224 protein-coding genes, 4 tRNA genes and 1 pseudogene (2 of these 229 cut by a window edge) are annotated in these 228224 nt (G+C 68.3%); 131 read left to right on the top strand and 98 right to left on the bottom strand.

Going from position 1 to position 228224, the window contains the following annotated elements:
- On the top strand, positions 1-51 hold the 3' end of the coding sequence (locus C2868_RS13510; RefSeq protein WP_100812647.1) for a zinc-binding alcohol dehydrogenase. Its footprint begins 558 nt before the window's first position; the window shows 51 of its 609 coding nt (coding positions 559-609); its start codon lies beyond the left edge, outside the window; it ends in the stop codon at positions 49-51.
- An 8-nt stretch (positions 52-59) separates the two neighbouring features.
- Here C2868_RS13510 and C2868_RS13505 read toward each other — a convergent pair whose 3' ends face one another.
- The 3 genes from C2868_RS13505 to C2868_RS13495 form a co-directional block, all read right to left on the bottom strand.
- Complete coding sequence (locus C2868_RS13505) at positions 60-1361, bottom strand: HNH endonuclease signature motif containing protein (RefSeq protein WP_157814042.1); 1302 nt, start codon at positions 1359-1361, stop codon at positions 60-62.
- A 140-nt stretch (positions 1362-1501) separates the two neighbouring features.
- Positions 1502-1801: a potassium transporter Trk gene (locus C2868_RS13500; RefSeq protein ID WP_100812645.1), complete on the bottom strand. Its 300-nt coding sequence runs from the start codon at positions 1799-1801 to the stop codon at positions 1502-1504.
- Between the two features lie 16 nt (positions 1802-1817).
- The gene (locus C2868_RS13495) at positions 1818-5342 is read right to left on the bottom strand and encodes an HtaA domain-containing protein (RefSeq protein ID WP_100812644.1); all 3525 of its coding nucleotides are present in this window, start codon (positions 5340-5342) and stop codon (positions 1818-1820) included.
- Positions 5343-5512: 170 nt separating this feature from the next.
- Between C2868_RS13495 and C2868_RS13490 the strand changes: the two genes are divergently transcribed.
- The 3 genes from C2868_RS13490 (at position 5513) to C2868_RS13480 (ending at position 8519) form a co-directional block, all read left to right on the top strand.
- Entirely contained in the window at positions 5513-6631 is a 1119-nt protein-coding gene (locus tag C2868_RS13490; RefSeq protein WP_100812643.1) for a hemin ABC transporter substrate-binding protein, read from the top strand.
- Between the two features lie 86 nt (positions 6632-6717).
- On the top strand, positions 6718-7731 hold the full coding sequence (locus C2868_RS13485; RefSeq protein WP_100812848.1) for an iron ABC transporter permease: 1014 nt from the start codon (positions 6718-6720) through the stop codon (positions 7729-7731).
- Entirely contained in the window at positions 7728-8519 is a 792-nt protein-coding gene (locus tag C2868_RS13480; RefSeq protein WP_100812642.1) for a heme ABC transporter ATP-binding protein, read from the top strand. Before C2868_RS13485 ends, C2868_RS13480 begins: the two co-directional genes overlap by 4 nt.
- 27 nt (positions 8520-8546) lie before the next feature.
- On the opposite strand, the gene C2868_RS13475 is transcribed toward C2868_RS13480, so the two are convergent.
- Positions 8547-8903 carry a sterol carrier family protein gene (locus C2868_RS13475; protein WP_100812641.1) on the bottom strand — a complete coding sequence of 119 codons (357 nt, stop codon included), beginning with the start codon at positions 8901-8903 and terminating at the stop codon, positions 8547-8549.
- A gap of 138 nt (positions 8904-9041) precedes the next feature.
- Here C2868_RS13475 and purD point away from each other — a divergent pair, with 138 nt between their 5' ends.
- Complete coding sequence (gene purD / locus C2868_RS13470; RefSeq protein ID WP_100812640.1) at positions 9042-10313, top strand: phosphoribosylamine--glycine ligase; 1272 nt, start codon at positions 9042-9044, stop codon at positions 10311-10313.
- Between the two features lie 6 nt (positions 10314-10319).
- On the opposite strand, the gene C2868_RS13465 is transcribed toward purD, so the two are convergent.
- The 4 genes from C2868_RS13465 to istA form a co-directional block, all read right to left on the bottom strand.
- The gene (locus C2868_RS13465; RefSeq protein ID WP_198519631.1) at positions 10320-10997 is read right to left on the bottom strand and encodes a response regulator transcription factor; all 678 of its coding nucleotides are present in this window, start codon (positions 10995-10997) and stop codon (positions 10320-10322) included.
- 25 nt (positions 10998-11022) lie between these two features.
- Positions 11023-12261, bottom strand: coding sequence for a sensor histidine kinase (locus tag C2868_RS13460; protein WP_103663493.1), 1239 nt, complete (start codon positions 12259-12261; stop codon positions 11023-11025).
- A gap of 90 nt (positions 12262-12351) precedes the next feature.
- Positions 12352-13149 carry an IS21-like element helper ATPase IstB gene (gene istB, locus C2868_RS13455; protein ID WP_103663125.1) on the bottom strand — a complete coding sequence of 266 codons (798 nt, stop codon included), beginning with the start codon at positions 13147-13149 and terminating at the stop codon, positions 12352-12354.
- Positions 13149-14363 carry an IS21 family transposase gene (gene istA / locus C2868_RS13450; RefSeq protein WP_103663492.1) on the bottom strand — a complete coding sequence of 405 codons (1215 nt, stop codon included), beginning with the start codon at positions 14361-14363 and terminating at the stop codon, positions 13149-13151. Before istA ends, istB begins: the two co-directional genes overlap by 1 nt.
- Before the next feature lie 421 nt (positions 14364-14784).
- Here istA and C2868_RS17595 point away from each other — a divergent pair, with 421 nt between their 5' ends.
- The 4 genes from C2868_RS17595 (at position 14785) to C2868_RS13425 (ending at position 17967) form a co-directional block, all read left to right on the top strand.
- A complete protein-coding gene (locus C2868_RS17595; RefSeq protein WP_232711375.1) occupies positions 14785-15579 on the top strand; it encodes an Ltp family lipoprotein in 795 nt (264 codons plus the stop codon).
- A 30-nt stretch (positions 15580-15609) separates the two neighbouring features.
- The gene (locus tag C2868_RS13435) at positions 15610-15990 is read left to right on the top strand and encodes a PH domain-containing protein (RefSeq protein ID WP_100812638.1); all 381 of its coding nucleotides are present in this window, start codon (positions 15610-15612) and stop codon (positions 15988-15990) included.
- Positions 15991-16087: 97 nt separating this feature from the next.
- On the top strand, positions 16088-17020 hold the full coding sequence (locus tag C2868_RS13430; protein WP_308455399.1) for a phosphoribosylaminoimidazolesuccinocarboxamide synthase: 933 nt from the start codon (positions 16088-16090) through the stop codon (positions 17018-17020).
- A gap of 59 nt (positions 17021-17079) precedes the next feature.
- Positions 17080-17967 (top strand): VOC family protein, encoded by an 888-nt coding sequence (locus C2868_RS13425; protein ID WP_103663528.1) that lies wholly within the window; start codon positions 17080-17082, stop codon positions 17965-17967.
- Positions 17968-17976: 9 nt separating this feature from the next.
- Here the strand turns inward: C2868_RS13425 and C2868_RS13420 are convergent, their stop codons facing one another.
- From C2868_RS13420 to C2868_RS13400, 5 genes are all read right to left on the bottom strand, one after another.
- Positions 17977-19074 carry a LacI family DNA-binding transcriptional regulator gene (locus C2868_RS13420; RefSeq protein ID WP_100812636.1) on the bottom strand — a complete coding sequence of 366 codons (1098 nt, stop codon included), beginning with the start codon at positions 19072-19074 and terminating at the stop codon, positions 17977-17979.
- Between the two features lie 22 nt (positions 19075-19096).
- Positions 19097-20554 (bottom strand): GH1 family beta-glucosidase, encoded by a 1458-nt coding sequence (locus C2868_RS13415; RefSeq protein ID WP_100812844.1) that lies wholly within the window; start codon positions 20552-20554, stop codon positions 19097-19099.
- Positions 20555-20588: 34 nt separating this feature from the next.
- Entirely contained in the window at positions 20589-21506 is a 918-nt protein-coding gene (locus tag C2868_RS13410) for a carbohydrate ABC transporter permease (RefSeq protein ID WP_100812635.1), read from the bottom strand.
- Positions 21503-22531 (bottom strand): carbohydrate ABC transporter permease, encoded by a 1029-nt coding sequence (locus C2868_RS13405; RefSeq protein WP_374935786.1) that lies wholly within the window; start codon positions 22529-22531, stop codon positions 21503-21505. Before C2868_RS13405 ends, C2868_RS13410 begins: the two co-directional genes overlap by 4 nt.
- An 84-nt stretch (positions 22532-22615) precedes the next feature.
- Positions 22616-23890, bottom strand: coding sequence for an ABC transporter substrate-binding protein (locus C2868_RS13400; protein ID WP_100812634.1), 1275 nt, complete (start codon positions 23888-23890; stop codon positions 22616-22618).
- 328 nt (positions 23891-24218) lie between these two features.
- Between C2868_RS13400 and purS the strand changes: the two genes are divergently transcribed.
- The 3 genes from purS to C2868_RS13385 are packed head-to-tail and all read left to right on the top strand — an operon-like array spanning position 24219 to position 26192.
- The gene (gene purS, locus C2868_RS13395; protein ID WP_100812633.1) at positions 24219-24512 is read left to right on the top strand and encodes a phosphoribosylformylglycinamidine synthase subunit PurS; all 294 of its coding nucleotides are present in this window, start codon (positions 24219-24221) and stop codon (positions 24510-24512) included.
- Positions 24509-25216 (top strand): phosphoribosylformylglycinamidine synthase subunit PurQ, encoded by a 708-nt coding sequence (gene purQ, locus C2868_RS13390; RefSeq protein ID WP_100812632.1) that lies wholly within the window; start codon positions 24509-24511, stop codon positions 25214-25216. The genes purS and purQ overlap by 4 nt, the downstream gene beginning before the upstream one ends.
- A gap of 40 nt (positions 25217-25256) precedes the next feature.
- Entirely contained in the window at positions 25257-26192 is a 936-nt protein-coding gene (locus C2868_RS13385; RefSeq protein ID WP_100812631.1) for a 2-hydroxyacid dehydrogenase, read from the top strand.
- A gap of 29 nt (positions 26193-26221) precedes the next feature.
- Here C2868_RS13385 and C2868_RS13380 read toward each other — a convergent pair whose 3' ends face one another.
- Positions 26222-26836, bottom strand: coding sequence for an NTP transferase domain-containing protein (locus C2868_RS13380; protein ID WP_198519629.1), 615 nt, complete (start codon positions 26834-26836; stop codon positions 26222-26224).
- Positions 26837-26885: 49 nt separating this feature from the next.
- Here C2868_RS13380 and C2868_RS13375 point away from each other — a divergent pair, with 49 nt between their 5' ends.
- From C2868_RS13375 to C2868_RS13360, 4 genes are all read left to right on the top strand, one after another.
- Positions 26886-27998, top strand: coding sequence for an XdhC family protein (locus tag C2868_RS13375; RefSeq protein ID WP_100812630.1), 1113 nt, complete (start codon positions 26886-26888; stop codon positions 27996-27998).
- A 134-nt stretch (positions 27999-28132) separates the two neighbouring features.
- Positions 28133-28912: a nucleoside phosphorylase gene (locus C2868_RS13370; protein WP_157814041.1), complete on the top strand. Its 780-nt coding sequence runs from the start codon at positions 28133-28135 to the stop codon at positions 28910-28912.
- Between the two features lie 244 nt (positions 28913-29156).
- Positions 29157-30023: an FAD binding domain-containing protein gene (locus C2868_RS13365; RefSeq protein WP_100812628.1), complete on the top strand. Its 867-nt coding sequence runs from the start codon at positions 29157-29159 to the stop codon at positions 30021-30023.
- Entirely contained in the window at positions 30020-32878 is a 2859-nt protein-coding gene (locus C2868_RS13360; RefSeq protein ID WP_100812627.1) for a molybdopterin-dependent oxidoreductase, read from the top strand. The genes C2868_RS13365 and C2868_RS13360 overlap by 4 nt, the downstream gene beginning before the upstream one ends.
- Here C2868_RS13360 and C2868_RS13355 read toward each other — a convergent pair.
- Positions 32828-34147: a LuxR C-terminal-related transcriptional regulator gene (locus C2868_RS13355; protein ID WP_232711374.1), complete on the bottom strand. Its 1320-nt coding sequence runs from the start codon at positions 34145-34147 to the stop codon at positions 32828-32830. The two genes, C2868_RS13360 and C2868_RS13355, sit on opposite strands and share 51 nt — an antisense overlap.
- Positions 34148-34308: 161 nt before the next feature.
- Here C2868_RS13355 and fdhA point away from each other — a divergent pair, with 161 nt between their 5' ends.
- Together fdhA and C2868_RS13345 are read left to right on the top strand one after the other, a co-directional pair.
- Entirely contained in the window at positions 34309-35529 is a 1221-nt protein-coding gene (gene fdhA / locus C2868_RS13350; RefSeq protein ID WP_100812626.1) for a formaldehyde dehydrogenase, glutathione-independent, read from the top strand.
- 48 nt (positions 35530-35577) lie between these two features.
- A complete protein-coding gene (locus C2868_RS13345) occupies positions 35578-35979 on the top strand; it encodes a heme-binding protein (protein ID WP_036297211.1) in 402 nt (133 codons plus the stop codon).
- Positions 35980-36075: 96 nt separating this feature from the next.
- Here C2868_RS13345 and C2868_RS13340 read toward each other — a convergent pair whose 3' ends face one another.
- From C2868_RS13340 to allB, 12 genes are all read right to left on the bottom strand, one after another.
- The gene (locus C2868_RS13340; RefSeq protein WP_100812625.1) at positions 36076-36693 is read right to left on the bottom strand and encodes a helix-turn-helix domain-containing protein; all 618 of its coding nucleotides are present in this window, start codon (positions 36691-36693) and stop codon (positions 36076-36078) included.
- Between the two features lie 15 nt (positions 36694-36708).
- Complete coding sequence (gene add / locus C2868_RS13335; protein ID WP_100812624.1) at positions 36709-37749, bottom strand: adenosine deaminase; 1041 nt, start codon at positions 37747-37749, stop codon at positions 36709-36711.
- Between the two features lie 124 nt (positions 37750-37873).
- Positions 37874-38758 carry an ABC transporter permease gene (locus C2868_RS13330; protein ID WP_100812623.1) on the bottom strand — a complete coding sequence of 295 codons (885 nt, stop codon included), beginning with the start codon at positions 38756-38758 and terminating at the stop codon, positions 37874-37876.
- Positions 38755-39603, bottom strand: a complete 849-nt coding sequence (locus tag C2868_RS13325; protein ID WP_100812622.1) for an ABC transporter permease — start codon at positions 39601-39603, stop codon at positions 38755-38757. Before C2868_RS13325 ends, C2868_RS13330 begins: the two co-directional genes overlap by 4 nt.
- Positions 39593-40417, bottom strand: coding sequence for an ABC transporter ATP-binding protein (locus C2868_RS13320; protein WP_232711373.1), 825 nt, complete (start codon positions 40415-40417; stop codon positions 39593-39595). The genes C2868_RS13325 and C2868_RS13320 overlap by 11 nt, the downstream gene beginning before the upstream one ends.
- Positions 40418-40447: 30 nt before the next feature.
- Positions 40448-41524: an ABC transporter substrate-binding protein gene (locus tag C2868_RS13315; RefSeq protein ID WP_100812621.1), complete on the bottom strand. Its 1077-nt coding sequence runs from the start codon at positions 41522-41524 to the stop codon at positions 40448-40450.
- 300 nt (positions 41525-41824) lie between these two features.
- A complete protein-coding gene (locus C2868_RS13310) occupies positions 41825-43198 on the bottom strand; it encodes an amidohydrolase family protein (RefSeq protein ID WP_100812620.1) in 1374 nt (457 codons plus the stop codon).
- Between the two features lie 136 nt (positions 43199-43334).
- Positions 43335-44654 (bottom strand): allantoate amidohydrolase, encoded by a 1320-nt coding sequence (locus tag C2868_RS13305; protein WP_100812619.1) that lies wholly within the window; start codon positions 44652-44654, stop codon positions 43335-43337.
- Positions 44651-45892 (bottom strand): alanine--glyoxylate aminotransferase family protein, encoded by a 1242-nt coding sequence (locus tag C2868_RS13300; RefSeq protein ID WP_100812618.1) that lies wholly within the window; start codon positions 45890-45892, stop codon positions 44651-44653. Before C2868_RS13300 ends, C2868_RS13305 begins: the two co-directional genes overlap by 4 nt.
- Positions 45893-46031: 139 nt before the next feature.
- Positions 46032-47633: an AtzH-like domain-containing protein gene (locus tag C2868_RS13295; RefSeq protein WP_103663491.1), complete on the bottom strand. Its 1602-nt coding sequence runs from the start codon at positions 47631-47633 to the stop codon at positions 46032-46034.
- Positions 47630-48751, bottom strand: coding sequence for an acetamidase/formamidase family protein (locus tag C2868_RS13290; RefSeq protein WP_100812839.1), 1122 nt, complete (start codon positions 48749-48751; stop codon positions 47630-47632). Before C2868_RS13290 ends, C2868_RS13295 begins: the two co-directional genes overlap by 4 nt.
- A 20-nt stretch (positions 48752-48771) precedes the next feature.
- Positions 48772-50229 carry an allantoinase AllB gene (allB, locus tag C2868_RS13285; protein ID WP_103663490.1) on the bottom strand — a complete coding sequence of 486 codons (1458 nt, stop codon included), beginning with the start codon at positions 50227-50229 and terminating at the stop codon, positions 48772-48774.
- Between the two features lie 82 nt (positions 50230-50311).
- Here allB and uraD point away from each other — a divergent pair, with 82 nt between their 5' ends.
- Genes uraD through hpxO form a run of 3 tightly spaced genes read left to right on the top strand, consistent with a single transcriptional unit; the run spans position 50312 to position 52377 of the window.
- On the top strand, positions 50312-50824 hold the full coding sequence (uraD, locus tag C2868_RS13280) for a 2-oxo-4-hydroxy-4-carboxy-5-ureidoimidazoline decarboxylase (RefSeq protein ID WP_232711372.1): 513 nt from the start codon (positions 50312-50314) through the stop codon (positions 50822-50824).
- Positions 50821-51159: a hydroxyisourate hydrolase gene (gene uraH / locus C2868_RS13275; protein ID WP_100812615.1), complete on the top strand. Its 339-nt coding sequence runs from the start codon at positions 50821-50823 to the stop codon at positions 51157-51159. The genes uraD and uraH overlap by 4 nt, the downstream gene beginning before the upstream one ends.
- A gap of 24 nt (positions 51160-51183) precedes the next feature.
- Positions 51184-52377 (top strand): FAD-dependent urate hydroxylase HpxO, encoded by a 1194-nt coding sequence (hpxO, locus tag C2868_RS13270; protein ID WP_100812614.1) that lies wholly within the window; start codon positions 51184-51186, stop codon positions 52375-52377.
- 133 nt (positions 52378-52510) lie between these two features.
- Here the strand turns inward: hpxO and C2868_RS13265 are convergent, their stop codons facing one another.
- Entirely contained in the window at positions 52511-53041 is a 531-nt protein-coding gene (locus tag C2868_RS13265; protein WP_100812837.1) for an adenine phosphoribosyltransferase, read from the bottom strand.
- A 154-nt stretch (positions 53042-53195) separates the two neighbouring features.
- On the opposite strand from C2868_RS13265, the gene C2868_RS13260 reads away from it, so the two are divergent.
- The 9 genes from C2868_RS13260 (at position 53196) to C2868_RS13220 (ending at position 62370) form a co-directional block, all read left to right on the top strand.
- Positions 53196-54878 carry a glycoside hydrolase family 13 protein gene (locus C2868_RS13260; RefSeq protein WP_100812613.1) on the top strand — a complete coding sequence of 561 codons (1683 nt, stop codon included), beginning with the start codon at positions 53196-53198 and terminating at the stop codon, positions 54876-54878.
- 8 nt (positions 54879-54886) lie between these two features.
- Positions 54887-55939 carry a LacI family DNA-binding transcriptional regulator gene (locus C2868_RS13255; protein WP_100812612.1) on the top strand — a complete coding sequence of 351 codons (1053 nt, stop codon included), beginning with the start codon at positions 54887-54889 and terminating at the stop codon, positions 55937-55939.
- Positions 55940-56043: 104 nt separating this feature from the next.
- A complete protein-coding gene (locus tag C2868_RS13250) occupies positions 56044-57264 on the top strand; it encodes an amidohydrolase (RefSeq protein ID WP_100812611.1) in 1221 nt (406 codons plus the stop codon).
- 201 nt (positions 57265-57465) lie between these two features.
- Positions 57466-59517, top strand: a complete 2052-nt coding sequence (locus tag C2868_RS13245) for an APC family permease (RefSeq protein WP_103663489.1) — start codon at positions 57466-57468, stop codon at positions 59515-59517.
- Positions 59514-60812 carry a SufS family cysteine desulfurase gene (locus tag C2868_RS13240; RefSeq protein WP_232711371.1) on the top strand — a complete coding sequence of 433 codons (1299 nt, stop codon included), beginning with the start codon at positions 59514-59516 and terminating at the stop codon, positions 60810-60812. Before C2868_RS13245 ends, C2868_RS13240 begins: the two co-directional genes overlap by 4 nt.
- On the top strand, positions 60809-61249 hold the full coding sequence (gene sufU / locus C2868_RS13235) for a Fe-S cluster assembly sulfur transfer protein SufU (RefSeq protein ID WP_100812609.1): 441 nt from the start codon (positions 60809-60811) through the stop codon (positions 61247-61249). Before C2868_RS13240 ends, sufU begins: the two co-directional genes overlap by 4 nt.
- A 94-nt stretch (positions 61250-61343) precedes the next feature.
- Positions 61344-61790: a hypothetical protein gene (locus C2868_RS13230; protein ID WP_146048070.1), complete on the top strand. Its 447-nt coding sequence runs from the start codon at positions 61344-61346 to the stop codon at positions 61788-61790.
- Positions 61791-61861: 71 nt separating this feature from the next.
- A complete protein-coding gene (locus C2868_RS13225) occupies positions 61862-62113 on the top strand; it encodes a type II toxin-antitoxin system Phd/YefM family antitoxin (RefSeq protein WP_100812607.1) in 252 nt (83 codons plus the stop codon).
- Positions 62110-62370 carry a Txe/YoeB family addiction module toxin gene (locus tag C2868_RS13220; protein ID WP_100812606.1) on the top strand — a complete coding sequence of 87 codons (261 nt, stop codon included), beginning with the start codon at positions 62110-62112 and terminating at the stop codon, positions 62368-62370. Before C2868_RS13225 ends, C2868_RS13220 begins: the two co-directional genes overlap by 4 nt.
- Before the next feature lie 7 nt (positions 62371-62377).
- Here C2868_RS13220 and C2868_RS13215 read toward each other — a convergent pair whose 3' ends face one another.
- On the bottom strand, positions 62378-63355 hold the full coding sequence (locus tag C2868_RS13215) for an SRPBCC family protein (protein WP_100812605.1): 978 nt from the start codon (positions 63353-63355) through the stop codon (positions 62378-62380).
- Between the two features lies 1 nt (position 63356).
- The gene (locus C2868_RS13210) at positions 63357-63752 is read right to left on the bottom strand and encodes a winged helix-turn-helix domain-containing protein (protein WP_100812604.1); all 396 of its coding nucleotides are present in this window, start codon (positions 63750-63752) and stop codon (positions 63357-63359) included.
- 140 nt (positions 63753-63892) lie between these two features.
- Between C2868_RS13210 and purL the strand changes: the two genes are divergently transcribed.
- The 5 genes from purL to C2868_RS13190 are packed head-to-tail and all read left to right on the top strand — an operon-like array spanning position 63893 to position 68855.
- Positions 63893-66358, top strand: a complete 2466-nt coding sequence (gene purL / locus C2868_RS13205; RefSeq protein ID WP_100812603.1) for a phosphoribosylformylglycinamidine synthase subunit PurL — start codon at positions 63893-63895, stop codon at positions 66356-66358.
- A 7-nt stretch (positions 66359-66365) separates the two neighbouring features.
- A complete protein-coding gene (locus tag C2868_RS17750; RefSeq protein WP_258034450.1) occupies positions 66366-66497 on the top strand; it encodes a hypothetical protein in 132 nt (43 codons plus the stop codon).
- Positions 66498-66539: 42 nt separating this feature from the next.
- Positions 66540-67589 carry a hypothetical protein gene (locus tag C2868_RS13200; protein WP_100812602.1) on the top strand — a complete coding sequence of 350 codons (1050 nt, stop codon included), beginning with the start codon at positions 66540-66542 and terminating at the stop codon, positions 67587-67589.
- A 37-nt stretch (positions 67590-67626) separates the two neighbouring features.
- The gene (locus C2868_RS13195) at positions 67627-68559 is read left to right on the top strand and encodes a hypothetical protein (protein WP_308455398.1); all 933 of its coding nucleotides are present in this window, start codon (positions 67627-67629) and stop codon (positions 68557-68559) included.
- Entirely contained in the window at positions 68556-68855 is a 300-nt protein-coding gene (locus C2868_RS13190) for a hypothetical protein (protein WP_100812601.1), read from the top strand. The genes C2868_RS13195 and C2868_RS13190 overlap by 4 nt, the downstream gene beginning before the upstream one ends.
- 12 nt (positions 68856-68867) lie before the next feature.
- Here the strand turns inward: C2868_RS13190 and C2868_RS13185 are convergent, their stop codons facing one another.
- On the bottom strand, positions 68868-70400 hold the full coding sequence (locus C2868_RS13185) for an MFS transporter (RefSeq protein ID WP_103663527.1): 1533 nt from the start codon (positions 70398-70400) through the stop codon (positions 68868-68870).
- 167 nt (positions 70401-70567) lie between these two features.
- On the opposite strand from C2868_RS13185, the gene C2868_RS13180 reads away from it, so the two are divergent.
- Positions 70568-70885 (top strand): YbjQ family protein, encoded by a 318-nt coding sequence (locus C2868_RS13180; RefSeq protein ID WP_100812600.1) that lies wholly within the window; start codon positions 70568-70570, stop codon positions 70883-70885.
- A 42-nt stretch (positions 70886-70927) separates the two neighbouring features.
- Positions 70928-71365 (top strand): alternative ribosome rescue aminoacyl-tRNA hydrolase ArfB, encoded by a 438-nt coding sequence (gene arfB, locus C2868_RS13175; RefSeq protein ID WP_100812599.1) that lies wholly within the window; start codon positions 70928-70930, stop codon positions 71363-71365.
- Positions 71366-71528: 163 nt separating this feature from the next.
- Here arfB and C2868_RS13170 read toward each other — a convergent pair whose 3' ends face one another.
- The 3 genes from C2868_RS13170 to C2868_RS13160 are packed head-to-tail and all read right to left on the bottom strand — an operon-like array spanning position 71529 to position 74760.
- The gene (locus C2868_RS13170; protein ID WP_100812598.1) at positions 71529-72440 is read right to left on the bottom strand and encodes a glycine betaine ABC transporter substrate-binding protein; all 912 of its coding nucleotides are present in this window, start codon (positions 72438-72440) and stop codon (positions 71529-71531) included.
- Between the two features lie 59 nt (positions 72441-72499).
- A complete protein-coding gene (locus C2868_RS13165; protein ID WP_100812597.1) occupies positions 72500-73468 on the bottom strand; it encodes a proline/glycine betaine ABC transporter permease in 969 nt (322 codons plus the stop codon).
- Positions 73468-74760, bottom strand: a complete 1293-nt coding sequence (locus C2868_RS13160; RefSeq protein WP_103663488.1) for a glycine betaine/L-proline ABC transporter ATP-binding protein — start codon at positions 74758-74760, stop codon at positions 73468-73470. The genes C2868_RS13165 and C2868_RS13160 overlap by 1 nt, the downstream gene beginning before the upstream one ends.
- A 355-nt stretch (positions 74761-75115) precedes the next feature.
- On the opposite strand from C2868_RS13160, the gene C2868_RS13155 reads away from it, so the two are divergent.
- From C2868_RS13155 to C2868_RS13145, 3 genes are read left to right on the top strand one after another with little or no spacing between them, the layout of a single operon-like run.
- Positions 75116-75508 carry a GntR family transcriptional regulator gene (locus C2868_RS13155; protein WP_100812595.1) on the top strand — a complete coding sequence of 131 codons (393 nt, stop codon included), beginning with the start codon at positions 75116-75118 and terminating at the stop codon, positions 75506-75508.
- An 11-nt stretch (positions 75509-75519) separates the two neighbouring features.
- Positions 75520-76431 (top strand): ABC transporter ATP-binding protein, encoded by a 912-nt coding sequence (locus C2868_RS13150; protein ID WP_103663487.1) that lies wholly within the window; start codon positions 75520-75522, stop codon positions 76429-76431.
- A complete protein-coding gene (locus C2868_RS13145) occupies positions 76428-77114 on the top strand; it encodes a hypothetical protein (protein WP_100812593.1) in 687 nt (228 codons plus the stop codon). The genes C2868_RS13150 and C2868_RS13145 overlap by 4 nt, the downstream gene beginning before the upstream one ends.
- A 36-nt stretch (positions 77115-77150) precedes the next feature.
- On the opposite strand, the gene C2868_RS13140 is transcribed toward C2868_RS13145, so the two are convergent.
- Both C2868_RS13140 and C2868_RS13135 read right to left on the bottom strand, forming a co-directional pair.
- The gene (locus C2868_RS13140; RefSeq protein ID WP_100812592.1) at positions 77151-78236 is read right to left on the bottom strand and encodes an ATP-binding protein; all 1086 of its coding nucleotides are present in this window, start codon (positions 78234-78236) and stop codon (positions 77151-77153) included.
- A gap of 31 nt (positions 78237-78267) precedes the next feature.
- Complete coding sequence (locus C2868_RS13135) at positions 78268-78567, bottom strand: chorismate mutase (RefSeq protein ID WP_036296758.1); 300 nt, start codon at positions 78565-78567, stop codon at positions 78268-78270.
- 109 nt (positions 78568-78676) lie between these two features.
- On the opposite strand from C2868_RS13135, the gene C2868_RS13130 reads away from it, so the two are divergent.
- Positions 78677-79792, top strand: coding sequence for an AI-2E family transporter (locus tag C2868_RS13130; protein WP_103663486.1), 1116 nt, complete (start codon positions 78677-78679; stop codon positions 79790-79792).
- Positions 79793-79818: 26 nt separating this feature from the next.
- Here C2868_RS13130 and C2868_RS13125 read toward each other — a convergent pair whose 3' ends face one another.
- Positions 79819-81153, bottom strand: a complete 1335-nt coding sequence (locus C2868_RS13125; RefSeq protein WP_103663485.1) for a beta-propeller fold lactonase family protein — start codon at positions 81151-81153, stop codon at positions 79819-79821.
- A 1-nt stretch (position 81154) separates the two neighbouring features.
- A complete protein-coding gene (locus C2868_RS13120; protein ID WP_103663526.1) occupies positions 81155-82441 on the bottom strand; it encodes an adenylosuccinate synthase in 1287 nt (428 codons plus the stop codon).
- A gap of 96 nt (positions 82442-82537) precedes the next feature.
- Here C2868_RS13120 and C2868_RS13115 point away from each other — a divergent pair, with 96 nt between their 5' ends.
- Together C2868_RS13115 and argG are read left to right on the top strand one after the other, a co-directional pair.
- Positions 82538-83287, top strand: a complete 750-nt coding sequence (locus tag C2868_RS13115; RefSeq protein ID WP_103663484.1) for a Pr6Pr family membrane protein — start codon at positions 82538-82540, stop codon at positions 83285-83287.
- A 9-nt stretch (positions 83288-83296) separates the two neighbouring features.
- On the top strand, positions 83297-84739 hold the full coding sequence (gene argG, locus C2868_RS13110) for an argininosuccinate synthase (RefSeq protein WP_103663483.1): 1443 nt from the start codon (positions 83297-83299) through the stop codon (positions 84737-84739).
- 4 nt (positions 84740-84743) lie between these two features.
- On the opposite strand, the gene mnhG is transcribed toward argG, so the two are convergent.
- From mnhG to C2868_RS13075, 7 genes are all read right to left on the bottom strand, one after another.
- The gene (mnhG, locus tag C2868_RS13105; RefSeq protein ID WP_198519628.1) at positions 84744-85115 is read right to left on the bottom strand and encodes a monovalent cation/H(+) antiporter subunit G; all 372 of its coding nucleotides are present in this window, start codon (positions 85113-85115) and stop codon (positions 84744-84746) included.
- Positions 85112-85378, bottom strand: coding sequence for a monovalent cation/H+ antiporter complex subunit F (locus C2868_RS13100; RefSeq protein WP_036296627.1), 267 nt, complete (start codon positions 85376-85378; stop codon positions 85112-85114). The genes mnhG and C2868_RS13100 overlap by 4 nt, the downstream gene beginning before the upstream one ends.
- Complete coding sequence (locus C2868_RS13095) at positions 85375-85962, bottom strand: Na+/H+ antiporter subunit E (RefSeq protein WP_103663482.1); 588 nt, start codon at positions 85960-85962, stop codon at positions 85375-85377. The genes C2868_RS13100 and C2868_RS13095 overlap by 4 nt, the downstream gene beginning before the upstream one ends.
- Positions 85959-87512 carry a Na+/H+ antiporter subunit D gene (locus C2868_RS13090; protein ID WP_103663481.1) on the bottom strand — a complete coding sequence of 518 codons (1554 nt, stop codon included), beginning with the start codon at positions 87510-87512 and terminating at the stop codon, positions 85959-85961. Before C2868_RS13090 ends, C2868_RS13095 begins: the two co-directional genes overlap by 4 nt.
- Positions 87509-88048 carry a Na(+)/H(+) antiporter subunit C gene (locus C2868_RS13085; RefSeq protein WP_103663480.1) on the bottom strand — a complete coding sequence of 180 codons (540 nt, stop codon included), beginning with the start codon at positions 88046-88048 and terminating at the stop codon, positions 87509-87511. Before C2868_RS13085 ends, C2868_RS13090 begins: the two co-directional genes overlap by 4 nt.
- Positions 88048-90972 carry a Na+/H+ antiporter subunit A gene (locus tag C2868_RS13080; protein ID WP_103663479.1) on the bottom strand — a complete coding sequence of 975 codons (2925 nt, stop codon included), beginning with the start codon at positions 90970-90972 and terminating at the stop codon, positions 88048-88050. The genes C2868_RS13085 and C2868_RS13080 overlap by 1 nt, the downstream gene beginning before the upstream one ends.
- 119 nt (positions 90973-91091) lie before the next feature.
- Complete coding sequence (locus C2868_RS13075) at positions 91092-92156, bottom strand: LacI family DNA-binding transcriptional regulator (RefSeq protein ID WP_103663478.1); 1065 nt, start codon at positions 92154-92156, stop codon at positions 91092-91094.
- An 83-nt stretch (positions 92157-92239) separates the two neighbouring features.
- Here C2868_RS13075 and C2868_RS13070 point away from each other — a divergent pair, with 83 nt between their 5' ends.
- Entirely contained in the window at positions 92240-93520 is a 1281-nt protein-coding gene (locus C2868_RS13070; RefSeq protein ID WP_103663477.1) for an MFS transporter, read from the top strand.
- A gap of 6 nt (positions 93521-93526) precedes the next feature.
- On the opposite strand, the gene C2868_RS13065 is transcribed toward C2868_RS13070, so the two are convergent.
- Positions 93527-94909: an LLM class flavin-dependent oxidoreductase gene (locus C2868_RS13065; protein WP_103663476.1), complete on the bottom strand. Its 1383-nt coding sequence runs from the start codon at positions 94907-94909 to the stop codon at positions 93527-93529.
- A 176-nt stretch (positions 94910-95085) separates the two neighbouring features.
- On the opposite strand from C2868_RS13065, the gene C2868_RS13060 reads away from it, so the two are divergent.
- Genes C2868_RS13060 through C2868_RS13050 form a run of 3 tightly spaced genes read left to right on the top strand, consistent with a single transcriptional unit; the run spans position 95086 to position 97772 of the window.
- Complete coding sequence (locus C2868_RS13060; protein ID WP_103663475.1) at positions 95086-96108, top strand: methionine ABC transporter ATP-binding protein; 1023 nt, start codon at positions 95086-95088, stop codon at positions 96106-96108.
- Positions 96105-96812, top strand: coding sequence for a methionine ABC transporter permease (locus tag C2868_RS13055; protein WP_103663474.1), 708 nt, complete (start codon positions 96105-96107; stop codon positions 96810-96812). Before C2868_RS13060 ends, C2868_RS13055 begins: the two co-directional genes overlap by 4 nt.
- A gap of 39 nt (positions 96813-96851) precedes the next feature.
- Complete coding sequence (locus C2868_RS13050; RefSeq protein ID WP_103663473.1) at positions 96852-97772, top strand: MetQ/NlpA family ABC transporter substrate-binding protein; 921 nt, start codon at positions 96852-96854, stop codon at positions 97770-97772.
- 189 nt (positions 97773-97961) lie between these two features.
- Here the strand turns inward: C2868_RS13050 and C2868_RS13045 are convergent, their stop codons facing one another.
- Positions 97962-99290: a hypothetical protein gene (locus C2868_RS13045; protein ID WP_103663472.1), complete on the bottom strand. Its 1329-nt coding sequence runs from the start codon at positions 99288-99290 to the stop codon at positions 97962-97964.
- Between the two features lie 117 nt (positions 99291-99407).
- Here C2868_RS13045 and nucS point away from each other — a divergent pair, with 117 nt between their 5' ends.
- The 3 genes from nucS to C2868_RS13030 all read left to right on the top strand — a co-directional run bounded on the left by nucS (position 99408) and on the right by C2868_RS13030 (position 102955).
- Positions 99408-100103 (top strand): endonuclease NucS, encoded by a 696-nt coding sequence (gene nucS, locus C2868_RS13040; protein WP_103663471.1) that lies wholly within the window; start codon positions 99408-99410, stop codon positions 100101-100103.
- A gap of 74 nt (positions 100104-100177) precedes the next feature.
- Positions 100178-100852 (top strand): HAD hydrolase-like protein, encoded by a 675-nt coding sequence (locus C2868_RS13035; RefSeq protein ID WP_103663470.1) that lies wholly within the window; start codon positions 100178-100180, stop codon positions 100850-100852.
- 36 nt (positions 100853-100888) lie between these two features.
- On the top strand, positions 100889-102955 hold the full coding sequence (locus tag C2868_RS13030; RefSeq protein ID WP_103663469.1) for a bifunctional lysylphosphatidylglycerol flippase/synthetase MprF: 2067 nt from the start codon (positions 100889-100891) through the stop codon (positions 102953-102955).
- A gap of 88 nt (positions 102956-103043) precedes the next feature.
- Here the strand turns inward: C2868_RS13030 and C2868_RS13025 are convergent, their stop codons facing one another.
- Positions 103044-103250 (bottom strand): cold-shock protein, encoded by a 207-nt coding sequence (locus tag C2868_RS13025; RefSeq protein ID WP_036296657.1) that lies wholly within the window; start codon positions 103248-103250, stop codon positions 103044-103046.
- Between the two features lie 240 nt (positions 103251-103490).
- On the opposite strand from C2868_RS13025, the gene C2868_RS13020 reads away from it, so the two are divergent.
- A complete protein-coding gene (locus C2868_RS13020) occupies positions 103491-104135 on the top strand; it encodes a GntR family transcriptional regulator (protein ID WP_103663468.1) in 645 nt (214 codons plus the stop codon).
- A 66-nt stretch (positions 104136-104201) separates the two neighbouring features.
- Here the strand turns inward: C2868_RS13020 and C2868_RS13015 are convergent.
- Positions 104202-104285: transfer RNA gene (locus C2868_RS13015), tRNA-Leu, on the bottom strand.
- Between the two features lie 170 nt (positions 104286-104455).
- Between C2868_RS13015 and C2868_RS13010 the strand changes: the two genes are divergently transcribed.
- From C2868_RS13010 to pknB, 7 genes are all read left to right on the top strand, one after another.
- Positions 104456-105199, top strand: a complete 744-nt coding sequence (locus C2868_RS13010) for a DUF3662 and FHA domain-containing protein (protein ID WP_103663467.1) — start codon at positions 104456-104458, stop codon at positions 105197-105199.
- Positions 105196-105759: an FHA domain-containing protein gene (locus C2868_RS13005; protein WP_103663466.1), complete on the top strand. Its 564-nt coding sequence runs from the start codon at positions 105196-105198 to the stop codon at positions 105757-105759. Before C2868_RS13010 ends, C2868_RS13005 begins: the two co-directional genes overlap by 4 nt.
- Before the next feature lie 3 nt (positions 105760-105762).
- A complete protein-coding gene (locus C2868_RS13000; protein ID WP_103663465.1) occupies positions 105763-107010 on the top strand; it encodes a PP2C family serine/threonine-protein phosphatase in 1248 nt (415 codons plus the stop codon).
- 53 nt (positions 107011-107063) lie between these two features.
- The gene (locus C2868_RS12995) at positions 107064-108416 is read left to right on the top strand and encodes an FtsW/RodA/SpoVE family cell cycle protein (protein ID WP_258034460.1); all 1353 of its coding nucleotides are present in this window, start codon (positions 107064-107066) and stop codon (positions 108414-108416) included.
- Positions 108413-109870 carry a penicillin-binding protein 2 gene (locus C2868_RS12990; protein ID WP_103663464.1) on the top strand — a complete coding sequence of 486 codons (1458 nt, stop codon included), beginning with the start codon at positions 108413-108415 and terminating at the stop codon, positions 109868-109870. Before C2868_RS12995 ends, C2868_RS12990 begins: the two co-directional genes overlap by 4 nt.
- Positions 109867-111618 carry a serine/threonine-protein kinase gene (locus C2868_RS12985; protein ID WP_103663463.1) on the top strand — a complete coding sequence of 584 codons (1752 nt, stop codon included), beginning with the start codon at positions 109867-109869 and terminating at the stop codon, positions 111616-111618. The genes C2868_RS12990 and C2868_RS12985 overlap by 4 nt, the downstream gene beginning before the upstream one ends.
- Before the next feature lie 78 nt (positions 111619-111696).
- Positions 111697-113403, top strand: coding sequence for a Stk1 family PASTA domain-containing Ser/Thr kinase (gene pknB / locus C2868_RS12980; protein ID WP_103663462.1), 1707 nt, complete (start codon positions 111697-111699; stop codon positions 113401-113403).
- 33 nt (positions 113404-113436) lie between these two features.
- Here pknB and C2868_RS12975 read toward each other — a convergent pair whose 3' ends face one another.
- The 3 genes from C2868_RS12975 to C2868_RS12970 are packed head-to-tail and all read right to left on the bottom strand — an operon-like array spanning position 113437 to position 115048.
- A complete protein-coding gene (locus C2868_RS12975) occupies positions 113437-114078 on the bottom strand; it encodes an aminodeoxychorismate/anthranilate synthase component II (protein WP_219811480.1) in 642 nt (213 codons plus the stop codon).
- On the bottom strand, positions 114075-114230 hold the full coding sequence (locus tag C2868_RS17590; protein WP_198519627.1) for a hypothetical protein: 156 nt from the start codon (positions 114228-114230) through the stop codon (positions 114075-114077). Before C2868_RS17590 ends, C2868_RS12975 begins: the two co-directional genes overlap by 4 nt.
- A complete protein-coding gene (locus C2868_RS12970) occupies positions 114230-115048 on the bottom strand; it encodes a class E sortase (protein WP_103663524.1) in 819 nt (272 codons plus the stop codon). The genes C2868_RS17590 and C2868_RS12970 overlap by 1 nt, the downstream gene beginning before the upstream one ends.
- A gap of 60 nt (positions 115049-115108) precedes the next feature.
- Here C2868_RS12970 and C2868_RS12965 point away from each other — a divergent pair, with 60 nt between their 5' ends.
- Complete coding sequence (locus C2868_RS12965) at positions 115109-115342, top strand: cell division protein CrgA (protein WP_100812563.1); 234 nt, start codon at positions 115109-115111, stop codon at positions 115340-115342.
- A 107-nt stretch (positions 115343-115449) separates the two neighbouring features.
- Here the strand turns inward: C2868_RS12965 and C2868_RS12960 are convergent, their stop codons facing one another.
- On the bottom strand, positions 115450-116148 hold the full coding sequence (locus C2868_RS12960) for a rhomboid family intramembrane serine protease (RefSeq protein ID WP_258034448.1): 699 nt from the start codon (positions 116146-116148) through the stop codon (positions 115450-115452).
- A gap of 156 nt (positions 116149-116304) precedes the next feature.
- The gene (locus C2868_RS12955) at positions 116305-116862 is read right to left on the bottom strand and encodes a peptidylprolyl isomerase (RefSeq protein ID WP_100812561.1); all 558 of its coding nucleotides are present in this window, start codon (positions 116860-116862) and stop codon (positions 116305-116307) included.
- A 105-nt stretch (positions 116863-116967) separates the two neighbouring features.
- On the opposite strand from C2868_RS12955, the gene C2868_RS12950 reads away from it, so the two are divergent.
- Both C2868_RS12950 and C2868_RS12945 read left to right on the top strand, forming a co-directional pair.
- Positions 116968-117552 (top strand): DNA helicase, encoded by a 585-nt coding sequence (locus C2868_RS12950; RefSeq protein WP_100812560.1) that lies wholly within the window; start codon positions 116968-116970, stop codon positions 117550-117552.
- A complete protein-coding gene (locus C2868_RS12945) occupies positions 117545-118024 on the top strand; it encodes an aminoacyl-tRNA deacylase (RefSeq protein ID WP_103663459.1) in 480 nt (159 codons plus the stop codon). Before C2868_RS12950 ends, C2868_RS12945 begins: the two co-directional genes overlap by 8 nt.
- A 34-nt stretch (positions 118025-118058) precedes the next feature.
- Here the strand turns inward: C2868_RS12945 and C2868_RS12940 are convergent.
- Positions 118059-118131 (bottom strand) — tRNA-Ala (locus C2868_RS12940).
- A gap of 11 nt (positions 118132-118142) precedes the next feature.
- Positions 118143-118219, bottom strand: a tRNA-Ile gene (locus C2868_RS12935).
- Positions 118220-118308: 89 nt separating this feature from the next.
- Here C2868_RS12935 and C2868_RS12930 point away from each other — a divergent pair.
- Positions 118309-119031 (top strand): VIT family protein, encoded by a 723-nt coding sequence (locus C2868_RS12930; RefSeq protein ID WP_103663458.1) that lies wholly within the window; start codon positions 118309-118311, stop codon positions 119029-119031.
- 10 nt (positions 119032-119041) lie between these two features.
- Here C2868_RS12930 and C2868_RS12925 read toward each other — a convergent pair whose 3' ends face one another.
- The 7 genes from C2868_RS12925 to dnaA all read right to left on the bottom strand — a co-directional run bounded on the left by C2868_RS12925 (position 119042) and on the right by dnaA (position 129034).
- Positions 119042-119446 (bottom strand): DUF3566 domain-containing protein, encoded by a 405-nt coding sequence (locus C2868_RS12925; RefSeq protein WP_036296699.1) that lies wholly within the window; start codon positions 119444-119446, stop codon positions 119042-119044.
- Positions 119443-122022 (bottom strand): DNA gyrase subunit A, encoded by a 2580-nt coding sequence (gyrA, locus tag C2868_RS12920; RefSeq protein ID WP_103663457.1) that lies wholly within the window; start codon positions 122020-122022, stop codon positions 119443-119445. Before gyrA ends, C2868_RS12925 begins: the two co-directional genes overlap by 4 nt.
- A 51-nt stretch (positions 122023-122073) precedes the next feature.
- Entirely contained in the window at positions 122074-124101 is a 2028-nt protein-coding gene (gene gyrB, locus C2868_RS12915) for a DNA topoisomerase (ATP-hydrolyzing) subunit B (RefSeq protein WP_100812556.1), read from the bottom strand.
- A gap of 122 nt (positions 124102-124223) precedes the next feature.
- The gene (locus C2868_RS12910) at positions 124224-124754 is read right to left on the bottom strand and encodes a DUF721 domain-containing protein (RefSeq protein ID WP_103663456.1); all 531 of its coding nucleotides are present in this window, start codon (positions 124752-124754) and stop codon (positions 124224-124226) included.
- Positions 124747-125925, bottom strand: coding sequence for a DNA replication/repair protein RecF (recF, locus tag C2868_RS12905; protein WP_103663455.1), 1179 nt, complete (start codon positions 125923-125925; stop codon positions 124747-124749). Before recF ends, C2868_RS12910 begins: the two co-directional genes overlap by 8 nt.
- A 1-nt stretch (position 125926) precedes the next feature.
- The gene (gene dnaN / locus C2868_RS12900; protein ID WP_100812831.1) at positions 125927-127075 is read right to left on the bottom strand and encodes a DNA polymerase III subunit beta; all 1149 of its coding nucleotides are present in this window, start codon (positions 127073-127075) and stop codon (positions 125927-125929) included.
- 516 nt (positions 127076-127591) lie between these two features.
- Positions 127592-129034, bottom strand: a complete 1443-nt coding sequence (gene dnaA, locus C2868_RS12895) for a chromosomal replication initiator protein DnaA (RefSeq protein ID WP_100812553.1) — start codon at positions 129032-129034, stop codon at positions 127592-127594.
- Between the two features lie 323 nt (positions 129035-129357).
- Here dnaA and rpmH point away from each other — a divergent pair, with 323 nt between their 5' ends.
- The 8 genes and pseudogenes from rpmH to C2868_RS12855 all read left to right on the top strand — a co-directional run bounded on the left by rpmH (position 129358) and on the right by C2868_RS12855 (position 135442).
- On the top strand, positions 129358-129495 hold the full coding sequence (gene rpmH, locus C2868_RS12890; protein WP_100812552.1) for a 50S ribosomal protein L34: 138 nt from the start codon (positions 129358-129360) through the stop codon (positions 129493-129495).
- Positions 129496-129504: 9 nt separating this feature from the next.
- A complete protein-coding gene (gene rnpA / locus C2868_RS12885; protein WP_100812551.1) occupies positions 129505-129837 on the top strand; it encodes a ribonuclease P protein component in 333 nt (110 codons plus the stop codon).
- Complete coding sequence (yidD, locus tag C2868_RS12880; protein WP_103663454.1) at positions 129834-130193, top strand: membrane protein insertion efficiency factor YidD; 360 nt, start codon at positions 129834-129836, stop codon at positions 130191-130193. The genes rnpA and yidD overlap by 4 nt, the downstream gene beginning before the upstream one ends.
- A 3-nt stretch (positions 130194-130196) precedes the next feature.
- A pseudogene (gene yidC / locus C2868_RS12875) lies at positions 130197-131207 on the top strand (membrane protein insertase YidC); the annotation flags it as partial.
- A 209-nt stretch (positions 131208-131416) separates the two neighbouring features.
- Entirely contained in the window at positions 131417-131938 is a 522-nt protein-coding gene (locus tag C2868_RS12870; RefSeq protein WP_100812548.1) for a R3H domain-containing nucleic acid-binding protein, read from the top strand.
- 19 nt (positions 131939-131957) lie between these two features.
- The gene (gene rsmG / locus C2868_RS12865; protein ID WP_258034447.1) at positions 131958-132596 is read left to right on the top strand and encodes a 16S rRNA (guanine(527)-N(7))-methyltransferase RsmG; all 639 of its coding nucleotides are present in this window, start codon (positions 131958-131960) and stop codon (positions 132594-132596) included.
- A 903-nt stretch (positions 132597-133499) separates the two neighbouring features.
- Positions 133500-134453, top strand: a complete 954-nt coding sequence (locus tag C2868_RS12860; RefSeq protein WP_374935785.1) for a ParA family protein — start codon at positions 133500-133502, stop codon at positions 134451-134453.
- Positions 134453-135442, top strand: a complete 990-nt coding sequence (locus C2868_RS12855) for a ParB/RepB/Spo0J family partition protein (protein WP_103663451.1) — start codon at positions 134453-134455, stop codon at positions 135440-135442. Before C2868_RS12860 ends, C2868_RS12855 begins: the two co-directional genes overlap by 1 nt.
- An 83-nt stretch (positions 135443-135525) precedes the next feature.
- Here C2868_RS12855 and trxA read toward each other — a convergent pair whose 3' ends face one another.
- The 4 genes from trxA to C2868_RS12835 all read right to left on the bottom strand — a co-directional run bounded on the left by trxA (position 135526) and on the right by C2868_RS12835 (position 140919).
- Positions 135526-135849, bottom strand: a complete 324-nt coding sequence (trxA, locus tag C2868_RS12850; RefSeq protein ID WP_100812545.1) for a thioredoxin — start codon at positions 135847-135849, stop codon at positions 135526-135528.
- 71 nt (positions 135850-135920) lie between these two features.
- Positions 135921-136916 (bottom strand): thioredoxin-disulfide reductase, encoded by a 996-nt coding sequence (gene trxB, locus C2868_RS12845; protein WP_103663450.1) that lies wholly within the window; start codon positions 136914-136916, stop codon positions 135921-135923.
- Positions 136917-137033: 117 nt separating this feature from the next.
- The gene (gene murJ, locus C2868_RS12840; RefSeq protein ID WP_100812543.1) at positions 137034-138629 is read right to left on the bottom strand and encodes a murein biosynthesis integral membrane protein MurJ; all 1596 of its coding nucleotides are present in this window, start codon (positions 138627-138629) and stop codon (positions 137034-137036) included.
- On the bottom strand, positions 138622-140919 hold the full coding sequence (locus C2868_RS12835) for a DUF6049 family protein (RefSeq protein ID WP_103663449.1): 2298 nt from the start codon (positions 140917-140919) through the stop codon (positions 138622-138624). The genes murJ and C2868_RS12835 overlap by 8 nt, the downstream gene beginning before the upstream one ends.
- 144 nt (positions 140920-141063) lie before the next feature.
- On the opposite strand from C2868_RS12835, the gene C2868_RS12830 reads away from it, so the two are divergent.
- Both C2868_RS12830 and C2868_RS12825 read left to right on the top strand, forming a co-directional pair.
- On the top strand, positions 141064-142632 hold the full coding sequence (locus C2868_RS12830; RefSeq protein WP_103663448.1) for a methyltransferase: 1569 nt from the start codon (positions 141064-141066) through the stop codon (positions 142630-142632).
- Between the two features lie 10 nt (positions 142633-142642).
- On the top strand, positions 142643-144070 hold the full coding sequence (locus tag C2868_RS12825) for a CCA tRNA nucleotidyltransferase (protein WP_103663447.1): 1428 nt from the start codon (positions 142643-142645) through the stop codon (positions 144068-144070).
- A gap of 21 nt (positions 144071-144091) precedes the next feature.
- Here the strand turns inward: C2868_RS12825 and C2868_RS12820 are convergent, their stop codons facing one another.
- Entirely contained in the window at positions 144092-144346 is a 255-nt protein-coding gene (locus tag C2868_RS12820) for a hypothetical protein (RefSeq protein ID WP_374935784.1), read from the bottom strand.
- Between the two features lie 119 nt (positions 144347-144465).
- On the opposite strand from C2868_RS12820, the gene C2868_RS12815 reads away from it, so the two are divergent.
- A complete protein-coding gene (locus C2868_RS12815) occupies positions 144466-144645 on the top strand; it encodes a helix-turn-helix domain-containing protein (RefSeq protein ID WP_308455397.1) in 180 nt (59 codons plus the stop codon).
- Positions 144646-144731: 86 nt separating this feature from the next.
- On the opposite strand, the gene C2868_RS12810 is transcribed toward C2868_RS12815, so the two are convergent.
- Entirely contained in the window at positions 144732-145766 is a 1035-nt protein-coding gene (locus C2868_RS12810; RefSeq protein ID WP_100812537.1) for an NAD(P)-dependent alcohol dehydrogenase, read from the bottom strand.
- Positions 145767-145906: 140 nt separating this feature from the next.
- On the opposite strand from C2868_RS12810, the gene C2868_RS12805 reads away from it, so the two are divergent.
- The 3 genes from C2868_RS12805 (at position 145907) to C2868_RS12795 (ending at position 149431) form a co-directional block, all read left to right on the top strand.
- Positions 145907-147247: a GAF domain-containing protein gene (locus tag C2868_RS12805; protein ID WP_103663522.1), complete on the top strand. Its 1341-nt coding sequence runs from the start codon at positions 145907-145909 to the stop codon at positions 147245-147247.
- A gap of 121 nt (positions 147248-147368) precedes the next feature.
- Positions 147369-148916, top strand: coding sequence for an aldehyde dehydrogenase family protein (locus C2868_RS12800; protein ID WP_103663521.1), 1548 nt, complete (start codon positions 147369-147371; stop codon positions 148914-148916).
- A 125-nt stretch (positions 148917-149041) separates the two neighbouring features.
- Complete coding sequence (locus C2868_RS12795; protein ID WP_103663520.1) at positions 149042-149431, top strand: DUF779 domain-containing protein; 390 nt, start codon at positions 149042-149044, stop codon at positions 149429-149431.
- 107 nt (positions 149432-149538) lie between these two features.
- Here the strand turns inward: C2868_RS12795 and C2868_RS12790 are convergent, their stop codons facing one another.
- The gene (locus tag C2868_RS12790; protein WP_103663445.1) at positions 149539-150690 is read right to left on the bottom strand and encodes a phage holin family protein; all 1152 of its coding nucleotides are present in this window, start codon (positions 150688-150690) and stop codon (positions 149539-149541) included.
- Positions 150687-151688, bottom strand: a complete 1002-nt coding sequence (locus tag C2868_RS12785) for a hypothetical protein (protein ID WP_103663444.1) — start codon at positions 151686-151688, stop codon at positions 150687-150689. Before C2868_RS12785 ends, C2868_RS12790 begins: the two co-directional genes overlap by 4 nt.
- Positions 151689-151989: 301 nt before the next feature.
- Here C2868_RS12785 and rpsF point away from each other — a divergent pair, with 301 nt between their 5' ends.
- From rpsF to rplI, 4 genes are read left to right on the top strand one after another with little or no spacing between them, the layout of a single operon-like run.
- Positions 151990-152370 carry a 30S ribosomal protein S6 gene (gene rpsF / locus C2868_RS12780; RefSeq protein ID WP_036294257.1) on the top strand — a complete coding sequence of 127 codons (381 nt, stop codon included), beginning with the start codon at positions 151990-151992 and terminating at the stop codon, positions 152368-152370.
- Positions 152371-152375: 5 nt separating this feature from the next.
- Complete coding sequence (locus tag C2868_RS12775; protein WP_103663443.1) at positions 152376-152888, top strand: single-stranded DNA-binding protein; 513 nt, start codon at positions 152376-152378, stop codon at positions 152886-152888.
- Between the two features lie 54 nt (positions 152889-152942).
- Positions 152943-153197: a 30S ribosomal protein S18 gene (gene rpsR / locus C2868_RS12770; protein ID WP_103663442.1), complete on the top strand. Its 255-nt coding sequence runs from the start codon at positions 152943-152945 to the stop codon at positions 153195-153197.
- A 9-nt stretch (positions 153198-153206) separates the two neighbouring features.
- Positions 153207-153659, top strand: coding sequence for a 50S ribosomal protein L9 (rplI, locus tag C2868_RS12765; RefSeq protein ID WP_103663441.1), 453 nt, complete (start codon positions 153207-153209; stop codon positions 153657-153659).
- A gap of 106 nt (positions 153660-153765) precedes the next feature.
- On the opposite strand, the gene C2868_RS12760 is transcribed toward rplI, so the two are convergent.
- Together C2868_RS12760 and C2868_RS12755 are read right to left on the bottom strand one after the other, a co-directional pair.
- Positions 153766-155247: a chaplin family protein gene (locus tag C2868_RS12760; RefSeq protein WP_103663440.1), complete on the bottom strand. Its 1482-nt coding sequence runs from the start codon at positions 155245-155247 to the stop codon at positions 153766-153768.
- Between the two features lie 86 nt (positions 155248-155333).
- The gene (locus tag C2868_RS12755; protein ID WP_103663439.1) at positions 155334-156353 is read right to left on the bottom strand and encodes a hypothetical protein; all 1020 of its coding nucleotides are present in this window, start codon (positions 156351-156353) and stop codon (positions 155334-155336) included.
- A gap of 571 nt (positions 156354-156924) precedes the next feature.
- Between C2868_RS12755 and dnaB the strand changes: the two genes are divergently transcribed.
- Complete coding sequence (dnaB, locus tag C2868_RS12750; protein ID WP_103663438.1) at positions 156925-158295, top strand: replicative DNA helicase; 1371 nt, start codon at positions 156925-156927, stop codon at positions 158293-158295.
- Positions 158296-158337: 42 nt separating this feature from the next.
- Here dnaB and C2868_RS12745 read toward each other — a convergent pair whose 3' ends face one another.
- The 4 genes from C2868_RS12745 to C2868_RS12730 all read right to left on the bottom strand — a co-directional run bounded on the left by C2868_RS12745 (position 158338) and on the right by C2868_RS12730 (position 161017).
- Positions 158338-158796, bottom strand: coding sequence for an SRPBCC domain-containing protein (locus C2868_RS12745; RefSeq protein ID WP_100812512.1), 459 nt, complete (start codon positions 158794-158796; stop codon positions 158338-158340).
- Positions 158797-158805: 9 nt separating this feature from the next.
- Positions 158806-159453 (bottom strand): dihydrofolate reductase family protein, encoded by a 648-nt coding sequence (locus tag C2868_RS12740; RefSeq protein ID WP_103663437.1) that lies wholly within the window; start codon positions 159451-159453, stop codon positions 158806-158808.
- Position 159454: 1 nt separating this feature from the next.
- Complete coding sequence (locus C2868_RS12735; protein ID WP_100812510.1) at positions 159455-159793, bottom strand: helix-turn-helix transcriptional regulator; 339 nt, start codon at positions 159791-159793, stop codon at positions 159455-159457.
- 96 nt (positions 159794-159889) lie between these two features.
- Entirely contained in the window at positions 159890-161017 is a 1128-nt protein-coding gene (locus tag C2868_RS12730) for a helix-turn-helix transcriptional regulator (protein ID WP_103663436.1), read from the bottom strand.
- A gap of 142 nt (positions 161018-161159) precedes the next feature.
- On the opposite strand from C2868_RS12730, the gene C2868_RS12725 reads away from it, so the two are divergent.
- Together C2868_RS12725 and C2868_RS12720 are read left to right on the top strand one after the other, a co-directional pair.
- Positions 161160-162533 carry an FAD-binding oxidoreductase gene (locus tag C2868_RS12725; RefSeq protein WP_103663435.1) on the top strand — a complete coding sequence of 458 codons (1374 nt, stop codon included), beginning with the start codon at positions 161160-161162 and terminating at the stop codon, positions 162531-162533.
- A gap of 378 nt (positions 162534-162911) precedes the next feature.
- On the top strand, positions 162912-164798 hold the full coding sequence (locus tag C2868_RS12720) for a BCCT family transporter (RefSeq protein ID WP_100812507.1): 1887 nt from the start codon (positions 162912-162914) through the stop codon (positions 164796-164798).
- A gap of 74 nt (positions 164799-164872) precedes the next feature.
- Here the strand turns inward: C2868_RS12720 and C2868_RS12715 are convergent, their stop codons facing one another.
- The 4 genes from C2868_RS12715 to C2868_RS12695 form a co-directional block, all read right to left on the bottom strand.
- Positions 164873-165811: a DMT family transporter gene (locus C2868_RS12715; RefSeq protein ID WP_100812506.1), complete on the bottom strand. Its 939-nt coding sequence runs from the start codon at positions 165809-165811 to the stop codon at positions 164873-164875.
- A 253-nt stretch (positions 165812-166064) separates the two neighbouring features.
- Positions 166065-167429, bottom strand: a complete 1365-nt coding sequence (locus C2868_RS12705) for a carboxylesterase family protein (RefSeq protein ID WP_103663434.1) — start codon at positions 167427-167429, stop codon at positions 166065-166067.
- Entirely contained in the window at positions 167426-168424 is a 999-nt protein-coding gene (gene corA, locus C2868_RS12700) for a magnesium/cobalt transporter CorA (RefSeq protein ID WP_100812504.1), read from the bottom strand. The genes C2868_RS12705 and corA overlap by 4 nt, the downstream gene beginning before the upstream one ends.
- Positions 168425-168430: 6 nt before the next feature.
- A complete protein-coding gene (locus C2868_RS12695) occupies positions 168431-168970 on the bottom strand; it encodes a pyridoxamine 5'-phosphate oxidase family protein (RefSeq protein WP_103663433.1) in 540 nt (179 codons plus the stop codon).
- 103 nt (positions 168971-169073) lie between these two features.
- On the opposite strand from C2868_RS12695, the gene C2868_RS12690 reads away from it, so the two are divergent.
- Positions 169074-169478, top strand: a complete 405-nt coding sequence (locus C2868_RS12690) for a VOC family protein (RefSeq protein ID WP_103663432.1) — start codon at positions 169074-169076, stop codon at positions 169476-169478.
- 23 nt (positions 169479-169501) lie between these two features.
- Complete coding sequence (locus tag C2868_RS12685; RefSeq protein ID WP_258034446.1) at positions 169502-170305, top strand: SDR family oxidoreductase; 804 nt, start codon at positions 169502-169504, stop codon at positions 170303-170305.
- A gap of 11 nt (positions 170306-170316) precedes the next feature.
- On the opposite strand, the gene C2868_RS12680 is transcribed toward C2868_RS12685, so the two are convergent.
- Positions 170317-171342 (bottom strand): isopenicillin N synthase family oxygenase, encoded by a 1026-nt coding sequence (locus C2868_RS12680; RefSeq protein WP_103663431.1) that lies wholly within the window; start codon positions 171340-171342, stop codon positions 170317-170319.
- Between the two features lie 138 nt (positions 171343-171480).
- Here C2868_RS12680 and C2868_RS12675 point away from each other — a divergent pair, with 138 nt between their 5' ends.
- Positions 171481-172251 (top strand): siderophore-interacting protein, encoded by a 771-nt coding sequence (locus tag C2868_RS12675; RefSeq protein ID WP_103663430.1) that lies wholly within the window; start codon positions 171481-171483, stop codon positions 172249-172251.
- Positions 172252-172281: 30 nt separating this feature from the next.
- Here C2868_RS12675 and C2868_RS12670 read toward each other — a convergent pair whose 3' ends face one another.
- Positions 172282-172755, bottom strand: coding sequence for an S-ribosylhomocysteine lyase (locus C2868_RS12670; RefSeq protein WP_103663429.1), 474 nt, complete (start codon positions 172753-172755; stop codon positions 172282-172284).
- 145 nt (positions 172756-172900) lie between these two features.
- Between C2868_RS12670 and C2868_RS12665 the strand changes: the two genes are divergently transcribed.
- Positions 172901-173320, top strand: coding sequence for a GNAT family N-acetyltransferase (locus C2868_RS12665; protein ID WP_103663428.1), 420 nt, complete (start codon positions 172901-172903; stop codon positions 173318-173320).
- An 18-nt stretch (positions 173321-173338) separates the two neighbouring features.
- On the opposite strand, the gene C2868_RS12660 is transcribed toward C2868_RS12665, so the two are convergent.
- Positions 173339-174157: a shikimate 5-dehydrogenase gene (locus tag C2868_RS12660; protein WP_100812479.1), complete on the bottom strand. Its 819-nt coding sequence runs from the start codon at positions 174155-174157 to the stop codon at positions 173339-173341.
- A 150-nt stretch (positions 174158-174307) separates the two neighbouring features.
- Between C2868_RS12660 and C2868_RS12655 the strand changes: the two genes are divergently transcribed.
- Together C2868_RS12655 and C2868_RS12650 are read left to right on the top strand one after the other, a co-directional pair.
- Positions 174308-174994: a DUF308 domain-containing protein gene (locus C2868_RS12655; protein WP_103663427.1), complete on the top strand. Its 687-nt coding sequence runs from the start codon at positions 174308-174310 to the stop codon at positions 174992-174994.
- Positions 174991-175305, top strand: coding sequence for an amino acid transporter (locus C2868_RS12650; protein ID WP_100812477.1), 315 nt, complete (start codon positions 174991-174993; stop codon positions 175303-175305). The genes C2868_RS12655 and C2868_RS12650 overlap by 4 nt, the downstream gene beginning before the upstream one ends.
- 7 nt (positions 175306-175312) lie before the next feature.
- On the opposite strand, the gene purB is transcribed toward C2868_RS12650, so the two are convergent.
- Positions 175313-176695 carry an adenylosuccinate lyase gene (gene purB, locus C2868_RS12645; protein WP_103663426.1) on the bottom strand — a complete coding sequence of 461 codons (1383 nt, stop codon included), beginning with the start codon at positions 176693-176695 and terminating at the stop codon, positions 175313-175315.
- Complete coding sequence (locus C2868_RS12640; protein WP_103663425.1) at positions 176692-177237, bottom strand: low molecular weight protein-tyrosine-phosphatase; 546 nt, start codon at positions 177235-177237, stop codon at positions 176692-176694. Before C2868_RS12640 ends, purB begins: the two co-directional genes overlap by 4 nt.
- Positions 177238-177388: 151 nt before the next feature.
- Between C2868_RS12640 and C2868_RS12635 the strand changes: the two genes are divergently transcribed.
- Positions 177389-177715 (top strand): hypothetical protein, encoded by a 327-nt coding sequence (locus C2868_RS12635; protein ID WP_103663424.1) that lies wholly within the window; start codon positions 177389-177391, stop codon positions 177713-177715.
- Positions 177705-179060 carry a hypothetical protein gene (locus C2868_RS12630; protein ID WP_103663423.1) on the top strand — a complete coding sequence of 452 codons (1356 nt, stop codon included), beginning with the start codon at positions 177705-177707 and terminating at the stop codon, positions 179058-179060. The genes C2868_RS12635 and C2868_RS12630 overlap by 11 nt, the downstream gene beginning before the upstream one ends.
- Here C2868_RS12630 and C2868_RS12625 read toward each other — a convergent pair.
- Entirely contained in the window at positions 179048-179449 is a 402-nt protein-coding gene (locus C2868_RS12625; protein ID WP_100812472.1) for a phage holin family protein, read from the bottom strand. The genes C2868_RS12630 and C2868_RS12625 overlap by 13 nt on opposite strands.
- Before the next feature lie 65 nt (positions 179450-179514).
- Here C2868_RS12625 and C2868_RS12620 point away from each other — a divergent pair, with 65 nt between their 5' ends.
- The 17 genes from C2868_RS12620 (at position 179515) to C2868_RS12540 (ending at position 194893) form a co-directional block, all read left to right on the top strand.
- A complete protein-coding gene (locus tag C2868_RS12620; RefSeq protein WP_103663422.1) occupies positions 179515-180627 on the top strand; it encodes a histidinol-phosphate transaminase in 1113 nt (370 codons plus the stop codon).
- A gap of 5 nt (positions 180628-180632) precedes the next feature.
- Positions 180633-181763, top strand: coding sequence for a thiamine pyrophosphate-dependent dehydrogenase E1 component subunit alpha (locus C2868_RS12615; RefSeq protein ID WP_103663421.1), 1131 nt, complete (start codon positions 180633-180635; stop codon positions 181761-181763).
- Positions 181760-182743 (top strand): alpha-ketoacid dehydrogenase subunit beta, encoded by a 984-nt coding sequence (locus tag C2868_RS12610; RefSeq protein WP_103663420.1) that lies wholly within the window; start codon positions 181760-181762, stop codon positions 182741-182743. Before C2868_RS12615 ends, C2868_RS12610 begins: the two co-directional genes overlap by 4 nt.
- Positions 182744-182771: 28 nt before the next feature.
- Positions 182772-184103: a dihydrolipoamide acetyltransferase family protein gene (locus C2868_RS12605; RefSeq protein ID WP_100812468.1), complete on the top strand. Its 1332-nt coding sequence runs from the start codon at positions 182772-182774 to the stop codon at positions 184101-184103.
- Between the two features lie 102 nt (positions 184104-184205).
- Positions 184206-185219 carry a metal ABC transporter solute-binding protein, Zn/Mn family gene (locus C2868_RS12600; RefSeq protein WP_374935783.1) on the top strand — a complete coding sequence of 338 codons (1014 nt, stop codon included), beginning with the start codon at positions 184206-184208 and terminating at the stop codon, positions 185217-185219.
- Positions 185216-186043: a metal ABC transporter ATP-binding protein gene (locus C2868_RS12595; RefSeq protein WP_100812467.1), complete on the top strand. Its 828-nt coding sequence runs from the start codon at positions 185216-185218 to the stop codon at positions 186041-186043. The genes C2868_RS12600 and C2868_RS12595 overlap by 4 nt, the downstream gene beginning before the upstream one ends.
- On the top strand, positions 186040-186930 hold the full coding sequence (locus C2868_RS12590; RefSeq protein ID WP_100812466.1) for a metal ABC transporter permease: 891 nt from the start codon (positions 186040-186042) through the stop codon (positions 186928-186930). The genes C2868_RS12595 and C2868_RS12590 overlap by 4 nt, the downstream gene beginning before the upstream one ends.
- A 9-nt stretch (positions 186931-186939) precedes the next feature.
- A complete protein-coding gene (locus C2868_RS12585; RefSeq protein WP_103663419.1) occupies positions 186940-187353 on the top strand; it encodes a Fur family transcriptional regulator in 414 nt (137 codons plus the stop codon).
- 103 nt (positions 187354-187456) lie between these two features.
- Positions 187457-188395 (top strand): permease, encoded by a 939-nt coding sequence (locus C2868_RS12580; protein ID WP_374935788.1) that lies wholly within the window; start codon positions 187457-187459, stop codon positions 188393-188395.
- Positions 188396-188399: 4 nt separating this feature from the next.
- A complete protein-coding gene (locus C2868_RS12575) occupies positions 188400-189191 on the top strand; it encodes a TIGR03943 family putative permease subunit (RefSeq protein ID WP_103663418.1) in 792 nt (263 codons plus the stop codon).
- Positions 189181-190632 (top strand): hypothetical protein, encoded by a 1452-nt coding sequence (locus C2868_RS12570; protein WP_146048069.1) that lies wholly within the window; start codon positions 189181-189183, stop codon positions 190630-190632. Before C2868_RS12575 ends, C2868_RS12570 begins: the two co-directional genes overlap by 11 nt.
- Positions 190629-191303, top strand: coding sequence for a DNA-3-methyladenine glycosylase (locus tag C2868_RS12565; RefSeq protein ID WP_103663517.1), 675 nt, complete (start codon positions 190629-190631; stop codon positions 191301-191303). Before C2868_RS12570 ends, C2868_RS12565 begins: the two co-directional genes overlap by 4 nt.
- Before the next feature lie 165 nt (positions 191304-191468).
- Entirely contained in the window at positions 191469-191705 is a 237-nt protein-coding gene (gene rpmB, locus C2868_RS12560) for a 50S ribosomal protein L28 (RefSeq protein WP_036301133.1), read from the top strand.
- Complete coding sequence (rpmG, locus tag C2868_RS12555; protein WP_029145259.1) at positions 191705-191875, top strand: 50S ribosomal protein L33; 171 nt, start codon at positions 191705-191707, stop codon at positions 191873-191875. The genes rpmB and rpmG overlap by 1 nt, the downstream gene beginning before the upstream one ends.
- 2 nt (positions 191876-191877) lie before the next feature.
- Entirely contained in the window at positions 191878-192183 is a 306-nt protein-coding gene (rpsN, locus tag C2868_RS12550) for a 30S ribosomal protein S14 (RefSeq protein ID WP_100812462.1), read from the top strand.
- Positions 192184-192481: 298 nt separating this feature from the next.
- Positions 192482-192769: an HU family DNA-binding protein gene (locus C2868_RS12545; RefSeq protein ID WP_036301126.1), complete on the top strand. Its 288-nt coding sequence runs from the start codon at positions 192482-192484 to the stop codon at positions 192767-192769.
- A 108-nt stretch (positions 192770-192877) separates the two neighbouring features.
- Complete coding sequence (locus C2868_RS12540) at positions 192878-194893, top strand: cytochrome c oxidase assembly protein (RefSeq protein ID WP_103663416.1); 2016 nt, start codon at positions 192878-192880, stop codon at positions 194891-194893.
- On the opposite strand, the gene C2868_RS12535 is transcribed toward C2868_RS12540, so the two are convergent.
- Entirely contained in the window at positions 194862-196019 is a 1158-nt protein-coding gene (locus tag C2868_RS12535; protein WP_258034445.1) for a hypothetical protein, read from the bottom strand. The two genes, C2868_RS12540 and C2868_RS12535, sit on opposite strands and share 32 nt — an antisense overlap.
- A 79-nt stretch (positions 196020-196098) precedes the next feature.
- On the opposite strand from C2868_RS12535, the gene C2868_RS12530 reads away from it, so the two are divergent.
- Positions 196099-197469 (top strand): ATP-dependent RecD-like DNA helicase, encoded by a 1371-nt coding sequence (locus C2868_RS12530; protein WP_103663415.1) that lies wholly within the window; start codon positions 196099-196101, stop codon positions 197467-197469.
- Positions 197470-197589: 120 nt separating this feature from the next.
- Here the strand turns inward: C2868_RS12530 and C2868_RS12525 are convergent, their stop codons facing one another.
- Together C2868_RS12525 and C2868_RS12520 are read right to left on the bottom strand one after the other, a co-directional pair.
- On the bottom strand, positions 197590-198246 hold the full coding sequence (locus C2868_RS12525; protein WP_100812459.1) for a heme oxygenase (biliverdin-producing): 657 nt from the start codon (positions 198244-198246) through the stop codon (positions 197590-197592).
- Positions 198247-198289: 43 nt separating this feature from the next.
- Positions 198290-198598: a DUF2470 domain-containing protein gene (locus C2868_RS12520; RefSeq protein WP_100812819.1), complete on the bottom strand. Its 309-nt coding sequence runs from the start codon at positions 198596-198598 to the stop codon at positions 198290-198292.
- 81 nt (positions 198599-198679) lie between these two features.
- On the opposite strand from C2868_RS12520, the gene C2868_RS12515 reads away from it, so the two are divergent.
- Positions 198680-199942 carry a serine hydrolase gene (locus tag C2868_RS12515; RefSeq protein WP_100812458.1) on the top strand — a complete coding sequence of 421 codons (1263 nt, stop codon included), beginning with the start codon at positions 198680-198682 and terminating at the stop codon, positions 199940-199942.
- Entirely contained in the window at positions 199939-200817 is an 879-nt protein-coding gene (locus C2868_RS12510) for a DMT family transporter (protein ID WP_232711357.1), read from the top strand. Before C2868_RS12515 ends, C2868_RS12510 begins: the two co-directional genes overlap by 4 nt.
- Positions 200818-200844: 27 nt before the next feature.
- Here the strand turns inward: C2868_RS12510 and C2868_RS12505 are convergent, their stop codons facing one another.
- Positions 200845-201849 carry a nucleoside hydrolase gene (locus C2868_RS12505; protein WP_232711356.1) on the bottom strand — a complete coding sequence of 335 codons (1005 nt, stop codon included), beginning with the start codon at positions 201847-201849 and terminating at the stop codon, positions 200845-200847.
- 87 nt (positions 201850-201936) lie between these two features.
- Between C2868_RS12505 and C2868_RS12500 the strand changes: the two genes are divergently transcribed.
- Positions 201937-202788, top strand: coding sequence for a ribokinase (locus C2868_RS12500; protein ID WP_374935782.1), 852 nt, complete (start codon positions 201937-201939; stop codon positions 202786-202788).
- Positions 202789-202825: 37 nt separating this feature from the next.
- On the opposite strand, the gene C2868_RS12495 is transcribed toward C2868_RS12500, so the two are convergent.
- The gene (locus C2868_RS12495; protein WP_100812456.1) at positions 202826-203404 is read right to left on the bottom strand and encodes a TetR/AcrR family transcriptional regulator; all 579 of its coding nucleotides are present in this window, start codon (positions 203402-203404) and stop codon (positions 202826-202828) included.
- Positions 203405-203517: 113 nt separating this feature from the next.
- Between C2868_RS12495 and C2868_RS12490 the strand changes: the two genes are divergently transcribed.
- Both C2868_RS12490 and C2868_RS12485 read left to right on the top strand, forming a co-directional pair.
- Positions 203518-204252 (top strand): SDR family NAD(P)-dependent oxidoreductase, encoded by a 735-nt coding sequence (locus tag C2868_RS12490; RefSeq protein WP_157814032.1) that lies wholly within the window; start codon positions 203518-203520, stop codon positions 204250-204252.
- Positions 204249-206450: a cytochrome P450 gene (locus C2868_RS12485; protein WP_100812454.1), complete on the top strand. Its 2202-nt coding sequence runs from the start codon at positions 204249-204251 to the stop codon at positions 206448-206450. The genes C2868_RS12490 and C2868_RS12485 overlap by 4 nt, the downstream gene beginning before the upstream one ends.
- A gap of 55 nt (positions 206451-206505) precedes the next feature.
- Here the strand turns inward: C2868_RS12485 and C2868_RS12480 are convergent, their stop codons facing one another.
- Positions 206506-207666: a serine hydrolase gene (locus tag C2868_RS12480; protein WP_100812453.1), complete on the bottom strand. Its 1161-nt coding sequence runs from the start codon at positions 207664-207666 to the stop codon at positions 206506-206508.
- 28 nt (positions 207667-207694) lie between these two features.
- Positions 207695-208105 (bottom strand): carboxymuconolactone decarboxylase family protein, encoded by a 411-nt coding sequence (locus C2868_RS12475; protein WP_100812452.1) that lies wholly within the window; start codon positions 208103-208105, stop codon positions 207695-207697.
- A 172-nt stretch (positions 208106-208277) separates the two neighbouring features.
- On the opposite strand from C2868_RS12475, the gene C2868_RS12470 reads away from it, so the two are divergent.
- From C2868_RS12470 to C2868_RS12430, 9 genes are all read left to right on the top strand, one after another.
- Complete coding sequence (locus C2868_RS12470; RefSeq protein ID WP_181003468.1) at positions 208278-208934, top strand: GntR family transcriptional regulator; 657 nt, start codon at positions 208278-208280, stop codon at positions 208932-208934.
- Between the two features lie 54 nt (positions 208935-208988).
- Positions 208989-209882, top strand: coding sequence for an N-acyl homoserine lactonase family protein (locus tag C2868_RS12465; protein WP_100812450.1), 894 nt, complete (start codon positions 208989-208991; stop codon positions 209880-209882).
- Positions 209851-210948 (top strand): NADP-dependent oxidoreductase, encoded by a 1098-nt coding sequence (locus tag C2868_RS12460; protein ID WP_100812449.1) that lies wholly within the window; start codon positions 209851-209853, stop codon positions 210946-210948. Before C2868_RS12465 ends, C2868_RS12460 begins: the two co-directional genes overlap by 32 nt.
- On the top strand, positions 210945-211748 hold the full coding sequence (locus C2868_RS12455) for an SDR family oxidoreductase (RefSeq protein WP_100812448.1): 804 nt from the start codon (positions 210945-210947) through the stop codon (positions 211746-211748). The genes C2868_RS12460 and C2868_RS12455 overlap by 4 nt, the downstream gene beginning before the upstream one ends.
- 77 nt (positions 211749-211825) lie before the next feature.
- On the top strand, positions 211826-212836 hold the full coding sequence (locus tag C2868_RS12450; RefSeq protein WP_181003467.1) for an ABC transporter substrate-binding protein: 1011 nt from the start codon (positions 211826-211828) through the stop codon (positions 212834-212836).
- A gap of 91 nt (positions 212837-212927) precedes the next feature.
- Positions 212928-213788 carry an ABC transporter permease gene (locus C2868_RS12445; RefSeq protein WP_157814030.1) on the top strand — a complete coding sequence of 287 codons (861 nt, stop codon included), beginning with the start codon at positions 212928-212930 and terminating at the stop codon, positions 213786-213788.
- Positions 213788-214645: an ABC transporter permease gene (locus C2868_RS12440; protein WP_100812445.1), complete on the top strand. Its 858-nt coding sequence runs from the start codon at positions 213788-213790 to the stop codon at positions 214643-214645. Before C2868_RS12445 ends, C2868_RS12440 begins: the two co-directional genes overlap by 1 nt.
- Before the next feature lie 32 nt (positions 214646-214677).
- Complete coding sequence (locus C2868_RS12435; RefSeq protein WP_198519620.1) at positions 214678-215478, top strand: ABC transporter ATP-binding protein; 801 nt, start codon at positions 214678-214680, stop codon at positions 215476-215478.
- A gap of 28 nt (positions 215479-215506) precedes the next feature.
- A complete protein-coding gene (locus C2868_RS12430; protein ID WP_100812815.1) occupies positions 215507-216457 on the top strand; it encodes an NAD(P)-dependent oxidoreductase in 951 nt (316 codons plus the stop codon).
- 43 nt (positions 216458-216500) lie between these two features.
- On the opposite strand, the gene C2868_RS17495 is transcribed toward C2868_RS12430, so the two are convergent.
- Positions 216501-216983: an HtaA domain-containing protein gene (locus C2868_RS17495; protein ID WP_157814029.1), complete on the bottom strand. Its 483-nt coding sequence runs from the start codon at positions 216981-216983 to the stop codon at positions 216501-216503.
- Positions 216984-217033: 50 nt separating this feature from the next.
- On the opposite strand from C2868_RS17495, the gene C2868_RS12420 reads away from it, so the two are divergent.
- The 3 genes from C2868_RS12420 (at position 217034) to C2868_RS12410 (ending at position 220972) form a co-directional block, all read left to right on the top strand.
- A complete protein-coding gene (locus C2868_RS12420) occupies positions 217034-218425 on the top strand; it encodes an MmgE/PrpD family protein (RefSeq protein WP_157814028.1) in 1392 nt (463 codons plus the stop codon).
- A gap of 21 nt (positions 218426-218446) precedes the next feature.
- A complete protein-coding gene (locus tag C2868_RS12415; protein WP_100812443.1) occupies positions 218447-219127 on the top strand; it encodes an SDR family NAD(P)-dependent oxidoreductase in 681 nt (226 codons plus the stop codon).
- Between the two features lie 525 nt (positions 219128-219652).
- Positions 219653-220972: a lipocalin family protein gene (locus C2868_RS12410; RefSeq protein WP_103663414.1), complete on the top strand. Its 1320-nt coding sequence runs from the start codon at positions 219653-219655 to the stop codon at positions 220970-220972.
- A 71-nt stretch (positions 220973-221043) separates the two neighbouring features.
- Here the strand turns inward: C2868_RS12410 and C2868_RS12405 are convergent.
- Positions 221044-221117 (bottom strand) — tRNA-Gly (locus tag C2868_RS12405).
- 152 nt (positions 221118-221269) lie between these two features.
- On the opposite strand from C2868_RS12405, the gene dcd reads away from it, so the two are divergent.
- Positions 221270-221875: a dCTP deaminase gene (dcd, locus tag C2868_RS12400; protein WP_100812407.1), complete on the top strand. Its 606-nt coding sequence runs from the start codon at positions 221270-221272 to the stop codon at positions 221873-221875.
- A gap of 95 nt (positions 221876-221970) precedes the next feature.
- Here the strand turns inward: dcd and C2868_RS17745 are convergent, their stop codons facing one another.
- Entirely contained in the window at positions 221971-222711 is a 741-nt protein-coding gene (locus C2868_RS17745) for a MarR family winged helix-turn-helix transcriptional regulator (RefSeq protein WP_146048067.1), read from the bottom strand.
- A 113-nt stretch (positions 222712-222824) separates the two neighbouring features.
- Between C2868_RS17745 and C2868_RS17740 the strand changes: the two genes are divergently transcribed.
- The gene (locus C2868_RS17740; RefSeq protein ID WP_232711350.1) at positions 222825-223400 is read left to right on the top strand and encodes a MarR family winged helix-turn-helix transcriptional regulator; all 576 of its coding nucleotides are present in this window, start codon (positions 222825-222827) and stop codon (positions 223398-223400) included.
- Between the two features lie 104 nt (positions 223401-223504).
- Here C2868_RS17740 and C2868_RS12385 read toward each other — a convergent pair whose 3' ends face one another.
- Positions 223505-224929 (bottom strand): MFS transporter, encoded by a 1425-nt coding sequence (locus tag C2868_RS12385; protein WP_100812440.1) that lies wholly within the window; start codon positions 224927-224929, stop codon positions 223505-223507.
- A 318-nt stretch (positions 224930-225247) separates the two neighbouring features.
- Between C2868_RS12385 and dnaK the strand changes: the two genes are divergently transcribed.
- The 3 genes in view from dnaK to C2868_RS12370 are tightly spaced (at most 11 nt apart) and all read left to right on the top strand, a layout consistent with a single transcriptional unit that may run on beyond the window.
- Positions 225248-227116 (top strand): molecular chaperone DnaK, encoded by a 1869-nt coding sequence (gene dnaK, locus C2868_RS12380; protein ID WP_100812406.1) that lies wholly within the window; start codon positions 225248-225250, stop codon positions 227114-227116.
- A gap of 3 nt (positions 227117-227119) precedes the next feature.
- The gene (locus C2868_RS12375) at positions 227120-227758 is read left to right on the top strand and encodes a nucleotide exchange factor GrpE (RefSeq protein ID WP_100812405.1); all 639 of its coding nucleotides are present in this window, start codon (positions 227120-227122) and stop codon (positions 227756-227758) included.
- A gap of 11 nt (positions 227759-227769) precedes the next feature.
- Positions 227770-228224: the 5' end (the start) of a DnaJ C-terminal domain-containing protein gene (locus tag C2868_RS12370; protein WP_100812404.1), read on the top strand. Its footprint extends 532 nt past the window's final position; 455 of the gene's 987 nt are visible here — the first part of the coding sequence; the start codon lies at positions 227770-227772; its stop codon lies off the right edge, out of view.

Below are 228224 nucleotides of genomic sequence, written 5' to 3'. Positions count from 1 at the left end.
GTCGTCGCATTCGACGCGGCGATCCATCCGATCATCGCCGAGCTCGCATAAACGCTGCCTCAGAACGGCGGTGGATCCGTGTTCGGAGTGAAGCGGATTGCCGAGGGTGGTTTGTCGATGTAGACGTGACCACCCGGGGACGTCCACTCCAGTACTCCACCGCCGAGTTGGCGAACCGTCCAGGCTGTTTCGCCCTTCAGGGTGTGGTGTCGTTTGCAGAGACAAGCCAGATTGCAGGTGCTGGTCTCGCCGCCCAATGCGTAGTCGAGGGTGTGGTCCCGGTCGCACCGGTGTGCGGGTTGCCGACATCCGGGGAACCGGCAGTGCTGATCCCTCGCCCGCAGGAACCGCTTCATATCCGCAGACGGCGTGTACCTATCGACCGCGAGAACACAACCCGTGATCGGATCCGCGAGGACGCGATCCCACCCGGTCGCGTGGCCGGCGAGGGCGCGGGCCGTGGCGGGGTCGATCGGACAACGCCCGACCAACTCAGCGGGCTCGTCCGTCACACCCGCCAACGCGAGAGCGGGGACCGTGACGTTGACGATCCCGCGAATCGCGCCCAGTCCGCCGACGCCGTCGGAGAGACCGGCATCCGTTTCCACGCAAGGGGTGGTGGTGAGGAGCATGTCGGCGACGAGGTCCGCACGAATCTGATCCACGGTACGGGTGTCTGTCGGATCGGCTTTCTTGATCGCGTGGGCTTGCTGAGTGATCCGGTCGTGCATCGCATGCGCCAATACGGCCGGCTGGGTTGAGATGAATTCCGCCATCCCGTCGCCGATGTCCCGCACACACGCGCCTCGCGAGGCTCGTGCTTCTTGATGGCGTTCCGTCAACGTCCGGGGCTGCAGAGACTCTGCCAATCGCGCCAACGTCGACCCGAGCCGCCCCGGCGTCGTCCCCTCCGCCCGGGCCAACGCCGCAGCCTCGAACTCCGCCCGCGCCTCCACATCGGTCAGGGGCAGTCCGTGTTCCATGATCACCGCAACATGCCCCGCACTCACCCGCCCTTCGTCCCAGGCATCGAACGTCGCGGGGAACGCCTCGGCCAACACGGCCGCGTCGTTCATGCGGCGCTGCACCGTCCGATCCGACATGTTCGCCGCAACACCCAACTCCGCCGCCAACGCTCGCACCGGCAACTCCGCCTCACGCGACGACGAGGATGCGAGTTCCGCGACCCGACGCATCCCCAGATCCGCCGCATCCGCCAACACGCGCGCCTGCACAGCCTGCGCCCGCGCCACCACCCGCGACGCCTCCGCAAACCGCACCGCGAGATCCCGCGCGGCAACATCGACGTCGGCCATATCGACGCCCACGGTGTCGGCGGGAGCGAAGCTGTTCGAATGCATGTTCGAAACTCTACGGACGATCGCCGACATCCGAACCCCGAAAAGCACCCAAATCACGCCGAAATCGCGACGAGAAGATGAGAGTTCTCCCATCTGGAAACCGGAGGTCGAACGGGCGCAGAGTGCCGCGCGAGCGGACGTCAGTCGGCGACGGTCTCGTGGTCGAAGCTCACGGTGCGCGCCCGGCGACGCGAGACACGGTCGAACAGCAGGGCCACGAAGCCCCCGACGGCGAGGCCGACGGCGATGCCGATGAGGGCGAGGAATCCGAAGACCTGCATCGACGAGTACGTGACATCGGTCAAGGGGCTCGTCGTCTCTTCACCCGTCGCAAACGTGAGGATGAGTGCGACCAGGACTCCGAGCGATGCGCCCACCGTCAGGAAGACGCCGTACTTGGGGGCCCGACGCACGCGTCCCTCGACGATTTCGTTGCTCACCCCTCCATTGTCGCACCTACACGGTCGGGCCGGCCGGGTCGCCGGAGCCCGCTGCCGTCATCGTCGCTTCGGCCGCGTGGCGACGCCGGACGATGATCGCGACGCCGATGGCGGCGATCAGCGCCAACCCCACTCCCCCGGCGATCCACGGCCAGACGGGCAGCGGATCGGTGGTGCCCGCGGCATCCGTGTCGGGCGCGGCGAGCGGCTCGTCGCCATCGACCGGGACGACAGCGGCCGCGACACCACAAGCGGCGGGCAACGGGACCTCGAGCGTGAGCGGGTCGAGCCGCTCGCCCGCGGGGTAGCTGCCGAATGCGGTTGCGCCGGCGGAGGTCAATGTCACCGCAACGGCATCGAGCGTGATCGCGTCCGGGCCCACGGCATGCGTCGGCACGGCGAATTCTGCGAAACGCACGCCCGTCATCGCAATGGACGCACCGGACTGGGTCGTGCCCGTGATGTCGAAGACGACGTAGCCGACGTCGCCCGCGAACTCGATGCGCGCGGCGCTGAGCGTCGTGTCCAGCGCGCCGTCATGGCCCGTGAATCGAATCGTGCCGCCGAAGTCGACGACTCCCGCGAGCGCATCCGACGTGTCGATCGATCCCGATCCGCCCGTCCAGACGAAATCGGGGTACTCGTAGGCGACGCCCGCGAGTTCCCAACCACCGCCCGCGATGCCCTCGATGTAGGTGCGGAAGGACTCCTTGAAGCCCCACCGCATCGACGCACCGTCCACGACACACGCACCGACCGCCGCGGCACGCGCCAGCGTGAAGGTCACACCACGCGAGACCGATCCCTGGAACGTGAGGGTGTGATCGCCGTCGGCGAGCGTTGCCGGGAGCGAGCCGGTCCAGGTCACGACACCGGATGCGTCCGCCACCAGGTCGGTCGCCAGCACGGTCGGCGTCGAGTAGACCACGACGGCGATGCCGGTCTCGCCCGCGCGGAAGCCATCGACCCGGATCGTGACGGGTGCGCCCGTGGAGAGCGCCGCGAGCGACCCGGGGTCGAGCACGATGCCGGTCGTCGCCGGGGGCGTGGGTGGGATGGTGCGTGTCACCGCGGTGCTGACCTTCGCCGCCGCGACGGTGCCCGAGGAACCCGACGGTGCCGCGGCTTGCGCGCCGATCGTAAGGGTGATCGGGTCGAGATTGCCGTACCGGCCCTGGAACAGGGCGCTGCCCGCGGGCGTCAGCACCACCGGGGCTCCGCTGAAGGTCACCGCTCCCCCGTCGACGCTGCGTGCCGCGACGCCGACGCTGACCGTGGCGAGCTGCATGCGCGAGCCGTTACTCATGACCCAGAGCTGAGCGGATGCCGGCGAGGCGAACCGGAACTCGGGGTTGGCGATCGACAGGTCGAGCAGACCGCCGTGGCCCGTGAACCGCACGCCGCCGGTGTACATCACGGTGCCGACACCCGTGGTGCGGTCGTAGGTCGAGCCGGAAGCCTGGCCGAACTGGAAGAGACCACCCGAGCGGGTCGCGCCGCCCGAGACGGTGATGCTGCCGTGCGCGATGGTCCCCGTGACATAGTCCGCGAACGACGCCGAGATACCCCAGCGCAGCGAACCGCCCGCGACGGATGGGGCCGGAGCGGCGGGATCGACCGGTGTCGGCGGGACCTCGGGCTGTTCGGGCACCTCGGGCACCGTGCCGGGGAACAGGATGTCCCACTGCGTCGACGAGATCGGCACATCCGCTCGCGCGTAGATCGTCTCGGCGGTCGGGTTGCTGTGACCGCGCCAGACGATGACCTCGTATTGCTTGGTGCGGTCGAGCTTGTCGGTCGGGGCGACGAGGGTCTTGTCGAACGCACCGCCGGTTATCGCGCCCGGCGTCATCCAGTAGCCGAACGCGACGTACCCGCCGCCACTCGTGAGGGCGCCCTCCGTGCCCTTCTCGATCACGGCCGCGTAGGCACCGGTGATGTCCCCGAAGTCCGAGCCGACGACACGGACCGAGGCACCCTCGGCCTGCGTGGCGACGGGCACGGAGACGTCGAGTGATGGGGGCGGTGTCAGGGTCACCGGCACGCTCAGCTCTTGTGCGGCGTTCGTGACGCCGCCCGCCGCGTAGGTGTACACACCGTACGTTCCACCCGCTGGCGGGGTCGCGGACTCGGTCACCGTGACGGTCGTGCGGAACGAGCCATCCGCACCGATGGGCGCCCACTGCGCACGGATGAGCGACTGGTACGCGCTCGGCACCTGGTCGAGCACGCTCTCGGCGAGCGCCCACTTCTGCGAGGTCGCCTTGCGCGATGCGCTCGGGGCACCCTCGGACGGACGCCACTGTTCCGCGAAACTACCGAACACGACGTACGTGCCCTGCGGCAGCGTGCTCGGGATCGGTACGCCACGCCCGCCGACGTTCGCGGCGGGGTCGTATCCGGTTCCCGCGACGACGAGGGTGTCGCCGAAATCGACGGCGTTGTCGCCGAGCGGGGTCACCCCGTCGGCGAGGTAGACCGTGAGCGCGGGCGCGGGCATCACGTCGACGATGACCTCGCGCTCCTGAGCCGCGTTCGTCACGCCGCCCGCGCCGTAGGTGTAGACCCCGTATCGCCCGCCGTCCGCGAGCGCGCTCGGGCGGGTGACGGTCAGCGTGGTCTCGAACGATCCATCCGCGGCGATCGGCGTCCACTGGGCGCGGATGGCGCCCTGGTAGTTGCTCGGAACCTGGTTCAGGACCTCTTCGGCGAGCGCCCACTTCTGCGATCCGACCTTGCGCGTGCTGCTCGCGGCGCCCTGCGACGGCTGCCAGGACTCGGCGAAGTGGCCGAACACGACGTACGTGCCCTGCGGCAGCGTGCTCGGGATCGGCGCACCGCGACCGCCGACGTTCGCCGTCGGGTCGTAGCCCGTGCCGCGCACGACGAGGGAGTCGCCCGCGCGCACGGTCGTGTCGCCGACGGGCGTGACACCGTCGGCCAGGAAGACAGCGAGCTGGGGAGTGGATGCCGGAGGCTCTGTCGGCTCGGTGGTGGGCTCGGTCGTGGGCTCATCAGTGGGCTCGGTCGAGGGCTGGTCGGTGGGCTCGGTCGACGGCTCGGGCTCGGGCTCGGTGGGCGGGAAGACCGCATCCCACTGCGTCTCGGTTATCGCCACGTCGGCGCGGGCATAGATCGTCGACGAGTTCGCCGGCGAATGCACCTGCCAGATCAGCACCTCGTACGTCTGGCTCCGATCGAGCGAGCCGGGTTCCGCCGTCAGTGCGAACGACGTGGCACCGTCGACGATCGACGGGAACGGCATGGCGAACGCGGCGTATCCCCCGCTGCCGCTGATGCCGGATTCCGTTCCCTTCACGATGAGTGCCGCATAGGCCTGCGTCGCCGTGCCGAGGCCGGATGCCTCGACCGCCACAGCCAGGCCCGCCTGTTCGGATGCGGCGGTCACCGTTCCCGAGATCGACGCACCGTCCATGGCGCGTGCGGGAACGGCCGCGAAGGCGCCGGCCGCGATCAGCAGGATCGTGAGGAACGCCGCGAAGGGGCTGCGTACAGGGGTGATCGTCGGTGCTGCGGTCACGATGATGGGTCTCCGAAAGACACGCAAAGCGGCGCTCGATCGGTGAGGAACGAGATCGCCGGCGATGCCGGATGGTCGGGATGCGTGAGGTTAGGCTTAGCTAACTCGATGCGGTTCCGACGGTAGAGGATCGACTCAGGTTTCGTCAAGATTTAGGTTAGCCTTGCCTAATGCGACGCTTCATCTCCCTCCTGCTCGTCGCCGCCGTCGCCGGCCTATCGGGGTGCGCGGTCGTCGGGGCCGAGGCATCCGACACCTGCGTCCACGCCGACGCCCCTCTTTCCTCACTGAACCTCACCGAGGACGTCCGCACGACCACGGGAGGGTCCACCGCCTGCCTCTCGACCCGCGGCGTGGTGCCGATCGAGGATGCGACGGCGCCCGAGCTCCCGGTGACCGTCACGGACGCCGAGGGGCGCGAGGTCCAGATCACCGACGTCGGCCGCATCCTGCCCATCGACATCTCGGGCACGATCGCGGCGACCGTCTTCGGCCTCGGACTCGGTGGAAATGTCGTCGGGCGCGACCTGTCGACGGGGTTCGCGGGCACGGAAGGCCTGCCCGTCGTGACGAAGAGCGGGCACACCCTGAACGCCGAGGCGATCCTCGAGTTGGCTCCCAGCATCGTGCTGACCGACACGTCGATCGGCCCGAAAGAGGTTCGCCAGCAGTTGCGCGAGGCGGGCATCCCCGTGGTCGTCGTCTCGTCCGAGCGTCGCGTCGACACCGTCGACGACCTCGTGACCGAGATCGCGGCAGCCCTCGGTGTGCCCTCGCGAGGTGCGGCCCTGGCAGCGCGCCTCTCCACCGAGGTCGACGAAGCCCGGGCCGAGATCGCGGCCATCGCGCCGACCGAAACGGGCAACCGTGCGCGGATGATGTTCCTCTATGTCCGTGGGAACGCGAACATCTACTACATCTTCGGACGCGATTCGGGGGCCGACTCGCTCATCGATGCCGTGGGCGGCATAGACGTCGCCGCCGAGATCGGCTGGGAGGGCATGAAGCCCATGACGGCCGAGGCCCTGGTCGCGGCACAGCCCGATGTGCTCGTGATGATGACGGGCGGTCTCGCCTCGGTCGGCGGAATCGATGGCCTCATCGAGCGCATTCCGGCGCTCGCCCAGACTCCCGCCGGTCAGCACCGCCGGGTCGTCGACATGGCCGACACCGAGATCCTCAGCTTCGGCCCGCGCAGCGCCCAGATCATCCGCGCCCTCGCTCGCGCCGTCTACGCCCCGGCCGACTCCCCCACCCCCATCGCGGCATCACCGGGCGCGACGCGGTGACCTCGACCAGCGCCGGCGCAGAGAGCGCCGGCACGGAGGTGGTGCTGCCGACGCCCTCCACCAACCGCCGCCTGCGATTCCTGATCATGACGATCGCCCTGGTCGGCGCACTCGTCGTGACGATCGTCGTCTCGCTCGGTGCGGGCCAGTTCGCCGTCTCGCCGACCGAGGTGGTGGGCATCCTGCTCCGCGCGGTCGGCATCAACACGACCTGGGCGCCGGAAGCACCCACCGCAACGGGCGTGCTGCTCGACATCCGGCTGCCGCGCATCGTGATGGGCCTGCTCGTCGGGGCCGCGCTCGCGGTGTCGGGCGTGCTGATGCAGGCGATCTTCGGCAATCCGCTGGCCGATGCGGCGGTGGTCGGCGTCTCGTCGGGTGCGGCACTCGGCGCGGCCACGAGCCTGACGTTCGGGCTGACGATCTTCGGGCTGTGGACGACGCCCGCGTGGGCCTTCGCGGGCGGGTTGATCGCGGTCTTCTCGGTCTACCTGATCAGCCGATCGGGTGGCAGAACCGAGGTCGTGACACTGCTGCTGACGGGCATAGCGATCAACGCGATCGCCGGGGCCGGACTGGCGTTCCTGACGTTCGTCGGCACGACGTCGACCCGCGAGCAGATCGTCTTCTGGCAGCTCGGCAGCCTGAACGGCGCGCTCTGGCAGAACATCGCGCTGATCGTGCCACTCATCGTCGTCGGCGTTGCGGTCGGCGTCGGCGTCGCCCGTCGCCTCGACCTGTTCGCACTCGGCGAGCGCACCGCCCGGCACCTCGGCGTGCACGTCGAACTGCTGCGCATCGGTGTCATCATCACGGTCGCCCTGCTGGTGTGCGCCGCCGTCGCCTTCGCGGGCATCATCGGCTTCGTCGGACTGGTCGTGCCGCATCTCATGCGCATGGCGATCGGTCCCGCGCACCTGCCGCTCGTCATCACCAGCGCGCTCGGCGGCGCCTTGCTGCTGGCCCTCGCGGACCTCGTCGCGCGCACGGCCGTACCCCTGGCCGACCTGCCGATCGGCATGATCACGTCGCTCGTCGGCGGGCCCTTTTTCCTGTGGCTGCTCGTGCGCACGCGCAAACGGGCCGGAGGCTGGGGATGACCGGGCGCGCGGATGAGCCGCGGATCGCTGCATCCGGCGTCCGCGTGATGCCGGATGCCTCGGGCCGACCGATCCTCGACGGCGCCGCCATCGAGGTCCGGGCGGGCGAGGTACACGCCCTGGTCGGACCGAACGGCGCGGGCAAGTCCACGCTGTTCGGCGTGCTCGCGGGTGACGTCACGCCCACCGCGGGCACCGTCGTTCTCGACGGGACCGACCTGCGTCGGCATTCACCCCGCGAACTCTCGCGGCTTCGGGCCGTGCTGCTGCAACAGAACGCCGTGAGCTTTCCGTTCTCGGTCTCCGAGGTCGTGCGGATGGGCCGCGCACCGTGGGCACGCACCGCCGACGAGGCGGACGACGACGCACGGGTGACGGAGGCGATGCGCGCGACCGAGATCGAAGGGCTCGCGGATCGCACGGTGACTTCACTCTCGGGCGGCGAGCGCGCCCGGGTCGCACTCGCCCGTGTGCTCGCCCAGACCACGGGCATCCTGCTGCTCGATGAACCGACCGCCGCCCTCGACCTCAAACACCAAGAGGACGTGCTGCGGGTCGTGCGCGACCGCGCTCGGGCGGGCGACGCGGTCGCCATCGTCCTGCACGACCTCAATGCCGCGCTCGCCAACGCCGACCGCGTCACGCTGCTCGATGGCGGACGCGTGGTGGCCTCGGGGGCGCCGGAAGACGTCCTCACAGCGGAAAGGGTCGCCGCGGTCTATCGGCAGGCCGTCGACGTTTTCCCCCACCCGATCACGGGGGTGCCGCTGGTCGTTCCGCGACGCTGAGGGGCCGCGGGATGTGCGCAGCGAGGCTCAGGGGTTGAGAGGCAGCAGGTTGGCGAGGTCGGCCCGGCTTCCGGAGGCATGCACCCGACCGGATGCCACGGCAGCGGGCCACGACTCGGCTCCGGTCGCGAGGGCGATCCAGGTGGCGGCATCCGTCTCCACGACGTTCGGCGGCGTGCCGCGCGTGTGCCGGGGTCCCTGCACGACCTGCACCGCGCCGAACGGCGGGACCCGCACCTCGACCGTGTTGCCCGGCGCCTTCTCGGTCAGCAGCTGCAGCAGATAGCGAACGGCGGTGGCGAGGTCGGTGCGGGCGGGCGTTTCGGCGGCGCGCACGGCGGCGAGTGCGGCGCGACCCGCCTCGGTGGTGATGGCGCGCGGCATGTGTCCACGGTAGCCCCTGCACAACGTCGCAGATTCGTGCGGCACGACGACGATCGGGCGCCAGAAGGGGGTTGCGCCAGCGGGCTTGCGACGTTGTGCACGGCTGCCGTGTGTGACAGGCGTCGATAGGCTGGCGACGTGAGAATCCTCGTCCTCGGTTCCGGTGCCCGCGAGCACGCCATCATCCTGTCGCTGCGGTCGGAAGACGCGGGGCACGAGATCTTCGCGGCCCCCGGTAACGCGGGCATCGCGCGCGACGCGACGATCGTCGCCGTCGACCCCGTCGATCCCGGCGCGGTCACCGAGTTCGCGAACGACGAGGCCATCGACCTGGTCGTGATCGGGCCCGAAGCGCCTCTCGTCGCCGGAGTGGCGGACGCGCTGCGCGAACGCGGCATCCCCGTCTTCGGCCCCGGCCGTGCCGCGGCGCAGCTCGAGGGGTCGAAGGCCTTCGCCAAGCGGGTCATGGAGGCGGCCGGCGTGCCCACGGGACGCGCGCTCCACGCGCGGACGACCGACGAGGTCGCCGACGCCCTCGACGCGTTCGGCGCACCGTACGTCGTGAAGGCCGACGGACTGGCCGCCGGCAAGGGCGTGCTCGTCACGACCGACCGCGACGCCGCCCGCGCGCACGCCGATGCCTACCTGGTCGATGGTGCGGTGCTGATCGAAGAACACCTGTCCGGCCCCGAGGTCTCGCTCTTCTTCATCTCCGACGGCGACACCGTGCGGGCACTCAGCCCCGCGCAGGACTACAAGCGCGCCTTCGATGGCGACGCGGGCCCGAACACCGGCGGCATGGGTGCGTATTCACCTCTGCCGTGGCTGACCGAGCGCTTCGGCGGCGAGGCCGAGTTCGTCGAGCTGATCACCCGCGAGGTCGCGCTACCGGTCGTGAGACACCTGGATGCGGCAGGCACCCCGTTCATCGGACTGCTCTACGCCGGGCTCATCGTGACCGACGGCGGAGTGCGTGTCATCGAGTTCAACGCCCGCTTCGGCGACCCCGAGACACAGGTCGTGCTGCCGCGCCTCGTCAGCCCCCTCTCCGAACTGCTGATGGGCGCCGCCTCGGGCACGCTCGAGGACGTCGCGCCGCCTGCCTTCGCCGAGGCGGTCGCGATCACGGTCGTCGTCGCCAGCGAGGGTTACCCGGCAGCACCCGTGACAGGTCGACCGGTCGGCGGACTGGATGCCGCGGCGGCCGTCGACGGCGTGCACCTGGCCCACGCCGCCACGGCCCAGGACGGTGGCGGGCTCATCTCCACCGGCGGCCGCGTGGTGGATGTCGTCGCCCTCGGCACGACCTTCGCCGAGGCCCGCAAGCGCGCCTACGAAGCGGTCGATCTGATCGCGCTCGAGGGATCGCACCACCGCACCGACATCGCCGCGGGCATCATCGAGCGGTGAGCCCGCTCAGGGCGCCGGAGTCTCGCCCGCGCGCTCGACCATGACGCCGATCTGCGTTCGGTTTCGAACTCCGAGCTTTAACCGCGCCTGCTGAATGTGCGTCTTCACCGTCGACAGGGCGACATGCATAGCAGAAGCGATTTCGGCGTCTGTCGCTCCCGCGGCAACGAGCCGCGCCGCACCACGTTCACGCTCAGTCAGCGCTTCGAATTGGATAGCCGCCGCGCGCCGCGCCTCGGACCCGGAGTCCGAAGCCAATCGCTCTACGAGAGCGCGCGTATGGCGCGGTGAAAGGAACGCGTCGCCCCGCGCGACAGTCAGGATTGCCTCGGCGAGAGCGTCCGGGGCAGCATCTTTCAAGAGATAGCCGTAGGCGCCAGCGTCGAGCATCTGCTGCACCGTCTCCGCCGTGCCGATGCTCGTCATCGCGATGACGTCCGTGTCGACCTGATCGAGCAACGCACGAGTCGTGTCGACTCCGTCCATCCCCGGCATCTGAATGTCCATGAGCACGACGTCGGGACGACTCGCGCGCGCCACTTCCAACGCTTCGACGCCGCTCGCGGCTGCACCGACGACCTCGATATCGCCGCGCGGCTCGAGGATGCCCATCACCGCTGCCCGAACAAGGAAATCATCATCGACGACGACCACACGCACGGGGCGTTCCTGGTGGAGGGACACATCGCCACGATATCGCGTGGAGCGATCACTGCCATGGGAGGCTAACGTCGACGAGGAAGTGGCCCTCGTGCGGGCCTATCCATGCGGTACCCCCGACGGCCGCCGCACGCTCGCGAATTCCCGCAATGCCGACGCGTCCGCTCGACGAATGTGACGTCGACAGAACGAGTGCGTTGATAACGCGCACGCGGATGCCGCGCTCGGGCGCAGCATCCACCGTCACCGAGATCGTGGAACCCGTCGCATGCTTCATCGCGTTCGTCAGCGCCTCCTGGAGCACGCGGAAAGCGGCCGCGTCGCGCAGAGGATCTACTCTCTCGATGCTCTCGACGACGACATAGGCTTCGATCTGCTGTCCTGCGCTGCGGAGGTCAGCAAGCAGCTGACCCACCATCCGCATAGAGACGGGCCGAGCGAACGTCTCGCCCTGTTCGAGACGCAGTCCCCCCACGACTCCACGTACGTCCTCCAACGCTGCATGAGCTTGTCGGCGCACAAGTCGCGCCCACTCAGCAAGTGCAGGGTCGATTGGCGCCCCCGCAGCCTGTGACTCGAACGCCCCAGCAGCAAGCGCCATGGACGATAACCGGTGCCCCAGCGCGTCGTGAAGGTCACGCGCGATACGCTCGCGCTCCGATTGGCGAGCGAGCTGCTCGCCAAGCGCATCCGCGCGCTCGTGCAGCTGCTCGACCCGGACGCGGCTGAGGGACGCCTCTACCCGCGCACGCCGGTAGGCCACGAGCGCGGCCGTCACGCCGAGTGAAAACACTGCGACCGTCATGGACGTAATGCCCCACTTCGGATCGTTGCCGACTCCATCGCGTGCGAGCAACCAAGGGAAAGCATGCCCCCACCCGGTGAGCATCTCGCGGCCGACGAAGAACGCCACGGCAAGCGTGGTGACCGTGGAAATCAGAACTGTGCGCTGCGGGTAGCGCAGGAGAAGTCGGTAGGCGCCGATCAAGGCGAGCACGTACGACGTGCCGACCATCAGGAGGATGCCACCGGCAATCGCCACGACAATAGGCGCCCTGTCGCGGTAGAACACGGTGGCCCAGCAAGCGGCGGCCAGGAGTACCAGGAGAGTTCCCTGCGTGGTGAGCTTCGGGCTCGATTCTGACGCAGGTAAGAACTCGGCCGAGCCCGGGACGTTCATGACGCAGACCATGTCCAGCAGCAACCCGATAACGAAGATCGCCGTAGACCGTGATCGCCGCTTGAAGAGCGCCCATCGACGACCCTCGTGGCTCGCGACAATCGTCATGGGTTGAGCATAGGCACGGGCGGCCGCGTGTCGGCGACGCTTGAGAACTGGTCACTTTCGGCGCTCGAAAAGTGAACAGTTGCGGGCAGTCTAGCCAGGGGTTTCGTCGGTCGTGGTTCTGATGCTGGGGAGGCTGTCGATGCCTCTGCCGCGGAGTCGATAACTCGCGCCCTTCAACGTGAGCACGTCGGCGTGGTGGACGATCCGGTCGATCATGGCCGCCGCGACGGCTTGGTCTCCGAAGACACCGCCCCAGCCGGAGAACGGCAGGTTGGAGGTGAGGATCAGCGAGGCGTGTTCGTAGCGAGATGAGACGAGCTGAAAGAACAAGTTCGCGGCGTCTTGTTCGAACGGGAGGTAGCCGACTTCGTCGACGATGATCAGCCCGTAGCGGCGTAGCCGGGCGAGCTCTTGCGGGAGTCGGCCTTGACGATGGGCGTCGGTGAGGCGGGTGACCCAGTCCGTCGCCGTCGCGAACAGCACTCTATGTCCGTGCTTCGCGGCGACGATCCCGAGTGCGGTTGCGAGATGCGTCTTCCCCGTTCCTGGCGGGCCCAGGAGCACGACGTTCTGCGCTTCCAGCAGGAACCCTCCGGAGGCGAGGGCGGCGATCTGCTGACGCGCGGTCGGTTGCGCGTCCCAGTCGAAGTCCTCGAGCATCTTGCGGGCGGGGAACCCGGCAGCTTTGATCCGCAGCTCCGCTCCGGACGCGTTCCGCGCGGAGACTTCTCGTTCGAGGACGGCGGCGAGGTAGTCCTCAAACGACCAGCCCGCGTCCCGGGCTTGATCGGCCATCCGGCCGGCAGCTTCAGTGATCCGGGGCGCTTTCAGCGCACCGGCGAGATAGGTGATCTGCTTGACCGCGTCTGTCGTCTTGCTCGCGGCCATCAGCTGTTCTCCTGGTCGGTGACCAGCCCGAAGGCCCGATCGTAGTCGGCGAGGTCGCGGGTCAGCTCATCGCCGACCGCCGCGGCGCGGGGCGTCTGGAACTGTTTGCGGAGCCGGGCCGCGGTCTCCACGTGGACCGGGTCGGTGACCGTGGTGCCCCGCGCCCAAACCCTGGCGTGGTCAGCGACGATCCGCCCATCGGCGCGGACTTTCACGCGGTCAAGGTCGGCGGTGACGTCGACCATCCGGCCGATCACCGTCGGATCCACGGAGTAGTCGTTGGTGTCGAGGCGGACGTAGTAGTCCCGGCCGAGTCGGATGCTGTTGCGCCAGCCCAGATGGATCGGGATCGGCGGCAACGGCAGCATCGCGGCCCGGTCCGCGTCGAGCCGATCCACGGGAGCGACCCGGATCGTGCGGACGATGCGGGAGTTCGCCAGGTTCAGCCAGTCCGTGAACTGGGTGTTGAAGTCCGCTGGGGAGGTGAACGACCGGCCCGGCATGAACGAGGTCTCAAACCACCCGTTGCGGCGCTCGACAACACCCTTGGACTCCGGATCACGAGGAGGCAGCAGCACCAGCCTGGTCGCGAGGGTCCCCATGAACGCCGCGACGCCGGCGGCGGGTCGATGGCCTCGCCCGATGCCGCCCTCGTTGTCCCAGATCAGCCTGCGCGGGACCCTGCCGAGTTGCTGGATCAGCTCCCACGACGCCTGCAGCAGATCCTCCGTCGTCCGGGTCGGAATCATCCGACCGACCATGAACCTGGAATGCGCCGCAGTGATCACCAACACCGGCAACAACTTGGTCGTGCCGTCCTCGAGGGGGATCTTCTTCGGCGGGAACCAGAGATCACACTGCGCCGCATCGCCCGGATCCCACGTCAGCCGATCCGCCGGATCGATCGGCCGGAACTCCGGCCGCAGCCGCTTCACCCCCGCCCGGAACCACGTGATCGACCCTTCCCAACCGACCCGCTCCGCGAGCACCGTCGCCGGCATATCCGGGGTCTCCTTCAGCAGCGCCCGCACCCGTGGTTCGAACGCGACGAACGAAGACTCCGTCGGCGTTCGCTCATACTGCGGCGGCGAATCCGACCGGACCGCCTTCAACACCGTCGTCCTCGAGATCCCCAACCGCTCCGCGATGCGCGCCTTCGGCACGCCCTCCGCAGCCAGCCGTCGGATCAGCGCCCAGTCCTCCAAAGTGATCACTCTCCAATCGTCGAGTGTTCACTTTTCACCGCCGAAACTGACCAGTTTTCGAGCGCCGCCGACACCGCGGTCATCTTCCGTCGTCTGCGTCCATTTGACTGGGCGATCGACCAGGACACAGTGGCCGAAGGAGGGAGGTGACCGGCGCGCACGTCCCGTCATACTGGGGCCTGCGACCTACCGTTCGCATGCACCGTTCACCTACGGGCCCTTCGTCGGTTACCCAGGATGAGGATCACTCATGTCTTTCGACAACACACCGCCGCCCTCCGCGCCCCAGCTCCCGCCGACAGGCGGCCCTACGGCGCCCGGGGGCTATCCGCCACCGCCCGCGCTAGCGACACCGCCACCCTCGGGTGTAGCGTCCGCGAGCGACAAGTCCTTCATCGCGACCTGGTTGCTCTCATGGCTCCTAGGCATCTTGGGCGTTGATCGCTTCTACCTCGGCAAGGTCGGCACGGGCATCGCGAAGCTCGTAACACTCGGCGGACTAGGCATCTGGTATCTCATCGACCTGATCATCACCCTCACCGGGAATGCGACCGACAGGGAAGGCCGCAAAGTACGTGGGCGTGGGAAGGAGCCGATCATCGCATGGAGCGTGACTGGAGCCGTGTTCCTCATCGGACTGATCGGCAACATCGCGAACGGTGCAACCTCGCAAAGCCCCGTTCCCGCAACGTCGTCCGCCCTCGAGCAGGCGGACGAGAGTTCCGCACCGGCTGATACTCGCGCAGCAATACCAACGCTCACAGGCAAGACTGTCGCCGAGGCGCGGACTAGCGCAGAGGAAGCCGGCTTCATCCTCGTCGTCCCCGAAGGAACGGGCGACGACTGGACCGTCGTCTCGCAGAGCATCGCGGCGGGCAGCAAGGCTGACGCAAGCGCCGAGATCCCGGTTACGGCGGAGGCGCCGAAGCCTGTTCTGACCGTCGCACAGGAGAACGCTATAAAGAAGGCGAAGAACTACCTCGACTTCAGCGGGTTCTCGCGCTCGGGTCTGATCTCGCAGCTCGAGTACGAAGGGTTCTCGCCGGAAGACGCCGCATTCGCAGCCGACAACGTAGGGGCAGACTGGAACGCCGAGGCGGCAGAGAAGGCGAAGAGCTACATGGACATGACGGCTTTCTCCCGCGACGGGCTCTATGACCAGCTTGAATACGAAGGGTTCACCCCCGAGCAGATCGGCGCGGGCCTCGCCGCGGTCGGCTACTAGTTCCGTCGAAGCACGAAGGAAGGACCGTCTATGGAGCCTGGGGCGATGCTGACATGGACTCTCCAGCAAGAGATCCCCGTGCCTGCCGATGTCCTCCCCCTGCTCGTGCAGGGGGAGGAGGCAGTGGCCTCATTCAAGACATTCCGCGATTCAGCTACCTTCACGACGAGGCGATTGATCGTCCGTGATGCGCAGGGCATCACCGGCAAGAAGGTCGAGATCTACTCGCTGCCGTATGGCGCGATAAATATGTGGTCGTCAGAGAACGCAGGCACCCTCGATCTGAATTCCGAAGTCGAGTTATGGACGCGGGCGGGTCATATCAAGATCAAGCTGGCCCGGGGGGCAGACGTGCGCCGCATCGACAGCCTCATCGCGTGGGCGGTCCTCAGCAGCGGCGGTCGGTCCTGACACAAACGCGGGTGGGCGCGACCGCGGCGGCATGCTCGCCAGCGAGGGACCGCGGGTTCACCCACTCCGGACACCGCGTCCACGGGATAATGGTCGGGTGACCCCCACCTCCGATCTTCCCGGCTGGCGCCACGTCTACTCCGGAAAGGTGCGGGACCTCTACGTCCCGGCGGACACCCCCGAGGGTGCAAGCGCAGAGCGGATGCTGGTGGTCGCATCCGACCGCGTCAGCGCTTTCGACCACGTCCTGTCACCGGGCATCCCGGAGAAGGGCGAGCTGCTGACGACGCTGAGCCTGTGGTGGTTCGACCTGCTCGCGGGCGGCGACGGCGGCCCCGCGGTGCCGAACCACCTCGCCCCCGACACGGCGCTCTCGGACGACGACGAGCCGGTGCGCCTCATCCCGGCCGCGGTCGCGGGACGCGCCATGCTCGTACGCCGACTCGACATGCTGCCGATCGAGTGCGTCGTCCGCGGATACCTGACGGGGTCGGGGTGGGCGGAGTATCGCGAGGCCGGCACCGTCTGCGGCATCCCCCTGCCTTCAGGTCTCCAGAACGGCGATCGCCTGCCCGAGCCGATCTTCACACCGGCGTTCAAGGCCGAACTCGGTGAACACGACGAGAACATCAGCTTCGAGCGCACGATTGAACTGGTCGGCGAGGACTCGGCCACGGCGCTCCGCGACGCCTCGCTCGAGATCTACGAGCGCGCCGCCCGCCGCGCCGCCGCGCACGGTCTGATCCTCGCCGACACGAAGTTCGAGTTCGGCACCGACGCCGAGGGCGTGCTGCGCCTCGCGGACGAAGTCCTCACGAGCGACTCGTCGCGCTACTGGGATGCCGAAGCGTGGGCGCGCGGGGGCACCCCGAACGAGCGGATGGCGAGCTTCGACAAGCAGATCGTGCGCGACTGGCTCGCGGCGAACTGGGACCGGACGGGCGAACCCCCGGAGCTCCCCGACGAGATCGTCGTGCGCACGGCCGACCGCTACCGCGAGCTGCTCGATCGCCTGACCGGCGGACGCTAGGCGCTGGACGTCGCGGCACGCGGGGAATGCGCGAGACGGACCATCCGTTGCATATTCACATGAATACGAAATCCGGCGCTCGACCGAGTCGCATCGCCGCGGACACCGCGATGGGGCCGGTCACCCTTCGGGTCGGCGACCTCGACGCGATGACGCGGTTCTACCGCGATGTGATCACACTCCAGGTGCTCCGAGCCGAGGGCGACGAGGTCACGCTCGGCCGCGCGGGTCACGAGATCCTCGTGCTGCAGCACTCTCCCGGGCTGCGCGCCGCGCCCCCGCGATCCGCGGGGCTGTACCACGTGGCGATCCTGTTCGAGTCGCAGTCAGCACTCGCCGCGTCGCTCTACAGCGTGGCGCGCAACGCCCCCGGCACGTTCACCGGCAGCGCCGATCACATCGTCAGCAAGGCGTTCCACCTCACCGACCCGGAGGGGAACGGCGTCGAGCTGTACTGGGACCGCGCGCGCACCGAGTGGTCGTGGGTGCACGGACAGATCGAGATGGCGACACTCGCGCTCGACCCGAACGAGTTCCTGCGCGCCCACCTGACCGAGGACGCGCTCGCCGGCTCGACAGCGGGAGACCCGGCGAGCGTCGGGCACGTCCACCTCTCCGTCGGCGACGTGGACACCGCACAGGAGTTCTACGTCGACCGGCTGGGCTTCGACACCACGATCCGCCTCGGCGATCAGGCGCTGTTCGTCAGCGCAGGCGGATACCACCACCACATGGCGATGAACGTGTGGGGGTCGAGGGGCGCAGGCCGGCGCGGTCCCGCGCTGGGCCTCGGCCGTATCGACCTGTCCCTCCCCCACGCGGACGCGCTGGGCGAGCTCACGCAGCGGCTGGACCACTACGCGACACCCGTGCGCGACGACGGACGGACGATCAGTTTCGAGGACCCCTGGGGCAACGCACTTCACGCCACCGTTGCGGAGACCTGAGACCGGGTCTCAGCGGGCGGGTGCCGCCGGAAGCACCGAGTCGCGGACCACGAGTTCGGTGTTGAGCACGGTTACGCGTGGCGGGTCGCGGTCGGCGAGCAGATCCAGCAGCACGTCGGCCATCCGTTCCCCCTGCGTGAACGACGGCTGGCGCATGGTCGTGAGCTGGGGCGATACCGACGTCGCCACCGGTGAGTCGTCGAAGCCGACGATCGCCATGTCCTCGGGAACCCGGATGCCTGCCCGCGCCAGAATCGCGAGCGCACCACGCGCCATCAGGTCGCTCGCGATGAACAGCGCCTCGGGGCGTTCGGGCGCGGCGAGAATCCGCTCCATCGCGAGCGCTCCCCCATCCGCCGTGAAGTTTCCGTCCTCGATGCGCCCGGGTTCGAGCCCTGCCGCGTCGAGCGCTTGACGAAACCCCTCGAGCCGGTCGACACCTGCAGGCATCGTCAAAGGACCGCCGATCATGGCGATCCTGCGGTACCCCCGCCCGATGAGGAACTCGGCGACCTCCCGCCCGCCACGCACATTGTCGACATCGACGTAGTAGTCGCGCTCCCGGGCGCGCACGGGCCGTCCGCCGAAGACCACCGGCACGGCCGCGGCGATGCGGTCGATGAAGGTGTCGCTCGTATGGTGCGACACGATGATCGCCCCGTCGACGCTGCCGCTGCGCAGATAGCTGGTCGTCTTGTCTCCCGGATCGTCGCTGGCGATGAACAGGTTCAGCACGTAGTCGGACCTGTTGATGCGGGAGTTGATGCCCGAAACGATCGCCGCGAAGAAGGGGTCGCCGAAGAATCGGGTCGTCTCTTCGGGAACGACCAGCGCGATCGCATGGGTCTGCCGCGTCGCGAGCGACCGAGCGGCGCGGTTGGGCACGTAGTTCAGGTCGGAGATGGCACGATTCACCGCCTCGAGCGCCGCCGGACTGACCGACGTCGAGCCGTTCACGACACGCGATACGGTCGATCTCGAGACACCGGCTACAGCCGCGACCTCTTCGATCGTGACGGTTCCATTCGCGGAGCGAGTTCCACTGGCAGAGCGGGTCCCGTCGGCGGAACGAGGCTCGTTGGCAGGGCGAGTCCCGATGTCGACCATGTCGTGCCTTCCTTCGCGGGACCTACTCGACCGCGTCGGCTGGCTCCCTGTCATCATCGAGCGTCCGCTTCGCGATGATCCGAGAGTACTCCCGGCCGCTGTCCTTGATGGACCGCACCTGGGTGTCGTAGTCGACCCGCACGATGCCGAACCGTTTCTCGTAGCCCCAGGCCCACTCGAAGTTGTCGAGCAGCGACCAGTAGAAGTATCCGCGCACGTCGACACCCGCCTGGATCGCGTCGAGCGTCGCGCCCAGGTGTGCGCGCACGAAGTCGACCCGCTCGTCGTCGTGCACGCGCACCACGCCGTCCTCCAGCACGGCATGGTCGTCGTAGGCCGCGCCGTTCTCGGTCACGAACAGGGACGTCCCGGCCGGCTCGGCGTATTCCTCCGACACACGGACGAGCAGGCGCGTCAGCCCCTCGGGCTGGACCTCCCAGTTCATCGGCGTGCGCGGGAGCCCGCGCTCGTGCCAGTAGATGTCTTCGGACGAGGGGAAAGGAGAGTCGCTGCGGCGATCGGTCGGGGCATCCCCCGGCTTCGGCGGGAACTCCGGACGGTGACCGCCGACCAGTTCACCGTGGTAGTAGTTCACGCCGAGCGTGTCGATGTGGGTCGAGATCGTGTCGAGATCACCCGGAAGGATCGCTGCGCGCAGTTCGTCGTCCGCGATCTCGTCGAAGATGTCCTCGGGGTAGGCGCCCCGGAAGATCGGGTCGAGGAACCAGCGGTTGAACTGGCCGTCGATCCGGCGTGCGGCATCGAGGTCGGCCGGGTCGGCGGGGTTCACGGGGTCGGCGACCGTGAGGTTGAGGGTGACCCCCAGGTTCAGGGATGCGTCGCGTCCCCGCAGCTCGCGCACGGTCTGACCGTGGCCGAGCAGCAGGTGGTGGGCCGCCAGCATGCCCTCGGTCTTGCTGTAGTGGCCGGGGGCGTGGATCCCCGCCGTGTAGCTGAGGAACGACGAACACCACGGTTCGTTCAGCGTGGTCCACACGTTCACGCGATCGCCGAGCGCATCGTGCATGTCGAGCGCGTATTCGGTGAACCGATCGGCCGTATCGCGGTTCGTCCATCCGCCGCGCTCCTGGAGCGCCTGAGGAAGATCCCAGTGGTAGAGCGTCAGCCACGGCAGGATGTCGGCGGCCAGCAATTCGTCGACGAGTCGCTCGTAGAAGTCCACGCCCTCGGGGTTCAGCGCTCCCCCGTCCGGACGGACGCGCGACCAGGACGTCGAAAACCGATAGGTCTGCAGACCCATCGACTTCATGAGCGCCACATCGTCGCGGTACAGGTGGTAGTGGTCGCACGCGACGTCGCCGTTGTCACCGTTGATCACCGCGCCGGGCACGCGCGAGAAGGCATCCCAGATCGAATCGCGGCGCCCACCCTCGTGCGCCGCGCCTTCTATCTGGAAAGCGGCAGTGGCCGCTCCGAAGAGGAACTCGGAGGGAAATGATCGCGCGGTCCTTGCAGGCATGCGAGAGGGGGCCTTCCTGATGTCGGTGCTCATGCTAACCCTTCACTGCTCCGGCCATGATGCCGCTGACGAGCTGTCGACCCGCGAAAGCGAACAGCAAGATCAGGGGCACCGTCGCCAGCAGAACACCCGCGAGCACGATCGAATAGTCGACGAAGTAGTTGGACTGGAGCAACGACAGGGCCACGGGCAGTGTGGGGCTCTGACGGTCCAGCACGATGAACGGCCAGAAGAAGTTGTTCCACGCGCCGACGAAGGTGAAGAGAAAGAGCATGGCGGCCGCCGGACGCGCGGCGACCACGCCGATGGTCCAGAAGGTGCGGAGCATGGATGCCCCATCCACCCGCGCTGCCTCGATCAGCTCGTCGGGTACCGCCTGATTGAGGTACTGCGTCATCCAGAACACACCGAACGCGCTCGTCAGCGCGGGCACGATGACCGCACCGATGGTCCCCGTCCAGCCGAGGTCGGCGAACAGGATGTACAGCGGGACGACACCCAGCTGCATCGGAACGGCCATGGTCGCCACCACGAAAGCGAGGAGCCACTTTCCCCCGCGGAAGCGGAGTTTCGCGAACGCCCAGCCGGCCAGCGTCGAGAACATCACGACGGACGCGGCGATCACGGTCGAGCTGAAGATGGAGTTCCAGAGCGCCAACCAGAAGTTGACGGCCGGATCGCCGACCACCGACAGCGCGTTGGCGATGAAGTTGCCGCCCGGGATCCACGACATGTTGGGGTCGTTGATCGTGGATGCGGTTCCGGACCCGATGAGGAACGACCAGTAATAGGGGAAGATGGCCGCCACGGCGACGACTCCCAGGCCGATGTAGACCCAGATGCCGGCGCGGACGCCGCGGATCTTCGTCACACGCTCGCCGCGGCGCCGCGCCTTGGCGTTCGGGATCCCCTCCTCGACGATCGCGAGGGGCGGATTGCTGATGGAGGTCATCGCTGAGCTCCCTTCCGGCGGCGACGGACGATCTCGCCGCGCCCGCCCTCGTCGCGCACCAGGCGCCGGGTGATGAACAGGTTGATGAGACCGATCGCCAGGATGATGGCGAACAGGATCCAGGCGAGCGCCGCGGCGCGGCCGAAGTTGAACTCGCCCCAGCCGATGTTGTAGAGGTACAGCGTGATCGTGAGCCACTGCTGGGCGGCTCCGCCCTCGCCGGTGTTGTCGAACATGCGCGGCTCGTCGAAGATCTGCAGTCCGCCGATCGTCGAGGTGATGATCACGAAGATGAGCGTGGGGCGCAGGGACGGCAGGGTGATGCTGATGAACTGACGGAAGGCGTTGGCTCCATCGACCGTCGCCGCCTCGTAGTACTCGCGGGGCACCGCCTGCATTGCCGCGAGCAGGATCAGGGCGTTGTAGCCGGTCCAGCGGAAGTTCACCATCGTGGCGATCGCGATGTGGCTCCAGAAGGGGTCCTTGTGCCACGGTATGGGGCTGATCCCCAGGTCGCTGAGGACGTTGTTCACGAGGCCGTGGTTGTCGCCGAACATGTTGCTGAAGATCAGGGCGACGGCGACCGGCGCCATCACGAAAGGCAGCAGCACACTCATCCGCCAGAACGTCTTCGCACGGATGTTGCGGTCCAGCATCGCGGCGATGAACAACGCCAGGATCAACTGGGGCACGGACGACAGCACGAAGATGCTGAACGTGTTGCGCAGCGCAGTCCAGAATTTCGGATCGTTGAGGATCCACACGTACTGCTCCAGGCCGACGAACGTGCCGGAGTTGCGGACCAGGTCCCACTCCTGCAACGAGATGACGGCCGTGAACGCGATGGGAAAGAGCCCCACGATCGCGAACATGATGAAGAACGGCGAGATGTAGAGGTAGGGCGAGAGCTTCAGGTCCCACCGGCTCAGCCGGTTCCTGAACGACAGGACCGAGCGAGGCCGCCCGACGGGCGGCGGGGATGAGTCCTGAGACGAGATGACGGGGCGAGCTTCGGTCGCGGTCACGGGGGCTCCGTATCGGTGAGGTCGAAGAGCGGTCAGGGGGTGGGGCGAGCTATCCAGCAAGCACGCCCCACCCCCGTCCGGTCGTTAGAAGGCGTCGACCTCGGTGACCCAGGTGTTCCACGAGGTGCTCTTGTCTTCGACACCGTCGAAGACTCGAGTGACCGCGTTCTGGAGAGCGTCGTGGTACTTGAAGTAGCTCGCGCTCTTGTAGGGGGCGACCGTCACGGCCTCGGCGCGGTTGGCGCCGATCTCGCCGGTCGGTGCATCGTTGAAGTACGGGTTGACGAAGTCCGTCAGCTCGGGGTTCGTGTACGCCTCGACCTGGCTCGGGAACGTGCCGGCTTCGACGAACGCCTTCAGCTGCTGCTCGGGCGCGGTCAGCCAGTCGGCCAGCGCGAGCGCCGCGTCGACGTTGGCCCCGTTCGCGGGCACCGTCAGGTACGAACCGCCCCAGTTGCCTCCGCCGCCGGGGAAGACGTCCGCGACATCCCATCCCGTGACGTCGGGGGCATTGCCGGAGATGATGCCGAGCATCCAGCCCGGGCAGAGCATCGCGGCGAACTCGCCGTTGGTCATCGAGGCGTTCCAGTCATCGCTCCACTGGCCGGCGTACGCGGCATTCGGGATGGCCCGGTCGACCACGAGCTCGTAGGCATCGGCGATGTCGGGGTTGGTCGTCGCGATGACAGTGCCGTCGGGCTCGTCGTACGTGTACTCCATCTGGTTGACGATGCCCTGCAGCACCGAGTTGGCCGAGTCGATCATCGGCTTGCCGGTCGCGGCCTTGTACTGGTCCGCGATGTCGAGGAAGTGGTTCCAGTCGCCCTCGAAGAGCGCGGCGACCTCGGCGCGATCCGTCGGCAGTCCGGCGGCCCCGAAGAGGTCGGCGCGGTAGCAGATGGACTGCGGGCCGATGTCGGTGCCGAAGCCGACGAGTCGTCCCTCGCCGTCCGTCGCGCCCGCTTCCTTCCAGTCCAGCCAGCGCCCCTTCGCGCTGTCCGGCACCTCGGCGAGCAAATCCGAGTACTGCATGGCCTCGGCGAACCAGTCGATCTCGACGGCCTCGATGTCGGCGAGGCCCTCTTTGCCGAGCTTCTGGAAGTAGTTGGCGCGAGCGTCGCCGGACTCGGCGGCCTTGTTGTGCACGATCTTGATGTCGGGGTTCTCATCCATGTACTCCTGCAGGAGTGCATCCGTGTACCCGAAGTTGTTGAACGTGGCGATCGTGAGCGTGGTCTTGCCGTCCGAGTCTCCCGACGGCGAGCCACTCCCTCCACCGGCACAACCGGCGAGAACGATTGCGGAAGCGGAAAATGCGGCGACGATTGCGGCACTCCGGCGCATGGCGCGTGAATTCACTGTCACTCCTTCGTGATGGGTCGTTGTGTATTGCAGGCGTGACGCCGGGCTCGTTCCCGCCGCCATGTGTGTCCGTGGGATCGCTCCCATTCGGTGATGACACGTTATGGGAGCGATCCCACGTATTCAAGAGAGCGCTCCCATATGAAGATCACATTTTTATCACGGACGTCGAGCGACCGGATGCGCCCCCTCAGCGCAGCGTGCGAGCGCGCAGGACCCGTCGAATCACACCCCGCTGCAGGTGCCACTGACGTCGACACGGACCCCGACAGCTGTCGGCCGTAGACTGGACGGGCACCCCGCCCCCGACAGCCGGAGCTCTCACATGCCCACCATCGTCGTCGACGTCATGCCCAAGGCTGAGCTTCTCGATCCGCAGGGAAAGGCCGTCACGGGCGCGCTCTCGCGCCTCGGTGTCACCGACTTCAGCGCCGTCCGCATGGGCAAGCGGTTCGAACTCACCGTGGACGGCGACGTGACGGAAGATGTTCTCGCGAGCGCCCGTCGTGTCGCGGACGAGATCCTCTCGAACTCGGTCATCGAGGACGTCGTCGAGATCACGGTCGTCGACGGCACGGTCGCCGGAAGCACGGTCGTCGGAAGCACGGTGGCCGAGTGAGCCGCCCACGCATCGGCGTCGTCACGTTCCCCGGGTCTCTCGACGACGTCGATGCGCGCCGCGCGGTCCGTATCGCCGGCGCGGAACCCGTCGCCCTCTGGCACGGCGATCACGACCTGAACGGGGTCGACGCGCTCGTCCTGCCCGGCGGCTTCAGCTACGGCGACTACCTGCGCGCCGGCGCGATCGCCGCCCACGCGCCGATCATGTCCGACATCCGGGACGCCGCGGAGAAGGGGATGCCCGTTCTGGGCATCTGCAACGGCTTCCAGATGCTGGTCGAGGCTCATCTTCTGCCGGGCGGGCTCATCCGCAATGCCCACCAGCAGTTCATCCGTCGCGACCAGCGGTTGCGCGTCGAGAACGCGGACACGGCCTGGACGAGCGGCTTCGACGCCGGGCAGGAGATCGTGATCCCGCTCAAGAACGGCGACGGCGGATACATCGCCGACGACGAGACGCTGGACCGCATCGAGGGCGAGGGGCAGGTCGCGTTCCGCTACGTCGGCGTGAACCCCAACGGATCCCTGCGCGACATCGCGGGCGTGACGAACGCCCGAGGAAACGTCGTGGGGCTGATGCCGCACCCCGAGCACGCCGTCGAGCCCGGCTTCGGACCCGACACCCCCGCCGCGATGCGGTCGGGCGAGGACGGCCGCGTGTTCTTCGCGAGCGCGATCACCGCGGTCCTCGCTCACGCCTGATCCCCGCCGGCACGCGGACGCGCCGCGGTAACGTCGAATCATGGATGCCTCGACGCCGCAGCTGACCGTCACCGTACCGTCCCCCGAGGCTCTCGAAGACCTGGGCGAGCTCCCCGCCGGTGTCGAGGCGATCGTCTGGACGATGGAGGATCCCGCGCCGCGCGCGCGAATCGATATCCTCGTGGTCCCCTACATGTCGGGGGCGTCCCGTTTCGCGCGCCTGGAGGGCGTCGAGACCGGGATCCTGCAGGGACAATCCATCGGTTACGACGGCGTCGCCGATCGCCTGCCGGCCGGGCGGGTCTTCGCGAACGCATCCTCGGTGCACGAGACCGCGACCTCCGAGCTCGCGGTGACGCTGGCGCTCGCGGCGCAGCGGCACCTCCCCGAGTTCGTCCGCGCGCAGGACGACGGCGCGTGGCGGCCCGAATGGAGCCCGGGGCTGGCGGACCGACGCGTGCTGCTGCTCGGCTACGGGGGCGTCGGCAAGGCCGTCGCCGAGCGCCTCGCGCCGTTCGAGATCGAGCTCGTCCGCGTCGCGTCACGCGCCCGGGACGAAGACGGGGTCCACATCCACGGCGTGGACGAGCTCGCCGACCTCCTTCCCCACGCCGACATCGTGATCCTCACCCTGCCGGGCGGGGACTCGACGCGTCACATCATCGATGACGCGGCCCTGTCCGCCCTGCCCCATGGCGCCCTCATCGTCAACGTCGGCCGCGGCTCCCTCATCGATCCCGATGCTCTCGCCGCCCACGCGGGTCGCGGACGCATCCGCGCCGCCCTCGATGTGACCGAACCCGAGCCGCTGCCCGCCGGACACCCGCTCTGGGAGACACCCGGCATCCTCGTCGTGCCCCACGTGGGCGGCCTGTCGGCGGCGATGCGCCCCCGCATCGCCAGGCTCGTACGTCGACAGATCGACCGGATGCTTCGGAGCGAGCCGCCGCTGAACGTCGTGATCGACGGATCCTGACGCGCGAGGACAGGAGCGCGAACGCCCCGTCAGGGCGCGGGCGCCTCGTCGATGTCCGCACCCGACCAGAGGTCGCCGCATTCGATCTCGACCACGCCGTGAGCGACGAGGTAGGCTCGCGCTCCCCGATCCCCGGTCAGCGCGGCCTCGAGCGGGGCGAAGTGCCCGGCACCGATGAGCACCGGATGCCCCGGCACACCGGCGTAGGTCGCTTGCACGAGCATCCCCCGCGGCCGGGCACCCCCGGCTTCCACGATGCGCGCGACCGCGGCCGCAGAGGCATCCGGCGTGTCCACCGGCATGATCACGAGCGCCTCCGCACCGTCTTCGCGAGCGGCGGCGAGTCCGACGGCGAGCGTCGCCGAGAGCCCGCTCGTCCAGTGGGGCGAATGCACGATCACGGCACCCTGCGGCACGAGCGCCTCGGCCCGCTCGCCCTCGGCCCCGAGCGCCACCCAGACGGGCTCACAGCCGGCCGATCGCAGCAGGTCGACCGCGATGCGGATCCAGGGCGTGCCATCCGGCGTCGTCGCGAGCGCCTTCGGTCCCCCGAAACGACTGCCGGCGCCGCCAGCCAGCACCAGACCGGCCACGCCGATCGCCGCAGTCGACGCAAGCTCGTTCTCGGGGGGCGCGTCGGTCATGGTCGCTCAGCGTAGCGCGCGCGTAACAGAGGCGGATTAGCGTGGGCACATGCTCGAACTCGCCACGCAACTCCTCGCCCTGTCGACGGCGGGAGAGCGGGTCGCGGTCGTGACGGTCACGCGGGTGGCGCGGAGCGCACCGCGCGGGCTCGGTGCGTCGATGGCGATCACGTCGGGGGGCGGCGTGATCGGATCGATCTCCGGCGGATGCGTCGAGGGAGACGCGATCGTGCTCGCCAACGCGGTCCTCGCCGATGGGATCGCGCGCGCGGCGCGGTTCGGGTTCAGCGACGAACGCGCACACGCGGCCGGTCTCGCGTGCGGCGGAGAGGTCGACGTGCTCGCCTACGTCCTGCAGCCCGAGGACGAGATCGCCCGGCGCGCGCTCGCGAGGGCCGCACGCGACGAGCGCGTCACCGTGGCGATCGGGCTGCGTGAGGAGAACCGCGGGATCATCGCCGACGCATCCGTCCTGTCACGCCTGGCTTCGCCTGTGGCAGCAGAACTCGACGCCGCCGCGGTCCTCTCCGAAACCGAACGGATCGCGGATGGATCCTGGCTCGCGCTGTCCCGGGCGCCGCGCGCGCGTTTGATCATCGTGGGTGCCGGCGAGCACGCGGCCGCGCTGTGTCGGGTGGCGAGCGCCGCGGGTTTCACGGTCACGGTCTGTGACCCGTGGCCGTTGCTGGCGACGTTCGAGCGGTTCCCCGACGCATCCGACATCGTCATCGCCGAACCCGCAGAATACCTTGCAGCGCTCGCATCGGAGCCGGGCTCGTTCGATGGGCGCACCGCCGTCTGCGTGCTCTCGCACGACGAGCGGATCGACATCCCGGCGCTTCATACCGCCCTCGGCATGAATGTCGGTTTCGTCGGCGCGATGGGGGCACGGAGCACGGTGGCGCAGCGGGCCGTGGCTCTGCGCGAACGCGGCGTGCCGGACGCCGACCTGGCCCGGCTGCACTCGCCGCTCGGTCTGGATCTGGGCGGCTCCACACCCGAAGACGCGGCCGTCGCAGCTGTCGCCGAGATCATCGCCTCGCGCTACGCGGGCACCGGGGCCCCGCTCCGGGAAGCGACGGGTCCCATCCACGCACGCACCCCCGCAGACTCCCCGAGCTCGGACATCCCCTCCGGCGCCCCCGCCTGCTCACCGCTGTGATCGCCGGTGATACGCTCGCCGCACTGCGTGTCCTAACAACCATGACCTCCCGACCACCGTCGGTGGAGCGAGCCGGGCGGCTCAGGGCGGGGACCGCCGCGGCTCATCCGTCACAGCAATCCTCGGAGGCCCCCGTGTCCACACCCGCACCGACGCCCGTCGACAAGTCCCAGGCCGGATTGAACGCCCGCCAGTACCACATCGGCATCGCGCCCGGCGAGGTCTCATCGGTCGCCCTACTGCCCGGCGATCCCTTCCGCGTACCTTTCGTCGCGGAGTTCCTGACGGACGTCCGCGACGTAGCGCACAACCGCGAGCACCGCACGATGACGGGCTGGTACAAGGGACGCCACATCACGGCCACGTCGACCGGCATGGGTTGCCCCTCGACCGCCATCGCCGTCGAAGAACTCGCGAGGGTGGGCGTGACGTCCTTCATCCGGGTCGGGAGCTCAGCCGGACTGCAGCCCGGCATCACCCCCGGCGACCTGCTCGTGAGCGAGGGCAGCTTCCGCAACGACGGCACGACGGACGCCTATCTCCCGAAGGGCTTCCCGGCCGTTCCGGACCTCGAGCTGACGCTGGCACTCGCCCGCCACGCGGAGCGCATCGCGACCGCCGCCGGAACACATTCCTTCAGCGGAATCAGCGTCAGCGACGATGCCTTCTACGCCGAGACGCCGGAATGGATCGCCGAGCTGAACCGCATGGGCATCCTGAACGTCGAGATGGAGGCATCCGCTCTGTACATCGTGGCGCGGCTGCGCGGCCTGCGCGCCGGCATGGTGTGCGCCGCCTCGAGCAACCTCGTCGACGGGGCCTCTCTCTACGACGAGAAGAATTCGGCGCTCAAGGACGGCTGGATGCGCAGCATCGAGGCGGCGCTCGAGACCGCGGTCGAGCTCGAGTTGTAGCCCGTCACCCGCCGCGTTGCGGAGCAAGGCGAGCGGCCCAGGCGCAACAGAGCGGCTCGGGCGCAACAGAGCGGCCCGGGCGCAACAGAGCGGCCTCGGGGCGTCGGAATCCCGTTGGGGCGCGGGATTCCGCGCCCCAACGCAGCCACAGCGCCCCAACTCGCGGGTGCACGTGAAACACTCACGAAATCGGGCGCTGATTGGATGGACGGATGCGGCGACGCACACGCGGAAGGGAGTGCCGATGGACCTGAACACCATCACGAGCTTCCGCCGCGCGACCCGCCGAGATGATCTCGCGCTCGCACCGGGCGAGGTCATCCTCGGCGGCGGAACCTGGCTCTTCGGCGAGCCCCAGCCGAACACGACGGGCCTCGTAGACCTGACGACGATGGGCTGGCCCGACCTGGAAGTCTCGGAACACGGGCTGCGCATCGGCGCGACGTGCACGATCGCCACCCTCGTCGCGTTCGCCGAGGGCCGGACGACGGATGCCGTGGCCCCGCGCGACTGGTCCGCGGTCGCGCTCTTCCCCGTCGCCGCGAACGCCCTGCTGGCCTCATTCAAGATCTGGAACACGGCGACCGTCGGCGGCAACGTATGCCGCTCGTTCTCTGCGGGCGCGATCGTCTCGCTCGCCGCTGCGCTCGATGGTGACGCCGTGATCTGGACCCCCGACGGCGGGGAGCGTCGCACCCCCGTCGCCGAACTGATGACGGGGAACGGCACGAACGCGCTCGCCCACGGCGAGGTGCTCCGGGCCGTCGAAATCCCGGCATCGGCGCTCCGCTCACGCGCCCTCATGCGCAAGATCGCCCTCGCCGAATTGGGGCGCTCGGGTGCGGTCGTGACGGGACGCATCGATGACAACGACACGACCGTCTTCACCGTCACCGCCGCGACGCTGACTCCGACCGTGCTGCGCTACCCGGCGATTCCGGCGGCGAGCGAGCTGGCAGCGGACATCGCGTCGGCGCCGGACTTCTACACGGATCCGCTCGGTTCGGCCGATTGGCGACGCGGGGTCACCATCGAGCTCGGCGAGCGCGTCCGCCGCGAGCTCGCCGCGGGCGCCGACCGGGAGCCCGCCGGCCCGGGGTTCGCCGCATGAGACTCGATGTCAACGGAACGCCGATCGAGGTCGATCCCCGGCCGGGTCAGTGCCTGCGCACACTGCTGCGCGAACACGGCCACACCGAGGTCAAGAAGGGGTGCGACGCGGGCGACTGCGGTGCGTGCGCCGTGATCCTCGACGGCGCGCCCGTCCACTCCTGCATCATCCCGGCGATGCGGATCGACGGCAGCACGGTGACGACGGCGGCGGGGCTCGCGCCCGGCGACGAGCTGCACCCCGTGCAAGAGGCGATCATCGAGCACTTCGGCTTCCAGTGCGGTTTCTGCACGCCCGGAATGAGCGTCACGGCATCGACGCTGACCGACGGGGACCTGCCCGACCTCGATCGGCGGATGAAGGGCAGCCTCTGCCGCTGCACGGGTTATCGCCCGCTCCGCGAGGCGATCGTCGGCGCCGTGCGCGAGACGGGGCGGAAGGCGAAGGCGGCGGAGCCGGACGCACGTCCCGAGCCATCCGTGTGCGGTGACGCGTGTTCCGGCACGGGCTCCTGTGATTCCCCGGCCGATCCGGCTGCATCGGGCGTGGGACGCTCGGTCTCACCCGAGCCGGCCCGCCGCGTGGTTCAGGGGCGCGAGCCGTACACCTTCGACGAAGCCGTGCCCGGCGCTCTCGTCCTGCGGGTGGCGGCCTCGCCGCACGCGCACGCGCGGATCCGCGCGATCGACACCGCGGCCGCGCGCGCGGTTCCCGGCGTGGTCGCCGTCTTCACCCACGAGGATGTCCCGGACGTCCGGTATTCGACCGCCAGACACGAGCACCGCAGCGACGACCCCGACGACACCCGCATCCTCGACGACGTCGTGCGGCACGTCGGCCAGCGGGTGGCGGCCGTCGTCGCCGAGACATCCCAGGCGGCCGAAGCGGCCTGCCGGCTGATCGAGATCGACTACGAGATCCTGCCGGCCGTCTTCGATGCCGAGGCCGCGCGCACACCGGGGGCCCCGCTGCTGCACGCCGCCCGAACCGCTACCGATCGTGTGGCAGATGCATCCCGCAACGTCGTCGCGGCCCTGCACGCCGGCTACGGCGGCGACGTCGACGCGGCCCTCGCGCAGAGCGCCGTGCGCGTCGGTGGCACGTGGCAGACCGCACGGGTCAGCCACGCACAGCTCGAGACGCACGGGGCGGTCGGCTGGATCGATGACGACGAGCGGCTGGTCATCCGATCGAGCACGCAGGTTCCGTTCCTGACCCGCGACGAGATCGCGCACATCTTCGACCTGCCGCGCGAGAGCGTGCGCGTCTACGCCCCGCGCGTGGGCGGGGGGTTCGGCGGCAAGCAGGAGATCTTCACGGAAGACCTCGTCGCCCTCGCCGTGCTGCGCACGGGTCGCCCCGTGGCCTACGAGTTCTCGCGGACCGACCAGTTCCAGCGCGCCGCGCTGCGGCACCCGATGCGGGTGTCGGTCGAACTGGGAGCGGACGCGGACGGCACGCTGACGGCGATCAAGCTCGACGTCCTCAGCGACACCGGCGCCTACGGCAACCACGCGATCGGTGTGATGTTCCACGGCTGTTCCGAGTCGATCAGCCTGTACCGCGCCCCCGTGAAGCGGGTCGATGCCGAGGCCGTGTACACGAACAACGTGCCCTCGGGTGCCTTCCGCGGGTACGGCCTCGGGCAGGTGCAGCTGGGGGTCGAATCCGCGCTCGACATCCTCGCCGAACGACTCGACATCGACCCGTTCGAGCTGCGCCGCCGCAACGCCGTCCGCGACGGCGATCCGCTGCTCGCGTGGCACGGTGAACCCGAACCCGACGTGCGCTGGGGCAGCTACGGCCTCGACCAGTGCCTCGATCTCGCGCAGCAGGCCCTGCTTCGGGGCAACGGGGTTGCCGCACCGGAGGGCTGGCTCGTCGGGGAGGGGATGGCGTCGACCCTGATCGCGACCATGGCTCCGCGCGGTCACGTCGCCCACGCCACCGCGACCCTCCGGGCGGACGGAACCTACGTGCTGCGCACCGGCACGGCGGAGTTCGGCAACGGCACCACGACCGTGCAGCGCCAGATCGCGGCATCCGTCTTCGGTGTCGACGGATCGCGGGTGTCGCTGATCCACGCCGACACCGACGGCGTCAGTCATGACACCGGCGCGTTCGCCTCCGCCGGCACGACCGTCGCGGGCAAGGCCGCCCACGCGGCGTGCATGGCGCTGCGTCACCGCATCGTCGGCATCGCGGCGGCTCTCCGCGGAGTCGACGCGGATGCCTGCACGCCGCTGCCCGACGGGGTGCAGACCCCGGCGGGGGTCGTCACGCTCGCCGAGATCGTCGCGGCGGGCGCGGGAGGAAACCCCGAGGGGGTGAGCGCGACGGGCGAGGAGTACGGCGAGGAGCGCTCGCTCGCCTTCGACGTCCACGCGGTACGGGTCGCGGTCGAGCCGTCGACCGGAACCGTACGCATCCTGCAGTCCGTACACGCCGCCGACGCCGGCTTCGTCATGAACCCCGCGCAGTGCCGCGGTCAGATCGAGGGTGGTGTCGCCCAGGGAGTGGGGAGCGCGCTCTACGAAGAGGTCATGATCGACGCGGATGGTGTGGTGATCAATCCGATGTTCCGCACCTATCGCGTGCCGCAGTTCGCCGACATCCCCGATACCGAGGTGTACTTCGCCGACACGAGCGACGAGCTCGGTCCCTTCGGCGCCAAGTCGATGAGCGAATCGCCGTACAACCCCGTCGCACCGGCGATCGGCAACGCGATCGCGCGGGCCCTCGGACGCCGACCGTACGAGCAGCCGTTCTCGCGCGACCGCGTGTGGCGGCTCGCGCAGCAGCCGTCAGCGGTGGGCGCGTCCGGCGGCGATGAGGGCGGTCGCCTCGGAGCGTGAGCCCACACCGAGCTTGCGGAAGACCTTCGAGGCGTGGAACTTGACCGTGTTCTCGCTGATGCCCAGTCGCGCCGCGATCGCCCGGTTCCGCAGGCCCTGCGTCATGAGCTCGAGGATCTCGAGCTCCCGCGGGCCGAGCCGGGCGATGAGGGGGTCGTCACCGTGCGTGTGGGGAGGATCGAGGGGCATGACGACCGAGAGCTCGGATCCCCACCCCTGCGTGACCGCGAGCGTCATCTCGCCGTCGACCGCCGCGACACGCTGCCGCAGTTCGTCGAGCGCCTCGTGGCCGAGCGACTCGTCGCCCGGACCGTCGTCCCGCACGCTGATCAACAGATTCCGGCCGTCGCAGTCCCATTTGACGCGGACGCGCGACGTGCCGGGTTGGTCGACGGACGCCAGGATCGCTCGGCGCACGATCGCCCGCGCCCCGTGCGCGATCTCGCTCGGCAGCGCGCGTCCGTCCACCGGTGGCTCGACGAACTGCACGTCGACGTCCCGGTAGCGCACGAGGGGCACCAGGTCATCGCGCAGGCGTTCGAACGCCGAGGTCACGGGCTCTTCCGTGAAGGTGCGGACCAGGTCCGTCGACGTGCGCAGTTGGACCATCGCGCGAGCCGCGACGCCGACGGCGGCCTGCCGCGCGGCGTGGTCGTCGGTGGAGGGCGACCGCAGCACCGCGAGGAGCGACTCGAGTGTGCGCGAGTGACTGTCGCTGAGTTCGGCCACGACCTCGGCGCGAACCCCGGCCGCCGCGCGGGACTCGAGCAGATAGCTCGGCGATGCTTCGCGAGCGGGCTGCCGGATCCGGATCGCCACGATGCGCCACAGGTGCAGCAGGTCCTCGTCGAGGGTTGCCCCGCCTCCGTATTCGGCGTCAGCGGCAAGGGCTGTGCCGGGATCGACGAGCACCAGGAGCGGTCCGGTCTCGGCGAGCGCGAGGATCGCCTCGCGCGGCTCGCCGCCGAGGATGACCCGATCGCGGCGTACACCCGAGCCATCCAGCGATCCCCTGGCGACCACCATCTCGGAGAGGACGACCCGAGATGCGAGGGCCGCATCGCCGTAGTGCTTGAGCGGATGACTCACGTCGTCCTCCGCCAGGATGATCAGCGCGGAGTGGGGGATCGTCGGCGCGAGATATGCCGAGAGCGCGCGAGTCAATTCGGGCAGGGGTGCCGCCACGATCTCGGCGAGGGCCGCGATCGCCGTCGCAGCCCGAGGGCCCTCGGCGGCGAGCTCGCGCCTCTTGGCTCTTTTCGGCGCCATCGGTCGATGCTAACCGGCGCTGGCGGGATCCGCGCTACCCGAATGGGTAGTGCGAACTACCCCGACCGCCGATGGTGCTACCGAAACGTGTGGCCCAGGCTGGGGAATGCCGCCGAGGTCGACCCGACGCGCGCGGCCCGAACGTTCGAGGAGGAACCCCCATGACGAACAACCGCGCCGTCGCCTACAAGGGTCCGGGCAAGGTCGAGGTCATCGACACCGCGTACCCCACCTTCGAGCTGAAGGACGGACCGGGCGTGAACCCCGCGAACGTCGGGCGCAAGCTTCCGCACGCCGTCATCCTCAAGACGGTCGCCACCAACATCTGCGGGTCGGACCAGCACATGGTCCGCGGACGGACCACGGCGCCCGCGGGCCTCGTCCTCGGTCACGAGATCACCGGCGAGGTCGTCGAGGTCGGTCCCGACGTCGAGTTCGTCAAGGTCGGAGACATCGTCTCGGTGCCGTTCAACATCTCGTGCGGCCGCTGCCGCAACTGCAAGGAAGGCAAGACGGGCATCTGCCTGAACGTCAACCCGGACCGTCCCGGCAGCGCCTACGGGTACGTCGACATGGGCGGCTGGGTCGGTGGCCAGGCCGAGTACGTCCTCGTGCCCTATGCGGACTGGAACGCCCTCGTCTTCCCCGATCGTGAGCAGGCCCTCGAGAAGATCCTCGACCTGACGATGCTCTCCGACATCTTCCCGACGGGGTTCCACGGCGCCGTCACGGCGGGAGTCGGCGTCGGATCGACCGTCTACATCGCAGGCGCCGGGCCGGTCGGCCTCGCCGCGGCAGTCGGCGCCCAGTTGCTCGGCGCGGCCGTCGTCATCGTCGGCGACCTGAACGAGGAGCGACTCGCGCAGGCGCGCAGTTTCGGTTGCGAGACCATCAACGTCGGCGACGGCGACGTGCCCGACCAGCTCGCGCAGCTGCTCGGTGTCCCGGAGGTGGACGCCGCGGTCGACGCCGTCGGGTTCGAGGCGCGGGGTCAGGGGCACGGCGCGGACGCGGCCGAGGCCCCCGCCACGGTGCTCAACTCGCTCATGGACGTGACGGCCGCGGGTGGGGCCATCGGCATCCCGGGTCTCTACGTCACCGGCGACCCGGGCGCGGCCGATGAGGCGGCGCAGAAGGGCTCACTGTCGCTGAGCTTCGGCACCGGCTGGGCGAAGTCGCTCTCGTTCACCACCGGGCAGTGCCCCGTCATGCGGTACAACCGGCAGCTGATGATGGCGACCCTGCACGACAAGGTGCAGATCGCGAAGGCCGTCAACGCCACCGCGATCTCGCTCGAGGACGCACCGCGCGGCTACGCCGAGTTCGATGCGGGCGCCGCCACCAAGTACGTGCTCAACCCGAACGGCTACATCGCAGCCTGACCGGGCCCCCGACATCCGTCACCACCCTCACGATCGAAGGAGAACCACATGTCAGCTCTCACCCTCGCGGACGCCCGCACCCTGATCGCCGCCGCGGAAGCGCGCGCCGACGAGATCGGCCAGCCCATGAACATCGCCGTCGTCGACGCCGGCGGCAACCTGATCGCCCACGTCCGCCAGGACGGCGCCTGGATGGGCAGCATCGACATCTCGATCAGCAAGGCGTGGACGTCCCGCGCCTTCGACATCCAGACGAAGGACCTCGGCGACAACTCGCAGCCGACGCAGCAGTTCTTCGGCATCCACACCACGAACGGCGGCAAGGTCGCGATCTTCGCGGGCGGCGTGCCCCTGCTGCGCGACGGTGTCGTCGTCGGCGGGCTCGGCGTCAGCGGCGGATCGGGCGAGCAGGACCAGACCGTCGCCGAAGCGGGCGCCGCCGCGCTCTAGCCGGGCACGATCGTTCGCCGAAACACCCCTCGCGCGACGAGACACCCCCTGACCCGGGTGTCTCGTCGCACCAGGGGTATTTCGCTGAGCCAGCGGCTACCAGCGGCCGGCGCTGCCGCCGCGCAGACCCTGCTTGACCACGACCAGACGATAGGTGCCATTACCCGCCGACCACCAACGGTGGTGGATTCCACCCGCGTAGTACGCCGAGTCCCCGGCACCGAGCGTGGACTGCTCACCGTCGATCTCGACGTGGATCGCGCCCTCGACCACGTACACGAACTCGTCCTCGGCGTGCACGAAGACCTCGCCGGGGGCGGTCGCACCCCCCGTCACCTCCATCGGGTGAAGGGGACGGGAGCCGTGCGCGAGCATCCGGGCCGCGCCCGCGGCGAACCCTTCGGGCACCGACGCGTCCGTCTCGTCGTGGCGGTGCACCTCGACGGCCGGATGAGCGGATGCCGCGGCATCCGCTTCGGCGATCAACTCGATCGGGCTCGTCTCGAGCGCCGAGGCGATGCGTCGCAGCGACGAGAGGCTCGGCTGAGCCAGCCCGCGCTCGAGCTGGCTCAGGAACGGGTGCGACAGGTCGGTCGTCTCGGCGAGCCGGACCAACGTCATGCCCCGCGCGTGACGAACCCTCCTGATCGCGGCGCCGAGTCGGACATCCGCGTCGTCCGCACCGGACGGTCGCGCATCGAGACTCGCAGGCATGATCCCGAGCCCCGGTTATGCCGGGAGCGCGACGCCGTGAGCGGTCGCGTACTCTCCCACTCGGTCGACGAATGCCGCTTTCTGCTCGGGGGTCAGCCACGACGCCTCGAACGAGTTGACGGCGAGCTGCACGAGGTCGGTGTCGGACAGCCCGGCCTGCTCGGCGAGCGCGACGTAGTTGTCGCCGACATACGCGCCGAAATAGGCCGGGTCGTCGGAGTTGATCATGACGCGCAGACCCGCGCGCATCAGGCCGACGATCTCGTCGGCCTTCATCTGCTCCGTGACGAACGAGTTCGAGACGGGGCAGCAGGTGAACCCGAGTCCGCGCTCTTTCGCGATGGCGACGAGTTCGGGATCTTCGACGATGTTCGTGCCGTGGTCGATGCGCTCGACCCGGATATCGGTGAGGACCGACCGGATGTTGTCGATCGAGCCGACCTGGTCGATGTCGCAGTGCATCGTGAGGCGGAAGCCCTCGGCGCGGGCACGGGCGAAGACCTCCGAGAACTTGCTCGGCGGGTTGTCGCGCTCGTCCGAGTCGAGTCCGACGCCGATGATCCAGTCCTTGTACGGCAGCGCCGCCTCGAGCGTCGCCGCGGCATCCTCGGCCGAGAAATCGCGCAGGAAGCACAGGATGAGTTCCGCCGAGATGCCGAGCTCCTCATCCGCCCGCACGGCCGCGCGGTGATATCCCGTGATGACGTTCTCGAACGGGACCCCGCGACTCGTGTGCGCCTGCGGGTCGAAGAACATCTCGGCGTGCACGACGCCCTGTTCCTGGGCCCGCTGCAGGTAAGCCCAGGCGAGATCGTGGAAGTCGTCGGCCGTCTGCAGCACCTGCATCGCCGGGTAGTAGACGGCGAGGAAGCTCGTCAAGTCCGTGAAGTCGTACGTCGCCTTGACCTCTTCGACGGTCTTCTCGGCGAGTTCGATGCCGTTGCGGGCTGCGAGTTCGAACTTGAGCTCGGGTTCGAGGGTGCCCTCGAGATGCAGGTGCAGCTCGGCCTTGGGCAGCCCATAGGCGAACGCGGTGAGCGCGGTGGTGTCTGTCATGGTGTCCTTTCGGGCGGGCGGAGGAGGCTGCCTTTTCGTCGGGCGACCTGTCGGTTCGGGTCTCGCGTGTCAGCGACTCAAGCGTTGCAGACCGGGACGCTACGGGTTGTGTGTTCGGGTTACCTCAGGAGCGGTTACCCATACCCATGCGCGCCAGGGCGACGGACTCGAGGATCTGGACGATGTTGTAGATGACCAGAGCGGTTCCGGTCACCAGCACGACGGCCGTCCAGACCGCCGAGAACTGTGCTGCGGCGATATAGCCGCCCACCGCCCCGCCGATTCCCCCGCCGACGGCGAGCCACTCGGCGAGCAGGGCGCCCGTGATGGCGCCCGGCACCGAGATTCGCACCGCCGCGAAGAACTCCGGCAGCGAGCTGGGCAGGGCGACCTTGCGCAGACGCGTCCACGAGGTTCCGCCGTAGACCGTGACCAGGTCGTTCATCTGGGGCGAGGCGGACTTCAGCCCGAACACGATGTTGACGAGCGCGGGAAAGAGCACCACGATGCCGCCGATGACGGCGACCGAGGCGAACTCACGACCGAAGATCAGGATGATGACGGGTGCCATCGCAACGAGGGGCACCGAGCGCAGCAGCATCGCCATCGGCATCAAAGCGTGCTCCACGCCCTTGCTGAGCTGGAACACGATCGCGACAAGAAGCGCGACGGTGAGGCCCGCGGCGAAGCCGACGACCGAATGCCCGAGCGTCACCCCGAGCTGACCGAAGAGCTGCTCACGGTTCGCCTCGGCGTTCGGCACGGTGAAGAGGAAGTTCCAGACATCCACCGGTCCCTTGCCGACGTAGGGCGAGATCTGGAACGCCCAGAGCGACCCGACCCAGAGGATCAGCACGGCGACGATCGTGAGGACGAACGTGAGCACGCTCCGCCCGAGCGCGCGGAGGGTCGAGAGGCGGACCTCGCGGCGCATCTCGCGTTCGAGCTTGGCGAGCTGTTCCGGTGCGCCGGGAACGGTGACGGCGGGCGAGATCCCGACATCCGTCATGACGAGACCCCCTTCGACCAGGGCGCGATAGCGCGCGCGATGAGTCCGACCAGGCCGTATCCGATGAGGGCGACGGCGCCCGAGACGAGTGCGATGTCCCACACGCGAGCGGAGTTCAGCGCCTGCTGCGCGGCGATCATCGCGGGACCGACCCCGACGGTGATCTTGCCGAAGAACTCCCCGAGCACGGCGCCGAGGAAGGCCGCGGGCACCGCGATCTTCAGGGCGTTCAGGATGGCGGGGAGCGATGCGATCAGCCGCACCTTGCGCAGCTGAGTCAGACGGGATCCCCCGTACACGGTCACCAGGTCGAGGCTCGCCTTGTCTGCGGCTTTCAGCCCGAGCAGCGCGCCGACCACGGTCGTGAAGAAACAGCTGAGCGCCGCCAGGAAGACGGCGGTCGTCGAGGGCTGGCCCGACGTCGGGATCGGCACGATGACGGTGAGCAACAGGCCGAGCGCAACGATCGGGATGCAGTAGGTGATGATGGCGAGCTGCATGATGACGCCCTCGAGCCGGGGCACGATCAGCACGAGCGCCGAGAGGACGAGCGCGAGCCCATTGCCCCAGAGGTAACCGAGGCCGGCCTCGCTGAGCGTCACGCCGAAGTTGCGTGCGTAGAACTCCCAGCCGGTGTTGACGAACTCGATGATGACCTGGGGAGGTGTGGGGATGGCCTGCACGCCGCCGGGCCCGACGTTCGAGAACACCGTCGCGGCGAGGATCCACCAGATCGCGATGATCCCGACGACGCCGATCACGCCGGTGACCCACGCCGGAAGCTTGATGTCCTCCCACTGAACCGCGCGCGGCTTGGTCGCGCTGGTCGACGAGTCAGTGGTCATCCGTCGCGGCGCCTCCGACGCCGAAGAGCAGCTCGGATGCCTGGTCGACGTAGGCGTGGAACTCTGGCGTACGCATCATCTCGGGCGTGCGGGGACGCGGCAGGTCGATCGTCATGACCTCTTTGATGCGACCGGGACGCGGGCTCATGACCGCGACCTGGTCCGAGAGGAAGATCGCCTCCGAAATGCCGTGCGTGACGAGAAGCGTGGTCGCCGGCTTCTCGGTCCAGATGCGCAGCAGCTCGAGGTTGAGCTTCTGCCGCGTCATGTCGTCGAGGGCGCCGAAGGGCTCGTCGAACAACAGCACCGAGGGCTTCATGATGAGCGAGCGCGCGATCGAGACGCGTTGGCGCATGCCGCCCGACAGCTGCGCAGGCTTGGCCTTCTCGAATCCCGTGAGCCCGACGAGCGCGATCATCTCCTTGACGTAGTCCTTGTCGACGGGTTTGCCCGCGACCTCGAACGGCAACTGGATGTTCGACTGCACGCTCCGCCAGGGCAGCAGCGCGGAGTCCTGAAACGCGATGCCGAGCTCGTTGCCTCGGCGCAGCTCTTTGGGGCTCTTGCCGTCGACGCGTGTCGTGCCGCTGGTGGGTTCCTCGAGGCCCGCCAGGATGCGCAGGATGGTCGACTTGCCGCACCCCGAGGGCCCGAGCAGGGCGAGGAACGTGCCCTGCTCGGTGTGCAGGTTCGCGTCCTGCAGCGCGACGACGCTCTTGCGCCCCACGCTGAAGGCCTTGTTCAGTCCGGTGATCTGCAGACCGGTGCCCAGGTTTGTCGCCTGGGCACCGATCTGGGTGGCCGTATCGGTCACAGTTGATATCTCTCGATTGAGGTGAAGGACTCAGCCCGCGTAGGCGATGAGGTCCGGGTTCTCTTCGTAGACCTCGTCCAGCAGGGTCATGTCGAAGAGGTCTGCGGCATCGAGCACGATGCCCGCCCCGGCGAGGCTTTCGATCGTGAGCTTCTGCAGTGCCTCGGAGATCGTGAACAGACCGTTCTCTTCGGTCTCGGACGAGACGATGAGCTTGTTCTGCGCCTCGGCGCCCGCGAGCGTCTTGGCCGGGTCGAGGTCGAGGTCGACACCGTACTTCTCGATGGCGAGGTCTGCACCGGCCTGCGGGTCGGCGAGAGCGTCGCTCCAGCCCCTGATCTCGGCGACGAGGAACGCCTTCAGCATCTCGCGGCTGTTGGCGATCGTGTCGTCCGTGACCGTGACGGTCTCGGCGACGAACGGCAGGCCGTTGTCGGCGAACGGCAGGTTCGTGGTCGGGATTCCCGCCATCTCGACCGAGATCGCCTCGTTCGTGAGGTACGCGACGAATCCGTCGACCTCGCCGTTGACGAGCGGTGCCGGGTCGTACTGCACGGGGACGATCGTCAGGTCGGAGGCGTCGATGTCGTTGGCCGCGAGCAGCGCCTTGAAGAGGGTCAGGTTGCTGTCCTGGACACCGATCTTCTTGCCCTTGAGGTCGTCGGGGGTGGCGATGTTGCCGCCGGCCTCGAGAGAGAGGATCGTGAACGGGTTGGCCTGGAACGTCGCACCGATGATCTTGAGGGGTGCGCTCTCGTTGGCGATCGCGGAGCCGATCTGCACCGAGTCGCTCAGCGCGATGTCGGCCGTGCCACCGAGGAGCTCGGGGATGCCGCCCGACGGACCCGGGACGAGCTTGACGGACGAGAACCCGGCCTCTTCGTAGTATCCGTTCGTGTCGGCGAGGTACTCGCCCGCGAACTCTTCGTTGAAGATCCAGCTGAGCTGGAGCGTGATGTCGCCGAAGCCTTCTTCGCCGGCAGGTGACTCCGAGGCGTCGGAGCCGCTCCCGCTGGCGCAGGCGGTGAGGGCGAGTGCGGCGATCGCGATGCTCGCGCCGGCCGCGACGAGGCGGCGGCGGCGAGGGGTGTTGAAGCGAAATGTCATGTGCTGTGTCTCCAGATTGGATGGGGTGGCACTCGGGTATATCGACACGGCCAAAGGCCTCGGCCCTGCGCGATAGAGGTGACGCTATGGGATGTAGATTTCACGAACACTGGCGCAGTGTTTCGTCGCCGTTACACCTGGGCGCCGGTGACGCCCTCGTACGCGACTCAGTCCCGACGACAGGCCCCGCGGGCGGGCCGCCCGGAAACACGGGCCGCCCGCGACTCCTGCGACCCACGCAGCCTGAATTGTTGACGGCGCGCAGGCCGGCTCCGCCGAGGGTGGGTTCGGCGGACGAGCTCAGTGCGGGTGGCGACCCAAACGCTCCGCGAGACCCGGGAGGTCGGCGTGGACGCGGACGGATGCCTCGGCGGCCAGCGGATTCGTCGACTCGCCCGCGCGCGACACGAGCTTTCCGCCGACGTAGACGCCGAGCAGGTTCCGCAGGCTCATCGACAGCACGTAGCTGCGCACGGGGTGCCAGAGCGGCCCCACGTCGGGGCGGCGCGGGTCGACCACGACGAAGTCGGCGAACTTGCCCACCTCGAGGCTGCCGACGCGGTCGGCGACGCCCATGATCTCCGCCGAGCCGAGCGTGTGCAGGCGCAGCACGAGCTCGGGCATCATCGACAGCGGGTCCTTCGTTCGCGCCCGCTGCATCGCGATGCCCATCCGCATGTTCTGCCACGGGTCCGAGACGTCGGTGCAGGCCTGGTCGTCGAGCCCCATGCCGACCTTCATGCCCATCGCGATCATCTCGGGCACGAGGGCCGTGCCCGAGGCGAGGCGGCCGTTCGAGGCCGGCTGCCACGACATCGACGCCCCGCCCGCGGCGGCCTGCTCGATGATCTCGGGCGTGGTCTGGATGAAGTGACCGAACATCATGTCCTCACCAAGGGCCCCCGCATCCCGGTACAGCGCGAACTTCGACTGCTGCAGCGGCACGGCCTCGGGCGACTCGAGGAAGTGGGCCTGGTTCGTCACGCCGAACCGTCGCATGGCTTCGACCTCGATCTCGGCGGCTTCGGGCCGCGGCGACCACTGCACCTGCCCCATGATCGAGGCGCCGAGCGCGTAGTCCGGGTCCATCGCGCGGGTGTGGGCGACGGATGCCTCGAAGCGCGCGAAGATCTCGTCATCCGTCCCCGCCGTGACGTCCATGCCGATCGAGTCGACGAAGCGGAGACCGGCGTCGAGGCATCCGTCGGCCTGACGCGTGTGGTACTCGGTGCCGCGCAGGGGTGCGTTGCCCACCCGCTTGCCGTCGACCATCGACTCCCACGCCTGCTGCGGGTCGGTGAAGTTGTAGGCGGTCGTGACGCCGTTGCCCAGGAAGTCGAGGGCGCCGTGCAGGGTCGACCAGTAGATGTCGTCCGGCGTCGCGTGCGCGGTCATGCCGAGCATCGAGTCGCACCAGCCGTAGAGGGTGTCGGCGACGCCGAGCCCGCGCAGGCCGCTCGTGAAGAGATGGCTGTGGCTCGACACGAAGCCGGGGGCGACGAACGCACCGTCGACGTCGAGCACCTCTTCGGCCGTCGTGTCGGGCGGGTCGCCCGCGCCGATCCCGGCGATACGGCCGTCCTCGACGCGCATCCAGCCGCGCTCGATGTAGCCGGGATCGTCGGTGCCGGTGGGGACCGTGATGAGGCGTGCGTTGATGACGAGGAGAGACATGGGGTCCTTCGGAAGACGGGCAGGCACGATGGGCGCGATCCAGCGCCCCCGTCGACCGTACGGCCTGTTGATTACACGAACATTCGCGGGTGTTTCGGTGCCGTTACGCGCCGCGACATGGCGTCGCACGAGGACTTCAGCGCGGCTCGGCGGCCAGGTGCAGAACCGACTCCGCGAGCGCGCGGATGCCGAGCGCGACATCCGCTGCACTGACCGCCTCGTCGGGGTGGTGACTGATGCCGTCGGGATTGCGCAGGAACAGCATCCCGACGTCGGTGATCGCGCCGATCGACATGCCATCGTGGCCAGCGGGACTGAACAGGGTCGCCGGATCGTCCGGGGCGTCGGGCAGGGCCCCGCGAATCCCCGCACGGATGACATCCTGCAGCAGCGGCGCACACATCACCGCGGGCGCGTTGTGCACCTCGCGGGCCCGCCACCTCAGGCCGCGGCGACCCATGATCACGTCGAGGTCGCGCGACAGAGCATCCCACACGCGGTCGCGCTCGCCGTCGAACTCGCCCCGCAGGTCCAGGCTGAAATGCGCCTCGCCCGGCACGATGTTGACGGCGCCGGGGAACGCCTCAAGCTGACCGACCGTGCCGATCACGTGGTGCTCGCCACGGCATATGCGCTCGACCGCGAGCGCCGCCTCGCTCGCGCCGAGCAAAGCGTCGTGCCGCATGTCGTAGGGGGTTCCACCCGCGTGCCGAGCCTCGCCCTCGACCACGAGCTGAAAGCGGCGCGCGCTCGCGATCGACGACACGACCGCGAGCGATTGGCCCCGCCGGTCGAGCTCGGGGCCCTGTTCGATGTGCGCCTCGAGGTACCCCACGAGCTCGTCGGGGCGACGCGCGGCCTCGCCGATCCGCCCGGGGTCCAGGCCGAATTCGAGCGCCGCCTGGCGCAGTGTCGTGCCGTCGGCATCCGTCAGCTGCCACCAGTCGTCATTCCAGGTTCCGGCGACGGCGGATGACCCGAGCAGTGCCTTGCCGAAGCGCGTCCCCTCTTCGTCCGAGAACGCGACGACCTCGATCGCGAACGGCAGCGGAGAGAGGCTGCTTTCGCCGTCCGGTCCCGGTACCCGCAGGAGCCGGACGACCTCGAGCGCCATCAGCACCCCGACGATGCCGTCGAAGCGTCCAGCGTCCGGCACCGTGTCGAGGTGCGACCCGATCATCAGCGCCGGGGCGTCGCGATCGGATGCGCCGCGATGGATTGCATCAAGCCGTCCGATCTGGTTGCCCGCGGCATCCTGGCGCGTGCTCATGCCGACCTCGCGCATCCACTCCGCCGCGAGGCGGTTCACGCGAGCGTGCTCGGTCGACAAGTACACCCGTTCGATCTCGCCGGGCGTCGCGGTGACGCGCGCGAGCTCGTCGCAGCGCGCCATCACGCGGCGAGCGGCGGCGGCAACGCGATCGGGGGTGAGGTCAGGAAGGAGCGTCCGGGTCATCGCACCCCGCCCGCACCGCGAAGGTCGGCGTACACGTCGAGAGCCGCGTCCACGCCGCCGCCCACCGGTATCTTCGCGCCGAACCTCCGCAGCACCTGCTCGAGCGCGGCGAGGGTCGTGAGCACGGCGTCCTTGCGGGCGTTGTAGCCCATCGTGCCGATGCGCCACACGCGGCCGTGCAGCGGCCCGAACGACGTGCCGATCTCGATGCCGAAGTCCTCGAGCATCGCCTGGCGCGCGGCATCCCCCGCGACGCCCTCGGGGATCTCGACCGCCACGACGTTCGACATCTTGTGTGCGACGTCGCCGAACACGACGAGTCCGAGGCCGCGCACGCCCGCGAGCATCGCCTCGCCATGGAGCACGTGGCGCTCGATGACGGCATCGCGACCCTCGCCGAGCAGAACGCGGGCGCACTCACGGGCGCCGTAGAGCATCGACGTCGCCTCGGTGTGGTGGTTCAGGCGCCGCGGGCCCCAGTAGTCGAGGATCATGCCGAGGTCGAAATAGTTCGAGCGCACGAAGTCGGCGGCGCTCTCGTCACCGGGCTCGCGGATGCCGGCCTCGATCTTCTTGCGCGAGCGAATGACCTCGACCGCGCGCTCCGACAGCGTGATGGGCGCCGAGCCCGACGGCCCACCGAGACACTTCTGCAGTCCGGCGGTCGCGGCATCCAGGCCCCAGGCATCCGCCTCGAACGGATTGCCGCCGAGCGACGCGGTCGCGTCGGAGTAGAACAGTACGCCGTGCCTGGCACAGATCGCACCGATGTCCTCCAGCGGCTGCAGCATCGTGGTCGACGTGTCGCCCTGCACGAGGCCGAGCAGGTGCGGCTTGACGCGCACGATCGCCTCTTCGATCGCGGTGGGCGTGAAGACCTGGCCCCACGGCACCTCGATCGTGTGCACCTCGGCCATCGCGCGCTCGGCGATCTCGGCGAGCAGGTGCCCGAAGCGTCCGAACACCGGCACGAGCACCCGGTCGCCCGGCCGGATGAGCGAGATCATCGCCGCCTCGATACCGCCGCGGGAGGTCGAGTCGATCAGGAGTGTCGCGTCGTTCTCCGTCGCCCACACCCGGCGATACAGGGCCTGCGTCTCGGCCATCGTGTCGGTCATGAACGGGTCGTACTGACCGACGAGCTGCGCCGACATCGCGGTGAGCACGCTCGGGTAGGCCGAGATCGGCCCGGGCCCCATGAGCAGGCGGGCGGGCGGAGCGATCGGCGAGGCGTTCATGCGGGGTCCTGTCTGTTCATGCGTGTGCGTCGCTCGGCGCTGCCCACGGCACCGAGTCCGCCGTTTGTCGCCGAGCACGCCGGGTGCTGACGCGAGATGACGGGCGGGGTCGGCGACATCCGGCGGCCTCGCGACAGGGTCACGGTGCCACCGCCCGGGCCAGGCGACGGGCGAGGCGGACGAGGGCGATGTCGGTTCCGGCGCGCGAGATGAGGCTCACGCCGACCGGGGCGGGACCGAGCGTCGAGGGCACGGTGAGCAGCGGGATCGAGATCGAGGGTATCCCGCCGATCGCGGCGGGCGTGGTCATCCGGAGCGTCGCCGCGCGCACCGCCTCGACGCGTTCGCCGCGGTGCGTGCGCATCGGCGCGGGACCGGGCACGGTCGGCATGATCAGCACGGTGTCGTCCGTCGCCTCGAGCAGGCGCGCCCGCAGGGATTCGACGGTTGCACGGGCAGCGGACTCAGCATCCGGCGTCACCTCGGATGCAACACGGAACCGTTCGGCGACGGCCGGGGCGACGGCGCCGGGGTGCTCGCGCAGCCACTCTCCGTTGTTACGCCACGCCTCCGCGCCCTGCACCGCGCGGAAGGCCGCGAGATACCCATCCAGATCGCCGAGGGATGTCTCGGCCACCACCGGGGCGTCGTCCCCCGCCCCGAGGGTCACGAGCAGCGTCTCGAACGCGGCCCGCGTCTCGGGCTCGACCGACTCGAGCATCTCCGTCGGCACCGTGAAGTTCCAGGGCAGATCGTGGCCGGACTCGCCGAAGACGCTCTCGGTCGACTCGGATCCGTCGTAGCTCAGGCACCAGTCGACGACCTTCTGCAGCGTCCCACCGTCGCGCGTGAGCCATCCGATCGTGTCGAACGTCTGCGCGAGGGGCAGCAGCCCCTGGCGTGGCACGAGCCCATGGGTCGTGCGCAGGCCCCACAGGCCCTGGTACGACGCGGGCACGCGGATGGACCCCGCGGTGTCGGTCGCGAGGCCGATCTGCGCCTGTCCCGTCGCGACGGCGGACGCCGGGCCGCTCGACGACCCCCCGGGGAGGGCGCCCGGCAGCGCGCCGTTCGGCGGGGTGCCGTAGTGCGCGTTGTCGCCGGCGACGCTGTAGGCGAATTCGTCGGTGCGCGCGATCCCCCGCAGGGATGCCCCCGCCCGGAGCAGATCGGAGACAGCCGCAGCGGTCGTGGGTTCGACGCGCGCCGAATCGAGGTAGGTCGGGTTGCCCGCGCCGATGCGGTATCCCTTGATCGCGAACAGGTCCTTGACCGCGACGCTCAGCCCCTCGAGCGGACCCTCCCACGCGCCCTGCCACAGCGGGTCACCGACCGTCCGCCACACCGATCGGTCGAGCGCCTGCGCCCGCGGCGTGACGTGCGCGGCCGTGATGAGCCACCGGTCGTCGAACCGCTGCCACACCTGGGTCTGCAGGCCCGTGCCCCCGCCGACGTAGCGCGAGATCGACACGAGCAGCGCGACGTCAGGCGCGAGCTCGCGGTACTCGATCCGCTCGATCGTGCGCGGCGGCACTCCCCCGCGTACGCCGCGGAAAGCGCTGATCGCGTCGTGGCCGACCAGGAGGCCCGCCGCGTCGCCGCGCATCGTCTCGTCGCCCGGGGCGAAGGCCGCGTCGAGCGCGTCGAGGTCGTTGGCGATGATCGCGCGTTCGTACGCCTCGAAGGCCTCGAGCAGGTCGGCCGGAACCGTCTCGGTCCCGCGGGCTGCTGCATCCGTCATCGGGTGTCCTTCCGATCGGGAGCGGGCGACGGATGCCCGGGGCGCTCCACGGCCGCGAAGTCGGCCTCGCGGATGCGGGCGTGCACGCCGCAGACGATGTCGACGACCTGCGAGATGTCGAAGTCGGTCGCGGCGCTGAGGTACGCGTACGCGAGGTGCTCGTCGAGACCCCACCGGGCCCGGATGAGCGAGATCGCGGCCCGCACGCAGCGACGCATCGCCTCGCCGAGATCGGGGTCGAGGCCCGTGGGCACCAGGTATTCGTCGGTGCGCACCAGCGGCCCCGTGAACTCGCCGAACTCGGCGAGCGCCTCCTCGCGCGGCACGACCTCGAAGCGCAGTGTCGCGCGCAGGGATGCTTCGAGCGCCGTGAGCGCGACCTCGCCGTCGCCCTGCGCGAAGTGGGGGTCGCCGACGTACGCCAGCGCGCCCTCGACCTGCACCGGCAGGTACAGCACGGCGCCCTCGACGAGCAGGTTGATGTCGATGTTGCCGCCGTGCTCGCCCGGGGGAACGGAGTGCGGACGTTGGTCGCCCGCGACGGCGACGCCCATCGTGCCGAGGAAGGGCGCGAGCGGGAACTCCACGACGCCGGGACCGCCCTCGATCACGGGCAGGACCCCCACCAGGCGCCCATCGCGCTCTTCGACGGGCGTGAAAACGCTGACGTTGTGCTCTCCGCGGGGCAGCTCGCCCACGAGCGCACCCTTGCCGTGCCGATTCGAGATCACGCCGTACGGCACGCGCGGCTGCAGGCGCACGACGGTGAGCTTGAGCAGATCCCCGGGCATCGCCCCCTCGACCGCGATCGGCCCCGTCACGACGTGCGGACCGTCGGCCATCGTGTCGCGGCTGAGCGCCCCGGCGATCTCGATCGCGTCTTCGAGAACCGATGCAGCGGGCACCCCCTTGCCGGTGAAGTAGGCGAGCGGATCCTTGCCCTGGTCCTCGAGGATGCCCTCGTGGCTCACGGTGTCGATCGTCACGGTCTGCCCCGGCTGAACGGTCAGCACGGCGGCATCGCGTTCGCAGGGCAGGCGACCCCACAGGACGGTTTCGGGCGAGGCCGCAAGATAGTGGTCGCCGGGGACCTCGCCGAGGCCCGGCTGCAGGATCATGGACCGATCACGAGCGGTGGTCACGGATGCATCTCCTCAACGCGGGCCATGGCGGCGCCGGAGATCGACGCATCCGCGCGGTCTGCGGCTTTCGCGACCATGCGCACGGTCAGGATCTCACGGCCGCTCCGTGAGGTCACGCCGGTCGCCGGGGTGTAGACGAGGACGCCGGCGAGGTAGGTGCCCTCGACGACCCCCGCGAGCTCGCGGCCATCCCACGGCGACATCTTGTTGCGGTATTGCAGCTCGGCCGCCCGCACCGTGTACGTCGCGTCGAGATCGACGACGGCGAAGTGCGCCGGGGCTCCGACCACGATCCGTCCTGCGGCGCCCAGGCCCGCGATCCGCGCGGGTCCGGTGGTCACGAGCGGCAGGACCGTCTCGAGCGGGATGCCGCGGGCACGCGCCGAGGTCCAGATCGCCGAGAACCCCGTCTGCAGGCCCGAGATCCCACCCCAGGCGAGAGCGAAGTCTCCGCCGCCCTGCTGCTTGAGTTCGAGAGTGGATGGCGAGTGGTCGCTGACGATCGCGTCGATCGTGCCGTCGACGACGCCCTGCCACAGCAGGTCTTGGTTGGCGGCATCACGGATCGGGGGGCAGCACTTGAATTCGCCCGCGGCATCCGGAACATCCTCGGCGCGCAGCGTGAGGTAATGCGGGCAGGTCTCGATCGTGAGCCGCACGCCGTCGGCCTTGGCCGCGCGGATGTCGTCCAGCGCGCCGCCGTCCGAGACGTGCACGATGTGTGCGCGCGCGCCGGTGCGGCGGGCCGCGTCGATCACGAGCCGAATCGCCGCGCGCTCGCTCTCGGGCGGACGCGAGGAGAGGAAAGCGTCGTAGCGGGGGCCGAGAGTCGCGGCGTCGTGCATGTGCGCGGGGTCTTCGGCGTGCACGATGAGCAGCCCGTCGAATGCGGCGAGCGCGGCGAGCGCGGCCTCCAGCTGCTCGGCATCGAGATGCCCGAACTCGTCGATTCCCGACGGCATCAGGAAGCATTTGAACCCGACCACGCCCGCCGCGGCGAGCTCGACCAGCGATCCGAGGTTCTCGGGGACCGCGCCGCCCCAATAGGCGAGGTCGACCGCGAGCTTGCCGACGGTTGCGGCCCGCTTCTCGGCGAGAGCTTCTGGCGTCGTCGTCACCGGGACGCTGTTGAGCGGCATGTCGACGATCGTCGTGACCCCGCCCGCCGCGGCCGCGGCCGTCCCGGTCTCGAAACCCTCCCAGTCGGTGCGCCCGGGCTCGTCCAGGTGCACGTGCGAGTCGACCAGTCCGGGCAGCAGCGTCAGGTGATCGGGCAGCACCGTGACCTCGCTCGACGCAGGATCGACGGCTGCGTCGCCCGCGGCATCCGGGTCGTAGTCCTCGATCGCGGCGATGCGGCCACCCTCGATGCGAACGAGGGCGGAACGGAACGCCCCGTCGATGAAGACGCGGCGCGCGGCGAGCGCCCGCGGGGCGTCGGGAAGAGCGGTCATGTGCCCCAACCTAAAGCCCCGTCGTTTCCCGGATGTTACTCAGAGCAACATCCGGGAAACGCGGTGGCACTACGGTGGCCGGGTGCTCCTCTCTGAATTCAATGACGCGGACGGCCCGGCCGCGGCATCCCTCGTCCGCGTCTGGGCCGACATCCCGGCGTGGATCGAAGCGGTCGTCGCCGGTCGGCCCTATGCGTCGGTCGACGAGCTCGAGGCCCGCGCTGCCGCGCTCGCTGAGGGGTGGGACGTCGGAGACCTCGACGCCGCGCTCGCCCATCACCCGCGCATCGGCGAGAGGCCGACGGCGTTCGGGGCGGAGGGCGACGCCTCGCGGCGTGAGCAGGCCTCGATGGCGACGGCCGCGGACGACGTCACGGCACGCATCGCCCAGGGCAACGCCGCCTACGAGGAACGATTCGGGCGCGTGTTCCTCATCCGCGCGGCGGGCCGTACCCCCGACGAGATCCTGGCGAACCTCGAGCGACGACTCGCGAGCAACGCCGACGCCGAGACGGCCGAGGCGACGGAGCAGCTCGCCGAGATCGCGCTGCTGCGCCTCCGGGGCGCGCTGACGGACGACAGGATGGGTTCATGACCCCGCACCTGACGACACACGTTCTCGACGCCGCGACCGGCACACCGGCCGTCGGCGTCGCCGTATCGCTGGCCGGGCATCTGCCCGGTGGCGGCACCGCTGCCGTCGCCGACGGCCTCACCGACGCGAACGGTCGGCTCGGCCTCGGCCCGGAACGGCTCGAGGCCGGCATGTACGCCCTCACCTTCGGCACCGGCGCATGGTTCGCCGACCGCGGCATCCCGACTTTCTATCCCCTCGTGACCGTGACCTTCAGCGTCGAAGAATCGGACCGGCATTACCACGTGCCTCTGCTGCTCAGCCCGTTCGCCTACTCCACCTACCGCGGCAGTTGAGCCGCACCGCTTCGGAGGATCCCCGTGAAGGTCATCGTCATCGGCGCCGGCATCGGCGGCACGAGCGCCGCGATCGCGCTGCAGCGGCTCGGCCACGACGTCGTCGTGTACGACCAGATGCGCGAGAACAAGCCGGTCGGCGCGGCCCTGTCGCTGTGGTCGAACGGGGTCAAGGTGCTGAACTGGCTCGGACTCGCCGACGAGGTCGCGGCGCTCGGCGGTCGGATGGACGACATGGCGTACTACGACGGCAAGACCGGCGAGACGCTCTGCCGGTTCAGCCTCGAGCCCGTCACGACGCAGACCGGACAGCGGCCCTACCCGATCGCGCGAGCGGACCTGCAGGCGCTCCTGATGGAGCGGGTCGGGATGGACCGCATCCACCTGTCGATGAGGCTCGTCGGCATCCACGACGACGGCACGCGGGTCACCGCGACCTTCGCGGACGGATCGACCGACACGGCCGACATGCTGATCGGGGCCGACGGCGCCCGGTCGCTCACGCGCGACTACGTCACGAACGCGCTCGGTCTGCCCGCCATCGAACGTACGTACTCGGGCTACACGAACTTTAACGGGCTCGTGCCGGCGAACGCCGCGGTCGGCCCGCTCGATCAGTGGACCACGTACGTCGCGGACGGCAAGCGCTGCGCCGTCATGCCGGTCGCGGGTGATCGGTTCTATTTCTTCGTCGATGTGCCCCAGCCCACCGGGGTCGAGTATGACCGCGCCGAGGGCACCGCACCGCTGCGCGAGGCATTCGCGGGCTGGGCGCCGGGCGTGCAGGCGTTGATCGACTCGATCGACCCCGCGCTGTCCCTGAACCGGGTCGAGATCTGGGACATCGACCCCTTCGACACCTGGGTGCACGGGCGGGTTGCGATTCTCGGCGACGCGGCGCACAACACCGCACCCGACATCGGTCAGGGTGCGTGCTCGGCCCTCGAGGACAGCTTCGCCCTCGGCATCCTGTTCGCGACCAACACCCTCGGTGTCGAAGACACTCTGCAGCGCTATCAGCGGGTGCGCACCGAGCGCGCGGGCGACCTGGTGCTCCGGGCCCGCAAGCGCGCGTGGGAGACGCACGCGTTCGATGTGGCCGCGACTCAGGAGTGGTACGAGCAGCTCCGCTCCGAGGACGGGACGGGCGTCATCCGCGGCATCGTCGGCAACATCGTGGACTCCCCGGTCAACCTCGGCGGAGGCATCCGCATCTGACGGGCGGCGTGCTCCCGAACGCCGAGACACCCCTTTTGCGGCGAAACACCCCACGACGAGGGGTGTCTCGCCGCAGACGAGGTGTCTCGACGAGCGGCGGGACGGGTTTCGCGCGTTAGGCGCGCCGGGCGCGTCAGGCGTGGAAGACGGCGTGGATGTCGGAGCCCGCGATGTCCCGACCGCCGAGGCCGTCGAGTTCGAGCAGAATGGCGGTGCCCGCGACGCTGCCCCCGAGTCTTTCGACAAGCTCGCGCGCGGCCGCGATCGTGCCGCCGGTCGCCAGGACGTCGTCGAGCAGCAGGACGCGAGCGCCGTGCGGCAAGTCGTCGTGTGCCTCGATCTCGGCCGTGCCGTACTCGAGCGCGTACGAGACGGATGCCGCGGGCCGGGGCAGCTTGCCCGCCTTGCGAATCGGGATCAGCCCCACTCCCTCGACCATCGCCGCGGCGCCCGCGAGCAGGAAGCCGCGCGCCTCGATCCCGGCGACCACGTCGTACTGCCCCGCGAAAGGCGCGATGAGCGCCTCGACCGTCGCACGCAGGGCCGCGGCATCAGCCAGCAGGGGCATGATGTCGCGGAACAGGATGCCCGGCTGGGGGTAGTCCGGGATCACAGCGATGAGCGACTCGGCGCGGTCGAGGGCATCGAGTTCAGGCGTCTGCACGGGCTTCACCCTAACGTCCGCGCGCCTCACCCGTGATGCCCCGCTTTCTGCGGGCAGGCGTCACCGAGAACGGCTCGGAGTGACACCTGCGCGCCCGGGACCGCGGCAGGGACGGATAGAGCGCCTGCGCAAGCGCTTGCACTAGCGTTGTCGTATGACTTCTCTCGCGGGACCCGAAACCCGATTTCCCTCCGCTCACGGATCCGAGTGGTGGCGCTCGGCCGTCATCTACCAGATCTACCCGCGTTCGTTCGCGGATGCGTCGAACGACGGCATCGGCGATCTGCCCGGCATCACCTCCAAGCTCGACGACCTGCTCGAGCTCGGCATCGACGCCCTGTGGCTCTCGCCGTTCATGACCTCGCCGCAGAAGGACGCCGGCTATGACGTGGCCGACTACTGCGACGTCGACCCCATCTTCGGCACCCTTGCCGACTTCGATGCGATGCTCGAGGGCGCGCACGCCCGCGGCATCCGCGTGATCGTCGACCTCGTCCCGAATCACTCCTCTGACCAGCACGTCTGGTTCCAGGCCGCCCTGGCGGCAGGGCCCGGCAGCCCGGAACGCGCACGCTACATGTTCCGCGACGGTCTGGGGGAGAACGGCGAGCTACCGCCGAACAACTGGGAGTCGGTTTTCGGCGGACCCGCTTGGACGCGCATCGTCGAAGCCGACGGCACCCCCGGACAGTGGTACCTGCACCTCTTCGACGCGTCGCAGCCCGACTTCGACTGGTCCAACGAAGAGGTGCGCGAGGGCTTCCGCGGCATCTTGCGTTTCTGGCTCGACCGCGGGGTCGACGGCTTCCGCGTCGACGTCGCCCACGGCCTGGTGAAGAAGGAGGGGCTACCCGACTACACGCCCCCGGCCGACTCCGCCTCCATGGGTGGGGACGAGGCGGACGTGCCGTACTGGGGGCAGCCCGGCGTCCACGAGGTCTACCGCGACTGGCATGTGCTGCTCGCGGAATATGACGGTGACCGCGCGCTGGCCGCCGAAGCCTGGTTGCCCTCACCCGCCAAGACCGCTCTGTGGGTGCGCCCGGACGAGATGCACCAGGCGTTCAACTTCGAGTACCTCGAGACGCCGTGGAACGCCCCGAAGCTGCGCGCCGTCATCGCCGAGTCGCTCGCGGTATACGGCGCCGTGGGAGCGCCGAGCACCTGGGTGCTCTCGAACCACGACGTCATTAGGCACGCCTCGCGACTCGCCCTCACGGGCGACGTCCCCCAGGGAACCGGCATCGGGCCGCGCTCCGAGGTCCAGCCGATCCCCGCACTCGGCCTGCGTCGAGCCCGCGCGGCGAGCACGATGATGCTCGCGCTGCCCGGCTCGGCCTACCTCTACCAGGGCGAAGAACTCGGCCTCCCCGAGGTCGTCGACCTCCCCGACGACGCCCGGCAGGACCCGACCTGGTTCCGCACCCACGGCGAGCGCTACGGGCGAGACGGATGTCGCGTGCCGATTCCGTGGACCGTGGAGGGCGCGTCCTACGGCTTCAACGGTTCCGGCGCATCCTGGTTGCCGCAGCCCACGCAGTGGGCGGAGCTCGCCCGCGATGTGCAGCGAAACCAGCCCGACTCGACGCTCTCGCTCTACCGCCGTGTGCTGTCGGAGCGTCGCGCACACGCGCTCGGTACCGGCGAGTTGCACTGGCTCGACGGCTACGGCGACGACGTCGTGGCGTTCCGCAACGGCGACATCACCGTGATCGCGAACGTCGGCTCGACCCCGGTGCCGCTCCCCGCGGGCGCGGCCGTGTTGCTCCAGAGTTCTCCACTCGAGGACGGCGCGATCGGCTCGGACACGACCGTTTGGCTCGACGGCGCCCACTAGGCCGGACCATGGTCGGAATCGACGAGGTGGCTCGGGCGGCCGGTGTTTCGACCGCGACCGTCTCGCGCGCCCTGAGCGGTCGGGGACGTGTGTCGGCGGCGACGCGGATGCGCGTGGAACAGGCGGCCGACCGCCTGGGCTACGTCGTCCAGGCGTCGGCGTCGAGCCTTGCCTCGGGCCGCACCCGCAGCATCGGGGTCCTGTTGCCGTTACTCGATCCGTGGTTCTTCAGCACCGTGCTCGGCGGCATCGCGGACGCGCTCGCGCGACACGGGTACGACATCACCCTGTATGTGCTGAGCAATGACGCGGGGGCGCGCAACGCGATGTTCGGCACGTTCCTGCGTCGACAGCGCGTGGACGCCGTGATCGCCGTGTCGATCGACCTCACCGAGGCCGAGTCCGCGGCGCTCGCGGGACTCGGCGTTCCCGTCGTCCGGATCGGCGGTGCCCACCGGCACATGACGAGCCTGGCGATCGACGACGAGGCAGTCGGCGTCCTTGCGACATCGCACCTGCTGCGGCTCGGTCACCGCGTGATCGCCCACATCGGCGCACTCCCCGAATTCGACAGCGACTTCCGCGTGCCCTCGCAGCGGCGGCGGGGATACGAGCGGGCCCTGACCTCCGCCGCGATCCTCCCTCAGGCTGAGCTGCACGCGGCATCCGACTTCACGATCGCGGGGGGCGCCGCCGCGGCGACGCGTCTGCTCGAGGCACCCGGCGAGCGCCCCACGGCGATCTTCGCCGCGAGCGATGAGATGGCCGTCGGTGCGATCCTGACCGCTCGAGAGTGGGGTCTGCGGGTGCCCGAAGACCTCTCGGTCGTCGGTGTCGACGGGCATGAGCTCGGCGCGTTCTTCCGCCTGACGAGCATCGACCAGTTCCCGCGCGAGCAGGGTGTGCGCGCCGCCGAGACCGTTCTCGAGCTGCTCGAGCCCGATCCGACGACGCATGTCCCGCCGCCGCACACGGTCCTGCCATTCGAACTCGTGGTGCGCGGGTCCACCGCACCCCCGCCGCCCGCTCCGCCCGGGCAGGACCCGCTCGCCTGGCAGTAGATGTCGGATCCGGCCACCCCGAGGCGCATGTACTGCCAGGGGAACCGGTCCGATGGCCGGTCGTTTCGGGGCGCGGCACAGGCAGGGGCCGTAGGCTCGGGCGCATGACGATCGATCTCGAGGCGCTCTACATCGACCTGCACGAGCATCCCGAACTGTCGTTCCAGGAGACCCGCACAGCGGCGATCGCGGCCGGGCATCTTCGGGATCTCGGGCTCGACGTCACGGAGGGCGTCGGCGGCACGGGGGTCGTCGGGGTTCTGCGCAACGGCGAGGGACCGACCGTGTGGCTGCGCGCCGACATGGACGGCCTGCCCGTCGAAGAGGAGACCGGACTACCGTATGCGAGCTCCGCACGCGGCGTCAGCCCGCAGGGGACGGACGTTCCCGTCATGCACGCCTGTGGCCACGACATGCATGTCGCTGCGATGATCGGCGCGATCGAGCAGCTCGTCGGCACCGCGGCCGAATGGGCGGGCACCATCGTGGTCATTCTGCAGCCCGCCGAGGAGTTCGGCGCGGGCGCGCGGGCCATGATCGCGGATGGCGTTCTGACGCGCTTCCCGCGCCCCGACATCGTGCTCGGCCAGCACGTCACACCGCTTCCCACCGGCATCGTGGGGGTCCGGCCCGGCACGCAGATGGCGGCGTCGGACGGCCTGACGATCACCCTTTACGGCCGCGGCGGGCACGGCTCGCGGCCTCACGCCACGGTCGATCCGATCGTGATGGCCGCGGCGACGATCATGCGACTCCAGGGCGTCGTCTCGCGCGAGATCGACCCCCGCGAGATGGCGGTCGTCACCGTCGGCTCGATCCACGCCGGACTCAAGCACAACATCATCGCGGCCGAGGCGCGGCTCGAACTCAGCCTGCGCTACGCGCACGACGAGTCCCGCGCGCGGGTTCTCGAAAAGGTCGAGCGCATCGTGCGGGCGGAGGCCGACGCATCCGATGCGCCTGTCCCGCCGAAGATCGAGACCGACCACACGCTCCCCCCGACGCTCAACGACCCGGATGCGACGGCCCGGCTTTCCGCCGCGTTCGACCGCGAGATCGGCGCGGGGACCGTTCTCGATCCCGGGATGTTCACCGGCAGCGAGGATGTCTCGTGGTTCGCGCGCGAGGCGGGTGTGCCCCTGGTCTTCTGGTTCTGGGGCGGCGTCGACCCGGCCACCTTCATGCGGGCCCAGGCCGAGGGCACGATCGACCGCGACATCCCGACGAATCACTCGCCGTTCTTCGCCCCGCTGCTGCAGCCGACGCTGCGGAACGGCGTGCAGACCCTCACGGTCGCCGCGCGGGAGTTCCTGCGGCCGGAGTGACGTCGCCAGGACGGGACGACCGCGGCTCGGCGCGGGCTCCCCTTCCCTCTCCTGACGCGCAACCTGGGGCGTCCGGATCACCTTGGGGCGCGGGTCCCCACGCCCCAAGGGTGCTAACGCGCCCCAAGTCGCCGTGTTTCGCCCAACGTGCGGTCAATCACGCTCCACGCCCCGCTTGCACACCGGCCCCCCGCGGGCGTAATGTCGCCGCTCGTGGCTAATGACAGTCGCGGCGAGGGCGGCGCCAGCTCTCCCGCCGTGAAGCGCTGGATTCTCGGCGAACCCCTCCATACCGAACAGCTCGACAGTCAGCTGCTCCCGAAGCCACGCGCTTTGCCGATCTTCGCGTCCGACGCGCTGTCGTCGGTGGCGTACGCGCCGCAGGAGCTCCTGATGATCCTGCTGACCGGCGGGCTCGCGTTCCTGGCGTTCAGCCCGGCGGTCGCGGCCGCCGTCGTGCTGGTGCTGGTCGTGGTCGTCATCAGCTATCGGCAGCTCATCAAGGCCTACCCGTCAGGGGGTGGCGACTACGAGGTCGCGTCGAAGAACCTCGGCGAGCCGGCCGCGGTGGTCGTGGCATCCGCTCTACTCGTGGACTACGTCCTGACGGTGGCGGTGTCGATCGCCTCGGGTGTCGACAACATCATCTCAGCGATCCCCGAGCTCAACCCGTGGCGCATCGAGTTCGCCGTGGGCTTCGTCGTGCTGATCATGGCGGTGAACCTCCGCGGCGTGCGCGAGTCGAGCAAGGCGTTCGCGATCCCGACCTACGTCTTCATCGGGTCGGTGGCCGTCATGATCGTCGTCGGGCTGGCCCGCGTCGCGCTCGGGGATCCTCCCGTCGCGTCGAGCGCCGAGTTCGCCGTGCAGGCCGAGGACCTCTCGCAGGCTGCCGTCATCCTGCTGGTGCTGCGCGCTTTCTCGAGCGGATGCTCGGCCCTGACGGGCGTCGAAGCGGTCTCGAACGGTGTGCCCGCCTTCCGTCAGCCGAAGGTGAAGAATGCCCAGGCGACGCTGACGCTCATGGGCGGCATCGCGATCCTGCTGTTCGCCGGGCTGACGGCGCTCGCCCTGTTCGCGCAGGTGCACTACGCCGAGAACCCGTGCAACCTGATCGGATTCGACTGCGAATCGAGCCCGCAGCCGAGCCTCATGGCGCAGGTCGCGAGCGCGACGTTCGGGATGGGAAGCATCCCCTTCTTCATCATCCAGGCCGCGACGGCGTGCGTGCTGCTGCTGGCCGCCAACACCGCTTTCAACGGCTTCCCCCTGCTCGGGGCGGTCCTCGCGCGCGACGGCTACGCCCCCAAGTCGCTCAACACCCGGGGCGATCGCCTGGTCTTCTCGAACGGGATGATCGCGCTCGGTCTCGCCGCGATCGCGATCCTGATCATCTACCAGGCGAGCCTGACGAGCCTGATCCAGCTCTACATCATCGGCGTCTTCGTCTCGTTCTCCCTCGGTCAGATCGGCATGATCCGGCACTGGCGCCGGGCGATCCGGAGGGGCGCTTCGGGCGCAGACCTGCACGCGGCACGGATCGGCCTGGCGATAAACGGAGCCGGTGCAGCACTGACCGTCTTCGTCCTGGTCATCGTCACGATCACGAAGTTCACCCACGGCGCATGGATCGTGTTCCTGCTGATCCCGATCCTCGCAACGCTCATGATCGGCGTGAACCGCTACTACCGCGACGTCGAGCACGAGATCGAGATCGACGACACGACCCACTTCGGGTCGAAGGGCGACGTCGCGATCGTGCTCGTCGGGCGGTTGCAGAAGCCCGTCGTCAAGGCGATCGACTACGCCCTCGCCGCCAAGCACGACAAGACGATGGCGGTGCACGTCTCGGTCGATCCCGAGTCGACCGACCGTCTGCAGGCCGAATGGCAGGAACATCGGATGCCGGTGCCCCTCGTCATCGTCGACTCGCCGTACCGCACCTTCGCGCATCCGGTGCGGGAGTTCATCCAGGAGTACCGCAAGAAGCACGGCTCGTCCGTCATCACCGTGTACCTGCCGCAGTACATCGTCGGCCATTGGTGGGAACGCTTCTTGCACAACAGGCGCGCAAGCCGCATCGCGCACGACCTGATGCTCGTGCACGGTGTCACCATCACGCTTGTGCCCTGGCTGCTGGATTCGACCGAGATCGTCTACGGTCGCCGGTCGCGACCCCTTCCCGGCGGCGACCGGTCGGGCTTGCCGCCCGAGGCCTCGAACCGAGTCCCGCGGCGTAGCCTGGAGGAGTGAAACCCCTCGCAGTGCCCCCCGACGCGTCCTCTGTCGACGTGTCGTCGCTTCGTGCCGACTTCCCGGTCCTCGGGGAGCGGGTGAACGGGGCACCGTTGGTGTATCTGGACTCCGCGGCCACGAGCCAGAAGCCGCGCGTCGTGCTCGAGGCCGAGGCATCCTTCCTCGCGCGCGGCAACGCCGCTGTTCACCGTGGTGCGCACACACTCGCCGCCGATGCCACCGAGGCGTTCGAGGATGCGCGGGCCGCTGTGGCATCGTTCGTGGGTGCCGAGCCAGACGACGTCGTGTGGACCTCAGGCGCCACTGCCGGCATCAACCTCATCGCATACTCGATCGGGAATGCAACGCTCGGACGGGGCGGCGCGGCGGCGCGACGGTTCGCTCTGGCGCCGGGCGACGAGATCGTCGTGAGCGAGTCAGAGCACCACGCCAATCTCATTCCGTGGCAGGAGCTCGCCGCCCGGACGGGCGCGGTGCTGCGACACATTCCCGTTCTGGACGATGGTCGGCTCGACCTCGATGCCGCCGCCGGAATCATCGGATCGCGCACGCGGATCGTCGCCTTCCCGCACGTGTCGAACGTGCTGGGGATCGTCAACCCGGTGCAGAGCCTCGTGTCGCTGGCGCGTTCCGTGGGCGCGCTTACGGTGCTCGACGCGTGCCAGTCCGCTCCGCACCTGGCGCTCGATCTGCCCGCCCTCGACGTGGATCTCGCCGTGTTCTCGGGCCATAAGGTATTCGGTCCGTACGGTGTCGGCGCACTCTATGGCCGGGCCGAGGTGCTCGAAGCCCTGCCGCCGTTCTTGACCGGAGGCTCGATGATCACGACCGTGACCCTCGATGCGGCCGAGTACCTGCCGCCGCCGCAGCGCTTCGAGGCGGGCACGCAGCCCGTGTCGCAGGCGATCGGCCTCGCGGCGGCGGTGCGATACCTCGGCGACGTCGGGCACGACGCGATCGCGGCACGCGAGGCATCGCTCGAGAGGCGCCTGCGCGAGGGGCTGCACGAAGTCGCGGGCGTGCGGATGCTCGGCGATGCCGACGGGGTCGACCGGGTCGCCCTCGCCGCATTCGACGTCGAGGGGGTGCACGCCCACGACGTGGGACAGTTCCTCGATGCGCGCGGCGTCGCCGTCCGCGTCGGCCACCACTGCGCCCAGCCGCTGCACCGCCGGTTCGGCCTCACGGCGACGGTCCGTGCGAGCGCCGCGTTCTACAACACGGAGGACGAGATCGACACGTTCCTGGATGCCCTCTCGGGCGTTCGCGCGTTCTTCGGGGTATCGGCATGAGCGGGCTCGAGTCGCTGTACCAAGAGCTGATCCTCGATCACTCGAAGCATCCGCACGGCACCCCGCTCGCGCCCGAAGAAGGGGCGAACGCCTCGTCATACCAGCGCAATCCGATCTGCGGCGATGAGCTGACGTTGCGCGTACGGCTCGACGACGCGGGCGTGATCCGCGACGCGACGTGGGAGGGCGCGGGTTGCTCGATCTCGCAGTCCTCGGCGTCGATGCTGTCGGATCTGGTCGCCGGGATGCCTCGGGCCGATGCATCCGCCCTCGTCGACGGATTCCGCGAGGCCATGCGCTCGCGCGGGCAGCTCGAGTTGGACATCGAGGTCTACGGGGATGCCGCCGCGCTGTCGGGTGTCTCCAAGTACACCGCGCGCGTCAAATGCGCGATGCTCGCGTGGGTCGCGCTCGAGGACGCGCTCGCCCGGGCGTAGCGTCGCCTCCTCACCAGCAAAAGGGCAGGCACAGCTGTCCACCGATGCCGCGAACCGTGCGAGTCGGATCGAGACCGGCCGCCAGGCTGGGCGCATGCCCACAGGACCCGCTGACACCCCGCCGATGCGCGACGACACCGCTCTCGAACACTGGCTGTTCGAACTGCTGATCGGCGCCACCCATCCCCAGCTCTGGCTGTTCTTCCTGGACGAGGACGACCGTCCGACCGGGCCGGTCATGCCGTGCGATGAGCTGCCGGATCACCCCGACGAGATCGTGACCACCGACGACCTGGGCACCCTGCCCGTCGTCGAACTCTTCGCGCACCGCTTTGCGAACCTCATGCGCGAGTTCGACTTCGCGCAGGTCGTCGTGGTGTGGGAGCGTTGCGGCGGCGACCAGATCACGGCCCTCGACCGGGCGTGGGCGCGGCTCGGCGATCACCTCGTCGGGCAGGGCGTGCGCGTTCGCGCGCGCTTCTTGCTGCACGAAGACGGCATGCGGATCTTCACTCCGGATGACCTGCCCGCCGCGGCGTGAGTTTCGGGATGAACAAGCGGATGCTGCGATCTCGAGTGGTACCGTATTTTGTACCACTCGAGAGGATCACCATGGCCGCGATCTCTGCATCTGAAGCACGCAAGACGCTCTTCGGCCTGATCCAGCAGGTCAACGAAGATCACACGGCCGTCGAGGTCGTCTCGCGGCACGGCAACGCGGTCATCCTGTCTAAGGCCGACTACGACGCGATGACCGAGACCGCCTACCTGCTCCGCCACCCCGCCAATGCCGAACGCCTCTTGTCGGCGCTCGAGCGCGCCCGCCGCAGCGACATCGAGCAGCACGATCTCGCCGACGCGTGACCCGCACTCTCGCTTTCGATCGACACGGGTGGGAGGACTACATCTCGTGGCGATACGAAGATCGCAAGACCCTCCGTCGCATCAACGCCTTGATCACGGACGTTCTGCGTGACCCCTTCGCCGGTATCGGCAAGCCCGAGCCGCTCAAGCACATCCTGTCGGGGGCGTGGTCGAGACGGATCGACGACGTCAACCGCCTGGTCTGCCTGGTGACGGATGAGCATGTGATCGTGCTGCAGGCGCGCTACCACTACTGATCGCGGGCTAGCCCGCGATCACCTTCTCGAGGCGGGCGTAGCTCGTCTCCATCCCGTCGGTCATGCCCGTCGCGAGGACCATGTCGCGGGTGTCCTTGTCGGGGTATTCGATCAGCACGGTGATCAGCGTGGCGCCGTCCTCTTCGCGCAGCGACAGGTCATTGAGGGTCGACGGGAAGTCGGTGTCGGTCATGTGCTCGGTCGTGACCGAGCGGCGGGGCGCCTCCATCACGAGCGTCTCGCCGTCGAAGCCGAACGGCTCACCCTCGGTGCCCTCTTCGGGCGCCCACGCGTAGCGGTAGCGGCCGCCGACGCGGGGGTCGACCTCGCAGACCGTCATCCGCCAGCCGTCCGGACCGAGCAGCCACTGCTTCATGAGGTCCGGTTCGTGGTGCGCGCGCCAGACCAGGTCGCGCGGCCCTTCGATCAGGCGCGTGATCCGAACGTGCACATCGTCGAGAAGCTCGGTCTGCGTGCCCTTGCCCTGCGCGTAGGCGCGGAGCCCCTCGAGCACCCGGTCGAGCTGACTCATTGCGAGCGTCGAACCCTCGACCATGCCCATTGCCGTCATCTGCTCGAGCGCCTCGACAGATGGGAAGTAGGTCGTGCTCACCAGGCGAGAACCCGACGACGTCTCATGGAGCTCGAACGTCATACGCATCGAGGGCATCTCGGCATTGACCCGCCCCTCGTCATCAACGAAGCTGTCGAGCACTTCCAGCCGCCGCGGCGGCTCGATCGCCACGAACTCCCACTGGCCGCCCGCGGAATCGCCCCGCGGACCGGTCATCCGGTACTGCGCCCGCCCACCGATGCTCAGATCGAACCCGGTGAACGTCGCCGGCCATCCCGGAGGACCCCAGAAGAGCTCGAGCTGACGCGGATCCGTGAACGCCACCCAGAGGCGATCGACGGGCGCGGCGAAGTCGGCGACGAGTGTCATCGTCAGCGCTTCGGGGTCGGTGGTGACGTCGGTGACGGGCATGTCACTCTCCTTCTGTGGGTGGGTGAACGATCGAATCGGTTTGGGGTGGTGCGGCGAGCAAGCGGTCGAGGCGGTCGATCCGCGCGCGCCAGAGTTCCTCGTAGCGCGCGAGCAGGGCGCGGGCCCGGGCGATCATGGTCGGATCCGCCCGCACGAGCCGCTCGCGACCCTCGGCGCGCTTGATGACCAGGCCCGCCGCCTCGAGAACGCCGATGTGCTTCTGCACGGCAGCGAACGACATGTCGTAGTCCTGGGCGAGCGCCGAGATCGACTGCTCGCGCTCGATGGTTCGACGCAGGATGTCTCGGCGCGTCGCCGTGGCGAGCGCCTGAAACACGCGGTCGATCTCGTCATCGCTCAGCTCGCTCGCTTCGCCCTGCGTTCGTTGTGCAACCATTTGGTTGTACGTTAGCGCCGCCGCGCCCTTCCGTCAACCCCGGCCGGGCCGGCCGGCTCACCCGCTCGCCTGGCAGAAGCTGCTACTTGCGATCCCGAACAAGCAAAACGAGTGCCAGGGGAGCCGAACCGAGGGGCCGGATGACCGGGCTCCGGCCCGCCCCGTGGCGTCCTGCTCCCACGACTAGACTGGGCGGGTCCGGCATCCCGCGATTTTTGGAGCTCAGCCGCGTGACGACAGCCACCCAGAACGCCACCCCGAGTGCCGGAGCGACGCCCGTCGTCGACACCGTCGAGAACGCCGCGGCAACGCCGGAGCGCATCCAACCGTTCGAGGCGCTCGGCCTCAAGCCCGACGAGTACGACCGCATCCGCGAGCTGCTCGGGCGTCGCCCCACCAGCTCCGAGCTGGCGATGTACTCGGTGATGTGGTCGGAGCACTGCTCGTACAAGTCGAGCAAGATCTACCTGCGCGAGTTCGGTCGCCAGATGACCGACAAGATGCGCGAGAAGCTCATGGTCGGTATGGGGCAGAACGCCGGCGTGGTGGACGTGGGCGACGGATGGGCCGTGACCTTCAAGGTCGAATCCCACAACCACCCGAGCTACATCGAGCCCTTCCAGGGTGCGGCCACGGGTGTCGGTGGCATCGTCCGCGACATCATCTCGATGGGCGCGCGCCCCGTCGCCGTCATGGACCAGCTGCGCTTCGGGGCGATCGACCACCCCGACACGGCCCGCGTCGTGCACGGCGTCGTCAGCGGCATCTCGTTCTACGGCAACTGCCTCGGCCTGCCCAATATCGGCGGTGAGACGGTCTTCGACTCGGTCTACCAGGGCAACCCGCTGGTCAACGCGCTCGCTGTCGGCGTCATGCGCCACGAAGACATCAAGCTCGCGAACGCGAGCGGCACGGGCAACAAGGTCGTGCTGTTCGGCGCCCGCACGGGCGGCGACGGCATCGGCGGAGCATCCATCCTCGCCTCCGACACGTTCGCCGACGGCGGCCCGACCAAGCGCCCCGCCGTTCAGGTCGGCGACCCGTTCGCCGAGAAGGTGCTGATCGAGTGCTGCCTCGAGCTCTACCGTGGCGAGCTGGTCGAGGCGATTCAAGACCTCGGCGCCGCGGGCATCTCGTGTGCGACGAGCGAGCTCGCGGCCAACGGCAGATCGGGCATGAAGGTCGACCTCGAAGAGGTCCTACTGCGCGACCCCCGCCTGACGCCCGAAGAGATCCTCATGTCGGAGTCGCAGGAGCGCATGATGGCAATCGTCGCTCCCGAGAAGCTCGACGCGTTCCTCGCGGTGACCGCGAAGTGGGATGTCGAGACCAGCGTGCTGGGCGAGGTCACCGGAGACGGGCGCCTCGTCATCCACTGGCACGGTCACGAGATCGTCAACGTCGACCCCGCCACGGTCGCGGTCGACGGCCCGGTCTACGAGCGCCCCGTCGCCTACCCGGCGTGGATCGACGCGCTGCAGGAGGACTCGGCGAGCGCCCTACCCCGGGCGACCGACCCCGAGACGCTCCGCGCACAGTTCACGCAGCTGCTCTCGAGCCCGAACCTGGCCGACAAGTCGTGGCTGACGAACCAGTACGACTACTACGTCATGGGCAACACAGCCCTGGCCTTCCCCGACGACGCCGGCATGATCCGCGTCGACGAGGAATCCGGCCTGGGCTTTGCGATCGCGACCGACTGCGACAGCCGCTTCTGCCAGCTCGACCCCTACGAGGGCGCGCGTCATGCCGTCGCCGAGGCCTACCGCAACGTCGCCGTCGCAGGCGCGGTGCCGACCGCGGTGACCGACTGCCTGAACTTCGGCAGCCCCGAGAACCCCGAGGTCATGTGGCAGTTCCAGCGCTCGGTACAGGGAATCGCCGACGCGTGCCGTGAACTCGAGATCCCCGTCACGGGCGGGAACGTCAGCTTCTACAACCAGACCGGCGATCAGCCGATCTATCCGACTCCGGTCGTCGGCGTGCTGGGCATCATCGACGACGTTGCGCGCCGCGTGCCGAGCGGCTGGCAGGATCCCGGCGAGAACATCTACCTGCTCGGGGTCACCGCGACCGAGCTGAGCGGCTCCGAGTGGGCGGGGGTCGTGCACGACCACCTCGGCGGACGTCCTCCCCGCGTCGACCTCGGAAACGAGAAGGCCCTGGCAGAGTTGCTGCGCGCCGCGTCCCAGCAGGCCCTCATCTCGAGCGCCCACGACCTGTCGGGCGGTGGCCTGGCCCAGGCACTCGCCGAGAGCGTGATCCGCTTCGGCGTCGGTGCGCGCGTCTGGCTGCGCGAGATCATGGAGCGCGACGGCGTGGATGCTGCGGCCGCCCTGTTCTCGGAGTCGACCGGCCGCGTCCTGGTGAGCGTCCCGCGCGAGGACGACGTGAAGTTCCAGGGGCTCTGCGAGGGGCGCGGCTACCCGGTTCTGCGGATCGGCGTCACGGACGTCGCCCCCGCGGGTGGTGCCGAGCTCGAGATCCAGGATGTCTTCACGATGCGTCTCGACGAGTTGAACCGGCTCTGGCGCGGCACCTTGCCCGACGCGTTCGGCGCGACGATCGGCGAGTTCGAAGCCCCGACCACTCCCCCGATGGCCTAGGAGCGACATGTCCAACGACGAGCTGGAGAACTACGGCGCCACGCGACAGAAGCGTGTGCGGATCGTCGCGTGGGTCGTGATCATCGCGTTGCTCGTCACCGGCGGTGGCGCGACGGTCCTGGCGCTCATCTTCGGCTGAGGCTCCTGCCGCACGTCCAGCGCGCGCGGTTAGCATGGCGTCATGGACCCTCTCTTCGCGTTCGCCGCGGAGTTCTGGTGGCTGGGGCCCACCGTGATCGCGGGCGGTGCGGCCTCGTACGCCGGCATCCGCTACGGCCGCCGCCAGCGCGCACGGGCGCTGGAGTACGCGGGCGCCCGCCACGAGTTGGCCGTCGCGCGAACGCGCCTGTTCACCGCGCGAGCCCAGGCGAAGACCGCCCAGGCGGCATTGCTCATCGCCAAGAGCGCGCGCCAGAGCGGGCGCGGGTCGATCGGCGAGATCGAGGCCGCCCGCCACGCCGTGGGCGAGGCGCAGCGGGAGCTGCGGTCGGCGCAGACCGGGCTGCGTGGCCGCCGCGTGCAGGTCAAGGCCGCCAAGGCGTTGATGCGCAGGATGCCTCGGGGTGACGAGCACCTGCCGCTCTCGCGGCTCGTGGCCGAACACGATGCGGTGCTGTCGAACTGGATGGCCTACGAGACCGACCCCGCCAAGGCGATCGCCTTTCCGACGATGAGCGATGCCCGGGTGCCGGCGACCGCGGCGCTCTTGACCGCGATGGACACCGCCCGCTGGCTGCGGCCCCGCCCGGGCAAACCGACCCTCACCCCCGAGGAGTTCGCTCGCTACCGCACGGCGGTGACCGAGCTCGAGGCCGCGTTCCACACGGCGGAGGCGGCGGCATGGCGCGCGGCGGGAGCATCCGGTCGGCCCCCCGGTGCCGCATCCGATCGCTCCTTCGGAGACGGCGCCGGCGTTCCGCCGCAGCTGCGCGGCGCCTGGGACGACCTGGTCGAGAATGCGCGAGCCGCCGCGATGACCGCCGCAGCCGCGGCGACCGAGTCTGCACGCGATGCGATCCTGCGCGCCGCCAAGCGCGGGTCCCGTCCCGACGGCGCCGATCCGCGACGGGACGCCACCGCCCCGCGACCGGGCGCCACCACCCCTCCCCGCGCTGCGTCGACCCCGCCCCCGCCCGCGCCGACCGATGGCGCGGCGGCCGAGCCCGGCGACAAGTCCACCGGCGACAGGCGCGGTCCGATCTGGCCCATCCCGCGTCGTTCGTCGAACTGAGGCCCGCTGCGCCCCGCCCCGCGCGTAGCATGACGGGGTGGAGGCTTGGCAGTTCTTCGGCGCCTACTGGTGGCTGATATTCCCCCTGATGGGTGTGGCAGGGGGCGTCGGTCGCGCGTGGCAGAAGTCGCTCGAGCGGCGCCACGTCCGGCGACTCGAGGTGCTTCGGGCCAAGAGCGAGCTGCGTGCCGCGCAGGTCGCCGCTCGCGCGCAGCCTGCCGCGACGGATGCCCCGGACTCGCGCGAGAGCGACAGCCCGGCGACTCGGCTGCAGCGCCTGTTCGACGCGCACGACGCCGTCACGTCACGCTGGCTCGAGTACGAACTCGACGTGGCCAAGCTGATCGCGTTCCCCGCGATGAGCGACGGTCGTCAGCCACTCACCGCCGCGTTCCTGCGCGCCAAGCGCAAGGCGGATGGACTGCGGCCGGCATCGCCCAAGACGCGGACCGGCAAGGAAGAACTCGCCGAGTACCGCGATGCCGTGCACGAGTACGAGGCCGCTTTCGACATCGCCGAGCGTGACGCACGCCGGCTGCGCGACCACTCGTTCACCGAGGTGGAGCGCAAGCGGCTCGACACCGCCAAGCAGCTTCTCTCCGTGGCGGTCGATCTCGCGGCGACTCCGGCCGAGCGCCAGCTCGCCTATCGTCGCGTGCGCGAGGAGTTGGATGGCCTGATCTCGGTCTCGGACGAGGCCATCGAGGTGCTCGAGAATCGCGTGGCCCTCGAACTCACGACGGGCGAGTTGACCCCGCCTGCGGTGCCCGCCTCGGCTGCATCGGAGTCCGCGGCGACGAATGGGACGGATGCCTCCGGCGCTGCACCCTCTCGGGCACCTCGACCTGCCGAAGCCATGCCGTCCGTGGAAGCCGAGTCATCCGCTGCTGCGACGGGCTCCTGGCCCGTGCCCTCACGCGGCACGACTCCGGCGCCCGGTCGCGTGACCCGGCCCCGACCGCACGCATGACGTCGACGGACGGTCTCGGGGAGGCGCTGGTCGACGGCGTGCTCCGACTGCTGACCGACCTCGACCCCTACTTCCTCGACCCGGGCGGGCCGGAGGGCGTACCCGCGGGCGAGTACGACATCGAAGCGCGTCCCCTCGCGAAGCTCCTCTCACAGAACGGCTTCATCACGCCCGAACAGGTCGACGCGGCGTGGCTCGAGTACTTCGACGAGCCGGTCAGCGATGTGGTGGGCGAGGATCGCGCGCGCGAACTCGTGGCAGGTCTCAACGGCCTGATCCACCGCACAAGGGGATAGACCCCGCCGACCTCACCGGGCCGCGTCGACGGGCTCGGCTTCGTCGGCAGCAACGTCGTGCATCGCGTCGATCTGCTCGAGGCTCATGCCGTTGGTTTCGACACGATTGAGCCAGGTGATCAGCGCGCCGAGCAGTGACGTGCCCGCCAAGAGCAACACGATCACCGTGGTTCCCCAAGAGGCGAGCAGAATCGGAAAAAGGAAGGCTGTCGAGACCGCGCCGATCTTCGCTACCGACGCGGCAAATCCAGCGCCCGTGCCGCGCAGCGCGGTCGGAAACACCTCTCCGGCGATCAGGTACGTCATCGAGTTCGGGCCGAGGTTCGTCATCAGGTTGAAGAGCATGAACCCGACGAAGACGAGGACGACCTGTGCGGTGCCGGTCATCGCCGTCGAGATCCCGGCGATGATCAGCCCGGTCGCACAACCGACGAAGCCGAGGACCTGCAGCCGAATGCGGCCGAATCTGTTGACCAGCACGATCGCCAGAACGATGCCGATGAGCAGGAACGCATCGATCAGCACGGCACCCTCTGCCCCGTTCAGATCGCTATGCACGATTCCGGCGACGGTATGGTCGTTGACGGCGGCCAGACCGACGGTCGCGGCGATGATCGTCGGGGTGAAGATTCTGATTCCGTAGGTTCCGAGGTCCTGCAAGAACCACGGAACGCTGGCGAGGATCGTCGAGCGGCGCCACGGTGGCCGGAACAGCGCGCGAAATCCGGACGACCGCACTCTCGCCGCCCCCGGGGTCTGGTCTCGGGCGAGCCGGACGATGCTCGGGTATTGCGGCTGTCGCCCCAGCAGACGCTTGAGTTCGGCCTCTGCTTCGGAAACTCGACCCGTCCCGAGCAGCCAATGCGGGCTCTGGACGGTGAACAGTCGACCCACCGCGACGAGAACGGAGGGGAGGATGACTACCCCGAACATCCATCGCCAGTCCGAGAGTTCCACCCGGTTGGCGAGCACGATCACACCGACGACGGTGCCCGCCAGAGCACCGACGGCCTGGAATCCGAACGCCGTCAGGACTCCTCGCCCGCGGATGCTGGTGGGCATCGTCTCGGAGATCATGATGTGCGCCGTGGGGTAGTCGCATCCGAGCGCCAGCCCCACACCGACCAGGCAGATCACGAGAATCGGGAAGCTGGGGCTGATCGTGACGCCGATCAGGAACAGGGTCAACAAGATCATCTCGCCGAGGAACACTTGCCGGCGTCCCCATCGATCCGACAAGCTTCCGAGGGCCGTCGCGCCCACCATGATGCCCAGCAACGGCGCTGCCGTGGCGAGCCCCGTCTCGGCGGGCGTCAGAGCGAACTCCGCGTTGATCAAGGGCAGGGCGACCCCGACCATGAAGATGATCATTCCCTCGAAGAACTTGCCGGCCGAAGCGAGCAGCCAGATGGTCTTCTGCATCGAGGTCATCGCACCGATCGCGGCGGGCGTGCCGTCACGCCAGGCGGGAAGCTCGTCGATGTACTGCTGCACCGTCGCGGGGGCCACCGCCGACTCGACCGCTGCGGGCTCGATTGCGGACATCTGCGCCTCCATACGGGTGCATGCCGAGCCGCGCGGCTCCGCGGCTCGATCTTGAGGCCACATCATGAACTCGCGTCGACTCGCAGGCGAACGGAGATCAACGGGGCCGGTGGTCGCGCTAGCGTGGGGCGCACATCCCACCCTCAGCCACGGCAGGAGCTCTCCCCATGCTCGTCACCACCATGAACGACGTCCCCGGCGCCACGATCACGTCGGTGATCGGCGAGGTCAGTGGGCTGACCGTGCGCGCCCGTAACATCGGCGCCCAGATCGGCGCGGGATTCAAGGCGCTCGGTGGCGGCGAGCTCAAGGGGCTCACGCTCCAGCTCGAGCAGACGCGCGCCGAAGCCGTGCAGCGGTTGATCGAAGCGGCGCAGGCGCAGGGCGCGAACGCCGTGGTCGCCATGCGGTACGACTCGAACGAGCTCGACCAGAACTTCCAAGAGGTCGTCGCCTACGGCACCGCCGTCGTCATCTCGGGCTGATCCGCCCGGGCATCCCCCGGTTCACCGGGAGATGATGGACGTATGCCCGCAGCTCACCGTCCCGGCCTCCGGGTGAGCGCGGCGCTCACAATTCCTGAGTCCGAGCTGTCGTGGCGGTTCTCGCGCTCGTCCGGCCCCGGGGGTCAAGGGGTCAATACGGCCGACTCCCGCGTCGAGCTGGTGTGGGATGCTGCCAACTCCGGCGTGCTCTCGTCGCTCCAGCGCGAGCGGCTCCTCGATCGCCTGAGCGGTCGTCTCGTCGATGGAGTGCTGACGATCGCAGCATCCGAGCACCGCGCACAGCTTCGCAACCGGGACGCGGCGCGCGAGCGGCTCGCCGCCCTGGTGGCGGACGCTCTCCGCCCTCCCGGACCGGCGCGACGCCCGACGAAGCCGACCCGCGGGGCCAAGGAGCGACGTCTCACCGCCAAGAAGCAACGCACCGACGTCAAACGCCTCCGTCGCCCGCCCACCGACTGACGGTCACCCGCGCACACCCCCGCCGCATGTCCCACTTTCTCGCCATCGTGTCCCACTTCCCACCGCAATAACGGGCTCAATCCGAGGCGAAGTGGGACATCCTCTGCATGACGAAAGCGGGCCCCGACCGAAGCCGGGACCCGCTCAACGGACGCAGACCAGATCAGTCGGTGATGACCGTCTCGAATGCATCGGGGTTCGCCTCGAGCCAGGCCTCGACGGCCTCGGCCTCGCGGCCCTCGCCGTACTCGTTCACGACCATGTCTTCGAGCGATCCGTAGGCGGCGTCATCCAGCTGGATACCGGCGATCAGCTCTGCGGCGTCGGCGCAGCGGTCCGAGAAGCCAGTGGTGCCGAGAAAGTGAAGCGCCTCGGGGTCGCCCATGGCGCCCTTCGGGTCTTCGAGGTCCTTGAGGTCGTACGCCTCATTCGCCCAGAACGGCCGCCACGACGTGACGACGATGTCTTCCTGCGCGTCGATCGCGTTGCTCAGCTCGGTGAGCATGGCCGCGGTCGACGACGTGATCAGCTCGTACTCGCCGTCGAGACCGTACTCGGGCATCATCGAGTCCTGGGTCTGCGCGGTCAGGCCGGCACCGGGCTCGATTCCGACGATGCGTCCACCGAAGCGGGCGGCGTTGCCGGCCAGGTCTTCGATCGAGTCGATGTCGACATAGCTCGGCACGGCGATCGTGAGGCTCGCGCCCTCGTAGTACGCGCCGAGGTCTTCGATGTCGTCGCCGTACTCGTCCATGTACTGCGCGTGCGTCAGCTCGGGCCAGGCCGAGGGGTACACGTCGACGTCACCCTGAGCGAGACCGGCGTAGAGGGGTCCGGCTTCGGTCAGGGTCTGCATCTCGACGTCGTAGCCGAGCTTGCCCAGCTGGTTCTCGAGCAGGTACGCCGTGCTCAGGCCATCGGTCCAGGCGGGGAGGTAGCCGAGGGTGATGGTGCTGCACTCTGCCATCGTGGGGTCGCCGCCGGCTTCGCCCTCGTTGGTGGTGCTGCATCCGGCGAGCGCGAGGCTCGCGACGGCGCCGATGGCGAGGATGCCTGTGATGTTTCGCTTGTTCATGCGTTTCCTTCCGTTTCGTATGGTTCGTTCGTTCCGTATGGGCAGGTGGGAGTTGAAGCTCAGGTGAGGATCGGGGCGCGGCGCGGTGAAGCGACGTCCCGCTCAGCCTCCGTAGCGGGGTGCGTGGGCGCGGCGGGACCGCCGCCCGAACCGCCGTTGCCGCGGCGGCGCGCCAGCACGCCGAGGAGCGAGGAGCGGTACTGGGCGGGGCTGCCCAGGGCCGCGGTCACGCGGTCGAGGAACACCGCGATGATCACGACGCCGAGGCCCGCCTCGACGCCGAGCGCGAGATTGACGGTCGAGACCGACTGCACCACGATCTTGCCGAGGCCGTCCGCGCCGACGATGCCCGCGAGCACCGCCATCGACAGCGCCAGCATGATGACCTGGTTGACGCCAGCCATGATGGTGGGCATCGCCAGTGGCAGTTGGATGCCGCGCAGGATCTGACCGGGCTTCGCGCCGAATGCGTGCCCCGCTTCCACGGTCTCGGAATCGACACCGCGGATGCCGAGCTCGGTCAGACGAACCCCGGGCGGAAGCGCGAAGATCACGGTGGCGACCAGGCCCGGCACGACGCCGATGCTGAAGAACGTGATCGCGGGGATCAGGTACACGAACGCCGGCATCGTCTGCATGAAGTCGAGCACGGGTTTGAGGACCGCTCGCACCGTGTCGTTGCTCGCCGACCAGATGCCGAGAGGGATCGCGATCACAAGCGCCACGAGCGTCGCGACCAGCACGAGCGAGAGCGTCTGCATCGCGGGAGTCCACAGGTTCATGGCCACGATGAGCGTGAACGACAACGCCGTGCCGAGCCCCATCTGCCATGAGCGGAACAGCCAGCCGAGCAGGGCGAACAGGACGATCGCGAGGGGGACGGGCACCGCGAGCAGCCCATCCGTGAGTCCGTCGACCAGGAAGCGGACGACGAGGGCGATCAGATCGAAGAAGCCCTCGAAGTTGTCGCGGATCCAGTCGACGACTCCCTCGACCCACTCACCGACCGGGATGCGGAAACCACCCATCAGCGCACCCCCTCTGCCTCGGCGGCGCCGACCCGGCTCGCTGCGAGCACCTGGTCGATCACGGTCGTGGGCACGGGCTGGGGGGGAATCGTGATCTCTTCCGTCGCGGTGGGTCCGGGTGTCAACGCGGCGAGCAGCGTCACGCGGGGGATGACCCCGACGAGGCGACCCTCGGCATCCGTCACCGCGAGCGGCAGACGCGACTCGACGGCGGGCACGAACAGGTTCATCAGGACCTCGTCGTCGCGGACGCTCTGCGGCACGGGACCGAGAGCCGAGGCGAGGGTCGTCGCGCCCTTCTGCACCAGCCGGAGCGCGTCGTGATCGCTCACGATGCCGAGCAGGCGACGTTCGCGGTCGACCACGTACACGGCAGACATATACGCGTCCCGCATCTGGCGGAGGGCCGTACGCGGGCCCGCGCCCTCGCTGACGACGGGACGCGGCAGCTCCATGACATTGGCGGCGGTGAGCACCCGCGTCCGGTCGACATCCTGCACGAACTGCTCGACGTAGTCGTTCGCGGGATCGGTCAGGATGTCTTCGGGCGTGCCGATCTGCACGATGCGCCCGTCGCGCATGACGGCGATGCGATCACCAAGCAGCATGGCCTCGTTGAGGTCGTGGGTGATGAAGACGATCGTCTTCTTGAGCTTCTGCTGCAGGGTCAGCAACTGCTCCTGCATCTCACGCCGGATAAGGGGGTCGAGCGCGCTGAACGCCTCGTCCATCAGCAGCACATCGGTGTCTGCGGCGAGGGCGCGGGCGATGCCGACCCGCTGCTGCATGCCGCCGGACAGTTCGGACGGGAGCTTGTCGCCCCAGCCGGTGAGTCCGACCATCGCGAGGATCTCTTCGGCCTTCGCGAGGCGCTCGGACTTGCCGACGCCCCGCAGCTCGAGCGGGTAGGCGACGTTCGCCGCGACCGTGCGGTGCGGCAACAGGGCGAAGTGCTGGAACACCATCGACATCCGATCACGGCGGATGTCGCGGAGCTTGCCCGCGGGGATGTCGGTGACCGGCTGACCCTGCACGGTGATCGTGCCCGCTGTCGCGTCGTGCAAGCCGTTGAGCATGCGGATGATCGTCGACTTGCCCGACCCCGAGAGGCCCATGATCACGAAGATCTCGCCCCGCTCTACCGTGAAGCTCGCGTCGATCACGGCGGCGGTGCCGGCGTCCTCGACCTGTGTGCGGCTCTCGCCGGCGGCTAGACGCTTGACGGCCTGCTTGGGGTTGCGGCCGAAGACTTTGTAGAGGCCCTGGGCCTCGATGGCATGCGCGGTTGACACGGTGTTGCTACCTCGGCGTCCCAGCGCTCACGGGATCGCATCGGTCACGCCCGGGTGGGCGATCCTCGGCCTGCACGCACCCGTGTGGGGCACCCGCGACACCGGCGGCTGACATCGGGTCTACCGCCCAGATCGCCGACCGTACGCTTCGTTGACACACCCATCGGGCTGGGGTCTAACGAGCGCGGACTGGTCGTGAAGGCCACGTGGCCTCTGGTTCCAGACCATCAGACATGGGCAAATGGGGCAAATCCGCGTGGCCGCGAAACGATCGATTTCGGCCATCGCTTGACAGATTCGAGGTTGCATGGTTACTTACTCATGTAACTAACCAACCCACTGGCCGGAGGAACGTGTGATCGAAGAAGGCCGGGCCCTGTTCCTGCAGATCGCCGAGAGCATCGAGGACCAGATCGTCGACGGCAGTCTTGCCGAAGAATCCCAGGCCCCGTCCACAAACGAACTCGCGGCCTTCTACCGGATCAATCCCGCGACCGCGGCGAAAGGAGTTTCGATGCTCGTCGACCAGGGCGTGCTCTACAAGCGACGCGGCATCGGCATGTTCGTCGCCGCCGGTGCCCGTGATCGGGTACTCGCCGCCCGGCGCGGAGCGTTCTCGGATCGTTACCTCGAACCCCTCCTGGCAGAGGCCCAGCGCCTCGGTCTCGGCCCCGACGATCTCGTCGCGCTCATCCGCGAGCGCGCCGACGACACCATCCCCGCCCCCTCCGAAAGGACCGCGCAATGACTTCCCGCGCCATGAACCCCGTGATCGAGGTGCAGAACCTGACCAAGCGGTACCGCGACACCCTCGCGGTCGACGACGTGTCCTTCACGATCGAGAAGGACGTGATCTACGGGTTGCTCGGCCGCAACGGGGCCGGCAAGACCACCGTCATGTCGATGCTCACCGCGCAGAACTTCGCCACGAGCGGGCAGATCAGCGTGTTCGGCGAGCACCCCTACGAGAACGCCCGGGTGCTGCGGCGCATGTGCTTCGTGCGCGAGAGCCAGAAGTACCCCGACGATGCTCTCCCCAAGCACGCGTTCGGCGCGGCGCGGCTCTTCTTCCCGAACTGGGACCAGGGGTTCGCCGAGCGGCTGATCGACGAGCTGCAGCTGCCGCAGAAGAAGACGATCAAGAAGCTCTCGCGCGGTCAGCTCTCGGCCGTCGGCGTCATCATCGGCCTGGCCTCGCGCGCCGAGATCACGTTCTTCGACGAGCCCTACCTCGGGCTCGACGCGGTCGCGCGGCAGATCTTCTACGACCGCCTGATCGAGGACTACACCGAGCATCCGCGCACCGTCATCCTGTCGTCGCACCTGATCGACGAGGTCTCGAACCTGCTCGAGCGCGTCCTCGTCATCGACCGCGGTCGGATCGTCATGGACGAGGAGACGGATGCCGTGCGCGACCGTGCGGCGAACATCGTCGGCGACTCGGCGGCCGTCGACGCATTCGTCGCGGGTCGCGAGGTCATCCATCGCGAAAGCCTCGGCCGGGTCAGCTCGGTGACCGTGCTCGGCGCCCTGACCGCAGCAGACCGGCAGCGCCTCGCAGAGACCGGCCTGGATGCCGCGCCCGTGTCGTTGCAGCAACTGATCGTCCGAACCACCCAGCACGCGGCCGAGTCGGCCGCCGCCCCGATCGACGAGGGAGCACTGCGATGAGCCGCACACTGAACGTCGTCCGCATGCAGCTGATCAACCGCAACACCTACATCTGGATCCCGCTGCTCGTGCTCGCCGGAGCATTCGTGCTCTCGCTCGCCGTCTACGCGCTCATCCCGGGGGACGGACCGAAGATCGGCGGCGGGGCCCAGGCACCGCTGTGGTACTTCCTCGTCGTCGGCGTGCAGTCCCTCACGCTCACCTTCCCGTTCTCGCAGGCGATGAGCGTGACCCGGCGCGAGTTCTTCCTCGGCACGTACCTGACCGCGGCGATCACCTCGGCCATCCTCTCGATCGTCTTCGTGATCGGGGGCCTGATCGAGAGGGCGACGGATGGCTGGGGCATGAACGGCTGGATGTTCTACGGCGAGGAGATCTGGCAGGGCGGGCCGCTGGCGGCGTTCGCGTTCTACTTCCTGCTCGCGATGACGTTCTTCTCGATCGGCTTCTGGTCGGCCACGATCTACAAGCGGCTCGGCGCCTTCTGGCTGACCGCGACGCTGATCGCGATCGGCGCCGTCCTCATCGGCGTGACGTGGCTGATCGGGCGCACCGACTCGTGGGGCGCGATCTTCGGCTGGTTCGCGGCGCAGAACTCGCTGAGCCTCGCCCTGTGGTCGATCCTCGTCATCGCGGTGCTCGCGGGCACCTCCTTCATCCCTCTGCGGCGCGCGGTTCCCTGACGCAGCGGGCGATCGGTTCGTCTCGACCCGAACGTCTCAGCGCAGCGGGACCGGAACGTCCCGCCCGCCTTCGTGAGTCAGGCGCTCGCCCATCTGCACCAGCGTCGGCGCGGTGACGAAACCTCCCGCGAAGAGAGCCTGGCCCTGCGCGAATCCGGGGGATCGCTCGAGGAGTGACTGCGGCGCATAACCGAAAACCGCGGCCAGATCGTCCAAATCGCGAGGCGAGCTCATCCGCATGAGGGCCAGGTTGTCGCATTGCGACAGCGCGTTCGGATGCACCTTCGTCGGCCGCTGCGTGGAGAGGAGCAACCAGATTCCGTACTTTCGCCCCTCGGCGGCGATCTGGACGATCCGCTCCGTGAGCAGGCGCTCCACGGGACTCGCCGGGTCCGGGGGACACAGGTTGTGGGCCTCGTCGATGACGACGAGGCGCCCGATCCGCTCCTCGCGCCGCTCCCAGAGATGATCGAGCACGGCGAGCGCGGCCGCGCGAGACTCGGCCTGCGTCGGGAAACCACCGAGGTCCAACACCGAGGCATCCGGTCGCTCATCGATGTCATCGGTCACGGCTCGCTTGCCCCAGGCCCACAGGTCCCAGTCGGCAACCCCGAGGTTCTCCAGCCGCGTTGCCAGTCGCTGCCGAATCGGGCCCTCCCCGGATCGCAGGTGCGCGACCAAGTCACCGCCCTCGACGAGCGGCATCTCGGGCTCGAACCGCAGCATGGCGTTGTACTCGTCGAAGTCCACCATCGGGTCGATCTGCATCAGAGCGGCACGCGAGCGCAGCGGCATGCCCAGAAAGCGGGCGTGCAGCGGACGATCCGCGTCGCCCGGGCGGAAGACGCGGATGTCGCGGGCCGACAGCTCCCGTGCGTCGTCCGTGCTCGCCCCCTCACGCACGTCGCCGAGGCGGACGAAGTCGGAGTTCGGGTCGAGGATCACCAGGGGCAGGCGTGTGTGCAGCAGCACCTGTTCGAGCAGGACCCCGAGGGCGTAGGTCTTGCCCGAGCCGCTCTGCCCGCACCAGAAAGTGTGCCGGTTCAGACGCGTCGCGAGCACGGTGGCCGCGGCCGGCTCGGCCGTACCGATCAGGGTGCCGATGGGCAGATTGCTGGACATGAGACGAATGCTAGACCTGTCCGAGGCTCGACTAACGCCCGTTCGCCGCCTGCTCGTGGTGATGGATGACCTCCGCCACGACGAAGTTGAACCACTTCTCGGCGAAGGCGGGGTCGAGATCGGCGTCGAGCGCGAGGCGCCGCAAACGGGCGACCTGTTCGATCTCGCGCGTCGGATCCGAGGCCGGCATCTCGTGCGTGGCCTTCAGCACGCCCACCTGCTTCGTGCAGCGGAAGCGCTCGGCCAACATGTAGACGAGTGCGGCGTCGATGTTGTCGATGCTGGCGCGGAGGCGCAGCAGCTCATTTCGCGGGTCGCTTTCGTGGGTCACGGGGCCCTCCTCTTCCACGAGGTTACCGGGATGCCCGGGGTTGTCGCTGGCCGATTCCCGCGCGGCCGCGAGGCCTCGCTACGACGCCTCGGCGCACTATGGTGTGACCATGAGCGACGCCACGACCGATCCCGCGCCCCCGGCATCCGACAAGCCCTCGTCGGGGATCCGATCGTTCTGGGCCAAGATCGACCAGCCCTTCACCGTGGGCTTCACCCTCACGCTCGGCGGCCTTGCCGCCCTGCTGCTGGGACTGGCGATCAGCAACCTCGCGACCGTCATCATCTACATCGTGCTCGCCCTGTTCGCCGCCCTCGGCCTCGAACCCGTCGTCAACTGGCTGGTGGCTCGCCATGTCAAGCGTGGCTGGGCGATCGCGATCGTTTTCCTGGGTGTGGCGCTTCTGCTCGTAGGGGTTCTCTGGCTCGTGATCCCGACCGTCGTCCAGCAGATCACGCAGTTCGTGCAGGACATCCCCAGCCTGATCAGCGCGGCGGAGAAGTCGGACTGGTTCGCCTATCTGCAGGGCATGTTCGGCACGGCGCTGCCCGATCTGCTCAACAATCTCGAGACCTTCATCAGCAACCCCGCCAACATCGCCGCGATCGGTGGCGGAGCGCTACAGATCGGCGTCAGCATCGTGGAGGGCATCTCGGGCGCCTTCATCACGCTCGTTCTGACCCTGTACTTCATCGCGTCGATGCCCGCGATCAAGCAGGCGTTCTACCGTCTTGCGCCGGCACGCAATCGTCCGGGGCTGCGCGACATGACCGAGCAGATCACGGGATCGATCGGCGGCTACCTGATCGGCATGGTCGTGCTCGCGACGGCCAACGCGATCTTCGCATTCATCCTGCACGTCATTCTCGGGCTGCCGTTCCCGGCCCTGATGTCGGTCATCGCGTTCCTGATCACGCTCATCCCGCTGATCGGACCGGTGCTGTATTGGGTCATCGCGAGCGTCATCGCGCTGTTCTCCGACCCCCTGACCGCGCTCCTGTTCGCCGGGTTCTACCTGGCGTACATCCAGGTCGAGGCGTACGTCCTCACGCCCCGGGTCATGAACCGCACGATCGAGATTCCTGGCGCACTCGTGGTCATCGGGGCACTCGTCGGCGGCACCCTGCTCGGCCTGATCGGCGCGCTCGTCGCGATCCCGGTGTCGGCGTCGATCCTGTTGATCATCAAGCAGGTCTGGGTGCCCCGACAGGACGCCAAGGTCTGACCCGCGGGCCGCACCCCGTCCGCGCGTCAGTCGCGGGCGCGCAGGATGCGGGTCGGCGCCGGCACGCCGGCGCGGTGCCGCACCTTGCTGGGCACGCCCGTGCGAATGTCGAGCGAGAGCGACGCGACGTCGTTCGAGTGCTGACCGGCAACGAGCAGCGTGTCGCGCACGACCAGGTGGTGCCGCGGCCAGGTGACGCCGGACTCGGCGAGCGCGACCTGCTCGAGGCTGCCGCCGTCCCCCGCGACGCGCAGCACCGCGATCGTGTCGCTCCCCCGCAGTCCCGCGTACAGGAAGGCGCGGTCGTGGGATGCCGCGAGTTCCGCGCCGGCGTCGTCCGGGAGGGTCAGGGCCGCGGCCGGGATGCTTCCGCGCACACGCCACTGTCCCGCCCGGTCGGCGCCGAGGATGAAGACCTCGGCCGAGTGCTCCGTCAGCACGTAGACGTATCCGCTGGGGTGCACGAGCAGGTGCCGCGGGCCCGAGCCGCGCGGCAGGAGCACCTCGTGATCGGGCACCATCCGGCCCGACGCCCGGCACCAGACCCGCACCACGTCGAAGCCCAGGTCGGTCGTGAGGGCACGACCGTCGGGCAGGAACGCCGCCGCGTGGGCTCGGGACGTTCGGGAGGCCGCGTCCGCGTCGACGGCCGACGTCAGCAGCGTTGCACCGCGCAGATCCGGCTCGGCCGGTCGGTCGTGATCGGGGATCAGGTGTGCGAACTCGGCGCCCGCGGCGGCGCGCAGTGCCGCCGCGGCGTCGGCGCGCAGTGCCGCCGCGGCGTCGGCGAGGCCGATCTCCGAGCGACGCCGCTCCGCGTCCTGATCGGCCGCCACCCCCGACATCCGCTCTTCCCGCCGCTCGCGCGCGGCGCGCGGATCTTCGGGCTCGTCGAGGTCTTCACGAGCCGCATCCCGCGGGTCGCCGCGGTCGATCCCGTACGGGTCCCGAGCGGCCGGTGCGACGACGCGATCCATCGGCCGCCCGTTGCCGTCGAGTCCGATGCGGACGATGCGGCCATCGCCCCAGCAGCTCGCGAGCAGATACGTCCCGTCCGGGCTCACGGCGACGTGACAGACCGCCTCGCCCGCCTCGACGGAAGGACCGAGCGCGGCGAACGATGTGTCACCCGTTCGCGCGAGCGCCGAGACACGGCCCTCGCCCTCGAGGGCTGCGTACACGACGTCGAGCGACGGATGCGCCGCGAGCCACGACGGCGACGTCAGGGCCGGACGCACCGCCCCGCGGAACGACAGCGGACCCGAGGCGAACGGCGAGCCGTCCTCACCCGCGGTCAGCAGGCCGATGCCCTCGGCCGTGCCGTCCATGTCGGAGGAGTACCCCCCGACCCAGAACCGCATGTCAGTCCACGAGATCGTGTCGCACGATGACCTGGTCGCGCGCGGGGCCGACACCGATCACCGAGATGCGCGTGCCGCTCATGCCCTCGAGCGCCAGCACGTAGTCGCGCGCGGCGGCCGGAAGATCCTCGAACGTGCGTGCCTTCGAGATGTCCTCGGACCACCCGGGGAAGTACTCGAGGATCGGGGTCGCGTGGTGGAAGTCCGACTGGTTGACGGGCACCTCGTCGAACCGTTGCCCGTCCACGTCGTAGGCGACGCACACGGGGACCCGCTCGAGGCCGGTCAGGATGTCGAGCTTGGTCAGCACGAGGTCGGTGATGCCGTTGATGCGCGTCGCGTAGCGGGTGATGGGAGCGTCGTACCAGCCGACGCGGCGGGGGCGACCCGTGGTCGTGCCGAACTCGAATCCGCGCGAGCGCAACCAGTCGCCCTCTTCGCCGAACAGCTCGGTGGTGAAGGGACCGGAGCCGACGCGGGTCGTGTACGCCTTGACGATTCCGACGATGCGATCGAGACGGTTGGGACCGACGCCCGAACCGGTCGCCGCCCCGCCCGCGGTGGCCGAGGACGACGTGACGAACGGGTACGTGCCATGGTCGACGTCGAGCATCGTGGCCTGTCCGCCCTCGAAGACGACGACGTCGCCCGCGTCCAGCGCATCGTTCAGCAGCAGTCCTGTGTCGGCGACCATCGGCCGGAGCCGCTCGGCGTACGACAGCAGGTCCTCGACGACCTCGTCGACCGCGATCGCGCGGCGGTTGAAGACCTTGACCAGCAGGTGGTTCTTCTGGTCGAGTGCCCCCTCCACTTTCTGCCGCAGGATGTTCTCGTCGAAGATGTCCTGCACGCGGATGCCGACGCGGTTGATCTTGTCGGCGTATGCCGGGCCGATTCCGCGGCCGGTCGTGCCGATCTGGCGCTTGCCGAGAAAGCGCTCGGTCACCTTGTCGAGCGTGCGGTGGTACTGCGTGATGATGTGCGCGTTGGCGCTGACGCGCAGCTTGGACGTGTCGACGCCACGGGCCGCGAGCGCGCCGAGCTCGGCGAACAGCACCTCGAGATCGACGACGACACCGTTGCCGATCACGGGGATGACACCCGGTGACAGGATGCCCGAGGGCAGCAGATGCAGCGCGTACTTCTCGTCGCCGATGACGACGGTGTGGCCGGCGTTGTTGCCGCCGTTGAACTTCACGACCCAGTCGGTGCGCTCGCCCAGCAGGTCGGTGGCCTTGCCCTTGCCCTCGTCGCCCCACTGCACGCCGACGATCACGATGCCTGGCATGAGGCCCCCGGATTTCTTGTCAGGACGGTAAGACACCATCCTATCGAGGTCGTCCGGCACCGATCGGGGACGCGAGGCCGCCGCTAGTGTTTGGCCATGTCTTCCACCCTGCTCCGATCCGCGGCCTGGTCTCAGGCCTGGGCGGTCGTCCGCATCCTGACCGCCATCGTCGGCATCGCCGCCGTCATCGCCCAACTCGTCCGTACGGTCTCGAACGCCGAGGCCGCGACGACGGAATACGGCCACCAGATCGGCACGGTCATTGCGAACTTCCTGAGCTTCTTCACGATCCAGTCGAACGTCGCCGCCGCCGTGACGCTTACGATCGCGGCGATCCTGTTCTGGACGCGTCACGCACGAACGGATGTCGAGCCGCGCTGGTTCGCCGTTCTGCTCGCCTGCGTCACCACCTACATGGTGATCACCGGCATCGTCTACAACCTGCTGCTGCGGGGCATCCAGCTGCCGCAGGGTGAGACGGTTGCCTGGTCGAACGAGGTGATGCACGTTGCGGTGCCCATCGTGCTGGTGCTCGATCTGTTCCTCGCCCCGCGGCGACGAGCCCTGCCGTGGCGTGCTGTGTGGATCATCGTCATCTATCCGATCGCGTGGGTCGTCTACACCCTCGTGCGCGGCCCGTTGGTCACCTCTCCCGCGAACGGCGAGCCGTATTGGTACCCCTACCCGTTCCTCAATCCCCACAATCCGGCGCTCCAGCCTCCCGGCTACGCGGGGGTCGCGGTGTACGTCGTCGCGATCGCCCTCGCGATCATCGCCGTCGGTCTGCTCGTGGTGTGGGTCGGTCGCCGGCGGGCGTCGTCTCGGGCAGACCGCGCCTCTCAGTAGACTCGAAGGATGTCGAAGGTCCTTCAGTCCCTGCCCGTCGGCGAGCGCGTCGGCATCGCCTTCTCCGGTGGCTTGGACACCTCCGTCGCCGTCGCGTGGATGCGCGACAAGGGCGCGATCCCCTGCACGTACACGGGCGACCTCGGCCAGCCCGACGAGCCGGACGTCGAGGCGATCCCCGGTCGGGCGCTCGAGTACGGCGCCGAGGTCTCGCGCCTGGTCGACGCCAAAGCCGCGCTCGTCGAAGAGGGCTTCAGCGCGATCGCCTGCGGCGCCTTCCACATCCGTTCGGGCGGCCGCACGTACTTCAACACCACGCCGCTCGGTCGCGCCGTCACGGGCACCCTCCTGGTGCGCGCGATGAAGGAGGACGGCGTCGACATCTGGGGCGATGGCTCCACCTACAAGGGCAACGACATCGAGCGGTTCTACCGCTACGGCCTGCTCGCCAACCCCCGCCTGCGCATCTACAAGCCGTGGCTCGACGCCGACTTCGTCACCGAGCTCGGCGGACGCAAGGAGATGAGCGAGTGGCTCGTCGCCCACGGCTTCCCGTACCGCGACTCCGCCGAGAAGGCCTACTCGACCGACGCGAACATCTGGGGCGCTACGCACGAGGCGAAGACCCTCGAGCACCTCGATGTCTCGCTCGAAACCGTCGAGCCCATCATGGGCGTGCGCTTCTGGGACGAATCCGTCGCGATCGCCACCGAGGATGTCACGATCACGTTCGAGGCCGGACGCCCCGTTGCGATCAACGGCCGCGAGTTCGGCGACCCTGTGGAACTCGTCCGCGAGGCGAACGCCATCGGCGGACGCCACGGTCTCGGCATGAGCGACCAGATCGAGAACCGGATCATCGAGGCCAAGAGCCGCGGTATCTACGAAGCCCCCGGCATGGCGCTGCTCTTCACCGCCTACGAGCGCCTCGTCAACGCGATCGTCAACGAGGACACCCTCGCGACGTATCACGAGCAGGGACGCCGCCTCGGTCGCCTGATGTACGAGGGCCGCTGGCTCGAGCCGCAGTCGCTGATGTTGCGCGAGTCGATCCAGAAGTGGGTCGGCTCGACGATCTCGGGCACGGTCACCCTGCGCCTGCGCCGCGGCGAGGACTACACGATCCTCGACACGACAGGCCCCGTCATGTCGTACGGACCCGAGAAGCTGTCGATGGAACGTGTCGGCGACGCCGCGTTCGGTCCGACGGACCGCATCGGCCAGCTCACGATGCGCAACCTCGACATCGCCGACTCGCGCACCCGCCTCGAGCAGTACGCCGCGATGGGCATGATCGGCGGAGCAACGGCGGCGCTCGTCGGCAACCTGAAGGCCGGCGAAGCGGACGAGATCACCGAGCACGCGTCGCCGTTCGACGCGGAACGCGAGCGTCTCGCCGACGCGGTGGACGAGGCATCCGAGGCCGCCGCGTTCGACTCCGGCACCGACTGACTCGTCAGCCGCCCGCGGCCGGGGGCGTCTCGCGCGACTCGCGCAGCTCGTCGACGACGAGCGCACCCTCATCCAGCGTGCCGTTGCGGTAGGCCGCGCGGCCCACCATGTGCGCCGACAGCGGTGCCGTGGCGAGCTGGATCAGAAATACCGGGACGACGAACGCCGCGACGGGCCATGCCCGCAGCGACAGCGCGATCGCGATGCAGATCAGCAGCAGCCCGAGGACCTGCGGTTTCGTGGCCGCGTGCAGGCGGCTCGGAACGTCCCGGAACCGCAGCAGACCGATCGATGCGGTCAGGCACAACAGAGCACCGAGCAGAACGAGAACGAGCGCAGTGGTGTCGGCGACCGCCAGCCAGTCGAGGTCCATCATCGGGGGTTGTCCCTTCGTGCGACGAAGCGGGCGATCGAGATCGACCCGAACACACCCACGGCCGCGATGATCAGCAATACGGGCAAGGACCGTGTGTGGTGATTGATCACCATGTCGGCCCCGAGTATGCACATGATCTCGGTCAACAGGACGTCGCTCGCGACGACGCGGTCGAGGATCGAAGGCCCGATCACGATGCGGATCAGCGCGAGCAGTGCCGCGATCGCGAAGACCACGAGGATGATGACGACGAGCACGTTCATACGGTGGCCCCGCCCTGTCGCGGGGTGTCGACGGTGGCGTCACGAAGGACGCGCAGCTGCTCGCGCGAACCGACGGCTCGGACGATCCGCGCCTCCCAGCCCAGCACGGCTCGCCGTTGGTGCTCGGCATCCGCTTCATTACGCACGCCGATCACGTGCAAGTAGAGCACGCGACGATCACGATCCGCCTCGAGGATGATCGAACCCGGAATGAGCGATGCCGTGACCGCGGTGTGGGTCATGATCAGGTCGTCGTCGGTGCGCAGCGGAACGGCGATGACGGCAGCACCCGGTTGTCGGCGCACGTCGAGCACCTGCCACGCGACGAGCAGAGAACCGCGCACGAGCGCCGCGAGGAACGTCGTGACGAAGACGAGGCCGTACCAGGGGTTGAGCCGCCCGGACAGGTCGACCGGCGGCAAGCGGAAGATGCGCGTGACGACGATCGCGACGATGAGCCCCGAGAAGAACGCCAGCCACGTGAACTGACCCCAGAGCAACATCCACAGCGCGATCAGCCACCCGAAGAACGGCAGCTGCGCCCAGATGTGGCGCGCGTGCGAGGCGCGGGAGTCGGGACTCACGGTGCGGCCTCCTCATCGATCTGAGTGATCGTGACCGGATGCGTCAGCACCTCGCCGGCGCGCATGCAGATCTCGAGCAGGGGCCCGGCGAAGATCGTCAGCGCGACCGTGACCGCAACCATCCCGCCGGTCGCCGCCGTCATGATGCGCGGGATGACGCGCCGTTCGGTCTCGACGGCCGCGCCCGTCGACCGCCCGAGGTACGCGATGCGGGCCTCGGTCTCGGTCGAATCCTCTTCCTCTCGCCAGAACGACAGGTTCCACGCGCGCATGAGCGCGTAGAGCGTCAGCAGCGAGGTGACGATCCCGCCGACGATCAGCACCATCATGACCGGTGTGCCGACCTGCGCGGCCGCGTCGAAGAGGGCGAACTTGCCGACGAAGCCCGAGAAAGGTGGCAGTCCGCCGAGGTTCACGGCCGGGATGAAGTAGAGCACCGCAATGACCGGCGCCGCTCTCATCAATCCCTTGACGCGCAGGATCGACGTGCTGCCCGCTCTTCGCTCAATGAGCCCGACGGCCAGGAAGAGGGTCGTCTGCACGATGATGTGGTGGACGATGTAGTAGATCGTGGCCCCGTAGGCCGCCGCCGTTCCGATCGCCAGTCCGAAGATCATGTACCCGACGTGGCTGACGAGCGTGAACGACAGGATGCGCTTCAGCTCCGCCTGAGCGACCGCGCCCAGCACCCCGACCACCATCGTGGCCAGCGCGATCACCATCAGCAGCATGTTGATGTCGTTGTTCGGGAAGATCTGGGTCTCGGTGCGGATGAGCGCGTAGACGCCCACCTTGGTCAGAAGCCCGGCGAACACCGCCGTGACGGGAGCGGGCGCGGTCGGATAGGAGTCGGGCAGCCAGAACGACAGCGGGAACACCGCGGCCTTGATGCTGAAGGCGACGAGCAGCAGCATGTGCAGCACGAGCTGGACGTCCTGCGGCAGCTCGCCCATCCGTGCCGCGATCTGCGCCATGTTCACGGTGCCGAGCGATGCATAGATCGCGGCGATAGCCGAGAGGAACAGGATCGACGACACGAGCGAGACGACGATGTAGACGACACCCGTCCGGATGCGCGACTCGGTGCTGCCGAGCGTGATGAGCACGTACGACGCGACCAGCAGGATCTCGAACCCCACGTACAGGTTGAACAGGTCGCCCGCGATGAAGGCGTTGAAGATGCCCGCCGCGAGGATCAGGTACGAGGGGTAGAAGATGGAGACCGGCGTCTCTTCGTCGCCGTCCGCCGCACCCTGGCCGATCGAGAAGAGCAGAACCGCGATCAGCACGATGCTCGACACCAGCACGAGCAGCGCGGCGAGGGGATCGACGTAGAGCACGATGCCGAACGGGATCGGCCACCCGCCGACCGAGACCGCGATCGGGTCGCCCTGATCGACGGTGTACAGCAGGATCGCCGCGATGACGAGCACCGCGACCAACGTGACGACCGAAACCATCACCTGGAGACGTCGACGACGCCCGAACACGAGCGTGAGGGCGGCACCGATGAGTGGCAGCGCGACGAGAAGGGGGACCAACGAGCTCACGAGTCCTCGCCCCCCTCGCGGGGACGTCGCGCGGCCGGCTTGTCGGTCGGTGCGTCGTCCACGAGACCCGGGAAGTCGCGGCTGTGCAGAACCGTGATCGGGGCGGTCTCGACTCCCACGAAGTCGGTGGGCGCCTCGGCATCCGTCGATCCCTCGTCATCCATCGCGTCCTCGGACTGGACACCGCGCTCCCGCAGGGCGACATCTTCTTCGTCGTCCATGACCGTGTCGGCCTGACCGAGCTGCCAGGACCGATAGATCAGGGCCAGCAGGAACGCCGAGATGGCAAAGGTGATGACGATCGCGGTGAGCGTGAGAGCCTGCGGCAGGGGATCGGACATCTCGGATGTCTCGCCCGACCCGAAGAACGGGGCGATTCCCGGGCGTCCCATCACGATCAGCAGCAGCAGATTCGCCGCGTTCCCCAGAAGCAGGAAGCCGATCAAGACGCGCGTCAGGCTGCGCTCGAGCATCGCGTACACGCCGCACGCGAAGAGCGCGCCCATGACGATGATGAGGGTCAGCGAGACATCCATCAGCTGACCACCTCCCCCGCACGGACCGGCTGGCTCTGCCGGTCGACCTCGGCACCCAGGCTGCGCAGCACATCGAGCACGAGCCCGACCACCACGAGGTACACGCCGATGTCGAAGATCGTCGTGGAGACGAATTCGATGTGCCCGAGCACCGGAAGCTCGGCCTCGACGAAGGCGCTCGTGAGCGGAGGCGCGCCGAAGAACAGGGGAACGACGGCGCAGGCGACCGCGATGGCCATGCCCGCACCGAGGAGGCGCCCCGCGTCCGTCGGCGCAGCCGCGCCGAGCTCGTAGCGCCCCCCGGCGACGTAACGCATGACGAGCGCCATTCCCGCGACGAGCCCCCCGGCGAAGCCTCCACCGGGCAGGTTGTGCCCGGCGAAGAGCAGGTAGATGGACACCACGATGATCGTGTGGAACAGGATCCGCACGATGGCCTCGAGGATGATCGAGCGGTTCTCGGGACGCATCCGCTGCCCGCCCACGAGCCACGTCTGCGGGCTGCCGACGTTTGCGGCGGACTGCGGCCGGGGCCCGGCGAGGGTCTCGACGAGCGGTCGCCGTCGACGACGTGCGGGCATGATCGGCACGCCCGAGGTCAGCCGCTGCAGGTTGTCGGCGCGGTCGGTGACGAACACCAGGGATGCGACGCCCGTCGCCGCGAGGACGAGCACCGAGAGCTCACCCATCGTGTCCCACCCGCGGATGTCGACGAGCGCCACGTTGACGACGTTGCGACCGTGGCCGAACTCGTAGGCGAGGTCCGGCCACGCCCCCGAGATGGGTGCCTCGAGGCGTGCGCCGGTCGCGATCACGGCGACCATGGCCATCGTCACGCCGACACCGATCGCCAGGACGGCGCGCGGAAGCCGAGCGACGGAGGCGTTGTGATCGCCCATCTGCGCGGGCAGTCGCCGCAAGACCAGTGCGAACGCGACGAGCGTGACGGTCTCGACGAGAATCTGCGTGAGGGCGAGGTCGGGTGCCCCACTCGTGGCGAACAGCAGGACCATGCCGAGTCCCGTCACCGACACGAGAACGACGCCCGTGTAGCGCTTGCGGGCCAGCACGGCGGCGATGCCCGCCGCGATCATGAGCGGCGCGGCGACCAGCTGGATGGGCGACTGCCAGGCGTCGAGCTGTGCGCGCCAGCTAGGCGAGGCGAACATCACCGTCGCCTCGGCCCCGACCAGCACGACGAAGATCGTGCCGACGTAGATCGGAAGCGACCCGCGCTGGGTGAGTGTTGTCGTCGCCACCGAGAGCCGGTCGACCTGACGGACGACCTCGTAATAGACATCCGATGCCGTGAACGGCACCAGTCGGCGCCGGACGTCCCATCGCGTCGCCTGGGCGAGCGCGAACACCAGCGCGCCGCCGACGAGCGTGGCGAGCGACAGGAAGAGCGCCGGTTCGAGACCGTGCCAGAGGGCGAGGTGGTAGGCGTATTCGGGCGGGGCGATGCCCGGCGTCGAGGCCGGCGCCGTGTCGGCGTAACCCTGCAGCGCGAGGTCGACCCACGGCGCCGCGAACCCACCCACGATCGACAGTCCCGAGAGCACGATCGGCGCCGCGAGAAAGCCGATGGGCGGGTCTGGCCACTGGGTCAGCTCGACATCACGCTTGCGGAAGAACGCTCCCCACAGGAAGCGGATGCCGTAGGCCACGGTGAAGACCGACCCGACGACGACGCCGATCAGGGCGACCAGGCCCCAGGCCGAACCGCCCAGGGCCTCGTCGAGGAACGCGGTGAGCACCCCTTCTTTGGCGACGAACCCGAGGGTGGGGATGACTCCCGCCATCGACCCGATCGCGATGAACGCGAACGTGGCCATGACCGGCGCCTGGCGTCCGAGCCCCGACAACTCCGAGATGTCACGCGTCGAGAGCTGCCGGTCGATCACGCCGACGATGAGGAAGAGGCTCGACTTGAAAAGAGCGTGGGCGATCAGCAGGGCGAGCCCGGCGAGCGCCGCGTCCCGCGTCCCGAAACCGAGGACGACCGTCAAGAGCCCCAGCTGGCTCACCGTGCCGAACGCGAGGATGCGCTTGAGGTCACGCTCGCGCAGCGACTGGATGCCTCCGATCAGCATCGTCAGGATGCCGAGCGAGATGACGATCGGCCGCCAGGGTGGCGCGTCGGCGAAGACCGGCGAGAGACGCGCCAGCAGGTAGATGCCTGCCTTCACCATCGCTGCGGCGTGCAGATACGCGCTCACCGGGGTGGGCGCCGCCATCGCGCCCGGCAGCCAGAAATGGAAGGGGAAGATCGCCGACTTGCTGAGCGCACCGACGAGCAGCAGCACGAGTGCGGCGTCCGCGACGGGTCCGCTCGGCGCGATATCGAGGATTCCCGACAGGCTCGACGTTCCGGTGTCGACGACGAGCAGCACGACACCGATCAGCATCACGAGGCCGCCGAGCGTCGTGACCAGCAGGGCCTGCAGGGCCGCGCGGCGACTACCGGCGCGGCGGTGGTAGTACCCGATCAGCAGGTACGACAGGATGCTCGTGATCTCCCAGAACATGACGAGCACGACGATGTCGTCCGTCAGCACGAGCCCGTACATGGTTCCCGCGAATGCGAGTAGGACCGCCGCGAACTGGCCGAGGCCCTCGGGCTTGTCGCGGAAGTACCAGCGGCAATACAGCAGCACCAGCGCACCCACGCCCGTGACGATCAGCGTCATGACCCACGCGAGGGTGTCCATGCGCATGGACAGCGAGATCCCGAGCGCGGGGATCCATTCGAATGACTCGAACGGAGTCTGCCCGGCGAGCACGTCGGGCGTCCGCAGGACCGCCTCGACGAAAGCCACCGCCGACATCGCGGCGGCGACGTAGAAGGCCCGTGATCCCAGAGTCCGAACGAGCCACGGCATGGCGAGCGAGATGACGGCGAACGCGGCGAGGATCAGCAGCACAGGCGTCTCCTCGGTCGTGTCGGCCGGGGTGGCTCAGGGAGTGGACAGTGGTCCTATCTTACGGGGCGGATTTTGCGAGATGCCGAAGCGGGATCATCTCGCACGAGCCCGATCGAGCCTCAGCGCGCAGGAGGACCGGTGGTGTTGCCCTGGCGGAACGTGCACGTGAAACTGATCGACGCGGCATCCGATCCCTCGATCATCCGCGTGACGATCGTGCCCGCGGCGCGGCCCTTCTCGGCCGCAGGCTGCACCAGCGTGGTGAGTTCGTACGGGGCGAAACCATCGACGGTGATGCCGTCGAATCCCGTCACACTGACGTCGCCCGGCACCGACAGCCCGAGTTCTTCGGCGGCACGCACGACGCCCGCAGCGAGGAGGTCGCTCTGGGCGATGACCGCGGTGGGGCGCTGCGACGCGCGAGCCAGGATCATGCGGCCGGCCGCGAGCCCCTCGTCGATCAAGCTGCCCCCCGCCGCGTACACACGGGCCGCGGGGAACACGTCGCGCGCGCCCGCCAGTCTCTCGCGTGTCACGTCCACGACAGGTGCGCGCGCGTCATCCGCGACGACCCAGCCCCGCCGGCGACTCGCATCGAAGGGCAGTGTCAACACCACGACGTCCTCGTGACCCAGCGAGCGGAGATGCCGTGCGGCGTGACGCTGCGCTTCGCGGTTGTCGAGCTCGACGCGCGGGATGCCGGGGCCTGCGTCGCCCTCGATGACGACGACCGGGATGCCGCGACCCCGGACGGCCTCGAGGGAGTCGGCGAGACGACCGCTGCAGCCCACGAGCACGACCGCGTCCACGGGTGCGGACCGCAGATTGGGCGATGCGGGCGCGGCACCGGGGGCCCCGGCGTCGTCTTGGAGGAGCAGCAATCCGGCGCCGAGCGGCGCGACCCCCTCGGCGAGGCCGTCCATCATGACCGCTTTGATCGGGTCTCGGAATGCCGCGCCGAGGTGCTCCTCGAAGACCACGCCGACGATGCCGCTGCTGCCGCGGCGTAGCGATGCGGCACGGGGGTCCGGACCCGTATAACCGAGAGACGCGGCGGCGTCGAGCACGCGAGCGCGGGTCGCATCCGTCACGGAGGCCTTGCCGCTGAAGACGACGGACGCGGTCGACGGCGACACCTGGGCGACACGCGCGACGTCGGCGATCGTCGGCCTTCCGGCAGCCATCGCACCTCCGGGTTCGGGATTGATTCACCGATGGTACCCCGTACGGCAGGGTGGCGGTCGAATCGATTCGATAGACTCTCGGCATGTCCGAACTCGCCGCCCCCGTCAACCGTCGCGCCCTGCTGCGCTGGCGCACGGCGGTTTTCGCCATCTTCACGGCGAGCGGACTCTCGATCGCCACCTGGGCCTCGCGCGTGCCGGCGATCAAAGAGACCCTGCAGATCGACAACATCCAGATCGGCTTCGTCCTGCTGCTCGCGGGCATCTCGTCGATCGTCGGCCTCTCCCTCAGCTCACTCGTGCTCGCTCGGTTCGGCGCCCGTCGCGGCATGTTCGTCGCGATGATCGTCGTCGCGGTCGGCGTCGCGATCATCGGAGTGGGAACGGATGCGTTGGGCTCGTACGGAGTCGTCGTGCTCGGCCTTGCCCTCTTCGGCCTGGGCAACGGAGCGCTCGATGTCATGATGAACGTCGACGGCGCCGTGATCGAGAAGCAGATCGGCAAGACCCTTCTTCCCCTGTTTCACGCCTTCTTCAGCTTCGGCACCGTGCTCGGCGCGGGAATCGGTGTGCTCGCCGTCGCCTGGGGGCTGAACGTGCTGACGCACACCACGGTGCTCGCCGCCGTGATCGTCGTCATCGGGTTCGTCAGCATCGCGAACGTGCCCGCCCGAGCGGTGGCCATGGACCCGACGCCGTCGGACGAGCCGAAGCGCGATTGGCGCGCGCGCCTGCACGAGTCGCTGTCGGCGTGGCGCGAGCCCCGCACGTACACGCTCGGGATCGTCATGCTCGGGATGGCCTTCGCCGAGGGTGGCGCGAACGACTGGCTGGCGCTGACGGTGGTGGAGGGCCACGGCGCCGACCAGGCACTCGGCGCCGCGGGACTCGCTGTGTTCTCCGTGAGCATGACCCTCGTCCGCATCGCGGGCGGGCCGCTCGTCGATCGCTTCGGACGTGTCGCGACCCTGCGTGTTCTCGCAGCCGCGGCCGCCGTGGGTCTGCTGCTGTTCATCCTCGCGCCGTCCATCCCGCTCGTCCTCGTCGGCGCAGCTCTTTGGGGTGCCGGCGTTGCGCTGGGCTTCCCCCTCGGCATGTCCGCGGCCGCCGACGACCCCGCCCGCGCCGCGGCTCGCGTGAGCGCCGCCGCGACGATCGGCTACATCGCGTTCCTCTGCGGGCCCCCGCTGCTCGGATTCGTCAGCGAGCACATCGGCCTGCTCAACACCCTGTACATCCTGGTGGGGCTCATCATCGCCTCCGGTTTCGCATCCGGGGCCACCCGCCCGCTGCCCGGCGCGCACGTCGGCGAGGGGCGCCGGGACGGGCGCCGTCCGACCGCCGGCGAGCCGTCCGCGCTGTAGCGACGATCACGAGATCGCGAGAGCACCCACGCGATAGCCCGCACCCTTGTGATCGGCGGGCAGGCGGTCGCCCTTGCCGTGCAGTTTGTGGCGCAGCGTTCCCTCGACGTAAGAGGTCGGATAGGCGCCCCTCGCGCGCAACTCGGGGATCACGTACGTCACGATGTCCTCGAAGGTGCCCGGCGTGATCGCGTAGGCGAGGTTGAACCCATCGACATCCGTCTCCGCCACCCACTCCTGAAGCTGATCCGCGATCTCCTTCCCGGAACCCACCAGGGTGGGGCCGAGGCCGCCAATGGCGCTGATCCGGGCGATGTCGCGCACCGTGAAGGTCTCGCCGTGCGCGGCCGACTCCTGGTAGTTCGCGATGACGGACTGGATGGCGTTGCTCTTGACGTTGCCGACGGGCTCGTCGAGCTCGTACTGGGAAAGGTCGATGCCCATCCATCCAGACATGAACACGAGCGCTCCCTCGTGGTTCGCGTACTGCAAGAAGTCCTCGTGCTTCGCCTGGGCCTTCTCGGGGGTCTCGTCGGTGATGATCGTCAGCAGCGTGTAGATGCGGGCGGAGTATCGGTCCCGACCAGCGGCCTCGAGGGCGTCGCGGATCTTGCTCACGGTGTTCTTGAGGACGGCCTTGGTCGGTGACGCGACGAAGATCGCCTCGGCATTGCCCGCGGCGAACTCGATGCCGCGCGATGAAGCGCCGGCCTGGTAGATCACGGGTGTGCGCTGCGGCGACGGCTCGGAGATATGGATGCCCGGAACGGTGAAGTACTTGCCCTCGTGGCCGATCTCGTGCACCTTCTGCGGGTCGGTGAAGACGCCCGACTCGCGGTCGCGAATCACCGCGTCGTCCTCCCACGAGCCCTCCCACAGCTTGTAGAGGACATCCAGGTACTCGTCCGCGTGCTCGTATCGCTCATCGTGCTCGAGCTGGTCGTCATTGCCCATGTTGCGGGCGGCGGACGGCAGGTAACCGGTGACCACGTTCCAGCCCACGCGCCCCTTCGTCAGGTGGTCGAGCGTCGACATCCGGCGCGCGAAGGGATATGGATGCTCATACGCGGTGCCGGCCGTCACGCCGAACCCGAGGTTCTCGGTGACCGCAGCCATGGCCGAGATGAGAAGCACCGGGTCTCCGACGGGCACCTGAGCGCCGTGCCGGATCGCGGCTTCGTTCGTACCCCCGTACACGTCGTAGGTGCCCAGGACGTCGGCGATGAAGATGCCGTCGAAGTTTCCGCGCTCGAGCAGCTGGGCAAGTCCTGTCCAGTAGCTCAGATCTTTGTAGTCGGCGGAACGGTCGTCCGGATGGCGCCACATGCCCGAAGACTGGTGAGCCACGCAGTTCATGTCGAAGGCGTTGAAGCGAATCTGTCGAGTCATCGGGCAATCGTCGGGCACGGCGGCGAATCGCGCCAGCGCCGACAACACATAACGTCACATGGTTACTCCGTGCGTCACGTGGTTACCCCGTGCGTCGCCGCGGCTGTTGTGGGGGCATGCGTCGCCCGTACGGTCGGCGGCATGCCTTCTTTCCCTGAGCCACGTCCGGTGGCGCGATGATCCGCCTCGAGCAGCTCACCAAGACCTTCGGCGTCACGACCGTGCTCGACCGTCTCGACTTCGCCGTCGCGTCCGGCGAGATCTTCGCGGTCGTCGGGCCGAGCGGTGCGGGCAAGAGCACCCTCGCCCAGTGCGCGACGCTGCTCGAGGCCCCGACCTCGGGGGCCGTCATCGTCAACGGCGACAACCTCTCGCACCTGAACGCCGGGCAGCTGCGCGTCGCTCGCCGCAAGATCGGCACAATCTTCCAGCACGACGGCCTCTTCAGTCGTCGCACGGCCGCACAGAACGTCGCCCTACCGCTCGAATATCTGGGTGTCACGGCCGTCGAGTCGAAGCGCCGCGTGGCCGAGCTGCTCGATCGAGTCGGTCTCGCCGGCAAGGCGAACAGCTACCCGCACGAACTGTCCGGCGGCCAGCGCCAGCGGGTCGGCATCGCTCGTGCCCTCGCGCTCCGCCCCCGGGTGTTGATCTCGGACGAGGCGACGAGCGGGCTGGATCCCGACGCGACCGCGTCCGTGGTCGCGCTGATCAGAGAGCTCCGCGACGACCTCGATCTGGCGATCATCTTCATCACGCACGAAATGGACACGGTTCGCAGCATCGCCGACTCGGTCGCGCGACTCGACCACGGACGCATCGTCGAGTCCGGGCGACTGGTCGAGCTCTTGCACGATGCGGACTCGGAACTGGGGCGGGCGCTCCAACCCCGCCGCGCGCACGCCGCAGCAGGCGAATCCGAGACGACGTGGGTCGTTTCGTATCGCTCCGCCGACGTCCCGACGGATTGGATGTCGCGGCTCGGTGAGACTCTGGGCATTCCCGTATCGCTCCTCGGCGCATCCGTCGAAGTCCTTCACGAGTCGACCGTCGGGTCCGCGGTGATCGGCATCGCTCACTCCGATGAAGACCGGGTTCGGCAAGCGCTGAAGGACCTGGGGCTAGACGCGCGCCCGGCAGAACCGGTCCGCGCGGGTGTACCGTCCGCCGCGGTTTCGCCCGAGGCGGTGTCGTCATGAGACACCTCGACAACATCCCCCTTGCGGACATCCCCGCGCTCATCTTCCCGGCGCTGCTCGACACGCTGATCATGGTCGGCATCGTCATGGCCATCGTCGTCCTCGTCGGCATCCCGCTCGGGGCGCTGGTACACAACCTCGCGCCGCACGGGCTCTTTCCTCGACCGCGGCTGCACGCCGTCCTGAGCGGGATCGTGAGCGTCGGTCGCTCCCTGCCGTTCCTCATCCTGATGGCGGCAATCGTCCCGTTCACGCGGTTCATCACGGGCACCAACATCGGTATCGCCGCTGCGGTTGTCCCCATGTCGATAGCGGGCATCGCCTTCTTCACGCGCATCGTCGAGAACTCGCTGCGGGGCGTACCGACGAACCTCGCGCGCGTCGCCACCGCGAGCGGCGCATCCCCGCTTCAGATCATCCGCACCGCGCAGCTGTCCGAGGCAGTGCCGAGCATCATCGGCGGCATCACGATCAACACGATCGCGATGATCGAGTACTCCGCGATCGCGGGAAGCATCGGGGCCGGCGGAATCGGATACGTCGCGGTGACCTACGGCTATCAGCGCTTCGACAACGGGGTCATGTTGGCCACGATCATCGTGCTCGTCCTGCTCGTCGCGGCCGTGCAAAAACTCGGCGACTCTTTCGTCCGACTCGCCACCCCCCAGGCTCGCACCCGCCATCGCGCTCGGGCCGCCGTCTGACACCCCCACCTCATCATCATCATCACGGAGAGCTCTGCCATGACATCCACGCTGAACACTCGATCAACTCGGCCGAACGGCGACGACCACGGTTTCGAGGTCAGACCCCGGCGGCGCTGGCCCTGGGTCGCCGGCGGCGCGGTCGTCGTGCTCGCGATCGGAGCCGTCATCCTCGTGCCGCTGCTGAACCCCGCGAAATCCGCCAACGAGATCGCCGGGGCGACCCTGTACGTCGCGACCGCCGAGGGCAATGCCTCCGAACAGGCGCTCGTCGAGTTCGTCGCCGAAGAGGTCGCACCCAAGTACGACATAACGATCGCGTTCCGGGGATTGGCCGACAGCAACACCATCAACCGCGCGGTGAGCGAGGGCGAGGTGGCCGGCACGATCTACCAGCACAAGCTGTGGCTCAGCCAGGTGCTCGAAGCCAACCCCGATTTCCGCGAGACCGCGGCGGTTCCGGTCTTCCGCTGGGGTTTCGGCGTGTGGTCCGACAAGTATTCAGACATCAGTGAGATCCCGGATGGCGGAACGATCTCGCTGTATTCCGATCCGGCGAACGAGGCACAAGGTCTCTGGGTGCTGGAACGCGCCGGGTTGATCACGCTCGACCCCACGATCGACAAGGCGTACGCCACTCAGGACGACATCGTCGAGAATCCCAAGAACCTCACGTTCGTCCTGCTGGACTTCGCCGCACAGTCGCGGGCGCTCGCCGACCTCGACGCGGCGGTGGGCTACACCGAGTACTACCTCGCGGCGCAGATCGACATCGCCAAGCAGATCTACGCCCCCGCCGCGCCCGACGAGTTCGCGGGGCAGCTCACGATCGGATCCGACTACGCCGAAACCGCCAACGTGAAGAAGCTCGTCCAGGCCTTCCAAGATCCCGCGGTACAGGAATTCCTGCGCACCGACCCCTCGGTCAGGAACATTCTGCTGCCGATCGACCCGGAGTAACGGCACGGGTCGATCCCGGTCCCCAGGGGAGGAGAGGGGCCGAGCCTGGACTGCGAACATCGTCGGGTTGAGGCCGCGCTTTGGGTTTTCGCTCCGGACGAAGACGCAGCAAGCGTCGGGGTCGAGGAGCAGTGAGTGCCATCAGCCGACGAGCTGCGCGGCCTCGACGACCCGGGGACTCGCGTCTGTTCAGTAAACGGCGCGGCGCCGCAGGAGAAGCAGTCCACTGACGAGCAGCAGGGCCGCGACAAGCAGAGCGCCGGATGCGTCAACTCCGGAATTGGCCAGCACCGCGGTTGGGTCCGTCTCGGCCGCGTCTGCTACAACCGGATCCGTCACAACCGGGTCCGGCACAACGGGGACTACCCCGTCGAGGCGCGGCACGGCGTAGCCGGTTGTCGCTCCGCCAATCATGCTGAGCACGTATCGCCCCCGAACCGTGGAGTTCAGTGAGTTGTTGACGATCGAACTGATCTGACCATCAACCAGTGTTTGGGCCGAGGCATCCGCAAAGAGCTCGTATGAGTCCGCCGTCGAGGTCGCGGCATCCCAGCCGACCCAGCCGACAGCCCATCGGCAAAGACTCAAGTCGGTGAAGTCGCACTCGTAGGCCGGGTGGTCCGCGCCGTAACCGTCGCCCTGGCTCGTGAGGGTGCCGAAGTTGAACTGCAGGACGAAGTCGCCCGGAGCACCCTGCTGCACGAATACGAGCTGGAAGGTGCTCGAGGTGAGCGGATACGAGCTCGAGTGGGAGGGCATCCGGTACCAGGTGACGGCGAATGCGGCCGCGCCGTCAACAGTGGTGGGCCCGGCGTAAATGGAGCGCACGATGCCGAATCCGTCCGCGTTCGCCGTGGAGGAGTAGTCGCGTCCGGCGACAGCGCTGATCTCACGCGAGGTGAAGTCCGACGTGCCGGAGTCGGTCAGGTCGACCGTGAACTCGGTGGCGGTCGGCACGCCCGAGATAACGGCGTATCCACCGATGCCAAGGTAGTCATCGATCGGGTCGATCGCCACGCCCACCGTCTCGCCCACGTCGAAGCCGTGAGGCGCAGACGTCGTGTAGGTGACGAACTGGTTCGTCGAGGTGGCACTGACGACCTCACTCGACGGGTTCAGAAGCGGCCCTCGCGGGTTGAAGTCGCTGAATAGGGCACCGATCGCCCCACGCTCGAACTCCTCGGCGAAGCGCGTGAGGTTCATCTCGTAGGCTGCCGGGCATCCCTCATCGACAGTCGCTACGGGTACGACCATGCCGTTCGTCGTGATGCACACGGCCGTCATCGGCTGTCCGAAGTAGTTGATCGCGAACGGCAGGGCGATCGTGGTGTTGGTGTCGTCGTCGCTGAGCGCCGTGAGCAAGTCGCCGATGGGCCCGTTCTCGTCATAGATCACAGCATCAGACTCATCACCGACACCCGCGGCGTTCGCCGCAAGCGGCGTGATCAGGACTCCCGTAATGGCGATCGCGGCGGCAAGGCTCACGCCGGCGGCGGCGCGAAAAATCGATGGAGACATGATTGCTTTCGGCCGGTTGAGCTCGGGGATGTTTGCTCAACATATCGCTAGTCGGTCACTCCCGGAAAACAACATTGCTGCCCCCGAGGGGTTCACTCGAACCCGTACGCTGGTGCGGTGCGTCTCGTCATCGCCCGCTGCTCCGTCGATTACTCCGGCCGCCTCAGCGCGCACCTTCCCCTCGCCACCCGGCTCTTGGTCCACAAGAGCGACGGGAGCCTGCTCGTGCACTCCGACGGGGGGAGCTACAAGCCCCTCAACTGGATGAGCCCGCCCTGCTCGCTCATCTCGCAGAACCCGGACGAGGATGCGCGTGAGGCCGGCATCATCGAGCAGTGGCGCGTCACCCACGCCAAGTCGGGCGACGCACTCCTCGTCAGCATCTACGAGATCATCCACGACACCTCCCACGAGCTCGGCGCAGACCCGGGGCTGCAGAAAGACGGAGTCGAAGCAGACCTGCAGCGCCTGCTCGCCGAGCAGGTCGAGCTCATCGGAGACGGGGTCACCCTCGTGCGCCGCGAGTTCCCGACCGCGATCGGCCCCGTGGACCTCTTGCTGCGCGACCCCGCGGGCGGAACCATTGCGGTGGAGGTCAAGCGTCGCGGCGACATCGACGGCGTCGAACAGCTGACGCGCTACCTGGCTCTGCTCGGCCGCGACCCGCACTTGGCGCCGGTCACCGGCGTCTTCGCCGCGCAAGAGATCAAGCCGCAGGCTCGCGTGCTGGCGACGGACCGTGGCATCCGGTGCGTCACTCTGGACTATGACGATATGAAAGGCATCGAGTCGGGCATCCCCCGCCTGTTCTGAGCCCGGTCCGGAGCCCCCGACCCAGAGCGCCCGACCCACCGAGCCCCGACCCGCAGCCCCGTAGGCTGGAGAACATGCCCGACGCCTGCCCCTGGTCCTGCATCCTCTGGGATGTCGACGGCACGATCGTGGATGCCTCGGACGGCATCCTGCGCCGACTCACCATCACGCTCGAGCACTTCGGTCACCCGGCGCCGACCCGCGCCGAACTCGTGCACTGGATCGGTCCGCCCATGTTCCAGTCGTTCCAGGCCCAGGTCGGCATGTCGCCCGAAGAGGCCGCGACGGCGGTCGCGTGGTACCGCGAACTCGGCGCGCGCGACGGGTACACGACGGGCGCGCGCACTTTCCCCGGCATGGTCGACCTGATCCACGACCTGCACCGCGACGGGGTGCCGCAGGCAACCGCGAGCAGCAAGCCCGAGAATCAAGTGCTCGAGCTGATGGACTTCTTCGAGCTGTCGGACGACTTCACGGCGATCGTCGGCGCGACGCCCGACGAGCGGACGTTGAGTGCCAAGTCCGACATCGTCGCGGAGGCCCTGCGCCAGCTCGAAGTCGCCGGAGCCGACACGTCCCGGCCCGTCCTCGTCGGCGACCGCCACCATGACGTCGAGGGCGGCGCCGAGCACGATGTGCCGGTCATCTTCGTGCGCTGGGGCTTCAGCTGGCCGCACGAGTCCGAGGGTGCCTCCGCCGTCGCGGACGACGTGGATGCCTTGCGTGCGCTGCTGCTTCCCGGCGCGTAGGACTCCCCGACGCGGATCCCTCGCTACCCTGACAGCGTGAGCGCCCCGACACCCACGCATCCTGCCCGCTCTTTCGGAAGCGTCGCCCGCACCGTACCCGCGACGCTCGCCCTGCTGGTTCTGATCATCGCGGTCGGCCTCGTCGGGCAGGGTCTCTGGCGACCGGTAACCGAGCAGCCCTGGTTCGAGGCCGTCGCCTACGGGCTCCCCGCGCTCGAGGCGGGCAAGTGGTGGACGCCCTTCACGGGAACCTTCTTCGTCGCGCACCCCGTCGTCTACATCCCGACCCTCCTGAGCCTAGTGGGCCTCGGCTACCTCGAGATGAAGCGCGGCACGCGAATCGCGGCGCTCTACTTCGGTTTCGGTCAGCTCTTCGCGATCTTCGCAACCGCGGCCTTCCTCATGTTCGCCAGCCTGCTCCCCTGGCCCTGGGCCATCACCCTGGCGGGCCAGCTCGATGTGGGCGCCTCGGGCGGGACCATGGCTTGCATCGCCGCGTCCATCGGATTGCTCGCCGCGCCGTGGCGTCAGCGCGGATGGGTCATCGTGTTCGCCTACGCGGCGATCAGCCTGCTGCTGCTGGGATCCCTCGCCGATGTCGAGCACGCTTTCGCAATCGTGCTGGTGCTGCTGATCGATCGTTCGTTCCGCATCCAGCGCACGACGATCCGTGAGCAGCGGTTGCTGGCTTTCGCCGTGATCCTCTCCCTCGCGGTCATCCAGATCCTGTCGCTGCTGCTGCCCACGAACGGACCGTTCGGCCCGACCGCGCCCCTCGACGGGCCGTGGCTCGATGTGGCGATCGACACGGTCGTGGTCTTGCTCGTCTCGCGGGGCCTGCGCCTCGGGCGCCGCTGGGCCTGGATCCTGACCGTGCTGTGGGCGGGGGTGAACCTGCTCGTCGCCGTCGCCATCATCGTCTTGTTCGCGCTCTATCCCGCCGAGGTCATCGACGTCTACGGAGACCCGGATGTCGCGCTCGCGACCTCGATCCTCTGGGCCTTGTTCTTCGTGTACCTGCTCATGGTGCGTCGAGCGTTCCGAGCAACCCGCCGCCGTCGGATCGGCGAGGGTTCCGCCGTATCGAACGACGAGGTGCGTGCCCTGATCCGCCAAGAGGGCGGGGGCAACCTCTCGTGGATGGCCACGTGGGATGGGCTGCGCTACCTGCGGACAGGCGAAGGTATGGTCGCCTTCCAGCACAGGCTCGGCGTCGCGATTGCACTCGCCGACCCCCTCGGTCCCCCCGCATCCGTCCCCGATTCGGTCGCGACGTTCGTGCGCACGACCGAGGGCCAGGGGCTCATCCCCTGCTTCTTCAGCAGCAGTCAGGTCACGCGCGACGCAATGCCGGACGGGTGGCGCGCTCTGGTCATTGCGGACGACACCATCGTCGACCTGCCCGGCCTGGAGTTCACCGGCAAGGCGTGGTCGTACGTGCGGCAGGCGCTCAACCGGGGCGAGCGGGACGGGATGACGTTCCGCCTCACGTCCATGGCGGCCGAGCCGTGGGGTGTCAGGCAGCAGTTGCGGGCCATCTCGGAGTCGTGGGTGGGAGACAAGGGCCTACCCGAGATGCGGTTCACGCTGGGAACGCTGCAAGAGGCCGAAGATCCCGATGTGCGTATTGCACTCGCCATCGCACCGAACGGTGATGTCGACGGCTTTCTGTCGTGGTTGCCCGTCTACGGCACCGGCGGCACGGTGCAGGGGTGGACCCTGGACCTGATGCGCCGCCGTGACGGCGGATTCGGTCCGGTGATGGAGTTCTTGATCGGATCGTCCGCCCGCGACTTCGCCGCTGAGGGGGCGCTGACCCTCTCGCTGTCGGGTGCGCCGCTCGCACACGAGGCTTCACCCGACGAGGGCGCGATCGCCCAGCTGCTGACCTCGCTGTCGAGCGCGCTCGAGCCCGTCTACGGCTTCCGCTCGTTGCACCGCTTCAAGACGAAATTCAATCCGCGGTACGAACCGATCTACCTGCTGTATCGCGACGAGGGAGACCTCACGCGGATCGCGGCCGGACTCACCCGCGCGTTCCTGCCGGATGCGACCCTGCGCCAGTTCGCGACCGCTGGCGTCGACATGCTGCGGCACGGCTAACCGCCGGATGACGGATGTGGTCGACCGGAAAAAGCAGAACGCACCCCAGAGCGTGAGCTCCGGAGTGCGTCCTTGTGTGATTCGCTCCCTAGACGGGGCGGATGTTCTCGGCCTGGAGGCCCTTCGGGCCCTGAGCCGTCTCGAACTCCACGCGCTGGTTCTCCTCGAGCGAGCGGTAGCCGCCCGCCTGGATAGCGGTGTAGTGCGCGAAGACGTCGGCGCCACCCTCATCGGGGGCGATGAAGCCGAAACCCTTTTCGGCGTTGAACCACTTGACGGTTCCCGTGCTAGACATGCCTTGCCATTCTCTTCAGCCGCGCACCGATCGTTATGGTGACGCGGGATTGTGGTACCACGCTACCCCGCCGGGGGCAACTTCGCGCAATGCCTTCGAAAGAAGGTGACACAAACGTTGCCCGAACGTGATCGCACGGGCCGGAAAGCTCACATCCGTTTCCCTCCTTTCCGTGCGTAAGATGTCTCGCATTATTCGAGCGGCGGTCCCCGCCGTGCCTTACCCGAAGAGGCACCCGAAATGCCCCTAGAAGCACCTCCCGCACGACTAGAGGCCCGAGGCTCCGCCCTGGCCGACACGGTCTACGAACTCCTCGCGCAGGCCATCGTCGACGGCCGTCTCGCGCCCGGCGAGCGGGTGCGCGATGTCGAGATCGCCGACCTCTACGGGATCTCACGTACCCCGGTTCGCGAGGCGATCCAGCGGCTCGAGCGACAGGGCATGGTCGAGGTGTCCGCGCACCGCTACACACGCGTGACGACTCCGGACGAGTCGAGTCGAGACGAGGCTTTGGAGTACATCGGCCAACTCGCCGGCATGGCGCTGCGCCTGGCGGTGCGCCGAGCCGACGACGAGACACTCGCGGCGCTGGTCTCGGATCTCGACGAGATCATCGCCGTCGCGACTTCCGACGATGTAGCGGCACTGACGACGATGTACGTCCGTTTCCACCGCCGGGCCAGCTTCGCGGCGAGGAATCGGATGCTTCTGTCCACGCTTCGCGAGATCTACCTGCCCGTCAGCTGGTTCGTCGGCCCGTGGACCCCACATCCCGCCGATCCGGTCGCCCGTCGGGACTCGTTCGTGCGGCTACGCGACGCCGTCGCGGCACGAGACGAACTCGGGGCCGAAGCGATCGTGCGCGAGCAGCATCCACTCGCCTGAGCGTGGCGCAGCGCGAACAGCAAGACCCCCGACCAGAAATACCTGATCGGGGGTCGATTCCTGCCGTGCGCGAGGGGGGAGTTGAACCCCCACGCCCTTTCGGGCACTGGCACCTGAAGCCAGCGCGTCTGCCTATTCCGCCACTCGCGCGAATCTCGGGACATGCACCCCGAAACTCAACTTCCCGAGAATATCACGGGCTCGCGGGGCACAGGGACGCGGATCCACGCTCGGTATCACACGCAACGCGCGGATCGTCGGTGCCTGTCCAGGCTCGCTGACTACGATGGGCCTACCATCCGCCCCGCCTGAGGAGCCCCGTGGGTCTACTTGACAGCTTCGAGAAGGGTCTCGAGCGCGCCGTGAACGGCGCTTTCGCGCGCACCTTTCGCAGCGGCATCCAACCCGTTGAGATCGCCTCCGCCCTGCGCGGCGAGCTCGACAAGAAGGCCGCGGTCGTCAGCCGCGACCGCATCCTCGCGCCCAATACGTTCGTCGTCGAGCTCTCGCCCGACGATCACGCGAAAATGGCTGCGCTCGGCGACACGCTGCTGAGCGAGCTCGACACCCTCGTGCAGAAGCACGCCAAGGCGCAGGGCTACACCTTTGCGGGTGCCGTCAGCATCCGACTCGGTGTCGACCCCAATCTCGCCTCGGGCACGCTGCGCGTGACGTCGACCACGGAAGAGGGTCGCGTCTCGTGGCGCGCGGTCGTCGATATCGATGGGACGCGTCACCCGCTGATCTCGAGCCGGACCGTCATCGGCCGCGGCAGCGACGCCGACATCACGATTCCCGACGCCGGAACGAGCCGCAAGCACGTCGAGATCCTCTGGGATGGCGAGCGCGCCATGGTCCGCGACCTCGGCTCGACGAACGGGTCCTCCCTCAACGGACAGCGCGTCACGCAGGCGGCGCTCGAACCGGACTCGACGATCCGGATCGGACGCACCGACATCGTCTTCCGCGTCGTCGCGCAGGCCCGCCCCCCGAAGCCGTCGTCGCCGCCACCGGCCGATGTGACTCGCGCGTTCGACGCACTCGGTGGGAACGGGGCGCGATGAGCGAGCTCACCCTCCTGCTCCTGCGGATCGGGTTTCTGATCCTGCTCTGGGCCTTCGTCTTCGTCGTCGTCTATTCGATGCGTGCCGACCTGTTCGGCGTTCGCGTGCGACGGATGCCGGAGCCCGCGGGTGAGGCGGCAGCCGGAGCCGCCGCCTCGGGGTCGGCTACCGCAGCTGTCGCCCCGCCCGCCGCACCGGCAGCGGGCGCGTCCGTTGCTCCCGCAGCTGCGAACCGCCCGAGCAAGAAGGGCGGCGCCGCGACGACAGAGTCCGTGCAGCGCATCGTCATCACCTCGGGGCCGAAGGCCGGGCTCGAACTCCCTCTGACGAACGAGCCGCTCACGATCGGCCGCTCGAGCGAATCGGGACTGGTGATCCGCGACGACTACACCTCCAGCCATCACGCGCGCCTGGTGCTGTGGGGCGAGCAGTGGATGATTCAAGACCTCGATTCGACGAACGGCACCTGGCACGACGGTGCCCGCGTGCAAGCCCCCACCCCCGTGACGATCGGCGCGCCGATCAAGGTCGGCGCGACGACCTTCGAGTTGCGGAAGTAGTCGATGGTCTTCGAGGGTTCCGCGGCGGCCCTGTCCCACACGGGCAAGGTGCGCTCCAACAACCAGGACTCGGGTTACGCCGGGTCCAACCTGTACGTCGTCGCCGACGGAATGGGTGGTCACGCGGGGGGTGACGTCGCATCCTCGATAGCGATTCGGCACCTCGAAGATCTCGACCGGCCCTTCGCGAGCACGGCCGAGGCCGAACGCGTGCTGCGCGACACGATCACCGAGACGGCGTCCGCGCTCATCGACACGGTCGAGCAGCGGCCGGAGCTCTCGGGACTCGGCACGACGGTCAGCGCCCTGCTGATGATCGACGACCACGCCGTCATCGCGCACATCGGCGACTCGCGCATCTATCTCTTCCGTGACGGTCAGCTCACGCAGATCACGACCGACCACACCTTCGTCCAGCGCCTCGTCGATTCGGGACGCATCACCGTCGAAGAGGCCCGCTTCCACCCGCGCCGTTCCGTGCTGATGCGCGTGCTCGGCGATATGGATGCCCATCCCGACGTCGACACGTTCATCATGGCGACCCAGCCCGGTGACCGTTGGCTGCTGTGCTCGGATGGCCTCTCGGGTGTTGTGGACGACGCGCACACCGCCAAAGCCCTCGGTCAGGGACTCACTCCCCAGCGCACCGCGGATGTCCTTCTGAGGCAGGCGCTCGACGCCGGAGCCCCCGACAACGTCACCCTGGTGATCGTCGACGTCGGGGGCTCGCATCCCGTTGTCATCGGTACTCCGACCGTGGTCGGATCGGCGTCGACCCCGCTCGATTTCGACGTTCCCGCAGCGCGCCCGAGTCGCAGCAGCTGGCTGCACCCCAACCGCCAGGCGGCGAACGAGCCGACGCATTTCGAGCCGGCGGCGGAGTTCCTCGAAGAGTTGATCGAAGAGGACCGGCGACGCGCCCGTCGCCGCCGCGTTGGCTGGATCGTCGGGGCGGTGGTCGTGGCAGCGCTGCTCGCGGGTGGCGCGTTCCTCGCCTACTCGTGGACCCAGACACGCTACTTCGTGGGCGCCGATCAAGAGATGGTCGTCGTCTATCGCGGGATCCAGCAGGACATCGGACCGATCACCCTGTCGGAGGTGTACGAAGAGACCGGCATCGATCTCGACGATCTCGACGAGTTCACGCGCCAAGCCGTCGAGTCCACCGTTTCGGCGGGGTCGCTGACCGAGGCACGCGAAATCGTCGAACGCCTGCGCGCAACGATCGAACCGGCGGGGGTGAACCCGTGACCTCGACCACCAAGCAGGGCGACACCGCCGAGCTCAAGGCCGACACGACGGTCATGAAGGCGCTGCGCACGCTCCGGATGCCGCAGACCCAGCGCAACCGCGAGCTCGGGCTCCTCCTGCTCGCCTTCGCGGTGAGCGGCTCCGCCGTCGCCCTCGTGCAACTCGGCGCGCTCGGCGGCATCGAATGGACCATCCTCTATTACTTCGGCGCCCTCGCCGTGCTGGTGTTGACACTGCACATCGTCCTGCGCTTCCGAGCACCCAACGCCGATCCCATCGTCGTGCCGATCGCGACCACGCTCACGGGCCTGGGCCTCGCGATGATCTACCGCATCGATATCGCGAAGAACGCCGAGGGATGGGATGCCGCATCCACCCGCCAGATAGCGTGGACCGCCATCGCCGTGGCCGGCGCCGTTTTGCTCGTCGTCCTGCTGCGCAACTACCGTGTGCTCTTCCGCTACACATACGTCTCGGGCTTCGTCGGCTTGATCCTGCTGATCCTGCCCGTCATCCCGGGTCTCGCCGCCGAGGGCACGGGCGCCGCCGTGTGGGTCTCGATCGGCGGAATCTTCACCTTCCAGCCGGCGGAGCTCGCGAAGATCGCCCTCGCCATCTTCTTTGCCGGGTACCTCGTCCGTACGCGAGAGAGCATGACGTCGACGGGTCACCGTTTTCTCGGGATGACCTGGCCGCGTGCTCGCGAGATCGGGCCGCTCCTCATCATCTGGGTCGTCTCTCTTGCGATCATCGTGCTGCAGCGCGACCTCGGCACGGGTGTGCTGATCTTCGGCATGTTCATCGCCATGCTCTACACGGCGACGGGGCGCACCAGCTGGGTCCTGATCGGGTTGGGACTGGCGCTCGCCGGGGTCCTCATCGCCTCGCAGGTCATGACGTACGTCGGGTCCCGCATCTCTGCGTGGTGGCACGCCTTCGATCCCGAGGTGATCGCGCGCGACGGGGGCAGTTACCAGCTCGTCGAGGGGATCTTCGGGCTCGCTCAGGGTGGACTCGTCGGAACGGGGCTCGGCCAGGGCCGCCCCTATCTGACTCCGCTGTCGCAGAGCGACTACATCGTGCCGAGCCTCGGCGAAGAGCTCGGGCTCATCGGCTTGTTCGCGATCCTGTGCCTGTACATGCTCTTCGTGAGCCGAGGCATCCGTATCGGACTCGCCGGCCAGGATGATTTCGGCAAGCTGCTGGCGACGGGTCTGGCGTTCACGATCGCCCTGCAGGTCTTCATCATGGTCGGCGGCGTGACCCGTCTGATCCCGCTCACGGGTCTGACGACGCCGTTCCTCGCGGCCGGTGGCTCGTCCCTCGTCGCGAACTGGCTGATCGTCGCGCTCTTCCTGCGCGTTTCGGATGCCGTGCGCTCACGTCCGCGGGTGGTCATCGGATGAACAAAGAACTCCGCCGACTCTCGGTCGTCGTCCTCGCGATGTTTCTCGCGCTGTTCGGCGCGACGAGCTGGATCCAGGTCGTTCAGGTGGACACCCTCGCCGAGAATCCCGCGAACACGCGCGCACTGTACGACGCGTACCAGGTGCAGCGCGGCGCGATCATCGCCGATGGTGCGGCGATCGCCTACTCGGTGCCGTCGGATGACATCTACTCGTTCCAGCGCGTCTACACGGATGCGGCGATGTGGGCGCCCGTCACCGGCTACATCAACCCCCTCTTGAACTCGCGGACCGGGCTCGAGAGCGCCATGAACCAGGACCTCAGCGGAACCTCGGGATCGCAGTTCCTGCAGCGCATCGACCAGATCATCACGGGTCAGAAGCCGCAGGGATCCAACGTCGCGACGACCCTCCTCCCCCGCGCGCAACGTGCCGCCTGGGACGCCCTCCAGGGATACGAGGGTGCGGTGATCGCGATCGAGCCGTCGACGGGTCGCATCCTCGCGATGGTCACGACGCCGAGTTTCGACACCAACCTGCTCGCCGCGCACAGTTCGACCGAGGTCAAAGACGCCTACGCGGCACTCGAGGCAGACCCGCTGCGCCCGCTGTCGAACCGAGCGATCGCCGGCACGCTGAATCCGCCGGGCTCGACGTTCAAGCTCGTCGTGGCGTCTGCGGCGCTCGCATCCGGACGCTACACCCCCGAGTCGACGTTCGCGAACCCCGCTCAGTGGCAGCTGCCCGGTTCATCCGACTTCATCGGAAACGCCGGGGGCGGCACCTGCGGACCCGGCGAGACCGTCACCCTCGCCGACGCGCTCCGCCTGTCATGCAACATCCCGATGGCGCAGCTCGCGGTGGAACTCGGCGATACCGCCATCCGCGAAGAGGCCGAGAAGTACGGGTTCAACTCGTCCTTCACGATGCCGCTGGAGTCGACGGCCTCGACCTACCCGCGGGCTCTCGACGACGCGCAGACCGCCCTGACCGGCTTCGGCCAGGGGGATGTGCGAGCCACGCCGCTGCAGATGGCGATGGTCTCGGCCGGCATCGCGAACGGTGGTGTGGTGATGAACCCGCGCATGATCGACCGCGTGATCGGTCCCGATCTGTCGGTGCAACAGACCTTTGACAACTCCGAATTCGGAACCGCTCTGAGCGAGAAGGATGCCGCGACGATGACCCAGATGATGGTGGCGAATGTCCAGAGCGGCGTCGCCTCGGGTGCAAGAATAGGGGGCATAGAGGTGGCTGGAAAGACCGGCACGGCGGAGAACGGTGCGACCGCTCCGTACACCCTCTGGTTCACGGGCTTCGCGCCCGCGGATGACCCGCAGGTTGCGGTCGCGGTAGTGCTGGAGAACGGCGCGGGGCGAGGCCAGCAGGGCGGATCGAATCTGCTCGCGGCCCCGATCGGCAAGGCGGTCATGGAGGCGGTGCTGGACAGATGAGACCCACACAGGGAGTGTCCTTCGGTGGCCGCTACGAACTGATCTCGCGCATCGCGATCGGTGGCATGGGCGAGGTCTGGGAAGCCACCGACCACGTCATCGGCCGTACCGTCGCGATCAAGATCCTCAAAGACGAATACATGGGCGATCCCGGCTTCCTCGAGCGCTTCCGCGCCGAGGCCCGGCACGCGGCGCTCGTCAACCACGAGGGCATCGCCAGCGTCTTCGACTACGGCGAGGAGAACGGCAGCGCCTTCCTCGTGATGGAGCTCGTCCCGGGCGAGGCCCTGTCGACGATCCTCGAGCGCGATGGCACCCTGTCGACCGACAAGACACTCGACATCGTCGCCCAGACATCCGCGGCGCTTCAAGCAGCCCACGCGGCGGGTCTCGTGCACCGCGACATCAAGCCGGGCAACCTGCTGATCACGCCCGACGGACGGGTGAAGATCACCGATTTCGGCATCGCCCGCATCGCCGACCAGGTGCCGCTCACCGCGACCGGCCAGGTCATGGGAACCGTGCAGTACCTCTCGCCCGAACAGGCATCCGGTCACCCGGCCTCGGCGGCGACCGACATCTACTCGCTCGGCATCGTCGCCTACGAGTGCCTGGCCGGCAAGCGCCCCTTCACGGGTGAGTCGCAGGTCGCGATCGCCATGGCTCAGATCAACGAGCAACCGCCGCCCCTGCCGCCGACCGTCGCGGTTCCTGTTCAGAACCTCGTGTTCGCCATGATCGCGAAGAAGCCGGAAGACCGCCCGAGCTCCACCGCGGTCGTCGCCCGTGCCGCCACCGCCCTCCGCAGGGGCGACATCGCCGCCGCCGCCGCCGCCATTCCGGCGATTGCCACCGGTGTCGTGGCGAACGACGATGCAACTCAGCTGCTGACGTCGGCCGCACCGCTCGACGCGGCTACACGTCTGCTGACGCCGTCCGATGCGACCGATGCCACGGCAACCGCCGTGGAGGAGGCGCCGCCGCGCAAGCGCAGCCCGTGGACCTGGCCGCTCATCGCGCTGATCGTTCTGCTGCTTCTCGTTCTCGGCGGCGCCGTCTGGGCGCTGCTGGCGAACCAGGGCGGCGGAGCCGACCCATCCGGCACGCCCACATCGAAGAAGCCGAGCGCATCTGCGACGTCCAGCGAGCCGGCGCCCACCCCGACCACCGTCAACGTCGATGCTCTCGATCTCGTCGGCCAGAACTGCGAGGCCGCGCGAGCGACGCTGACCGGGGTCGGCCTGAACTCGTCGTGCACGGACGGCAACCCCGCGACGACCGAGGACCAGGTCGGACTCGTCTACGACGTCAACCCTTCGGGCCCCAACGTCCCGAAGGGCACCACGATCGAGCTCACCCGATACAAGTCGGTTACGCCGATGACGACGCCGGGTGCTCCGACGATCCAGGACGGCGGAACGCCCGTGACCACCGTCACGGCGGGTAGCACCGTCAACGCCCAGTGGTCTGGTTACACCTGCGCCCCCGGGACGGGTTCGGTGCTGTCGTACAACCTGAACGCCTCGAACGGCCTCTTCTCGAACGGGCAATCATCGATCGTGATCGCCGCCAACCAGCGGACGGCGCCCATCGAGGTCAGCACGAACACCGGGCAGTCGCTGATCGTCAAGTACACGGTCACCTGCACGGGCGGCCCCGGGGGAGATCGCACGTCGGACACCTCTCCAGAGGCGTCGGCGACCATCACCGCGGCGGCCACCTCGACTCCAACACCACCGGCCCCGTGATCGTCGCGGCGACCCGCCCGTTTCGTGCCCGCCACCTAGGCTAGACAGATCCCTTTCCCCATCGACGAGGAGTACCCCGTGACGACTGAGCCACGCGTGCTGTCGGGTCGATATCGCATCGACGAACTCGTCGGTCGCGGGGGAATGGCCTCGGTCTATCGCGGTTACGACCTGACACTCGGCCGCGCGATCGCGATCAAGGTCCTCAAGCGCGACCTGGCCGACGATGCCGCCTTCCGCACACGTTTCCGCCTGGAAGCACAGGCGGCGTCGCGCATGGCGAACCCGACGATCGTGCGCGTCTTCGACGCCGGGGAAGAGACCGAACGCGATGCGGATGGCTCGACGCATCCGGTTCCCTACATCGTGATGGAGCTCGTGGAGGGTGCCCTCCTGAAGGACGTCGTCGATGCCGGTCCGGTGCCGGAGGCCGATGCCGTCCGGTACGTCGATGGCATTCTCGAGGCGCTGGAGTACTCCCACCGAGCGGGCGTGGTGCACCGCGACATCAAGCCCGGCAACGTCATGATCACCGACGCGGGTCAGATCAAGGTGATGGACTTCGGTATCGCGCGCGCGGTCTCTGACTCGTCGTCGACGGTGGCCGACACGACGGCCATCCTGGGCACCGCGGCCTATTTCTCTCCCGAGCAGGCGAAGGGTGAGGCCGTCGACGGCCGCGCCGACCTGTACTCGACGGGGGTCGTCCTCTTCGAACTCCTCACCGGCCGCGCACCGTTCCGCGGCGAATCGCCCGTGGCGGTCGCCTATCAGCACGTCAGCGAGACACCGGATGCTCCGTCGGAGCTCAACCCCGAGGTCTCGCGCGCATTGGACGCCGTCGTTCTGCGCGCCCTCGCCAAGGATCCCTTCCAGCGGTACCAGACAGCCGAGCAGTTCCGATCTGCGCTGGACGCTGCCGTCGGTGGCGCCGCGCCCAGCAAGCGCCAGCTCGGGGCGCTGACGACCGAGCTCTACGGCGCGAACCCGCGGCAGGCGGCCGAGACCGCGCGTTCCCTCCGCCAGCTGAGCACCGACGAGACCATGGCGCGGACGCAGAGCGGACCCCCGGCAGCCTGGATCTGGACGGGCGTCGCCGTGCTGGCCGTCGTGATCATCTCTCTCTTCTTCTGGATCGTGACGATCCAGCCCGGCAACGAGGTCCCCTCAACGGCCCGCGTTGTTCCCTCGGTGACCGGGCAGACCTACGAGGCCGCGAACAGCGCCCTCGCGGAGGCGGATCTCGACGCCGTACGCCGCGACGAGGCGAGCGACACGGTGGCGGAAGGTCACGTCATCCGAACGGTTCCCGCGGCGGGAGTGGGCGTCACGGTCGGACAAGAAGTCACCCTCTACGTCTCGACCGGAGCCGAAACGACACCCGTGCCGCCCGTCGAGGGGCTGTCCGAGGCGGATGCCCGGGCGTCGATCGAAGCAGCCGGCCTCAAGGTCGGGCAGATCACGTCTCGCAGTGTGCCCGGCAAGGCTGAGGGGACCGTCATCTCGTCCTCGCCTCTCGCGGAAGAGAGCGTCATCGTCGGCTCGACGGTGAACCTCGTGACCGCGACGGGTCGCGTGGCGATCATCAACTACGTCGGCTTCACGCTGCAGGCCGCGACCGACAGCATCCAGGGCCCGAGCGTCCAGCTCACGGCGAGTCGCATCGAGGACCCGAGCTGCCCGGCGACCGAACCCGAGATCGTGACGCAGCAGTCGATTCCGCCCGGTGAGGCGGCCGTCGGCTCGACGATCGCACTGACCGTCTGCACCGGGACGGCGCCCTAGACTCCCGATTCGCAGGGACGCCTAACCCCACACTCAGGCAGAGCCGACGAGCGGATGCTTGCCCTCGGCGGCCGCGAGCGCCTCGGGCATGCCGGCCTCGGCGAGCCAGTTCGCGAGCAGGCGGTGCCCGCCGTCCGTGAGGACGCTCTCCGGATGGAACTGCACTCCGCGCAGGGGCGCCCGGCGATGCGCGACCGCCATGATCACCCCGCCGTCCGTGCGCGCCGTGACCCTCAGGTCCGGCGGCAGCGACCCCTCCACCACGGCGAGCGAGTGGTAGCGCGTCGCCGTGAACGGGGACGGGATGCCTTCGAAAAGCCCCGAGCCATCGTGCAACAGTCGCGAGGTCTTGCCGTGCATCAGCTCTGCCGCGGTCGCCACGACACCCCCGAAGGCCTCGGCGATCGCCTGATGGCCGAGACAGACCCCGAGCAGCGGGATTCCGCTCTGTTCGGCGGCACGCACGATCGGGATGGATGCTCCGGCATCACGCGGGGACCCCGGGCCGGGCGAAAGCAGGACGGCGTCGTGCGGGCTCAACGCCTCCCGCACCGATCCCGGCGAGATCTCACGGCTGCGGATGACGTCCACGTCGGCACCGAGCTGCGCGAGGTAGTCGACGAGCGTGAAGACGAAGCTGTCGTCGTTATCGACGACGAGCACGCGGAAACTCACTGGACCGTTACCTCTTCGGGGGCGATCCAGACGGCGACGACGGGGAAGACGTAGAAGAACAGCGCGTAGACGACGGCTGCTGCCGCCACGAGCAGAATCAGCGTCCGAACCCACCACGGCCCGGGCAGAACGCGCCACAATGCGCCGTACATCAGGACACCACCGTCGGCAGACCCGCAGGCGGGCCGTCGGCACGCGGCCGGAAGGAGTCGAACAGCGCATAGGCGATGATGCGTTCGGCGATCGTGTGGCGCGGCGAGCAGCTCGTCATCGTCAGATATCTCCCACCCAGGCCGGTCGGGGTTGCCTGGGGTACCGGGGCCAGAACGTCGACGGCCGTGGGACGCACGTACTCGAGAGTCCGGAAGATGTACGTGTACCAGCCGTCCGCCGTCTCGACGATGACCGGGTCGCCGACCCGCAGCTCATCGATCGAGTAGAACGGCGCGCCCCCGAACCCGGTGCGGTGGGCGGCGACCGCGAAGTTGCCGACGTCACCGGGCATCTGCGTACCGGGATAGTGCCCGATGCCGATCGTGTCCAGAGTTCGTTCCCGCGACACGCCCCCACCCATCCGGACCGCGAAGTCGGGCCCGAATCGGGGCACGTACATGATGCCGAAGACCTCACCGTCCGCGGGCTCGGCGGTGATCACCGGAGCGACTGGCGCGTCCGGTGCTGCAGTGGCGGACGGCGCGGAGGTGGGCCCGGGTTCCGGAGGGGAGTCCTGCCACTGTTCCGCGAGCGCCTGGGCGTCGGCCCGATTCTGCGCGGCCGCGATCTGATCACCGATTCCGAACTGCCAGGCGACGAAGAGCATCACGACGACCCCGGCCGTCAGGAGCAATTCGCCCGCCACACCCACGACACTGATCTTGCGCGGACGACGACCACCGGTCGGCTCAGCGGCCTCGTCGGCATCAGGGCGCACGACGTCCGCTTCGTCCTGCTGTCCCCCGGATGCCCGCATGTCCACGCGCCGATCCTAGGCCAACGTGCTGGGTACAGCCTCACCGCTACAATGGCTCTCATGTCCCGATCTGACGACGTCGACCCCGGCGCGCCCCGTCGCGACGTCGACACCCCCAATCCCGTTTGGTTCAAGCCGGTCATGATCGGCTTCATGCTGCTCGGCCTTGCCTGGGTCCTGGTCTTCTACCTGAGCAACGGCACACTGCCGATTCCAGGAGTCGGCGCATGGAACCTGGGCATCGGCTTCGGCATCGCCCTCATCGGGTTCTTGATGACGACGCGCTGGCGCTGAACGGGGTAGTTACACCCGTGTAATTCTCCACAGCTGTGCAGAACCCTGTGGACAACCGCCCGTTCGACCCGGGCCGCTGAGCGTGGGAAGCCGGACGCGACCCTCGGTCAACCGATGAGTGCGGGCACGGCACATAGTGCGAGCAGCACCGCCGCCAATCCCGCGAGCAGACCGTATTGCAGCCCGCGCTGATCGGCCCGACGCGTGCGCGCGAAGATCAGTCCCGCGAGGGCACCCGCAGCGAGCCCGCCCACGTGCGCCTGCCACGAGATCGCGAAGCCCGGCAGGAACCCGATCACCAGGTTGATGCCGACGATGATCAGGATGCCGGTGATGTTGGCGCCGATGTGCCGCCCGATCACCAGCAGCGCTCCGAGCAATCCGAACACCGCTCCTGACGCGCCGATCACGAATGTCCCGGGTGCGAGCAGCGCGACCGCGACGGAGCCCGCAAGGCCCGAGAGCACATACAGGAGGAGGAATCGGATGTGACCGAGCAGCGGCTCGAGGCTTCGCCCGATCATCCAGACGGCGAGCATGTTGAGCCCGACATGCCACAGGCCGTCGTGAGCCAGCATGTCCGTGAGAAGTCGCCACGGCTGGAAGTTCCCCAGTGCCGGGTCGAGGTAGCCGCTGTTGAACCAGAAGAGGCTCGTCAGGTTGAGCCCGGGGATGAAATTGAGCACGAAGAGCGCGACCGTCACCCCGATGATCCAGTACGTCACGAGGGGACGTCCGCTGATCGCGCGCACGGACGAGCGCGCGCGGCGCACGGCCTTGGGCGTATCGGCTCGCTGGGCCTTCATGCACTCGGGGCAGATGACACCAACGGCACCCTGTGTCTGGCACTCCGGGCAGATGGTGCGGAGGCAGCGCTGACAGAGCACGTAGCTCCGGCGATCGGGATGCCGATAGCAGAAGTCTTCGGGATTACGTGCCCCGTCAGTGCTCACGCGAGTGCGTCAGACCGTGACGATGTCGACCGACTGCAGCACGACGGGCTCGATCGGCCGGTCGCCGCCCGCGGTCGGGACGGCGCCGATGGCGTCGACGACGGCACGCGACGCGTCGTCGGCGACCTCGCCGAAGATCGTGTGCTTGCCCTGCAGCCACGGCGTGGGGTCAGTCGTGATGAAGAACTGCGAGCCGTTCGTGCCCTCGGCCTTGCCCGTGATCGCGTTGCGACGCAGGCCGGCGTTGGCCATCGCGAGCACGTAGGGGGCGTTGAAGTTGAGCTCGGGGCTGATCTCGTCGTCGAAGTTGTAGCCCGGTCCTCCGGTGCCCTGTCCGAGCGGGTCGCCGCCCTGGATCATGAAGCCGGGGATGATGCGGTGGAAGACCACATCCGTGTAGAGGGCGCCCTCGCCGGGCTTGCCCGTGGCGGGGTCGGTCCATTCACCGGTTCCGTCAGAGAGCCCGATGAAGTTGCGAACCGTGCGGGGAGCGTGGTCACCGTAGAGGTTGACGACAATGTCGCCGTGGTTGGTGTGCAGGGTGGCGACAGCGGTGTGATGCGGCATTGATCCATTCTGGCATAGGAGTTTGCCGCGAACTCTGGCCTCGCGGGCTCACCGTGGCAAGATGGGGAGGGGCGCATCGTCGCCCCGACGAACAAGGAGGCAGCCGTGGGCCTGAGTCGTAAGCGCAAGAAAGAGCTCCGCAAGCTGCAGGATTCCGCCAACAAGGTGTGGCAGACGCAGCAGGTGCTGGTAGGAGAGGCCGCGGGTATCGCCCGCGAAGCGAGCCGTCAGCTCGGCAACTACTCACGCGAACAGGTCGCGCCGGCCGTTCAGGCGACATACGAACAGCGGGTCGTCCCCGTTGTTCAGAAGAGTGCCAAGGTCAGCCGCGACGTCCTCGAACACCGGGTCGTTCCGGCGGTCGGCGGGGTCGTCGGTAGCGCACTCTCCGTCTGGGACGCGGCGAACGACACCCGTGAGCGCCTGGCATCCGGTCGCGGCTTCTCGCTGCCCGACTCCCGCAGCTTCGGCAAGAAGGCGGACGCGTACAGCAAGAAGGCCACCAAGGCCATGTCGAAGAAGCTTGCCGTGCTCGAGCCCCAGCGCTCCGGCATCAGCACGGGCAGCGTCATCGCCATCGTCCTCGGCGTCATCGCCGCGGCTGGCGTGCTGTACGCCGCGTGGCAGACGCTGCGGGCCGACGACGAGCTCTGGGTCGCGGACGACCCGCTCCGCTCTCCCGATGAGTGATCCGGATGCCGCCACCGCACGTGTGCGGTCGGCGGCATCCAACCTCGGTCTCGACATCGAGATCCGTGAACGCCCGGAAGCGGGCAGTCTGCACGAAGCCGCCGCGCTGCTCGGTATCGAGCCACGCGACATCGTCAAGACCCTCGTGGTCAAACGAAGCGATGACAGTTACCTCTTCGCGCTGATCCCGGGCGATCGACAGATCGCATGGCCGAAGCTCCGCACCCTCGTGGGCGTCAACAAGCTCCAACTGCCCGACCCGGAACGCGCCCTCGGCGCGACGGGTTACGAGCGCGGCACGATCGTGCCCCTCGGTAGTACGACGGCCTGGCCCGTCTACGCGGACGAGACGATATCCGGTCGTGTGGCGCTCGGTGCCGGCGCACACGGATACAGCCTTTTCGTCGACGCACAGGCGCTCTTCGAAGCGCTGGGCGCGACCGTCGCCGACATCTCGCAGCCACTGGCCTGAGTCTGCCGACAACGCCCGCCGATCGCAGCAACTGTGGAGCCTAGGAGATTCGAACTCCTGACATCCTGCTTGCAAAGCAGGCGCTCTACCAACTGAGCTAAGGCCCCGCGGGGTGTATTGGTGGGGCTACCAGGACTTGAACCTGGGACCTCTTCATTATCAGTGAAGCGCTCTAACCGCCTGAGCTATAGCCCCGCAACCTCCAAGACTTTACCCGACCCGCGCGCTTCGCGCGAATCGCCGTCTGTGTTGTCGCGCGAGCCGCGAGGCGATTGACTGTGCACATGACGGATGAGGTGACAGGACACGTCGGCGAGGCACACGTGGGCGGTATCGGACAGCGGCTCAACTGGCTCCGAGCCGGGGTTCTCGGCGCGAATGACGGCATCGTCTCGGTCGCATCGCTCGTCGTCGGCGTCGCCGGTGCGACGACCGACTCGGCGGCCCTTCTCGTCGCCGGAATCGCCGGCCTTGTCGGTGGCGCGATCTCGATGGCGCTCGGTGAGTACGTGTCGGTCAGCAGTCAGCGCGACAGTGAGCGGGCACTGATCGCGAAAGAAACCGCCGAGCTGCGCGACATGCCCGAACAGGAGCTCGACGAACTCGCCGAGTTGTATCGGGCCCGCGGGCTCTCGGAAGCGACGGCACGGCAAGTCGCCGAAGAACTCACCGCTCACGACGCACTCGCCGCCCACCTCGAGGTCGAGCTGCATATCGACCAGGACGACCTGGTCAGCCCCTGGCAAGCAGCCCTCTCTTCGGCCGTCGCCTTCACGGTCGGTGCGTTGCTGCCGTTGCTCGCCATCCTGCTCCCCCCGCCCGCGTGGCGCGTGCCCGTCACCTTTGTCGCGGTTCTGGCTGCGCTGGCCATCACCGGATGGGTGTCGGCCCAGCTCGGCGGTTCGAACCGCGGACGCGCGATGGTGAGACTTGTGATCGGTGGATCGCTCGCCCTCGCCGTGACCTGGCTGATCGGAAGTCTGCTGGGGACGACCGGGGTCGTCTGACCGCTCCGCCTCAGTTCGAGGTGAAGCCGACGAGCAGGCCGCCGGTGATCTTGACCGCGAGGTTGTAGATCCCCGCGACGACAGCGCCGAGGACCGTGACCACGATCAGGTTGAGGATCGCGACGACCGCGGCGAATGCCATGACCTGCGGCAGACCCACGAGGTCGGAGATGCGAACGCCGTTCTCCGAGAAGCTCTGGAAGAACTCGTCGAACTGACCGATCAGGCCCGTGGTCTGGACGACCATGAAGATCAGGAAGAACGACACCACGGTCACGATCGCGATGGCCACGGCCGCGAGGAAGGACAGCTTCACGGCCGACCAGAAATCGATGTAGACCAGTCGCAACCGGACCTGCTTAGAGCTTCCCTGGCGGCTCGACTTCTTGGCCAGCTTGTCGGCAACAGTGCTCATTCGTCAGAACTCTCTTCGGGGGAGGTGGCGGGTGTCGACTCCTCGGAGTCGGTAGCGGTTGCTTCGGCAGGCTCCTGGGATTCGATTCCCCTCTCCCCGTTACGGGCGATGGCAATGATCCGGTCGTCGTCGCCGGGACGGGCGAACACGACACCCATCGTGTTGCGACCCTTGGCAGGCACCTCGGCCACGGAGGAGCGTACCACCTTGCCGCTGGCAAGAACCACCAAGACCTCGTCGTCCTCGCCGACGATCAAACCGCCCGCAAGGTCGCCGCGCTCGTCGCTCAACTTGGCCACCTTGATGCCCAGACCGCCCCGCGACTGACCACGATATTCGTTGACCGCGGTGCGCTTTGCGTAGCCACCCTCGGTGACGACGAACACGTAGTGTCCGGCCGATCCGCCGTTCTCGGCCGCCACGCTCGCCGACAGCAGACTGTCGGAATCGCGGAACGACATTCCTTTCACCCCCGCGGTGGAACGACCCATGGGGCGGAGCGCGTCGTCGTTGGCGGTGAATCGCAGCGACATGCCGTGTCGCGAGATGAGGAGGATGTCGTCATCGGCTTCGACGAGGAGGGCACTCTCGAGCTCATCACCCTCACGCAGGCTGATCGCGATGATGCCGCCCTGCCGGTTGGTGTCGTACTCGGTCAAACGCGTCTTCTTCACCAGGCCGCCGCGGGTGGCGAGGACCAGGTAGGTCGCGACACCGTAGTCGCGGATGTCGAGGACCTGTGCGATCTCTTCGCCCGGCTGCAGCGCCAACAGGTTTGCGACGTGCTGACCCTTGGCATCGCGGCCGGCCTCGGGAAGCTCGTACGCCTTCGCGCGATAGACGCGCCCCTTGTTCGTGAAGAACAGCAGCCAGTGATGCGTGGTCGTGACGAAGAAGTGCTCGACGACGTCATCGGCGCGCAACTGCGCACCCTTGACGCCCTTGCCACCGCGGTGCTGTGCGCGGTAGTTGTCGCTGCGCGTGCGCTTGATGTACCCATCGCGCGTGACGGTGACGACCATCTCCTCTTCGGGGATGAGGTCTTCCATCGACATGTCGCCGTCGAAGCCCATCATGATCTCGGTGCGACGGTCGTCACCGTGCTTGGCGACGATCTCGGTCAGTTCATCGCGGACGATCGTCCGCTGGCGCACGGGACTGGCGAGGATGTCCTGGAAGTCGACGATCTGCGCCGTGATCTTCTCGGCCTCGTCGATGATCTGCTGACGCTCCAGCGCCGAGAGGCGTCGCAGCTGGAGTTCGAGGATCGCGCGGGCCTGGAGGTCATCGATATCGAGGAGCTTCTTCAGTCCCTCGCGTGCGTCGTCGGCCGATGCCGATCGGCGGATGAGCGCGATGACCTCGTCGAGAGCGTCGAGAGCCTTGAGGTACGCGCGCAGGATGTGCATGCGCTCTTCCGCCCTGCGCAGACGGTACGTCGTGCGACGGACGATCACTTCGATCTGGTGCGTGATCCAGAGCGACACGAAGGCGTCGAGCGACAGCGTGCGGGGCACGCCGTCGACGATCGCGAGCATGTTCGCGCCGAAGTTCTCCTGCAGCTGCGTGTGCTTGTACAGGTTGTTCAGCACGACCTTCGCGACCGCGTCGCGCTTGAGCACGATCACCAGGCGCTGGCCCGTGCGACCGGACGTCTCGTCGCGGATGTCGGCGATGCCCGAGATCTTGCCGTCGCGAGCGAGATCACGGATCTTGATCGCGAGGTTGTCGGGGTTCACCTGATAGGGCAGCTCGGTGATGACCAGGCACGTGCGGCCCTGGATCTCCTCCACGGACACCACGGCCCGCATGGTGATCGAGCCACGCCCCGTACGGTACGCCTCGTGGATGCCGCGGACACCGAGGATCTGCGCCCCGGTCGGGAAGTCCGGTCCGTGCACCCGCTGGATCAGGGCTTCGAGCAGCTCTTCGCGCGAGGCATCCGGGTTCTCGAGCGACCACAGCACACCATCGGCCACCTCGCGCAGGTTGTGCGGCGGGATGTTGGTCGCCATGCCGACCGCGATGCCGACCGAGCCGTTGACCAGGAGGTTCGGGAAACGCGCGGGCAGAACCGTCGGCTCCTGCGTTCGACCGTCGTAGTTGTCGGTGAAGTCGACGGTCTCTTCTTCGATGTCGCGCACCATCTCGAGCGCGAGCGTCGCCATCTTGGTCTCGGTGTACCGCGGGGCGGCCGCGCCCATGTTGCCGGGCGATCCGAAGTTGCCCTGACCGTCGGCCAGCGGGTAGCGGAGCGACCACGGCTGCACGAGACGCACGAGCGCGTCGTAGATCGGCGAGTCACCGTGCGGGTGGTACTGACCCATGACCTCGCCGACGACGCGGGCGCACTTCGAGAATCCCTTGTCGGGACGGAACCCGCCGTCGTACATGCCGTAGATCACGCGGCGGTGCACGGGCTTCAGTCCATCACGCACGTCCGGGAGAGCGCGCCCGACGATGACGGCCATCGCGTAGTCGAGATAGCTGCGCTGCATCTCGGACTGCAGGTCGACCTGGTCGATCCGGCCGTGATCGTGAACCGGCGTTGCGTCGGGGCGGTCTTCGTCAGTCATGTCGTCTCTTCTTCGTCTGCGTCAGGTTCGTCGGGATCCGCGGTATCGGACCTAGATGTCGAGGAAGCGGACATCCTTGGCGTTGCGCTGGATGAACGTGCGCCGGGATTCGACGTCCTCACCCATCAGCGTCGAGAAGATCTCGTCGGCGGCCGCGGCATCCTCGATCGTCACCTGCAAGAGGGTGCGGGTCTGGGGATCCATCGTGGTCTCCCAGAGCTCCTTGTCGTTCATCTCACCGAGACCCTTGTAGCGCTGGATCGCGTTGTCCTTGGGGATGCGCTTGCCCTCGGCGAGGCCCGCGGTCAGCAGCGCATCGCGTTCGCGGTCGCTGTAGACGTATTCGTGGGGAGAGTTCGACCACTTCAGGCGGTACAGCGGCGGCTGTGCGAGATAGACGTAGCCGGCCTCGATGAGCCCGCGCATGTAGCGGAACAGCAGGGTCAAGAGGAGCGTCGTGATGTGCTGGCCGTCGACGTCGGCATCCGCCATCAGAACCACCTTGTGGTACCGCGACTTCTCGATGTCGAACTCTTCGCCGATGCCCGTTCCGAAAGCCTGGATCATCGCCTGGATCTCGTTGTTGCCGAGGGCGCGGTCGATGCGCGCGCGCTCGACGTTCAGGATCTTGCCGCGGAGGGCGAGGATCGCCTGCGTGTGCGGGTCGCGACCCTGAACCGCCGAACCGCCGGCCGAGTCACCCTCCACCAGGAAGATCTCGCTGATCGAGGGATCCTTGCTCGTGCAGTCTTTGAGCTTGTCGGGCATCGAGGCCGACTCGAAGACGCTCTTGCGTCGCGCGGTCTCACGAGCCTTGCGCGCGGCGAGTCGCGCGGTGGCCGCGTCGATCGCCTTGCGGATGATGTTCTTCGCCTGCGTGGGGTTGCGGTCGAACCAGTCGCCGAGCTGATCGCCCACGACCTTCTGCACGAACGCCTTCGCCTCGGTGTTGCCGAGCTTGGTCTTCGTCTGGCCCTCGAACTGGGGTTCGGACAGCTTGACCGAGATCACGGCGGTCAGACCCTCGCGGACGTCATCGCCCGACAGGTTCTCGTCCTTCTCTTTGAGCAGGTTGTTCGCTCGCGCGTACTTGTTGACGAGCGTCGTGAGCGCCGCGCGGAAGCCCTCTTCGTGCGTGCCACCCTCGTGCGTGTTGATGGTGTTCGCGTAGGTGAAGACGTTCTCGGTGTAGCTCGTCGTCCACTGCATCGCGATCTCCATGGCGATCTTCTTGTCGGGCGCCTCGGACTCGAAGTCGATGATCACGTCGTTGACCGGCTCGGCCTTGCGCACCTTGTTCAGGTACTCGACATAGTCGACGAGGCCGCGCTCGTACAGGAAGCTGTCGGTCGGCTGCTGCAGCACGAGCTGGCCCTCGACCTCTTCGTCGTACGCCTTCTCGGGGCGCTCGTCGTGCAGGTCGATACGCAGGCCCTTGTTCAGGAAGGCCATCTGCTGGAATCGCGTGCGCAACGTGTCGTAGTCGAACTCGACCGTCTCGAAGATCGTCTCGTCCGGCCAGAACGTGATCGTCGTGCCCGTCTCGGAGCTCTCTTCGGCCCTCTCGAGCGGCGCCTTGGGTACGCCGCCGCCGCCATAGGACTGACGCCAGACGTAACCCTGACGACGGACCTCGACCTCGAGGCGGGACGAGAGGGCGTTGACGACCGAGGAACCGACACCGTGCAGACCGCCCGAGACGGCGTATCCGCCGCCGCCGAACTTGCCGCCGGCGTGCAGCACGGTGAGGACGACCTCGACCGTGGACTTGCCCTCGGTGCGGTGGATGTCGACGGGGATACCGCGACCGTTGTCGATGACGCGCACGGCGCCGTCGGGAAGGATCGTGACATCGATCGTGTCGCAGTATCCGGCGAGCGCCTCGTCGACCGAGTTGTCGACGATCTCATACACCAGGTGGTGGAGTCCGCGCGGGCCCGTCGAGCCGATGTACATACCGGGGCGTTTGCGTACCGCCTCGAGACCCTCGAGAACCTGGATCTCATCCGCGCCGTACGCGTGGGGTTCGGGGGCGGTGTTGCTGCCGGATTGAGCGCTATCGAATGAGTCGGAAGTCATAGAGAAGAGGCGCTCCAAATAGGGAAAGTCGTCGCTTCCAGTCTATCGGAGCGGGGACCGATCGTTCGCATCACGCGCCCCTCTCCGGGGATGAAATCCCTTTCGGCACCCCAAATGGCCATTCAGCCGTAGGTATCGCGTGGACCGCGCCCTGGAATAGTCCTGGGGCCCCATTTCCATGAGGGAACGTCCGGCCCCACGAAGCGCACTCCGGTGATGCCCGCGTCGGGGTGTTCGCGAATGATGCGCGTCAGGATGTCTGCGCGCAGGCTCGAAAGCTGCCTCGCCCATGCCGTCGAATCGCACTGCACGGTCATGACACCTCCCTCGAGAGAGACCGGTCGAGCGTGCTCCGCGGTCTGAGCGCCGGCCACATCGGCCCAACGCCGAAGCACGTCTTCGCTGGCGAGATGAGTGTTCCACCCCGCCTCGCGCGTCAGGTCCGCCATGACATCGCCGAGCCCGTGTGGGTCTCGGCCCGGCGCGAACGGGATGTTCTCGCCCTCGGCATCCCGGACCCGGCGCCGCTTGCGCGACCTCGGCGCGGCAATTCCGCGCAGACGCAGGTACGTCGCGACGGTCAAAGGCGGGGCGTCGATCTCAGCCTCGACCGGCTTCCCGGACGCGACATCCGCCGTCTCGTCATCAGGCATCGGATGCCTCGACCGCCGAGCCCGTCGGCTCGGGCAGGATCCGCCCGCCTTCGATCCGCACGGTCCTGCTCCGCAGTGTCTCCGGGACGTCCTCCCACACCGCGGCGGTCACGATGACCTGCTCGAACTGTGCCGTGAGATCCGACAGCCGTGCGCGGCGCTGCGCGTCCAGCTCTGCGAAGACATCATCGAGGATCAACACCGGGTCACCGCTGCGCGACTCTGCGCGCAGGAGCTGAGCCGAAGCGAGCCGCAGGGACAGCGCGACCGACCACGATTCGCCGTGCGACGCGTACCCCTTGACCGGAAGGCCGCGGATGCTCAGCCGCAGGTCATCGCGATGAGGCCCGACCAGAGTGAGACCGCGCTCGAGCTCGGCGGTGCGCTTCTGCGCCAGCGCCTCTCGGAAGAGCTCGGCGGTGACGCCGGCCGGTGTGCCGGGGCCCGCTTCATCCCCCTCTTCGGGGTCGGCGCCGCGAACGGAGAGAACCCACTCGAGCTCGGGTCGGTGATCCTCCCCGGCGATGGCCGCGTAAGCCGCCTCGATCGGCGCCGCGAGCTCTGTCGCCAGAACCTGACGCGCGTCGATGATCTCGGAGCCGAGCGAGACGAGCTTGTCGTCCCAGACATCCAGGGTCGACAGCGCTTCGCCGCGGATCCCGCGTGCACGTGCCGACTTGAGGAGGGCTCCGCGCTGGCGCAACACCCGGTCGTAGTCCGCGAGAACCCCCGCCATCCGAGGCGACCGCTGAACGAGCAACTGATCGGCGAAACGACGACGCGCGGAGGGGTCGCCGCGGACGATCCCCAGGTCTTCGGGGGCGAACACGACCACCTGTGCGTACCGCGGGAGTTCGGAAGGGCGCACATCCACACCGTTCACGCGTGCGCGGTTGCGGCCCGTCCGGTTAAGCTGCGCTTCGAGTTGCACACTGCGCCCGGCGTGCGCGACACGAATGCGCAGGATCGCCGATTCCGCACCCGCGCGAACCAGGGCCTGGTCGCCCGAAACCCGGTGCGACCCGAGCGTGGCGACGTATGCGATCGCCTCGGCGAGGTTCGTCTTTCCCTGGCCGTTGCGGCCGACGAACAGATTGGGGCCCGCGACCAGCGCGACATCCGCGGTCGCGTAGTTGCGGAAATCGACCAGGCTGACGTGCTCGACGATCACGTCAGCGCAGCAGCAGATTCGGTTGCAGGAGGTACTTGAACGTGTCCGCGCCGGCCTTGTCGACCGAGGTCTGACTCGTGATCAGAACAGGGCTCAGCTTGTTGGCGTTGTCGGACGACGTGAACGTGATCCGCACGAATTCGCTGCGTACCGCGGTCAACGCCTCGAGGAGGTACTGCGGGTTGAGACCGAGAACGACCTCGTCTCCGTCGAGGTGCGCGTCGACCGACTCGGATGCGCGCGCCTGGTCTCCCCCGGAGGCATCCATCGTGACGCCATCGGATGAGAACGTGAACCGCAGGGGCGCCGAACGATCCAGAACGATCTGCATGCGGCGGACCGCTTCCATGAGTTCGCCCGTGTTGACGACGGCGTGGTGCGCGTTCTGGTCGGGGAACAGCCGACGGACCGGCGGGAAGTTGCCCTTGATCAGAAGCGATGTCACCGTACGCTCGCCCGACGAGAAGGCGATGATCTCGCGGTCGCCGGATCCCGAGAAGGCGATCCGGATGTCGCCGCCGTGGGCGAAGGTCTTGCCGACTTCTTGCAGAGTGCGGGCGGGAACAAGAGCGGAGGCCTCGCCCTCGACGGCCGAAGCACCATCCCAGGGAATCTCACGGAGCGCGACGCGGTAGCGGTCGGTCGCGACGAGGCTCAGGGTCGTTCCGGAAACCTCGAGCTGCACTCCGGTCAGCACGGGAGTCACATCGTCGCGCGACGCAGCGAACGCGACCTGCGCAATCGCTGTGGCGAAGTCCTCGGCCGGAACCAGACCGGGCTCGGCCGTCACTTCGGGGATCGCCGGGTACTCCTGCACAGGCATGCCCGGCAGGGTGAAGCGGGCCGAACCACAGCTCAGGACGATCCCGCCGTCGTCGTCGACGACGACCTGGATCGGAGCACTCGGCAGCCGGTTGGCGATCTCGGAGAGAAGGCGGCCGTGAACGAGGATGGTGCCCGGGCTGTCGACCGTCGCTTCGATGACCGTGCGGGCCGAGGCTTCGTAGTCGAACGCCGAGAGCGAGAGACCGTCGGGACCCGCCTCGATGAGTACACCGGCGAGGATGGGCTGGGGGTTGCGCTGCGGGAGCAGCTTCACGACGAAAGAGACCGCGTCGCTGAAGACATCGCGATTCACGTGGAACTTCACGGTCACTCCTTTGTCTGTGGAGGTTCGGTCCTGTGGACGCCCGCCCCCGCGGACACTTGTCGTCCCGGGTGTGGGCTTACCCATGCTAGTGCCGGGCCATCGATGTCGTGAGTCCGCGTCGGCCGCTCGTGCACCGCACAGCCTTCGCCGTAAAGGTGAGGGGAATCGATCTCTCAGAAGAAGAATTAGTTAATGGTGTTAACGCCTGTGGATCATGTGGATAACTCCCGACATGCCGGTCGAGAGTATGGAACTACATCGGTGTGAGTTGTGGACCAGCTGCGGATGCCCGGGTTTATGCGGAAGGCGGGTGGACCGGAGTTTCGATGTCTATCCACAGCGCGGCGCGATGTCTGCACAGTCTGGACGTATTCCGTGAGGCTTATCCACAGGTTATCCACACTGTGAAAACGGCATTTTGGTGGCTCTGATCGGCACATGTCAAGCGCGGGTCGCGGCATATAGGGCAGCGCGAAACGTGAGCGGCGAGGCATCCGCCGCTCAGGCATCCGCCGATCAGCGGCCGGCGCGACCGATGATCGTCGTGATCTCGGTGACCTGGTTGTAGAGCGAACGACGCTCTTTCATGAGATCGCTGATCTTCTTGTATGCATACATCACCGTCGTGTGGTCACGGTTGCCGAAGAGCTGACCGATCTTGGGCAGCGAGAGGCTGGTGCGTTCACGGCACAGGTACATGGCGATCTGTCGGGCGGTGGCGACGGCCTGTGAGCGACTCGAGCCGTACAGATCATCGACCGACAGCTTGAAGTACTGTGCCGTCGCGGTGATGATGTCGGTCGGCGAAACGACGTTCGCATCGTCTTGATCGATGATGTCGCGCAGGACGGTCTGCGCGAGCTGTACGTCGAGCGACGAGCGGTTGAGGTTGGCGAATGCCGAGACGCGGATGAGTGCGCCCTCGAGTTCGCGGATGTTGCTCGAGACCTTCGTTGCGATGTACTCGAGAACGTCGTCCGGCACCTGCAGCCGCTCGCTCTGCGCCTTCTTGCGCAGGATGGCCTCGCGCGTCTCGAGGTCGGGCGCCTGGACATCGGTGATGAGGCCCCACTCGAACCGACTGCGCATGCGGTCTTCGAACCCCGTGAGGTGCTTGGGGGGAAGATCGCTCGTGATGACGACTTGCTTGTCGTGATCGTGGAGCGTGTTGAACGTGTGGAAGAAGGCTTCCTGTGTCTCGGCGCGACCCTGGAGGAACTGGATGTCGTCGATGAGGAGGATGTCGACATCGCGGTATCGGGCTTGGAATGCGGAGCCCCGGTTGTTGGCGATCGAGTTGATGAAGTCGTTCGTGAATTCTTCGCTCGAGACGTACCGAACGCGGATGCCCGTATAGAGATTGAGCGCGTAGTCGCCGATCGCGTGCAGCAGGTGGGTTTTGCCGAGCCCGGACTCTCCGTAGATGAAGAGCGGGTTGTAGGCCTTCGCGGGTGCTTCGGCGACGGCGACGGCGGCGGCGTGCGCGAAACGGTTCGACTGACCGATGACGAAATTGTCGAACGTGTACTTGGGGTTGAGGCGGGTGTCGTTGCGCGAAGCCGAAGCCGGTGCTTCGGGCGGAGTCTCTACATAGGAGCGCAGCCCGGACTGTGAGGGAGCCGGCGCCGGCGCATCCGGGGTCGTCTGTGCGGTGGGGTTCGTACGGGGAGCGACGTGCGCCTCCGCCAGGTCGGGGTTGACGACGACACGGAAGGTGACGGCGGCCGATGGGTGATCGATGCGGGAGAGAGCTTCGAGGATCGACGGGCGCATGCGCTTGTTGAACTGAGCCGCTGTCAGGTCGTTGGGGACGTCGAGGTAGAGGGTGCCCGCCATCACGCCCTGGGGAACGGCGAGGCTGAGGAATCCATACAGTTGAGGGGTGATCCGGTCGTCTTCGGTGAGTGCGTCGAGCACGGTCGCCCAGATCGAGATGTCTGGAACATCGTGCTGTGACATGGGTCCCCCGGGGTTCGCGGCTATCTGTCAGTAACCGTGTCCGGGGGCGAGAGCGCCATCTTCGGACCTGTGGATAACTGTCGCGCCCACGCTAGCCAGGCGGTGCGGCGGAGCAAAATCCACTGTAGGACCTCGCGGCGTGTCGATGCCATGCCCGTGCCAAACCGCTGGGGATAATGCGTCCGGAATCACGCTCAGTTTGTGACCTGTGCCATGAGGACGTATTCTTACCAGGTTGACTTATGCCCTCGCGGCATCCTTCTCCCGCCTAGCAACGTCTCCGGTCGCCACGTCCCGGCGACTCGTCTCCCGGAGTGACACTCATGAGCAAGCGTACTTTCCAGCCCAACAACCGCCGTCGCGCCAAGAAGCATGGCTTCCGCGCTCGTATGCGTACCCGCGCGGGACGCGCCATTCTTTCGGCGCGTCGCACCAAGGGTCGCACCACCGTCTCGGCCTGACCCATCCCGGTGCTCTCCCGAGCGAATCGTCTCACCCGCGGCCTCGACTATCGATCCGTCGTCCGCCGGGGCACTCGCTGCGCCGGAGCACACACGGTGACGCACGTCATGGCTCGCACGGATGACGACGTGCGTTTCGGGTTCATCGTGTCGAAGGCCGTCGGCAATGCCGTCGTGCGCAATACGGTACGTCGGCGTTTGAAAGCGGTCTGTCATGAAGCTCTCACCGAGCTCGATCCCGGTCGGGACGTCGTGATCCGCGCTCTGACAACATCGGCGACCGCGGATTTCGCGACTCTACGGGCCGAAGTGCTGCGTTGCCTGCGGCGAGGTCGGGTATGAGCGCTCCGCTCCCCACCGCGATGACGGGCGATGCCCACTTCGACATAGCTCGCGGCTGGCGCGCCACGTGCCTGGTTCCGCGTAACACCGCGATCGCGGCCCTCATCGCCTACCGCGCGACGGTATCTCCGATCTACGGGGATGTCTGCAAGTACTACCCCACGTGTTCCGCCTATGCGGTCGGAGCCATCCAGCAGTACGGGGTCGTTCGTGGCTCTGTCATGGCTGCCACTCGCTTGGCCCGCTGCCACCCGTGGGCGCAGGGCGGCATCGACGATGTCCGCCCGCGTACCGACTTCCGGGACGAACTGACCCACCACGGGTTCGTCGTTCCGTCGCCCCGAAGAAAGGACTGATCCGTGCCGGATCTCATCGGAATCGTCCTCTGGCCGCTCAAGTGGGCTGTCGAGCTGATCCTTGTCGCATGGCATTGGGTGTGGACCTCTCTCGGGTTCGGTGCTGCGGATGGCATCACCTGGGTGCTGTCCATCGTCGGACTGGTGATCGTCGTGCGGGCGGCCTTGATTCCCTTGTTCGTGCGGCAGATCAAGAGCCAGCGAAAGATGATGGAAATCGCCCCTGAGCTGCGAAAAGTTCAGGAGAAGTACAAGGGGAAGCGTGATCAGTTGTCTCGCGAGGCGATGAGCCGCGAGACGATGGCGCTTTATAAGAAGCACGGCACGACGCCCGTCTCGAGCTGTCTGCCCCTGCTCGTGCAGATGCCGATCTTCTTCTCCCTGTACTCCGTGCTGTCGTCCATCGGACAGCACGTGAAGGACGGTGTGGGTGGTGTCGGTGTTCTCACGCCCGAGCTGACGCAGCAGTTCTTCGACGCCAAGCTCTTCGGCGTCGCGTCCCTGCACGACACCCTGGCGGGTGCGTGGGAGGCGCGGCCCGAGGGCTGGGAAGCCACGGTTGCGATCCTGGTCGTGCTGGTCATCCTCATGATCGCGTCGCAGTTCTTCACCCAGCTGCAGATCATCTCGAAGAATCTGTCGCCCGAGGCCAAGACCGGTCAGGCGTACCAGATGCAGAAGATCATGCTCTACATCCTCCCGCTCGCCTTCATCTTCTCGGGTGTCTTCTTTCCGCTCGGTGTCGTCATCTACTGGTTCACGAGCAATATCTGGACGATGGTTCAGCAGTTCATCGTCATCCGTGAGATGCCGACGCCCGGTTCGGATGCGGCGAAGGCACGCGAAGAGCGCCTGGCTCGCAAGGGCAAGGCGATCAACTCCGAGGGCAAGATCGTCTCGATGGAACGCTACGTCGAGGAGCAGGCCCGTCTGCTGGCCGAGGCCGAGAAGAAGAAGGCCGTGACTCCCAAGCGCCAGCAGCCCGTCGGTAAGCAGCGCGCCAAGAAGCAGGCGCGACCGAACACCCCCGCCGGCTCGACCACTCCCCCGCCCGCGGGCAAGTCGGGAACTCCTGCCCCCTCGGCGGATGCTGACGCTCCGGCGTCCTCTGCTGGCTCGACATCACTGACGCCGCCGTCCGCGGATCCCGGACAGGGCGGACCCACGAACAACACCAAACAGGACCCCAAGAAGCGCCGTTGACGGCGCGAGGAGCTCACGACATGACCACGACATCCGATGCACCGGTGCCCCAGGACGCATCCCCCGACGAGACGCCCTCTCTTGCCCATCTCGAGCAAGAGGGTGACATCGCCGCCGATTACATCGAGGAACTTCTCGACATCGCTGATATCGACGGAGATATCGAACTCGACGTTCGTGCCGGACGTGCATACGTTTCTGTCGAGGCCCCCGAGGGCCGCACGACGCTGTCGGTGTTGTCAGACCCGGAAACAGTCCGGTCATTGCAGGAGCTGACGCGTCTTGCCGTTCAGAACAAGACGGGTCGATTCTCCCGCCTCATCCTGGATGTCGGAGGGTCACGCGACACCCGGCAGGGTGAGCTCGAGCAGTTGGTCGCGCGCGCCATCGAGCGTCTCGAAGAAGGCGCCGGCCAGGCATCACTGCCCCCGATGTCCAGCTATGAGCGGAAGCTCATTCATGACATCGTGGCCGACCGCGGCTTCGTCTCGGAGTCCTATGGCGAGGGTGCCGACCGGCACACCGTCATTCGACGCGCCTGATCCTGTTTCACGTGAAACGGTGACAGGTGTAGAAGCCGAGCCGGCCGTTGCGGCTCAGATCTTCGGTGCGCGGATCGAACTGGCTCGGCGCTTCACCGATCAACTCGCGGAACACGGCGAGGAGCGCGGCCTGATCGGGCCACTCGAGGCCTCGCGACTGTGGTCTCGGCACATCCTCAACAGCGCGGTCATCTCGGAGGCGTTCGAGAGCGGTGCTCGCATCGGCGATGTAGGTTCGGGCGCCGGGCTACCTGGACTGGTTCTCGCGATCGCGCGCCCCGATGTTTCCTGGGTGTTGATCGAGCCGATGGAGCGCCGGGTCGCCTGGCTCGTCGAGCAGGTGGATCTGTTGGGCTTGGACAACGTCGACGTGGTGCGCGCGCGCGCCGAGGACTACGACGCCGGTTCTGGCCTCGACGCCGTGACGGCGCGCGCGGTTTCCGCACTTCGCACCCTCATCCCCCTGACCGCTCCCCTGGTCCGTCCGAATGGTCAGCTCGTGCTGATGAAGGGCGCGTCGGTCGAATCCGAGATATCGGCCGCAGAGAAGCAGATTCGTCGGTTCCGGTTGCACGACGCACGCGCGGAGCGTTTCGGGGAGGGTCTGCTGGAACAACCGACGACGGTCTTCCGCGCCCGGGTGCGTCCCTCCGCCTGATCGTCCGCAGTTTCACGTGAAACGGAGCTTGGCTGATGGATCCTCACCGCCCCGCGGGGGTGGCTGGATCTCGGACCACAGAACACGCACTTCACGCGAAGCGCGTACAGGACGATCCCGTTCTGTGATGGCGATGCTGTGTAGGGACCTGGGATCCAGCAATCATGGCTGTTTCACGTGAAACGACGCGTCGGCTGTCGATTCGACTTCCGTTCGTCACGTGAGGAGGATGCCTAAACTGAGTTCACCGCCGACGCATGAAATGCGCTTCGCTCCGTTGACGCTCCCCGACGGGCGGATGGCACGCGATCGTCGGTTGAGTGAGCACTTGGGCAGACCGGATGCGCCGACGGGCACACCATGGGTCTGGTCATCGGTTCGGGCTCGGTAGTGATCGGCTGGCTTTGGCTTTGGCTTTGGCTTTGGCTTTGCTCTGTCTCTCGCTGTGCGTCGACGAGAGACGGTATTCGTGGCGAACTGTCCGACGTGAAGCCGTACGCCGATTCGTGCGGAGCTGACTCGGTAGAAGACGTCTCGCGCGCTGTGCAGTCAGCGAGCATCGTTTGGTCGAGCGAGATAGCGTGGCACTTCGTGTTTCACGAACGGCGCTCCGTCCGTGAATTCGATCGACGTTCCTTCTTGTGAGCGTGAGACGTCGCATCTGCGATCACGATCGAGGCGCGGGCACCGACCGACGTTTCACGTGAAACGTCGGCACCGGTTCGCTGATATCGATGCGCCGCCGAACTGGTCGCGATATCGACACGCCGTGTTTCACGTGAAACGCCGTGCGACCAGGGGTGACGTTGATGAGGGAAGTCTCATGGACGTCGGATGTGATTTCAGCGACGAGAGCGCACCTAGAGTAGAGGTCGTCCCCCTGCCGCGAGTGGAGCGTTTCACGTGGAACATGCCCGACGTTCGGATGTCCGATCATCCGCACAACTGATAGACGACACCCCGCTGGCACGGGAGATCGCAGACCTCAGCGCACGCCGCCGAGCTTTGGAGGGAGTCGCGATCGAACTACCGAACAGGACGCGCGTCCTGACCGTCTCAAACCAGAAGGGTGGCGTCGGCAAAACGACCAGCACGGTCAATGTCGCGGCCGCCCTCGCTTCCCTAGGGGCACGGGTCCTGGTGATCGACCTCGATCCCCAAGGGAATGCGTCCACCGCACTGGGAATCCCCCACGATCCCGATACACCGAGCGTGTACGACGTGCTCATCGATGAGTTCCCCCTCGCAGACATCGTTCAGGTCAGCCCCGAGTCACCGAACCTCTTGTGCGCGCCGAGCACGTTGCACTTGGCTGGTGCGGAGATCGAACTCGTGTCGCAGGTTGCTCGAGAGCACCGCCTGCGGGGCGCTCTCGAGGACTATCTCGCAACGAGTGCTCTTCCGATCCATTTCGTACTGATCGACTGCCCCCCCTCCCTGGGGTTGTTGACGATCAACGCGTTCACCGCGGCGAATGAAGTCTTCATCCCGATTCAGTGCGAGTACTACGCGCTCGAGGGACTCACGCAGCTGCTCGGGAGCGTGCGGATGATTCAGCGCCACCTCAACCCGAGCCTGCAGGTCTCGACGATCTTGCTCACGATGTACGACGGGCGCACCCGACTCGCACAGCAGGTGGCGGACGAGGTTCGCGCACACTTCCCTGGCGAGGTGTTGCAGACCGTGATCCCCCGATCCGTTCGTGTTTCTGAGGCTCCGAGCTTCGGCCAGACGGTTATCGCGTACGACGGCCAGTCGGCCGGCGCCGTCGCATACCGTGAGGCCGCGATCGAGATCAGCAAGCATGTGCCCGCCGTAACCAGCAACGAAGACACCAACGAGGAAGGCACGCTCTGATGTCCACGAAGAGAACAGGACTCGGACGAGGAATCGGCGCTCTGATCCCCACCAGTGAAGCGGAGAGCCGCCCCGTCGATGTCTTCTTCCCCGGCGCGCGACGGCTGGAAGCGGTGGAGGCCGTTGCGGATGAGGAAACGGTTGTCGAAGAACGGCGGTTCGCCGAGCTCGTCGCCGTTCCGGGTGCCCGTTTGGCGCACATCGACCCCCGCGAAATCGTGCCGAATCCGCGCCAGCCCCGCACGCACTTCGACGCGGATGACCTCGCCGAGTTGGTGCACAGTGTCCGCGAGTTCGGTGTTCTGCAGCCGGTCGTCGTTCGACCGCGTGCCGAGGATGGCACATACGAGCTGATCATGGGCGAGCGGCGTACCCGCGCGGCTCGTGAGGCCGGCCTCGCGAGCATCCCCGCAATCGTTCGCGACACGGCAGACGAGAATCTCTTGCGCGACGCCCTGCTCGAGAACCTGCATCGATCGCAGCTGAACGCACTCGAGGAGGCCTCCGCCTATCAGCAGTTGCTCGAGGACTTCGGGATCACGCAGGAAGAGCTCGCGACACGCATCGGTCGCTCGCGTCCCCAGATCAGCAACACCATTCGCCTGCTTCGCCTACCGCTTCCCGTGCAGCAACGCGTGGCCGCCGGTGTACTCAGCCCCGGCCACGCGCGTGCACTTCTCGGATTGCCGGACGACTCCGCCATCCAGCGGCTCGCCGACAAGATCGTGAACGAAGACCTCTCGGTTCGCGCCGCCGAGGCGATCGTCAAGGGTCGTCCAGACACTCCCCAGCGCGCAACGAAGCCTCAGGCCGGCGCTCGTCGCGGGCACCTCGACGAGGTCGCGGGCCGATTGGGTGATCGTCTGAACACACGAGTCCAGATCTCACTGACGGCTAGAAAAGGCCAGGTCAAGATAGATTTCTCGACTATCCAGGATCTCAACAGAATCCTGGCCGAGATGGGTATCGACGGATTCGGCTCCGACTGAACCGGCCAGCCGGAGCCTTGCGAGGCAACGACGAAGGCCCCGACTCTCTGAGCCGGGGCCTTCGTCGTTGCCGGTGAAGCCGATCAGCCGATGAACGCCGCGAGATCCTTCTCCAGTGCGAACTTCGGCTTGGCGCCGATGATGGTCGTCTTGACCTCGCCACCGTGGAAGACCTTCATCGCCGGGATCGACGTGATCTGGTACTTCATGGCGAGATCGGGGTTCTCGTCGACGTTGAGCTTGAGGATCGTGATCTTGTCGGGGTGCTCGGACTGGATCTCGTCCAGAACCGGGGCCACCATACGACACGGACCACACCACTCGGCCCAGAAGTCGACGAGAACGGGACCCTCGGCATTGAGAACGTCCTGCTCCCACGTGCTCGAGGTCGTGGACTTGGCGGTCATATCCTTCTCCTTCTTTCGGAAGTCTCAGCGAAGAGAACGTCGTAACGCTCTCGAATGTTCCTGGATGGGTGTCAGGCCACGCTGACGGGGTCGGCCTCGGGCAGCCCGTCGATCTGGGCGACATCAGCCTCCGGTTCTCCCGCGTCATCGAGGGCCGCGAGGTAGTGTTCGGCGTCGAGCGCGGCGACCGTGCCCGATCCCGCGGCGGTCGCGGCCTGACGGTACGTCGGATCGATGACGTCGCCCGCGGCGAAAACACCGGGAACCGACGTCCGCGACGAGCGGCCGTCCACCCAGATCGTTCCCTCGGGGGTCAGCTCGAGCTTGTCGTGAACGAGATGCGTGCGCGGGTCGTTGCCGATCGCGACGAAAAGGCCCTCGAGTGCGAGCTCGCGGGTCGTTCCATCCGTGGTGTCGCGCAGGACGACGCCGGAAACGGCCTCGTCTCCGAGGATGTCCGCGACCTCGGCGTTCCAGATGAACTCGATCTTGGGGTTCGCGAAAGCGCGCTCCTGCATGATCTTCGACGCCCGCAGGGTGTCCTTGCGGTGGATGATGTACACCTTCGAGGCGAAGCGCGTGAGGAACGTCGCCTCTTCCATAGCCGAGTCGCCGCCTCCGACCACGGCGATCGTGCGGTCGCGGAAGAAGAAGCCGTCACACGTGGCGCACCACGAGACGCCGTGGCCCGAGAGGCGCTCCTCGCCCGGAAGACCGAGCTTGCGATAGGCCGAACCCGTGGCGTAGATGATGGCTGCCGCTTCGTGTTCGGCACCGCTGCCGAGCTTCACGCGCTTGACGGGTCCGTCCACCGAGAGCTCGATGACATCGTCGTACAGGATCTCGGCGCCGAACTTCTCGGCCTGCTCCTGCATCTTGGCCATGAGCTCGGGGCCCTGGATCGCCTCGGGGAAGCCCGGGAAGTTCTCGACCTCGGTCGTATTCATCAGCTCTCCGCCGACCTCGACCGAACTCGCCACGACGAGGGGTGAGAGGTTCGCACGTGCCGCGTAGGTAGCCGCGGTGAAGCCCGCAGGACCCGATCCGATGATGATCACGTGACGCACTGTGTTTCTCCCTTTTGCTTGTCTCTGGGCTTCAACCCATGGTAGTCCGGCAGCATTCCACGGCCCGGTGAATTCCACGTGCTGGAACACCGGGTGGGGCCTGCGCGGGGCGAGACGTCAGCGCCGACGCAGACGGCGGATGAGCGGCGCGACCGCCGCGAGCTCGGGCGCGCGCATCGCTGCCAGGATCCCGATATAGACCGCGAGCGTCACGCTTCCGATGAGCGCACCCCCCGCGACACCGAGCAGCATGGACGAGGTCGTCCAACCATCGAGGCCTCCGAGGAGGAGGAAGAGGCCCCAGCCGAGGCAACCCGCTGGCACGCCGGCGAGGAAGAATCGCCCGAGCGCCCGCGCGGGCGCTCGAAGGTCGAGTCGCCCGAGTCGCCCGCGCAGCAGCACGATCGCGATCGTGAGCTGGATGATGCCGGCGAGCGACTGACCCAGGGCGATACCGGCCGCGAGATATTCCAGGGGAAGGATGGCGCCCGCGATGACCGCCGTCACGATCACGAGAGCCGCCTGCACGAGCGTGAACAGGAACGGCCGGAACGTGTCCCCGTAGGCATAGAACGTGCGTTGGATGACGTACAGGATCGACAGCGGGACGAGCCCGATCAGGTAAGCGCCCAACACGAGCGCGGTCGCTGCCGCATCCGTTGGGCTGTTACTGAAGATCCGTGAGACCGGAATCGCCGCGGCAACCACAGCAGCAAGGGCGCCCACCAGGAAGAAGCTGATCGTCCGGATGCTGGTGCCGAGGTCGGAGCGGACCTCGTCGTCTCGTCCGGCCGCAGCGTGCTCGCTCAACTGCGTGAAGTAGGGGGTTCCGATCGACACCGCGATCACCGAATACGGGAGGATGAAGATGAACCACGCGTAGGACATCGTCGCGACCGATGCGCCCGCCGTGCTCGCGAGCGTGGCAATCTGCGCCTGAATCAGCCCAGCGATCTGGCCCACGATCACCATGAGCAGCGTCCACCAGGCAAGGTTGCCCATTTGCCGCAGACCCATCCCGCGCCAGGCGAAGTCGGGCCGGAAGTGCAGCCCGGATCGGCGCCAGAAGAACAGCAGGAAGACGGCCTGCGCGGCGATTCCCGCCGTCGCCGTGCCGGCGAGCACGGTGATCATGTCGGGCGTCCAGTCCGCGACCTCGGTGCGGTTCGCACCGAAGAGAACGATGAACGCGATGAATCCCGCGATGGAGACGAGATTGTTGAGAATCGGCGCCCACGTGTAGGGCCCGAACACGCGACGAGCGTTGAGAGTCTCGCCCACCAGCGCGTAGAGACCGTAGAAGAACAGCTGAGGCAGACACCAGTACGCGAACGCGACCGCGAGGGCGTACTGGTCCCCGGTATAGCGTGCGAACAACTGGACGAGCCAGGGCGCCGCGAGCGTCGCCAGGCCTGTGATGACGATGAGCACGATGGTGCCGAGCGTGAGGAGCTTGGAAACGAACGCTCCCCCACCGTCTGCGTGTGCCGCGGCGCGCACGATCTGCGGCACGATCACACCCGTGAGGATTCCCGTGGAGACGATCGCGTAGATATTGTTCGGCAGCATGTTCGCCGTCGTGAAAGCGTCCGCGGCACCGCTGAACACGGATCCGATCGCCATCACGAGAACCATGGAGCGGACCACGCCCGTCAGGCGTGAGACGAGCGTGCCTGCCCCGAGGATCGCGCTGGCGCGGCCGAGACTACTCATCGCGCGATTTCGGCGTGGGATCGTTGCTGGATTCGCCGGCTCCCGGATCGTCGGTGTTCGTCGCTTCGGTGCTCGTCGCGTCAGTCGCACGAGCGCGACGACGACGCAGCACCGTGCGAGCGAAGCCGGCACCGAGGAGCAGCACGACGATCGCGCCGAGGCCGATGATTCCGATCCGTTCCCAGTCGGCGCGCACGGTGACGTCCGCCCGCTGGATGGGGCCGACCTGCTCGAAGGTGGGGCTGAGGAGGCGTAGATCGATCCCCACCTCGCCGCTGCCGACGCGGGCTTGGACCCCGACTTCGACTCGCGTGTTCACGCCGGGCTCCGCCCGTACCGGCGTGGTGCGCTCGACGTCGAGGCGCAAGTTGTCGGGGGTGGATACGAGGACGACATTGACGGGGAACGGCAGGTCGTTGCGCACGAAAAAGGGCAGAACGGCTTCTGGGCTCACGAGCTGCACGGTGCTGGGCTGCTGTATCGCGACGGACGTGAGCGTCTTCGTGGTGACATCCGCGTGTGCGGTGAGAGCCGCCGCCCATGCCTCTGGATCGTCACGCCACCCCGCGCCGATCAGCTGCAGGATCGAAGATCGCTCGGGGGCCGTCAGGAGCGACGGGTCATCGATGATCGACGAGAACTTCGCGATGCTCGCCTCGCCCGCGAGAAGCGCGTCCAGGTGCGTTGCGGCTTCCGTGTCCTGTTGCGCGGTGCTCTCGACCGAGGTCCGCTCGGCGTCCAGGAGCGCGCTGAGAGTTGCGGGGACGACGCCGGGATAGGCGAAGACGGTGTCGATCGCGGCGCGCAGCGCGGTGGCGCCGACCTCGGGCAGCCGGTCCGTCGTGATCAGGAGGGGGCCCGACGAGTTCGACGCCTCGAGCGCGATCTGCGCGGAGATCCGTGCGGATGAGGCCTGAGCGGCGTCCGCCGGCGCGCCGGCAGTCGCACGCATCGCGTTCGACGATCCCGCTTCGTAAACGAGCAGCGGGATTCCGTCAGCCGTGGCTGCGGCCGCTCGCACCTCGGATCGACGGACTTCGGCAGAGCTGAGCAGGACCGTCGCGGGGGTGCCACTCGGCGAGGGCTGCTGCGTCAGCACGCGTAGCGCATTCTGGTCGGCGCGGCCCTGAGCCGGCCAGAAGATCGCCGCCCCTGATCCGGGGACGGAGACAAGCTCATCCAGGCTCGGCAGAGTGATGACATCGTCAGCGGTGTCGTCATCCACACCGCTCCCGGTTGGCGCCGGATCGGGATTCGGGGTCGACGCGGGGCCCGAGCCCGTGAAGTCGTCCGCGGACATCGCGTAGTCCAGGCTGGTGGGCTCGAGCAGCGTGGTCAGTCCCGCGTCCGCCTGCACCGAGACATCCGCGTCCCCGAATTGCAGAGCAAAGCGCTCGTTCGGCAGCGCCGCGAGCCGGTCGAGCCAGGCGAGTGCACTGGCGGGCGCCGAATCGCCGAGGACGCGGATCGACGCGAGCACCGAGGGGTCGACCGCGAGAACAGCCGAGGTGCCGGAGACGCCCGAAAGCACAGCCGTGAGGCGTCCCTGGGGGCCCGTGAGCGCGGTCAACTCGTCGGCGGAGAGAAGCCCGGCCGCGCGCGGACCCGCGGTGACCGCGACGATGACTCCGATCGAGGACGCCGCGGGGCTCTCGTTCTGGAGCACGATGGCGCTCCGGGAAACGACGTCTCCGCCGTACGTGGCGGAGAGCGCATACACACCGGGCGCGCGACCCGCCAGCGCCTCGGCAGCGACCGTCGAGACCACGATCCCGCTGTCGCCCGGCGCGATCGTGCCGACCGCCGGACGATCGACGACGGATGCCTCGGGGCCGAGTCGGCCGTCGTCGATCCAGTCGTCCAACTCTGCGGTGGTGCCCAGAGGCGCGTCACTGAGTTCCAGCGTGAGTGCGGCCGGGCTCAGGTCGGCGGAGGTGGGGTTCGACACCTCGATCGTCGAGCTCAGTGCCGCACCGAAGGGCACGACGCCGTGTGCGAGTGGCGAAAGAACCAGTGTCGGCTCGGCGGTATCGGGAGTCGGTGAGGGACTGGGCGACGCGGCAGCGACGGAGGTCCCGGCGAGCACGAAGGATGTCGTCACGGCGAGAAGGGCGGCGACGCGCACCAGGCGCCCGAAACCTCTGCGACGGACGACGTCTCGCGGGCCGGCGAAGATCGGGTCGCGCTGCACGTCGGACCCTTCCGGCGCCGGACCGCGCCGCACGCCGGAACCGAAGAAGAGGTGCGTCACGGTGAGTCCGGGTTTTTCGTTGAGTGCGAGAGTTCGCACATTTCGCCCGATTCTACGGCGCTCGCCTCTGCGTTCCCGGCGCACCGCCGCCGGTCGACGGTGTTGAGCGGGCAGAGGCCGCGGGGACAGGCTTCAGCGACGTTCGGGTGAGCGGCGCCCCGACGGGCACGCTTGAATGGAGGGATGATCCCCGAACCTGATCCGGCGCTCGCGCGCGCCCTCGCGGTGGACCTGGCCGACGCCGGCTACACGGGTGCCCGATTGCGCGCGCTCTGGGGTGTCGCGGCCGACGAGGCGCTCGGGCGCGGCATGGCGCTTCCCGCGCGCCGTGAGGTGGCGGGATCCCGGTCCGACGTGGCCGTGTTGGCGCGACTCTTCTTCCTGGGCAGTCCCGTGCCGCTGTCCGACGCGCAGACGGCGCTCCGGACGGCGACGGTGCCGGGCGTCGAGAAGCTCGGCCTCGTGCGAATTGCTGACGGGTCGGTCATTCCGTCCGTCCTGATACGTCCGCAGGCATACGTCGACGAACACGGTGCGGGCGAGTGGTGGATCGCGAGCGACATCGACGAGTCGGTGCGCAGCGGACCACTTCCCGAAGACCACGTCCTCGGCGTCGGCGGGGCCTCGCTGACCCTTGCAGGCTTGCAGCTTCCGACGCCGGCCGTGCGCGTGCTCGACCTGGGTTCCGGTTGCGGCATCCAATCACTGCGTGCCCGGCGAGACAGCCCGGAGGTGACGGCGACCGACATCTCGGAGGCCGCTCTCCGGTTCACGCGGTTGAACGCCCTCCTCAACGATGTGGACGGCATCCGGACGCTCCGCGGAAGCCTGTTCGAGCCGATCGGTGAGGAGGTCTTCGACCGCGTCGTCTCGAATCCGCCGTTCGTGATCACGCCGCGCGGCGCCGACGTTCCCGCATACGAGTACCGCGATGGCGGCCTGACGGGCGATGCGCTGGTGCGCGACATCGTCACCACGGTCGGGGCACACCTGACGCCGGGTGGAATCGCGCAGCTGCTGGGTAACTGGGAGTATGTCGACGGTCGCGATGGCCTGCACCGTGTGCGCGACTGGGTGGCCGCATCACCCGTTCCCCTCGATGCGTGGGTGATCGAACGTGACCGGATGGATCCGATCGCATACGCCGAACTCTGGATTCGCGACGGCGGCACCGTGCCGGGCACCGCCGCCTTCGGATCGATGCTCGCGGCCTGGCTGGACGACTTCGAGGCTCGGGAGGTTCGCGAGGTCGGATTCGGCTACATCCTGCTGCGTCGGGCGTCGGATGGTCGGCCCAGCCTGTCGCGGTTCGAACGTGTCGAGGGCGTCATCGGCGCGAATGCCGCTCTGGGCATGCATCTCGCCGAAAGCTTGCGCGCCCATGACCGCCAGACGCGACTGAGCGATGACGAGCTGGCCGCGGCGGTTCTGCTTGCCGCCGGTGATGTCACCGAGGCGCGCCACTACCTGCCCGGTGCCGAAGACCCGAGTGTCATCGAGCTGCGGCAGGGCGGGGGCTTCGGACGCACGCTCGCGGTCGACCCCGCCCTCGCCGCGCTGGTCGGTGCGAGCGATGGCGACCTGCCCGTGGGACGCCTGATCGCCGCGATCGCGGAGCTGCTCGAGGTCGATCCCGAACTGCTGCGGGCCGACCTCCTTCCCCGTGTTCGCGGTCTGCTCGAAGACGGGTTCTTGACCTTCACCGATCGCCCGGGCCCGCCGCCCGCATCGCCGTCGGACACGCGTCGGTAGGCTGGATGACATGGTGAGTATGGCCGAGGGCCTCGGCCGACTCGCGAGTCTGGCCGCGTCGCCCATCGTGGCGGAGTTGTCCGGTGCGTTCGAGCGCGCGGGGTTCGAGCTCGCGATCGTGGGCGGGCCGGTTCGTGACGCGCTTCTCGACCGACCCACCCACGACCTCGACTTCACGACCAACGCACGGCCCGACGACATCCTGCGCATCGTCAAGCCGATCAGCACGGCGCAGTGGGACATCGGACGCGCGTTCGGCACGATCGGTGCCCGCATCCGCGGGGAACAGGTCGAGATCACCACATATCGTGCAGATGCGTACGACGGCGAGACCCGCAAGCCGGTCGTCGAGTTCGGCGACAGGCTCGAGGACGACCTCGTGCGCCGCGACTTCACCGTCAACGCCATGGCGCTGCGTGTGCCCGGCCCCCAATTGGTCGACCCGACCTCGGGCGTCGAAGACCTCCTCAGCCAGATCCTGCGCACTCCCGTAGCCCCGGCCGTGAGCTTCGGCGACGACCCGCTCCGGATGCTTCGTGCCGCCCGTTTCGCGGCCCAGCTCGGGTTCATCGTCGCCGATGACGCGCTCGAGGCGATCACGGCGATGCGCGACAGCCTGGCGATCGTCAGCCCGGAGCGCATCCAGGGTGAGCTCGTACGGTTGCTTCAGACGAACCATCCTGTACGCGGCATCCGTCTGCTCGTCGAGACGGGGCTCGCGGGCGTTTTCCTTCCCGAGCTGCCGGCTCTCCGCCTCGAGGTGGACGAGCACCACCACCACAAGGATGTCTACGAGCACTCGCTGACCGTGCTGAAGCAGGCGATCGACCTCGAGGGTGAGCGACACCCGGATGCGGATCCGGATGTCCCGCTCCGCCTCGCGGCCCTGCTGCACGATATCGGCAAGCCCGCGACGCGCAAGCTCGAGTCGGGCGGTGGGGTGACGTTCCACCATCACGACGCGGTCGGGGCTCGGCTGGCACGCAAGCGCTTGCAGGCCCTGCGGTTCGATTCGGACACGATCGCTGCCGTCACGCACCTGGTCGATCAGCATCTGCGCTTCTTCGGCTACTCGGAGGGCACGTGGACCGACTCGGCCGTGCGTCGATATGTGCGCGATGCCGGTGAGCAGCTCGAACGTCTGCACATCTTGACCCGCGCCGATGTCACGACACGCAACAAGCGCAAGGCGACGCGGCTGCGGACCGCCTACGACGATCTGGAGCGGCGGATCGCCGAGCTCGAGGCCGAGGAAGAGTTGCAGTCGATTCGACCCGAGCTCGACGGCAACCGCATCCAGGAGGTGCTGGGGATCCCCCCGGGACGCGAGGTGGGCGAGGCGTACCGCTTCCTGCTCGATCTACGCCTGGACGAGGGCGTTCTCGGCGAGGTCGAGGCCGAGGCGCGGCTGCGTGCCTGGTGGGCCGCGCGCGCCTGAGCACTTCCTTCCGTTCCGAATTCAGCTCGCGGCAGAGGCGGCGAGTCCCGCGATCTCGCGACCGGATCGGACGGCGTGCGTCTCGGCCGTCTGCTTCAGGTCCGCGGCCACATCGACGAACGCGTCGAGGGCCGGGTTCACGCCGACGAGCGTGAAGGGACGCTCCACGACCCGCAGGTCGAGGCCCCAGACATCCTCCAGAACGCGACGCAGCCACGCGGTCGAGTGATCCCACCCTTCCTTCGGCGTTCCGGGGGCGTAGTTGCCACCGAGCACCGTGACGAGGGTTGCGGGCTTGCCGCGGAGCGCGGTGCCCTGCGGGTCGATGCGCGGATCGGTGTAGGCAAGGTCGAACCAGGTCTTGAAGTGCTGGGGTTCCGGGCATCAGCGACGCCGTGCTGTCGGACCGCCTGGCCGGACTCGCCGAGGCCGGACTCGTTGTGCGCACCGTCACCCCCGGTCCCCCGACCGCGGTTGCGTACGCGCTGAGCGACAGTGGCGAACGTCTGCTGCCGATTCTCGACGAGCTCGGTCGATGGGCATCGGGCAACCTCACGGAACAGCCGACCGCCTAGGCATCCTCCGCGTTCGAATGCCGACGCCGCTCCGCGCCCCACTTCTGCGGGGGCGGAGCGGCGCTGCGGCTCAGGGAAGGCGGGGCTCAGGGCACGACGACGGCTCGGCCCCGCACGGTTCCCGCGTGCAGTTTCGCGTACGCCTCGACGGCGTCGTCGATGCCGTACCGCTCGACGTGCACCTCGACATCGCCCGCGCGGGCGAGATCGAGTACCTCGATCAGCTCACTGCGCGATCCCCAGTACGGGGCACGAACCGCCGCACCGAACGGGGTGGCGAAGAACCCGGTCTGCATCGTGCCGCCACCGATCCCGACGATGTGCACGAAGCCATCCATCGCCACCACGGCGCGCGCGGTGTCGATCGTCTGCTGCACCCCGACGAAGTCGAAGACGGTCTCGGCGCCCGCCTCTCCCGTCAGCCGCTTGATCTCGGCGACCGTGTCAGGGCCCGAGATCACGGTGTGGTGGGCACCCACTTCGCGCGCGAGCGCGAGCTTGTCCTCGTTCAGATCCACCACGATCACCGTGGCCGACGAGACGGCCCGCAGGATCTGGATCGCGACGTGGCCGAGGCCGCCCGCGCCGATGACGACGGCGGTCGCGCCGGGGTACAGCTTTGCTGCGGCTGACCGGATCGCGTGGTACGGCGTCAGGCCGGCGTCCGTGAGGGACACGGTCGCGACCGGATCGAGATCGCCGAGCGGCACCAGGTGGCGTGCGTCGTCGACGATCACGTACTCGGCCATCGCACCGGGGGCGCCCAGGCCGGGAGGGGCAATGCCCTGGGCCGCGGCGTTCGGGCAATAGTTCTCCCGCCCCTGGGAGCACGCGTGGCACTGTCCGCACCCCCACGGACCGTAGATCGCGTATGAACCGCCGAGCTCGATGCCCTCGACCCCTTCGCCCAGCTTGTCGACCGTCCCCGCGCCCTCGTGTCCGAGAGTCAGCGGTAGGCCGTAGATGTACTGCTCAGCCGGGAGGTCCATCAGGAACCAATCGGAGTGGCAGAGCCCTGCTGCCGTGACCTTGAGTCGGATCTGCCCGGGCCCGGGCTCCGGTGTATCGATCTCGACGACCTCGGGACCTTTGCCGATCTCGCGGTACTGGACTGCCTTCATGGTCAACTCCCATTCTCTGCGTGTTCTCAGTTCTCTGCGTTTCTCAGTCTGCTCCTCCGGGTGTGCATCCCGTCAGCCCCCTGGCCCGTGACAAATGCGCGCGATAGCCTGTGCGGACCGTCAACGCAGATGGGATCCGCATGTCGTCGCCGTGGTCGTCGCGGCGCGAGGTCTCGCCCGAGACGTCGCGCCTGCTGATCGAGCGCGCGCATGACGAGTTGGTGCACGGCAATTCCGGCGATCAGCGCCTGCTCGACGTGCGTCCCCTCGTGCGTGAATCCTGGCGCCGATCGCTCGCGGGCCTCGTCGGCGCCGAGGCGCTCCCGCCCGTGGCGCTGTCGCCCGCGGAACTCGAGGAGTATCGCCGCACGCATCCGCTCGCGGAGGTGCTCGAGATGATCCGAGCGCTGCTCCTGCCCGGTGACGCGGCCGAATCGGGTGTCGCGGTCGCGGTCGGCGATGCTGCCGGGCGCCTGCTCTGGGTCGAGGGTGACCGAAACGTGCGCGCGCTGACGGGCGAGATGGGATTCGTCGCGGGCGCGAACTGGTCGGAATCCGTGGTCGGAACCGCCGCCCCGGGGACCGCCCTGGCCCTCGATCGATCGGTGCAGATCCGTGGCGCCGAGCACTACAACCGTCTGGTCCAGCCCTGGAGTTGCACGGCTGCGCCCGTGCACGATCCCGAGACCCGACGCATCCTGGGCGTCATCGACGTCACGGGCGGGTCGAGCGCCGTCACCCCGCAGGCACAACTTCTGGTGGATGCGACGGCCCGGGCGGTCGAGGGTGAGCTGCTCGTCGCTCGGCTGCGTGCGCGGGCGGCGGGCCCCCCGACGGCTGCGGAAACCCGGCGGCCGCGACGCCGTGCCCCGCGGCCCGAGGTCGTGCGCTCGACGCTCCGCGTGCTCGGACGGGATCGGGCGCTCCTCGAGATCGCGGGCGAAGGTTCGGACCGGATGACTGAGCTCAGCGCCCGTCATGCCGAGATCCTCCTGATGCTCGCGACCCACCGTCAGGGCCTGTCGGCCGACGGGCTCGCCGAGCTCGTCTACGGCGAGAGTGCCTCGGCAGAGACCCTCCGGCCCGAGATGGTTCGCCTGCGGAAGGCGCTCGAGCGCACCGCCCCGCACCTCGTTCCCGCCTCGCGCCCGTATCGCCTCGGGCCGGAACTCGAGACGGACGCCCAGCACGTGCTGTCGCTTCTCGACCGCGGCGCTCACCGCGTCGCGCTCGCGGCCTATCGGGGCGCGGTGCTGCCGGACTCGGTCGCGCCCGGCGTCGAGATGGTCAGAGACAGCGTTCGCCAGTCCCTTCGCGAGGCACTCATCGCCGAGGCATCCGTCGACGTCCTCCTGGCGTATGCCGATACCGAAGAGGCGTCCGAAGACGACGAAGTCCTGCGGCTGTGCCTGAGTCTGCTGCCGGCTCGTTCCCCCCGGCGCGCGGGTCTCGTCGCGCGCATCGCGCGCCTCGAAGCCTGACAGGCCCCCGGGGTCGAGCCATCCGCGCCCGCGCAACGCGATGCAACGTTGCGCGGCCTACCGTCGACGCAGATCGCGGCAGCGCATGCCGCTCACTCATGACACGTCGAAGGAGACAGACATGACCATCGTCGAAGAGGGCGTCTCGAGCGTCTACGCAGCCCCGGGCCAGCGCGGGGCGCTCGCCGAGTACCGCAACAGATATGGGCACTACATCGGCGGCGAGTTCGTCGATCCGGTGAAGGGCCAGTACTTCGAGAACATCTCGCCGGTCAACGGCAAGCCCTTCTGCGAGGTCGGCCGCGGCACCGCCGAGGACATCGATCGGGCCGTGGATGTCGCGTGGAAGGCGTTCGCCTCGTGGAAGAAGACGACACCGGCCGAGCGCGCCAACATCCTGAACAAGATCGCCGATCGCATCGAGCAGAACCTCGAGATGATCGCCGTGGCCGAGACGTGGGACAACGGCAAGCCCGTCCGCGAGACCCTGGCCGCAGACATCCCGTTGGTCGTCGATCACTTCCGGTACTTCGCCGGGGTGTTGCGTGCGCAGGAGGGTTCGCTCAGCCAGCTGGACGAAGACACCGTCGCCTACCACTTCAACGAGCCGCTCGGTGTGGTCGGGCAGATCATCCCGTGGAACTTCCCGATCCTCATGGCGACGTGGAAGCTCGCCCCCGCGCTCGCGGCCGGCAACTGCGTCGTCCTGAAGCCCGCCGAGCAGACCCCGGCGTCGATCATGTTCCTGTTCGACATCATCGGCGATCTGCTGCCCGCCGGAGTCGTGAACATCGTCAACGGGTTCGGCATCGAGGCGGGCGCACCGCTCGCGCAGCACAAGCGCATCCGCAAGGTCGCCTTCACGGGCGAGACCACGACCGGCCGCCTGATCATGCAGTACGCCTCGCAGAACCTCATCCCCGTGACGCTCGAGCTCGGCGGCAAGAGCGCCAACGTCTTCTTCGAGGACGTCGCGCGCTCGCGGGACGACTACTACGACAAGGCGCTCGAGGGCTTCACGTTCTTCGCCCTGAACGGCGGCGAGGTCTGCACCTGCCCCTCGCGGGCGCTGATCCAGCGTTCGATCTACGACGAGTTCCTCGGCGACGGACTCGACCGGGTCGGCAAGATCGTGCAGGGCAACCCCCTGGATCCGGCGACGATGCTCGGGGCCCAGGCATCCAATGACCAGCTCGAGAAGATCCTCAGCTACATCGACATCGGCAAGGCCGGTGGCGCGAAGCTGCTCACCGGGGGCGAGCGCGTGGATCTCGGCGGCGATCTCTCGGACGGCTTCTACGTGCAGCCGACCGTTTTCGAGGGCACGAACGACATGCGGATCTTCCAGGAGGAGATCTTCGGACCGGTCGTCTCGGTGACCTCGTTCGACGACTTCGACGGGGCGATCGACATCGCCAACGACACCCTCTACGGCCTCGGCGCCGGTGTGTGGAGCCGTTCGGGCGACATCGCGTACCGCGCGGGGCGGGCGATCGAGGCCGGGCGCGTCTGGACCAACACCTACCACCAGTACCCCGCGCACGCGGCGTTCGGCGGGTACAAGCAGTCCGGTATCGGGCGCGAGAACCACCTGAAGATGCTCGACCACTACCAGCAGACGAAGAACCTGCTGGTGTCGTACGCAGAGGGGCCGATGGGCTTCTTCTGAGTCGCCTCCTGCATCCCGTGTCCCACTTTCGCCCGCTATGGGCGCTCCATTCCGGGCGAAAGTGGGACACGAAACGGAGTAGTTGGGACATGGCGGTGCCGGTGCATGGTGAAGGGAGCGAAGGGATGAGCACGACAGACATGAGCGAACGCGTGGCAGTGACGGATGCCGCGGCCACCATGGTGCGGCAGCTGACCCTGCAGCACGGGCCGCTGATGTTCCATCAGTCGGGCGGATGCTGCGACGGGTCAGCGCCCATGTGCTATCCCGTCGGCATGTTCATCACCGGGCCTTCCGACGTGCTGCTCGGCTCGATCGACGTCGGGCTGGATGATCCGGTCGAGATCTATATGTCGGAGTCGCAGTTCGAGTACTGGAAGTACACCCACCTGACGATCGATGTGGTGGCGGGGCGCGGAGCGGGCTTCAGCGTCGAAGGACCCACGGGCATGCGATTCCTGATCCGGTCGCGCATGCTCACCGAGTCCGAGCTCGCCGACTTCGGCCTCGACTGACCGCGGAGAGGGCACCGCCGCGCGTCGGCTGCACATTCCCGCGTCCGCCACACCGATCGACAGGGCGGATGCGGGAACGTGCCGCAGACGTGGGAACGGGCCACACGTCAGAGGAAGATCGAGACCGCCCAGATCACGACGAAGAGCACGACCGCGACGATGCCGAGCACCGATACGCGACTCTTCAAGCGTCGTCCCTCGGGTGCGACACCCGGCGGCGGTCGGAGATCCGGCGCTGCTGCGAACGGATCGAACACTCCACCCGTCGTCCCCGTAGGCCCGCCGGCGGCGCCCATCACCCGAGCCGACGCATCCGATACCAATCGGTCGTCGCGCCACCGCGACCACTGCGCGAACTTCTCGAGCAGCGCGCCGACCGTGGCGAACAGCCACGCCCATGTCGCGGGGTCCAGGGTGGACAGGTCGCGTTTGGCGTAGAGGAACAGCCAGTCGTCGACGATCTCGACGTCGAGCTGGGCGGCATTGTCGATGAACCGGGCCATGATGTCGGGCGTGAACAGGTACAGAGCGTCGCGTTCGTATCCGCGCGGGCAGAACAGCGAGAAGTACTTGTCGAAGTCGCCCTCGAGGCTGAGGCGCTGATCGCGATCGAAGGATGTCGGCAGGTTCGATCCGAACAGGCCGTTGTTGCCGACGGCGTCGAGCAGGATGTGAGGCAGGGGAACATCCAGCTTGATCGCGACGTACCCCCACTTGTGGGTCGACTGGTTCTTTCCCGAACCGGTCACGTAGCGATAGTTCGCGAACTCGACGAAGCGGGGGTGTTCGCCCCGCACGAGGTCGTTGGCCGCGCGCGAATGCCCCTGACTGAAGATCATTCCGGGCAGCCGGGGGTCGGCCAGGGTCGGCACGTACGACATCGCGTTCGCCTCGGCGAAGCGCGCCAGTCGGTACCAGCGCTCGCGGCTTCCGGTGAAGATCCGCACGCCGATCCAGGCGATGCCGCCGCCGACGGCGAGCATCGCCAGCACCGGCAGAACGGTCAGCCACCCGAATGACCCCGACGCGGCGAGCATCGTGAGGATCGTGCCGAACACGCTCAGGAACACCAGCGCAAAGATCCCGGCGACCACGATCAGCACCACGAGCTGCACGCCACGGCTGCCCGAGAACGGCGACGCGAGCCGCCCTTCCGCGCGCAGCCGGGCGGTGAACGCACGGATGTCGGCGGGCCTGGCGGGCTCGATCAGGGGGCGTGCGTCGAAGGAAACGGATGCCGCGGGTCCGGCGCCGCTCACCGGTTGACCTCGTCGCCGTCCCACGACAGGTCGGCGCCCTCACGCAACGGAAGGGCCTCGAGCCCGGACGCGGCACAGATTTGCGCAATCAGTTCAGCCGAACCTGCGACGACCGTCGAGTCGAAATCGATCTCGCTGACCACGACCCACGCGCGGTCGGTGGGCCACATGACGTTCGGCGATTGGGCCCAGGCGTGCGCCTCGTCGGGGCCGACCCAGGGCGCGAGGTCGGGCCACGAAGCATCCGTGAACGACGTCGCACCGGCCGAGAACAAGACATAGGAGCGCTGGGGCAACTCCAGCCGTGCGCCGCGGGAGATCTCGTCCGAGAGGATGCCCGGCTGCCAGGTCGGTTTGCGGAAGACGTTGTTGAAGGGGTCGCGCGTGCTGGCCTCGAGCATGGCGCGGTGCCGGTCCTGCAGGGACTCGTCGTCGCCCACGGTCGGATCTGCGGAGAAGGTCAGGACCGCGCGCGAGGGCGCTTCGCCCGTGAATCCGACGAGACCGCCGTAGCCATCCCACACTCCCGCATAGCCGTGGTGCGGGGTCGTGGTCTCGGCGGCCAGCAGTCGCGCCAGCGCGGGCAGCTGTGCGACGTCCATCCGACCCTCCGCCGGGGCGTCGTACTGCCAGCCCTCCGGACCGCGGACCTGTTGCCACCCCTGTTCGAGATCGTGGGCCCCGACGACGCGATTCCATTGCGCTTCGGGATGCATCCGGGTCCCGAACGCCAGGGCGGTCCGCGCCCAGGTGACGTTCTCGGTGTCGATCTCGGGCTGGGACCGCCCGAAAGCCGCCCAGGCGCGGGCGTGGTCGTCGTAGGGAAGGGGCGGCCAGGGCTGTCCGACGGGTCGCGACCGAGTCGCGGGATGGAAGATCCGGGCATAGGCGGGGAAGCCGCGGGGCACGACGGTGTGCATGCCCGACGCATCCGTCCACGTCGCATCGACCCGCTCGCGCAACCAGTCCCCCGGCGATGTGTCCGCTATCCAGTCCATGAGGCCACGCTACCCACCGGCGCCCTGCACAACACTCCGGAGAAACCTGCGGGGTGAGGCTGGGGGGCGGCCGGATCGGCGCAGATTCGGCTCGGTGATCCGGAATGTTGTCCGGGCGGCCGACCAGGGTTTCTTGGTGATGGCACGTGGGGCACACCCCCGCTTGGGTGGATCCGCGACATCCGCTAGACTACGAAGGTTGTCCGGCCGTGGCCCGTCCGCGAAACCGTGACGACATGCACACACCCTCCTGCTGTCGAGAGATGCTCGGCAGCCGTTCTAGTCCGAAGGAGGTGGGTTAGTGACGCACCAGTACGAACTCATGGTCATCCTCGATCCCGAGATCGACGAGCGCACGGTCGCCCCGAGCCTCGACAAGTTCCTGAAGGTCATCACGAACGATGGTGGCTCGATCGACAACGTCGACATCTGGGGCCGCCGCCGTCTCGCGTACGAGATCCAGAAGAAGAACGAGGGCATCTACGCCGTCGTGAACTTCACGGCCACCAGCGCCGCCACTCAGGAGCTCGACCGTCAGCTGAAGCTGTCCGAAGCCGTCATGCGCACCAAGGTGCTGCGTGCGGAAGAGGGCTTCGCTCAGGTCGAGGCCGAGAAGAAGCGCGCTGAAGAGAAGGCCGCCCGCAAGGCTGCCGCGCCTGCCAAGGCCAAGAAGGACGCGTAACCGCGATGGCCGGCGAGACGATCATCACCGTCGTGGGTAACCTCACGGCCGATCCCGAGCTGCGCTACACGCAGAACGGGCTCCCCGTCGCGAACTTCACGATCGCGTCGACGCCGCGCAACTTCGACCGTGCCGCCAACGAGTGGAAGGACGGCGAAGCGCTGTTCCTTCGCGCGTCGGTCTGGCGCGAGTTCGCCGAGCACGTCGCGGGTTCGCTGACCAAGGGCATGCGGGTCATCGCGACCGGCCGCCTCAAGCAGCGCTCTTACGAGACGCGCGAGGGCGAGAAGCGCACCTCGATCGAACTCGAGGTCGACGAAATCGGCCCCTCGCTGCGTTACGCGACCGCTCAGGTCACGCGTGCCGCGAGCGGTGGCGGTGGCGGCGGTCAGGGACGCCAGCAGGTCGCCGAGGAACCGTGGGCCACGCCCTCCTCCTCTTCGACCGGCGGAAACGGCAACGCCGGTGGCGAGGCCTGGAGCGCTCCCGGCGCCTACGGCGACGACACCCCCTTCTAAGCATTTCGGATGCCTGTGACCCAGGCATCCCACCACAACCAAGGAAGACCACTTATGGCTGGAAAGTCGAGCGGCGACCGCCGCAAGCCGCGTAAGGGCGGAAAAGTCACCGCCCCCGCAAAGGCGATTCGCGTTGGCATCATCGATTACAAGGATGTCGCGACGCTTCGCAAGTTCATCTCGGAGCGTGGGAAGATCCGCGCCCGTCGTATCACCGGTGTCTCGGTGCAGGAGCAGCGTCTGATCGCCACGGCGATCAAGAACGCGCGCGAAATGGCGCTCCTGCCCTACGCCGGCGCGGGTCGGTAAGGAGCACCCATGTCGAAGCTGATTCTCACGAACGAGGTCGCCGGGCTCGGTAGCGCCGGCGACATCGTCGATGTCAAGGCCGGGTACGCCCGGAACTACCTCATCCCCCAGGGATTCGCCGTGGCGTGGAGCCGCGGTGGCGAAAAGCAGGTCGCGTCCATCCGGGCCGCCCGCGAGTCGCGCGCGATCCACGATCACGAGTCCGCCGTCGCCCTGAAGGACGCCCTCGAGGGCGCCAAGGTGCGCCTGGCCGTCAAGGCGGGTGCCGAAGGGCGCCTGTTCGGTTCGGTCAAGACCGGTGACATCGCGGACGCCGTCAAGGCCGCCGGTCTCGGTGACCTCGACAAGCGCAAGATCCAGATCACCTCGGCGATCAAGTCGGTGGGCGAGCACGAGGCGACCGTTCGCCTGCGTGACGACCTCACCGCCGTGATCACCCTCCAGGTGGTCGCAGCCAAGTAGTACGGCAACGCGCGGGACGGATGCCGCGGAACCCCCTTTCGGGGCGGTTCCGCGGCATCCGTCTTTCGTGTGGGCGCGCTAACCCCCCGGCGCAACGCCCACACACTCAGTCCCGCGCGGGGCGACGGCGCAGGGCCGCCGTGCCGACGAGTGCGAAGCCCGAGAGGATCGCGAACAGCGCGACCCACGCGCCGACGGGCATCGAGCCCGTCTGGGCCAGTGCCGAAACGGACAGGGCTGCAGGCGCCGCGCCGACGCCGGCGGTGACACCTATCTCCGTGCCCCCGGTGCCCGGCGTGCCGTCACCGGGGCCGTCCGTGCCCGGGGTCCCCGGGTCGGTGGGGTCCGTCGGGTCCGTGGGGTCCGTCGGCACGACCGGGCCCGTGGGACCCGTCGTGGTGCTGTCGCCGACGACGGAGACGGCGTTGCCGCCCAGCGTCAGCGGCAGGGCGATCGGTGCGACCAGCTGGGTTCCACCGAGGATGCCCTCGGTGCCCGTCGTGACCGGCCCACCGGTGCCGCCCGTAGTCGGTGCCGCGACCATGGCTCCCGTCGACTGGCTGTCGCCGAGGACGGAGATGGCGTTGCCGCCGGCCGTGACGGGCGCCTGGACGGGCGCGACCGCCTGTGTACCGCCGAGGATCGCGTCGTCACCGTTGGTGGTCGCGTCCGTTCCCGTGCCGGTTCCCGTGGTGCCGGGCGCCGTGCTGGAGTCCGTGGACTGGCTGTCGCCGAGGACGGAGATGGCGTTGCCGCCCACCGTGACCGGTGCCTGGACGGGCGCGACCGCCTGTGTACCGCCGAGGATCGCGTCGTCACCGTTGGTGGTCGCGTCCGTTCCCGTGCCGGTTCCCGTGGTGCCGGGTGCCGTGCTGGCTTCCGACGACTGACTGTCGCCGAGGACGGAGATGGCGTTGCCGCCTACCGTGACGGGCGCCTGGGCGGGCGCCTGCACCTGCGTGCCGCTGGCGATGCTGTCGTCACCGTTGGTGGTCGCGTCCGTTCCCGTGCCGGTTCCCGTGGTGCCGGGCGCCGTGCTGGAGTCCGTGGACTGGCTGTCGCCGAGGACGGATATGGCGTTGCCGCCCACCGTGACCGGTGCCTGGACGGGCGCGACCGCCTGCGTTCCGCCGAGGATCGCGTCCTCACCGGAGGTGGTGGGTGCGGGCGCGGGCTCGGCGGATTCTGCCGGAGCGGGTGCCGAGGCATCCATCCCCGCGCTGTCGGTCGACTGGCTGTCGCCGAGCACCGAGATGGCGTTGCCGCCCACAGTGATCGGCACGTCGACGCTCACGACGCCCTGCGTGCCCGACGCGAGGCCGTCCGTGCCGCCGGTGGTGACCGCCGGTTCGACGGGCGCCGGGGCCGGAGCGGGCGTTGTCGCGCCGCTGCTGGATGAATCCCCGAGCACCGAGATGCCGTTGCCGCCGAGGGTGACGGGCAGCGTGACGTTCACGAGTGCCTGGGTGCCGGATGCCGTGCCGTCGTCTCCGGATGTCTCCGCAGCTTGGGCGACGGTCGCCCCGGCGAAGGCGAGTCCGCCTCCGATGAGCGCGCCGAGGAGCGCTCGCTTGATGGTCCTACGCATGATGAATCTCCTGACTGGATGGGTGTCAGCGCGCCGAGCGGCGCACCGGATCGTCTGCCGCGCACGAGTGCGCGACGCGATCCCCGTCAGTCAGGAGAGACGTCGGTTGCGAGAACGGGAGCGCCCGGGAGGGCGTCGTCCGAGAGTGTGAGGCGCGCGCCACCGAGCGGGTGGGAGCGCCACGAGTATTCGACGAGAGCTGCCCAGAGCGTCGCTGTGCCCGCGGCCGCCGAGAGCGATGCGGGTGCCCCCGAGGGCCCCGAAGGCGCCAGGGGCCAGCCGCCCCAGCGTACGGATCCGGTCCCCGACGTGGCAGCGACCGGCACGACGGACGCGATGACCAGCGCCCCGGCGAAGAATCCTCCGAAGGCGAGCGCTTGCTGCATCGCGAGGGGCGCTGCCGAGACGCTCGGGGACACGACGGGTATCGGCTGCGTCGCAGTGCCCGGGAGCAGAGAGTCAGGAAGGGGCAGGATGCCTCCACTGCCCGGTTGTCCGGGGCTTCCGACGATCGTGGTGGCGGTGCCGGTGACGGCCGTGAGCAGCGCATCGACCGTACCCACGGCCGAGCCGAGCGTCTCCGTCACTCCCAGCTCGCCGGTGACCGTGCCGAGAACCGGCAGTTCGTCGAGCGCCGCGAGAAGCGGGGCGAGGGACTGGCTGACGGAGATGCCGGTGGTCGTCTCGGCGACGACGCCGGAGACTCCATCGACGGTGTCGGCCGTTCCGTGGAGCGCAGATGCCGTGGTGTCGGCGACACCCGAGACGACCGTTGTGGCGACGTTCGCGACGCCCTGGATGACTGGCGTGACGACGGGCGTGGGAGTCTGCGGAGCGGGTGCGGGAGCGGGTGCGGGTGGGGCGACGGCCTCGACCACTTCCACGACGACGGGTTCGACCCTGTCGATGACGGTCGTCGCGAGCGAGGTCGTCTCCTGCACCGTCGAACTGACGATGCCGAGCAGGCCGCTGGGGTCTTCTTCTGCGGCGGACGCCGACGAGGACTGACCGAAAGTGGTCACAGCGCACCAGGCGAGTCCGATTCCGCCCGCGAGCAGGAGCAAGCGTGACCATCGACCCTGTCGTGGTTCGACCTCAACGTTCATGCCCTCACCCCCCGGTTGGACAATCGGCTTGCATGTGAATGCTTGCGTAGCCAGGGACGTTACCCCCGTGGGGCGCATTCGTAAACCCCCATAGCGCAAAATCCAGCGGGGTTGTGCACACCCTGACCCCGGATGTCGAACCTTCAAGCAATGCTTCAACCACATCTTGTTTCCACAGCCTGTGAAGTAACAAAACCCAGTTCAGTGATGTTAAAAAAGACAACATGAGACGGTTCTCATCTAGTTGTCCACAGGCTTCATGCACAGGCATAGCGGCGTGTCTGGCCGTGTTTCCACAAAGTTATCCACAGGGCGTGTTGCGGGTGAATCTGGACGCCTTTACCGTGAGGGAGCGCACTTCGGGGGAGGCCGGAACAGGACGTTCCGGGCGAGTGTCGGAAGTGTCTGATCTGCTGTCGGGGACCCGGCGATCGGACACACCCGCTCGGCGTTTTTCCGAAAGAGATGCGCTCGTCAGGGCTGCATGACGTAATCCGCGCCCCGAGACGGGCCGGACAGAAGACCACCCGCGTGACGCGGTGGGGGGCCGGTTTCGGCGGAAGGGAGCGCGATGTCGATCGCCGACATCTCGGAGGAACGCCTCGGCGGAGCCCCCCGCGGACCCGAACGGACTCCCCCGCACGACACCCTCGCCGAGCAGTCGGCACTCGGCGGGATGCTCCTGTCGAAGGATGCTGTCGCCGACGTCATCGAGACGCTCCGTGGACCCGACTTCTACGTGCCGAAGCACGAGCTGATCTTCGAAGCCATCCTGTCGCTGTATTCGCACGGTGAGCCGACCGACGTCGTCGCCGTCACCGACGAGCTGATCAAGACCGGCGAGCTGCAACGCGCCGGCGGTGCCGACTACCTGCACACCCTGACCTCGATCGTCCCGACCGCGGCCAATGCCGGCTACTACGCGTCGATCGTTTCGGAGCGTGCACTGCTGCGTCGCCTGGTCGAGGCCGGAACGCGCATCGTGCAGATGGGCTACTCCGGTCAGGGCGAAGCGCTCGACCTCGTCAACAACGCCCAGGCCGAGATCTACGGGGTGACCGGGGCCGAGGCTACCGAAGACTACGTCCCGCTCACGACGGCGGTCGATGCCGCGGTCGAAGAGATCGAGGCGGCCCGCGGGCGCGACGGACAGATGACCGGCATCCCGACCGGCTTCTCGGGTCTCGATCAGCTCACGAACGGTCTGCACCCCGGGCAGATGATCATCATCGCCGCGCGTCCCGCCATGGGTAAGTCGACGCTCGCGCTCGACTTCGCCCGCGCAGCCGCGATCGCCCACGACATGCCGACGATCTTCTTCTCGCTCGAAATGGGGCGCAGCGAGATCGCGATGCGTCTGATGAGTGCCGAGGGTGCCGTGCCGCTGCAGAGCATGCGCAAGGGCACGCTGGATTCGCGCGACTGGACGACGATCGCCGCGACGCGCGGGCGCATCAACGACGCACCGCTCTACATCGACGACAGCCCGAACATGACGCTGGTCGAGATCCGTGCCAAGTGTCGCCGGCTCAAGCAGCGTGTCGGGCTGAAGATGGTCGTCATCGACTACCTGCAGCTCATGACGTCGGGTAAGCGCGTCGAGTCGCGCCAGCAAGAGGTCTCGGAGTTCTCGCGTGCGCTCAAGCTGCTCGCGAAAGAGCTGGCCGTTCCGGTTATCGCGCTCTCGCAGCTGAACCGTGGCCCCGAGCAGCGCGCCGACAAGAAGCCGGCGCTGTCCGACCTCCGTGAGTCGGGCTCGATCGAGCAGGACGCCGACATGGTCGTGCTGCTGCACCGCGAGTCGGCCTACGAGAAGGACAGCCCCCGCGCGGGCGAGGCCGACCTCATCGTCGCCAAGCACCGTAACGGTCCCACCGACACCATCACCGTCGCGTTCCAGGGCCACTACTCGCGCTTCACCGACATGGCGCCCGGCGGCTGACAGGGAAACGACTCCACCTGAACATCGCGTAGACCGCGGGCGTCAGTCGAGGTGGTGGGCGAGAGCTTCGAGGAGTCCGCGCATGCCTTCTTCGCGTTGCGGGGCATCGGCGATGAACCGGTCGAAGAACACCCCGTGCTCGACGTGAGTGAGTCGCGTTCCGAGGGGTGTCGGCTCGAACTCGAATGAGGCGACGGAAGTCGACATATGGACCCCGTCGAGCCACATGTCGTAGGTCGTGACGATACGGACGTGCTCGATGATGTCGGCATAGACGCCCTCGTAGCGGGAGACGGGGCCGCCATGGAACTTGGCCTCGTCGATGTCGCGGCCGCCGACGCGGAAGTCGAACGCCCAGACGCTGCGATCGAATGTGTCGCCGTCGCCGAACCACTCGCGTCTGCGCTCTTCCTCCGCGAACGCGCGCCAGACGTTCTCGACGGGCACCGGATATTCGCGGGTGAGGGTGAAACCGGAGTGGGCGAGTCGGCGGTCGTTCATCGGGGGTTCCTAGCGCGTGAAGGTGACGTGGATGGTTCCGCTCTCCGCGACCTCGGTCGTCACGGTGTGGGTGCGCTCGAGCCCGCGCAGGTCTTCCCACACGCGGTTGCCGCGACCCAGAACGACGGGCGCGACCGCGACGTGAAGGTCGTCGACGAGGCCGCTGCGCAAGAAGTCGCGTGCGGTGCGGATGCCCCCGCCGACCCTGACGTCGAGGCCCGCCGCGGATGACGTCGCCTCGGCCAGGACATCCTCGATCGCTCCACTGCGGAAATGAAAGGTCGTTCCGCCCTCCATCGGGATGGATGCTCGCGGTGCGGAGTGGGTGAGGACGTAGACCGGACAGCCGAACGGCGGCCGGTCCCCCCACCATCCTCTCCAATCCGCGTCCTCGGGGTGGGAGTGGAGCCCGAACATGGCCGCGCCCATGATCTCCGCGCCGACACCCTCGAAGAATGCTTTCGCGTACCCGTCGTCGATGCCGGTCGTTCCCGCGCCGCCGGTCTCGCCGAACACCTTCTGCCGGAAGGTGCGGGTCGCCGCGTACGCCGCCGTCAACGGTCCCCAGTCGTCACCCATCGGGTTCTCCGAACCGGGTTCGGGTGCGGCGGTATACCCGTCGAGCGATGAGAAGAGGTCGATGCGTACGCGCGTCATGTCAGGTCTCCTTCGAGGTCGTGCGAGCCAAGTGGATGCCGAGGCGGTCCGCCCGGCGTTCCGCCGGAGTCCTCCGCTCATCGAGCCAGAGGTGTAGGACGTCGAGGGCTCCGGGGCGGAGCGTCACCGTGCGAACGCGTCCCTGCTTGCTCGACGTGATGACGCGTGCGTCCTCGAGCACGCGGAGATGCTGGAGCAGGGAGGGCAGTGCCATCGAGAACGGCGCCGAGATTTCGGAGACCACCGCCGGCGACTTCGCCAAGCGCTCCACTATCGCCCGTCGGGTGGGATCCGCGAGCGCGCGGAACACCGCGTCCACCTCATCGGAATAGTTAGGCACATACCTAACTATTCCGAACCGCGACACGCGCGTCAACCCGTCGCCTCACCACGCGCCGCGAGATCGACAGATTGAGCCTCTCGAAGGCTCAACGGATCAGACGGTCGCGTACCAGCCGTCGATCGCGAGGTCCGACCCGGCTCGTGGCATGTACTGATCGAAATACACCCGCGACACGAGTTCACGGCGGCTGGTGACGCCCGCCTTCTCGAAGATCGACTTGAGGTGATCCTGCACGGTGTACGGCGACACATGCATCGACGCCGCGATCTCCTTGGTGTCTGCGCCGCGCAGCACCGCCCCGACGACTTCGCGCTCCCGGATCGTCAGCGCAAAAGCAGCCGCAACGATGTCGATGACCTCCTGCGGGCGCGCTTCCTCGATCGTCACGACCACGTCGCCGGCACGGTCGCCGAGACCGCCGAGGGGTGCAGCGTGCAGTACGAGCCAGACTCCGTCCGCCGTGCGCGTCCGGGTGCGCGGCATGGCGGGGGAGGCTCCCGAGGCGAACCGGCGGGCGCCGCTGACGAGCGCCTGGATGTAGGTCAGGGGGTCGGCGCCGGGAGCGGAGAGTTGCGCGAGCCGCTCCTGCGCGCCGGGGCTCGATTGCACGATGCGATCCGACGAATCGAAGATGATGACCGCCGGGCCTGACGGATGCACCGTCTGCCTGCGGGCCAACTGGGAGAGCAGACCTGTCCGGATGCCGCGCGTCAGTGCCGGCGCGACACTCGCGAGGAAGGCCAGCTCACGAGCGTCGAACACGGCGTCGTCGCTGCCGCGCAGCACCGACATCGTGCCCCACACGCCGGCGCGATCGGCGAAGACCACTCGCGCCTCATCGACGTACCCGAACCGGGGCAGTACCAGGTCGGCCATACGCTCGATGCGCTCGACCTGGCCGCCCGTCGTCGCGTGGATCCCCACGGCGACATGTCCCGCGGACGCGATCGCGTCGTAGTGCGTCGCGTCGGGTTCGCCGCCGTACTCGATGCGCGCCCAGTCGACGTCCGCGTCGTTCCTGCCGTACAGGTCGCCGAGCTTGTGGGTGCTGGAGATCATCGAGGTCGCGGGATCCGTACTCGAGAAACAGCCCGCGATGAACGGTACGACGGTCAAGAGGGCGTTCGCGGACTCCTCCATGAACTCCGCCAGGGGAAGGCCCGCGCGGGAGATCACTTCGATGTCGCTGCGCGCGCGTCCGGTGGCCAGGGCGATGGACATGGAAAAAGTGTCCTCCCTCGGGGCCGGCGCCGCCATCCCAGGATTCTGGGGGTACGAAACTCCCCGGATCTCTGGGATGGATGCCGGTCGTGGCCTCGGGCAAAGTCGTGCCGTCAGATCATCCGAGAGAACGGTAACCACCATGTTGTCATCCACCGATATCGCCCTCGACGAGCGCGCCGAGAAGCTGCGCGAAGCGCTCGGCACCCGTGTCGTCCTCGCCGGCGACCCCGACTACGACGCCGTCCGTGTGCCGTGGAACGTGGCCGTCGAACAGCGGCCGTTCGCGGTCGTCACCCCCGAGTCTGCGGAGGACGTCGTCGCCGTCGTCCGTGCGGTGACCGCCGCCGGTCTCCGGCTCGCCCCGCAATCCACCGGCCACGCCGCGCCGGCGCTCGCCGACACCGATCTTTCGGACGTCGTGCTCGTTCGCCTCGCCGCCCTGCGCGGGGTCACCGTGACCCCCGAGACCCGCACCGCGATCGTGCTGGGCGGATCGCACTGGAACGATGTCCTCGCCGCCGCCGCCCCGTATGGGCTGACAGCCCTCCACGGCAGCGCGGGCGACGTGTCGGTCGCGGGGTACTCGCTGAACGGTGGCGTCTCGTTCTATGCCCGAGCGCACGGACTGGGCGTGAACGCGGTCCGTGCTGTCCAGATGGTCACGGCGGACGGTTCACTCGTCCGTGCCAGCGCGGAGGAGAACGAGGACCTGTTCTGGGCCGTCCGCGGCGGGTCGGGTGCGTTCGGCATCGTGGTCTCGCTCGAGATCGAGCTGCTTCCCTACGCCGACGTGTTCGCCGGGATGCTGCTGTGGGACGCCTCGCACACTCCAGTGGTCAGCCGGGCGTGGAAGGACTGGACGTCCTCCGTGCCGGAATCGGTCACCTCGACCCTGCGAGTCCTGCATCTGCCGCCGCTGCCCGAACTGCCGCCTTTCCTCTCCGGCCGTTCGGTCGTCGTGATCGATGGGGCGGTTCTGGAGTCGGATGCTCGTGCAGCGGAGTTGCTCCTTCCTTTGCGTGAACTCGCGCCCGAGGTGGACACGTTCGCTCGCATCCCCGCCGCTGCCCTCGTCCAGGTCCACATGGATCCTCCCCAGCCGACCCCCGCGATGACACGTCACCGGATGCTCGGCTCGCTGCCGGATGAGGCCGTCGCGGCGTTCGTGGCGGTCTCCGAAGATCCGGCGCTCTTCATCGCCGAGCTGAGGCACGTCGGTGGCGCCGCCTCCCGACCGGTTCCAGGTGGCGGGGCGGTGTCCGCGCTCGCCGGGGACTACGTCGTGCACGCGATCGCGGTGGCCCCCGTGCCGGAGGCGGTACCCCCCGCGCTCGCAGCGGCGACGGCGTTCGTCGAGGCGTTCGAGCCGTGGGCTCACGACGCGCTGGCGCTCACGTTCCTCGACGGGGGCATGGATCGTGCGTTCGGGTTCGGAGCTTCGCTCGATCGGCTGCGCGCCGTGAAGGCGCAGTGGGACCCGCGTAACGTGTTCGCGGCGAGCAACCCCGTTTAGCCGTCGCGGTTCGAAGTCGACGGGCCAGGGTGAGCGACCTCGGTAGCTCACCCTGGCCCGCTTCATCCACGGGAGACGGCGTTCCCTGCCGCGATGTTCAGTTCGTCAGGAAAAGGACGCTGACGAGCATCGCGATGATGAAGGTGCTGAAGGCGAACCCGACATAGGTCTGACCCGTGACGATGGACCGCGCGCGCGTGGTCAGGCTGTTGACGTCCGACGAGGAGAACGTCGTCGCGATCTGGGCGGACAGCTAGGAGTAGTCGGCGAGCCACGCGGCGATCCGTCGGCCCGACTTCGCTGAACTCCCCGGGAAGCGACACCATGTGGCTCTCGTTCGCGATGAGGACGCAGGAGTCGCCTGGATAGGCTGGAACGATGACGACCACGCAACGGTCGGCGCCGGAGACGTCCGGCGGACGCCCTTCCACGATCAAACGATGGGTGTTCTGGCCGGCTGCGGTCGTCGCCCTGTCGTTCAGCGCCTTCGCCCTCTTCGCGCCGCACCTCGCCGAGGAGTTCTTCGGCGCCGTGCAGTCGACGATCATCAACGCTTTCAACTGGTACTACGTGCTGATCGCGGCTTTCTTCGTCGCCTTCGCCCTCGTCATCGGGTTCAGTCGGTTCGGCGACATCCGTCTCGGCGCCGATGACGAGAAGCCCGAGTTCTCGCTCGGCGCATGGTTCTCGCTGCTCTTCGCGGCCGGCATGGGAATCGGTCTGGTGTTCTACGGGGTCAGTGAGCCGCTGAGTCACTTCGTCTCGCCCCGACCGGGTGTGACCGGAACGCCCGAGCAGCTCGCGCAGTCCGCCCTCAGTCAGACGTACCTGCACTGGGGTGTGCAGGCATGGTCGATCTACGTCGTGGTGGGGCTCGGGCTGGCGTACGCGATCCACCGGCGCAAGCGCCCGATCTCCATCCGCTGGTCGCTCGAGCCCCTCCTCGGCAAGCGGGTCGAGGGCGGTTGGGGCAACGCGATCGATGTCGTCGCGCTCGTCGGAACGCTCTTCGGTGTCGCGACGTCGCTCGGCCTCGGTGTGCTGCAGATCAGCGCAGGATTGGATGCCGCGGGTCTGTTCGAGCCGACGGTGCCCGTCCAGATCGGCATCATCGCCGTGATCACGGTGCTGGTTCTCGCATCCGTGCTGTCGGGCGTGACGAAGGGCATGAAGTGGCTGTCGTCCTTCAACCTGATCCTCGCCGGGCTGCTCGTCGTGTACCTGCTCGTGTTCGGGCAGACGGAGTTCTTGCTGCGCGAGTGGGTGCAGTCGATCGGCAACTACATCCAGAACTACATCGGCCTGTCGTTCAACGTCAGCGCCTTCCAGGGCGCGGCCGGTGAGGCGTGGCAGGCGGGGTGGACGTCCTTCTACTGGGGATGGTGGATCTCGTGGGCCCCGTTCGTCGGCATCTTCATCGCCCGCATCTCGCGGGGCCGCACGGTGCGACAGTTCGTGATGGGCGTCATCATCGTGCCGACGCTCATCACGATCCTGTGGTTCAGCGTGCTGGGCGGATCGGCGCTGTACATCGAACTGACCAACCCCGGAGCCCTCACGCAACCCGACGGCAGCGTCGACCTCAACACGGCGCTCTTCCAGATGCTGGAGTACATTCCGGGCACGCCCGTGCTCACGATCGGCGTCATCGTGCTGATCACGGTCTTCTTCGTGACGTCGTCGGACTCGGGCGCGCTCGTGATGGGGATGATCGCAACCGGCGGTCAGATCAACCCACGCCGATGGGTGCGGGCCTTCTTCGCGGTGACGAGCGCGGTCCTCGCGATCGCCCTGCTGCTCGCGGGGGGCCTTCAGGCTCTCCAGACGGCGGCGATCATCATCGCTCTGCCCTTCAGCGTCGTGATGCTGCTGATCTGCTGGTCCACCGTCGTCGCCTTCAGCAGAGAGCGCCGCGCCTACGACCGGGCCGCCCGAGCGCAGTTCGTCGACCACATCGGCGAGTACTACGGGCTCGAGGTCGAAGAGCCGACCGCTCGCGGCGCACTGCGGGAGCCGTCTTGGATGCGCCGCCTCGCGCATCGCATCGGTCTGCAGCAGGATCCGCCGCGCGACGGCATGACCGCAGCGTCCGACGGGCCTCCACGCGCGGCGTCGACGGAAGCCCTCGACGCCGCCAACGTCGAGCCCTCGGGCGTGCCGACGAGCGATGTCGACCGGGTCGTGGAGCACGATCCCCGGTCATCCGATGATGTGGACGATGTGCCCGACCGCGAGATCCACGACGGCGGCGAGCCGCTGCGATAGGTGCCGTCGGCGATCGTCGTACGCCGTCATGCGCCGCGAACCGGGCGGGATCGGCCCGCCCGTCCGTCGGCGCCTCAGTCCAGGTGCTCGCCGGGGGCGGAGCCCGCGTCATCCGCTCGCTCTTCCGGCGGTTGGCCCCGCTTGCGCGGGTCGAGCTCGCTGACGACCGCGCCCGCGACGATGAACGCCGCCCCGAGGATCGCTATCGCGGGCAGGCGCTCCCCCGCGATCCGCCCGACGATCCCGGCCCACACGGGTTCGCCGGCGTAGATGATCGTGGCCCGGGTCGGAGAGACAGACCGTTGCGCCCAGTTCATCGTGAGCTGGATGATGCAGCTCGCGGCTCCCAGGGCGACGGCCGCGCTCAGCCAGACCCACGAGAAGGCGGGAGGCTGCTCGCCGACGACCGGCATGGTCGCCAGCCCCAGCAGGCCGGCGACGAGAAGCTGCACCACCGTCACCCGGCCCAGGTCGACCCGGCCCGCGAACACACTGATGAGGATGATCTCGGCCGCGATCGGAAGCGTGCTCACGAGGGTCGCGATCTCGCCCGCGCCGAAGGCGAAGCCGACGCTCGTCGGGTCCGCCACGAGAATCAGCCCGACGAATGCCAGTGTCACCCCGATCCAGGTGAGCGGCCGCGGCGGTTTGCGGAAGACGATCCACTGCAGAACGGGGACGAGCGGGACGTACAGGGCCGTGATGAAGGCGGATGTGCTGCTGTCGATCGTCTGAAGCCCGACGGTCTGCAGGCCGTAGCCGAGGAAGATCATCACGCCGATCGCGGACCCGGCGCCGATCTCTCGCCAGCGCATGCCCGGCAGAACGCGCGCGAAGATGACCGCGCTGATCACCCCGGCGGTCAGGAATCGCATGCCGACGAAGAACCACGGGCCGCTGTACTGGACGGCGACGTGGACGATCAGGAACGTCGAGCCCCACACGGCGGTGATCAGAACGAGAGCGAGTTCCTGCCGCGTGAACGGTCGCCAGCGCGACCCGAGTTTTGGCACGCTTCACACCCTAGGGCGGGCGGAACGTTCTCGACGGCCGTATGGACCGGCAGCTCCCGCAGGCCGGCGATCGCGACGTCCTGGTCGGCGACCCGCGACTCCCCCGGCAGGCGTAGCACTGCGTCGCAGTGCTGCAGGAGTCGTTGCGCGACCGGGTACATCACGTCCGCAGCCAGCGGGTCGGTCGGCCGTTCCCCCCTGGACTCGCTCGCGGAACGCGGTGTTCGATTGCTGCACGCCGACTGGCGGAGCGCTACCGAACGCGACGGACGTCGAGAGCGCCCGGCACGCTCACACGCTCGCCGAGGTCTTCGCCCCGCGCGAAGCGACCCCACACGGCGCGCACGCGGCGACCGGATGCGTCGATGTCCGCCCACGCGGTGCCCGTGACGAGGTCGGCGGTGCGCCAGGCATCCGCGTCCCCGAACAGCAGGGGCAGGTCGACGGTGTGCGCCGAGCCCCAGCCGCTGCCCGGCGCCGACCAGTTGATGACGTAGTGATGCGCGCGTCCGCCGGCCCGAGCGTGACGGCGCGCGAATCGTCGACTGTCCCGCGCGTACACGAGACGCGTGACGAGGGCGACCACCGCCCGCCCGACGAGCGCGCCGAGCACCGGAATCCGCAGCACGCCCTGCAAGCTCGGCAAGCGGGGCAGGAACAGGGCGGCCTCTTCCGCGGTGTGTCCGATCAGGATGTCGATGCTCGGCGCCGCGGCATCCCAGGCCGCGTCCAACCCGGCCTCGTCGGGCAGCGGCGCCTGCCCGTACTGCGTGCCGAACGCCATGCCGCCCTTCAGCCCGAAGCGCGATGCGGCCTGGTCGACCGACGGTTGCATTGCGAGGATGTCTGCCGGCGACGCATCCGGATCCGCTCGCCCGAGCGACTCGTCGAAGACGTCGTTCATCGCTGCCGACATCGCCGATCGCCCGCGTGCCAGGCCGAGCGGCGCGCTCTGGATGATCGCGCGCGCGAAGAGTCCCGCCGCACCCGGGGTCGCCATGAGGTGCGCGACCGCGTCACCGCCGGCCGACTGCCCGAACGCCGTGACCTGGCGCGGATCGCCCCCGAAGGCCGAGATGTTGCGCTGCACCCACGCGAACGCGGCGAGCTGATCCAGCAGGCCGAGGTTGGCGGGACGCCCCGGCACTCCCCCGAGGAAGCCGAACAGTCCGAGGCGGTACGTGACGGTGACCACGATCATCCGTTGTTCCGCGACGAGAGCGGCGGGGTCCATGATCGGCAGGTCGCCCGCGCCCGAAACGTACGAGCCGCCGTGGATCCAGACCATGACGGGCAGGTCGTCGCCCGGCGCTGTACCCGCGGGCATCGTGATCGACAGGTGCTGGCAGTTCTCGTCGAGGCGCCGCTGGTCGAGGGTGCTGCCGAGGACGCGGTCGAGAAACGGCATCGCGCGCTGCGGGCAGGCCGGTGACCAGTCCGTGGCTGCCAGCGGCTCGATCCCGTCGGGGATGGCGGATGGCTCGGCGAACCGCCGCGCGGACGCGTACGGAATGCCGGTCGCCCGAACCACCGGCCCGTCGGCCCAGCCCCGGACCGGCCCGCACGGCGGTGCGAACTCGGGAGTGAACGCGGACTCAGGGGCAGGGTCGGCGGTCACAGCCAGTGCTTCTTGCGGAACACGACGTAGAGCGTGATGCTCGTCGCGGCCATCATCGCCAACGCCATGGGATAGCCCCACACCCAGTGCAACTCGGGCATGTAGTCGAAGTTCATGCCGTAAACGGTTCCGACGAGCGAGGGTCCGAAGAGGATGGCGGCCCAGCCCGAGATCTTCTTGACCTGCTCGTTCTGCTCGAGCGCCGTGTCGGTCTGCCGCTCGCTCACGAGCGTGGCGTTGACGGTGAGCGCGTTCTCGAGCAGCGACCGGAACGTTGCGATCCGATCGGTGATCGACAGCGTGTGGTCGTGCACGTCACGCAGCGAGCGTTGCAGTTCGATGTCGACACCGTACTTCTCGGCGCCGCGATGGAGGCCTTCCAGCATCTCGGCGAGAGGCTGGGTCGCGCGTTGGAAGCTGATCACCTCGCTCGAGAGCTCGTAGATGCGTTGCGAGAGCGACGCGCCCCCGCCGCCGAACAGAGAGTCTTCGATCTCGTCGATGTCGTTCTCGACCCCCGCCACGACCGGCCGGTATTCGTCGACGACCTCGTCCAGGATGGCGTAAAGCACCGCCTCGGGTCCGAGCGACAGCAGCTCGGGCTGTGACTCCAGGCGATGGCGGACGCGTGCCAGGTCGGGTGATTCGGCATGCCGGATGGTCACCACGAAGTCGGGTCCGACGAAGACGTGCAGCTCGCCGAACTCGACCGTCTCGGTCGCATCCATGTAGCGCGCGGGCCGCAGCACGGTGAACAGGATGTTCCCATAGCGCTCCAACTTGGCGCGCTGATGACCGGTCAGCGCGTCCTCGACGGCCAGGGGGTGGAGCGAGAACTCGTCTGCCACCTGGCGGATCTCCTCGGGCGTCGGCCGGAACAGGCCGATCCAGGCCATGCCCCTCCGTGCCCGCATGAACTCGAAGGTCTCGCGCAGGTTCGCGGGGTTCTCGATCCGGCGGCCGTCCACGTACACGGCGTTATCGACGATGGGCATCGTGGATCAGAGCCCCCGAAGTCCGTCGATGCTGAATGCGTTCTTCTGAGCGCGGTACTCGTGCATTCCGTCCGGGCCTTTCTTCTCGGCGTGGAGCCGGATGAGATCGCGCTCTTCGCGCACGTCCATGACCGGCACGCCCCAGCCGCACGAGTCGCTGACGCGCGTGACATCGACCGCGATGACCGCCCGCGTGCTGGGGTTGTCGGGATGCCGTGCCACCACTTCTTCGAACCCGGCCTCGCCGGGCAGCAGGACCGTGCCGGTGCCGTGCAGGCGAACGATCCGGGGGCGGCCGTCGAACGACGTGAACATGACGCAGATGCGCCCGTTCTCGCGCAGGTGCGCAATCGTCTCGATGCCGCTGCCGGTGTAGTCGACCCATCCGACCCTTTTCGGTCCGAGCACCGAGAAGGTGTCGTGTCCGCGCGGCGAGACGTTGACGTGACCGTCCTCCGCCAGGGGCGCCGTCGAGACGAACCAGAGGGGCTGAGCCTCCATCCATTCGGCGAGCTTCGGATCGATGGCGTCGAGGACTTTGCCCATGGACCTCACGATATCGCCGCCGGGTGAACAGTCCGTTCGGTGCCGCGGCGATGGCCCGCGATCTGCCCTGACGGTTCGCCAGCTCGAGTCGTAGGCTCGCACCATGACCGGACTGGTGCCCTACCTCAGATTCGACGGCCGGGCGCGTGAGGCGCTGACGTTCTACCGCGACGTCTTCGGCGGTGACCTCGAGATCCATACGTATGCCGAGATGGGCAACGGGGAGGGACATCCGGATGCGGTGGCTCACGGCATCCTCAGTGGACGCGTCGCACTGTTCGCCTCGGATGTCGCGGGCGGCGAGGCACCGCTCGCACCGCTCGCGACCGCGGGGCTGATGTTCTCACTGCTCGGCACGGCCGACCCGGCGACGCTCTCGACCTGGTTTGCGGCGCTCACCGAGGGGGGCGAGGTCGTCGACCCCCTGCAGGAGCGGCCCTGGGGAGCCCACGACGGGCGGGTGACGGATCGCTTCGGGGTGCCGTGGCTGATCGGCTACGAGGACTGAGGCCCATCGTGAAGAGAAAGCCCGTGCAATTGTCCGGCGCACACGTGCTCATCACCGGCGGGGGCAACGGCATCGGACGGCTGATGGCGCTCGGCGCCGCTGGGCGCGGTGCTCGCGTCACCATCTGGGACCTCTCCGAGGAACGCGGACGCCGGGTTCGCGACGAGATCCGCGCGCGGGGCGGCAGCGCTGAGGCTGCGACGGTCGACATCACGGATCGGGAAGCCGTCGACCGGGCCGCTGCCGAGACGGGGGCGGTCGACATCCTGGTCAACAACGCGGGCGTCGTGACGGGCAAGCGACTGCTCGACGCGGAACCCGATGCCATCCGGCGTACGTTCGAGGTCAACACCCTCAGCCTCTACTGGATGACGCGCGCATTCCTCGGCGGGATGATCGCACGCGACCGCGGCACGGTCGTCACGATCGCCAGCGCCGCGGGACTCGTCGGTGTCGCGCGTCAGACCGACTACTCGGCCAGCAAGTTCGCCGCCTTCGGTTTCACCGAGTCGCTGCGGGCCGAACTCGGCGCGGACCACAGCCGCGTCGGCATGCTCGTGGTCTGCCCGTACTACATCAACACCGGCATGTTCGCGGGGGTCAAGACGAAATATCCGCGGCTCTTGCCGATCCTCGACGAGCAGGACGTCGCGACCCGCATCCTGGACGCGATCGAGCGCGGCAAGCGCCAACTCATCATGCCCCGGCTCGCGCGGTTGATCCCCGGAGCCCGGATGCTGCCGGTGCCGGCCTTCGACGCCGTGTTGAACGCCCTCGGCATCAACAAGACGATGGACGACTTCCGCGGGCGCGCGGACGGACGGTAGCTGGCGCCCCGTCAGCGCGTGGCGGTAACCGCGAGGAGGTCCGGGTGGTGGATCTCGGCGACGTCCGGGTGCGCGCGCAGCCGCGACTTGAGCTGGTTCTCGCCGTACGAGCCGTGGATGACGTTCGTCGGATCCTGTTCGATCCCCCGCGCAGCGGCGCGGTACTCGGGCGACATGACCAGCCGAGGGACGACAGCGTCGAGACGCGGGTTGAAGAAGAACGGAACCGAGATGCGCTCGGAGCCCTCGGCGGGAGCGATCACGCGGTGCACGGTCGCTCGCAGGTAGCCGTCCGTCGCCCACTCGAGCAGTTCGCCGATGTTGACGATCAACGCACTGTCCTGCGGCGGCACGTCGTGCCACTCGCCCTGGTATTCGACCTGGAGGCCTCCGGCATCCGGCTCGATCCAGAGCAGCGTGAGAACGCCCGCGTCCTTGTGTCGCCCGACCCCCTGGCGGGAGCTCGCCGTTTCGGGCACGCCGGGGTAGCGAGCAACCTTGATGTGGATGGAAGGCTCGTCCTCGAAGATGTCGAGAAGCTGCGCGGGGTCGCTGCCGAGCGCCTCGGACCAGGCGACGAGAAGTCGGCGGCCGATCACCTCGAGACGGTCTCGCCACTCTTCGATGACGGTGCGCAGCTCAGGCAGGGCGCTCGGCCACTGATTGGGGCCTTCCAGGCGCAGATACGCGGGGTCGTCGGGCCCGAGTTCGCGCGCCTCGCGCCCGGGGCCGATGTCGATCTGCTCGCGCCAATCGACCTTGCCCTGCGTGAGCTCGCCGCCGACGCGCGCGTAGCCGCGGAAGTACGGGGACTTCAGGTTCTCGATCTCGAGCTTCTGCTCGTCGGGCAGAGCGAAGAACGCGCGGGACGTCGACAGCAGTCGTGCCTGCAGCTCATCGGGGATGCCGTGACCCACAAGGGTGAAGAAGCCCACCTCGTGCGTGGCGCGACGCAGTTCGTCGCGGAATCGATCGGCCGCCGCCGGTCCCTGGTCGAGCAGCGAGAGGTCCAGGACGGGGATCGGCGTGGCAGTCATGCTCCCGACGTTAGTCAGCAGTTCGGCGACGACGAAGTTGTGTTTCAGAGCATGACGACCCGCCGGGATGCTTCGGCCCTGGCTCGTCCGTCAGTGCCCGAACGTCCCGCTCCCGCCGGACGGCGGTAGCGTCGAAGGATGGCCCTCGCATCCCGCACGTCCAGCCGTTCTCCGCGACCCGCTATCGACCTCACGGTCGTGGCGAGTTCCTGGCTCACCCCGCACCTGGTGCGCGTGACGCTCGGAGGACCGGGATTCGCCCGGTTCGAGGATCGTGCGGAAACCGACAAGTACGTCAAGCTGATGTTCACGGACACCGATTCCCTGATCGTCACGAGGACATATACGGTTCGCCGTGTCGATCACGAGGCGCAGACGCTCGACATCGACTTCGTGGTGCATGGTGACGAGGGTCTGGCCGGCCCCTGGGCGGCGTCGGCGGCACCGGGTGCGTCGCTTCGACTGATGGGGCCGGGTGGCGGGTACGCCCCGAACACCGAGGCATCCTGGTACCTCTATCTCGGTGATCTGTCGGCCGTGCCCGCGATCGCCGCGGCGCTCGCGGCTCTGCCCGCCGACGCCGTCGGGGCCGCTTTCATCGAGGTCGACGCGGAAGACGCCATCGTCACGCTCGACGCGCCGCACGGCGTCGACGTGCACTGGGTCGTCGACGCTGAGCACGCGACCGAAACACTCGCCGATCGCGTCCGCGGCATGACGTGGCGCGACGGGACGGTCGACGTCTTCGCGCACGGGGAACGCGAATCGATGAAGGCGCTCCGGCGCGCGCTGTTCGACGAGCGCGGACTCGATCGTGGCCAGGTCTCGCTCTCGGGCTATTGGGCGCGCGGCCGGACCGAGGACCGCTTCCAGGCCGAGAAGCGCGAGCCGATCGGCCAGATCCTCTAGATCTGCGCCGCGCTCAGGCCCGCACCAGGTTCAAACTCCGACGCGAGCGAACGCGTCGCGGCTGATCCCCTGGTCGAGCACGACCTTGGCCCATTCGCGGGCGCTGTGCAGCGAGTGGTCGCGGAAGTTGCCGCACTCGATGGCCGAGACCCCCGGGATGTCGGCCTCGACGGCCTCGTCCGCGATGAAGCGGAGGCTCTCGGTGAGCGCCGCGACGACGTCCGCGATCTCGGGCTCTCCCCACATCAGCAGGTGGAAGCCGGTGCGGCAGCCGAAGGGTGAGATGTCGATGACACCGTCGATGCGATCCCGCAGCAGCCCCGCCAGCATGTGCTCGAGCGTGTGCAGCCCGGCCGTGGGGATCTCCCCCGCGTTCGGTTGGACGAGCCGCACGTCGAAGTTCGTGATCGTGCCCCCACCGGGACCGTGCTCGACCCCGATGCGACGCACGTAGGGTGCGAGCACCGCGGTGTGGTCGAGGGTGAAACTCTCGATCTCTGCCATCAGTTCCTCCTTGCGAACGCCACTCGGCCTCCTGACCGTCAACGAGGTGTGTTCCCATCGTGCACGAAACCGAGCCCGTCGCGGCAATGCACCAGTATGCGCGAAGACGCAGCCGATGGGGCTCGGGCCGGAATAGCCTCGAGACATGGACGACCGATTCCGCTTCTCGACCGACCCGGACGACATCGATCGCGAGCTCGTGCACCGCTGGCTGAGCGAGCAGTCCTACTGGGCTCTCGGGCGTCCGCGTTCCGTGCAGGAAGCGGCGATCGACGCATCCCGGAACTATGCCGTGATCGACGATGAGTCGGCCGCGCAGGTCGCGTACGCGCGCGTCGTGACCGACGGTGCGACGTTCGCCTGGCTGTGCGATGTCTTCGTTGACCCGGATGTCCGGGGTCTCGGCGTCGGCGTCGGCTTGATGGAGGGGGTCGTCGCGGACCTGCAGCCGCTCGGCCTGCGGCGCATGGCGCTCTCCACCGCCGACGCGCACGGACTCTACGAGAAGGTCGGTTTCGCTCCGCTCGAACGCCCCGAGCAATGGATGGTGCGCGTCCAGCGGTGACGGCGCGCGCGGGCGACCTCAGGCAGGGAGGCGGGAGAACGCCGCGGCCCGCTCGACCTGGTCACGAGTGGGCGCGACGCCCGTGTAGCGCTCGAACTGCCGCGCCGCCTGCAGAGCGACCACCTCGGCCCCCGAGATGACGGCGACGCCCCGCTGTCGGGCCGCGCGGATCAGCGGCGTCTCGGACGGGAACGCGACCACGTCGAACACGGTTGATGCCGCGGCGATGTGAGCGTCCGAGAACGACTGTGCCGAGGCATCCGCGCCGTCCATGCCGAGCGGGGTGACGTTCACCAGCACCGCGGCGCCGGGCGCCGGGTCGGTGGCGACCCAGCGATAGCCGTACGTGGAGGCCAGCGCGCGTCCCGCCTCCTCGTTGCGGGCGAGCACCGTGAGGTCATCGAACCCCGCACCCCGGAACGCCGCGACGACGGCCTTGGCCATTCCGCCCGACCCGCGCACGACGACCGACTGCGCCGGGTCGACCGCGTGCTCGGCGAGCAGGGTCTCGACGGCCTCGTAGTCGGTGTTCGACGCCGTGAGTGTTCCGGCGTCGTTCACGATCGTGTTGACCGATTCGATCGCGTCGGCCGAGGCCTCGATCGCGTCGACGAGTGGAATGACCGCCTCTTTGAAGGGCATCGACACCGAGCAGCCGCGGATGCCGAGTGCCCGCACTCCCCCGATCGCAGCCGTGATGTCGTCGGTCGTGAACGCCTTGTAGACGAAGTTCAGCCCGAGCTCGTCGTAGAGGAAGTTGTGGAAGCGCGTGCCGAGATTGGATGGACGGGCCGCCAGAGAAATGCACAGCGTCATGTCTTTGTTGAGAATGGGCATGGCTTCATTCTGCCGCCGCTGACTCCGCCAGCAGCAGGTGCGGTGCGGCTCGGTCGATTCGGGGCATCGCAGCGCGGCGCCGCGCCCGGGATGACCGGCGTCCCGACGATCTAGACTGGATGCATCCCCGTTTCGAAACCAGGTTCCACCGTGTCCACCGCCTCCACTGCGACGCCCGCCAGCCCGCCGCGCTTCGCGCTCCGGCATGCGCAACTCGCGCGCGCCGGAATCGCGGCGATCGCGGCGATCATGGTGACCTTCTCACCCGATCATTCGGCCGCGGTCGGCCTCGCGGTGTTCAGCGGTTTCGCGATCGTCAGCGGCCTGATCGAACTGATCGCGGCCTGGTTGACCTACCCCGCCGGGCGCCGAGCGGTGCCCCTGCTGCTCGGCGCGCTGTCCGTCATCGCGGGGATGCTCGCCGGGATCGTCGTCTGGCGTTCCACGACCTTTTTCTTCTCGGTGGTGATCAGTTGGGCGCTCGTCACCGGGCTGATCGAGGCCATCTGGGCCCTACGGGAGCGCCGCTCCCCCGCCCTGCGCCCCGAGGCGCGTGACTCGTTGGTGGTCGGTGTCTTCACCGTGCTGCTCGGCCTCGGCCTGCTGCTCGTTCCCGCTCAGTACGCGCTGACCTACCGCATCGATGACGTCGATGCAGAGTTCACCCTGACCGGAATCACCATCGCCGTAGGGATCTTCGGCGGCTACGCGGCGATCATCGCCGTCTTCCTCGGAATCGCCGGTTTCTCGCCCACCCGAGGAGTGACCGCCACGGCGGATACCCACCCGGCGGACACCGGCACGGCGCCCGCGCGGCGCGAGGAGGAGACGGCATGACGGATCGACCCACCCGGCGCGAGCTCATGCGACCGGTTCAGCTGCTCGGTGTCGCCTTCGTGTGCGCCCTGTTCGCCGCCGTCGTGACCTTCGTCTCGACCGGCGGGTTCCAGGCCAGCGTGGGCGTTCTCGCCCTGCCGCTCACCGCGATCATCGGCGGTGTGACCTTCATCGTCGTCCTGTTGGGGCTGTCGCTGCTGCTGCTCGCGGTCGACCCCGCGCAGGTGCAGAAGCCGGTCGACCGCGCTGTGCTGCTCGACGATCTCGTCGACGGCGTTGCCGACGGTGAACCGGACGCGTCCCGCGACTGAGAGCGCCTCAGGCCTCGCGGTCGACGAGCTCCATCGCCAGACCCGTGTAAGTCGCGGGCGTGAGCGCCAGCAGACGTGCGCGTGCCTCCTCGCCGATGTCGAGCCCGCGGATGAAGTCGGCCAGATCCGCCGCGTTCACGCGACGGCCCCGGGTCAGTTCTTTCAGCAGAGCGTAGGGGTCGGAGATCGTGGAGCGACCGGCGACGACCTCGGCACGGACGACCGTCTGGATGGCCTCGCCGAGAACCTCCCAGTTGGCCTCGAGATCGGCCGAGAGCAGATCCTGCGCGAGCGCGATCTCGTCGAGACCACGGCGCAGGTTGTCGAGCGCGAGCAGCGAGTGACCGAAGGCGACACCGATGTTGCGCTGCGTCGACGAGTCGGTCAGGTCGCGCTGCAGGCGGCTCGTCACGAGCGTCTGCGACAGCGAGGCGAACAGCGCGCCCGCGATCTCGAGGTTTGCCTCGGCGTTCTCGAAACGGATCGGGTTGATCTTGTGCGGCATGGTGGACGAGCCCGTAGCGCCCGCGATCGGGATCTGCGTGAAGTATCCGAGAGAGATGTACGTCCAGACATCCGTCGCCAGATTGTGCAGGATGCCTCCGGCGTGGCGGGCGCGGTCGTACAGCTCGACCTGCCAGTCGTGCGACTCGATCTGGGTCGTGAGCGGGTTGAAGCCGATGCCGAGCGACTCGACGAACTCGCGCGCCACGAGCGGCCAGTCGACGTCGGGGCCGGCGGCGAGGTGCGCCGCCCACGTTCCGGTCGCACCGGAGAACTTGCCGAGGTACTCGGATGCTCCGATCGCGCGTTCGACGCGAGCCAGGCGCGCCGCGAACACCGCGATCTCTTTGCCCATCGTCGTGGGGGTCGCGGGCTGGCCGTGGGTGCGCGAGAGCATCGGGGCCGCGCGGTGCTCGACCGCCAGCTCGTCGAGGCGCTCGCGCACCGCTGACAGGGCCGGCAGCCAGACACGCTCGACGGCACGTTGCACGGTCAAGGCGTACGCCAGCGAGTTGACGTCCTCGCTCGTCGCGGCGAAGTGCGTCAGCTCGGCGATGCGGTCGAGCCCGAGCGTCGCCAGACGGTCGCGCACGAGGTACTCGACGGCCTTCACATCGTGGCGGGTGATCGCCTCGCGCTCGGCCAGCCAGGCGATCTCCTCCGCGCCGAACGAACGGTAAAGCTCGCGCAGCGCATCCCGCTCGGTCTCGGCCAGCGGGGCGGTGCCGAACAGCGATCGATCGGTGAGGGCCAGGAGCCACTCCACCTCGACCTCGACACGGGCGCGGTTGAGACCCGCCTCGGAGAGGTACTCCGCGAGGGGCGCGACGACGCCGCGGTAGCGGCCATCGAGCGGGCTCAGAGGCTGGGGGGGAAGGGACGTCACGAGGATGCTCCGAAGGGGAAGGCGGCGGTGCGCGATCCCGGTCGAAGTGCGGGTTCGAGCTGGCGGAAGAGCGACCGGGTCGCGTCCTCGATCATACCGAGCACGTCATCGAACATCTCGGTCGCGGCGTAGTACGGATCCGGAACGTCGAGAGTCGTGGGGTTGGGGAGGAACCCCAGCAGCAGCGCGACCTTGTCGGCGTCCTCTTCCGTGCGTGCCCAACCGCGGAGAATTCGCTCGTGACTCCGGTCGAGCGCGACGACGAGGTCGTTGACGTCGAAGGTGTCCGCCGTGAACTGCCTGGCGCGATGCCTGCTGCCGTCGTATCCGCGTCGTTGCAGCGCCGCGAGCGTGCGCTCGTCGCCGCGCTCGCCCACGTGCCAGTCGCCCGTTCCGGCGCTGCTGGACGCGACGTGGGCGCCGTGCCCCGAGGCATCCGCCAGCTGCCGGAACACGACCTCGGCCATGGGAGAGCGGCAGATGTTGCCCGTGCAGACGAACACGACGCGAAACGGCGCAGAGGCGTCCAAGTTCCGCGTCATCAGCCCATTCTGCCCGCCTGCGTGTCCGGGCGCACTCCCCCGGGCAACGCAGCGGTTCGCACAGCCCCTCCCCATTCGGGCGCGGGCGTCGCAATCCACCGATCGCACCGGACGGAAGGAGGTGGTCTTCTCCCGTTGCCAGGGTGGAGCGGTGCCCGCGCCCGTCTACCCCCGATCCCCGCCACCCGAGCGCGACTACGACGCATCCGATGCCTGGATCGCCGACCTCGTCACGGCCGCGCTGACGCTGCTTCGCGCCGTCGCCGCAGAGGCGGAATCGACGGCCACGGCGCTCGCCGCGCTCGATCGACGGGTGTCGTGGGAGGGTCCGGCGGCACGGGAGTTCCGGCGGAGGGCGGGTGCCCTCTGGGCCGGGGGGTCCTCCAGCGCCACGGCTTTGGACACGCTCGCCGACGACGTCCGGGCGCTCCGCACCCGGTTGTGGATGCTGACGCAGGATGCCTCGCATGGCGGATGATCTCGTCATCCGTTCGAGCGGGGCCGCGGTGATCGATACCGGCAGCCTGCGAGGTGCGGCCGATGACGGACGAGCGGTGGCAGCGCGGCTCCGCTGCATGGACGCGCCGCTCGACGCCGCCGCGGGATTCATCGCCTCGGTGCCCGGGCTCCGTCAGGCGCGCGAGCTGCAGCACGACGTGGCGCGCGAGGCGCGGCGGATAGAAGCGCTCGCCGAGGACTGCGAGAGGCTGTCCGCCGCGCTCGATCAAGCGGCCGACCTGTACGAGCTCGTCGAGGTGCACTCCGCGTGGCAGCTCACGCAACCGGGGGGCGCCGAGCACACGGCCCTCGAGTCCCGGGCGAGCGTGCTCGGAACACGCTTGTGGGGCATCTCGCGCCCGGACGCGGTTTTCGACACGCTCGTCCGGTCCGGCGCACTGTCGGCTCGGGAGGAGGGGGCCGCATTGCGGGCGCAGGCCGGCCTGGGTGCGGCCATGACCGGCGGGGCCGTGGCGCTGCCGTTCGGGCTTGCGCTCGCCGCAGGCGTCCAGTTCGCCGCGACGCGCGCGAGTTCCGTCCGAGAGGGCGCGGCACGCGGGCCCGGGGCATCCGTTCCCGCGCGCGTGCCGCGTGCGTCAGGGGACCAGGTGGCCGTGACTCCTCTGCGCCGCGTGCACGTCGCACCCGTCTCGGGCTTCGCCGACGCGGCGAAGCGCATCTCGGGACCCGACGGGTCGCGCATCCGCGTGGAGCGCTACGCGATGCCTGGCGGTGCTCGCGAGTGGGTCGTCTACGTCACGGGCACCCAGAGCGCGGCTCTCGGGGGCACGGAGCCCTTCGACATGCGGTCGAACCTCGCGCTCTTCGATGGGCAGGATGCCGCGTCGAGCGCCGCCGTCCGCGCCGCATTGGCCGACGCCGGCGTCGCGCCCGGCGAGCCGGTCCATGCCGTCGCGCACTCGCAGGGGGCGATGGTGGCCGAGAGGCTCGCCCGCGAGGCCGAGTACGACATCGAGACGCTGGTGACATTCGGCGCACCGACGACCGGGCCGCTCTCCGCGGACGTCACGGCGGTCACGATCCGCCACACGGACGATCCCGTCGCCGCGCTCGCCGGTCCCCTGCCGACGACCGAACGAGGGGCGCCGGGAGGTTTCGTCGTCGAGCGCCTCGCCGATCCGCTGCCCGGCCTGCACGACATCACGATGCCGGCGCACGCGCTCACGTCGTACGTCGACACCGGAACCCTGCTCGACACCTCGCAAGACCCGCGGGTGCGGGGCGTCGATCCACTGTGGGACCGGCTGGGACGCGCGGAATCCGTGCGCGCGACCGAGTACGCGGCGCAGCGTCAGTCGCGCTGACGCTGGCGCTGCGGGCGAAGGATGATGCCGAAGATGCCGTTGATGATGGCGATGATCAGCGCCGCGAGGACGCCCCACCAGAAGTCGCCGACGGTCAGACCGAACCCGAAGAACGACGTCACCCAGGCGGTGAGCCAGAGCAGGAATCCGTTGATGATGAGCGAGATCAGCCCGAGCGTGAGGATGTAGAGCGGGAACGCGAGGACCTTGAGCACGGTGCCGATGATCGTGTTCACGAGCGCGAAGATCGCGGCGACCAACAGCAGCGTCAGCACGAGTTGCAGGGTCTCGCCCGGGGCGAACGGCGTGACGCTCACCTGGAGGGCGGGGATCAGCGTCACGACCCAGATCGCGAACGCGTTGACGACGACACGGACGATGAATCGCATGACGCCGAGTCTCGCACGCGGGACGCCCGTGAGTCATCCCCCTCCGCCCTCGTAGACTCGGTCGGGTGACCGACTCCCCCGCCGCTCCCGTGCGTCTCCGCCCCGAAATCGCGGCCCTGCCCGCGTATCGACAGGGCAAGCAGGCGGATGGCTCGGCCCACAAGCTCTCCAGCAACGAAAACCCCTTCGGCCCCCTCCCGGGCGTCCTCGAGGCGGTCGCCGCGGCATCCGGCATCAACCGGTACCCGGACGCCACCGCCGGTCGCCTGCGCTCGGTGCTCGCCGCGCGCTTCGAGGTCGAGGTGGATCAGGTGCATGCCGCCGCGGGCAGCGTGGCGATCCTCGCGCAGCTCATCGCCGCGGCCGCCGGCCCCGGTGACGAGGTGCTGTACGCCTGGCGGTCGTTCGAGGCCTATCCCTCTCTCGTGACCGTCGCGGGGGCAACGAGCGTGATGGTGCCCCTCACGGCGGACGGACGCCACGATCTCGCCGCGATGGCCGCGGCCGTCACCGAGCGGACCCGCGTCGTGATCGTGTGTACGCCGAACAACCCCACCGGCCCCACGGTGCGTCGCGACGAGTTCGAAGCCTTCCTCGCCGCACTGCCCCGCGACCTCCTGGTTCTGCTCGACGAGGCGTACGCGGAGTTCGTCACCGATCCCGACGCGGTGAACGGTCTCGGCCCCACCGGATACCTCGACCGCCCGCAGGTCGTCGTGCTGCGCACCTTCTCGAAGGCGTATGGACTCGCTGGATTGCGTATCGGCTATGCGGTCGGCGATGCTGCGGTTCTGTCCGCGGCGCGCAGCACGGCCATCCCCCTCTCCGTGACCGCACAGGCCGAGGCCGCGGCCCTCGCCAGCCTCGAGGCCGAACCCGTGCTGCGCGAGCGCGTCGCCGAGTTGGTGGAGTGGCGCCATCGCCTTCTCGATGGCCTACGGGGTCTCGGCTGGAGCGTGCCCGAGGCGCAGGGGAACTTCGTCTGGCTTGCGACCGGCGCCGAGACCGCGGATGCTGCCGTGGCCTTCGAGACGGCGGGTCTGATCGTGCGGCCCTTCGCGGGAGAGGGCCTGCGAATCTCGGTCGGCGAAGAGGAATCTGTCGATAAGGTCCTACGCGTCGCGGCATCCGTTGTCCAAAACCTCCCGGAAGACCATCCGGCGCGGACGTTAGCGTAGGGCAGGTGGATCCGCTCGAAGCACCCGACGTCGTGCGCGTACTCGCCGCAGACGGAACGTTCGCCCCGACCGAGTCGGCAGAGCCCTACCTCGCCCTGATCGACGCCCTCACCGAGGAAGAGCTGCAGGGCTTCTACCGCGACATGGTGGTCATCCGCGCGTTCGATCGTGAAGCGACCAACCTGCAGCGCCAGGGCCAGCTCGCGCTCTGGCCGCCGAGCTTCGGTCAGGAGGCGGCACAGGTCGGGTCCGCTCGCGCCACGCGCGCGCAGGATCACGTGTTCCCCTCGTATCGCGAGCACGCCGTCTGCATGATCCGCGGCGTCGACCTGGTCGACATCATCAGCGTCATGCGCGGCCACTCGCACGGCGGGTGGAACCCGAAGGATCCCCGCAACGGCAACACGAACATCTACACGCTGGTGCTGGGTTCGCAGACGCTGCACGCGACGGGTGTGGCGATGGGCTTCGGTCTGGACGGGCTGAGCGGCTCGGGTGATCCCGAACGCGACCAGGCCGTGATCGTCTACTACGGCGACGGGGCATCGAGCCAGGGCGATGTGCACGAGGCGATGGTCTTCGCCGCGAGCTACGCGACACCCGAGGTCTTCTTCTTGCAGAACAACCGGTGGGCGATCTCGGTGCCCGTTGCCACGCAGTCCCGCACGCCGCTCGTCAATCGCGGGCGCGGGTACGGCATGCCGAGCATCCAGATCGATGGCAATGACGTGCTCGCCAGCTACGCCGTCACGAGGGCTGCGCTCGATGAAGCGCGCGCGGGCCTGGGACCGCGAGCCATCGAGGCGATGACCTACCGGATGGGTGCGCACACGACCAGCGACGATCCGACGAAGTACCGCACGGGCGACGAAGAATCCACCTGGGCGGGGCGCGATCCCATTATGCGCATGCGGGCATATCTCGAGGGCCGCGGTGCATCCGACGCCTTCTTCGCCGAGGTCGACGAGCAGGCTCACGCACTCGCGGAGGACACCCGATTGCGTACTCCGAACCTTCCGCTCCCGACGGTGGAGTCCATGTTCCAGCACGTATACACCGAGCCGCATCCCCTCATGGAGGAGCAACTCGCCTGGGTCAAGCAGTACGAGGCCTCGTTCGAAGAGGGTGACGCATGAACGCGCCCCAGACCATGCCGCTCAGCAAGGCCCTCAACGCGGGACTGCGCAAGGCGATGGAACGTAGCGACCGCGTGCTCATGATGGGCGAGGACATCGGTCCGCTCGGCGGCGTCTTCCGCATCACCGAGGGCCTGCACGCCGAGTTCGGCCCGAACCGCGTGATCGACACCCCGCTCGCCGAGTCGGGAATCGTCGGCACCGCCATCGGTCTGGCGATGGGCGGATTCCGCCCGGTGTGCGAGATCCAGTTCGACGGGTTCGTCTACCCGGCCTTCGATCAGATCACCTCGCAGCTCGCGAAGATCACGAACCGCATGCAGGGCGCGCTGAGCATGCCCGTCGTGATCCGCATTCCGTATGGCGGACACATCGGCGCGATCGAGCACCACCAGGAGAGCCCCGAGGCGTACTTCACGCACACCGCCGGCCTGCGTGTGGTCAGCCCGTCCACACCGAACGACGCGTACTGGATGATCCAGGACGCGATCTTCTCCGACGATCCGGTGATCTTCCTCGAGCCGAAGAGCAAGTACTGGCAGAAGGGCGAGGTCGACCTGAGCTCTCCCCCGATCGGTCTGCACAAGAGTCGCCTCGTGCGCCGCGGCACGGATGTCACACTCGTCGGTCACGGCGCCATGGTCACGACCCTGCTGCAGGCCGCCGCGCTCGCCGAGGCCGAGGGCGTCAGCTGCGAGGTCATCGACCTGCGCTCGCTGTCGCCCGTCGACTACGCCCCGATCCTCGACTCGGTGCGATCGACCGGCCGCATGGTCTACGCGCAAGAGGCCCCGGGCTTCACCAGCCTCGGCAGCGAGATCGCCGCGACGGTCACCGAGCGCGCCTTCTACTCCCTCGAGGCGCCGGTTCTGCGCGTGTCGGGCTTCGACGCGCCGTTCCCCCCGGCGAAGCTCGAGGGCACATACCTCCCCGACGCTGACCGCGTCCTCGAGGCCGTCGACCGGGCCCTGGCATACTGAGCCCTGGTTCCCGCGGAAAGGACCCCGCATGAGCACGCAGACGTTTCTCCTCCCCGATGTCGGCGAGGGTTTGACCGAGGCCGAGATCGTGACGTGGCGGGTGGCGCCGGGCGACGAGGTCAGCGTCAACGACGTCCTCGTCGAGATCGAGACCGCCAAGTCGCTCGTCGAACTCCCCTCGCCGTTCGCGGGCACCGTGAGCGAGTTGCTCGCGAGTGAGGGCGAAACGGTCAACGTGGGAGCCCCGATCATCACCATCGGTGAGGCGGGAGCCGACGCTCCCCCGCCCAGCACCGCCCCCACCGAGGTCGGCGAGGCAACCGGCGGCGCCGTGCTCGTCGGGTACGGGACCGGCGGGGCGGTCACCTCGCGCCGTCGCAAGACCGCCGAGCGTCCGGTCGCCGCATCGGTCGGCGTCGTGGCGAAGCCGCCGATCCGCAAGCTCGCCCGCGACCTGGGTGTGAATCTCGGCGATGTCGCCGCCACGGGTGATGCCGGCGAGGTCACGCGCGAGGACGTCGTCCGCCACGCCTCGCAGGCGAGCGTCTTCCGCAATATCGAGACCCCCGATTGGGGTGCCGTGCGCGAAGAGACGATCCCGGTTCCGGATGCGCCGACCCCGGACGCGAGTTCGCCCGCCCCCAGCGGTTCGACGGGCTCGCGCGAGGAGTCCATCCCCGTCCGCGGCGTCCGCAAGGCTACGGCCACGGCGATGACGAGCAGCGCATACACCGCACCGCATGTATCCGTGTGGGTCGATGTGGACGCGTCCCGCACCATGGAGCTCGTCAAGCGCCTGAAGACCTCGCCCGACTTCGCCGACGTCAAGGTCTCGCCGTTGCTGATCATGGCGCGCGCGGTGATCTGGGCGGTGCGCCGCACTCCCATGGTCAATGCGGCATGGGTCGACACCGATGAGGGTGCGCAGATTCGGGTGCGCCACTACGTCAACCTCGGCATCGCGGCGGCGACCCCGCGGGGTCTGCTGGTCCCGAACATCAAGGACGCGCAGGAGCTCAACACGCGTGAGCTCGCGCGTGCGCTCGAGAAGCTCACCATGACGGCGCGGGAGGGCAAGACGACTCCCGAGGATCAGCGTGGCGGGACGGTCACGATCACCAACATCGGCGTCTTCGGCGTCGATGCCGGTACTCCGATCATCAATCCCGGTGAGGTCGGCATCGTCGCGCTCGGCGCGATCCGTCAGAAGCCGTGGGTCGTCGACGGCGAGGTCCGCCCGCGCTGGGTGACGACGGTCTCGGGATCGTTCGACCATCGCGTCGTCGACGGCGACGGTGTTTCACGTTTCATCGCCGACATCGCCTCGGTTCTCGAAGAGCCCGCGCTGCTGCTCGACTGACTCCCCCGCGCTCCCCGGACCGCCGGAGGTGCGCGACGAGAGATCGGTGACATCACGCCTATCGAATTTGATAATGATAATCATCAGGGATAGGCTGACGGGGTGAACCTGAACCGCCGTCTTCTGCCGATGATCGCTCTCTCCGCCGTCGCTGCGCTCGCTCTCGCGGGTTGCGCGGGTACGGGTACGACCGAGCCATCGGGCGACGGCAAGGTGCAGGTCGTCGCTTCGACGGACGTCTACGGCCAGATCGCCGAACAGATCGGGGGAGATGCCATCGACGTCACCTCGATCATCACCTCCGCGAGCCAGGACCCGCACTCGTTCGAGGCGACCGCCCAAGACCAACTCGCGGTCTCGCGAGCCGACCTGATCATCGAGAACGGCGGGGGGTACGACTCGTTCGTGGACTCGCTCGTCGAGGCGAGCAAGTCGTCAGCTCACGTCATCACCGCGGCGGAGTATTCGCACGACTGGCCGGAAAACGAAGGCCAATCGGACGAGGGCGACGATCACGACCACGCGGAAGAGTCGGCCCACGCCGAAGATGATCACGCCGCCGACGAGCATGCCGGTCACGACCACATCGAGGGTTTCAACGAACACGTCTGGTACGACCCGCACACGATCGAGCACGTCGCCGAGGCGATCGCCGGCGAGCTGAGCGAGCTCGACCCCGGGAACAGCGCGACGTTCGAGGCCAACGCCGCCGACTTCGTCGCGCAGATCGAAGGGTTGGAGGCTTCGCTCGCCCAGATCGAGGCATCCGATGCCGGAGCCGGTGTCTTCGTCACCGAGCCCGTCCCGGTGTACCTGACGACCGCCGCTGGCCTCGACAACCTCACCCCCGAGGCCTTCAGCGAGGCCGTCGAAGAGGGCCAGGACGTCCCGCCCGCGACCTTGCTCGAGTCACTCAACCTGATCGAATCGGGCTCGGTGCGCATCCTGATCGCGAATGCGCAGACCGGGGGGGCCGAGACCACCCAGGTGATCGACGCGGCCACGGCGAAGGGGATTCCGGTCCTGGAGTTCTCGGAAACGCTTCCGGAGGGCCAGACTTACATCTCGTGGATGCAGCAGAACATCGAAGCCCTCTCGGGCGCGCTCGCGGGGTGAGTGTCGAGCCTCCGCTCCACATCGAGAACGCGGCGCTTCGCCGTGGAGATCGAGAGCTGTGGTCGGGACTGGATCTGACGGTTCAGGCGGGGGAGTTCATCGCCGTGCTCGGGCCGAGCGGATCCGGCAAGACCACGTTGCTGCGCGCGATCCTGGGCCTCGATCGTCTGAGCGACGGGTCGATCACGGCGCTGGGTGAGAAGGTGCAACGGCGCGGAAACCGGCGCATCGGCTACATCCCCCAGCAGCGCCCGTTGGACCGTGACGCGTCGCTGCGGGGACGGGACCTCGTCACCCTGGGAGTCAACGGACATCGCTTCGGTCTTCCGATTCCTCGCCGGGCCGACCGCGCACGCGTCGATCGACTCATCGAAGCCGTCGGCGCGACGGCGTTCGCCGACCGGCCCGTGGGGGAGTTGTCCGGCGGGGAACAGCAGCGGCTGCGGGCGGGGCAGGCTCTCGCCGACGACCCGCGCCTGCTTCTCTGCGACGAACCCCTCACGAGCCTCGATCTGGCCAATCAGCAGGCCGTGACCGCGCTGATCGATCGCCATCGGCGCGAGACCGGCGCCGCCGTGCTGTTCGTGACCCACGACATCAACCCCGTGCTCAGCCGCGTCGACCGCATCCTGTACCTGGCGGGCGGGCGCTTCATGCTCGGCACCCCCGAAGAGGTCCTCGACTCGCGCGTGTTGTCGGACCTGTACGGAACCGAGGTCTACGTGCTGCGCGCGGGGGACCGGCTCGTGGTCGTCGGCGCCCCGGATGCCGACGAGACCCATCACCACCACGCCGACCACCCGCACCCCGGGGGGACGTCGTGAACTGGGCCGACATCTGGGACGCGATGTTCGGGGGACTCGCGGACTACGGCGACATCCTCGCGCTGGTGTCGAACTCGGTCATCGCGGGCGCCGTGCTCGGGCTGGTCGGGGGACTCGTCGGCGTTTTCGTCATGCAGCGCGACATGGCGTTCGCCGTGCATGGCATCAGTGAACTCTCCTTCGCGGGCGCGGCGGCGGCCCTTCTCATCGGGGCGGATGTCGTCACGGGGTCGATCGTCGGGTCGATCGCCGCCGCGGGATTGATCGGCTGGCTGGGGGCGCGCGCCCGTGATCGCAACTCGATCATCGGGGTGCTGATGCCGTTCGGCCTGGGCCTGGGCATCCTGTTCCTCTCGCTGTACACCGGTCGCAGTGCGAATCGTTTCAGCCTGCTGACGGGCCAGATCGTCTCGGTGCAGTCGAGCCAGCTCGGTTGGCTCATCGGCATCAGCCTCGTGGTTCTCGCCGGGATCGTGCTGATCTGGCGCCCGCTGCGCTTCGACTCCCTCGATCCGCAGTCGGCGGCCGCGCGCGGAGTGCCGACGACCGCCGTGTCGCTGCTGTTCATGCTGCTGCTCGGCCTGATCGTCGCGGTCAGCGTGCACATCATCGGGGCACTACTCGTGATGGCACTCCTCGTCACGCCCGCCGCCGCCGCGATGCGCGTGGCATCGGGCCCTGTCGCGGTTCCGGTTCTGGCGGCGACCTTCGGATTCGTCTCGGCGGTCGGAGGCATCCTGCTCGCGATCGCCGGGACTCTTCCCGTCAGCCCGTACATCACGACGATCTCTTTCGTGATCTACGTGGTCTGCCGCTTGATCGGGCGCCGCCGCGAGCGGATTCCCCGAACGTCGCGTTCGGGAACCTCCAAGCCGGTACACGCCTAGACTTCTCGCATGGCCAAGCGCAACACCTGGCAGCGCGACCGCGTGCGCGACGCCCTCGACGAATCGCGAGGTTTCGTCAGCGCGCAGTCTCTCCACGCGCTGCTCCGCGATGAGGGCACGGGGATCGGCCTCGCGACGGTCTACCGCGCGCTCGCGGACCTTGCGGCCGAGGGGGATGCCGACAGCCTGCAGAGCCCCGAGGGCGAGAGCCTCTACCGGGCTTGCCAGTCGCCGGGCCATCACCACCACCTGATCTGCCGTTCCTGCGGCCTGACGGTCGAGATCGAGGCGAGCGACGTCGAAGAGTGGGCGCACCGGATGGCGGCGCAGAACGGATTCACCGAGGCGGCGCACGTCGTCGACATCTTCGGGCTGTGCGCGGCGTGCACGGCGGCGCGTGCGAGCGAGCGTGACGCGCAGTAGCGAGTTGCGGGGTCGTGTCGCCGGCGTCCCGGCCTCGGGTCGCCAGCCGGGTCGTCGGCAGGGTCGCGCCGCGCTGATCGGAGCCGCGATCGGCGTCGTCGCGATCGCCGCGCTGTTCGCGATCGACGCCTGGGCGCCGCAGCTGTTCCCGAGCCGCCTGCCGAGCCGTGCGCAAGACGGGTTCACGCTCGCGCTCTCGGTCCTGATCGAGTCGATGCCCTTCATCATCCTGGGCGTGCTGCTCTCGGTCCTCGTGCAGGTGTGGGTGCCGCCGGGATTGATCGAACGATGGATGCCCCGCCGCGCGTGGGCTCGTCGCGCCGTGCTGTCTCTGCTCGGCATGCTGCTGCCCGTATGCGAATGCGGGAATGTTCCCCTGGCCCGCGGGCTGCTGATCCGCGGCTTCTCGGTTCCCGAGACCCTGACCTTCCTCATCGCGGCGCCGATCGTCAATCCGATCGTGATCCTGACGACCCATCAGGCGTTCGGATGGGATGGCGGAATCCTCGTCGCGCGACTGCTCGGCGGCTACGCGATCGCGAACCTGATCGGCTGGATCTACAGTCGCCACCCCGACCCGCAGGCGCTGCTCACCGCGCGGTTCCGTGCCGAGTGCGCGCACGACGAGCACCTCGACGGCTCGCGTACGCGCCGCAGCCTGGAGCTGTTCGTGCGTGAGCTCCGTGCCGTCATGCCGGCCCTCGTGCTCGGATCGGCCATCGCGGGAGCCGTGCAGGTCCTCGTACCCCGCGATGTGCTCGTCGCGATCGGATCCAACCCTGTGCTGTCGATCTTCGCGATGATCGCGCTCGGCCTGACCGTCGCGATCTGCTCGAACGTCGACGCCTTCTTCGCCCTGTCGTTCGCCTCGACGTTCACCCCGGGGTCGATCGTCGCGTTCCTGCTGGTCGGTCCGCTCGTCGACATCAAGATGCTCGCGCTGATGCGCACGACCTTCACGACGCGCACCCTCGTCGGCATCGTCGCCGTCGTCATCTCGGCCGCCTTCGTCATCGCGGTGGGGGTGAATCTCCTTGCGTAACGGAATGGCACTCGGCACGCGCTGGTTGGGCGTCGGCCTGGCGACGGCCCTCGCCGTCGTGACGATCGGCCTGTGGGCGACGGGGCGGATCGGCCTCTACATCAACCCCGATGCCGCGTGGTGGGCCGTGTCGATGGCGATCGTCTGCGTGGTGGGCGCCGTGTGGTCGTGCACCGTGCCGATCTCGCGCGATGGCGAGCACGAACACGAACATGAGGTCCTGGTGGTCCCGTCGACGAGTTCGCGGACCGAGGGCTCGGGGGAGTGGCTCGAGCCGCGGCGGAGGCCCGTCGCGCTGATCACGACCGGCATCGGCGCCGTGCTCGCATCGGGACTCGTGGTGCTCGCGGTCGTGCTGCCCCCGGCATCCCTCTCCGCCGAACTGGCACTCGCTCGATCGAGTGGGGCACCGCCCGTCCTCTCGACGTCGGCGACGCTCGCGCTCGCGACCTCCGACGACACCTCGACCTTCGGCATCGCCGAGTGGGCCTCGTTGCTCTCGACCACCACCGACCCCGCGCGGTTCGTCGGCGAGAAAGCGACGCTGACGGGATTCGTGGGGCCCGACGGCGACGGCAAGGGCTTCGCCCTGACCCGCCTGGTGATCGTGCACTGCGTCATCGACGCCCAGGCCGCGAACGTCCCCGTCGCCGAACTCGCGGGCGGCGAGAACCTATCACCCGGCCAGTGGGTCCAGGTCGAGGGCGAATTCGTCCGCGACGACGGGGGAGCGCTCGTGCTCCAGCCCTCCAGCGTGACGCCGATCGACGAGCCCGGGGACCCGTATGAGTACTGACTCAGCCCGGTCCACGCGTGCGTCGCGTGAGCAGACGCGGGGCGCCGCGCGGCGCCGCCGTGCCCGTTCGTCTTTCACGAGGGCGCTCGTGATCGTCATCGCCGCACTCGTCGTGGCCGGCGCGGCCGGAGCCGTCTACAGCCTCACGCAGGGACCCCGCACCAGCACGGTCGCGGTCGACACGCTCTCGGTGGCGGAGGCGGCGGGGCAGAGGATCGTGTTCACGACCAACCAGCCGCTCGCGGCCATCGACCCGGCGCAGGTCACGGTCGATCCCGCCGCACCGTTCACGGTCGAGGCATCCGGTCGCACCGTCGCCGTCCAGTTCACCTATCCGCTCGACGCGGACACCGAATACACGGTCTCGGTCGCGGACGTCGAGAGTGCGTCCGGCGGCCCGACCGCAACCATCTCGCACGCCTTCACGACCGGCACACCGCCCATCTATGTCCTGCAGCGTCGCGACGACGAGGACGACGCGGTCTTCCTCACGAATCTCACCGGCGATCAGGCGGTGCCCGTCTTCACGCACCCGCAGATCGAGGACTACCGCGCCTCACGGGACGGGCTCGTCGTCGAGACGACGGATGGCTCGGGCGCGGCATCCCTGACGGGGATGGCCCTCGATGGGTCCGATCCGAAATCCCTGACGGTGCCCGGCGCGGGGACGATCGCGGGGCTGCAGATGGCGGATCACGACGGCCTCGTGGGCTACACCTACACCGACCTCGATATCTCGGCGGAGTCCGGCATCGAGTCCGCTCTGTACGTGTCGCGGCTGGGGGATCCCACCGCCGAACCCGAGAGGATCGAGGTCGGGGCGGATCCGCGGGTCGTCGACTTCTTGTTCGTGCCGCAGACGTCGTCGCTCGTCGTGCTGACGTTCGACGGCCAGCTGCGTCTGGTCGACACGGCCCGCCCGGATGCCGAACCCGTGCTTCTCGGCGGTGCCCTGGGACTGTCGGGCATCGAGCGGGGCAGCGGGCGGGTGATCGCCGAGAAGTCCGACGGCACCGTGCTGATCGATCTGACCGACCTCAGCGAAACCCCGCTCACCCAGCCCGCCGAGCTCGAGACGCTCGGGATCCCCGGTCCCGTCGTCCCGACGGCGCAGGGCCGGACCCTGCGCACCTTCACGCAGATGGGCGAGGACGGCTACCCCGAATCGCAGACGGTGGGCCTCGTCGATGCGGCCGGCGCATTCGAGTCCGTCTTCGAACTCCCCGACGGGGGCGACGCCGTCATGCAGACGTGCGCCTCGCCGAGCGGGAGTCACATCGCCGTCATCGTCTCGCCGGATCTCGTGGACAATCCCTACGACACCTACGCCCGCCCCCTGCCGACGCGCCTCGAGACCCACATCGTCGACGCCCGAACCGGCGAGGCCGTGACGGTCATCGGGGGAACGGACATCTCGTGGTGCGCGGTGACGATCGGGTGACGCACCACCGCCCGGCGACACGGGACGACCTGCTCCGCACGGCTCTCGACGTGGCGCCGCGGCTGCTCGGCGCGCGCCTCACGACCGTGGTCGACGGAAACCGGGTCGCGGTGCGCATCACCGAGATCGAGGCGTACCACGGTCTCGGAACCGGAGACGTGATCGACCCCGGCTCGCACGCCCGCATGGGACAGACCGCGCGGAACGCCACGATGTGGGGCGAACCGGGCCACCTGTACGTCTACCTCAGCCACGGCATCCACTCCTGCGTCAACGTCGTGACCGGCCCCGCGGGCGTGGCCGGTGGGCTGCTGTTGCGCGCGGGCGAGGTCATCGAGGGTACGGATGTCGCGGCACTGCGCCGCCCGGCGGCCCGGGTGCCCCGGGACCTGGCGCGCGGACCCGGGCGTCTCGGCCAGGCGCTGGGCCTTCGGCATCCGCGTCATGACGGCATCGACGCGATCGTGGACGCGGCGCCCTGGCCAGCCGAGCTCGCCGGAGCGTTCGCTCGCCTCGATCTCGCACGCGAGCCCGTGCGCGCCTTCTCGACAGGTCCGCGCGTCGGGGTCGCGGGGATCGCGGGGACGAGCGCATTTCCGTGGCGGTTCTGGATCACCGGCGACCCGACCGTTTCGGTCTTCCGCCCCGGTCGTGCGGCCGTCGAGGGGTAGCGAACCAGCGCATGCTAGGATGAATGTTTGTCTGCGCGCTTTCCCGTGCGCAGTTCGTGCCCATTCATCCTCCTCGAGCCGGAAACGGTTCCGATCGGGTGTGGGCGCAGACAAGGGATCTTGGGTGGGACCGTCCGGTCTCACGGTATTGAAGGAGAAATCACCATGGCAGCAGTGTGCCAGGTGACAGGAGCCGTTCCCGGCTTCGGTCACTCGATCAGCCACTCGCACCGCCGGACGAAGCGTCGCTTCGACCCGAACGTGCAGAAGAAGACGTACTTCGTTCCGTCGCTGGGCCGCAACATCAAGCTCAACGTTTCGGCCAAGGGCATCAAGGTCATCGACGCGCGGGGCATTGAGTCCGTCGTCAAGGACCTCATCGCGAAGGGTGTGAAGCTCTGATGGCGAAGAAGGCTCAGGACGTACGTCCGATCATCAAGCTGCGTTCGACCGCCGGCACGGGGTACACCTACGTGACGCGCAAGAACCGCCGCAACAACCCCGACCGCATCGTGCTGAAGAAGTACGACCCCGTTGTGCGCAAGCACGTCGAATTCCGCGAGGAGCGCTAAACATGGCGAAGAAGAGCAAGATTGCTCGCAACGAGCAGCGCAAGGTCATCGTCGAGCGCTACGCCGCCCGTCGCGCCGAGCTGAAGAAGGCCCTGGTCGACCCGACCTCGACCGACGAGCAGCGCGAAGAGGCCCGCCTGGGTCTGCAGAAGCTGCCCCGCAACGCATCGCCCGTGCGCGTGCGTTCGCGCGACGTCATCGACGGCCGCCCCCGTGGTGTGCTGACGAAGTTCGGCATCTCGCGTGTGCGTTTCCGCGACATGGCCCACCGTGGCGAACTGCCCGGCGTGACCAAGTCGAGCTGGTAACCACAGCATTCGTTCCGAAAGGGCGGGGATTCTCCGGGATCCCCGCCCTTTCGCGTGCCCGCACGGTCGCGGGAGCGGACCGCAGGAAGCGGCGGGAGGGGTGCAACACGGGTCACATTCGTCACACGAGCACCGCAAAAGCGTCGAAGTTGGTCAGAAACCCGCGGAAACTCGCGGAAATCCGGGGTGAACGGCGATTCGCGGGGTAGATTCGACGCGGTCGATCGACCAGCCGGGCTGAACGGTCCGGTCACGTTTACATGAGGCGGCGCTTCGGCCGCCGCTGGAGGGTAACCCCATGGCTGACAAGTCCATCACCAAGACCGAGCTCGTCGCGAGCATCGCCAGCGCCACCGGTGAGAGCCAGGCCACCGTTTCGCGCGTGGTCGACGGTCTGTTCACGACCGTCGCCGAGGCCGTTGCCAAGGGCACGAAGGTCTCGATCCCGGGCTGGCTCGCGTTCGAGCAGGTCGACACGGCCGCTCGCACGGGCCGCAACCCGCAGACGGGTGCCGAGATCAAGATCGCCGCTGGCAAGCGCGTCAAGGTCACCGCGGGCTCGAAGCTCAAGGCTGCAGCGAAGTAGTCAGAGGTTTCACGAGAGGGAGGATGTCGCCGCGGCGGCATCCTCCCTCTGCTTTGCGCGCTCGTGCCCGACGACCGGGGGCCCGCATCGTCCGCCTAGGCTGGACGGGTGAGCCCCCGAACACTGCGCGTAGCTGGGCCCGTGATTCTCGTGGTCACCGCCCTGGCCGCTGCCATCCTGGCGCTCGCGTACGGCGGCGGGGCCGCGCCACTCCTCGTGGGGGACCCGGGCCCCGTGGTGCGCTGGGGTCTTCCGATAGCGAATCTCGGCGTCAACCTCGGCGCGGCCGCGATGGCCGGATCCCTCGTGCTCGCCCTCTTCGCGCTGCGCGCCGGCGACACCGAGTTCGACACCGCCCTCGACCTCGCCTCGGTCGGCGCCGCTGTCTTCACGATCTCGGCCGGTGCCACGGGCTACCTCACGTTCTTGAACGCCTTCAACGCGACGCCGAGCGCGGATGCCGTCTTCGGTCAACAGCTCGGCCGATTCCTGCTCGACCTGGACGTCGGCCGCGCCTGGCTCATCACGACGCTCGCCGGTGCCGTGATGACGGTGCTCGCGTTCGCGGTGCGCTCGTGGACCTCGACCCTGCTGGTCGGCCTCCTGGGTCTCGCGGCGCTCGTGCCGATGGCGACGACGAGCCACGACGGCGCGGCCGCCAACCACACGGCCGCGGTCACCACGTTGGCACTGCACATCGTCGGCGCCGCCGTCTGGCTCGGAGGACTGGTGCTGCTCGTCGTGTTGCGGGCATCGTCGACTCCCCAGCGGATGGCCCACGTGCTGCCGCGCTACTCGACCATCGCGCTCGTCGCCTTCGTCGTCGTGGCGCTGTCGGGCTACGCGCGCGCCGCCCTCGGCCTCGGATCCTGGGATGCCCTGCTCTCGGCCTATGGCGTGATCATCATCGTGAAGGTCGCGGCATTGCTGGCCATCGGCCTGCTCGGCGCCCTGTACCGGCGCCGACTCATCGCTCGGATGGGCGAGACCGCCGCCGCGGGCACCTTCTGGGGTCTGATCGCTCTGGAGCTGGCATTCATGGGGATCGCGAGCGGCGCCGCGGCAGCGCTCGCGCGCACGGCGCCGCCGATCGGAGACATCCCGATCTCCGACCCCACCCCGGCCGAGACGCTGACCGGTTCACCGCTGCCGCCCGAGCTCGGACTCACCCAGTGGTTCACCGTCTGGGACATCGATCTGCTGTGGCTGCTGGTCTGCGGTTTCGCGCTGTTCTTCTATCTCGCGGGCGTCATCCGCCTGCACCGCCGCGGTGACGCGTGGCCGATCTACCGCACGGTCAGCTGGTGCGCGGGCATCCTGCTGCTGTTCTGGGTCGCCTGTGGACCCGTGGCGGCGTACGAGAACTACCTCTTCAGCATCCACATGGTCGGGCACATGCTGCTGACCATGGCGATCCCGCTGCTGCTCGTGCCGGGTGCTCCGGTCACGCTCGCGGCCCGCGCGATCCGCAAGAGGGATGACGGCACCCGCGGTGGACGCGAGTGGATCCTCTGGGCGGTGCACACGCCCGTTGCCCGAGTGCTCACGAACCCGCTGGTTGCGGCGGCCCTGTTCATCGGCTCGCTCTGGGTGTTCTACTACACCGACATCTTCCGGTGGGCACTGAACGACCACCTGGGGCACCTGTGGATGATCGCCCACTTCGTGATCACCGGCTACCTCTTCGTGCAGTCGCTGATCGGCATCGATCCGGTGCCGTATCGATTGCCGTACGCGTTCCGGCTGATCCTCCTGATCGGCATCATGGCGATGCACGCGTTCTTCGGCATCTCGATCATGATGCAGTCCGGGCTGATGGTCGCCGACTGGTTCGGCTCGATGGGCCGGACCTGGGGTCCGACGCCCCTCGAGGATCAGTACATCGGGGGAGGCGTGGCCTGGTCGGTCGGAGAGATCCCCACGCTGATCCTCGCCATCGCCGTCGCGATCCAGTGGAGCCGCAACGACGACCGCGCGCAGCGCCGACGGGACCGCCACGTCGACCGGGTCGGGGACGACGAACTCGATGCGTACAACGCCCGGCTCTCCGTGCTTGCCGACCAGGATGCTCGGGCGGAGGCTCGCGAGGGGGCTACTCGGCCTCGGGTGACCCCACGAGGATAGACGCCGAGCCATCGGGCAGGACCGTGATCTCGGCGTCCAGACCGAACGCCACGTCCTCTTCGACCGTCCGCACCGAGCCATCGAAAAGCGAGCGGATGTCGACGCTGATGTGGGCGACGGCCTCGACCGGCGGGACGGCCCAGCCCGCACCGTCCGGTACGAGCGTGACGACGGGGTAGCTTGCGATCGACCAGGTCGGCAGGTTGGCGATGCGGTTCTGGACGACGAAGCCGAAGGGGCACGCGGTGGGTTGCAACACCTGCTGCGTCGCGCAGTCGTCGAGGAACGAATCCACGCGTTCTTGCACGACGGCGACGAACTCTTCGGTCGGCTCGGCCTGCAGATCGAGCGGTACGCGCGCGAGCGGCGCGTCGGCGAGCACGTCGGCGCCGGGCGTCTCGGCGATCGCGGTGTCGACCGCCACGCGGTACAGGCCGGGCGAGAAGACCAGAAGCGCCACGGGATCCAACGGGGGAGCGTCGACCCCGAGGGGCGACACCTGCCTCTTGTCGAGCCTGAAGCCGTTGACGTCGAACGCCATCGACCCGCGGACGGTGACGTCGATCACCGCGAGCGGGCTCTCGGCGAAGCGCCATGACGGAAGGATGCCCGTCCACCCGTCTTGCTCGACCGTGAAGGTCGAGGAGCCGTCGTTGCCGCCCGCACGGAAACCGATCGTCACCTCGATGCCGCCATCGACCGGGCGTTCGCCGAGGGTGCGGACATCGGTGAGGGCGCTGAGCGCGTCGCGGCGCAGCAGGGCGTCCGAAGCACTTTCGGGAAGGCCCGCGTCGGCCAGGTCCGTCGAATCGACGGCGACCCCGGGTACCGCGAGCGCATCGGCGGCGCGCCCCGTGGCGAGCATGGAGACGTACCGCTCGACGAAGGCGCTGGGTCCCCAGAACTGTTGGTACAGGCTGGCCCAACCGGCGACGAAAGCCGCGACCAGCAGGACGCCGACGATCGCGAGGATCGTGAGATCGGTGGAGAGCCGGGACCGTCTGGGCGAGCGGGCCGCGCGGGAGACGCGTCGCTCGTTGCGCTTGGCCCCCGCTGCGTTGGCCCCCGCCGCGTTGTCCGCCGCTGCGTTGTTCACCGTCCCGTTGATCACCGCCCCCTGGTCCACCTGGCCAGTTTATGCGGCGGTCTCACCGACTCCGGTCGGGGCGGGCGGGGGAGCGCCGCGGTCGGAATAGCATGATGCAGTGACCACGCCGCCCCTGTCCTCGGAACAGGAGGCGCTGTTTCGGCGCATCGAGGACACGAACGACCACGTCTTCGTCACCGGCAGGGCGGGCACCGGGAAATCCACCCTGCTGCAGCACTTCGCGGCGAACACGGCGAAGCAGATCGCCGTCTGCGCCCCCACCGGGGTTGCGGCGCTGAACGTCGAGGGCCAGACGATCCACTCGCTTTTCCGGCTTCCGATCGGGTTGATCGCCGATCAGGATCTCGACCAGCCCGAGGCCACGCGCAAGATCCTGGGCGCGATCGACACCCTCGTGATCGACGAGATCTCGATGGTCAACGCGGATGTCATGGATGGGATCGACCGCTCGCTGCGGCAGGCCCGCGCCCGGCGCGCCGAGCCATTCGGGGGCGTGCAGGTCGTGATGTTCGGCGACCCGTACCAGCTCGCCCCCGTGCCGCCCCGGGGCGATGAGCTCGCCTACATCCGCGACCATTACCGCTCGTTCTGGTTCTTCGACGCTCACGTCTGGGCCGGCGCGGATGCCGGGGCAGGGGCGGGGACGGCGCTCGCGGGATTCGGCGACCTCGGTCGCTACGGCGCAGAACTGGGTGTGCACGAGCTCGTCGACATCCACCGCCAGTCCGACGCCGCGTTCAAGGCGATGCTGAATGCGGTGCGCTACGGGCGCGTGACGGCAGATATCGCCGGTGTGCTCAACGACGTGGGCGCACGCACGCCGCCGGCGCCCGAGGCATCCGAAGCCCCCACGATCACGCTCGCGACGCGGAACGATCGCGTGGCGGCCATCAATCGCAAGCACCTCGAGGCGCTCCCCGGCCGGTCCCAGACCGCGATGGCCGAGATCACCGGCGATTTCGGTCGGGGCGAGGGCGCGTACCCGGCCGATGTCGAACTGCAGATCAAGGTGGGTGCGCAGGTCATGTTCCTGCGCAACGACACCGCGTCGTTCGGCGAGGCTCCTCGCTGGGTGAACGGCACGATCGGCACGGTGACGCGGATCACGGGCGGAACGGTGCGGGTCGACGTCGACGGCCGCGAGCACGACGTCGAACCCGCGGTGTGGGAGAAGTACCGCTACAGCTACTCGCCGCTGACCAAGCGCATCTCACGCGAGATCGTCGCCGAGTTCCACCAGTTCCCCCTGCGCCTGGCTTGGGCCGTCACGATCCACAAGTCGCAGGGCAAGACGTACGACCGGGCCGTGATCGACCTGGGCCAGGGTGCGTTCGCCCCGGGACAGACCTATGTCGCGCTCAGTCGGCTGACGTCGCTCGAGGGGCTCTATCTGTCGCGGCCGCTCCGGCCGAGCGACATCCGCGTCGATCCCGACGTCGAGCGCTTCATGCGGTCGGTTCGACGCTGAGGTATCCCTCGATCCGGGGCTTCCTCAGGCGACGGCTTCCTCAGGCGATGGCTTCCTCAGGCGACGGCTTCCTCAGGCGACGGATGCCTCAGGCGACGGATGCCTCAGGCGACGGATGCCTCAGGCGACGGATGCCTCGGTGCGCGCACGCTCGAGGTCCTGGAACAGTTCGGTGTTGAACTGATATGCCCGCAGCACCTCGTCGACGACCCGCTCGCGTTCGTCGTCGTCCCACGGCACGGCATCCAGCTGCTCGCGGTAGACGTCTTTGAAGGCCCGCGGGTCCGCGATGTCGTCGAAGACATAGAAGCCGACGCCGTTGGTCTCGAAGCCGAAGCGCCGCTGCATGACGCGCCCGATGAAGAGGCCGCCCGAGAGGTCGCCGAGGTAGCGGGTGTAGTGGTGCGCGATGAAGCCGCCGGGCCAGGTCGATCCGACCTCCTCGATACGCGCCACGTATCGCTCGGTCGTGGGGAGGGGGCGGATGCTGTCGGCCCAGTCGGGTCCGATCAGAAACTCCAGATCGGCCTCGAGGGCGGGCAGGCGCGTCAGCCGGTCGGTGATGAAGGGTGCCGCCACCGGGTCCGTCGACATCCGATCCGCGGCGGCCTCGAGAGCCCGGTAGATGAAGTAGTGCTGGGTGACGAGCGAGACGTAGTCATCTCGCGTGCCCTCGCCCTTGAGCAGGCCGGACATGAAGCCCTCGCCCTCGCTCGCCGAGTGGGCTCCGCTCGAGCGCTGACGGAGCAGGGTTGAGAACGGGATGACGTTCGACATGCAGACAGCATAGCGGTCCGACTTAGGATGCCCTAAGTGATTTTCAGGCGTGCGGGCGGGGATCGACTCCGAGCTCGGCGCAGGCCGCGTCGTACAGGGCGACGACCTCGCGGCGCACCTCGGACCGTTCGCTGATCGGAGCGCCCGGCCAGGGCACACGCAAGGGGGAAGAGGTGCCCGCGGCATCCGTCACGTCCCAGTCGGCACCGTCTCCGTCGAACCCGATCATGACCGACCCGACCGCGGACGGGTGACCGAACGCACGGGCGATCAGCAGGTTGTCGTCCGTGTGGTCGCTGTTCATGTGGCGGAGCACCGCCGTAACGGTGTCGGCGTCGAAAGCATGCGGCATCTGCACAGCTTAGGACGGCCGGGCGTGATGGAACCGTGACATCGAACCCATAAACTTCTGAAGACGACGCCGGAGGTGAGCATGGCCGCACGATCGATGCGCCGACGTGCGCTCGGAGCGGCAGCCGCACTGTTGGCCGTGACGCTGGTCGCCGCGGGATGTGCCGCCGACGGGCCGCGGGACGTCGAGCTGCCGACACAGGCGGAGGCCGCGCTTCCGGACGATGTGACGACCCAGCTCGACGAAGCCGTGCGCAGCGCGATGGCGGCGACCGCGTCCACCGGTGCCATCGCCGGTGTGTGGTCACCGTGGAGCGGCAGCTGGGTTTCGGCGATCGGGACGGATGCGACGGGATCCGCGCTGACGTCCGACATGACCTTCCGCGCCGGCGACGTGACCCGCATGATGACGTGCGACGTGCTCTACGGCATGGTCGATGACGGGCTGGTCGAACTCGACGATTCGATCGTCGACCACGTACAGGGAGTGCCGTCCCTCGAGGCCGTGACCCTGCTGGACCTGTGCAACGGCACGGGCGGTATCGGCGCGTACCAACCCATCGTCGGCGAGTCGTGGATCACGAATCCGCAGCGGGTGTGGCATCCGCTCGAGATCGCCTCGTTCGGCATCGGTCAGCCGCGTTCCGCGGTCGGCACCGAGTACCGCGAGTCGGATTCCGGGTACGTGCTGCTCGGTCTTGCGCTGGAGCGCGCGTCGGGTGAGACGGCCGCCGCGCTGTTCGACCGCTACGTCTTCCGGCCCCTCGCTCTCGACGACACCACGCTCCCGGGCGTCCGCCCGGCGCTGCCCGGAACCGACCCCCTGCGCGGGTATCGCATCCTGTCGAACGCCGACGGATCGCTCGCGTGTGACGCCCCGGTGGATGTGTCGACCGTCTCGGCATCCGTGGGCTTCACGGATTCGGGTGTCGTTTCGACCGTGACCGACCTCGGGCGCTACGTGCAGGCCACGGCCGTCGGAGCCCTCGCCCCGAAGTCGGGCGAGGGTCGCTGGTCTGCGCCGCTGCCCGTCTTCGCGGGTGCGCCGGCGTGGTTCACCGCGACGGGCGGAGCACTCCAGGCGGGTTCGCTGATCGGCCAGTACGGCGGGATGCCCGGTTACCTGACGGCGGCGTTCGCGGATCCCGCGACGGGAATGACCGTCGTCGTCGTGCTGAACAATTCGACCGCCTCCGCACAGGTGATCGGTGACCTCGCGTTCGAGCTCGCCGCGATCGCATCGAAGGCCCCGGCCGCTTCCGGCGCGACGGCACCCGAGTTCGGGTTGCCGTGGACCGCGCAGCAGTACCACGACGCGATCAACCAGACGAACATCTGCCGGTGACCCCAGCGCCCCCCGGCCGCTCCGGGGCCGTGGCGCTCGTCATCGGCGGGCTGGTCTGCCAAGAGGTCGGCGCTTCGCTCGCCGTGTTGTTGTTCCCGGCGACGGGCCCACTCGGCATGGTGATGCTGCGACTGGTGTTCTCGGCCCTGCTCTTGTGGGTGATCGCGCGGCCGACCGTCCGCGGACGCAGCGCTGGTGCCTGGCGAGCCGTCGTGGTGTTCGGGCTGGTGCTCGCGCTGATGAACGGGTTCTTCTACCTGGCGCTCGAGCGGCTCCCGCTCGGGGTCACCGTGACGATCGAGGTGCTCGGTCCGCTGACCCTGTCGGTCATCGTGGCGCGTCGTCTGTCCGCCTGGCTCTGGGCCGTGCTGGCGTTCGCGGGCGTCGTGCTGCTGGCGGGTGGCGGATGGGACGACCTCGATCTGGTGGGAGTGCTGTTCGCGCTCGCCGCGGCCGCGTGCTGGGCGGCGTACATCCTCTCGTCTGCGCGGGTCGGACGAGAGTTCTCGCAACTCGACGGGCTGGCGATCGCGATGGCCATCGGCGCGGCCGTCGCACTTCCGCTCGGAATCGCGGATGCCGGTGCCGCGCTGCTGAACCCGGTGACCCTGGGCCTCGGCGCCGCTGTCGCGGTGCTGTCGTCGGCGATTCCGTATGCGCTCGAGCTGACCGCATTGCGAAGGTTGCCGGCATCCGGGTTCGCCGTTCTGATGAGTCTGGCACCGGCCACCGCGACGCTCGCCGGGTGGATCCTGCTCGGGCAGTTCCTGACGCTCGTCGAGCTGACGGGTATCGCGCTCGTGATCGTGGCGAGCATCGGCGCGGTGCGTGCGAGCGGTCGCGCGGCGGGTGCGGCGGCGCAGCCGGTCGGGTGAGGTGCGTGTGCGGGTCCGGCGCGGCGGTCAGGCCGGGGGAGTCGCCATGCCCGTCAGGACCTCGACCAGATGCGGTCCCAGCGGCCGGTCGATCTCGCGCACGAAACGCGTGCGGTGACCGTGATGGTGCAGGTCGCCCAGGCGCTGATTGCGCAGGTCGGCGATCGTCTGTCCGCGCCCCGGACCGTCGCTCGTGTCGACCGTGATCGGCACGAGCGGTGCGCGCGTCGCCGTCACATCACCCACCGCGAGGGCGGCAGCGAGCGGGTCGTGCAGGGCGCACATCCGTCGCCCGTAGGTGGGCTCGTAGAAGTCGAAGTAGTGGTCGAGGATGTGGCCGAGTGCCCGTGGAAGCGGTGCACTGGCTGCCAGCAGGGCTTCGCGGTCGGCCTCTTCGAGGGTGTGCTCCATCGTCACGTCGAGCGGGACCAGGGTGAGGTCCCAGTCCGCGGCCAGCACCGCGGCCGCAGCCTCGGGGTCATTGGCGATGTTGGCCTCGGCGACAGCGGTGATGTTGCCCGCCGCGACCCCCGCGCCACCCATGATCGTCACGGATCGGATGCGTTCGGTCAGGGTCGGGTCGGCCCGCAGGGCCAGCGCGAGGTTCGTGAGGGGGCCGATCGCGACGATCTCGAGATCGCCCGCATACTCGTGCGACAGTTCGAGCAGTAGGTCGACGGCGTGTCCCTCGCGCGGCTCGCGGGCGCTGCGCGGCAGCTCGACATCCCCGATTCCGTTGTCGCCGTGCACGTGCGGGGCGCCGCCGCCGAAGCCGTGGCTCAGGTGGTCGTGGGCGCCGATCGCGACGGGCACATCCGGCCGGCCCGCGAGATCGAGCAGGTCGAGCGTGTTGCGGGCGGCCGGGGCCGAGGCCAGGTTGCCGCTCACGGTGCCGATCCCCACGAGCCTGACCGCGGGGGAGGCGAGCAGGTATCCCAGGGCGACGGCGTCATCGACGCCCGGGTCGCAGTCCAGGTATAGCGGGCGCGGGGTTGCGGCGATGATGATCTCCTTGCGGTGCCGAGGGCTCACTGCGTTATACCCCGCGGAGGGAGGCGTCAGCAAAACGCGGCCGGGGAACGGGCGATGCGAGCCGCGCGGGGTGATGGAATGGCGGGTATGGCTCTGCCCCCACTTCCGCCCCTTGTCGTCGTCGGCAGCATGAATGTCGACCTGACCGCGAGTGTGCCGCGCCTGCCCGGTCCGGGCGAAACCGTGCTCGGCGGCACGCTCACCCGCGAGCCCGGAGGCAAGGGCGCGAATCAGGCCGCGGCGGCCGCCCGGCTGGGCGCGAGGGTCCGCATGATCGGATGCGTCGGCGATGACAGCGACGGACGCTGGATGCTCGAGGGGCTCGCCGACTCGGGCGTCGACGTCAGTGGTGTCTGGCTCGGGGACGAACCGACCGGCACCGCGCTCATCACGGTCGATGCGCACGGCGAGAATCAGATAGCGGTCTGCCAGGGTGCGAACGCGGACGTTTCGCTGCTGGGGGTCTCGTTCGAGCCCGGCGAGGCGGTGCTGGTGCAGCTCGAGATCCCGCTCGAGATCGTGTCGGCGCTCGCCGTATCGGTGCCCGGTTTCTTCGCGGTCAACGCGGCCCCCGCGACACCCCTGCCCGATGCGGTCGTGGAGCGGGCCGACCTCATCATCGTGAACGAGTCCGAGTACGCGCTGCTGCCGCAGCTCGCCGCGGCCCGCACGGTCGCGGTCACGTATGGCGCGGATGGCGCCGCGCTGCGGCGCGACGGGGTCGAGGCGGCGCGGGTTCCTTCACCGCGCGTCGACGTCGTCAGCTCCGTCGGCGCGGGGGACGCGTTCTGCGCGGCCCTCACGCTGGCGCTGCACGCCGGGTGGGATGACGAGGTTGCGCTGACGGCCGCGTGTGCGGTCGGGGCCGACGCGGTGAGGCATCCGTCCGCTCGTCCGCCGCTGCGGCCTCTCGCGGAGTACGCTTCCGCGCCCGCCTGACCGGCACGCCGAGCCCGCCGCCCGAATGTGGCTCGCGTCAGGGGAGGGTGGTCAGCAGCCGCCGCGCGGTGGCGACCTGTGCCGAAGGGTCCGCATCGTCGGTGAGAGACCAGGCGGTCAGCGCCGACCACAGGGCCGCCCAGATCATGGCGCCACGGATCCGCACCTCGAGCGCTGACCCCTCTCCCGCTTGGGAGAGGAGATCCGTCACGAGCGATCGCCACTCCTCGAACTTGCGCCACGAGGCCTCAGCGGCGGCGGGATCGGCCGCGATGATCGCCGCGCGAACCTTGATGAGCGACAGGCGCTCCGAGTCGGAGAGCAGCATCTCGCGATACGCGTCGACGACGGCGAGGGGGAGTGCAATCCTGCTGTCGCGCTGGTCGAACCGGTCGCGAAAGACCTGGGCGCTCTCGTCCATCCCGTGCCACAGGACGTCCGCCTTCGTGGGGAAGTACCGGAAGAGGGTCGGCTCGCTGATTCCGGATCGTTCGGCGATCGCAGCCATGGTCGTCTCGGCCCACCCGTCCCGGCCGATGTGGGCGAGCGCGATCCTGCTGATCTGTGTGGGGTCTCCTGCTCGTGGTCTGCCACGCGTGACTGCCCGGCCGCTCATGCGCTCAGCATACGTCGGGCAATTGCGGGGGCTGGCGGGCGAGGGTCACAGAATCTATTATGAGGGTGACACTCAATAAAGCCGCTCGGCGGCGAGCCGAAGGGAACGACAAGATGAGCGAGCACGAGGACCCGGTCGCCGTCGTCACGGGGGCCGGACGTGGAATCGGTGAGGCCATCGCAGAACGACTCTCCGCTGACGGATGGTACGTCGTCGCCGTAGACCGCCAACCGGAGGGCATCGAGTCCTTCGTGAGCCGGACGCGTCCGGGCGGGGCGGAGGCCGTCGTGCTCGATGTCACCGACCGTGCGGCGGTTCTCGCGTTCTTCGCCGGTCTGGACGAACGGCTGGGGCGGGTCGACGCCGTCGTGAACAACGCGATGTGGGTCCACTACGCTCCGATCGCCGAGATGACCGAGGAATCGCTCGACGGCATGTTCGCCATCGGTCTGAAGGCCGCCTTCTGGACGATCCAGGGTGCGCGACCCATCATGGCGCGGCGCGGTGAGGGGGTCGTGGTCAACATGTCGTCTCCCGCCGCCACGCGCGGCATGCCGGGAAGCAGCGCCTATTCGGCCATCAAGGGCGCGGTGTCGAGCTTCACATGGCAGGCCGCGCGCGAGCTCGGTGCCGATGGCATCCGGGTCAACGGGGTCATACCCGGTGCGGTGCCGACGCCCGGAGCCCGGCAGGTCGTGGACGACGAGGGGTACGAGATCCGACGGAAGATGAGTGCGCTCGGGCGACTCGCCGAGCCCGTCGACATCGCCGCTGCGGTGGCCTATCTCGTATCGCCCGATGCGCGATTCGTGACCGGACATCTACTCGCGGTGGACGGTGGGCTGTGAGCGCGCTCGACGCACTGCCCGAGGTGTTCGGCGACCTCACCGATGTCGATGACCTCCGCGCGAACGCCGCACGCGGATGGGCCGCGAGGAGCGATCGCGGAATTGAGGTGTTCGGTTACGACCAGGGGATGCAGGTGCTCGAGCATCCCGATCTGCTCAAGGGCCCGTCGTTCCAGTACCGCCTCGATCAGCTCGGCATCTCGGGCGAGGCGCGGCGCTACATGGACATGGGCATCACCAACAAGGAGGGCGAGGAGCGCAGACAGATGCGTGCCTCGATGGGCGCCCTGTTCCGACCCAGCCAGGTCGCGCGGTTGCGTGCCGCCATTCGCGAGGTCGCCGAGTCGGTTCTGGACTCCGTGACGGATCCGACGCACTGGGACCTGATGCGGCTGTGTTGGGAGATCCCGGCGCGCACCTACTGCGAGCTGGTCTCGATCCCGCACTCCGAGTCGGGCACGGTCATCCGGATCGCGGATTCGGTGCTCGGCACGCTGTTGAACGTGGACACGCGCCGCAGGGAGGAGGCCGAAGCGGCGATCCTCGAATCGGTCGACATCGTGCGGACGCACCTGGACGCGCGGCGCGCGGACCTCGGCGACGACTTCACCTCCGTGATGATCCGGCAGCAACAGGACGGTCTGATGACGGAGGAGCAGCTGGTCGCCCAGTCGTTCGCGCTGCTCCAAGCGAGCGTCGACAACACCGCGCACCAGATGGGCAACACGTTCGGGCTCCTGCTGACAGAGCCCGAGAGGTGGCGGCGGCTCGTCGGCGACCGATCAATGCGCGGCGCGGCCATCGAAGAGGCGATCCGCCTCCACCCGCGTTTCGGCACCATCTTCCGCCTGGCGTCGACGGACGTCCGGATCGACGACGTGGTCATCCCGGAGGGCTCGTGGGTCTTCGTCTCCGCGCGAGCGGGTCAACGGGATCCGGAGTTCTTCGACGAGCCGGACGTCTATCGGTGGGATCGTCCGGCGACGCGACCGCTCATGTTCGGCGCCGGCCCCTACAACTGCCTCGGGCAGAACCTCGCTCGGATGGAGATCGAAGAGGCTCTCGACGCCGTTGCGGAGCGCTATCCCGACCTCGAGCTCACGGGTGGGTGGAAACGGCGCAGTACCAACGCCGTCAGCGAGACGACGGAGCTCGTGGTGGATCTCGGACCCGCGCGGCGAGTCGGGCGATCGGTCTTGCAGACCTCGGAAGAGCGGCCGGAGGCTCCGGCCGACGGCACCGCTGCGCTCCGGCCGGGAGAGCAGGTCATCGACTGCGTCGTCGACGGGATCGAGCCGGTCGGTGCGGACATCCTCTCGCTCCGGATGCGTGCGGCGGACGGCGGCGACCTGCCGGTGTGGTCGGCTGGCGCCCATGTCGACCTGCTCCTGCCCGAGGTCGGGGCGCGTCAGTACTCCCTGTGCGGCCCCACGGAGGATCGTACGGTCTACCGCGTCGCCGTGCTGCGCGAGTCGACCGGATCCGGTGGTTCCCTGTACGTGCACGAGCGGTTGCGCGTGGGCGACGCTGTGCAGCTCCGTGGCCCTCGCAACACCTTCGGCCTGGCACCGGCGACGGCCTATCGGTTCGTCGCCGGGGGGATCGGCATCACCGCCATCCTGCCGATGGTCCGGGAGGCGCAGGCTCGCGGCATCGACTGGACCCTCGTCTACCTCGCCCGGTCGTCCGAGGGTCATGCCTTCCGGAACGAGCTGGCCGACCTGCCGACTGAACGCCTGACCCTCGTGAACACGGGCGAGACGGGCCGTCCGCTCATCCACGACATCGTGGGCACTCATCGAGCGGGCAGCCTGCTGTACGCGTGCGGGCCGGCCGGCCTGCTGGCGGCGATCGGCGATTCGTCCTGGCCCGATGACGCGATCCATTTCGAACGCTTCGAACCGGACCGCGCGGCCCTGGATGCGCCCCGACGGCCGTTCCGGCTCATCCTCGCCGCGTCGGGCGAGGAGATCGACGTGCCCGCCGAGGTGTCGGCTCTCGACGCGGTTCTCGGGGCCGGGGTGTCGTGGCCCTATTCGTGCCGCGAGGGCACGTGCGGGTCGTGCGAGGCACGCGTCGTCGCCGGGGCGGTCGATCACCGAGACGCGATCCTGACCCCGGCCGAGCGTCGCGCGAACGAGTCGATGATGCTCTGCGTATCGCGCGCCCAGTCGGCCGAGGTCGCGATCGACGCATGACGACGACGGCCCGCCACGATGTGTGGCGGGCCGTCGTCCGTGCGTTCGGTGGTCGTCAGCGCATCGCGCCGACGACCATGTCGGAAAGTCGCTGGAAGCGGGCGATGTTCGCTGCCTGTGGAAGGAGGCCCGCGGTGAGACCGACGAACGTCACGTCGAGCTCGGGGTCGACCCAGTACAGGGCACTGCCCGCGCCGTAGTTGCCGAACGTCTGCGGCGACGTGAGTGTCCCCAGCTGCGTGTTGACCATGCGGTCGCCGCGGACGTTGAACCCGAGCCCGAGGTAGGCGGGCGGCACCTCGTAGCCTGCGCGGAGCGCGACGACTCGATACAGCTCGTTCGGCATGTCGCCGGTCCAGTTCGTGCGCGCGCGCCGCATTGTCGTGGGCGAGATGATCGATCCGCCGGGGGCGGCGCCCTCGCGGCGGAGCATCTCGGCGAAAAGCAGCAGGTCGGCCGCAGTCGACGCGCCCCCCGCCCAGGCGGACTCGTTCGATTCGGCCAGGTGGAGTCCGAAGTCCCCGGGAGTGGTGCGCGACAGTGAGCGGATCGGCACGACTCCGCGCATCTCGGGCTCGATGTGGCGTTCGCGCATCCAGGACTTGATTCCGAGAGCGGTGTCGCTCATTCCGAGGGGATCGAAGAGCTCCTCGCGCATGATGGTCGCGATGTCCCGCCCGGCGGGGTCCGTCCGCACGAGGGCGGCTGCGAGGAGCGCGTGGTTGGCCATCGGCGAGTAGTCGCACCGCGTGCCGGGCTCGACGACCCCGTGGACGAGGCGGACCACATGACCGACCGTCTCTTCCAGCACGTCCAGCAGGAGGTCGGGCGCGGGTTCCCACACACCCGGCATACCCGTCGTGTGTGTCAGGAAATGGAAGATCGTGGCGCGTTCGCGCGGCTCACCCGCGAACTCGGGGATGACGTCGACCATCTTGGTGGTCAGCGCGAGACGCCCGAGCTCGACCCAGCGCAGCACGAGAACGTTCACGAACGCCTTGGTGATGGAGAAGATGCTGAAGACGGAATCTTCTGCGATAGGCCGTGTGCCCCGCTCATCCGACGAGCCCTCGGTGATGTCGAGCACGAGCGATCCATGCCGCGCCACCTTGATGGAGGCTCCGTAGTAGAGCCCCGATTCGATGTCGGCTCGTACGGCGGCGGTGATGGCCTCGAGGCGGGTCGCGTCCACGTCGGGGAGGGGGTGAGTCATCATGTGGTGCACCTGATCGATTCTGGGGCTTCTAGGAGTCGGCGGCGGTCTCGGCCTCGTACGCCGTGATCGCTTCGGCCGCGATGCGGAACGATTCGAGCGCCGCGGGTACCCCGACGTAGATCGCCGTCTGCATCAAGACCTCACGGATTTCGTCCACGCTCACGCCGTTGCGGAGGGCACCGCGCACGTGGACGGCGAATTCGTGTCCGCGATTGAGCGCGGTGAGCATCGCCAGATTGATCATGGACCGCTCCCGTCGGCCAAGGCCCTCGCGCGACCAGACCGTTCCCCAGCAGTATTCGGTCACGAGTTCCTGGATCGGACGGGTGAAGTCGGTCGCCGAGGCCAAGGAGCGTTCGACGTAGTCGGCACCGATCACCTCGCGTCGGATGCCGAGGCCGGATTCGTAGGTCTGGGCGTGGGTGTCGGTGCTCGTCATTGTGGCTCCTCGATCAGGGCCGCCCTGGTCGACGGTCCGATAGCTATCATGCTGTCTTACAAAAATATTCGCAATCGAAGTCCCGTAAGGTGACAGGCTGTCTGACGAGAGTCCCGGAGCTTGATAGCCTTCAGGCATCTCGGTTCGAGGGAAGAGAGCCCGAATGTCCAACATGGCCGTCACTCGCCACCCGCCGATCCGTGACCAGATCGCCGGAATTCTGCGCTCCGCGATAGTCAGCCTCGAATTCGCACCCGGTCAGCTCCTCGTGGAGAGGAACCTCTGCGAGCTGACGCAGGCGAGTCGCCCGTCCGTTCGCGAGGCTCTGCGTCAGTTGGAGGCGGAGGGCCTGGTCGAGTCGCAGAACGGCCGCGGGACGATCGTGCGCGTCATCTCGGCGGAAGAAGCAGCGCAGGTGTACGAGGTGCGCGCTGAGCTCGAAGGACTGGCTGCGCGACTGTTCACGGAGCGTGCCACGGCCGAGCAGAGCGACGCGCTTCGGTCAGCCCTTCGCGAGCTGGCAACAGCGATACGCGGGGAGAAGTCGAGCAAGCAGATCCTCGACGCGCAGGCCGACTTCTACCGCGTCCTCTTCGAAGGCTCGGGAAATCCCTTCCTCGAGCGGACTGTGCAGGGAATGCAGGTGCGCATCGCTCAGTTGCGTGCCACGACGCTCGCCGTGCCCGGCCGCGCGGCGGCATCCCTCGACGAGTTCGAGCAGATCTTCGAGCGCATCTCGACGGCTGACGCCGAGGGTGCCCGGCAGGCGGCGGTCGAGCACGTCCGGCGCGCCGGTGAAGCGATGGCGCGCTCGCGCCCGGCGATCTGACCGGCGACCGCCCCGACCATTCAGCTAGCAGACAGCTTCGGCTATCGTGGAGGAGTGGAACCCGAGCCGACGGTGGCGCGCCGTGATGATGTCTACGAGGTCATCATCGTCCGCCATGGAACCCGCGAAAGCAGCCGATCGCAGCTGTACCTGAACTACGACGACTACGGTCAGGTCGATGCGCCCATGCGCATCGACTACTACTTCTGGGTCGTGCGCAACCACGCGCGCACGATCCTGATCGACCTCGGATACTCGGCCCGTGCAGCACAGCAGAGGGGCCGAGAAGTGCTGTGCGACCCGGTGGAGATCTGGCGCCAGCTGGGGGTCGAGCCCGCGACGTTCACGGGCGACATCGTCATCACGCACGCCCACTGGGATCACACGGGCCATGTGGCGGCCTTCCCGCGGGCGCGTTTCATCATGTCGCAGCGGGAGTACGGATTCTGGGCGGGCGATGCATCCGCACCGCTGCTGTTCCGCCACCTCATCGACGAGGACGACCTCGCCGCGCTCGCGAATGTCCACGCGGAGGGGCGGTTGGACCTGACTGCCTCGGGGCTGGAGCTCGCCCCCGGGGTGCGGCTCGTACCGGGGGCTGGGCACACGCCCGGGCTCCTGATGGTAGAGGTCGCCACGCTCGAGGGTTCTGTGCTCCTCGCATCCGACGCTGCGCACTTCGACGAAGAGGTCGAGTGCGACATGCCGTTTCGTCACATGACCAACCTCGAAGCGTCGTACGCGACGTTCGGAAGTATCCGCGCGCGTCGCGACTCGGTCGTACTCGCCGGTCACGAGCCGGGAGTCCTCGAGCGGTTCCCGCCGCTCACGGGGCCGCTGCGCACCCACGCGAGCGTCGTGAGTCCGCTGCCCCACACCACACCAACACCCGCGAGGGTCGCACCAGGAGGATCCCATGACCGCCAACCCCATCCCCCTCAGCACTGACGCCGCCACTGCGTCCTCCACTGCTGTCCTGACGGTCACGAGAGCCGCTCGCGGAGAATATGCCCCCGACGTTCTCGACCTCGGCACCACGCTCGTCCGTGAGCCGCGGACGGGTGAGGTGCTCGTCGACGTCCTCTATCTCTCGATCGATCCGACCAACCGCAACTGGCTCAAACTCGAACCCGTCAACACCCTCGTCGACAAGGTGGGGCACGGGCTCTCGGTGGGTGCGCCCATGATGGGCGAGGCGATCGTGCGCGTGATCAGCTCGCAGGCGGAGGGAATCTCGGCCGGCGACCTGCTGGCCGGCGTCGTGCCGTGGCAGGAGCGCGCGGTCGTACCTGCCGCGCGTATGCGCCTCGTGGACCTGCACGGCGACGAACCGCTCGAGGCGCACCTCACGATCTTCAGTCACATCGGGGTCGCGGCGATGGTCGGGCTCCACGAAGTCGCTCGCATCCGCTCCGGCGAAACGGTGCTGATCTCGGCCGCGGCCGGGGCGACCGGACGCGTCGCCGTCGGTATCGCCAAGGCTGCCGGCTGCCGGGTGATCGGTATCGCGGGCGGGCCGGACAAGTGCGCGATGGTCCAGGGTTTCGGCGCGGACGCGGTGGTGGACTACAAGAACACCCCCGATCTCGCCGCCGCCATCAACGACGCGGCGCCAGACGGCGTGGACGTCTATTTCGACAATGTCGGTGGGGCGACACTCGACGCGGCCCTCCTGGCAATGCGCGCCGGCGGCCGGATCGCGGTCTGCGGGCTCATGGCGGACTACGACGACCCGGATGCGCCGGGGGTGCGAAACATGTTCCGGGTGCTGGTGCGTCATCTGCGCATCGAGGGCTTCCTGGCGGCGCACTACTGGCACAAGCGGGACGAGTACTACTCCCACCTCCGCCGATTGCTGCGCGAGGGCGTGATCGTTCACGCCGCAGACATGACGGATGGCCTCGGGACGGCCCCCGATCAGCTCGGCAAGCTCTTCCGAGGAGCGAACAACGCGAAACTGCTCGTTCGCCTCGACGCCGCGGTCGACGCGGCGAGCGGCGGGTCGCGCTCATGACGGTGCTGACGCCCGGAGGCGTCGCCGTTGTCACAGGCGGTGCCTCGGGTATCGGGTGGGGGATCACGCGGGCACTTCATGCCCAAGGTCTACGGGTGGAGGTCGTCGACCGCGACCCGCGCCGACTCGAGGAAGCGGCCGACCAGCTGCCCATCGGGGTTCATGCCCTGGACGTGACCGATCCGGATGCACTTCGCGCGCTCGCCGCGCGACTCACCGAGGAGCATGGTGGCGTCGACGTCCTCGTCAACAACGCCGGGGTCGGCCCCGCGGCATCGATCGTCGACACCACGCTGAAGGACTGGCGCTGGATCCTCGACGTGAATCTGATGGGGGTGATCCACGGGATCGACGCCTTCCTGCCCGGAATGCTGCGGCGGGGCACGCCCGCGCATGTCGTCAATACCGCGTCGATGTCGGCGTTCGATCCGATCGCGGGTCTCGGCGCCTACGCGGCATCGAAGGCCGCCGTCGCCGCGCTGACGGACGCGCTCGTCGCGGAGCTCGAAGGGACACCGGTCGGGGTGAGCCTGCTCGTGCCGGCGAACGTCCGCACGAACATCGCGGAGACGTCGGCTGCGCTCCGCCCGGCGACGGGGAGCGGGTTCGGCGACTACCGCCCGGTGGCACCGCCTACCGGGATCCACTGGCGCACGCCCGAGGACGTCGGCGAGCTCGTGGTCGAGGGCATTCGCGCCGACAGGCAGATCCTGGTCACCCACCCGGAGCAGTGGCCGCGCGTGGCGGAGCGTCAGCGCCGTATCCGGGAAGCATTCGGGCGTGACGCAATCGAGAGTTGACCTGTAAGACACCCGACAGCATATAATCTGATAGCAACGCGGTTCGCGTCCAGCATCCGATGAGAGGCATGACAATGATGTCCACCAATTCACGCCGTCCCGCCCGGGCGGCCACGGCACTCGCGGTCTTGGCCGCCGGTGCTCTCGCCCTGTCCGCCTGCGGCGGCTCCACCCCCGGAGCCACTGCATCGACCTCTGCGTCTGTCGACCCGACCGCGCCCGAGGTCAAGGAGTTCTCCGTCGCCGGGTACCCGAACGCGGCGACCACCCAGCTCTCGCTCGCAACCTCCGAGGGGTTCACCGCGGAGTACGGGATCGACGTCACGCTCCAGCCCGCCGAGAACGCTCCGGCGATGCTCGCCCAGATCATCTCAGGCGACGTGCCGATCGGTCAGGTCAACGGATTCTTCTCCGTTCCCGCGGTGATGGAGGGGGCCGACCTGGTCGTCATCGGCGAGCTTATCCGCGGCGTTCCCGGCGGTCAGACCGTCGAGGTGCGCCCCGACGCCGGCATCGACTCGGTTGCCGACCTCGAGGGCAAGAAGGTCGCCGTCGTGGGACTGAACAGCGGTCACCAGGGCCGGATCGCCAGCGCGATGCTCGCGGAGGGTGCCGATCCCTCGAAGGTCGAGTTCGTCAGCCTCGGCTGGAACGAGATGCCCGCCGCGCTCGAGCAGGGCACCGTGGACGCTGTCACCGTCATCGGTCCCTCGCAGTTGCAGCTGAAGAACGAACTCAGCACCGAGACGCTCCTCGACCTCGGTGACGGAATGTTCGCCGAGTTCCCCGACTCGCAGTGGCTCGCCAATGGGCGCTGGGCACGCGAGAACCCGAACACGGTCGCAGCTTTCCAGTGCGCCGTCGTTGTCAAGGGTCAGCAGGCCGTGAACGAAGACCAGGACGCCTACGAAGCCGCACTCCGTGAGTTCGGTTTCAGCGACCAGGCGATCGCCGACGACAAGAAGTTCATCTTCCCCGCGGCCAATGAGCCCGCACAGATCATCCCCGACATCATGTCCGAGATGGGCTGGATCGACAAGGACTTCGACATCTCCACGATCACGATCCCGCTGCCCGACAACTGCTGACCGATCGCCGGCCCGGGCACCCGAGCCCGGGCTGGCGATTTCCCCCGTGCGCCGAGAAATGGCGCGCGGTGACACCACGAGAGGAGTCGAAATGGCCATCGCGACCCGCGATCAACCCGCCATCGACACGCGACCCGTCCGCGCGCCGCGGCGGAGCACCCGCGGCGGTTCCGGAGGACGCAGCAGCGGACGCCGTCTCGTGCTCGGCCTCGTCGGCATGCTCATCCTCGTGGCGATCCTCGAGATCGTCAGCCGACTCGGGCTCGTCAACGAGAAGTTCCTCCCTCCGTTCTCGTCGGTCGTCGTCGCGATGGTCGGACTGTTCGGAGACCCGGTCTTCCTCGGCGACGTCTGGTCGACGATCGCGACGTGGTTCTTCGGGCTCGCCATCTCGATCCTCGTCGCCGTCCCGCTGGGCGTTGCACTCGGACTCTCCAATGTCGGGTACCGCGCCTCGCGATCCCTCATCGAACTGATCCGCCCCATGCCGCCGGTCGCGCTCATCCCGCTGGTGATCCTGGTGCTCGGCCAGGGTCTGGAGATGAAGCTCGTCATCGCCGTCTACGCGGCCGTCTGGCCGATCCTGTTCAACACGATTTACGGGGTGCACGGCACCGACCCCAAGGCGAAAGAGATGGGCAAGAGCTTCGGGCTCAGTTCGTTCGCGATCACCCGCCGCATCGTGGTCCCCAGCGCGGGCCCCATGATCGCAACGGGAGTTCGCATCTCGTCGTCGATCGTGTTGATCGTCATCATCACCATCGAGCTCATCGCGGGCGGTACCAGCGGGCTCGGGTCGTTCATCGGACGGATGCGCGGCCTGGGTGACCAGGTCGAACTCGTCTATGCCGGCATCCTCGTCGCGGGTCTGCTCGGGCTCGCGGTCAACTTGCTGCTCGGCTGGCTCGAGCGTCGTTACTTCGCCTGGAGCCGCACAAGAGGGGGTGCCTGATGACCATCGCAGAAGACACCACGGCCATCGTCACGCGGATGCGGCGGGCAGGCGAGAACCGCTGGCGCAAGGCCGCCGTGTCGTTCGCCTACGCCGTCCTGCCCGTCGTCGCGCTCGTGCTCGTTTGGGAATGGGTGGCCACGACATGGCCGTCCCTCTTCTTCCCGCCGCCGAGCCGCATCTGGGACGCCGGGGTCGCGCTCCTGTTCTCGGGATCGCCCGACACTCTCTTCCTCACGCCCGCTGTGACCGTGGACATCGCTGGCACCGTCTCACGCGCCCTGCTCGGCTTCGCGCTGGGGTCGATCGTCGGAATCATCGCCGGAACGGTCATCGGTCGTTCGATGGTCGTGCGCGACCTCACCAACCCGATCGTCGAGTTCCTCCGTTCGATTCCGGCGACCGCAACGCTGCCCCTGTTCATCATCATCTTCGGTGGCGAAGACGGCATGCGCCTCGCGTTCATCGCGTACACGGTGATGTGGTTCGTCCTCATCAACACCGCCGCGGGTGTGTCCACGATCCACGGCACCGTGTTGGACATGTGCAAGACGTTCCGGGTCCCCGTGCTCAAGGTGTTCTTCCGCGTGATGCTGCCGGCCGCACTCCCGAAGATCTTCGCCGGTCTGCGCATCGCCATCACAGTGGCGCTGCTGTCCGCGATCGTTTCGGAATTGATGCTCGCCTCGAACGGCATCGGATATCGGCTGGTGATCGCGCAGACGCAGTTCCGGATGGGCGATCTGTGGGCCTGGATGGTCGTGCTCGCGCTCATCGGATTCGTGTTCAACACGGTCATGGAGGCCGTGGAGCGCCGCGTGCTGGCGTGGGATCGACTGGCAAGGGTAGGTGGATGATGACGATGTCGACAACCGAAGGGAACCGGGCGATGACCGCTGACAAGGCAGCCTCAACGCCGAGACCGATCCTCGAGGTGGACCACATCCACCACGTGTATCAGACCGGCCAGACCGCATACACCGCGATCGATGACCTCTCGTTCGTGGTCAATGAGGGTGAGCTCGTCTCCATCGTCGGGCCCTCGGGCGCCGGGAAGACCACCATGCTCCGCATCCTGTCGGGCCTGCTGGCACCGACGTCGGGCTCGGTGAGCCTCCAGGGCGAGCGGGTCACGGGCGTTCCCGACGGCATGGCCATGGTCTTCCAGGACTACAGCCGGTCGCTCCTGCCCTGGCAGTCGATCCGCAAGAACGTGCTGTTCCCGCTCAACGATCGCGTGGGCAGCAAGAGCGAGCGCCGCGACATCGCCCAGCAGAGCCTCGAGGCCGTCGGACTGTCCGGCCACGAGGACAAGTACCCGTGGCAGCTCTCGGGAGGCATGCAGCAGCGCGTCGCCATCGCGCGAGCTCTCGCCTATCGTCCGCGTCTGATGCTGATGGACGAGCCATTCGCATCTGTCGACGCGCAGACTCGCTCGGATCTCGAAGACCTGGTTCTGCTGCTTCGTGCCGAGTTCGGGATGACGATCCTTTTCGTTACGCACGACATCGACGAGAGCGTCTACCTCGCCAACCGCGTTCTGGTGCTCAGTCGCCCACCGGCGACCCTGGTGGAGGACATCGTCGTGGACCTGCCGATGCCCCGCGATCAGATCGCGACCAAGGAAGATCCCAAATTCGTCCACATCCGTGGTCATGTCGCCCGCCTCATCCGCGGAGTCGATCAGTGATCGTTTCGATCCGAGAAGGAGCATGCTGATGTCCGACCAGAATCAGCCGGAGCCGGGCGCCTCGGTCATCGGCGTGATCGGACTCGGCAACATGGGTCTGCCCATGGCGACCCGTCTGCGCGCGGCCGGTTACGACGTCCGTGGCTACGACCGCGACGACAGCGCGTGCGCGGCTGCCCACGCGGCCGGGATCGCGACGACGGAGAGCATCGCTGCGTTGGCACGGCTTGCGTCGACGATCGTCATGCTGCTTCCCGGAAGTCATGTCGTCGATCCGGTGGCCGCCGAGATCGTCCGCGTCCCTCGCGCGGAGCGCGCCTGCGACTTCGTGATCGACATGAGCTCGTCGTCTCCCGGCCGGACGCGGGCGCTCGGTGCGTCCCTCGCGGAGTCGGGGATCACGCTCATGGATGCGCCGGTCTCGGGCGGTGTGACCGGGGCACGAGCGGGCACGCTGACGATCATGGTGGGCGGTGACGATGCCGCGCTCGAGCGCGCCCGCCCTCTCCTGGAACACCTCGGTGCGCGGGTCATCCACGTCGGCGCCACGGGAGCAGGTCACGCGGCCAAGGCGCTGAACAACCTGCTCTCCGCGACACACCTGCTGGCGACGAACGAAGCGCTGATCGTGGGCGCCCGGTTCGGGATCGAGCCGGAGGTGCTGAACGCCGCGATCAATGTGTCGAGCGGTCGGAGCGGTTCGACCGACAACAAGATGCCCCGCTTCGTGCTCAGCGGGGCGTTCGACTCGGGCTTCTCGTCCGCGCTGCTCGCCAAAGACATCGGAATCGCCACGAATCTTGCCAACGAGATGGGGATGGACGCACCGATCGGTCGCGCCGTAGAAGAGTGGTGGGTGCGACTTGCTGCCCAGATCGAGCCCGACGCGGACCACACCGAGATCATCCGGCCGTTGGAAGCGGACAATGGCGTACACATCCGTGCGCGTAGCTCAGCGGTCGCAGAGCCGACGAGTTGACCGATGGGCCCTCGATCGGGGCATCGCGGCCGGTTCGCCAGGCCTAGCTCGATGGAGCGACGATCAACGGCGCCATCCGGGTGTACGGAGCGTAGTTGCCCCGGAAAAGCGCGACACCCTCGTGGGTGAGGGCCACATCGGCGATCGTGGCGGCCTCGCCGTGGTGGTCGACGGGCCCGAGACGAGCGATATCGCGTCGTTCTTCGGAATCGATAGCCGTGAGAGCCGACAGAGTGCCCGCCTGTCCGTCGTGGACGACTCGGAGATCTCGGATCACGATGTCGAGCTCTCCCGCGTGCGCCGTCATTCGGATCCGTCCGAGACTGAGAACCACGCCCGCGTCGTCGCAGGACGCGTCGAACTCGAACCCGTGTTCGGTGAGGGGGCCGGAGATGACAGCGTCGGGCATCGCCCGCAGGTACGCGATGAGGCTCGGCTTGACCTCCCAGATGAGCCGCCGCGGTCCTGGCTCGCCCCAGGGAGACCGGGGGGCGGGCGAGTCCGGATCGTGCGTGGTCGCTGACACGAGATCCATTATCCCCAGACGCCGTAGCCATGATCGCCGGGAGGTACACGATGACACGCACGCTCGACATCCTGAGTGAGGTCGCGTCCCTCGCGACCACCCGTCGCAGCCTCGACGATGCGGAACTCGCCAAGGTTGGTGTCGTCGTGACGGACGCGGTCGTTCAGGCGCTGGGCCTGTCCGCCTATCACCGCGATGAACCGAACGGCGAAGCGTCATCTTCGTATCGCGCGATGCTGCGATTCGCAGGATCCGCGCCATCCGGTGTCTCAGGATTGCTGTTCGGGGGTCGTCGGGTGGGGGCTGAAGATGCCGCCTTCGTGAACGCGACCCTCATTCACGCGCGCCTGACGGACGACGCCCACCCGGGGGTTCTACTGCACCCGGGAGCGATCGTCATCCCCACCGCTCTCGCGCTCGGTGAGGAGCGCGGCTCCGACGGGGAGGTCTTCACCCATGCGATCGCGGCCGGATACCGCGTGATGGCGGCTCTCGCGGCACCGGTGGCGGCGCGTACGGCGGCGCGAGGTCTGCGGAATACGGCGATGTTCGGACCGGCGGCGGCCGCGGCGACGGCAGCGCGGGTCCTTCGGTTAGACGAGCGACGGACGGCGGCGGCGGTGGTGTTCGCCCTCGGGTCGTCGGGGGGCACGCTTCAGGCGCTGCGTACGGGGTCCGCGGAGTGGCGCGTCCAACCCGGGCTGGCCGCGCGGCTCGGGATCGCGGCGGCACGGCTCGCCGAGAGCGCCGAGAGCTCGGATCTCGACTTCGCTGATCGTGCGATCGAGGGAGAGGCCGGGTTCTACGCGAGTTTCGTCCAAGACTGGACGATCGATCAACTCGCGGACGCGCCCGAGGTCGATGGGTTGCTCGGTGTCACCCACAAGGAGCATGCCACCTGCGGAGCGAACCAGCTCGCCGTCGAGTCGTTCGCGACGCTCCGGGAGCGTCGCGGGTGGGGCCCGGAGGACGTGACGCGCGTCGACATCGAGCTGGAGCAGGCCGGATACGACTATCCGGGGTGCAATTCGACGGGTCCGTTCGCGGACGGGGGCGGATTTCTGAGCAGGCCGCTCGCGATCGCGGCGATCCTCCTCACGGGCGACCGGGTGCTGACGGAGACATCGCTCAGCGCCGCTCTGGCGGACCCTCGCCTGGAGGGGATCATGGCGCGGATCCATTCGCGCCCAAGGCACGGCGGAAGCCCCCGCCATCCGCAACTCGCCACGGTCACCGTTACGACGGTCGACGGTTCCGAACATCGCGACGACGGCGAGGGGGCGCTGGCCGCGTTCACACTGCCCGACATGGCCCGCCGCATCGGCCAGCTGCCCGAGCCGGAACGCACGCGGGCGCGTGCGGTGTGGGAGGCCCTGCGCGCGCCGCAGACCTCGTCGCCTGCCGAGCTCATGGTCGCCGCGATCGGCACGGATTCCGCGTGAGCGGGGCGATACGGTAGCCGAATGGATCTGCAACTTCGCGACCGCGTCATCCTCGTCGTCGGCGGCCACGGTCTCATCGGCAGCGCCGTGGTGCGACAGCTGACGGAGGAGGGCGCGATAGCCGTTGCCGCGTCACGGCGCGCGGCGGACGGCCTCGTCATGGACGCGGCCGACGACACGTCGGTGGAGTCCGCGATCGCACGGATCATCGAGACCCACGGTCGGCTGGACGGGGTCGTCGTCGCCGCCGCGCCGAGTGCACGCACGATGGATCCATCGAAGAACTCCGATCCCGGGCAGGTGCGGGACGCCGTCGAGGGAAAGGCGCTCACCTTTCTGCGCGTGGCCAACGCCGCACTCGGGCATATGCGCGATCGCGGGTACGGACGCATCGTCGGTGTCAGCGGGCAGAACGCGTACGTGACGGGGAACATCGCCGGGTCGGTCAGGAACGCCGCCCTGATCATCACCGCCAAACACCTCGCGGATGAGGCGGCCGGAACGGGCATCACGGTGAACGTCGTGAATCCCGGGATCGTGACGGACGATCCCTCACCCGATGTGCCCGCAGGCGGGAGCGGTCAGTCGACTCCGGCCGACACAGCGAGGCTCGTCACGTTCCTGCTTTCCCCGCTGTCCGGGACCGTGAGCGGTGAGTCCATCGCGGTCGGTCATCGGACGCGCGGATTCATCAAGCTCTGACCGCGGCTCGACGCTGCCGCTTCAGGCGGAACGCCCATCGGAATGAAGCGGACCAGCCTGACACGGGGCGGGGCTGCTGTGCGGAGAACCTGTTCGCCGAAGAGATCGGCGACGCTGTGGAATACTCTCGGCGTGAGGTCATCGCGCGTCCCCGCAGTCCTACTTGCCGTCCTGGCCGTGGGGGGACTGACGTCCTGCGCTTTCGGCGCACCGACCGCCGCCCCCGCCCTCACAGCGTCGCCATCGGCGACCGCCACGCCGGCACCCGGGACGACCGAGGGTCTCGCGCCCACGTCCTCACCGACACCGACCGCGTCGCCGTCACCCACGTCACCTCCGACGGATCCCGGTCACCCCCGGGGCGGTAACTCGCGGGGAGGAGGCAATGGCGGAGGTGGCAGCGCGCCGATGCCCCAGCCGACCCCAGCGCCGACCCCAACCCCGGCGCCGACCCCCACTCCCACCCCTACGCCCACCGTGCCGCCGGCGTGTCCGACGAGCAGCACCGATCCGGGCATCCCGGTCATGGATTTCGGTTCCATCGCCGCATTCTCGACGACGGCGTTGGCTCAGGGTGAAGACTGCACGGGATTCCGGTCGTTCCTCTCGACCGGGTTGCCGCAATACGACTCGCAGTCGTTCGAGTTCTTCGGGCACCTCGTCGACGGCCAGGGTGCGACCAATTCGATCGCGCTGATGTCGCAGGGCAACACCGTGATCCCCGGGCTCCAGGTGCTGTGGTTGACGATGGAAGAGTCGGGCCTGATCTTCAACCGACTTTCGCTCAACCAGGGTCCGACGTTCGGCGGGATCGACGGTCTTGCCGACATCTCTGTGCCCACCACAATCAGTTACCAGCCGTGGAACATCCATGTCGAGCAACAGGACACCGGCGATCCCGAGCAGATCGTCGACATGCGCGTGGTGTCGGGCGCCATCGGAGCCGTGGGATCGGTCTACGAGCTGACTGTCTCGGTCGAGACAGGCATGGCCGGGTCGAGCGCGCGGGAATGGACGACGCTGTCGGTCCGAGCGAAAGACGTCACGGGCATCATCCAGTGGGGGTACGGTCCGAACGGATTCTTCCCGCTGTGGATGTTCGACGGGGACCCCCTTCCCGCATCCGGTGGTGCGATCCCCACCACGGATCAGCGCACGCCGATCATGAACCAGTACGGCGGCGACATCGGCGCATACCTGGAGGCGACCGGCGACCCGATGACCGGTCAGGGGTCGCACTACTACTCGATGCCCCTGGTCGAGGTCGAGGAGTGGTCGGTGCAGATCGGGTCGACGTACGTCGCTAGCGGTACCGAAGGCCTGCTGTTCTTCGACAACCTCACCGAGACCTACAACGACGCGGCGCAGTATGTCGTCGGCCACGGGTATGAGTGGACCGAGTTCTCGGTGCAACTCCCCGACAGCCTGCAGGGCATGCTGATCGCAACGACGGGGCAGCAGGAGGTCGGACAGCTGCACTATGCGATGCTCGGCGGCGCCGGTTCGTCGCAGTCGGCGAACGGCACGTTGCAGCCCACCGCCAACTGGCCGCAGGGCGCAATCCACATCACGCCGACCTCCAACACCTGGACGTCACCGCACAGCTGCTACGTCTATCACCTGGAGTACGAGGTCCAGCTCGACGGCTCATCGGCCCGCCCCGCGGCCGATCTCGTCTTCAGCGCCACCGCGTCGGATCAAGAGCTCAACGCCTTGAACCGCGCGGTCTACGAGGGCCTCTTCTCCTACAGCGGCACCCTCGGCGGCGAGGCCGTCAGCGGCTATGCCTGGGGCGAGATCCAGGGTGTGCCGCCGACCGGAAACCCCGTTCCGCCGAACTGCTAGTCCTGCGGTCGATTCCTGCGGCACAAACGCGAATGCCCTCCCGCGCGACCGTTGGTCGCACGTGGGGGCATTGGAGGGGATGACGGGAATCGAACCCGCGCTATCAGCTTGGGAAGCTGAAGTTCTGCCATTGAACTACATCCCCGGAACGCCTTGCGGCGCCTGGTAAGCCTAGCAAACGGGCCGTGCCGCGTTCGCTTGGTTCACGATTCAGTCTCGACGACGCGAGTCGATCGCCGGTGCGTCCAAGATCCGCAGACCGAATTGCGAACACGGTCGGCTCGGTAGGCTGAGCCCGTGCTGCTCTCGGATCGTGACATCAGGCTCGAACTCGACGCGCGACGGATCGGGCTCGAGCCCTACGACCCGCAGATGGTGCAGCCCTCGAGCGTCGATGTGCGACTAGACCGGTACTTCCGGCTGTTCGACAACCACAAGTACCCCTTCATCGATCCGGCCGAGGATCAGCCCGAGCTGACGCACCTGATCGAGACGGCGCCCGATGAGCCGTTCATCCTGCACCCGGGGGAGTTCGTGCTGGGCAGCACCTTCGAACTCATCTCATTGCCCGACGACGTCGCCGCCCGACTCGAGGGCAAGTCCTCGCTCGGTCGCCTCGGACTGCTGACCCACTCGACGGCGGGCTTCATCGACCCCGGATTCTCGGGCCATGTCACGCTCGAGCTCTCGAACGTCGCGACTCTGCCGATCAAGCTCTGGCCGGGAATGAAGATCGGCCAGCTCTGCTTCTTCCGCCTGTCGTCGCCGACCGAGAACCCCTACGGCTCGGGCCCCTATGGCAACCGATATCAGGGGCAGCGCGGGCCCACGGCATCCCGCTCGTTCCAGAACTTCCACCGCACCGACGTCGGCACCACCGATGAGGGTGCGCGCGGCGCCTGACGCGTCGCGCAGGCGTCGCGCGAGAGGACGCAACATGCCGTGTCGTCGCGGTGCGCGACGGCATGTTGCGTCCTCTCGGTGAGGGATGCCGGCGCTCAGGATGCCTCGGCGCGCTCCCTCGCGGCGCGGAACCCCGCGTCGAAGCCGCGCTCGAAAGCGCGCTCCGCGTGGCGCTCGCCGCGGTGATCGCCACGCCGGTGCTCACGCGGACCGCAGCGCTCGCGCTCGCCGTGGTGTCCTGCCCGGGGGTCGAAGTCCGGGCCGAATGCGGGGCCCACGCCAGGGCCGAATGCGCGACCGAAGCTCGGGCCGAACGCCGGGCCGAACCCGCGGTCCGGGCCGAACCCCCGTCCCGGTCCGAAGCCGCCTCGGCCGTGCCGAGGCATCCGTTCGCTCTCGTCCCAGCCCAACTCGCGGGCGATGGCTTCGAGTGAAGCGGTCATGGTGGCGTAGTCGTCGGCCGTCACGGCGCTCGAGACGCGCTCGCGGATGCCGTCGACGATCCCGGCCAGGCGCGCCTTCGCGGCACGCCCCTCGTCGGTCAGCGTCCACGAATCCTCGGTGCGCGCGATCCAGCCGCGCTCGGCGAGCGCGCGCAGGCGCTTGCCTCCGCGTCCCTGGACCCGGGAGGCGAGCCAACCGGGCACGTCCACGTCGCCGGACACCGCGTTCAGCAGCATCCAGTCGCGTCGATCGACGTCCTCGGCGGCGAGCGCATTCGCGAACTCGCGCGTGATCATGGCGTCGACGGCGCGCAGCCAGTAACCGAGGGGGAGGGGCGCAGTCGGGCGGGCGTCGTCGGAAGCGCCGTTCGGTGTGTTCTGTGTGTCGTTCATGGGAAGTCCTTTCGGGTGTCCGGGAACAGCCGGACTCTTTGCATGTCATGTGACATGTGCATGTACTATGACATGGAAATGGATGCATGTCAACTCACATGTAAGTTAGGGCCATGGCCCACCACGATTCCCCGCGCGACGCCCGACCCGGACAGGGCGGCGATGATGCCGACGCGATCGCCGCCGCCCTCGCGCGCCTGCGCGGACGACGGATGCCCCGGCCGCCGTGGGGCGACGAGGGCCCGCATCGCGGACCGGGCATGCGGGGAGGCCCGGGCTGGATGCGGGGCGCACCCCACCGTGGTGAGCACCCGCACGCGGGCGCCCCGCCGTGGGTTCCGCCCCGCCTGGGTGGCCCCGCGCGGATGCGCCTTCTCGAGACGCTCGCCCAGGCATCCGGTCCGCTGTCGATCGGCGAGATCGCGGATGCCGTCGGCGTCGATCAGCCTCGGGCGTCCCGCCTGGTGCAGCAGGGTGTCGAACTCGGGGTCGTGCGTCGCGAGGCGGACCCGGACGATGCCCGGCGCACGCGCGTCGCGCTGACGGATGCAGGTGCGGCTCTCGTCCGCGGCTTCCGCGGCGACCGGCGCGAGGCGATCGACCGCGCCCTCTCGACGTTCACGGATGCCGAGCGGGCCGACCTCGCCCGGCTGTTGACCAAGCTCGCGGACGGCTGGCCGCAGGGCTGAGGCCGGGGCATCCGCCCGCGGCCCGCCCGCGAACGGTCGCGACACGCCGTGTGCGTGTGTGGTTCAACGGCGAGTCGCGTCCGTTCGCGCACCGCACGTGCCGCTCAGTTCTGCGGGCGAGGTGCGGGAAGGCGTACGAACAGCAGCAGGACGAGGCCGAGGGTCAGCACGGCGGCTATCCCGAGCACACCCCAGACCGTGGCCCCGAAGATCGCGATGGACAGGGTCCAGCCGGCGGGGGCGAGGAAGCTCGCGACGCGGCCGGTCGTGGCGTACAGACCGAAGATCTCGCCCTGCATCCCTTCGGGTGTGACGCGGGCGAGTAGCGAACGACTCGCGGCCTGTGCGGGACCGACGCATGCCGACAGCACGAGTCCGCAGATCCAGAACACCGCTTTGCCGCTGTCCTGCAGGATCAGGAGCACCACGGCCGCGAGGATCAGCGCTGAGAGCGCGGTGATGATGACGTTGCGCGCACCGAAACGATCGTCGACCGCACCGGCGATGATCGTGGATATGCCGGCCACGACGTTCGCCGCGATCGCGAAGATGAGCACCTCGGTCGACGAGAACCCGAACGCGACGGCGGCCAGGATGCCACCGAATGCGAAGACGCCGCCCAGGCCGTCACGATAGACGGCGCTCGCGAGGAGGAACCAGAAGGTGGACCGGTGCGAACGGAAGAGCGCACGCACATCCTTCACCAGTACGGCGTACGCGACGAAGAAGTTCACTTTCTGACCGGGAGCAGAGGCCGGCCCCTCCGGGACGGTGAGGAACAGGGGGAGTGAGAACAGGATCGTCCACACGCCGCAGCCCACCGCGATGAGGCGATAGGCGAGGCCGTCCGAGGTGTCCATCCCGAACCACTCGAGCTGCGTCACGACGACGACGAGCGTCAGGGCGACGATGCCGCCGATGTACCCCAGCCCCCAGCCGAGACCGCTCACCTTGCCGATCGTGCGGGGAGTAGACACCTGGACGAGCATCGCGTTGTAGTTGACGCCCGCTATCTCGGAGACGACTGCGCCGATCGCGAGGATGATGGCGCCGTACCAGAAGTACGCGGGGTCGGCCCGTACGAAGAACAGCGCGAACTGCGCCAGCGCGAGAAGCATCGTGAAGACGAAGAGCAAGCGCTTCTTTCGGCCGGCGCGGTCGGCGCTCTGGCCGAGCACGGGGGCGAGAACGAGGATCAGCAGTCCCGCGATGGTCGTCACCAACCCGTACCCGCTCGACAGATCGGCGAGCGCCCGTTCCTTCAGGGGGTCGCTCGCAGGCAGCGCGGCGATGTCGGGCGGCAAGAATGCGTCCGAGACCAGATACAGCGAGGCGAAGACGAAGGTCAGGACGACCGAGTTGAACGGCTGCGTCGCCCAGTCCCACAGAGCCCATGCCGCGACATGGCGGCGCGGGACGACGCGGTCGCTCGGAGAGTCCTGGAACGCGACGCCAATCGGACCCAGGGCGCGCGTGTTCGCGGCGACGGGGGGAGGGGGCGAGGATTCGGGCTGACGCGTGTCGGACATGTCGGTCACGTTAGGACCCCTCCGTGAACACTCGGTGCGGCGTTGCGTCGAGGCATGTGCACAGGGTATCGCCGCGTCGGCGGCGAGGGGAGGGCGGGCGGCCGTATGGGGTCCGCTGGGCGGGGCGCCTCCGCGCACTCCGCCAAACTTGAGCCCGTTCATATCAAGTTCATTTGACGAGCGGGAGACGGATCGCTAGGCTTGAGTCAGCACGGCTCAAGGTCCCGAACGCGGGAGTGGATGCCGAGCAGCAGACTTCAGAAGAATCGGGGCCGCGGCATCCGTCCGGCCTCACACGAAGAAGAGAGAGACACACACATGCCACGTGCAGTTGGAATCGACCTCGGCACGACCAACTCGGTCGTCAGCGTCCTCGAGGGCGGCGAGCCGAAGGTCATCGCGAACGCCGAGGGTTTCCGCACGACCCCCTCGGTCGTCGCATTCACGAAGGACGGCGAAGTGCTCGTCGGCGAGACCGCCAAGCGCCAGGCCGTGACCAACGTCGACCGGACGATCTCGTCGGTCAAGCGCCACATGGGCACGGACTGGACGTTCGAGGTCGACGGCAAGAAGTGGACGCCCCAGGAGATCTCGGCGCGCATCCTCGGCAAGCTCAAGCGTGACGCCGAGGAGTACCTCGGTGACAGCGTGACCGACGCCGTCATCACGGTGCCCGCGTACTTCAACGACGCCGAGCGCCAGGCCACCAAAGAGGCCGGCGAGATCGCGGGCCTGAACGTCCTGCGCATCATCAACGAGCCCACCGCGGCCGCCCTGGCCTACGGCCTCGACAAGGGCAAGGAAGACGAACTCATCCTCGTTTTCGACCTCGGTGGTGGAACGTTCGACGTCTCGTTGCTCGAGGTGGGCAAGGACGACGACTTCTCGACCATCCAGGTGCGCTCCACCGCGGGCGACAACCGCCTCGGCGGCGACGACTGGGACCAGCGGGTCGTCGACCACCTGATCAAGCAGTTCAAGGACACCACGGGTGTGGATGTCTCGGGCGACAAGATCGCCCTGCAGCGCCTCAAGGAGGCCGCGGAGCAGGCGAAGAAGGAGCTCTCGAGCTCGAGCTCGACGAGCATCAACCTGCCCTACCTGTCGCTGACCGAGAACGGCCCCGTGTCGCTGTCGGAGACGCTGACGCGCGCCAAGTTCGAGGACCTGACCAAGGACCTGCTCGACCGCACCAAGAAGCCGTTCGAGGATGTCATCCGTGAGGCCGGCATCAAGGTCGACGACATCGCGCACGTCGTGCTCGTGGGTGGTTCGACCCGCATGCCCGCCGTCGCCGAGCTCGTCAAGCGCGAGGCCGGCAAGGAGGCCAACAAGGGCGTCAACCCGGATGAGGTCGTCGCCGTCGGCGCGGCCCTCCAGGCTGGCGTGCTGAAGGGCGAGCGCAAGGACGTCCTGCTCATCGACGTGACCCCCCTGAGCCTCGGCATCGAGACCAAGGGCGGCATCATGACCAAGCTCATCGAGCGAAACACCGCGATCCCGACCAAGCGGAGCGAGACCTTCACGACCGCCGACGACAACCAGCCGTCGGTCGCGATCCAGGTCTTCCAGGGCGAGCGCGAGTTCACCCGCGACAACAAGCCGCTGGGCACGTTCGAGCTCACCGGTATCGCCCCGGCGCCGCGCGGAATCCCGCAGGTCGAGGTCACCTTCGACATCGACGCCAACGGCATCGTGCACGTGTCCGCGAAGGACAAGGGCACCGGCAAGGAGCAGTCGATGACGATCACGGGTGGCTCGTCGCTTCCCAAGGAGGACATCGAGCGCATGGTGCGCGAGGCCGAGGAGCACGCCGCCGAGGACAAGAAGCGGCGCGAGTCCGCCGAGGTCCGCAACCATGCCGAGACGCTTTCGTACTCGATCGAGAAGCTCATCAAGGAGAACGAGGACAAGCTGCCGACCGAGGTCAAGGACTCGGTCCAGGCCGACGTCGACGCCCTCAAGACCGCTCTCGCGGGCGACGACGACGACGCGGTGAAGACCGCGTTCGACAAGCTCAACCAGAGCCAGTCCCAGCTCGGCGAGGCCATCTATCAGGCGTCACAGGCGGCGGGCGAGAACCCCGACCCCGCGGCGAACGAGCCCGGTGCCGGCAACGTCCCGAACCCCGAAGAGGACGTCATCGATGCCGAGGTCGTGGACGACGAAGACGAGAAGAAGCAGTAGGACATGGCTGACAAGGACGACGTGAATCCCGAGGGGCGGAGCGCCGGTCCTGACGGCACACATCCTGGCACAGGGGGGTCGGAGGAGCAGTCCTCCGGCCCCGTGTCGCAGGAGGGCGTGTCGCAGGACGGGACGGATGCCCAGGGCGACGAGTTGACGCTCGAGGACATCCTCGGCGCGCCTCAGAATGCCGAGGCCGCGGCGCAGGAGGCCGTGCTCGCGGATCTCGAGTCGGCGCTGCTGGGCGACCTCAAGCGCCTGCAGGCGGAGTACGCCAACTACCGGCGACGCACCGAAGAGCAGCGGGAGCGCGAGATCGAGCGCGCGAAGGGCGAGGCGGCCAAGGGACTCCTCCCCGTGCTGGACGATCTGGACCGCGCCGAGAAGCACGGCGATCTGCAGGAGGGCACCCCCTTCTCGGCGATCGGCGACAAGGTGCGCGCCGTCGCGGAGCGACTCGGCGTGACCTCGTTCGGCGCTGCCGGCGACCCGTTCGACCCGCAGTTCCACGAGGCGATCTTCCAGCAGCCCACGCCGGGCACGGAGGTGCCGACGGTGCTCGAGGTCGTCGAGGTCGGGTACCGGCTCGGCTCGGTGGAACTGCGACCCGCCAAGGTCGTCGTCGCCGTGCCCGCGGAGTAGGCGGGACGCCGATGGCTAGCCAGGACTGGTTCGACAAGGACTTCTACAGCGTGCTGGGCGTCCAGAAGGACGTCTCGCCCGCCGAACTCAAGAAGGCCTACCGCAAACTCGCGCGCACCTATCACCCCGACTCCAATCAGGGCGATGCGAAGGCCGAAGCGAAGTTCAAGGAGATCAGCGAGGCGTACTCGGTGCTCTCGGATGCCGGCCAGCGCGAGGAGTACGACCAGATCCGCGCGATGGGCTCGGGCGCGCGCTTCACCGCCGGCGGCGGGGGCAACCAGGGCTTCGAGGATGTCTTCAGCCGCTTCGGCCAGGGCCGCGGCGGGCCCCAGCCCGATTTCGACGACATCTTCTCGATGTTCAACCAGCAGGGTGCGGGCGGGTCGTTCGGATCCGGCCGGTTCGGTCAGACATCCGGTGGTTTCCGCGGTTATGGCGGACCGACGCGCGGCGCCGATATGAC

The organism is Microbacterium sp. CJ77, from assembly GCF_002911615.1.
In the GTDB taxonomy this organism is placed as follows: Bacteria; Actinomycetota; Actinomycetes; order Actinomycetales; family Microbacteriaceae; genus Microbacterium.
Note: the sequence above shows the minus strand (reverse complement) of the source record. Positions and strands in the feature narration are given on the sequence as shown.

Coding starts and splice junctions, on each gene's coding strand:
- C2868_RS13505 (WP_157814042.1), bottom strand. CDS start 1,361: ATGCATTCGAACAGCTTCGCTCCCGCCGACACCGTGGGCGTCGATATG.
- C2868_RS13490 (WP_100812643.1), top strand. CDS start 5,513: ATGCGACGCTTCATCTCCCTCCTGCTCGTCGCCGCCGTCGCCGGCCTA.
- C2868_RS13485 (WP_100812848.1), top strand. CDS start 6,718: ATGACGATCGCCCTGGTCGGCGCACTCGTCGTGACGATCGTCGTCTCG.
- C2868_RS13480 (WP_100812642.1), top strand. CDS start 7,728: ATGACCGGGCGCGCGGATGAGCCGCGGATCGCTGCATCCGGCGTCCGC.
- C2868_RS13475 (WP_100812641.1), bottom strand. CDS start 8,903: ATGCCGCGCGCCATCACCACCGAGGCGGGTCGCGCCGCACTCGCCGCC.
- C2868_RS13460 (WP_103663493.1), bottom strand. CDS start 12,261: ATGACGATTGTCGCGAGCCACGAGGGTCGTCGATGGGCGCTCTTCAAG.
- istB (WP_103663125.1), bottom strand. CDS start 13,149: ATGGCCGCGAGCAAGACGACAGACGCGGTCAAGCAGATCACCTATCTC.
- C2868_RS13435 (WP_100812638.1), top strand. CDS start 15,610: ATGGAGCCTGGGGCGATGCTGACATGGACTCTCCAGCAAGAGATCCCC.
- C2868_RS13425 (WP_103663528.1), top strand. CDS start 17,080: ATGAATACGAAATCCGGCGCTCGACCGAGTCGCATCGCCGCGGACACC.
- C2868_RS13420 (WP_100812636.1), bottom strand. CDS start 19,074: ATGGTCGACATCGGGACTCGCCCTGCCAACGAGCCTCGTTCCGCCGAC.
- C2868_RS13415 (WP_100812844.1), bottom strand. CDS start 20,554: ATGCCTGCAAGGACCGCGCGATCATTTCCCTCCGAGTTCCTCTTCGGA.
- C2868_RS13410 (WP_100812635.1), bottom strand. CDS start 21,506: ATGACCTCCATCAGCAATCCGCCCCTCGCGATCGTCGAGGAGGGGATC.
- purS (WP_100812633.1), top strand. CDS start 24,219: ATGCCCACCATCGTCGTCGACGTCATGCCCAAGGCTGAGCTTCTCGAT.
- C2868_RS13385 (WP_100812631.1), top strand. CDS start 25,257: ATGGATGCCTCGACGCCGCAGCTGACCGTCACCGTACCGTCCCCCGAG.
- C2868_RS13380 (WP_198519629.1), bottom strand. CDS start 26,836: ATGACCGACGCGCCCCCCGAGAACGAGCTTGCGTCGACTGCGGCGATC.
- C2868_RS13375 (WP_100812630.1), top strand. CDS start 26,886: ATGCTCGAACTCGCCACGCAACTCCTCGCCCTGTCGACGGCGGGAGAG.
- C2868_RS13365 (WP_100812628.1), top strand. CDS start 29,157: ATGGACCTGAACACCATCACGAGCTTCCGCCGCGCGACCCGCCGAGAT.
- C2868_RS13360 (WP_100812627.1), top strand. CDS start 30,020: ATGAGACTCGATGTCAACGGAACGCCGATCGAGGTCGATCCCCGGCCG.
- C2868_RS13355 (WP_232711374.1), bottom strand. CDS start 34,147: ATGGCGCCGAAAAGAGCCAAGAGGCGCGAGCTCGCCGCCGAGGGCCCT.
- fdhA (WP_100812626.1), top strand. CDS start 34,309: ATGACGAACAACCGCGCCGTCGCCTACAAGGGTCCGGGCAAGGTCGAG.
- C2868_RS13345 (WP_036297211.1), top strand. CDS start 35,578: ATGTCAGCTCTCACCCTCGCGGACGCCCGCACCCTGATCGCCGCCGCG.
- C2868_RS13340 (WP_100812625.1), bottom strand. CDS start 36,693: ATGCCTGCGAGTCTCGATGCGCGACCGTCCGGTGCGGACGACGCGGAT.
- add (WP_100812624.1), bottom strand. CDS start 37,749: ATGACAGACACCACCGCGCTCACCGCGTTCGCCTATGGGCTGCCCAAG.
- C2868_RS13330 (WP_100812623.1), bottom strand. CDS start 38,758: ATGACGGATGTCGGGATCTCGCCCGCCGTCACCGTTCCCGGCGCACCG.
- C2868_RS13325 (WP_100812622.1), bottom strand. CDS start 39,603: ATGACCACTGACTCGTCGACCAGCGCGACCAAGCCGCGCGCGGTTCAG.
- C2868_RS13315 (WP_100812621.1), bottom strand. CDS start 41,524: ATGACATTTCGCTTCAACACCCCTCGCCGCCGCCGCCTCGTCGCGGCC.
- C2868_RS13310 (WP_100812620.1), bottom strand. CDS start 43,198: ATGTCTCTCCTCGTCATCAACGCACGCCTCATCACGGTCCCCACCGGC.
- C2868_RS13305 (WP_100812619.1), bottom strand. CDS start 44,654: ATGACCCGGACGCTCCTTCCTGACCTCACCCCCGATCGCGTTGCCGCC.
- C2868_RS13300 (WP_100812618.1), bottom strand. CDS start 45,892: ATGAACGCCTCGCCGATCGCTCCGCCCGCCCGCCTGCTCATGGGGCCC.
- C2868_RS13295 (WP_103663491.1), bottom strand. CDS start 47,633: ATGACGGATGCAGCAGCCCGCGGGACCGAGACGGTTCCGGCCGACCTG.
- C2868_RS13290 (WP_100812839.1), bottom strand. CDS start 48,751: ATGATCCTGCAGCCGGGCCTCGGCGAGGTCCCCGGCGACCACTATCTT.
- allB (WP_103663490.1), bottom strand. CDS start 50,229: ATGACCGCTCTTCCCGACGCCCCGCGGGCGCTCGCCGCGCGCCGCGTC.
- uraH (WP_100812615.1), top strand. CDS start 50,821: ATGACCCCGCACCTGACGACACACGTTCTCGACGCCGCGACCGGCACA.
- C2868_RS13260 (WP_100812613.1), top strand. CDS start 53,196: ATGACTTCTCTCGCGGGACCCGAAACCCGATTTCCCTCCGCTCACGGA.
- C2868_RS13255 (WP_100812612.1), top strand. CDS start 54,887: ATGGTCGGAATCGACGAGGTGGCTCGGGCGGCCGGTGTTTCGACCGCG.
- C2868_RS13250 (WP_100812611.1), top strand. CDS start 56,044: ATGACGATCGATCTCGAGGCGCTCTACATCGACCTGCACGAGCATCCC.
- C2868_RS13245 (WP_103663489.1), top strand. CDS start 57,466: ATGTCGCCGCTCGTGGCTAATGACAGTCGCGGCGAGGGCGGCGCCAGC.
- sufU (WP_100812609.1), top strand. CDS start 60,809: ATGAGCGGGCTCGAGTCGCTGTACCAAGAGCTGATCCTCGATCACTCG.
- C2868_RS13230 (WP_146048070.1), top strand. CDS start 61,344: ATGCCCACAGGACCCGCTGACACCCCGCCGATGCGCGACGACACCGCT.
- C2868_RS13225 (WP_100812607.1), top strand. CDS start 61,862: ATGGCCGCGATCTCTGCATCTGAAGCACGCAAGACGCTCTTCGGCCTG.
- C2868_RS13215 (WP_100812605.1), bottom strand. CDS start 63,355: ATGCCCGTCACCGACGTCACCACCGACCCCGAAGCGCTGACGATGACA.
- C2868_RS13210 (WP_100812604.1), bottom strand. CDS start 63,752: ATGGTTGCACAACGAACGCAGGGCGAAGCGAGCGAGCTGAGCGATGAC.
- purL (WP_100812603.1), top strand. CDS start 63,893: ATGACCGGGCTCCGGCCCGCCCCGTGGCGTCCTGCTCCCACGACTAGA.
- C2868_RS17750 (WP_258034450.1), top strand. CDS start 66,366: ATGTCCAACGACGAGCTGGAGAACTACGGCGCCACGCGACAGAAGCGT.
- C2868_RS13200 (WP_100812602.1), top strand. CDS start 66,540: ATGGACCCTCTCTTCGCGTTCGCCGCGGAGTTCTGGTGGCTGGGGCCC.
- C2868_RS13190 (WP_100812601.1), top strand. CDS start 68,556: ATGACGTCGACGGACGGTCTCGGGGAGGCGCTGGTCGACGGCGTGCTC.
- C2868_RS13185 (WP_103663527.1), bottom strand. CDS start 70,400: ATGTCCGCAATCGAGCCCGCAGCGGTCGAGTCGGCGGTGGCCCCCGCG.
- C2868_RS13180 (WP_100812600.1), top strand. CDS start 70,568: ATGCTCGTCACCACCATGAACGACGTCCCCGGCGCCACGATCACGTCG.
- arfB (WP_100812599.1), top strand. CDS start 70,928: ATGCCCGCAGCTCACCGTCCCGGCCTCCGGGTGAGCGCGGCGCTCACA.
- C2868_RS13170 (WP_100812598.1), bottom strand. CDS start 72,440: ATGAACAAGCGAAACATCACAGGCATCCTCGCCATCGGCGCCGTCGCG.
- C2868_RS13165 (WP_100812597.1), bottom strand. CDS start 73,468: ATGGGTGGTTTCCGCATCCCGGTCGGTGAGTGGGTCGAGGGAGTCGTC.
- C2868_RS13150 (WP_103663487.1), top strand. CDS start 75,520: ATGAACCCCGTGATCGAGGTGCAGAACCTGACCAAGCGGTACCGCGAC.
- C2868_RS13145 (WP_100812593.1), top strand. CDS start 76,428: ATGAGCCGCACACTGAACGTCGTCCGCATGCAGCTGATCAACCGCAAC.
- C2868_RS13140 (WP_100812592.1), bottom strand. CDS start 78,236: ATGTCCAGCAATCTGCCCATCGGCACCCTGATCGGTACGGCCGAGCCG.
- C2868_RS13130 (WP_103663486.1), top strand. CDS start 78,677: ATGAGCGACGCCACGACCGATCCCGCGCCCCCGGCATCCGACAAGCCC.
- C2868_RS13125 (WP_103663485.1), bottom strand. CDS start 81,153: ATGCGGTTCTGGGTCGGGGGGTACTCCTCCGACATGGACGGCACGGCC.
- C2868_RS13120 (WP_103663526.1), bottom strand. CDS start 82,441: ATGCCAGGCATCGTGATCGTCGGCGTGCAGTGGGGCGACGAGGGCAAG.
- C2868_RS13115 (WP_103663484.1), top strand. CDS start 82,538: ATGTCTTCCACCCTGCTCCGATCCGCGGCCTGGTCTCAGGCCTGGGCG.
- argG (WP_103663483.1), top strand. CDS start 83,297: ATGTCGAAGGTCCTTCAGTCCCTGCCCGTCGGCGAGCGCGTCGGCATC.
- mnhG (WP_198519628.1), bottom strand. CDS start 85,115: ATGATGGACCTCGACTGGCTGGCGGTCGCCGACACCACTGCGCTCGTT.
- C2868_RS13100 (WP_036296627.1), bottom strand. CDS start 85,378: ATGAACGTGCTCGTCGTCATCATCCTCGTGGTCTTCGCGATCGCGGCA.
- C2868_RS13085 (WP_103663480.1), bottom strand. CDS start 88,048: ATGGATGTCTCGCTGACCCTCATCATCGTCATGGGCGCGCTCTTCGCG.
- C2868_RS13075 (WP_103663478.1), bottom strand. CDS start 92,156: ATGGCTGCCGGAAGGCCGACGATCGCCGACGTCGCGCGTGTCGCCCAG.
- C2868_RS13070 (WP_103663477.1), top strand. CDS start 92,240: ATGTCCGAACTCGCCGCCCCCGTCAACCGTCGCGCCCTGCTGCGCTGG.
- C2868_RS13065 (WP_103663476.1), bottom strand. CDS start 94,909: ATGACTCGACAGATTCGCTTCAACGCCTTCGACATGAACTGCGTGGCT.
- C2868_RS13060 (WP_103663475.1), top strand. CDS start 95,086: ATGATCCGCCTCGAGCAGCTCACCAAGACCTTCGGCGTCACGACCGTG.
- C2868_RS13055 (WP_103663474.1), top strand. CDS start 96,105: ATGAGACACCTCGACAACATCCCCCTTGCGGACATCCCCGCGCTCATC.
- C2868_RS13050 (WP_103663473.1), top strand. CDS start 96,852: ATGACATCCACGCTGAACACTCGATCAACTCGGCCGAACGGCGACGAC.
- C2868_RS13045 (WP_103663472.1), bottom strand. CDS start 99,290: ATGTCTCCATCGATTTTTCGCGCCGCCGCCGGCGTGAGCCTTGCCGCC.
- C2868_RS13035 (WP_103663470.1), top strand. CDS start 100,178: ATGCCCGACGCCTGCCCCTGGTCCTGCATCCTCTGGGATGTCGACGGC.
- C2868_RS13025 (WP_036296657.1), bottom strand. CDS start 103,250: ATGTCTAGCACGGGAACCGTCAAGTGGTTCAACGCCGAAAAGGGTTTC.
- C2868_RS13020 (WP_103663468.1), top strand. CDS start 103,491: ATGCCCCTAGAAGCACCTCCCGCACGACTAGAGGCCCGAGGCTCCGCC.
- C2868_RS13005 (WP_103663466.1), top strand. CDS start 105,196: ATGAGCGAGCTCACCCTCCTGCTCCTGCGGATCGGGTTTCTGATCCTG.
- C2868_RS13000 (WP_103663465.1), top strand. CDS start 105,763: ATGGTCTTCGAGGGTTCCGCGGCGGCCCTGTCCCACACGGGCAAGGTG.
- C2868_RS12995 (WP_258034460.1), top strand. CDS start 107,064: ATGAAGGCGCTGCGCACGCTCCGGATGCCGCAGACCCAGCGCAACCGC.
- C2868_RS12990 (WP_103663464.1), top strand. CDS start 108,413: ATGAACAAAGAACTCCGCCGACTCTCGGTCGTCGTCCTCGCGATGTTT.
- C2868_RS12985 (WP_103663463.1), top strand. CDS start 109,867: ATGAGACCCACACAGGGAGTGTCCTTCGGTGGCCGCTACGAACTGATC.
- C2868_RS17590 (WP_198519627.1), bottom strand. CDS start 114,230: ATGTACGGCGCATTGTGGCGCGTTCTGCCCGGGCCGTGGTGGGTTCGG.
- C2868_RS12970 (WP_103663524.1), bottom strand. CDS start 115,048: ATGCGGGCATCCGGGGGACAGCAGGACGAAGCGGACGTCGTGCGCCCT.
- C2868_RS12965 (WP_100812563.1), top strand. CDS start 115,109: ATGTCCCGATCTGACGACGTCGACCCCGGCGCGCCCCGTCGCGACGTC.
- C2868_RS12960 (WP_258034448.1), bottom strand. CDS start 116,148: ATGAAGGCCCAGCGAGCCGATACGCCCAAGGCCGTGCGCCGCGCGCGC.
- C2868_RS12955 (WP_100812561.1), bottom strand. CDS start 116,862: ATGCCGCATCACACCGCTGTCGCCACCCTGCACACCAACCACGGCGAC.
- C2868_RS12945 (WP_103663459.1), top strand. CDS start 117,545: ATGAGTGATCCGGATGCCGCCACCGCACGTGTGCGGTCGGCGGCATCC.
- C2868_RS12930 (WP_103663458.1), top strand. CDS start 118,309: ATGACGGATGAGGTGACAGGACACGTCGGCGAGGCACACGTGGGCGGT.
- C2868_RS12925 (WP_036296699.1), bottom strand. CDS start 119,446: ATGAGCACTGTTGCCGACAAGCTGGCCAAGAAGTCGAGCCGCCAGGGA.
- gyrA (WP_103663457.1), bottom strand. CDS start 122,022: ATGACTGACGAAGACCGCCCCGACGCAACGCCGGTTCACGATCACGGC.
- gyrB (WP_100812556.1), bottom strand. CDS start 124,101: ATGACTTCCGACTCATTCGATAGCGCTCAATCCGGCAGCAACACCGCC.
- C2868_RS12910 (WP_103663456.1), bottom strand. CDS start 124,754: ATGCCTGATGACGAGACGGCGGATGTCGCGTCCGGGAAGCCGGTCGAG.
- dnaA (WP_100812553.1), bottom strand. CDS start 129,034: ATGTCACAGCACGATGTTCCAGACATCTCGATCTGGGCGACCGTGCTC.
- rpmH (WP_100812552.1), top strand. CDS start 129,358: ATGAGCAAGCGTACTTTCCAGCCCAACAACCGCCGTCGCGCCAAGAAG.
- yidD (WP_103663454.1), top strand. CDS start 129,834: ATGAGCGCTCCGCTCCCCACCGCGATGACGGGCGATGCCCACTTCGAC.
- C2868_RS12870 (WP_100812548.1), top strand. CDS start 131,417: ATGACCACGACATCCGATGCACCGGTGCCCCAGGACGCATCCCCCGAC.
- C2868_RS12855 (WP_103663451.1), top strand. CDS start 134,453: ATGTCCACGAAGAGAACAGGACTCGGACGAGGAATCGGCGCTCTGATC.
- trxA (WP_100812545.1), bottom strand. CDS start 135,849: ATGACCGCCAAGTCCACGACCTCGAGCACGTGGGAGCAGGACGTTCTC.
- murJ (WP_100812543.1), bottom strand. CDS start 138,629: ATGAGTAGTCTCGGCCGCGCCAGCGCGATCCTCGGGGCAGGCACGCTC.
- C2868_RS12830 (WP_103663448.1), top strand. CDS start 141,064: ATGATCCCCGAACCTGATCCGGCGCTCGCGCGCGCCCTCGCGGTGGAC.
- C2868_RS12825 (WP_103663447.1), top strand. CDS start 142,643: ATGGTGAGTATGGCCGAGGGCCTCGGCCGACTCGCGAGTCTGGCCGCG.
- C2868_RS12810 (WP_100812537.1), bottom strand. CDS start 145,766: ATGAAGGCAGTCCAGTACCGCGAGATCGGCAAAGGTCCCGAGGTCGTC.
- C2868_RS12805 (WP_103663522.1), top strand. CDS start 145,907: ATGTCGTCGCCGTGGTCGTCGCGGCGCGAGGTCTCGCCCGAGACGTCG.
- C2868_RS12800 (WP_103663521.1), top strand. CDS start 147,369: ATGACCATCGTCGAAGAGGGCGTCTCGAGCGTCTACGCAGCCCCGGGC.
- C2868_RS12795 (WP_103663520.1), top strand. CDS start 149,042: ATGAGCACGACAGACATGAGCGAACGCGTGGCAGTGACGGATGCCGCG.
- C2868_RS12785 (WP_103663444.1), bottom strand. CDS start 151,688: ATGGACTGGATAGCGGACACATCGCCGGGGGACTGGTTGCGCGAGCGG.
- C2868_RS12775 (WP_103663443.1), top strand. CDS start 152,376: ATGGCCGGCGAGACGATCATCACCGTCGTGGGTAACCTCACGGCCGAT.
- rpsR (WP_103663442.1), top strand. CDS start 152,943: ATGGCTGGAAAGTCGAGCGGCGACCGCCGCAAGCCGCGTAAGGGCGGA.
- rplI (WP_103663441.1), top strand. CDS start 153,207: ATGTCGAAGCTGATTCTCACGAACGAGGTCGCCGGGCTCGGTAGCGCC.
- C2868_RS12760 (WP_103663440.1), bottom strand. CDS start 155,247: ATGCGTAGGACCATCAAGCGAGCGCTCCTCGGCGCGCTCATCGGAGGC.
- C2868_RS12755 (WP_103663439.1), bottom strand. CDS start 156,353: ATGAACGTTGAGGTCGAACCACGACAGGGTCGATGGTCACGCTTGCTC.
- dnaB (WP_103663438.1), top strand. CDS start 156,925: ATGTCGATCGCCGACATCTCGGAGGAACGCCTCGGCGGAGCCCCCCGC.
- C2868_RS12745 (WP_100812512.1), bottom strand. CDS start 158,796: ATGAACGACCGCCGACTCGCCCACTCCGGTTTCACCCTCACCCGCGAA.
- C2868_RS12740 (WP_103663437.1), bottom strand. CDS start 159,453: ATGACGCGCGTACGCATCGACCTCTTCTCATCGCTCGACGGGTATACC.
- C2868_RS12730 (WP_103663436.1), bottom strand. CDS start 161,017: ATGTCCATCGCCCTGGCCACCGGACGCGCGCGCAGCGACATCGAAGTG.
- C2868_RS12725 (WP_103663435.1), top strand. CDS start 161,160: ATGTTGTCATCCACCGATATCGCCCTCGACGAGCGCGCCGAGAAGCTG.
- C2868_RS12720 (WP_100812507.1), top strand. CDS start 162,912: ATGACGACCACGCAACGGTCGGCGCCGGAGACGTCCGGCGGACGCCCT.
- corA (WP_100812504.1), bottom strand. CDS start 168,424: ATGCCCATCGTCGATAACGCCGTGTACGTGGACGGCCGCCGGATCGAG.
- C2868_RS12695 (WP_103663433.1), bottom strand. CDS start 168,970: ATGGGCAAAGTCCTCGACGCCATCGATCCGAAGCTCGCCGAATGGATG.
- C2868_RS12690 (WP_103663432.1), top strand. CDS start 169,074: ATGACCGGACTGGTGCCCTACCTCAGATTCGACGGCCGGGCGCGTGAG.
- C2868_RS12680 (WP_103663431.1), bottom strand. CDS start 171,342: ATGACTGCCACGCCGATCCCCGTCCTGGACCTCTCGCTGCTCGACCAG.
- C2868_RS12675 (WP_103663430.1), top strand. CDS start 171,481: ATGGCCCTCGCATCCCGCACGTCCAGCCGTTCTCCGCGACCCGCTATC.
- C2868_RS12670 (WP_103663429.1), bottom strand. CDS start 172,755: ATGGCAGAGATCGAGAGTTTCACCCTCGACCACACCGCGGTGCTCGCA.
- C2868_RS12665 (WP_103663428.1), top strand. CDS start 172,901: ATGGACGACCGATTCCGCTTCTCGACCGACCCGGACGACATCGATCGC.
- C2868_RS12660 (WP_100812479.1), bottom strand. CDS start 174,157: ATGCCCATTCTCAACAAAGACATGACGCTGTGCATTTCTCTGGCGGCC.
- C2868_RS12650 (WP_100812477.1), top strand. CDS start 174,991: ATGACGGATCGACCCACCCGGCGCGAGCTCATGCGACCGGTTCAGCTG.
- C2868_RS12640 (WP_103663425.1), bottom strand. CDS start 177,237: ATGACGCGGAACTTGGACGCCTCTGCGCCGTTTCGCGTCGTGTTCGTC.
- C2868_RS12630 (WP_103663423.1), top strand. CDS start 177,705: ATGGCGGATGATCTCGTCATCCGTTCGAGCGGGGCCGCGGTGATCGAT.
- C2868_RS12625 (WP_100812472.1), bottom strand. CDS start 179,449: ATGCGATTCATCGTCCGTGTCGTCGTCAACGCGTTCGCGATCTGGGTC.
- C2868_RS12610 (WP_103663420.1), top strand. CDS start 181,760: ATGAACGCGCCCCAGACCATGCCGCTCAGCAAGGCCCTCAACGCGGGA.
- C2868_RS12605 (WP_100812468.1), top strand. CDS start 182,772: ATGAGCACGCAGACGTTTCTCCTCCCCGATGTCGGCGAGGGTTTGACC.
- C2868_RS12585 (WP_103663419.1), top strand. CDS start 186,940: ATGGCCAAGCGCAACACCTGGCAGCGCGACCGCGTGCGCGACGCCCTC.
- C2868_RS12575 (WP_103663418.1), top strand. CDS start 188,400: ATGGCACTCGGCACGCGCTGGTTGGGCGTCGGCCTGGCGACGGCCCTC.
- C2868_RS12570 (WP_146048069.1), top strand. CDS start 189,181: ATGAGTACTGACTCAGCCCGGTCCACGCGTGCGTCGCGTGAGCAGACG.
- rpmB (WP_036301133.1), top strand. CDS start 191,469: ATGGCAGCAGTGTGCCAGGTGACAGGAGCCGTTCCCGGCTTCGGTCAC.
- rpmG (WP_029145259.1), top strand. CDS start 191,705: ATGGCGAAGAAGGCTCAGGACGTACGTCCGATCATCAAGCTGCGTTCG.
- rpsN (WP_100812462.1), top strand. CDS start 191,878: ATGGCGAAGAAGAGCAAGATTGCTCGCAACGAGCAGCGCAAGGTCATC.
- C2868_RS12545 (WP_036301126.1), top strand. CDS start 192,482: ATGGCTGACAAGTCCATCACCAAGACCGAGCTCGTCGCGAGCATCGCC.
- C2868_RS12525 (WP_100812459.1), bottom strand. CDS start 198,246: ATGTCGAACGTCATCCCGTTCTCAACCCTGCTCCGTCAGCGCTCGAGC.
- C2868_RS12520 (WP_100812819.1), bottom strand. CDS start 198,598: ATGCCGCATGCTTTCGACGCCGACACCGTTACGGCGGTGCTCCGCCAC.
- C2868_RS12515 (WP_100812458.1), top strand. CDS start 198,680: ATGGCCGCACGATCGATGCGCCGACGTGCGCTCGGAGCGGCAGCCGCA.
- C2868_RS12500 (WP_374935782.1), top strand. CDS start 201,937: ATGGCTCTGCCCCCACTTCCGCCCCTTGTCGTCGTCGGCAGCATGAAT.
- C2868_RS12495 (WP_100812456.1), bottom strand. CDS start 203,404: ATGAGCGGCCGGGCAGTCACGCGTGGCAGACCACGAGCAGGAGACCCC.
- C2868_RS12490 (WP_157814032.1), top strand. CDS start 203,518: ATGAGCGAGCACGAGGACCCGGTCGCCGTCGTCACGGGGGCCGGACGT.
- C2868_RS12480 (WP_100812453.1), bottom strand. CDS start 207,666: ATGATGACTCACCCCCTCCCCGACGTGGACGCGACCCGCCTCGAGGCC.
- C2868_RS12475 (WP_100812452.1), bottom strand. CDS start 208,105: ATGACGAGCACCGACACCCACGCCCAGACCTACGAATCCGGCCTCGGC.
- C2868_RS12470 (WP_181003468.1), top strand. CDS start 208,278: ATGGCCGTCACTCGCCACCCGCCGATCCGTGACCAGATCGCCGGAATT.
- C2868_RS12460 (WP_100812449.1), top strand. CDS start 209,851: ATGACCGCCAACCCCATCCCCCTCAGCACTGACGCCGCCACTGCGTCC.
- C2868_RS12455 (WP_100812448.1), top strand. CDS start 210,945: ATGACGGTGCTGACGCCCGGAGGCGTCGCCGTTGTCACAGGCGGTGCC.
- C2868_RS12450 (WP_181003467.1), top strand. CDS start 211,826: ATGTCCACCAATTCACGCCGTCCCGCCCGGGCGGCCACGGCACTCGCG.
- C2868_RS12445 (WP_157814030.1), top strand. CDS start 212,928: ATGGCCATCGCGACCCGCGATCAACCCGCCATCGACACGCGACCCGTC.
- C2868_RS12440 (WP_100812445.1), top strand. CDS start 213,788: ATGACCATCGCAGAAGACACCACGGCCATCGTCACGCGGATGCGGCGG.
- C2868_RS12435 (WP_198519620.1), top strand. CDS start 214,678: ATGACCGCTGACAAGGCAGCCTCAACGCCGAGACCGATCCTCGAGGTG.
- C2868_RS12430 (WP_100812815.1), top strand. CDS start 215,507: ATGTCCGACCAGAATCAGCCGGAGCCGGGCGCCTCGGTCATCGGCGTG.
- C2868_RS12420 (WP_157814028.1), top strand. CDS start 217,034: ATGACACGCACGCTCGACATCCTGAGTGAGGTCGCGTCCCTCGCGACC.
- C2868_RS12415 (WP_100812443.1), top strand. CDS start 218,447: ATGGATCTGCAACTTCGCGACCGCGTCATCCTCGTCGTCGGCGGCCAC.
- C2868_RS12410 (WP_103663414.1), top strand. CDS start 219,653: ATGGATTTCGGTTCCATCGCCGCATTCTCGACGACGGCGTTGGCTCAG.
- C2868_RS17745 (WP_146048067.1), bottom strand. CDS start 222,711: ATGAACGACACACAGAACACACCGAACGGCGCTTCCGACGACGCCCGC.
- C2868_RS17740 (WP_232711350.1), top strand. CDS start 222,825: ATGGCCCACCACGATTCCCCGCGCGACGCCCGACCCGGACAGGGCGGC.
- C2868_RS12385 (WP_100812440.1), bottom strand. CDS start 224,929: ATGTCCGACACGCGTCAGCCCGAATCCTCGCCCCCTCCCCCCGTCGCC.
- dnaK (WP_100812406.1), top strand. CDS start 225,248: ATGCCACGTGCAGTTGGAATCGACCTCGGCACGACCAACTCGGTCGTC.
- C2868_RS12375 (WP_100812405.1), top strand. CDS start 227,120: ATGGCTGACAAGGACGACGTGAATCCCGAGGGGCGGAGCGCCGGTCCT.